The sequence below is a fragment of the Streptomyces sp. NC-S4 genome, assembly GCF_054353315.1.
Genome location: NZ_CM135937.1, coordinates 3,729,729 through 3,952,417 on the forward strand (window position 1 = coordinate 3,729,729; position 222,689 = coordinate 3,952,417).

At 72.9% G+C, this 222,689-nt stretch carries 203 protein-coding genes and 1 tRNA gene (2 of these 204 cut by a window edge); 95 read left to right on the top strand and 109 right to left on the bottom strand.

The window, feature by feature from the left end:
* A protein-coding gene (locus tag ACXNSR_RS16330; RefSeq protein WP_458642735.1) for a glycoside hydrolase family 26 protein crosses the window boundary here: on the top strand, positions 1 to 1,390 show its 3' portion. It extends 326 nt beyond the left edge of the window; 1,390 of the gene's 1,716 nt are visible here — the last part of the coding sequence; its start codon lies off the left edge, out of view; it ends in the stop codon at positions 1,388 to 1,390.
* A gap of 5 nt (positions 1,391 to 1,395) precedes the next feature.
* On the opposite strand, the gene ACXNSR_RS16335 is transcribed toward ACXNSR_RS16330, so the two are convergent.
* From ACXNSR_RS16335 to ACXNSR_RS16375, 9 genes are all read right to left on the bottom strand, one after another.
* Entirely contained in the window at positions 1,396 to 2,538 is a 1,143-nt protein-coding gene (locus ACXNSR_RS16335) for a GNAT family N-acetyltransferase (protein WP_458642736.1), read from the bottom strand.
* Positions 2,535 to 3,341 carry a YveK family protein gene (locus ACXNSR_RS16340; protein WP_458642737.1) on the bottom strand — a complete coding sequence of 269 codons (807 nt, stop codon included), beginning with the start codon at positions 3,339 to 3,341 and terminating at the stop codon, positions 2,535 to 2,537. The genes ACXNSR_RS16335 and ACXNSR_RS16340 overlap by 4 nt, the downstream gene beginning before the upstream one ends.
* A 72-nt stretch (positions 3,342 to 3,413) precedes the next feature.
* Positions 3,414 to 4,682, bottom strand: coding sequence for a glycosyltransferase (locus ACXNSR_RS16345; RefSeq protein ID WP_458642738.1), 1,269 nt, complete (start codon positions 4,680 to 4,682; stop codon positions 3,414 to 3,416).
* On the bottom strand, positions 4,679 to 5,455 hold the full coding sequence (locus ACXNSR_RS16350) for a polysaccharide deacetylase family protein (protein ID WP_458642739.1): 777 nt from the start codon (positions 5,453 to 5,455) through the stop codon (positions 4,679 to 4,681). Before ACXNSR_RS16350 ends, ACXNSR_RS16345 begins: the two co-directional genes overlap by 4 nt.
* Complete coding sequence (gene murJ, locus ACXNSR_RS16355; protein ID WP_458642740.1) at positions 5,445 to 7,079, bottom strand: murein biosynthesis integral membrane protein MurJ; 1,635 nt, start codon at positions 7,077 to 7,079, stop codon at positions 5,445 to 5,447. Before murJ ends, ACXNSR_RS16350 begins: the two co-directional genes overlap by 11 nt.
* A 728-nt stretch (positions 7,080 to 7,807) precedes the next feature.
* The gene (locus tag ACXNSR_RS16360; protein ID WP_458642741.1) at positions 7,808 to 9,178 is read right to left on the bottom strand and encodes an O-antigen ligase family protein; all 1,371 of its coding nucleotides are present in this window, start codon (positions 9,176 to 9,178) and stop codon (positions 7,808 to 7,810) included.
* On the bottom strand, positions 9,178 to 10,713 hold the full coding sequence (locus tag ACXNSR_RS16365; protein ID WP_458642742.1) for an exopolysaccharide biosynthesis polyprenyl glycosylphosphotransferase: 1,536 nt from the start codon (positions 10,711 to 10,713) through the stop codon (positions 9,178 to 9,180). Before ACXNSR_RS16365 ends, ACXNSR_RS16360 begins: the two co-directional genes overlap by 1 nt.
* Entirely contained in the window at positions 10,710 to 11,897 is a 1,188-nt protein-coding gene (locus tag ACXNSR_RS16370) for a glycosyltransferase (RefSeq protein WP_458642743.1), read from the bottom strand. The genes ACXNSR_RS16365 and ACXNSR_RS16370 overlap by 4 nt, the downstream gene beginning before the upstream one ends.
* 19 nt (positions 11,898 to 11,916) lie before the next feature.
* The gene (locus ACXNSR_RS16375) at positions 11,917 to 13,008 is read right to left on the bottom strand and encodes a DUF3344 domain-containing protein (protein WP_458642744.1); all 1,092 of its coding nucleotides are present in this window, start codon (positions 13,006 to 13,008) and stop codon (positions 11,917 to 11,919) included.
* A gap of 436 nt (positions 13,009 to 13,444) precedes the next feature.
* Here ACXNSR_RS16375 and ACXNSR_RS16380 point away from each other — a divergent pair, with 436 nt between their 5' ends.
* The 4 genes from ACXNSR_RS16380 (at position 13,445) to ACXNSR_RS16395 (ending at position 16,179) form a co-directional block, all read left to right on the top strand.
* Positions 13,445 to 13,855, top strand: a complete 411-nt coding sequence (locus ACXNSR_RS16380) for a rodlin (protein ID WP_030011310.1) — start codon at positions 13,445 to 13,447, stop codon at positions 13,853 to 13,855.
* 251 nt (positions 13,856 to 14,106) lie between these two features.
* Positions 14,107 to 14,340 (top strand): chaplin, encoded by a 234-nt coding sequence (locus ACXNSR_RS16385; protein ID WP_458642745.1) that lies wholly within the window; start codon positions 14,107 to 14,109, stop codon positions 14,338 to 14,340.
* A 121-nt stretch (positions 14,341 to 14,461) separates the two neighbouring features.
* The gene (locus tag ACXNSR_RS16390; RefSeq protein WP_458642746.1) at positions 14,462 to 15,631 is read left to right on the top strand and encodes a chaplin; all 1,170 of its coding nucleotides are present in this window, start codon (positions 14,462 to 14,464) and stop codon (positions 15,629 to 15,631) included.
* A 203-nt stretch (positions 15,632 to 15,834) separates the two neighbouring features.
* Complete coding sequence (locus ACXNSR_RS16395; RefSeq protein WP_458642747.1) at positions 15,835 to 16,179, top strand: hypothetical protein; 345 nt, start codon at positions 15,835 to 15,837, stop codon at positions 16,177 to 16,179.
* Between the two features lie 84 nt (positions 16,180 to 16,263).
* Here ACXNSR_RS16395 and ACXNSR_RS16400 read toward each other — a convergent pair whose 3' ends face one another.
* A complete protein-coding gene (locus ACXNSR_RS16400; protein ID WP_458642748.1) occupies positions 16,264 to 16,503 on the bottom strand; it encodes a chaplin in 240 nt (79 codons plus the stop codon).
* 153 nt (positions 16,504 to 16,656) lie between these two features.
* Positions 16,657 to 17,130: a hypothetical protein gene (locus ACXNSR_RS16405; protein WP_458642749.1), complete on the bottom strand. Its 474-nt coding sequence runs from the start codon at positions 17,128 to 17,130 to the stop codon at positions 16,657 to 16,659.
* 272 nt (positions 17,131 to 17,402) lie between these two features.
* Between ACXNSR_RS16405 and ACXNSR_RS16410 the strand changes: the two genes are divergently transcribed.
* The gene (locus ACXNSR_RS16410; RefSeq protein ID WP_327384842.1) at positions 17,403 to 17,813 is read left to right on the top strand and encodes a rodlin; all 411 of its coding nucleotides are present in this window, start codon (positions 17,403 to 17,405) and stop codon (positions 17,811 to 17,813) included.
* Between the two features lie 121 nt (positions 17,814 to 17,934).
* Here ACXNSR_RS16410 and ACXNSR_RS16415 read toward each other — a convergent pair whose 3' ends face one another.
* The gene (locus ACXNSR_RS16415) at positions 17,935 to 18,576 is read right to left on the bottom strand and encodes a vitamin K epoxide reductase family protein (protein WP_458642750.1); all 642 of its coding nucleotides are present in this window, start codon (positions 18,574 to 18,576) and stop codon (positions 17,935 to 17,937) included.
* 192 nt (positions 18,577 to 18,768) lie between these two features.
* Here ACXNSR_RS16415 and ACXNSR_RS16420 point away from each other — a divergent pair, with 192 nt between their 5' ends.
* Positions 18,769 to 19,539: a DUF6227 family protein gene (locus tag ACXNSR_RS16420; RefSeq protein ID WP_458642751.1), complete on the top strand. Its 771-nt coding sequence runs from the start codon at positions 18,769 to 18,771 to the stop codon at positions 19,537 to 19,539.
* 112 nt (positions 19,540 to 19,651) lie between these two features.
* Here ACXNSR_RS16420 and ACXNSR_RS16425 read toward each other — a convergent pair whose 3' ends face one another.
* On the bottom strand, positions 19,652 to 21,217 hold the full coding sequence (locus ACXNSR_RS16425) for an MFS transporter (RefSeq protein WP_458642752.1): 1,566 nt from the start codon (positions 21,215 to 21,217) through the stop codon (positions 19,652 to 19,654).
* A gap of 62 nt (positions 21,218 to 21,279) precedes the next feature.
* Between ACXNSR_RS16425 and ACXNSR_RS16430 the strand changes: the two genes are divergently transcribed.
* Positions 21,280 to 22,233, top strand: a complete 954-nt coding sequence (locus ACXNSR_RS16430) for a helix-turn-helix transcriptional regulator (RefSeq protein ID WP_458642753.1) — start codon at positions 21,280 to 21,282, stop codon at positions 22,231 to 22,233.
* A 61-nt stretch (positions 22,234 to 22,294) separates the two neighbouring features.
* Here ACXNSR_RS16430 and ACXNSR_RS16435 read toward each other — a convergent pair whose 3' ends face one another.
* Complete coding sequence (locus ACXNSR_RS16435; protein ID WP_458642754.1) at positions 22,295 to 23,272, bottom strand: sigma-70 family RNA polymerase sigma factor; 978 nt, start codon at positions 23,270 to 23,272, stop codon at positions 22,295 to 22,297.
* A 204-nt stretch (positions 23,273 to 23,476) separates the two neighbouring features.
* Between ACXNSR_RS16435 and ACXNSR_RS16440 the strand changes: the two genes are divergently transcribed.
* The gene (locus tag ACXNSR_RS16440; RefSeq protein ID WP_458642755.1) at positions 23,477 to 24,001 is read left to right on the top strand and encodes an N-acetyltransferase family protein; all 525 of its coding nucleotides are present in this window, start codon (positions 23,477 to 23,479) and stop codon (positions 23,999 to 24,001) included.
* Here the strand turns inward: ACXNSR_RS16440 and ACXNSR_RS16445 are convergent.
* The 3 genes from ACXNSR_RS16445 to ACXNSR_RS16455 all read right to left on the bottom strand — a co-directional run bounded on the left by ACXNSR_RS16445 (position 23,998) and on the right by ACXNSR_RS16455 (position 27,155).
* A complete protein-coding gene (locus tag ACXNSR_RS16445) occupies positions 23,998 to 24,759 on the bottom strand; it encodes a dioxygenase family protein (protein ID WP_458643319.1) in 762 nt (253 codons plus the stop codon). The genes ACXNSR_RS16440 and ACXNSR_RS16445 overlap by 4 nt on opposite strands.
* Before the next feature lie 120 nt (positions 24,760 to 24,879).
* On the bottom strand, positions 24,880 to 26,412 hold the full coding sequence (locus ACXNSR_RS16450; RefSeq protein WP_458642756.1) for an MFS transporter: 1,533 nt from the start codon (positions 26,410 to 26,412) through the stop codon (positions 24,880 to 24,882).
* A 62-nt stretch (positions 26,413 to 26,474) separates the two neighbouring features.
* The gene (locus tag ACXNSR_RS16455; protein ID WP_458642757.1) at positions 26,475 to 27,155 is read right to left on the bottom strand and encodes a TetR/AcrR family transcriptional regulator; all 681 of its coding nucleotides are present in this window, start codon (positions 27,153 to 27,155) and stop codon (positions 26,475 to 26,477) included.
* 299 nt (positions 27,156 to 27,454) lie between these two features.
* Here ACXNSR_RS16455 and ACXNSR_RS16460 point away from each other — a divergent pair, with 299 nt between their 5' ends.
* Positions 27,455 to 28,732 carry a M6 family metalloprotease domain-containing protein gene (locus ACXNSR_RS16460; protein ID WP_458642758.1) on the top strand — a complete coding sequence of 426 codons (1,278 nt, stop codon included), beginning with the start codon at positions 27,455 to 27,457 and terminating at the stop codon, positions 28,730 to 28,732.
* 83 nt (positions 28,733 to 28,815) lie between these two features.
* On the opposite strand, the gene ACXNSR_RS16465 is transcribed toward ACXNSR_RS16460, so the two are convergent.
* Both ACXNSR_RS16465 and ACXNSR_RS16470 read right to left on the bottom strand, forming a co-directional pair.
* Positions 28,816 to 29,565, bottom strand: a complete 750-nt coding sequence (locus ACXNSR_RS16465) for a thioesterase II family protein (RefSeq protein WP_458642759.1) — start codon at positions 29,563 to 29,565, stop codon at positions 28,816 to 28,818.
* Positions 29,566 to 29,588: 23 nt separating this feature from the next.
* On the bottom strand, positions 29,589 to 30,527 hold the full coding sequence (locus ACXNSR_RS16470) for a beta-ketoacyl-ACP synthase III (protein ID WP_458642760.1): 939 nt from the start codon (positions 30,525 to 30,527) through the stop codon (positions 29,589 to 29,591).
* Positions 30,528 to 30,867: 340 nt separating this feature from the next.
* On the opposite strand from ACXNSR_RS16470, the gene cseB reads away from it, so the two are divergent.
* The 4 genes from cseB to ACXNSR_RS16490 all read left to right on the top strand — a co-directional run bounded on the left by cseB (position 30,868) and on the right by ACXNSR_RS16490 (position 36,494).
* Entirely contained in the window at positions 30,868 to 31,593 is a 726-nt protein-coding gene (cseB, locus tag ACXNSR_RS16475) for a two-component system response regulator CseB (protein ID WP_458642761.1), read from the top strand.
* Positions 31,594 to 31,634: 41 nt separating this feature from the next.
* Positions 31,635 to 32,912, top strand: a complete 1,278-nt coding sequence (locus tag ACXNSR_RS16480) for a sensor histidine kinase (protein ID WP_458642762.1) — start codon at positions 31,635 to 31,637, stop codon at positions 32,910 to 32,912.
* A gap of 167 nt (positions 32,913 to 33,079) precedes the next feature.
* Positions 33,080 to 33,814, top strand: a complete 735-nt coding sequence (locus ACXNSR_RS16485) for an ABC transporter ATP-binding protein (RefSeq protein ID WP_458643320.1) — start codon at positions 33,080 to 33,082, stop codon at positions 33,812 to 33,814.
* 67 nt (positions 33,815 to 33,881) lie between these two features.
* Positions 33,882 to 36,494, top strand: coding sequence for an ABC transporter permease (locus tag ACXNSR_RS16490; protein WP_458642763.1), 2,613 nt, complete (start codon positions 33,882 to 33,884; stop codon positions 36,492 to 36,494).
* A 42-nt stretch (positions 36,495 to 36,536) separates the two neighbouring features.
* Here ACXNSR_RS16490 and ACXNSR_RS16495 read toward each other — a convergent pair whose 3' ends face one another.
* The 4 genes from ACXNSR_RS16495 to ACXNSR_RS16510 form a co-directional block, all read right to left on the bottom strand.
* Positions 36,537 to 40,040: a HelD family protein gene (locus ACXNSR_RS16495; RefSeq protein WP_458642764.1), complete on the bottom strand. Its 3,504-nt coding sequence runs from the start codon at positions 40,038 to 40,040 to the stop codon at positions 36,537 to 36,539.
* 121 nt (positions 40,041 to 40,161) lie between these two features.
* The gene (locus ACXNSR_RS16500) at positions 40,162 to 40,890 is read right to left on the bottom strand and encodes a 4'-phosphopantetheinyl transferase family protein (RefSeq protein ID WP_458642765.1); all 729 of its coding nucleotides are present in this window, start codon (positions 40,888 to 40,890) and stop codon (positions 40,162 to 40,164) included.
* 151 nt (positions 40,891 to 41,041) lie between these two features.
* Entirely contained in the window at positions 41,042 to 42,061 is a 1,020-nt protein-coding gene (locus ACXNSR_RS16505) for a glycosyltransferase family 2 protein (RefSeq protein ID WP_458638661.1), read from the bottom strand.
* 100 nt (positions 42,062 to 42,161) lie between these two features.
* Positions 42,162 to 43,433 (bottom strand): glycosyltransferase 87 family protein, encoded by a 1,272-nt coding sequence (locus tag ACXNSR_RS16510; protein ID WP_458642766.1) that lies wholly within the window; start codon positions 43,431 to 43,433, stop codon positions 42,162 to 42,164.
* A 473-nt stretch (positions 43,434 to 43,906) separates the two neighbouring features.
* Between ACXNSR_RS16510 and ACXNSR_RS16515 the strand changes: the two genes are divergently transcribed.
* Both ACXNSR_RS16515 and ACXNSR_RS16520 read left to right on the top strand, forming a co-directional pair.
* Positions 43,907 to 43,979, top strand: a tRNA-Arg gene (locus ACXNSR_RS16515).
* Between the two features lie 230 nt (positions 43,980 to 44,209).
* Positions 44,210 to 45,052, top strand: coding sequence for a nitroreductase/quinone reductase family protein (locus tag ACXNSR_RS16520; RefSeq protein WP_458642767.1), 843 nt, complete (start codon positions 44,210 to 44,212; stop codon positions 45,050 to 45,052).
* On the opposite strand, the gene ACXNSR_RS16525 is transcribed toward ACXNSR_RS16520, so the two are convergent.
* From ACXNSR_RS16525 to ACXNSR_RS16540, 4 genes are all read right to left on the bottom strand, one after another.
* Positions 44,955 to 46,310: an ATP-binding protein gene (locus ACXNSR_RS16525; protein ID WP_458642768.1), complete on the bottom strand. Its 1,356-nt coding sequence runs from the start codon at positions 46,308 to 46,310 to the stop codon at positions 44,955 to 44,957. The genes ACXNSR_RS16520 and ACXNSR_RS16525 overlap by 98 nt on opposite strands.
* A 159-nt stretch (positions 46,311 to 46,469) precedes the next feature.
* Positions 46,470 to 46,673 (bottom strand): hypothetical protein, encoded by a 204-nt coding sequence (locus ACXNSR_RS16530; protein WP_266595461.1) that lies wholly within the window; start codon positions 46,671 to 46,673, stop codon positions 46,470 to 46,472.
* A gap of 112 nt (positions 46,674 to 46,785) precedes the next feature.
* A complete protein-coding gene (locus ACXNSR_RS16535; RefSeq protein ID WP_458642769.1) occupies positions 46,786 to 48,759 on the bottom strand; it encodes an MFS transporter in 1,974 nt (657 codons plus the stop codon).
* Positions 48,760 to 48,863: 104 nt separating this feature from the next.
* Positions 48,864 to 51,695, bottom strand: coding sequence for a D-alanyl-D-alanine carboxypeptidase family protein (locus ACXNSR_RS16540; protein ID WP_458642770.1), 2,832 nt, complete (start codon positions 51,693 to 51,695; stop codon positions 48,864 to 48,866).
* A 186-nt stretch (positions 51,696 to 51,881) separates the two neighbouring features.
* Between ACXNSR_RS16540 and ACXNSR_RS16545 the strand changes: the two genes are divergently transcribed.
* From ACXNSR_RS16545 to ACXNSR_RS16555, 3 genes are all read left to right on the top strand, one after another.
* Entirely contained in the window at positions 51,882 to 52,616 is a 735-nt protein-coding gene (locus tag ACXNSR_RS16545) for a GOLPH3/VPS74 family protein (RefSeq protein WP_030390041.1), read from the top strand.
* Positions 52,617 to 52,930: 314 nt separating this feature from the next.
* The gene (locus ACXNSR_RS16550) at positions 52,931 to 53,815 is read left to right on the top strand and encodes a helix-turn-helix domain-containing protein (protein WP_458642771.1); all 885 of its coding nucleotides are present in this window, start codon (positions 52,931 to 52,933) and stop codon (positions 53,813 to 53,815) included.
* Positions 53,816 to 54,035: 220 nt separating this feature from the next.
* Positions 54,036 to 54,245 carry a DUF397 domain-containing protein gene (locus ACXNSR_RS16555; RefSeq protein WP_458642772.1) on the top strand — a complete coding sequence of 70 codons (210 nt, stop codon included), beginning with the start codon at positions 54,036 to 54,038 and terminating at the stop codon, positions 54,243 to 54,245.
* Positions 54,246 to 54,488: 243 nt separating this feature from the next.
* On the opposite strand, the gene ACXNSR_RS16560 is transcribed toward ACXNSR_RS16555, so the two are convergent.
* A complete protein-coding gene (locus tag ACXNSR_RS16560; protein WP_458642773.1) occupies positions 54,489 to 55,346 on the bottom strand; it encodes a hypothetical protein in 858 nt (285 codons plus the stop codon).
* Positions 55,347 to 55,548: 202 nt separating this feature from the next.
* On the opposite strand from ACXNSR_RS16560, the gene ACXNSR_RS16565 reads away from it, so the two are divergent.
* The gene (locus ACXNSR_RS16565) at positions 55,549 to 56,781 is read left to right on the top strand and encodes an aminotransferase-like domain-containing protein (RefSeq protein WP_458643321.1); all 1,233 of its coding nucleotides are present in this window, start codon (positions 55,549 to 55,551) and stop codon (positions 56,779 to 56,781) included.
* Positions 56,782 to 56,833: 52 nt separating this feature from the next.
* Here the strand turns inward: ACXNSR_RS16565 and ACXNSR_RS16570 are convergent, their stop codons facing one another.
* The 3 genes from ACXNSR_RS16570 to ACXNSR_RS16580 all read right to left on the bottom strand — a co-directional run bounded on the left by ACXNSR_RS16570 (position 56,834) and on the right by ACXNSR_RS16580 (position 59,059).
* Positions 56,834 to 57,262: a hypothetical protein gene (locus ACXNSR_RS16570; protein WP_458643322.1), complete on the bottom strand. Its 429-nt coding sequence runs from the start codon at positions 57,260 to 57,262 to the stop codon at positions 56,834 to 56,836.
* Between the two features lie 125 nt (positions 57,263 to 57,387).
* A complete protein-coding gene (locus ACXNSR_RS16575) occupies positions 57,388 to 57,630 on the bottom strand; it encodes an amphi-Trp domain-containing protein (RefSeq protein WP_189735297.1) in 243 nt (80 codons plus the stop codon).
* 94 nt (positions 57,631 to 57,724) lie between these two features.
* A complete protein-coding gene (locus ACXNSR_RS16580) occupies positions 57,725 to 59,059 on the bottom strand; it encodes a diacylglycerol/lipid kinase family protein (protein WP_458642774.1) in 1,335 nt (444 codons plus the stop codon).
* A 253-nt stretch (positions 59,060 to 59,312) separates the two neighbouring features.
* Between ACXNSR_RS16580 and ACXNSR_RS16585 the strand changes: the two genes are divergently transcribed.
* From ACXNSR_RS16585 to ACXNSR_RS16600, 4 genes are all read left to right on the top strand, one after another.
* On the top strand, positions 59,313 to 59,759 hold the full coding sequence (locus ACXNSR_RS16585; RefSeq protein ID WP_458642775.1) for a hypothetical protein: 447 nt from the start codon (positions 59,313 to 59,315) through the stop codon (positions 59,757 to 59,759).
* A gap of 222 nt (positions 59,760 to 59,981) precedes the next feature.
* Positions 59,982 to 60,746: a hypothetical protein gene (locus ACXNSR_RS16590; RefSeq protein WP_458642776.1), complete on the top strand. Its 765-nt coding sequence runs from the start codon at positions 59,982 to 59,984 to the stop codon at positions 60,744 to 60,746.
* Positions 60,747 to 61,015: 269 nt separating this feature from the next.
* Entirely contained in the window at positions 61,016 to 61,798 is a 783-nt protein-coding gene (locus ACXNSR_RS16595) for an SDR family oxidoreductase (protein ID WP_458642777.1), read from the top strand.
* A 51-nt stretch (positions 61,799 to 61,849) separates the two neighbouring features.
* Complete coding sequence (locus tag ACXNSR_RS16600) at positions 61,850 to 64,426, top strand: bifunctional FO biosynthesis protein CofGH (protein ID WP_458642778.1); 2,577 nt, start codon at positions 61,850 to 61,852, stop codon at positions 64,424 to 64,426.
* Positions 64,427 to 64,491: 65 nt separating this feature from the next.
* Here the strand turns inward: ACXNSR_RS16600 and ACXNSR_RS16605 are convergent, their stop codons facing one another.
* The gene (locus ACXNSR_RS16605) at positions 64,492 to 65,562 is read right to left on the bottom strand and encodes a tyrosine-protein phosphatase (RefSeq protein ID WP_458642779.1); all 1,071 of its coding nucleotides are present in this window, start codon (positions 65,560 to 65,562) and stop codon (positions 64,492 to 64,494) included.
* A 676-nt stretch (positions 65,563 to 66,238) separates the two neighbouring features.
* Between ACXNSR_RS16605 and ACXNSR_RS16610 the strand changes: the two genes are divergently transcribed.
* The 3 genes from ACXNSR_RS16610 to ACXNSR_RS16620 all read left to right on the top strand — a co-directional run bounded on the left by ACXNSR_RS16610 (position 66,239) and on the right by ACXNSR_RS16620 (position 68,958).
* The gene (locus tag ACXNSR_RS16610) at positions 66,239 to 67,357 is read left to right on the top strand and encodes an ADP-ribosylglycohydrolase family protein (RefSeq protein ID WP_458643323.1); all 1,119 of its coding nucleotides are present in this window, start codon (positions 66,239 to 66,241) and stop codon (positions 67,355 to 67,357) included.
* An 89-nt stretch (positions 67,358 to 67,446) separates the two neighbouring features.
* Positions 67,447 to 68,307 carry a TIGR03619 family F420-dependent LLM class oxidoreductase gene (locus ACXNSR_RS16615; protein WP_458642780.1) on the top strand — a complete coding sequence of 287 codons (861 nt, stop codon included), beginning with the start codon at positions 67,447 to 67,449 and terminating at the stop codon, positions 68,305 to 68,307.
* Between the two features lie 84 nt (positions 68,308 to 68,391).
* The gene (locus tag ACXNSR_RS16620; RefSeq protein ID WP_458642781.1) at positions 68,392 to 68,958 is read left to right on the top strand and encodes a hypothetical protein; all 567 of its coding nucleotides are present in this window, start codon (positions 68,392 to 68,394) and stop codon (positions 68,956 to 68,958) included.
* Positions 68,959 to 68,971: 13 nt separating this feature from the next.
* Here ACXNSR_RS16620 and ACXNSR_RS16625 read toward each other — a convergent pair whose 3' ends face one another.
* Both ACXNSR_RS16625 and ACXNSR_RS16630 read right to left on the bottom strand, forming a co-directional pair.
* Entirely contained in the window at positions 68,972 to 70,243 is a 1,272-nt protein-coding gene (locus tag ACXNSR_RS16625) for a DUF4241 domain-containing protein (protein ID WP_458642782.1), read from the bottom strand.
* A gap of 65 nt (positions 70,244 to 70,308) precedes the next feature.
* Positions 70,309 to 70,749 carry an ATP-binding protein gene (locus tag ACXNSR_RS16630; protein ID WP_458642783.1) on the bottom strand — a complete coding sequence of 147 codons (441 nt, stop codon included), beginning with the start codon at positions 70,747 to 70,749 and terminating at the stop codon, positions 70,309 to 70,311.
* Between the two features lie 127 nt (positions 70,750 to 70,876).
* On the opposite strand from ACXNSR_RS16630, the gene ACXNSR_RS16635 reads away from it, so the two are divergent.
* The 5 genes from ACXNSR_RS16635 (at position 70,877) to ACXNSR_RS16655 (ending at position 73,398) form a co-directional block, all read left to right on the top strand.
* The gene (locus ACXNSR_RS16635) at positions 70,877 to 71,713 is read left to right on the top strand and encodes a helix-turn-helix domain-containing protein (RefSeq protein WP_458642784.1); all 837 of its coding nucleotides are present in this window, start codon (positions 70,877 to 70,879) and stop codon (positions 71,711 to 71,713) included.
* Positions 71,710 to 71,898 carry a DUF397 domain-containing protein gene (locus tag ACXNSR_RS16640; protein ID WP_458642785.1) on the top strand — a complete coding sequence of 63 codons (189 nt, stop codon included), beginning with the start codon at positions 71,710 to 71,712 and terminating at the stop codon, positions 71,896 to 71,898. The genes ACXNSR_RS16635 and ACXNSR_RS16640 overlap by 4 nt, the downstream gene beginning before the upstream one ends.
* Before the next feature lie 130 nt (positions 71,899 to 72,028).
* Complete coding sequence (locus tag ACXNSR_RS16645) at positions 72,029 to 72,271, top strand: hypothetical protein (protein WP_329100990.1); 243 nt, start codon at positions 72,029 to 72,031, stop codon at positions 72,269 to 72,271.
* A gap of 115 nt (positions 72,272 to 72,386) precedes the next feature.
* The gene (locus ACXNSR_RS16650) at positions 72,387 to 72,803 is read left to right on the top strand and encodes a VOC family protein (RefSeq protein WP_458642786.1); all 417 of its coding nucleotides are present in this window, start codon (positions 72,387 to 72,389) and stop codon (positions 72,801 to 72,803) included.
* 34 nt (positions 72,804 to 72,837) lie between these two features.
* The gene (locus ACXNSR_RS16655; RefSeq protein WP_458642787.1) at positions 72,838 to 73,398 is read left to right on the top strand and encodes an SMI1/KNR4 family protein; all 561 of its coding nucleotides are present in this window, start codon (positions 72,838 to 72,840) and stop codon (positions 73,396 to 73,398) included.
* A gap of 6 nt (positions 73,399 to 73,404) precedes the next feature.
* Here ACXNSR_RS16655 and ACXNSR_RS16660 read toward each other — a convergent pair whose 3' ends face one another.
* Entirely contained in the window at positions 73,405 to 74,511 is a 1,107-nt protein-coding gene (locus ACXNSR_RS16660) for an alkene reductase (RefSeq protein WP_458642788.1), read from the bottom strand.
* 54 nt (positions 74,512 to 74,565) lie between these two features.
* On the opposite strand from ACXNSR_RS16660, the gene ACXNSR_RS16665 reads away from it, so the two are divergent.
* Complete coding sequence (locus tag ACXNSR_RS16665) at positions 74,566 to 74,931, top strand: MerR family transcriptional regulator (RefSeq protein ID WP_458642789.1); 366 nt, start codon at positions 74,566 to 74,568, stop codon at positions 74,929 to 74,931.
* 15 nt (positions 74,932 to 74,946) lie between these two features.
* Here ACXNSR_RS16665 and ACXNSR_RS16670 read toward each other — a convergent pair whose 3' ends face one another.
* Complete coding sequence (locus ACXNSR_RS16670; RefSeq protein ID WP_458642790.1) at positions 74,947 to 75,753, bottom strand: GbsR/MarR family transcriptional regulator; 807 nt, start codon at positions 75,751 to 75,753, stop codon at positions 74,947 to 74,949.
* A gap of 247 nt (positions 75,754 to 76,000) precedes the next feature.
* On the opposite strand from ACXNSR_RS16670, the gene ACXNSR_RS16675 reads away from it, so the two are divergent.
* The 3 genes from ACXNSR_RS16675 to ACXNSR_RS16685 are packed head-to-tail and all read left to right on the top strand — an operon-like array spanning position 76,001 to position 78,456.
* Positions 76,001 to 76,675 carry a DUF4097 family beta strand repeat-containing protein gene (locus tag ACXNSR_RS16675; protein WP_458642791.1) on the top strand — a complete coding sequence of 225 codons (675 nt, stop codon included), beginning with the start codon at positions 76,001 to 76,003 and terminating at the stop codon, positions 76,673 to 76,675.
* 33 nt (positions 76,676 to 76,708) lie between these two features.
* Complete coding sequence (locus ACXNSR_RS16680; protein ID WP_458642792.1) at positions 76,709 to 77,674, top strand: ATP-binding cassette domain-containing protein; 966 nt, start codon at positions 76,709 to 76,711, stop codon at positions 77,672 to 77,674.
* The gene (locus tag ACXNSR_RS16685) at positions 77,671 to 78,456 is read left to right on the top strand and encodes an ABC transporter permease (RefSeq protein ID WP_458642793.1); all 786 of its coding nucleotides are present in this window, start codon (positions 77,671 to 77,673) and stop codon (positions 78,454 to 78,456) included. Before ACXNSR_RS16680 ends, ACXNSR_RS16685 begins: the two co-directional genes overlap by 4 nt.
* A 147-nt stretch (positions 78,457 to 78,603) precedes the next feature.
* Here ACXNSR_RS16685 and ACXNSR_RS16690 read toward each other — a convergent pair whose 3' ends face one another.
* From ACXNSR_RS16690 to ACXNSR_RS16700, 3 genes are all read right to left on the bottom strand, one after another.
* Entirely contained in the window at positions 78,604 to 79,398 is a 795-nt protein-coding gene (locus ACXNSR_RS16690) for a bestrophin-like domain (RefSeq protein ID WP_458642794.1), read from the bottom strand.
* 52 nt (positions 79,399 to 79,450) lie between these two features.
* Positions 79,451 to 79,738, bottom strand: a complete 288-nt coding sequence (locus ACXNSR_RS16695; protein ID WP_458642795.1) for a hypothetical protein — start codon at positions 79,736 to 79,738, stop codon at positions 79,451 to 79,453.
* Positions 79,739 to 79,886: 148 nt separating this feature from the next.
* Positions 79,887 to 81,452 (bottom strand): APC family permease, encoded by a 1,566-nt coding sequence (locus ACXNSR_RS16700; RefSeq protein ID WP_458642796.1) that lies wholly within the window; start codon positions 81,450 to 81,452, stop codon positions 79,887 to 79,889.
* A gap of 335 nt (positions 81,453 to 81,787) precedes the next feature.
* Between ACXNSR_RS16700 and ACXNSR_RS16705 the strand changes: the two genes are divergently transcribed.
* From ACXNSR_RS16705 to ACXNSR_RS16715, 3 genes are all read left to right on the top strand, one after another.
* Positions 81,788 to 82,483 (top strand): hypothetical protein, encoded by a 696-nt coding sequence (locus ACXNSR_RS16705; protein WP_458642797.1) that lies wholly within the window; start codon positions 81,788 to 81,790, stop codon positions 82,481 to 82,483.
* A gap of 177 nt (positions 82,484 to 82,660) precedes the next feature.
* The gene (locus ACXNSR_RS16710; RefSeq protein ID WP_458642798.1) at positions 82,661 to 83,749 is read left to right on the top strand and encodes a DNA alkylation repair protein; all 1,089 of its coding nucleotides are present in this window, start codon (positions 82,661 to 82,663) and stop codon (positions 83,747 to 83,749) included.
* Between the two features lie 54 nt (positions 83,750 to 83,803).
* A complete protein-coding gene (locus ACXNSR_RS16715) occupies positions 83,804 to 85,639 on the top strand; it encodes a hypothetical protein (protein ID WP_458642799.1) in 1,836 nt (611 codons plus the stop codon).
* Positions 85,640 to 85,706: 67 nt separating this feature from the next.
* Here the strand turns inward: ACXNSR_RS16715 and ACXNSR_RS16720 are convergent, their stop codons facing one another.
* The 5 genes from ACXNSR_RS16720 to ACXNSR_RS16740 form a co-directional block, all read right to left on the bottom strand.
* Positions 85,707 to 87,170 carry an aldehyde dehydrogenase family protein gene (locus ACXNSR_RS16720; protein ID WP_458642800.1) on the bottom strand — a complete coding sequence of 488 codons (1,464 nt, stop codon included), beginning with the start codon at positions 87,168 to 87,170 and terminating at the stop codon, positions 85,707 to 85,709.
* Positions 87,167 to 88,906 (bottom strand): N-acyl-D-amino-acid deacylase family protein, encoded by a 1,740-nt coding sequence (locus ACXNSR_RS16725; protein WP_458642801.1) that lies wholly within the window; start codon positions 88,904 to 88,906, stop codon positions 87,167 to 87,169. Before ACXNSR_RS16725 ends, ACXNSR_RS16720 begins: the two co-directional genes overlap by 4 nt.
* Positions 88,907 to 89,096: 190 nt before the next feature.
* Complete coding sequence (locus ACXNSR_RS16730; protein WP_266595391.1) at positions 89,097 to 90,218, bottom strand: LLM class flavin-dependent oxidoreductase; 1,122 nt, start codon at positions 90,216 to 90,218, stop codon at positions 89,097 to 89,099.
* 95 nt (positions 90,219 to 90,313) lie between these two features.
* Positions 90,314 to 91,099, bottom strand: a complete 786-nt coding sequence (locus tag ACXNSR_RS16735) for an SDR family NAD(P)-dependent oxidoreductase (protein ID WP_458642802.1) — start codon at positions 91,097 to 91,099, stop codon at positions 90,314 to 90,316.
* 13 nt (positions 91,100 to 91,112) lie between these two features.
* Positions 91,113 to 92,060: an LLM class F420-dependent oxidoreductase gene (locus tag ACXNSR_RS16740; RefSeq protein ID WP_458642803.1), complete on the bottom strand. Its 948-nt coding sequence runs from the start codon at positions 92,058 to 92,060 to the stop codon at positions 91,113 to 91,115.
* A 160-nt stretch (positions 92,061 to 92,220) separates the two neighbouring features.
* Between ACXNSR_RS16740 and ACXNSR_RS16745 the strand changes: the two genes are divergently transcribed.
* Complete coding sequence (locus ACXNSR_RS16745) at positions 92,221 to 92,859, top strand: transmembrane-type terpene cyclase (RefSeq protein WP_458642804.1); 639 nt, start codon at positions 92,221 to 92,223, stop codon at positions 92,857 to 92,859.
* Here the strand turns inward: ACXNSR_RS16745 and ACXNSR_RS16750 are convergent.
* Positions 92,831 to 93,685: a L,D-transpeptidase family protein gene (locus tag ACXNSR_RS16750; protein ID WP_458642805.1), complete on the bottom strand. Its 855-nt coding sequence runs from the start codon at positions 93,683 to 93,685 to the stop codon at positions 92,831 to 92,833. The genes ACXNSR_RS16745 and ACXNSR_RS16750 overlap by 29 nt on opposite strands.
* 235 nt (positions 93,686 to 93,920) lie before the next feature.
* Here ACXNSR_RS16750 and ACXNSR_RS16755 point away from each other — a divergent pair, with 235 nt between their 5' ends.
* The gene (locus ACXNSR_RS16755) at positions 93,921 to 94,364 is read left to right on the top strand and encodes an NUDIX hydrolase (RefSeq protein ID WP_458642806.1); all 444 of its coding nucleotides are present in this window, start codon (positions 93,921 to 93,923) and stop codon (positions 94,362 to 94,364) included.
* A 6-nt stretch (positions 94,365 to 94,370) separates the two neighbouring features.
* Here ACXNSR_RS16755 and ACXNSR_RS16760 read toward each other — a convergent pair whose 3' ends face one another.
* The 3 genes from ACXNSR_RS16760 to ACXNSR_RS16770 form a co-directional block, all read right to left on the bottom strand.
* Positions 94,371 to 95,234, bottom strand: coding sequence for a trypsin-like serine peptidase (locus tag ACXNSR_RS16760; RefSeq protein WP_458642807.1), 864 nt, complete (start codon positions 95,232 to 95,234; stop codon positions 94,371 to 94,373).
* Between the two features lie 85 nt (positions 95,235 to 95,319).
* Positions 95,320 to 95,814, bottom strand: coding sequence for a GNAT family N-acetyltransferase (locus tag ACXNSR_RS16765; RefSeq protein WP_458642808.1), 495 nt, complete (start codon positions 95,812 to 95,814; stop codon positions 95,320 to 95,322).
* 40 nt (positions 95,815 to 95,854) lie between these two features.
* Complete coding sequence (locus ACXNSR_RS16770) at positions 95,855 to 96,388, bottom strand: DUF3995 domain-containing protein (protein ID WP_458642809.1); 534 nt, start codon at positions 96,386 to 96,388, stop codon at positions 95,855 to 95,857.
* Positions 96,389 to 96,598: 210 nt separating this feature from the next.
* On the opposite strand from ACXNSR_RS16770, the gene ACXNSR_RS16775 reads away from it, so the two are divergent.
* Positions 96,599 to 97,840: an MFS transporter gene (locus ACXNSR_RS16775; protein WP_458643324.1), complete on the top strand. Its 1,242-nt coding sequence runs from the start codon at positions 96,599 to 96,601 to the stop codon at positions 97,838 to 97,840.
* Positions 97,841 to 97,938: 98 nt separating this feature from the next.
* On the opposite strand, the gene ACXNSR_RS16780 is transcribed toward ACXNSR_RS16775, so the two are convergent.
* Positions 97,939 to 99,165, bottom strand: coding sequence for an amidohydrolase family protein (locus ACXNSR_RS16780; RefSeq protein ID WP_458642810.1), 1,227 nt, complete (start codon positions 99,163 to 99,165; stop codon positions 97,939 to 97,941).
* 131 nt (positions 99,166 to 99,296) lie between these two features.
* Here ACXNSR_RS16780 and ACXNSR_RS16785 point away from each other — a divergent pair, with 131 nt between their 5' ends.
* From ACXNSR_RS16785 to ACXNSR_RS16800, 4 genes are all read left to right on the top strand, one after another.
* On the top strand, positions 99,297 to 102,605 hold the full coding sequence (locus tag ACXNSR_RS16785) for an AfsR/SARP family transcriptional regulator (protein ID WP_458642811.1): 3,309 nt from the start codon (positions 99,297 to 99,299) through the stop codon (positions 102,603 to 102,605).
* Positions 102,606 to 102,783: 178 nt separating this feature from the next.
* The gene (locus ACXNSR_RS16790) at positions 102,784 to 102,996 is read left to right on the top strand and encodes a hypothetical protein (RefSeq protein WP_458642812.1); all 213 of its coding nucleotides are present in this window, start codon (positions 102,784 to 102,786) and stop codon (positions 102,994 to 102,996) included.
* 146 nt (positions 102,997 to 103,142) lie between these two features.
* Positions 103,143 to 103,877, top strand: a complete 735-nt coding sequence (locus ACXNSR_RS16795) for a class I SAM-dependent methyltransferase (protein ID WP_458642813.1) — start codon at positions 103,143 to 103,145, stop codon at positions 103,875 to 103,877.
* 115 nt (positions 103,878 to 103,992) lie between these two features.
* Entirely contained in the window at positions 103,993 to 104,811 is an 819-nt protein-coding gene (locus ACXNSR_RS16800; RefSeq protein WP_458642814.1) for an LppU/SCO3897 family protein, read from the top strand.
* A 51-nt stretch (positions 104,812 to 104,862) separates the two neighbouring features.
* Here the strand turns inward: ACXNSR_RS16800 and ACXNSR_RS16805 are convergent, their stop codons facing one another.
* Entirely contained in the window at positions 104,863 to 106,461 is a 1,599-nt protein-coding gene (locus ACXNSR_RS16805) for a FadD3 family acyl-CoA ligase (protein ID WP_458643325.1), read from the bottom strand.
* Positions 106,462 to 106,627: 166 nt separating this feature from the next.
* Here ACXNSR_RS16805 and ACXNSR_RS16810 point away from each other — a divergent pair, with 166 nt between their 5' ends.
* From ACXNSR_RS16810 to ACXNSR_RS16820, 3 genes are read left to right on the top strand one after another with little or no spacing between them, the layout of a single operon-like run.
* The gene (locus ACXNSR_RS16810) at positions 106,628 to 107,779 is read left to right on the top strand and encodes a lipid-transfer protein (protein ID WP_458642815.1); all 1,152 of its coding nucleotides are present in this window, start codon (positions 106,628 to 106,630) and stop codon (positions 107,777 to 107,779) included.
* A gap of 4 nt (positions 107,780 to 107,783) precedes the next feature.
* A complete protein-coding gene (locus tag ACXNSR_RS16815) occupies positions 107,784 to 108,233 on the top strand; it encodes a Zn-ribbon domain-containing OB-fold protein (protein ID WP_458642816.1) in 450 nt (149 codons plus the stop codon).
* Positions 108,230 to 109,006: an enoyl-CoA hydratase/isomerase family protein gene (locus ACXNSR_RS16820; protein ID WP_458642817.1), complete on the top strand. Its 777-nt coding sequence runs from the start codon at positions 108,230 to 108,232 to the stop codon at positions 109,004 to 109,006. Before ACXNSR_RS16815 ends, ACXNSR_RS16820 begins: the two co-directional genes overlap by 4 nt.
* A 19-nt stretch (positions 109,007 to 109,025) precedes the next feature.
* Here ACXNSR_RS16820 and ACXNSR_RS16825 read toward each other — a convergent pair whose 3' ends face one another.
* Positions 109,026 to 109,634, bottom strand: coding sequence for a hypothetical protein (locus tag ACXNSR_RS16825; protein WP_458642818.1), 609 nt, complete (start codon positions 109,632 to 109,634; stop codon positions 109,026 to 109,028).
* A 157-nt stretch (positions 109,635 to 109,791) separates the two neighbouring features.
* Between ACXNSR_RS16825 and ACXNSR_RS16830 the strand changes: the two genes are divergently transcribed.
* Positions 109,792 to 110,250 (top strand): hypothetical protein, encoded by a 459-nt coding sequence (locus ACXNSR_RS16830; RefSeq protein ID WP_458642819.1) that lies wholly within the window; start codon positions 109,792 to 109,794, stop codon positions 110,248 to 110,250.
* 87 nt (positions 110,251 to 110,337) lie between these two features.
* On the opposite strand, the gene ACXNSR_RS16835 is transcribed toward ACXNSR_RS16830, so the two are convergent.
* The 3 genes from ACXNSR_RS16835 to ACXNSR_RS16845 all read right to left on the bottom strand — a co-directional run bounded on the left by ACXNSR_RS16835 (position 110,338) and on the right by ACXNSR_RS16845 (position 114,391).
* Complete coding sequence (locus tag ACXNSR_RS16835; protein WP_458642820.1) at positions 110,338 to 110,832, bottom strand: peptidylprolyl isomerase; 495 nt, start codon at positions 110,830 to 110,832, stop codon at positions 110,338 to 110,340.
* A gap of 68 nt (positions 110,833 to 110,900) precedes the next feature.
* Positions 110,901 to 113,303: a serine/threonine-protein kinase gene (locus ACXNSR_RS16840; RefSeq protein ID WP_458642821.1), complete on the bottom strand. Its 2,403-nt coding sequence runs from the start codon at positions 113,301 to 113,303 to the stop codon at positions 110,901 to 110,903.
* A 293-nt stretch (positions 113,304 to 113,596) separates the two neighbouring features.
* Positions 113,597 to 114,391: a VOC family protein gene (locus ACXNSR_RS16845; RefSeq protein WP_458642822.1), complete on the bottom strand. Its 795-nt coding sequence runs from the start codon at positions 114,389 to 114,391 to the stop codon at positions 113,597 to 113,599.
* A gap of 352 nt (positions 114,392 to 114,743) precedes the next feature.
* Between ACXNSR_RS16845 and ACXNSR_RS16850 the strand changes: the two genes are divergently transcribed.
* Positions 114,744 to 115,391: a TetR family transcriptional regulator gene (locus tag ACXNSR_RS16850; protein ID WP_030013555.1), complete on the top strand. Its 648-nt coding sequence runs from the start codon at positions 114,744 to 114,746 to the stop codon at positions 115,389 to 115,391.
* Positions 115,392 to 115,447: 56 nt separating this feature from the next.
* Here ACXNSR_RS16850 and ACXNSR_RS16855 read toward each other — a convergent pair whose 3' ends face one another.
* On the bottom strand, positions 115,448 to 115,930 hold the full coding sequence (locus ACXNSR_RS16855; RefSeq protein ID WP_458642823.1) for a nitroreductase family deazaflavin-dependent oxidoreductase: 483 nt from the start codon (positions 115,928 to 115,930) through the stop codon (positions 115,448 to 115,450).
* Positions 115,930 to 117,276 (bottom strand): acyl-CoA dehydrogenase family protein, encoded by a 1,347-nt coding sequence (locus ACXNSR_RS16860; protein ID WP_458642824.1) that lies wholly within the window; start codon positions 117,274 to 117,276, stop codon positions 115,930 to 115,932. The genes ACXNSR_RS16855 and ACXNSR_RS16860 overlap by 1 nt, the downstream gene beginning before the upstream one ends.
* Positions 117,277 to 117,434: 158 nt before the next feature.
* Between ACXNSR_RS16860 and ACXNSR_RS16865 the strand changes: the two genes are divergently transcribed.
* Entirely contained in the window at positions 117,435 to 118,712 is a 1,278-nt protein-coding gene (locus tag ACXNSR_RS16865) for a thiolase C-terminal domain-containing protein (protein WP_458642825.1), read from the top strand.
* A 25-nt stretch (positions 118,713 to 118,737) separates the two neighbouring features.
* Here ACXNSR_RS16865 and ACXNSR_RS16870 read toward each other — a convergent pair whose 3' ends face one another.
* Positions 118,738 to 118,944 (bottom strand): DUF4287 domain-containing protein, encoded by a 207-nt coding sequence (locus ACXNSR_RS16870; RefSeq protein ID WP_030388288.1) that lies wholly within the window; start codon positions 118,942 to 118,944, stop codon positions 118,738 to 118,740.
* Between the two features lie 1,305 nt (positions 118,945 to 120,249).
* On the opposite strand from ACXNSR_RS16870, the gene ACXNSR_RS16875 reads away from it, so the two are divergent.
* Positions 120,250 to 120,951, top strand: a complete 702-nt coding sequence (locus tag ACXNSR_RS16875) for a pyridoxine/pyridoxamine 5'-phosphate oxidase (RefSeq protein WP_458642826.1) — start codon at positions 120,250 to 120,252, stop codon at positions 120,949 to 120,951.
* Between the two features lie 277 nt (positions 120,952 to 121,228).
* Here ACXNSR_RS16875 and ACXNSR_RS16880 read toward each other — a convergent pair whose 3' ends face one another.
* On the bottom strand, positions 121,229 to 121,684 hold the full coding sequence (locus ACXNSR_RS16880) for a Zn-ribbon domain-containing OB-fold protein (protein ID WP_458643326.1): 456 nt from the start codon (positions 121,682 to 121,684) through the stop codon (positions 121,229 to 121,231).
* Positions 121,648 to 122,100, bottom strand: coding sequence for a DoxX family protein (locus tag ACXNSR_RS16885; protein WP_453703376.1), 453 nt, complete (start codon positions 122,098 to 122,100; stop codon positions 121,648 to 121,650). The genes ACXNSR_RS16880 and ACXNSR_RS16885 overlap by 37 nt, the downstream gene beginning before the upstream one ends.
* 205 nt (positions 122,101 to 122,305) lie before the next feature.
* Here ACXNSR_RS16885 and ACXNSR_RS16890 point away from each other — a divergent pair, with 205 nt between their 5' ends.
* The 4 genes from ACXNSR_RS16890 to ACXNSR_RS16905 all read left to right on the top strand — a co-directional run bounded on the left by ACXNSR_RS16890 (position 122,306) and on the right by ACXNSR_RS16905 (position 127,538).
* A complete protein-coding gene (locus tag ACXNSR_RS16890; RefSeq protein WP_458642827.1) occupies positions 122,306 to 123,505 on the top strand; it encodes a flavin-containing monooxygenase in 1,200 nt (399 codons plus the stop codon).
* Entirely contained in the window at positions 123,502 to 124,074 is a 573-nt protein-coding gene (locus tag ACXNSR_RS16895) for a hypothetical protein (protein WP_458642828.1), read from the top strand. Before ACXNSR_RS16890 ends, ACXNSR_RS16895 begins: the two co-directional genes overlap by 4 nt.
* 237 nt (positions 124,075 to 124,311) lie before the next feature.
* Positions 124,312 to 126,546 (top strand): acetate--CoA ligase family protein, encoded by a 2,235-nt coding sequence (locus ACXNSR_RS16900; protein ID WP_458642829.1) that lies wholly within the window; start codon positions 124,312 to 124,314, stop codon positions 126,544 to 126,546.
* 188 nt (positions 126,547 to 126,734) lie between these two features.
* The gene (locus ACXNSR_RS16905; protein ID WP_458642830.1) at positions 126,735 to 127,538 is read left to right on the top strand and encodes an enoyl-CoA hydratase/isomerase family protein; all 804 of its coding nucleotides are present in this window, start codon (positions 126,735 to 126,737) and stop codon (positions 127,536 to 127,538) included.
* A gap of 32 nt (positions 127,539 to 127,570) precedes the next feature.
* Here the strand turns inward: ACXNSR_RS16905 and ACXNSR_RS16910 are convergent, their stop codons facing one another.
* The 3 genes from ACXNSR_RS16910 to ACXNSR_RS16920 all read right to left on the bottom strand — a co-directional run bounded on the left by ACXNSR_RS16910 (position 127,571) and on the right by ACXNSR_RS16920 (position 130,126).
* Positions 127,571 to 128,356, bottom strand: a complete 786-nt coding sequence (locus ACXNSR_RS16910; RefSeq protein ID WP_458642831.1) for a VOC family protein — start codon at positions 128,354 to 128,356, stop codon at positions 127,571 to 127,573.
* 164 nt (positions 128,357 to 128,520) lie between these two features.
* Positions 128,521 to 129,258, bottom strand: a complete 738-nt coding sequence (locus tag ACXNSR_RS16915; protein ID WP_458642832.1) for a hypothetical protein — start codon at positions 129,256 to 129,258, stop codon at positions 128,521 to 128,523.
* A gap of 49 nt (positions 129,259 to 129,307) precedes the next feature.
* Positions 129,308 to 130,126: a hypothetical protein gene (locus ACXNSR_RS16920; RefSeq protein ID WP_458642833.1), complete on the bottom strand. Its 819-nt coding sequence runs from the start codon at positions 130,124 to 130,126 to the stop codon at positions 129,308 to 129,310.
* Positions 130,127 to 130,357: 231 nt separating this feature from the next.
* Between ACXNSR_RS16920 and ACXNSR_RS16925 the strand changes: the two genes are divergently transcribed.
* Positions 130,358 to 130,990 carry a flavin reductase family protein gene (locus ACXNSR_RS16925; RefSeq protein ID WP_458642834.1) on the top strand — a complete coding sequence of 211 codons (633 nt, stop codon included), beginning with the start codon at positions 130,358 to 130,360 and terminating at the stop codon, positions 130,988 to 130,990.
* 156 nt (positions 130,991 to 131,146) lie between these two features.
* The gene (locus ACXNSR_RS16930) at positions 131,147 to 132,079 is read left to right on the top strand and encodes a D-alanyl-D-alanine carboxypeptidase family protein (RefSeq protein ID WP_458642835.1); all 933 of its coding nucleotides are present in this window, start codon (positions 131,147 to 131,149) and stop codon (positions 132,077 to 132,079) included.
* Between the two features lie 92 nt (positions 132,080 to 132,171).
* On the opposite strand, the gene ACXNSR_RS16935 is transcribed toward ACXNSR_RS16930, so the two are convergent.
* From ACXNSR_RS16935 to ACXNSR_RS16945, 3 genes are read right to left on the bottom strand one after another with little or no spacing between them, the layout of a single operon-like run.
* Entirely contained in the window at positions 132,172 to 133,239 is a 1,068-nt protein-coding gene (locus tag ACXNSR_RS16935; RefSeq protein WP_458642836.1) for a Zn-dependent alcohol dehydrogenase, read from the bottom strand.
* Entirely contained in the window at positions 133,236 to 134,438 is a 1,203-nt protein-coding gene (locus tag ACXNSR_RS16940; protein ID WP_458642837.1) for an acyl-CoA dehydrogenase family protein, read from the bottom strand. Before ACXNSR_RS16940 ends, ACXNSR_RS16935 begins: the two co-directional genes overlap by 4 nt.
* A gap of 47 nt (positions 134,439 to 134,485) precedes the next feature.
* A complete protein-coding gene (locus ACXNSR_RS16945) occupies positions 134,486 to 135,397 on the bottom strand; it encodes an SDR family oxidoreductase (RefSeq protein WP_458642838.1) in 912 nt (303 codons plus the stop codon).
* 120 nt (positions 135,398 to 135,517) lie between these two features.
* Between ACXNSR_RS16945 and ACXNSR_RS16950 the strand changes: the two genes are divergently transcribed.
* The 3 genes from ACXNSR_RS16950 (at position 135,518) to ACXNSR_RS16960 (ending at position 138,039) form a co-directional block, all read left to right on the top strand.
* A complete protein-coding gene (locus ACXNSR_RS16950) occupies positions 135,518 to 136,444 on the top strand; it encodes a cyclase family protein (protein WP_458642839.1) in 927 nt (308 codons plus the stop codon).
* A gap of 143 nt (positions 136,445 to 136,587) precedes the next feature.
* Positions 136,588 to 137,271 (top strand): hypothetical protein, encoded by a 684-nt coding sequence (locus ACXNSR_RS16955; RefSeq protein ID WP_458642840.1) that lies wholly within the window; start codon positions 136,588 to 136,590, stop codon positions 137,269 to 137,271.
* Between the two features lie 150 nt (positions 137,272 to 137,421).
* Positions 137,422 to 138,039, top strand: a complete 618-nt coding sequence (locus tag ACXNSR_RS16960; protein WP_458642841.1) for a TOPRIM nucleotidyl transferase/hydrolase domain-containing protein — start codon at positions 137,422 to 137,424, stop codon at positions 138,037 to 138,039.
* 197 nt (positions 138,040 to 138,236) lie between these two features.
* Here ACXNSR_RS16960 and ACXNSR_RS16965 read toward each other — a convergent pair whose 3' ends face one another.
* From ACXNSR_RS16965 to ACXNSR_RS16980, 4 genes are all read right to left on the bottom strand, one after another.
* Positions 138,237 to 138,713, bottom strand: a complete 477-nt coding sequence (locus ACXNSR_RS16965) for an ATP-binding protein (RefSeq protein ID WP_458642842.1) — start codon at positions 138,711 to 138,713, stop codon at positions 138,237 to 138,239.
* A 393-nt stretch (positions 138,714 to 139,106) separates the two neighbouring features.
* Complete coding sequence (locus tag ACXNSR_RS16970) at positions 139,107 to 140,003, bottom strand: acyl-CoA dehydrogenase family protein (RefSeq protein WP_458642843.1); 897 nt, start codon at positions 140,001 to 140,003, stop codon at positions 139,107 to 139,109.
* Positions 140,004 to 140,008: 5 nt separating this feature from the next.
* Positions 140,009 to 141,166: an acyl-CoA dehydrogenase gene (locus tag ACXNSR_RS16975; protein WP_458642844.1), complete on the bottom strand. Its 1,158-nt coding sequence runs from the start codon at positions 141,164 to 141,166 to the stop codon at positions 140,009 to 140,011.
* Complete coding sequence (locus ACXNSR_RS16980; protein ID WP_458642845.1) at positions 141,166 to 142,371, bottom strand: amidohydrolase family protein; 1,206 nt, start codon at positions 142,369 to 142,371, stop codon at positions 141,166 to 141,168. Before ACXNSR_RS16980 ends, ACXNSR_RS16975 begins: the two co-directional genes overlap by 1 nt.
* 133 nt (positions 142,372 to 142,504) lie before the next feature.
* Here ACXNSR_RS16980 and ACXNSR_RS16985 point away from each other — a divergent pair, with 133 nt between their 5' ends.
* Entirely contained in the window at positions 142,505 to 144,058 is a 1,554-nt protein-coding gene (locus ACXNSR_RS16985; RefSeq protein WP_458642846.1) for an AMP-binding protein, read from the top strand.
* Between the two features lie 825 nt (positions 144,059 to 144,883).
* Here the strand turns inward: ACXNSR_RS16985 and ACXNSR_RS16990 are convergent.
* From ACXNSR_RS16990 to ACXNSR_RS17000, 3 genes are all read right to left on the bottom strand, one after another.
* Positions 144,884 to 145,363 (bottom strand): hypothetical protein, encoded by a 480-nt coding sequence (locus ACXNSR_RS16990; RefSeq protein ID WP_458642847.1) that lies wholly within the window; start codon positions 145,361 to 145,363, stop codon positions 144,884 to 144,886.
* A 677-nt stretch (positions 145,364 to 146,040) separates the two neighbouring features.
* Positions 146,041 to 147,294 carry a zf-HC2 domain-containing protein gene (locus tag ACXNSR_RS16995; RefSeq protein WP_458642848.1) on the bottom strand — a complete coding sequence of 418 codons (1,254 nt, stop codon included), beginning with the start codon at positions 147,292 to 147,294 and terminating at the stop codon, positions 146,041 to 146,043.
* Entirely contained in the window at positions 147,291 to 147,854 is a 564-nt protein-coding gene (locus ACXNSR_RS17000) for a sigma-70 family RNA polymerase sigma factor (RefSeq protein WP_189735171.1), read from the bottom strand. The genes ACXNSR_RS16995 and ACXNSR_RS17000 overlap by 4 nt, the downstream gene beginning before the upstream one ends.
* 301 nt (positions 147,855 to 148,155) lie before the next feature.
* On the opposite strand from ACXNSR_RS17000, the gene ACXNSR_RS17005 reads away from it, so the two are divergent.
* A complete protein-coding gene (locus tag ACXNSR_RS17005) occupies positions 148,156 to 148,674 on the top strand; it encodes an EF-hand domain-containing protein (protein ID WP_458642849.1) in 519 nt (172 codons plus the stop codon).
* 90 nt (positions 148,675 to 148,764) lie between these two features.
* Here ACXNSR_RS17005 and purU read toward each other — a convergent pair whose 3' ends face one another.
* Both purU and ACXNSR_RS17015 read right to left on the bottom strand, forming a co-directional pair.
* Positions 148,765 to 149,643 (bottom strand): formyltetrahydrofolate deformylase, encoded by an 879-nt coding sequence (gene purU, locus ACXNSR_RS17010; protein ID WP_458642850.1) that lies wholly within the window; start codon positions 149,641 to 149,643, stop codon positions 148,765 to 148,767.
* 14 nt (positions 149,644 to 149,657) lie between these two features.
* Positions 149,658 to 150,104, bottom strand: coding sequence for an SCO4402 family protein (locus ACXNSR_RS17015; RefSeq protein WP_030012051.1), 447 nt, complete (start codon positions 150,102 to 150,104; stop codon positions 149,658 to 149,660).
* A 195-nt stretch (positions 150,105 to 150,299) separates the two neighbouring features.
* On the opposite strand from ACXNSR_RS17015, the gene ACXNSR_RS17020 reads away from it, so the two are divergent.
* Entirely contained in the window at positions 150,300 to 151,589 is a 1,290-nt protein-coding gene (locus tag ACXNSR_RS17020; protein WP_458642851.1) for an ABC transporter substrate-binding protein, read from the top strand.
* Between the two features lie 10 nt (positions 151,590 to 151,599).
* Here the strand turns inward: ACXNSR_RS17020 and ACXNSR_RS17025 are convergent, their stop codons facing one another.
* Both ACXNSR_RS17025 and ACXNSR_RS17030 read right to left on the bottom strand, forming a co-directional pair.
* Positions 151,600 to 152,952 carry a hypothetical protein gene (locus ACXNSR_RS17025; protein WP_458642852.1) on the bottom strand — a complete coding sequence of 451 codons (1,353 nt, stop codon included), beginning with the start codon at positions 152,950 to 152,952 and terminating at the stop codon, positions 151,600 to 151,602.
* A gap of 119 nt (positions 152,953 to 153,071) precedes the next feature.
* Positions 153,072 to 154,451 (bottom strand): transcriptional regulator, encoded by a 1,380-nt coding sequence (locus ACXNSR_RS17030; protein ID WP_458642853.1) that lies wholly within the window; start codon positions 154,449 to 154,451, stop codon positions 153,072 to 153,074.
* Between the two features lie 222 nt (positions 154,452 to 154,673).
* Here ACXNSR_RS17030 and ACXNSR_RS17035 point away from each other — a divergent pair, with 222 nt between their 5' ends.
* The 3 genes from ACXNSR_RS17035 to ACXNSR_RS17045 all read left to right on the top strand — a co-directional run bounded on the left by ACXNSR_RS17035 (position 154,674) and on the right by ACXNSR_RS17045 (position 158,046).
* Positions 154,674 to 155,354, top strand: a complete 681-nt coding sequence (locus ACXNSR_RS17035; RefSeq protein WP_458643327.1) for a bifunctional DNA primase/polymerase — start codon at positions 154,674 to 154,676, stop codon at positions 155,352 to 155,354.
* A gap of 137 nt (positions 155,355 to 155,491) precedes the next feature.
* A complete protein-coding gene (locus tag ACXNSR_RS17040; protein WP_458642854.1) occupies positions 155,492 to 156,334 on the top strand; it encodes an ABC transporter ATP-binding protein in 843 nt (280 codons plus the stop codon).
* A complete protein-coding gene (locus ACXNSR_RS17045) occupies positions 156,331 to 158,046 on the top strand; it encodes a transporter (protein ID WP_458642855.1) in 1,716 nt (571 codons plus the stop codon). The genes ACXNSR_RS17040 and ACXNSR_RS17045 overlap by 4 nt, the downstream gene beginning before the upstream one ends.
* Before the next feature lie 108 nt (positions 158,047 to 158,154).
* Here ACXNSR_RS17045 and ACXNSR_RS17050 read toward each other — a convergent pair whose 3' ends face one another.
* The 3 genes from ACXNSR_RS17050 to ACXNSR_RS17060 all read right to left on the bottom strand — a co-directional run bounded on the left by ACXNSR_RS17050 (position 158,155) and on the right by ACXNSR_RS17060 (position 160,807).
* A complete protein-coding gene (locus tag ACXNSR_RS17050; protein ID WP_458642856.1) occupies positions 158,155 to 158,673 on the bottom strand; it encodes a hypothetical protein in 519 nt (172 codons plus the stop codon).
* Between the two features lie 174 nt (positions 158,674 to 158,847).
* Positions 158,848 to 159,726: an alpha/beta fold hydrolase gene (locus ACXNSR_RS17055; RefSeq protein ID WP_458642857.1), complete on the bottom strand. Its 879-nt coding sequence runs from the start codon at positions 159,724 to 159,726 to the stop codon at positions 158,848 to 158,850.
* 388 nt (positions 159,727 to 160,114) lie between these two features.
* On the bottom strand, positions 160,115 to 160,807 hold the full coding sequence (locus tag ACXNSR_RS17060) for a metal-dependent transcriptional regulator (protein WP_458642858.1): 693 nt from the start codon (positions 160,805 to 160,807) through the stop codon (positions 160,115 to 160,117).
* Positions 160,808 to 161,063: 256 nt separating this feature from the next.
* On the opposite strand from ACXNSR_RS17060, the gene ACXNSR_RS17065 reads away from it, so the two are divergent.
* A complete protein-coding gene (locus tag ACXNSR_RS17065) occupies positions 161,064 to 161,819 on the top strand; it encodes an SIS domain-containing protein (RefSeq protein ID WP_458642859.1) in 756 nt (251 codons plus the stop codon).
* 36 nt (positions 161,820 to 161,855) lie between these two features.
* Here ACXNSR_RS17065 and ACXNSR_RS17070 read toward each other — a convergent pair whose 3' ends face one another.
* A complete protein-coding gene (locus ACXNSR_RS17070) occupies positions 161,856 to 163,178 on the bottom strand; it encodes a PAS domain-containing protein (RefSeq protein WP_458642860.1) in 1,323 nt (440 codons plus the stop codon).
* Positions 163,179 to 163,432: 254 nt separating this feature from the next.
* Here ACXNSR_RS17070 and ACXNSR_RS17075 point away from each other — a divergent pair, with 254 nt between their 5' ends.
* Complete coding sequence (locus ACXNSR_RS17075; RefSeq protein ID WP_458642861.1) at positions 163,433 to 163,963, top strand: hypothetical protein; 531 nt, start codon at positions 163,433 to 163,435, stop codon at positions 163,961 to 163,963.
* A 250-nt stretch (positions 163,964 to 164,213) separates the two neighbouring features.
* On the opposite strand, the gene pdxH is transcribed toward ACXNSR_RS17075, so the two are convergent.
* Entirely contained in the window at positions 164,214 to 164,876 is a 663-nt protein-coding gene (gene pdxH / locus ACXNSR_RS17080; RefSeq protein ID WP_458642862.1) for a pyridoxamine 5'-phosphate oxidase, read from the bottom strand.
* 200 nt (positions 164,877 to 165,076) lie between these two features.
* On the opposite strand from pdxH, the gene ACXNSR_RS17085 reads away from it, so the two are divergent.
* Positions 165,077 to 166,183, top strand: coding sequence for a citrate synthase 2 (locus ACXNSR_RS17085; RefSeq protein ID WP_030390669.1), 1,107 nt, complete (start codon positions 165,077 to 165,079; stop codon positions 166,181 to 166,183).
* A gap of 69 nt (positions 166,184 to 166,252) precedes the next feature.
* Here ACXNSR_RS17085 and ACXNSR_RS17090 read toward each other — a convergent pair whose 3' ends face one another.
* From ACXNSR_RS17090 to ACXNSR_RS17120, 7 genes are all read right to left on the bottom strand, one after another.
* Entirely contained in the window at positions 166,253 to 166,840 is a 588-nt protein-coding gene (locus ACXNSR_RS17090; protein WP_202201035.1) for a TetR/AcrR family transcriptional regulator, read from the bottom strand.
* Entirely contained in the window at positions 166,828 to 167,565 is a 738-nt protein-coding gene (locus ACXNSR_RS17095) for an enoyl-CoA hydratase family protein (protein WP_458642863.1), read from the bottom strand. Before ACXNSR_RS17095 ends, ACXNSR_RS17090 begins: the two co-directional genes overlap by 13 nt.
* A gap of 589 nt (positions 167,566 to 168,154) precedes the next feature.
* Positions 168,155 to 169,315, bottom strand: coding sequence for an acyl-CoA dehydrogenase family protein (locus ACXNSR_RS17100; protein WP_458642864.1), 1,161 nt, complete (start codon positions 169,313 to 169,315; stop codon positions 168,155 to 168,157).
* Entirely contained in the window at positions 169,312 to 171,216 is a 1,905-nt protein-coding gene (locus tag ACXNSR_RS17105; RefSeq protein ID WP_458642865.1) for an acetyl/propionyl/methylcrotonyl-CoA carboxylase subunit alpha, read from the bottom strand. The genes ACXNSR_RS17100 and ACXNSR_RS17105 overlap by 4 nt, the downstream gene beginning before the upstream one ends.
* A gap of 8 nt (positions 171,217 to 171,224) precedes the next feature.
* On the bottom strand, positions 171,225 to 172,823 hold the full coding sequence (locus ACXNSR_RS17110) for an acyl-CoA carboxylase subunit beta (RefSeq protein WP_458642866.1): 1,599 nt from the start codon (positions 172,821 to 172,823) through the stop codon (positions 171,225 to 171,227).
* The gene (locus ACXNSR_RS17115) at positions 172,820 to 174,535 is read right to left on the bottom strand and encodes an acyclic terpene utilization AtuA family protein (RefSeq protein ID WP_458643328.1); all 1,716 of its coding nucleotides are present in this window, start codon (positions 174,533 to 174,535) and stop codon (positions 172,820 to 172,822) included. Before ACXNSR_RS17115 ends, ACXNSR_RS17110 begins: the two co-directional genes overlap by 4 nt.
* Positions 174,536 to 174,603: 68 nt before the next feature.
* The gene (locus tag ACXNSR_RS17120; protein ID WP_458642867.1) at positions 174,604 to 175,416 is read right to left on the bottom strand and encodes a TIGR03084 family metal-binding protein; all 813 of its coding nucleotides are present in this window, start codon (positions 175,414 to 175,416) and stop codon (positions 174,604 to 174,606) included.
* A 357-nt stretch (positions 175,417 to 175,773) separates the two neighbouring features.
* Between ACXNSR_RS17120 and ACXNSR_RS17125 the strand changes: the two genes are divergently transcribed.
* Positions 175,774 to 177,396, top strand: a complete 1,623-nt coding sequence (locus ACXNSR_RS17125; protein ID WP_458642868.1) for a CocE/NonD family hydrolase — start codon at positions 175,774 to 175,776, stop codon at positions 177,394 to 177,396.
* A 117-nt stretch (positions 177,397 to 177,513) separates the two neighbouring features.
* Here the strand turns inward: ACXNSR_RS17125 and ACXNSR_RS17130 are convergent, their stop codons facing one another.
* The 3 genes from ACXNSR_RS17130 to ACXNSR_RS17140 all read right to left on the bottom strand — a co-directional run bounded on the left by ACXNSR_RS17130 (position 177,514) and on the right by ACXNSR_RS17140 (position 181,714).
* Positions 177,514 to 177,876 (bottom strand): iron chaperone, encoded by a 363-nt coding sequence (locus ACXNSR_RS17130; RefSeq protein WP_458642869.1) that lies wholly within the window; start codon positions 177,874 to 177,876, stop codon positions 177,514 to 177,516.
* Positions 177,876 to 178,853: an EamA family transporter gene (locus ACXNSR_RS17135; RefSeq protein ID WP_458642870.1), complete on the bottom strand. Its 978-nt coding sequence runs from the start codon at positions 178,851 to 178,853 to the stop codon at positions 177,876 to 177,878. Before ACXNSR_RS17135 ends, ACXNSR_RS17130 begins: the two co-directional genes overlap by 1 nt.
* 68 nt (positions 178,854 to 178,921) lie before the next feature.
* Positions 178,922 to 181,714, bottom strand: a complete 2,793-nt coding sequence (locus tag ACXNSR_RS17140; protein ID WP_458642871.1) for an FAD-binding and (Fe-S)-binding domain-containing protein — start codon at positions 181,712 to 181,714, stop codon at positions 178,922 to 178,924.
* An 84-nt stretch (positions 181,715 to 181,798) separates the two neighbouring features.
* On the opposite strand from ACXNSR_RS17140, the gene serC reads away from it, so the two are divergent.
* Both serC and ACXNSR_RS17150 read left to right on the top strand, forming a co-directional pair.
* Complete coding sequence (gene serC, locus ACXNSR_RS17145) at positions 181,799 to 182,920, top strand: phosphoserine transaminase (protein ID WP_458642872.1); 1,122 nt, start codon at positions 181,799 to 181,801, stop codon at positions 182,918 to 182,920.
* A gap of 151 nt (positions 182,921 to 183,071) precedes the next feature.
* Positions 183,072 to 186,203 (top strand): sacsin N-terminal ATP-binding-like domain-containing protein, encoded by a 3,132-nt coding sequence (locus ACXNSR_RS17150; protein WP_458642873.1) that lies wholly within the window; start codon positions 183,072 to 183,074, stop codon positions 186,201 to 186,203.
* A 114-nt stretch (positions 186,204 to 186,317) separates the two neighbouring features.
* Here ACXNSR_RS17150 and ACXNSR_RS17155 read toward each other — a convergent pair whose 3' ends face one another.
* On the bottom strand, positions 186,318 to 188,783 hold the full coding sequence (locus ACXNSR_RS17155) for a cation-translocating P-type ATPase (protein ID WP_458642874.1): 2,466 nt from the start codon (positions 188,781 to 188,783) through the stop codon (positions 186,318 to 186,320).
* 195 nt (positions 188,784 to 188,978) lie between these two features.
* Positions 188,979 to 189,293, bottom strand: a complete 315-nt coding sequence (locus ACXNSR_RS17160) for a DUF2530 domain-containing protein (protein ID WP_458642875.1) — start codon at positions 189,291 to 189,293, stop codon at positions 188,979 to 188,981.
* Between the two features lie 128 nt (positions 189,294 to 189,421).
* Here ACXNSR_RS17160 and ACXNSR_RS17165 point away from each other — a divergent pair, with 128 nt between their 5' ends.
* Entirely contained in the window at positions 189,422 to 190,906 is a 1,485-nt protein-coding gene (locus tag ACXNSR_RS17165; protein WP_458642876.1) for an NCS2 family permease, read from the top strand.
* Position 190,907: 1 nt separating this feature from the next.
* Here the strand turns inward: ACXNSR_RS17165 and ACXNSR_RS17170 are convergent, their stop codons facing one another.
* Complete coding sequence (locus ACXNSR_RS17170) at positions 190,908 to 191,090, bottom strand: ribbon-helix-helix protein, CopG family (protein ID WP_183067875.1); 183 nt, start codon at positions 191,088 to 191,090, stop codon at positions 190,908 to 190,910.
* Positions 191,091 to 191,219: 129 nt separating this feature from the next.
* Between ACXNSR_RS17170 and ACXNSR_RS17175 the strand changes: the two genes are divergently transcribed.
* From ACXNSR_RS17175 to thpR, 3 genes are all read left to right on the top strand, one after another.
* Positions 191,220 to 191,657 (top strand): MarR family winged helix-turn-helix transcriptional regulator, encoded by a 438-nt coding sequence (locus ACXNSR_RS17175; RefSeq protein WP_030010566.1) that lies wholly within the window; start codon positions 191,220 to 191,222, stop codon positions 191,655 to 191,657.
* Between the two features lie 26 nt (positions 191,658 to 191,683).
* The gene (locus tag ACXNSR_RS17180) at positions 191,684 to 193,045 is read left to right on the top strand and encodes an MFS transporter (protein WP_458642877.1); all 1,362 of its coding nucleotides are present in this window, start codon (positions 191,684 to 191,686) and stop codon (positions 193,043 to 193,045) included.
* A gap of 127 nt (positions 193,046 to 193,172) precedes the next feature.
* Entirely contained in the window at positions 193,173 to 193,727 is a 555-nt protein-coding gene (thpR, locus tag ACXNSR_RS17185) for an RNA 2',3'-cyclic phosphodiesterase (RefSeq protein WP_458642878.1), read from the top strand.
* Positions 193,728 to 193,910: 183 nt separating this feature from the next.
* On the opposite strand, the gene ACXNSR_RS17190 is transcribed toward thpR, so the two are convergent.
* Entirely contained in the window at positions 193,911 to 194,900 is a 990-nt protein-coding gene (locus tag ACXNSR_RS17190; protein WP_458642879.1) for an aldo/keto reductase, read from the bottom strand.
* 59 nt (positions 194,901 to 194,959) lie between these two features.
* Positions 194,960 to 195,652 (bottom strand): GDSL-type esterase/lipase family protein, encoded by a 693-nt coding sequence (locus ACXNSR_RS17195; RefSeq protein WP_458642880.1) that lies wholly within the window; start codon positions 195,650 to 195,652, stop codon positions 194,960 to 194,962.
* A 76-nt stretch (positions 195,653 to 195,728) separates the two neighbouring features.
* Between ACXNSR_RS17195 and ACXNSR_RS17200 the strand changes: the two genes are divergently transcribed.
* Positions 195,729 to 196,742: a WD40 repeat domain-containing protein gene (locus ACXNSR_RS17200; protein WP_458642881.1), complete on the top strand. Its 1,014-nt coding sequence runs from the start codon at positions 195,729 to 195,731 to the stop codon at positions 196,740 to 196,742.
* 342 nt (positions 196,743 to 197,084) lie between these two features.
* On the opposite strand, the gene ACXNSR_RS17205 is transcribed toward ACXNSR_RS17200, so the two are convergent.
* The 3 genes from ACXNSR_RS17205 to ACXNSR_RS17215 all read right to left on the bottom strand — a co-directional run bounded on the left by ACXNSR_RS17205 (position 197,085) and on the right by ACXNSR_RS17215 (position 199,865).
* Positions 197,085 to 198,548, bottom strand: coding sequence for a flotillin family protein (locus ACXNSR_RS17205; RefSeq protein WP_458642882.1), 1,464 nt, complete (start codon positions 198,546 to 198,548; stop codon positions 197,085 to 197,087).
* Positions 198,549 to 198,675: 127 nt separating this feature from the next.
* Positions 198,676 to 198,912 carry a hypothetical protein gene (locus ACXNSR_RS17210; protein ID WP_458642883.1) on the bottom strand — a complete coding sequence of 79 codons (237 nt, stop codon included), beginning with the start codon at positions 198,910 to 198,912 and terminating at the stop codon, positions 198,676 to 198,678.
* Positions 198,913 to 198,941: 29 nt separating this feature from the next.
* Complete coding sequence (locus tag ACXNSR_RS17215; protein ID WP_458642884.1) at positions 198,942 to 199,865, bottom strand: DUF3027 domain-containing protein; 924 nt, start codon at positions 199,863 to 199,865, stop codon at positions 198,942 to 198,944.
* A 327-nt stretch (positions 199,866 to 200,192) separates the two neighbouring features.
* Here ACXNSR_RS17215 and ACXNSR_RS17220 point away from each other — a divergent pair, with 327 nt between their 5' ends.
* The 4 genes from ACXNSR_RS17220 to ACXNSR_RS17235 all read left to right on the top strand — a co-directional run bounded on the left by ACXNSR_RS17220 (position 200,193) and on the right by ACXNSR_RS17235 (position 203,851).
* The gene (locus ACXNSR_RS17220; protein ID WP_458642885.1) at positions 200,193 to 201,554 is read left to right on the top strand and encodes an MFS transporter; all 1,362 of its coding nucleotides are present in this window, start codon (positions 200,193 to 200,195) and stop codon (positions 201,552 to 201,554) included.
* Positions 201,555 to 201,770: 216 nt separating this feature from the next.
* Positions 201,771 to 202,262: a DUF2771 domain-containing protein gene (locus tag ACXNSR_RS17225; RefSeq protein WP_150257960.1), complete on the top strand. Its 492-nt coding sequence runs from the start codon at positions 201,771 to 201,773 to the stop codon at positions 202,260 to 202,262.
* Positions 202,263 to 202,275: 13 nt separating this feature from the next.
* Positions 202,276 to 203,007, top strand: coding sequence for a futalosine hydrolase (locus ACXNSR_RS17230; protein WP_458642886.1), 732 nt, complete (start codon positions 202,276 to 202,278; stop codon positions 203,005 to 203,007).
* Positions 202,988 to 203,851 carry a 1,4-dihydroxy-6-naphthoate synthase gene (locus ACXNSR_RS17235; RefSeq protein ID WP_458642887.1) on the top strand — a complete coding sequence of 288 codons (864 nt, stop codon included), beginning with the start codon at positions 202,988 to 202,990 and terminating at the stop codon, positions 203,849 to 203,851. The genes ACXNSR_RS17230 and ACXNSR_RS17235 overlap by 20 nt, the downstream gene beginning before the upstream one ends.
* Positions 203,852 to 203,927: 76 nt before the next feature.
* Here ACXNSR_RS17235 and ACXNSR_RS17240 read toward each other — a convergent pair whose 3' ends face one another.
* The gene (locus tag ACXNSR_RS17240) at positions 203,928 to 204,311 is read right to left on the bottom strand and encodes a cold-shock protein (RefSeq protein WP_030012939.1); all 384 of its coding nucleotides are present in this window, start codon (positions 204,309 to 204,311) and stop codon (positions 203,928 to 203,930) included.
* A gap of 178 nt (positions 204,312 to 204,489) precedes the next feature.
* On the opposite strand from ACXNSR_RS17240, the gene ACXNSR_RS17245 reads away from it, so the two are divergent.
* The gene (locus ACXNSR_RS17245) at positions 204,490 to 204,741 is read left to right on the top strand and encodes a hypothetical protein (protein WP_458642888.1); all 252 of its coding nucleotides are present in this window, start codon (positions 204,490 to 204,492) and stop codon (positions 204,739 to 204,741) included.
* Positions 204,742 to 204,762: 21 nt separating this feature from the next.
* Here ACXNSR_RS17245 and ACXNSR_RS17250 read toward each other — a convergent pair whose 3' ends face one another.
* Complete coding sequence (locus ACXNSR_RS17250) at positions 204,763 to 205,380, bottom strand: HAD family hydrolase (RefSeq protein ID WP_458642889.1); 618 nt, start codon at positions 205,378 to 205,380, stop codon at positions 204,763 to 204,765.
* A gap of 168 nt (positions 205,381 to 205,548) precedes the next feature.
* Here ACXNSR_RS17250 and ACXNSR_RS17255 point away from each other — a divergent pair, with 168 nt between their 5' ends.
* Together ACXNSR_RS17255 and ACXNSR_RS17260 are read left to right on the top strand one after the other, a co-directional pair.
* A complete protein-coding gene (locus tag ACXNSR_RS17255) occupies positions 205,549 to 206,049 on the top strand; it encodes a SigE family RNA polymerase sigma factor (RefSeq protein ID WP_458642890.1) in 501 nt (166 codons plus the stop codon).
* A gap of 9 nt (positions 206,050 to 206,058) precedes the next feature.
* Complete coding sequence (locus ACXNSR_RS17260) at positions 206,059 to 206,901, top strand: hypothetical protein (RefSeq protein ID WP_458642891.1); 843 nt, start codon at positions 206,059 to 206,061, stop codon at positions 206,899 to 206,901.
* Positions 206,902 to 207,074: 173 nt separating this feature from the next.
* Here the strand turns inward: ACXNSR_RS17260 and ACXNSR_RS17265 are convergent, their stop codons facing one another.
* A complete protein-coding gene (locus ACXNSR_RS17265; RefSeq protein WP_458642892.1) occupies positions 207,075 to 208,097 on the bottom strand; it encodes a hypothetical protein in 1,023 nt (340 codons plus the stop codon).
* 86 nt (positions 208,098 to 208,183) lie between these two features.
* Between ACXNSR_RS17265 and ACXNSR_RS17270 the strand changes: the two genes are divergently transcribed.
* The 3 genes from ACXNSR_RS17270 to ACXNSR_RS17280 are packed head-to-tail and all read left to right on the top strand — an operon-like array spanning position 208,184 to position 211,577.
* On the top strand, positions 208,184 to 210,676 hold the full coding sequence (locus ACXNSR_RS17270) for a helicase-associated domain-containing protein (protein ID WP_458642893.1): 2,493 nt from the start codon (positions 208,184 to 208,186) through the stop codon (positions 210,674 to 210,676).
* A gap of 15 nt (positions 210,677 to 210,691) precedes the next feature.
* Positions 210,692 to 210,979 carry a hypothetical protein gene (locus ACXNSR_RS17275; RefSeq protein WP_458642894.1) on the top strand — a complete coding sequence of 96 codons (288 nt, stop codon included), beginning with the start codon at positions 210,692 to 210,694 and terminating at the stop codon, positions 210,977 to 210,979.
* 4 nt (positions 210,980 to 210,983) lie between these two features.
* Positions 210,984 to 211,577 (top strand): DUF4291 domain-containing protein, encoded by a 594-nt coding sequence (locus ACXNSR_RS17280; RefSeq protein ID WP_458642895.1) that lies wholly within the window; start codon positions 210,984 to 210,986, stop codon positions 211,575 to 211,577.
* A gap of 21 nt (positions 211,578 to 211,598) precedes the next feature.
* On the opposite strand, the gene ACXNSR_RS17285 is transcribed toward ACXNSR_RS17280, so the two are convergent.
* A complete protein-coding gene (locus ACXNSR_RS17285) occupies positions 211,599 to 212,141 on the bottom strand; it encodes a DoxX family protein (RefSeq protein ID WP_458642896.1) in 543 nt (180 codons plus the stop codon).
* Between ACXNSR_RS17285 and ACXNSR_RS17290 the strand changes: the two genes are divergently transcribed.
* A complete protein-coding gene (locus ACXNSR_RS17290; protein ID WP_458642897.1) occupies positions 212,140 to 212,361 on the top strand; it encodes a hypothetical protein in 222 nt (73 codons plus the stop codon). The genes ACXNSR_RS17285 and ACXNSR_RS17290 overlap by 2 nt on opposite strands.
* Positions 212,362 to 212,398: 37 nt before the next feature.
* Here the strand turns inward: ACXNSR_RS17290 and ACXNSR_RS17295 are convergent, their stop codons facing one another.
* A complete protein-coding gene (locus ACXNSR_RS17295) occupies positions 212,399 to 212,893 on the bottom strand; it encodes an N-acetyltransferase (protein WP_458642898.1) in 495 nt (164 codons plus the stop codon).
* Positions 212,890 to 213,315 (bottom strand): thioredoxin domain-containing protein, encoded by a 426-nt coding sequence (locus ACXNSR_RS17300; RefSeq protein WP_458642899.1) that lies wholly within the window; start codon positions 213,313 to 213,315, stop codon positions 212,890 to 212,892. Before ACXNSR_RS17300 ends, ACXNSR_RS17295 begins: the two co-directional genes overlap by 4 nt.
* A 35-nt stretch (positions 213,316 to 213,350) precedes the next feature.
* Between ACXNSR_RS17300 and ACXNSR_RS17305 the strand changes: the two genes are divergently transcribed.
* Positions 213,351 to 214,994 carry a DNA repair helicase XPB gene (locus ACXNSR_RS17305; protein ID WP_458642900.1) on the top strand — a complete coding sequence of 548 codons (1,644 nt, stop codon included), beginning with the start codon at positions 213,351 to 213,353 and terminating at the stop codon, positions 214,992 to 214,994.
* Here the strand turns inward: ACXNSR_RS17305 and ACXNSR_RS17310 are convergent.
* Together ACXNSR_RS17310 and ACXNSR_RS17315 are read right to left on the bottom strand one after the other, a co-directional pair.
* The gene (locus tag ACXNSR_RS17310) at positions 214,952 to 215,719 is read right to left on the bottom strand and encodes a glycosyltransferase 87 family protein (protein WP_458642901.1); all 768 of its coding nucleotides are present in this window, start codon (positions 215,717 to 215,719) and stop codon (positions 214,952 to 214,954) included. The genes ACXNSR_RS17305 and ACXNSR_RS17310 overlap by 43 nt on opposite strands.
* 47 nt (positions 215,720 to 215,766) lie before the next feature.
* Positions 215,767 to 215,946, bottom strand: a complete 180-nt coding sequence (locus tag ACXNSR_RS17315; protein ID WP_458642902.1) for a hypothetical protein — start codon at positions 215,944 to 215,946, stop codon at positions 215,767 to 215,769.
* Between the two features lie 217 nt (positions 215,947 to 216,163).
* On the opposite strand from ACXNSR_RS17315, the gene ACXNSR_RS17320 reads away from it, so the two are divergent.
* Both ACXNSR_RS17320 and ACXNSR_RS17325 read left to right on the top strand, forming a co-directional pair.
* Positions 216,164 to 216,808 (top strand): hypothetical protein, encoded by a 645-nt coding sequence (locus tag ACXNSR_RS17320; RefSeq protein ID WP_458642903.1) that lies wholly within the window; start codon positions 216,164 to 216,166, stop codon positions 216,806 to 216,808.
* Between the two features lie 301 nt (positions 216,809 to 217,109).
* On the top strand, positions 217,110 to 219,095 hold the full coding sequence (locus tag ACXNSR_RS17325) for a HelD family protein (RefSeq protein WP_458643329.1): 1,986 nt from the start codon (positions 217,110 to 217,112) through the stop codon (positions 219,093 to 219,095).
* Between the two features lie 116 nt (positions 219,096 to 219,211).
* Here the strand turns inward: ACXNSR_RS17325 and ACXNSR_RS17330 are convergent, their stop codons facing one another.
* Positions 219,212 to 219,898 carry a copper homeostasis protein CutC gene (locus tag ACXNSR_RS17330; protein WP_458642904.1) on the bottom strand — a complete coding sequence of 229 codons (687 nt, stop codon included), beginning with the start codon at positions 219,896 to 219,898 and terminating at the stop codon, positions 219,212 to 219,214.
* 128 nt (positions 219,899 to 220,026) lie between these two features.
* Between ACXNSR_RS17330 and ACXNSR_RS17335 the strand changes: the two genes are divergently transcribed.
* Together ACXNSR_RS17335 and ACXNSR_RS17340 are read left to right on the top strand one after the other, a co-directional pair.
* The gene (locus tag ACXNSR_RS17335) at positions 220,027 to 220,698 is read left to right on the top strand and encodes an HD domain-containing protein (protein WP_458642905.1); all 672 of its coding nucleotides are present in this window, start codon (positions 220,027 to 220,029) and stop codon (positions 220,696 to 220,698) included.
* A 63-nt stretch (positions 220,699 to 220,761) separates the two neighbouring features.
* Positions 220,762 to 221,976, top strand: a complete 1,215-nt coding sequence (locus ACXNSR_RS17340) for a Cmx/CmrA family chloramphenicol efflux MFS transporter (protein ID WP_458643330.1) — start codon at positions 220,762 to 220,764, stop codon at positions 221,974 to 221,976.
* On the opposite strand, the gene ACXNSR_RS17345 is transcribed toward ACXNSR_RS17340, so the two are convergent.
* Positions 221,966 to 222,689, bottom strand: partial view of a helix-turn-helix domain-containing protein gene (locus ACXNSR_RS17345; protein WP_458642906.1) — the 3' portion only. It continues 179 nt past the right edge of the window; only the last 724 of its 903 coding nucleotides appear in the window; its start codon lies off the right edge, out of view; the stop codon is at positions 221,966 to 221,968. The two genes, ACXNSR_RS17340 and ACXNSR_RS17345, sit on opposite strands and share 11 nt — an antisense overlap.

The window sequence follows — 222,689 nt, forward strand, 5'->3', positions numbered from 1 at the left end:
GCCCATGCAGGAACGGAACGAGAGCCGGGTGCCCGACCACCAGGTGGTCCAGCTGATCCGGGCGGGCGCGCAGGGCCAGTACGACCGGCACTTCCAGCGGCTCGCCGAGCGGCTGGTGGAGCTCGGCGTCCCGGACACGGTGATCGTGCTCGGCTGGGAGATGAACGGCGTCACCTACACCCACCGGTGCGCACCGGACCCGGAGAACTGGAAGGCGTACTGGAAGCGCATCGTCACCACCATGCGCGCCGTACCCGGGCAGGAGTTCACGTTCGACTTCGCCCCGAACAGGGGTACGGACGCGATCGGCTGGACGAAGTGCTACCCGGGCGACGACGTGGTCGACGTCATCGGAATGGATTCGTACGACCAGGGTCCCGGCCAGACCTTCGACGACCAGATCAAGCAGCCGTACGGGCTCCAGCAGCAGGTCGACTTCGCGAAAGCACACGGAAAGCCGATCTCCTACCCGGAGTGGGGGCTGTTCCGGCGCGGGGACAACCCCGAGTACGTGCGCCGCATGCTGAAGTGGATCGAGCAGCACAAGCCGCTCTACCACACCATCACCGACTACTGCCCGCACGGCGTGTGGCAGTGCAAGCAGAACCCGGAGTCCTCGAAGGCCTTCCGCGACGCGCTGACGCCCGTGCGGCCCGGCCCGGTGGTCCCGACCCCGGTGGTGCCCACGCCCGTGGTGCCGACCCCGGTGGTCCCGACCCCCGCGGTACCCACGCCGGTCGTGCCGACCCCGCAGGTGCCGACCCCGCAGGTGCCCACGCCGCAGGTGCCCACGCCGCCGGTCCCGAAGCCGGAGGTCCCCACGCCCACGCCGGTGGCCCCGACACCCGTGGTCCCGACGCCGGTTGCTCCGACCCCTCTGGTCCCCACACCTCAGGTCCCGACGCCCGCGGTCCCGGCGCCCACACCGGTGGTCCCGAGCCCGGTCGGCCCGGCGCCGGTCAGCCCGAGCCCCGCCGTCCCGAGCCCCGCCGTCCCGAGCCCGGTCGCACCGAGCCCGCTCGTCCCGACACCCGAGGTCCCCGACCCCGACCCGGATCCCGACCCGGATCCCGAGCCCACCCCCCGGCCCTCGCCCGCGGTCCCGACGCCCCAGGTCCCGGCACCCTCGCCGGTCGCCCCGAGCCCCGTCGCCCCGAGCCCGGTCGCCCCGAGCCCCGTCGCTCCGAGCCCCGTCGCCCCGAGCCCGCTCACGCCGAAGCCCGAGCCCACGCAGCCGAAGCCCCTGCCGCAGCCCACGCCGCCGCCGGTCAACAGCCGGCACTGGTGCGTCCCGCTCAACTTCGGCGAGTGGCTCTCCAAGCTGGTCGGCACGCAGTCGGTCTGCATCAAGCTGGACTTCGGCAAGGAGTCCGGTCTCTGGCCCTTCTAGTCGGGTCATCGCACCCGCAGTTCGCCCAGTCGCGCCCGCCAGTCCCTGGCGGCCGGCAGTGCCTCCCGCAGGACGTCCACCGCCCGCTCGCGCCCCATGATCTGCGACTCGTGTACGCGCATCAGGGGCGCGAGCGCCGCCGTGGCCAGCAGGAGACGCCGGTTGACGACCGTCGCGGGCCGCCAGTGGTTCTTGTACGGCTCGTTGCCGCGCAGGAAGCTCACCACCGGCCGGCCCTCGGCGAGCGCCCGGCCGGCCTCGTAGCGCAGCAGCAGCGTCGCGACGTCCACCTTCCGCGACCGCAGGTCGGGGTCGGCCCCGTACAGGTAGCCGCCGCTGAGCCCGGCCGACAGCAGCGTGACGTTGGCCGCCACCACCTTGCCGTCCAGCCGGAACTCCGTCAGCCGGCTCTCCCCGGCCCGCACCATCCGCCGCGTGGCCCGGGTCAGGTGCTCGGCGAAGCGGGGCCGCAGGTGCTCGGGCGTCACCCCGCGGCCGCGCCACTGCTTCTCGTGCAGCCGCAGCAGGGTCCGTACGGCGCGCGGCACCTCCTGCTCGGTGACCTCGTGCTCCTCGATCCCGGCGGCGTCGGTCTTGCGCAGTTTGGCCCGCACCCGCTGGGCACCGGAGGCCGGCATCCGCTTGACCAGTTCGTCGAACGGCAGGGTCGGCAGCTCCATGCACGTGGAGTCGGCGAGCATGCGGGAGACTCCGGGCCACTGCCGGTACAGCTCCTCGGCGGCGGCCCCGGGACGTACCTCCCGCAGGTCCACGACGGCGCCGCGGGCGGCCCGGTGCAGCCCGTGGGCCAGCGCCGGGACGACCTGGTCGGCGCACTCCGCGGCCACGAGCACGTCGAAGTAGTCGGTGATGTGTCCGCCGAGCGGCACCAGCAGGGGCATCGGCCGGTGCACGAGCATCAGCGGAGCCACGCCGACCAGCTCCTCGCCGCGCCTGACGAGGACGATCCGGAGCCGGCCGTCCTTGCCGTACGACAGCCACCAGGAGTGGAGCCAGGCGTGGCTCTGGAAGGGGGTGGCGGTGGGGCAGCTACGGAAGAGCCTGTTCCAGGACTCCTCCAGCGCGGCGAACTGCCGGGGGTCGCGGCACAGCGTCACCGACAGGGCCCCGGCGGAGCCCGAACTCATCGAACGGACTCCTTCTCCTTGGCCGGGGCGGGCTCGCCCTGGGCGGGCAACGAGGCGTACTCCTCGGCCGGGGACGGGGCGGCGGCCTCCACCGGGGACCCGGCCGCGGACCCGGTCCGGCCGTCCGCGGAACGCCGCGCGCGACCCGGCCCGGCGAGCAGCCACAGCCCGCCCAGCAGTCCGCCGGCACACATTCCGACGGCACCGCTGATGGCGGCGGACGGGGAGGCGGGCGCGGTCGGGGCGACCGCCTGGCTGAAGAGCAGCAGCTGGACGCCGGTGTTCTTGGCGGCCTGATTGCTGCTCAGGGACAGCGCGTCGGCGACCGCGTTCGCGATGTCGGCGGCCCCGGCGGGGCTCTCGGAGGTACCCGTGACGGCGATCATCGGGGACTCGGGGGAGGTCTCGGCCCGTACCTGGCTGCGCAGCTTCGCGGCGCTGACGCCGGCCCGCGGCTGGGCGTAGGCGAGGGTGGAACTGCTGGTCGCGATCCGGGCGTAGGCCTGCGCGAAGCCGAGGGCCGTGGCCGGCTCGGTCTTGTCGCCGGGTACGACGACGACGTAGCTGGTGGCGGCGTACTCGGGGGCCTTGAGCACCCCGTACGCCCCGCCCGCGGCCAGCCCCAGCAGGGCGCAGGCGGGCAGCGGCCACCACAGCGGCGCCGACGGCTTCCGGCGGCGGGGCCTGCGCTCGGAGCGGCGGTCCGGCTTCCGCTCGGACCTGCTCTCGGCCTTCCTGTCAGCCTTCTTCTCGGGGGTCTTCCCGGGGTTCTTCTCGGGGTTCTTCTCGGACGTGTCGGCCATCGACGTGCTCGCTTCCTGGGTGGAGGGGAGTTCCTTCGGGTCCCGTCGGGACCCCTTCGGGCGGGGGAGGGATCAGCCGGTGCCGGTCGGCTCCGCCGGTCCGGGCCCGGCCGGCTCGCGCGGCGCGCCGACGACGGCCGCGCCGCCGGCACCGGGCGCCGGGCCGGCGGCGGCGCGGCCCCGGGCCGTCCCCGCGGCGCCCGGTGCGGCCGAGAGGGCGAGTTCGTACACGTCCAGCAGCTGCCGCGCGCTGCGGGCGATGTCGTAGCGGCGGACCACCGGCGGCGGGGGCAGCCGGCGCGCACCCGCCTCCATGTGTCCGCGCAGCGCCGCGACCAGTTCCTCCGTGCCGGTCCCGATGCGCCGGGCCCCGGGGGCCTGCGCGGCGGGCAGGTCGTCGATGGCCGGGCAGGTCACGTGCAGGACGGGGAGCCCGGCGGCCAGCGCCTCCACGACGGCGAGCCCGAAGGCCTCCTCCCGCGACGGGGAGACGAAGACGTCCATCGCGGCCAGCAGCGCCGGAATGCCCGGGGTGCGGCCGTCCGCGCTGTCACCCAGCGGATCCCGCTCCCCCAGCAGGTGGATCCGGCTCTGCGCGCCGAGCTCGGCGGCCAGCCGGCGCAGTCCCGCCCGCTCCGGCCCGTCCCCGGCCAGCAGCAGATGCGCCCCCGGCAGCGCGGCCACGGCTCGCACCAGGACGTCGAACCGCTTGCCGGGGACCAGCCGGCCGACCCCGCCGACCACGAAGGCCCGCTCGGACAGCCCGGTGCGGGCCCGGGTGGCCCGCCGGACGCCCTCGTCGAAGCGGAAGCGGACGGCCTCGATCCCGTTCGGTACGACGTGCACCCGCGCGGCCGGTACCCCCCACCCCTCCAGCCGGGCGGCCACGGTGTCGGAGACGGCGACGGTGGCCGCGCCCAGGCGTTCACTGGCCAGGTACAGCGTGCGGACGCCGCCCGAGAGCGGCCGCCCCTCGATCTCGCCCTCGCCGAGGGAGTGTTCGGTGGCCACGGTCGCCGAGGTGCCCGCGAGCCGGGCCGCGAGGCGCCCGTAGACGCAGGCCCGGTACAGATGCGTGTGCACGAGGTCGTACCGGCCGCGCCGGATGAACCGCACCAGCCGGGGCAGCGCCCCCAGGTCCCGGTTGCCGCGCATGCCCAGGTGGACGACCCGGACCCCGTCGGCGCGCAGCCCCTCGGCCACCGGCCCGGGGTTGGTCAGGGTCAGCACGTCGCACTGCATCGGCATGTGGCGCAGCAACAGGCGCAGTTGCTGTTCGGCGCCGCCGACACCGAGCCCGGTGATGATGTGCAGTGCCTTGACCGACTGCATCGTCGTCATCGCTGCACCCCGCGCCGCAGCTCGCGCATCTGGTGGCGGAACTGCTTGATCCGCAGCCGGGCGCCGCCGTCGGCCTGGCTGACGTGCGTACGCGGCAGCGCGTGCGGGCCGGCGAGCCGTCCGGGGTCGATGGCGCAGGCGTAGCCGTAGCCGGCGGCCCGGGTGGCGGCGACGACCCGGGCGTCGAGGTGCCCGTACGGGTAGCAGAACCCTTCGGGCAGGGTCCCGGTCAGCTCGCGCAGCAGGTCGCGGCTGCCCCGCAGTTCCTGCTGGAGCACGGCGTCGGCGGTCGCGGGGAGGTCCTGGTGGAGCAGTCCGTGCGAGCCGATCTCCTGTCCGGCGTCGGCGGCTTCGCGGATGCCCTCGGCGGTCAGCAGGGACTTGCGCGGGCCGAGCGGGTCCCACACGTTGTCCACGCCGAGCCGCCCGGGCAGCACGAAGAGGGTGGAGGTGAAGTCGTAGCGGCTGAGCAGCGGGAGCGCGTGGGTGAGGAAGTCGGTGTATCCGTCGTCGAAGGTCAGCCCGACCAGGCCGGCACCGCGGCCGGCCGCGCGGGCCCGCAGCAGTTCGCCCACGGACACCCCGCGCAGGCCGCGGGAGCGCAGCCACAGCAGCTGGGCCTCCAGGGCGAGCGGGGTGACGGTGATCCCGTACGGGTCCTCCGCGGGGTCGGTGAATTCGGCGACCGAGTGGTACATCAGGACCCACGGCGAAGCGGTCCGGCGGGTGGGGACCACCACGCCGGCGGGGGCCGTGTCGGTGTCAGCGGACATTGCGGAACCTCTGCGTGAGCTGGGAGATCTGACCGGGCAGGGCGGTGACTTCGAGGGCGTGCATGGCCATGCCGGTGGCTCCGAACATGGCCGGGACCAGCAGGCAGCCGAGGGCTGCGCTGAGCATCGGGTCGGGGATCTTCGGGCCGGCGATCCAGCCGGTGGCGGCCGCGGCGACGGCGGCGACGCCGAGCTTGGCGATGCTGGCGGCGACCCGGCGGACCTGGATGGCGATGATCCGGGAGCCGAGGCCGGTGAGCAGCAGGACGGCGGTGGTGGAGATGCCGGCGGCGTTGGCGGCGGCGATGCCGTAGGTGCCCCACCAGCCGACGGCGAAGGCTCCGGCCACGATGTTGACGAGCAGTCCGGCACCCATCGCGAACGCCGGGAACCAGGTGGGCCGGGCGGTCGAGAAGAAGGGCCGGGACAGTGCGCCGACGAGGCAGTGGCCGAGGAGTCCGAGTCCGTAGACCCGCATGACGGAGGCGGTGGCGAGGGTGTCCTCGTGGGTGAAGGCGCCGCGTTCGAAGAGGACCTGGATGATCTGGGGCGCGTAGCCGATGACGAGTGCGGTGCCCATCAGGACGGCGAGCGAGGCCAGCGCGAGGTCCTGCTCCACCCGCCGCCGGGCCTTCTCCCGCTCTCCCGCGGCCATGGCCTGGGCGACGACGGGGAAGGTGACGGTGCAGATCATCAGCGAGAGCACCATCGGCATCTGCGCGACCTTCTGCGCGTAGTTGAGGTGGGAGATCGCCCCCGGCGGCAGTGAGGCGGCCAGGAACCTCTCGACGAGCACCTGCGACTGCCGGAAGACCGCGAAGAAGATCACGGGGGCGATGACCCCGAAGGCGATGAGGGTGGGGCGGTCCCGGCCCCGGTCGGGCCGGCTGCGCGGGGCGGCCTTCTTCGCGCGCGGCCGGCCGAAGCCCACGTTCCGGACGAAGGCGGGCAGTTGGACGAGTGCCATCAGGAACCCGCCGACCGCCACGCCCGCGGCGGCGGCCCGGACGCCCCACAGGGTGTGCAGGGCCACCATCGTGCCGATGATGCCGATGTTGTACGAGACGTAGATCGCGGCGGGCGGCAGGAAGGACCGGTGCGCGCGCAGTGCGGCGCTGAAGTATCCGGCGATGCCGAAGGAGAGCACGGTCAGTGCGGTGAGCCGGGTGCACTCGACGGCCAGGGCGGGGTCGGGCAGGCCGGGGGCGAGTACGGCGACCACGGCGGGCGCGGCCACGATGAGCAGGGCGGCGACGGTGGCCAGGAGCACGACGAGCCGCGGCAGCGTCGCCCCCACCAGGAGCCGTACGGGGTCCTGCGCGCGGGCCTCCCTGCGGGTGAGCCCGGCCCGTCCGGCGGCCCGCCGGGCCAGGGCGTGGCTGAAGGCGGGCACCATCAGCAGCGCCATGGCGTCCTCGATCAGCAGCGTCGAGGCCATCTCGGGCACGGTCCAGGCGATCAGGAAGGCGTCGCTGTCGTGCCCGGCCCCGAAGAGGTGCGCGATGGTCTGGTCGCGCACCAGCCCGAACACCGCCCCGGCGGCGGTGAGTCCGGCGGTGACGGCGGCGGCCTTGGCCAGGAACCGCCCGAGCGGCTGTCCCCCACCGCCGGCAGCCTCGGGCACCCGGCCCCCGCGTCGGACCCTCCCGCCGGGCCCGCTGCCGCTGGGTGCGGCAGGAGCGAAGGACTCGCCGGTGGCTTGGCTCCCGCCGACAGCGGCGGACCCGGGCACTTGGCTCCCGCCGGGAGTACCGAAGCGCCCGCCCCCACGTCGGGCCCGGCGCGGCCGCCCCTTCCCGCCAGGGACGGGCGGAACGAAGGACTCGCCCTCCGCCCGGCTCCCACCGGAAGCGGCAGCCTCGGGCATCTGACTCCCGCCCGGGGGCGCGCCGCTGCTCGCCGTCTGGCTCCCGCCGGGGGTGGCGGAGCGGGCGCCGGTCCGGCGGGCCCGGCGCAGGCGGCCGCTCCCGGCCGGACCGCTCGCGCCGGGGGTGGTGGAGAGCACGACCGCGCGGCGGGGCTGGCTCGCCGTGGGCTCGGAGGCTTCGCCGAAGCCGCCCGGGTGTCCGGCCGAGCCGAACCCGGGCCTGCGCGCGGCCGGGTTGCCGACCGGGAGCCCTCCGGCGACGGACCCGGGGGCCGCCGGGACCGGCACGGCCGGGGCCTTCCCCGCGGTGGGCCGCCCGGGCGCCGGCCTGCTCCTCGGGTACCCGGGATCCGCCGGGCCGACCGGATCGGTCGCCGCGGCGGACCGCCCGGGCAGGGGCGCGTTCCGCGCGGGGACACGCGACGGGCCCGCCTCCGGCTCCCCGGCCGGGGAGTCGGAGGCGGGCCGCCAGGGCGTGGTGTCCGTCACGGGCGAGCCGCAACCCCGGGGGCCCTACCCCGTGAATCCGCCGGTCCCGGAGAGGGCAGCGCCCACCAGGCCGCCAGGCCGACGACCACTCCGGTCAGCACCGTGGACGGCCCGCCGATGTCCGCGTAGAGGAAGTCGGTCAGCTGCCACACGAACAGCCCGATCGCGATCAGCCCGCAGTCCCGGACCCCCGCACCCGCACCCCCGCCGGAGGCGAGCCGGCGCAGCCCCGCGACCAGCAGGGCCGCCCAGCCGCCCACGAGCGCGACGAGCCCGATCAGGCCCTGCTCGCTCAGGATCAGCAGGTACATGTTGTGCGGGGAGAGCAGCGGCTGGCGCACGTACGCCTGGCCGGCGCCCGCGGTGTCGCTGCCGGAGGACAGGCCCAGCGAGGCGTGCCCGTCCCGGTTGGCCGGGAATCCCTTGAGCCCCACCCCCACCGCCGGCCGGTCGCGCCACATCGACTCGGCGGCGGCCCACATCGTGTAACGGTCGGTCACCGACTGGTCGGGGGCGCTGGAGACCTGGGTGATGGAGGTCAGCCGTTCGGCGACCATCTCCGAGCCGACCCCGAAGCCGCCGACCAGGACCACCCCGGCGGCGGCGAGTGCGGCGACCACCTTCAGGGCCCGCCGGATCCCGGCCAGTGCCATCACCAGCACCGCCGCGCCGACGGTGGCGATCCACGCGCCCCGGCTGAAGGACAGCACCAGCGGGAGCACCAGCGCCAGCGCGCAGCCGCCCGCGATCCGCCGCAGCCGTCGCGGCAGCCCCGGCGCGAGGGCGGCGGCGGTCGCCACGATCAGCCCGTACGCCACGACGGTGGCCATGCCCATGACGTCACCGGGGCCGAAGGTGCCGACGGCCCGGACGTCCTCGCCCTGGTACGAGGCACCGGTGTGGGTGGCGTACTGCACGACCCCCACCGCGCCCTGCACCAGTGCCAGGACCACGAAGCACCCGGCGGCCAGCCGGAACTCCGCCGCGTCGCGCACCAGCAGCACCACGGCCGCCGGGACCAGCACGAAGACCTGCAGGTAGCGCACGAAGCCGGGCAGGGCGGCGTACGGATCGCCCGCGGTCATCGTGGCGATCGCGAGGCCGACGGCGGGCGCCCCGAGGACGAGCACGCCCAGCGGGCTCAGCGTCCGCACCCGGCCGCGCAGCGCCTGCACCGCGCAGACGAGGACCAGCAGCAGCGAGGCGGCGTCGGCCGGGCCGACCTTCCCGGAGGCGGTGGCGTCCCCCGCCGGGAGCGGGGCGAGCAGGAACAGCACGGTCGCGCCGAGCGGCAGCAGCGGCCAGTGCCGGCGCAGCAGACCCGGCACGTCCGGCAGGACCGGCCGGCCCGGCAGGGCGAGACTCATCAGCTGCCCCCCAGCCGGAAGCGGAAGAAGGAGGCCGCGGTGCGGGCGAGGATCCACAGGTCCTGCCACAGCGACCAGGTGTCGATGTAGTGGTTGTCGAAGCGGGCCCGGTCCTCGATCGAGGTGTCGCCGCGCAGGCCGTTGATCTGGGCGAGGCCGGTGATGCCGACGGGCATCCGGTGCCGGGCCTCGTAGCCGGGGTGGACGGTGGAGAACTTGGCGACGAAGTAGGGCCGTTCGGGGCGGGGACCGACCAGGGCCATGTCACCGCGTACGACGTTCCACAGCTGAGGCAGCTCGTCCAGCGAGGACTTGCGCAGGAAGGACCCGACCGGGCTCATCCCGCGGTCGCCCGCCACCGTCCAGCGGGTGGCGGCCTCGTGCGCGTCGGCGCGCAGGGTACGGAACTTCAGGAGGGTGAAGGGGCGCCCGTACAGGCCGACCCGCTCCTGCCGGAAGATCACCCCCGGCCCGTCCCAGACCCGTACGGCCAGCGCGCACGCCCCCATCACGGGCGCGGCGGCGACCAGCGCGACCAGCGCGAGCACGGTGTCGATGGCCCGCTTGGCCCAGCGCTCCAACGGCCTTGCCGGACGCGGCAGCAGTGGCTGCACGGCGTACCCCCACAACTGGTCGGTGGGGTGCGCCACCCGCATCCCGGTGATCTTGGCGGTGCCGGCCGGGTCGGCGAGCCACAGCCGGCAGCCGTGGTCGTGGAAGAGGCGGACCAGGGAGGCGGTGCGCTCGTCGGCCTCCGGGGGGCGGGTGAACACCGCGTGCCCGACGGAGTTCTGGATGACCGCGCGCCGGATGTCCTCGTGGGTGGCGAGCAGCGGCAGGGCGCCGCCGTCGCCGTCGGCGGACGCGTAGCCCCCGACGGGATCCGCGAGCCCGACCGGGCGCAGCCCGAATTCGGGGCGGCCGTGCAGGGCGGCGGCCACCGCGCTCGCCCCGGCGCCGGGTCCGACGACGAGGGCGGAGACGGGTCGGCGTACGGCCGAGCGGCGCCGGAGCCCGTTGACGAGACCGCGGCCCGCGCACGCCAGTACGACTTGCAGGCAGACGGCGGTGAGCAGCGCGCTCCAGCCCATGGCGCGGGCCGGGTCGGCGGCGGCCGTGACGGCGGCGACCGAGCACCACAGGACGGCGGAGCGTCCGGCCAGCACGGGCAGTTCGAGGAGTGCGGACGGGGCGAGCCGCGGCCGGTAGAGCCCGGCCTGCGCGTGCAGCGCGGCGAGCAGGAGGGGGGCCGCGGACAGGACGGGCGGCGCCGCCGCGGGCAGGGTCGCCGCGGTGAGTACGGCGGCCAGCGCGTCGGCGGTGAGCAGCGGGAGGACGCGGCCGACGCGGCGGGCGCGGCGGGGGCGCAGGGCGGAGCGGGCCGGGTCGGCCCGGGGCCCGCGCCCGCGCGGGGGGTGGATGGCGGTCGCCGAACGGCGGGCCGCAGCGGGGTGCGCGGGCGCGAAGGCGCCTCCGCCGGCGGGCCCCGTGCCGCCCTGCCCGGTGTGCCGGGCGGGTGCGCTGTCCATCGTCATCGGCTGATGCGCTCCTGGTTCAAGGGCCGGGGCCTGCCCAGCAGTTCGTGGTACAGACCGGTGACCGCGTCCGTGGTCCGCCGCACGTCGAAGTCGGTCCGGGCGTGCTGCCGGGCCTGCTCCCCGAGTTCGGCGAGCAGCCGCGGCTGGGTGAGCAGCCGTCCCAGGGCCTCGGCCAGGGCCGTCGGATCCTCCGGCGGGACCAGGCACAGGCGTCCCTGGCCCGGCGGCAGGCTCTCCCTGGCACCGCTGACGTCGGAGACCAGGACCGGGCGACCGCAGGCCATGGCTTCGAGCGGGGCGAGCGCCATGCCTTCCCACCGCGACGGCAGTACAACGAGATCGGCGGCCCGAAGCCACGGTCGGATGTCGGCGGCGGCACCCGCGAAGTGGACCGCTGGTGGGGCGGTGCGGCGCAGCCGTTCGGTGTCGGGGCCGTCCCCGACGAGGGCGAGGCGGGCCCCGGGGACGGTGGCGAGCAGCTCCGGCCAGGCCCGCAGCAGGATGTCCTGCCCCTTCTGGGGGCAGATGCGGCCCACGCACACGGCGAGCGGCCCCTCGGCCGGAAAGCCCCCGGGCAGCGGCAGTTCGGCGCGGGCCCGGGCCCTGTCCCGGTCGGGGTCCGGTCCGCCGGGGCGGAAGTGGTCCAGGTCCACGCCGTTTCGGATCACCGACCAGCGGGCGGTGATCCCCTCGGTCTCGCCCGCGCGGCGTTCGGCGTCGCTGACGCAGAGCACCCGGTCGGCCCAGCGGGCCCCGTACCGCTCCCAGCGCAGCGCGAGCGCGCCGGTGGCCCCGCCGACCGCGTCGAAGGACCAGGCGTGGGGCTGGAAGACGGTGGGCAGGCTCCCGCGCGCGGCGAGCCGGCCGGCCAGGCCGGCCTTGGCGCTGTGGGCGTGCAGGAGGTCGGGCCGTACCCGGTGGAGCACCTGGCGGGCTCCGACGATCTCGGCGGGCAGTCGGGGTCCGGGGGCTCGCCCGGCGCGCCAGGTGAGCACCTCGGCCCCGGCTTCCCGGGCGGCGTCGCCGAGCGTGCCGCCGGGCGGGCACCCGACGACGGTGCGCAGCCCTTCGGCGGTCTGTGCGCGGACGAGGTCGGTGACGACCCTGGCCACACCGCCGTCGACGGGTTGTACGAGGTGGAGGACGGTCGTGGGCTGTACCGCCCGAGGTTGACTGGGCACGTGGAGCGGTCTCCTACGTTCAGCGGCGCGCGTCTGTCTGAACGAAGAGCACACCGAGGAAATGACCCTGACTTTCGCCCGTGAACCTGAAGCTCAGACTGCGGGCACCACCGGACAGGGCGGGACTCAGGTCAAACACGTCCGCGTCATATCCGAGATTATTCATATGTTCGGGCTGTCGCACGAACGACTGATTGCCGAATTCCGTGATCGTAGAATTCATAACATCATTAAAAGGATTTTCCCCATCGCCGAGGCTCACCCGGCGACCGCCGTCGGCCATCACGCCGAGTGAATCTCCGAGGGTCCCCCGGTCCCCGTCGTACCCGACCACCCCGACCCGGCCCGCGGAGCCGGCCGGGGCGTCCACGCCCTCGATGTCGACGGCCGCGTCACCGGCGCGGGCGGCGATCGACTCGAAGCCGTCCCACAGCGAGATCCGGCGCAACGGCTCCTGCGGGTGCTCGTAGGCGACGACCAGGGTCCAGCCGCCCCAGGCGCCCACCTCGGAGTGCCCCATCGCGATGTTGAGCTGGGCCACCGTCCACAGGCCGGCGCCGCCCCTGCGGACCAGCGGGGTCACGTCGGCGGAGGCCTGGTAGGCATCGCTGCCCGCGTCCGTGCGGTGGCCCATCACCGTGTCGGCGAGGACCTCCTTGTACGCACCGCCCGGCTCGGCGACCAGCACCCGGCCGTTGTCCCGCGGCGGCTTCTGCTCGCCCACCCGCAGGTTCCCGCCCCAGTAGAGACGGGCGTACGAGACCTTCGCGCCCTGCGGGACCTTGAGCTCGGCCCGGGTGGAGTTGTAGGTGTCCGGGTCCTTGTCGACCTCGCTGTAGAACATCTCGAAGTCGCTGTTGACCCCCGCCGCGCCCTTCTTGACCTCGGCGCACGGCTCGGCCTGCGGGGACTGCTCCCTTCGGCAGCTGATGCCGGAGTTGGAGGCGCGCACCAGCCCGCCGTGCTGCACCGCCTGGTAACGCTGGGTGAAGGGGACCCGGGGCAGCTCCTTGGGTTCGGGAGCGGCCGCCCCCGCGATCTGGGCGTGACCGGAAAGGGTGAGGCAGGACAGCAGGCCGAGCGTGCCGAGGATTCTGCGGGAGGAACCCATGACCCTGTCTCCATTTTCGATCAGGGGGCCAAAACAGGAGTGAACTTTGACAGAAATCAGGCGGGAAATCACGCCGGACTCGCTCGTACGGCCTTTTGGGCGATAGCACGCACCCTCGCAACGGGCGGGTCGTTATGACGTGCACCATTGTTCGAACCGAAAGGAAATGGGGAGATGACGAGCGGCGGGAGCTCCGGCGCCCCGAGCGGCACCCCGCTGCGGACGCCCGTCGGCGTCCCGGCGCACGCCCGCGGCCGCACGGCGAACGCGGCCGCACTGCCGCGCCCCTCGCCCGACACCCCCCTCACCAGCGTTCGACCGTCAACCGTGTTGCCCGAAACGCCCGCATCCGAGTGAAGCCACGCAACCCGAGCCGGGGCCGCGCCGTTGATCCGGGTGCTCCACTACCGGGCAATCCTGCAAAAAAGGGACGACAATGATCAAGAAGATGATGGCCTCGGCCGCGGTTGCCGCCTCGGTCGTGGGCATCGGTGCCGCCATGGCCCCGCAGGCGATGGCGATCGGCAACGACAACGGCGTCAACACCGTCCAGGGCAACGGCGCCGCGCAGATCTACGGCAACCAGGCCACCTACGGCAACATGAGCCCGCAGATGGCGCTGATCCAGGGCTCCTTCAACAAGCCCTGCATCGCCCTCCCGGCGAAGGCCAACGTGCAGTCCGTGCTGGCCCTCATCAACGTCGGCGTCCAGGACATCCCCGTCCTGTCCAGCCCGCAGAACCAGCAGTGCACCGAGAACTCCACCCAGGCCAAGGGCGACGAGGCCCTGTCGCACATCCTGGACAACATCCCGGTCCTCTCCGGCAACGTCTCGAACGGCAGCTGACCGAGGCCCGCGCCAGCGAGGCCGTCGCACCCACCGGGTCGCGGCGGCCTCGCCGCATATGGGGCCGGGAAGATCCCGGCCCCGGAATTGTCGATATGAATCCAACGGCACCGGGAATTCGATCAGGACATCGGACCGGACGCCGGCGTGAATTATCGACCGACCGCCGAAAATACGCGGTTTCTTTTCCCCGGACCGCTCGTTGTTAATTCTGCAGTGGACACGCCCCTGCGGGAAGGAAAGAAATCAAAATGACGTACAAGAAGGCAGTGGTGCTGGCCGCCGGCGCTCTCATGCTCGCCGGTGCCGCCTCCCCCGCCATGGCCGACGCGGCCGCCGAGGGTGCGGCCATCGGTTCCCCCGGCGTCCTGTCCGGCAACCTGCTCCAGGTGCCGGTGCACGTCCCGGTCAACGTCTGCGGCAACACCGTGAACATCATCGCGCTGCTGAACCCGGCGTTCGGCAACACCTGCGTCAACGCCTGACGAAGCGCTTGTGCCCGTGAGGGCAAGCCTCCTCGGTGTGGCCCCGGAGTGCACGGCGGTGCACTCCGGGGCCGCCTCCGATTCCACACCGGCCGTGGCGCCGGTAGACAGGGAAGGACCCATGCGACAGGTACTGAGCCGACAGGTACTGGGCAAGGGGATGCTCACGGCGGCAGCCGCGTCGAGTCTGCTGTCGATCGCGACCGGCGCGGCCTACGCGCACCACGGAGCGAGCGCCGAGGCCTCGCACTCGCCGGGTGTGCTGGCCGGCAACAGCGTCTCGGTACCGATCACCTTCGCACCGAACGTGTGCGGCAACAGCGTGGACGGCGGTGCTGCGCTCAACCCCGCGATGGGGAACACGTGCGTCACCGACACCGGCTCGCACACGGACGGCGGCCACGACTACGGGCGCTACCTCAGCCCCGAGAACGCCCGGGCCTTCGAGCGCTACCTCGACGAGCGCGAGGGCGGGCACGCGGTGCCGGAGCAGCGCCACGCGCCGCGCCACGCGGGCGGGTACGAGCAGCCCCGGCAGGAGCGGACCCAGCAGGAGCAGACCCGGCAGCAGCCCCGGCAGGACGGGCCGCGGCACGCCAAGCCGCGCCAGGAGGAGCCGCGCCACCAGGGCGGCTACGGCGGCCCCGGCGAGCAGCGCGGCAAGGAGGAGTGCGACGACCACCCGGAGTCGTCCGCGCCCCCGCCCCCGCCGGCGCACCACGCTCCCCCCGCGCCCGAGCGGCCGCACCCCAAGCCGGAACCGGTGGAGGAGCACCCGGCCCCGCTGCCCACCCCGGAACCGGTCCGGGAGGCGCCCGCGCCCCCGCCCGAGGCTCCGGCACCCCCCGCGCCGCAGCCCCCGGCCGAGGAGGCCCCGCACACGCTCCCCGCCCCGGCGCCCTTCCCGGCACCGGTCGAGGAGGCTCCGCACACGCTGCCGGCCCCCGCCCCCGCACCGGCTCCCGTGATGGAGGAGGGGCCCGCGCCCGCACCGCCGCACGGCCGCCTGCCCGTGGAATACCCGGCTCCGGCTCCGGCGGCCCCCGCGGACCAGCCGCCGGCCGCCCCCGGTGGTGACACCCCGGTCGCCCTCCCCCCGGTGACGGCCCCGCCGGCTCCTGCCCCTGCCCCGGCGCCCGCGCCCGTACAGCCGTCGGCCCCCGCTCCGGCGCACGTGAGCGGGCCCGTCCTGGCCGCGACCGGCGCGGGTCAGCCCGCGGCCGCGGCGGCTCTCGCCAGCGCGCTGATCCTGGGCGGCGCCATTCTGTACCGGCGGTCGCGCCTCTCCTGACCGGCAATACCGGTAATACCGGTAATCGGAATAAACAGTGGCCGGAAAATCCCCCGTCGGATTCTCCGGCCGCTGTCGTGCCCACGCCCCTTAACCGCGTGTACGTTCGCGTTTCCGCAGCGGCGGGGAATCGTTACCCAGGGCGAAAGTGGCGCGACGGTCGCCGCTGACGTCCCTGTCCACGAAAGAAGAGGATTTCGATAATGAAGCTCACGAAGGTCGCCGCTGTCGTCGTCGGCTCCGTCGCCGCGCTCGGCGCCTCCTCCACCGCCTTCGCCGCCGACGCCACGGCCGCGATGCCCCCCATGAGCCTGACCGGCGGGGTGACCGAGACGCTGAACTCGGTCGCACCCGTCTCGGAGTCGCTCCCGCAGACGGTGGGCAACGGGCTGGCCGAGCAGGGCGACACCGTCAACAAGGTCGTGGGTACCGCCCAGAAGGTCAACAAGGTCCGCAACGACGTGCCCGGGACCGTGCTCGGCCTCGCGAACGGCGCCACCCAGGCGTCCCCGATGCTCGGCGGCGTGAAGCTCAACGGCGGCCAGTGAGCCGTCCCGGCTGAACACCCGCCGACACGACTGTGGGCGCCACCGGCGAGGCCGGGGCGCCCACAGTCGGATGTTCGGCCGACGTCAGTTGTTGACGCAGACGTTGCCGAACGCCGGGTTCAGCAGGCCGACGACGTTCACGGTGTTGCCGCAGACGTTGACCGGAACGTGCACCGGCACCTGGGCCAGGTTGCCGGACAGGACGCCGGGGGAACCCACGGCCGCGCCCTCGGCCGACGAGTCGGCGGCGGCGGAGCCGGCGGCACCGGCCGCAGCGAGACCAGCGGTGGCCAGGACCAGGGCGGCCTTCTTGGCAGAGTTCATGGGAAGTGCACCTTCTGTTCGATGTTCTGCCCCGAACCGGGGCTCACACCGAGCGAAACGGTCCGCCTCCCCGGACGACACGGTCACGCGCACAATGAGACCTGTTCGGCTCAATTGTCGTAACCATCAGCCGGGTTCGCTCCGCGACCGCCCCTACGGGACGGCGGGCAGGGCCGGGACTTCGGGCACCGTCGGCGTCACGGGAAGCTCCGGCAGGGCTGGGACCTCGGGCACCGTCGGGGTCACGGGAAGCTCCGGCAGCGCCGGAACCTCGGGCACCGCGGGCAGCTCGGGAATGAGGCCCGACAGGTCGGGGAGCTTGATCTCCGGCAGCTTCGGCAGCTCGATCGGCGGCAGCTTCACCCCGTCGGGCAACAGGCCCCCGACGGAGGCGAGAAGGTCCTGCAGCGTCTTGGTGAGGCCCGCCAGGAGATCGTCGACCGGACCGGCCTTGGCGCGCTGTTCGATCTTCTCGACCTGGCGCTGGACGGAGGCGACCCGACCGCTCAGGGCCGCTGAACCGCCACCCTCCGCGGCGCCCGCGGGGGCGGCCGCGCCGGACAGTATGACGACGGCGAGGGCCGACGGGACGAGGAGTCGGGCGCGGGACGGCTTCGTGCGGTGCATGGAGGTTCCTTACGCGGTGGGGGCACGAAAGCGGACCCGAACGGTCCGCTTCCTCACCCACCGTGCGAACAGCTCGCACGGAGCGCAACCGGAGCCCCGGACGATGCTGGCTGCGTACGGGCTTCGCGCAGGCGTCCGGAGCCCACTCACCCGGGCCGGGGAAAACGTCGCCGCGCGCAGGCCGTTTGAGTGAAGCAGCGGAACCAACCCCCTGGTCGGGCAGTTGATCAGGGCGCTCCATCAGCGGGCACTCGTGCGACAGAAGGAACAAGATGTTCAAGAAGTTCATGACCGCCGCCGCGGTCTCCGCCGTTGCGATCGGCGCGGGCGCTGCCGCCGCGGCCCCGGCCATGGCCATCGGCAACGACAACGGGGTCAACACCGTCAACGGCAACGGTGCCCAGCAGATCTACGGCAACCAGAAGACCCACGGCGACATGAGCCCGCAGCTCAGCCTGGTCCAGGGCACGCTCAACAAGCCCTGCATCGGCCTGCCGGCGAAGGTCAACGCCCAGTCGCTGATCGCCGCGCTCAACATCGGCGTCCAGGACATCAACGTCCTGTCCAACCCGCAGAACCAGCAGTGCACCGAGAACTCCACCCAGGCCAAGGGCGACGAGCCGCTCTCGCACATCCTGGACAACATCCCGGTCCTCTCGGGCAACGTCTCGAGCGGCAGCTGATCCCCAGCTCCTCCGCCCTTCGGGCGATCGCGGGCCGCTGAGCCTGTGGAGTGAACGAGGAGGGCCCCGGCGGCGTCCAGCCGCCGGGGCCCTCCTCGTGTTCCGCTTCCGCGCGCGGCGGTCAGCCGGTCCAGAAGTCCCACCAGCGGGTGAGGACCAGCATGCCGATCACTCCGATGTGCAGGGCGGGCGGGGCCCAGCCGAATTCGGTGAAGAAGCCCCGCAGCGGACCGGGGGCGGGCAGGGTGCCCGTACGGACGTTGTGCGCGGTGACCGCCCAGAACATCAGCAGCGTCGCGACCCAGGCCAGGCAGCACCACAGGCAGAGCGCGTTGATCTCGTAGAGCGACTGGACCATCAGCCAGCTGCAGAAGCCGACGCCGAAGACCGTGCCGGCGTTCAGTCCGAGCCAGAACCAGCCGCGGTAGCGGGCGCCCGCCAGCACGCCCGCGCCGACGCAGACCACGACGGCGTACGCGACGAGCCCCAGCATCGGATTGGGGAAGCCGAAGGCGGACGCCTGCTCGCTCGTCATCACGCTGCCGCAGGAGACGACCGGGTTGAGACTGCACGCGGGCTTGAAGTCCGGGTCCTCCAGCAGGAGGAACTTGTCGAGGGTGATCACCCACGAGGCCAGCAGCCCGGCTGCCCCGGTGGCGACCAGCAGCCAGGCCAACCCCCTCGGCGCGGCGTTCTGTTCGCCCTCGTGTCCACTGCGGGGCCGTACCTGCTGACGCGGGAGGCCCACCGTATTCGTTGCCATGTGCCCCATAGTCCCGCGCTTCCGCGCAGACCGGGCCCAACCGTACGCATCCATACGCAAGTTGACCTGAAGGTGTGGCGGGAACCTCCGATGCTTCCCGGACGTTTTACCGAACCCCGGACGTGATGTCAGAGCCAGGGGTTACGTTGAGCTTCCATGAAGTGACAAGCTGCGACGGCCTGGAGACCCACCTTGAGCGATCCGTACGAGACAACCGAGGCGCACCTCGAACGACTCCTCGGCCGCGCCCTCAACTCCTTCGACCTGCCGGACAGGCTGGTCGAGCGCCTCGGCTCGGCGCTCGCCCACAGCTCGTCGCTCCACACCACCCACCACAGCCCGGAGGCGGGCGTCTGGCGGGAGACCCACCGGCACACCTATCTGCTGTCCGACGGCGGTTCGGTCTCGCTGTGGGAGCTGGCCTACCGGCTGGAGGGCGACCGCACCGTCCGGCACGAGGTCTTCGCGAGCAAGGCGGAGACCTGCCTGGCCGTGACCCGGCTGTTCGGCGAGGCTTCGGCCGGGGCGTCCCCGGATCCGGTGCTGGTGCCGGGCGAGGACGAGCCGGAGAACGGCGCGGCGCTGCTGAGCGCGCTGTACGCGGCTCCGGCCCCGGTCCGGCGGCACCGGGAGTACGCGGTGGAGGACTCCGCCGACCACGCCCGGCGGGTGCTGCGCCGCGCGGAGAACGCCGACCGGCCGGGCGAGCGGGTGACGGCCCTGCTGCGCTCGGCGTACGCGCACCAGATCACGCAGGCGTTCGGCACGCGGCAGTGCCTCGCGGACGGGCGGGGCGCGGGTTTCAGCCTGTACGAGCACGCCTTCGTCCTGCTGGACGGGACCGAGGTCAGCCTGTGGGAGGTCGAGCACACGGCGACGCCCGACGGGCGGCACATGTGCGAGGTGTACGAGAGCGAGGCGGCCGCGCGCGGAGCGATGGAACTGCGCGCCCGCGTACGGTGATCCGGCCCGGGCCGGGGTGGGCACGGCGCTGCCCGGCGGAGGGGAAAGAAGAGAACGGACGTGCCCGCCCGGGAAGGCGGACATGTCCGTTCGGTGACGCGTGCGGCCCGGCTCAGCCAGCGGCCGGGACCTTCTCCGCGGTGCGGCCGGCGTGCTCGGCGGCCCCCTCGCGCTCCTCCATCGGGAGCGCCCTGCGCGGCAGGACGAACATCAGCGCGAAGATCACGACGAGTACGGCCACGACCCACCAGAGCGCGCCGCGGAAGGCCTCCACGTAGGGCGGGCCGAAGATCATGTCGTCGTCGATCAGCCCGAAGAAGACGACGGAGGTCAGGGCGAGACCCAGCGCGTTGCCCATCTGGCCGGTGGTGTTGATCAGGCCCGAGGCGGAGCCGGCGTGCTCGCGGGGGACCTGGGAGAGCACGGTGTCGTTCAGCGGGGCCACGATCAGGCCCATGCCGGCGCCCATGACGATCAGCGGGGCGGCCATCTGCCAGGAGGCGATCTCCATGCCGTAGTGCTGCGACTCCCAGATGTAGAGGAGCAGACCGGCGGCCATCACCAGTGCACCGGCCTGGAGCACCTTGCGGCCGAAGCGGGGGACGAGCTTCTCGACCGAGAGGCCGGCGGCGACCGAGACCGCGATGGAGAACGGGATGCCGGTGAGACCCGCGCGCAGCACGCTCCAGCCGAGACCCATCTGCATGTACATCGTCCAGACCAGGAAGAAGATGCCGGTGGCGATGCCGAAGATCAGCTGGACGGCGATACCGCCCGCGAAGCTCTTGACCTTGAAGAGGGAGAGCTCGACGAGCGGGGACCCATCCTTCTTGATCTTGTGCTTCTCGTACGCGATGAAGGCGGCGAAGACGAAGGGCGCCGCGCCCATGCAGACGAAGCCCCACAGCGGCCAGTCGTTCTCGTGGCCGTGGGTGAGCGGGAAGATCAGCAGGATCATGGCGAGGGTGGCGAGGACGACGCCGACCAGGTCCAGGCGCAGCGCCTTGGGGGCCTTGGACTCGGCGATGAACTTGCGGCCCAGGATCACGCCCATGATGCCGACGGGCAGGTTGATCAGGAAGATCGGACGCCAGCCGAGACCGAAGAGGTCCCACTCGATGAGCAGCGCGCCGAGCAGCGGGCCCGAGACGGCGGCGAGGCCGACGATCGCGCCGAACATGCCGAAGACCTTGCCGCGCTCCTGCGGCGGGAAGGTCACGTGGATGATCGCCAGGACCTGCGGCACCATCAGGGCGGCCATACCGCCCTGCAGGAGGCGGGCCACGACGAGGATGTCCGGGTTGGCGGCGATGCCGCAGAGCAACGAGGCCGCGGTGAACCCGGCGATGCCGATGAGGAAGACGCGCTTGCGGCCGTAGATGTCACCGAGACGGCCGCCGGTGATCAGGCCCGCGGCGAAGGCGAGGGCATAGCCCGCGGTGATCCACTGGATCGCGCTGGTGGAGGCGCCGAAGTCCTCGCGCATGGTGCGGATGGCTATGTTGACGATCGTGACGTCGACCAGGTCCATGAAGGCCGCGGTCATCACGATGGCGAGCGCCAGCCAGCGGCGGCGGTCAGCGGGCGAGCTGGGTACGTCGTGCGCTACGTCGTTCCGCTCTTCTCGTACGGGCCCGCTCTCTCTTGCGGGCGCTGTCTTGGACGTCTCGGTGCTCATGAGGAGAAACTTAGACGGCGTCTAGGTCAGTCTGTGTCCTATTTCGCTGGCAGCCTGGATTCATGACCGACACACCCGCACGGCTGCTCTCCCTGTTGTCCCTCCTCCAGACCCCGCGGGAATGGCCCGGCAGCGAGCTGGCCCAGCGGCTGCGGGTGAGCGCGCGGACCATCCGGCGCGACATCGGACGGCTGCGGGACCTCGGCTATCCGGTGGAGGCGACCCTGGGCGCCGAGGGCGGATACCGGCTGGTGGCGGGGGCGGCGATGCCCCCGCTGCTGCTGGACGACGAGGAGGCCGTGGCGATCGCGGTGGGGCTGCGGGCCGGGGCAGGGCATGCGATCGAGGGGGTCGAGGAGGCTTCCGTACGGGCCCTCGCGAAGCTGGAGCAGGTCCTGCCCTCACGGCTGCGGCACCGGGTGGGCGCACTCCAGTCGGCCACGATCGCGCTGTCCCGGGGCGACGGGGCGAGCGTGGACCCGCGGACGCTGACCACGATGGCGTCGGCGGTGGCGGGGCCGGAGCGGCTCCGCTTCGCCTACCGGGCGGGGAACGGGGCCGAGACGCGGCGGCTGGTGGAGCCGTACCGGCTGGTGAGCACCGGGAGCCGGTGGTACCTGGTCGCCTACGACCTGGACCGGGAGGACTGGCGGACCTTCCGGGTGGACCGGGTCGACGAGGCCTTTGCGACGGGGGCCCGGTTCGCGCGGCGGGACCTGCCGATGGAGGCCGAGGAGCTCGTCCGGCGGGGGCTGCGGGGCGGGGAGAAGCAGCCGTACCGGGTGGAGGCCGACTTCGCGGCCGAACCGGCGGAGCTGCCGGCCTGGCTGCGGGCCGTGGCCCTGCCGGGGGCGGACGGCGGGACCCGGGTGTGCTTCGAGAGCGCGGACGCGCCGGAGTGGACGGCGGTGCGGCTCGCCCTGACGGGGCTGGCGTTCACCGTTCGGGAGCCGGCGCAGCTGCGGGAGGCCGCGGGGGCGCTGGCCGCGCGGCTGTCCGGCGCCGCCGCGCCGTAGCGGGAGCCCCGGCGCCTGGGGGGGATAGGCACCGGGGCTCGTATGGGGGGCGGCGGCCGCTCTAGGCCACGGCGTCGAAGCCGGTGTCGCGCGCCATGCGCTTCAGCTCCAGCAGCGCGTGCTTCTCGATCTGGCGGATCCGCTCACGGGTCAGGCCGTGCTGCTTGCCGACCTCCGTCAGCGTCCGCTCGCGGCCGTCGTCGATGCCGTACCGCATCTTGATGATCGACGCCGTGCGCTGGTCGAGCTTGCCCAGCAGGTCCTCCAGCTCCTCGCTGCGCAGCAGGGAGAGCACCGACTGCTCGGGCGAGATCGCCGAGGTGTCCTCCAGGAGGTCACCGAACTGGGTGTCGCCGTCGTCGTCGACCGCCATGTTGAGACTGACCGGGTCGCGCGCCCAGTCCAGTACGTCGCCCACGCGCTTCTCCGTCGAGTCCAGCTCGGCGGCGATCTCGGCGTGCTCCGGGTCGCGGCCGTTCTCGCGGTTGAACTCCCGCTGGACCCGGCGGATCCGGCCGAGCTCCTCGACCAGGTGGACGGGGAGGCGGATGGTGCGGGACTGGTCCGCGATGGACCGGGTGATCGCCTGCCGGATCCACCACGTGGCGTACGTGGAGAACTTGAAGCCCTTGGTGTAGTCGAACTTCTCGACGGCGCGGACCAGGCCCGCGTTGCCCTCCTGGATCAGGTCGAGGAGGGGCAGGCCGCTGCGCGGATAGCGCCGGGCCACGGCGACGACGAGACGGAGGTTCGAGCGGATGAAGACTTCCTTGGCCCGCTCGCCCTCGGCGGCCAGCGCCTCCAGCTCCTCGCGGGTCGGGGTGTCCCCGTCGTGCTCCGTCTCACCGTCGAGGATCTGCTGGGCGTACACGCCCGCCTCGATGATCTGGGAGAGCTCCACTTCCTTGGCGGCGTCGAGCAGCGGGGTGCGCGCGATCTCGTCCAGGTACATGCCGACCAGGTCGCGGTCTGCGATCTCCCCGCCCACGGCGCGGGCGCTGCTCGTGGACTGACGACGGGCGACGGCGCGGGTTGCCATGCGTGCTCCCTTGCGAAGTGTTCGGTCGCGGTGCGGCTGATGGACGCCGCCGGGACGGCTGCAAACCGGTCCGGTGCGTCACGGACACTCTTCCGAGTGCCCGCTTCCGAAGGAAACAACGACTGGAATCGGGACAGAATTCCCACGCTGCTCCCTATTTTTTGAGATCTTGCAGTATCCTGCCCCGCCACGGGAGGGGAGCGAATGACGCAAGATCTGGAAGAGGCACAGGTCAGGCCCGGCACGGAGGCCGACCTGGCTCACCTCACGGACCTTTACAACCACTACGTCCGTGAGACTGCCGTCACGTTCGACACGGCCGTCTTCACTCCGGAACAGCGCCGCCCGTGGCTGCACTCCCACCCTGAAGACGGGCCGCACCGGCTTCTGGTTGCCTGGACAGGCGATCGAATGGCCGGATACGCCACGACCAGCGCATTCCGTCCCAAACCGGCCTACGCCTCATCGGTGGAGGCGAGCGTCTACCTCGCCCCGCACGCGGTGGGCCGGGGTATCGGCACCCTCCTCTACGAGGCGCTCTTCGCAGCCCTGGCCGAGGAGCCCGTGCACCGCGTGTTCGCCGGGATAGCCCTGCCGAACGAGGCCTCGGTGCGGCTCCACGAGCGCTTCGGCTTCCGCCGGATCGGAGAGTTCACCGAGGCGGGCTGGAAGTTCGGCCGGTACTGGGACGTCCGCTGGTACGAGAAGCGGCTGGACCGCCCGTCCTAGCCGAACTGGAGGGAGCGCTTCGAGAGGCCCATCCAGAAGCCGTCCACCGGGGTGCGGGCGGAGGTCAGGTCGGATTCGGCCGCGCCGAGGGTGACGAAGAGCGGGGCGAAGTGCTCCGTGCGGGGGTGGGCCAGGCGGCCCGCCGGGGACTTGTGCTCGAAGTCCAGCAGGGCGTCCACGTCGGACGCGGCCAGGGCCTCGCGGCCCCAGGCGTCGAACTCCGCCGACCAGGCGGGCACGCCCGGGCCCGTGTGGCGCAGCGCCGCCAGGTTGTGGGTGAAGAAGCCGCTGCCCACGATCAGCACGCCCTCGTCGCGCAGCGGGGCCAGCTTGCGGCCGATGTCCATCAGGGCTGCCGGGTCCAGCGTGGGCAGGGAGATCTGGAGGACCGGGACGTCGGCCTCCGGGTACATCTCCACCAGGGGGACGTACGCCCCGTGGTCCAGGCCGCGGTCGGGGATGTCCTGGACCGGGGTGCCGGGGGCCCGCAGCAGTTTGCGGACCGAGGCGGCCAGCTCCGGGGCGCCGGGGGCGTCGTAGCGGACCCGGTAGTAGTGCTCCGGGAAGCCCCAGAAGTCGTACACGAGCGGGACGCGCTCGGTGGCGCCGAGGGCGAGCGGGGCCTCCTCCCAGTGGGCGGAGACCATCAGGATCGCCCGGGGGCGCGGCAGGCCGGCGGACCAGGCGGCGAGCTCGCCGGGCCAGATCGGGTCGTCGGCCAGCGGGGGTGCGCCGTGGCTCAGGTACAGGGCCGGTATGCGGGTCACGACGACGCTCCTCCGTGTAGTTGAAATGCGTACGGAAACAGACTAACCCCGTCTCGTTCAAATTTGAACGAGACGGGGTCGTCAGTCATTCCGGGAGGCCCTCGACCCCGGTCAGTGGGCGATCACCGGCATCTTGAGCTCGGCCTCCTCGCCGGAACCGGAGGCCACCGGGCCGCCGGCACCGGGACGGCCGGTGTTGATCAGCGTCAGCGCGATGACCGAGCTGGCGACCAGGATGCCGACCGCCCACCAGATGGCGGACGAGTAGCCCTCGACCATGGCCTGCGCCTGGACCAGCTGTGCCGCCGGGCCGCCCGCCGCGGCCTCGGCCGCGTGGTCGGTCAGGTAGGCGGTGGTCGCGGAGGCGGCGATGGTGTTCAGCAGCGCGGTGCCGATGGCGCCGCCGACCTGCTGCGAGGTGTTCACCATGGCGGAGGCGACACCGGCGTCGGCCGGGTTCACCCCGTGCGTGGCCAGGGACATCGCCGGCATGAACGCCGTACCCATGCCGAGGCCGAGCAGCAGCTGCGCCGGCAGGATGAGCGCCGGGTACGAGGACCCGACCTCCAGCTGGGTCAGCAGCAGCATGCCGAGACCGGCGACCAGGAAGCCGGGGCCCATCAGCAGGCGCGGCGGGACGCGGGTCATCAGGCGGGCGCCGATCTGGGTGGAGCCCGTGATCATGCCCGCGATCATCGGCAGGAAGGCGAAGCCGGTCTTGACGGGCGAGAAGCCCTTCACGACCTGCAGGTAGTAGGTGAGGAAGAGGAACAGGCCGAACATCGAGATGACCGCGAGGCCGAGCGAGAGGTAGACGCCGCCGCGGTTGCGCTCCAGCAGGACGCGCAGCGGCAGCAGCGGGGACTTCACCTTCGACTCGACGAGGACGAAGGCGGCCAGCAGCAGCACCGAGGCGACGAACATGGAGACCGTCAGGGCGTCCGACCAGCCGGCGGACTCGGCACGGGTGAAGCCGTACACGAGCGCGACGAGACCGAGGGTGGACAGGACCACGCCCGGGATGTCGAGCGGCGCGCGGTTGCGGGAGCCGGCGGGCTCACGGATGACCATCCAGGCGCCCACGGCCGCGACGATCGCGAACGGGATGTTGACGAAGAAGGTCCAGCGCCAGTTGAGGTACTCGGTCAGGAAGCCGCCGAGGATCAGGCCGACGGCGCCGCCGCCGCCCGCGATGGCCCCGTAGATGCCGAAGGCCTTGGCGCGCTCCTTGGCGTCGGTGAACATGACGGCGAGCAGCGACAGGGCCGCCGGTGCGAGCAGTGCGCCGAAGGCACCCTGGAGGGCGCGGGCGCCGAGCATCATGGCCTCGCCGTTCGCGGCGCCGCCGAGCGCGGAGGCCAGGGCGAAGCCGATGAGGCCGACGACGAAGGCGTTCTTACGGCCCCACTTGTCGGCGATGCGGCCGCCGAAGAGGAGCAGTCCGCCGAAGGCCAGGGCGTACGCGGTGATGACCCACTGGCGGTTGCCGTCCGAGATGCCGAGGTCCGTCTGGGCGGACGGGAGGGCGATGTTCACGATGGTCGCGTCGAGGACGACCATCAGCTGGGCCAGGGCTATGAAGACGAGCGCCTTCCAGCGGCTGGGATCGGCAGCCGGCGCGAGGCTCGCGGCTGTTTTCGACATGGGGGTACCCACTTCACTGTGCGGAATGACTGAAAAAGACTATTTCTTTGGCTTTGTGCGTGTCACATGGTTTTCTGCCGCAGGTCGTCCAGGGTCGCCGCCGAACCCGGGAGTTCGGAGCGGGCCGGGGCCCGCAACCCGTCGAGGAAGAGCTGGAGATGGCGATGGGCGAAGCGGTCGGTGTCGAGGCACGCGACACCGGGGAGGGGGCGGCTGAGCTGGGACAGGGCGACCATCAGGTCGCCGATGCCGATGTCCGTGCGGACCAGCCCGGCGTCCTGGCCCGCGGTCAGCAGGGTGACCACGGCATCGGCCAACGCGGTCTGGGCCGCCATGAGTTCGGGGTGTTCGCCGTCGAAGCCGTCGCCGAGCATCGGGCACAGGGCGCCGATCCGCTCGTCGGCGGCCGCGTGCGTGAACCGGCACAGGGCGGCGAACGCGTCGGGCTCCTCGGCGAGGGAGGCCTCGGCCGAGGCCGTCACCCGGCCCATCGTGAAGAGGACGACGTGGTGGACGAGGGTGGAGCGGTCGGGGAAGTGCCGGTAGAGCGTGGCGTTGCCGACGCCGGCCCGGCGGGCGACCTCGTCGAAGGGGGCCGTGGAGCCGGATTCGACGAAGAGCTCGCGGGCCGCCGTGAGGATCCGCTCGCGGTTGCGCACGGCGTCGGCGCGCGGCCGCGGGGCGCCGGTCGCGGACGCCGGGGCGGGCACGGCCGCCGGGGCGGTGCTGGTGGAGCTCTTCATTCCGGGGCCTCCCTGGCGCGGATCTCGTGGACTCGTCGACTCGTGGCGACTCGTGGCGACTCGTGGTGCGGGCTGTACGACCGCCCCACCCTAAGCGGGGAGCCGCTCCCCGCTTAGCGGGACTCCCATGCAAACGGGGATCGGGTCCCCGGTTATTTCACCCCACCGTGTGACGTGGATCACCGGCGTGTCCACGTTCGGCCTCTCCCGACGCGCGGGCGCGCCGCGCCCGGCGGAGGGTGATCGAACAGAGCGCAGACCGGGCAGGGCCGGCTGCCGCGGACCCGAAGGCGATCTACATGCCGCAGACCCGCCACCGGATACGCAGACCACGCCGCACCAGCGCGTACATCGGCCTGACCGCGCTGGCCCTCGGCGTCACGGCGACGGCCAGCACGGGCATATCCAGCCGCGGCAACTCGGCGGCCGGAGCGGTGGCCACGACCGCCGAATCGGCTCTCGCGCCCTGCCGGATCGCGGGGACCATGGGGGTGCAGATGTCCGAGGGCCTGCCGACCCCGCCCGGGTACTCGCGCTCGACCGGCGAGATCCGGGCCCTGAACCTGATGATCGACTTCCCTGACGCCAAGGGCGAGGGCACGGCGGCGGACCGGATGGCGGAGTTCTTCCCCCAGACGGCCGAATGGTTCCGCACCAGTTCCTACGGCCGGCTGGTCTACCGGGCCGAGGCGCCGATAAAGGGCTGGCTGCGGATGCCGATGCCCTTCGCGGCGTACGGGATCGAGCGCGGTTCCGCGTACGAGCCGGGCTACCGGCAGCTCGTCGAGCACATAGCGAAGGCCGCCGACCCCGAGGTGGACTTCGCCCGGTACGACCTGATCAACATCCTGGTCACGCCGAACGCCGGGCCGTCCGCCCTGGACACCGTCCTGTCGGTGACCTTCTCGGGCAACGGCGAGGCCCCGGTCGCCGACGGGGTGCCGCTGGCCAACACGTCCTTCGTCTACAGCCGGCAGGACGACGGCTCCGGCACCTACCAGGAGACCGGCTACCGGGTGCTCCCGCACGAGAACGGGCACGTCTTCGGGCTGCCCGACCTCTACACCTCGGACGGCGGGAACACGGTCGGGCACTGGGACATCATGAGCGAGGACTGGGGTGCCAACAACGACCTGATGGGCTGGCACAAGTGGAAGCTCGGCTGGCTGGACAGCAAGCAGATCAGCTGCGCGGCCAAGTCGGGCACCAGCGACCACACCCTGTCCCCGCTGGGCATCCGGGGCGGCACCAAGCTGGCCTTCGTCCCGCTGTCGGAGAGCTCCGGGTACGCGGTGGAGGTGCGGACCCTGGCCGGGAACGACGAGGCCGTCTGCAAACCGGGCGTCCTCATCTACAAGGTGGACTCCGACGTGGACACCGGGCACGGCCCGATCACCGTGTCGGACAGCGCGACCACGAGCGGCGGCTGCACCCGGCGGCCCAACGTGCACGCGGAGCTCTCGGACGCGCCCTTCCGGCCGGGCGAGACCTTCACCGACGAGAAGGCGGGCATCAGCGTCTCCGTGGTGGGTGAACTGCGCAACGGCAGCTACCAGGTCCGCATCATCCGGCCGTGACCGCCCGCAGGCCGGGGACGGGTCCCGGGGACCGTCCCGGGGTCGCACTCACGCGGCGCGTGACGGCGGCCCCGGGACCCCTGTCAGCCTTGCGTGAGCGCCCGGCGCAGCACGTCCACGACCGTGGGGCGGTGCGCGTCGGCCAGCAGGAAGAAGTGGTCGCCGTCGAACCGGAGCACCTCGCACGCCCCGGTCGTGTGGGCGGCCCAGCCGTCCAGCGGCTCGTGCGGGACCAGGGGGTCCGCCGTGCCTCCCAGCACGTGCAGGGGCACGTCGAGCCGTACGTCGTCGAACCCCGCCGCGGCCTCCCGGCTGAGCTCGATGTCCGCCCGCAGTACGCGCGTCACGTGCGCCAGCATGTCCGGATCGTGCAGCACCCACTCCGGGGTGCCCCCGCCGTCCCGCAGCAGCCGGACCGCGTCCTCCTCGGTGGCGGTGGCGTGGGCCCGGCGCGGGGTCCGGCCGGGAACCTGCCCGCTGACGACGGCCGCCCGGCAGTGCGGGCCGAGCAGGTGCGCGGCGCGGGCGGCCAGGAGCGCGCCCAGGCTGTGCCCGAAGACCACCGTGGGCAGCGGGTCACGGCCGAGCACCTCGTCGGAGACGGAGTCCAGGACCTGGTCGAGCCGGCAGCCGGGCGGCTCGCCGAACCGGCGTTCCCGCCCGGGCAGCGAGAGCCCGAGCACTTCCACGTGGTCGGGCAGCGGCTCGACCAGGGGGAACAGGGTGTTGGGGCCGGCACCGGAGTGCGGGAACACCAGCAGCCGCACCCGGGGCGTGGTCACCGGCTCCCGCAGCCGCATCAGCGGCCACCACGGCACGCGCGAGGACGTCATCGCCGTCGATCCCCCCGAGCCCGTCACGGGCAGTTGATGATCTGGCCGGCGTAGGACAGGCCCCCGCCGAACGCGAAGAGCAGTACGGGCGAGCCCTTGCGGATCTCGCCCCGCTCGATGAGCTTGGACAGCGCCAGCGGAATGCTCGCGGCGGAGGTGTTGCCCGACTCGACGACGTCCTTGGCGATGACGGCGTTGACGGCGCCGATCTTGCGCGCCAGGGGCTCGATGATCCGCAGGTTGGCCTGGTGCAGGACGACCCCGCCCAGTTCCTCGGGCTTCACGCCCGCCCGCTCGCAGACCTGGAGGGCGACCTCCGGGAGCGTCGTGGTGGCCCAGCGGTAGACCGACTGCCCTTCCTGGGCGAAGGTGTTGGAGGGCGCCTCGATGCGTACGGCCCGGCCCATCTCGGGTGCGGAACCCCACACGACCGGGCTGATCTCCGGCTCCTCGGAGGCCACGACGACCGCCGCGCCCGCACCGTCGCCGACGAGCACGCAGGTGGTGCGGTCGGTCCAGTCGACGAAGTCGGTGAGCTTCTCCACGCCTATGACCAGGGCCTTCGTGGCGGAACCCGTCCGTATGCTCTGGTCGGCCAGCGCCATGGCGTGCGGGAACCCGGAACAGGCCGTGTTCACGTCGATGGCCGCGGGAGCCTGCGCCCCGACCGCGGCGGCCACCCGGGCCGCCGTGTTGGGCGAGCGGTCGAGCGCCGTGCAGGTGGCCACGATGACGAAGTCGATGTCGCCGCCGGTGAGTCCGGCGTTGGCCAGTGCGTGCTCGGCGGCCTTGGTGGCCAGGTCCGCGACGGACTCGTCCTCGGCCGCCACCCGGCGCGTCCGGATCCCGACCCTGCTCTGGATCCACTCGTCGTCGGTGTCGACCATCTGCTCGAGATCGGCATTGGTCAAGACTTTCGACGGCTGATAGTGCCCGAAGGACAGGACGCGCGACCCGACCATCAGTGTTCCTCCTCGCTCCGCTGGACCCCGATTTCGGATCCCGATTGACCGATGGTCAGACTATGCAGCGGCCCGGCCGGCCCGCTCCTGCGTACAGGCCGTTTTTCGCCGATGCCACGCATGGTTCAAGCCGATTCCGGCCCTTTGTATCCGTCGCGCATCCGTCGCACGTCCGCCGCGCATCGATTTGCGCTCGACCGCCGATCGGATCGCCCACCCGGCCCCGACGGCCGTGGCCGCGCCCGGGGCCTCCCGTATCGTTCCTTCCGGGTCGCCGACGGCGTGCGGATGCGCGCCGGAGCGGCGCTTCGCCCGGCCCGTACGAACAGGAGTCCCGCCCGTGCCCTCACCCGCCCCGGCACCGGAATCTCTGCCTCCGGTCCGCGTGCTGCTGGTCGAGGACGACGAGCTGATGCGCCGGTCCTTCACCGTCGCCCTCGAACGCTACGGCTACCGGGTCACGGCCGCGGCCGACGGACTGACCGGGCTGGAGTCCTTCCGCGACGGCGACGGCTTCGACCTGCTGATCCTGGACGTGATGCTGCCCGGTCTCGACGGGATCGGGCTCTGCCGCCGGGTCCGCGAAACCAGCCTGGTCCCCGTGCTGATGATGTCCGCCCGCGGCGACGGCCTCGATGTCGTCGCCGGTCTGGAGGCCGGGGCCGACGACTACGTGGTCAAGCCCGTGGACACCTACGTCCTCGTGGCCCGCATCCGCTCACTGCTGCGGAGGGCCTCCTACGCTCCCGCCCCCGGCGGCGAAGCGGCCGCCGGCCCCCAGGACGTACTGGCCTTCGGCGACCTGACCATCGACACCGCCGGGATGGAGGTGTTCGTCTCCGGAACCCCCGTGGCACTCACCCCCACCGAGCTGAAGCTGCTGCTGGAGTTCGCCGCCCACCCGGGCGTCGTGCTGGAACGACACACCCTGCTGCGCAACGTCTGGGAGTACGGCTGGGACGGCGACAGCCGTGTCGTGGACCTGGCCGTGCAACGGCTGCGCAAGAAGCTGGGCCGGGAGCGCATCGAGACGGTCCGCGGCTTCGGCTACAAGCTCAGGCGCTGAGGCCGGTGCACCCCCGGCACCGGCCGTGGCGGCCGGCCCGTATGCCCCTGCGCTGGAAGATCGCCGCTCTGGCGGCGGCCACGGCGTGCCTGGTCGCCCTGGCGGTGGGCGTCCTCGTCCACGTGTGGACCGCGATGGACGTCCGCGACCGGGCCGGGATGGAAGCCACCAACACCGTGTACTCCGCCATGGACGTCTACCGGCGCACCGGAACCCTGGCGGACGGCGCCGAGCTCGATCCGGCCGAACTGCCCACCGCCCTGCGCCACCCGGCGGGCGGCGAACGGCGGGTGGCCTACGACGGGCGCGTCGAGGGGAACCTCGGGCCGAGCGTCTGGGGCGCCCAGCGGGTCGGCGGACCGGGCAGCCCGGTGCTGGCCGTGCGGATCAACATGAGCCCGCAACTCCACGACCTGCGCCGCCTCGACGCGAGCGTGGCGGTGGCCTCCCTCGTCTCGCTCGCCGCTGCGCTGCCCCTGGCGGTCTACGGGGCCGGGCTGGTCGCCCGGCGGCTGCGCCGGGTCGCCGAGACCGCCGCCCGGATCTCCGCCGGGGACCTCGACGCCCGCACCGGCACCGCCCCGGGTCACGCCCGGGGCGGCGACGAGGTGACCGACATCGCCGCCACCGTCGACCTCATGGCCGACAGCCTCGGCCGACGGCTGCGCGTCGAGCGGCAGTTCACGGCGGACGTGGCCCACGAACTGCGCACCCCGGTCGGCGGTCTGCTGGCCGCCGCCGACCTGCTGCCGCCCGGCGAGACGGAGGACCTGCTCCGGGCCCGCGTACGGGACCTGCGCGGCCTGGTCGAGGACCTGCTGGAGATCTCCCGGCTGGACGCGGGCGCGGAGGCGCCGGTCCGCGCCCGGGTCCCGCTCGCCTCGGTGGTCGCCGAGGCGGTGGCCCGAACCGGTCTCGACGTGGAGGTCTGCGTCACCGAGCCGCCGGACGCACCGGACGGATCGGCCGCATCGGACGCATCGGCCGGGGAGACCGGCGACATCGTGGAGACCGATCCGCGCCGCCTGGAGCGGATCGTCGGCAACCTCGTCATCAACGCCCACCGGCACGGACGCAGCCCGGTACGGGTCACCGTCGAGGACCGGACCGTCGTCGTCCGCGACCACGGCCCCGGCTTCCCCGCCGACCTGCTGCTCGACGGCCCGCGCCGGTTCCGTACGGGCGCCGCGGAGCGGGGCGCGGGGCACGGCCTCGGCCTGACCATCGCCCTGGGCCAGGCCCGGGTGCTCGGCGCCGAACTGCGGCTGGACAACGCACCCGACGGCGGCGCGGTCGCCACTTTGCGGCTCCCGCGCTGACCGCCCCCGTACGACTCTGCCGCACAACGGCGCGGAAGCCGATACACGGCGGCCCCGGGCCCTGATACGTCCCCCCGACACCCTTCGGCGTGCACCCCTTTCCCGCCGCACCCGAAGTGGAGTCCCCCGTGACCGCCGACCCGTTCTCCTCCAGCCCGACGCCCGGTATCGCGGCCTCCACCACCGACCTGTCGAAGGTCTACGGCAGCGGCGACACCCGTGTGGTGGCCCTGGACCGCGTCAGCGTCTCCTTCCGGGAGGCCGAGTTCACCGCGATCATGGGCCCCTCCGGCTGCGGCAAATCCACCCTCATGCACTGCGCCGCGGGCCTCGACTCCGTCAGCTCCGGCTCCGTGCGCATCGGCACCACCGAGCTGGGCGGCCTGGACGACCGGCACCTCACCGAGCTGCGCCGGGACCGGATCGGCTTCATCTTCCAGGCGTTCAACCTGCTGCCCACCCTGACCGCGCTGGAGAACATCACCCTGCCGCTGTCCATCGCCGGCCGCCGCCCCGACCGGCAGTGGCTGGACCGCGTGGTGTCCATGGTCGGCCTCGCCCAGCGGCTGGACCACCGGCCCGGACAGCTCTCCGGCGGGCAGCAGCAGCGCGTCGCGGTGGCCCGGGCCCTGGCCACCCGGCCCGCGATCGTCTTCGGTGACGAGCCCACCGGCAACCTCGACTCCCGCGCCGGGGCCGAGGTCCTCGGATTCCTGCGCGACTCCGTGCGCGAGCTGGGCCGGACCGTGGTCATGGTGACCCACGACCCGGTCGCCGCCTCCTACGCGGACCGCGTCCTCTTCCTCGCCGACGGCCGGCTGGTCGACGAGATGGTGCGTCCCACCCCGGACCGGGTGCTGGACCGGATGAAGCAGTTCGACACCCGCGCCCGCACGAGCTGATCCTCCCTCCCCTTTCCCCTCCCCGTACCTGCCCCGCCCCCGCCCCCGCCCCGGAAGCCACTCATCCATGCTGAAAACAGCCCTGCGCAACGTCTTGGCGCACAAGGCCCGGCTGCTGATGACGGTGCTCGCCGTCACCCTCGGCGTCGCCTTCGTCTCCGGCACCCTCGTCTTCGCCGACTCCTCCACGGCGGCCCACCGGGCCGCCGTGTCGAAGGACTACGCCGACATCGCGGTCACCGTGACCCCGAAGAACCCCCCGCCCGGCGCGGCCGGATCCGCCGGATCCGCCGGGTCCGCCGGGTCCGCCGGGTCCGCCGGGGACGAGCCCGCCTCCGTGCTCGACGACGGACTCGCCCGCAAGCTGGCCGGGCTGCCGGGCGTCGCCGCCGTACGGCCGTCCGCGGACGGACTGGCCACCCTGAACGCCTCGGACGGCACCCCGCTGCGCACCGGCAGGGTCTGGGCGCACCGGGCGGCCGCCTACGTCCCCGGCGCAGACGGCACGGACAGCCGCCACCCGCTGACCGGTGGCCGCGCCCCCCGCGACGGCGAGGAGATCGCCGTGGACAGCGGCACCGCCGCCGCCGGCCGGTTGCGCATCGGCGAGCAGATCACCCTGGCCACGGACGGACCGGCCATGACCAAGCGGCTCGTCGGCATCGTCACCACCCGGGACACCCGGGTGACGGCGGGCGGCACCCTGGTCCTGTTCGACCGGGCCACCGCACAGCGGCTGTTCGCCTCCCCGGGCCGCTACACCTCCATCGACCTGTCCGCCGTACCCGGCACCGACACCGCCGAACTCGCCCGCCGGGTCACCGCCCTGCTCCCCGCCGACCGTGCCGAGGCCACCACCGGCACCGCCCAGGCCGCCCAGCAGGCCGTCCTCGTCGACACGCTCACCCGGGGCAACGAGAAGCTGTCGCTGGTCTTCGCCGGAGTCGCCCTCTTCATCGGATCGTTCCTGATCGTCAACACCTTCACCATGCTCGTCGCCCGGCGCACCCGCGAGATCGCCCTGCTGCGCGCGATCGGTGCCACGCGCCGCCAGGTCGTGCGCTCCCTCCTGTGGGAGGCCGTCCTCCTCGGCCTCGCCGCCTCGGTGCTCGGCTTCCTGCTGGGCCTCGCCATCGCCTCCGTACTGCCGGAGATCCTGAGCACCACCGGGGAGCCGCTGCCCCGCGGCCCCCTGGTGATCGGCCCGCTCCCCGTGGCGGCCGCGCTCTGCGTCGGGGTGGGTGTCACCGTGCTCGCCGCGTGGCTGCCGTCCCGCAAGGCGGCGCGGATCGCCCCGGTCGAGGCCCTGCGCACGGCCGAACAACCGCCCACCGCCACCGCGTCCCGGGTCCGCGGCGCGGCCGGCGCCCTGCTGCTCGCCCTCGGCGCCGGACTGCTGCTGTCGCTCGCCGGGGCGAAGGACGCCTCCGAGGAGAACCTGCGGAGCGCGATGTCCGGCTGCGCCCTGCTCGTGATCGCCATGATCGTGCTGGCGCCGCTGCTCGCCGTCCCCGTGATCCGGCTGAGCGGGCGGCTGACCGGCCGCCTCGGCACCGCCGGTCACCTCGCCCACCGCAACGCGCTGCGCGACCCGCGGCGGACCGCCGCCACCGCCTCTGCCCTGATGGTCAGCACGGCCCTGGTCGCCGGGCTCGCCGTCATCGGCCATTCCACCGGGCAGGCCCTCGACCGCCAGGCCGCGGCGGGCCTCAGCGCCGACTACGTGATCAGCACCCACACCTCGTCGGCCGGCATCGACCCGGCCGCCGTGCAGCGGGTGACCGCCACCCCGGGTGTACGGACGGCGACCGCGGTCACCGATTCCACCCTCTTCATCGGCGGTGGCGTCCGGCAGATCTCCGGGGTCGACCCGGCCGCCGCCCCGTCCGTCATGGAGCTGGACTTCGTCAGCGGCTCCCTGAAGGACCTCGGACCGGGCCGCATCGCCCTCTCCAGCACCCTCGCCCGCGCGAACGGCGTGCGCACCGGCGACCGGATCGACGCGCGGATCGGCGGCCCCGGCCAGGACCGCACCCCGTACACGGTCGTCGGCGTCTACGAGGACAACCCCACCGCCCGCGACGCGCTGGGCGCCCGCGCCGAGGTCCAGCGCCAGAGCCTCGACCCCGGCTCCGTCCAGCGCGTCCTCGTCCGCGCGGACGGCGGCGCCGACGCCGCCGCCACGAAGGACCGCCTGCGCACCGCCACGGGCAACAACCCGCTGCTGCAGGTCCAGGACCGGCGGGAACTCGTACAGGAGGCCGCCGGTTCCCTGAGCACCCTGCTGACCCTGACGTACGGTCTGCTCGCCATCGGTGGTGTGATCGCCGCCCTCGGCATCATGAACACCCTGGCCATGTCGGTGTCGGACCGCACCCGCGAGATCGGCGTCCTGCGCGCCATCGGCATGGACCGCGCGGGCGTCCGCCGGATGATCCGCCTCGAATCCCTGACCGTGGCCGCCTTCGGCACCCTGCTGGGCCTGGCGGCCGGCCTGTTCGGGGCCTGGACGGTCGGCGCCCTGACCAACGGCGCGCTGAAGGGCTACTCCCTGGCCCTGCCCTGGGACACGCTGCTCCTCGTCTGCGTGGTCTCCCTCGCCACGGGCGCGGTGGCGGCCGCCCTCCCGGCCCGCCACGCGTCGGGCCTGAGCCCCCTGGAGGCCGTCGCCGAACTGTAGGGGCCGGGCCGGTGCCCGGGGCACGGTCCGGTCGGCTCGTCCTCAGCTCTGCGGGTGCTGTCCCAGCGCGATGTCCGTGCCCTTGCCGCCCCATCCCTCGGGGGTTCGCCAGATGACGTGGACACCGAAGACGTCGCGGACGGTCTCCGCGGACCAGTCCTCGACCGGGGGTTCGGAGAGGACCAGGTAGAGGCCGTCGGCCCGCCTGGGCAGGGTGTGGTTGATCTCCAGCAGCCGGGTGGCTCCCGAGCGGAGGTCCGCGTACGCCGAGCGGCCGGCGCCCAACGCCTCGTAGAGGAAGAGCCCTTGGCCGGTGACGCAGCTGACGTCGACGACGGGCGAGTCGGTCGGCTGGAGATCGGCCCACAGCAGGTCCGACTTGAGGGCGTGGCGGACGGCCTCGTGCTTCTTGCACGTCCGGTCGGCTTCGGCCGACGCCTCCAGCGCGCGCAGGAAGCCTTCCTCGGTGGTCGAAGCCGGCGCGATCGTGTCCTGCGCGAGGGTCATCTGCTCTACGTCCTTCTGCTCGGGCTGCGGCGGGGCGGGGGCGGCGGCTTCGGTGGTGTTGGTGGTGTTGGTGGTGTCGTGATCGTCGTCGGGGCACGGCTTCGGGGCCTGTTCCGGTTCCGCGGCCGCGGCGAACCGGTCCTGGAGCGCCCGCCGCGCCTCGGCCAGGGTGTCCGTCCAGCCCGAGGCCGCCAGCTGCTCCCGGAGCCGGCCGGCGTCCAAGGTGCCTTCCTTGAGCGCGCGGTTGGCGCTCGCGGCGAGGTCGCGCAGGACGCCCAGCCCGTCCCTGTCCGGAGCGCCGAACAGGTGGAGCACATCGACCCAGTCGGCCTGGTCCCGGCGCAGGACGCGGTTGGCCATCCCCTGCAGCTCGGAGAGCCTGCCGCGGGCGTCGGGCACGTCCCCGTCGTTCCCGGTCAGCTCGCGGAGCACGTCCAGTGCGGCGATGTAGCGGACCGCCATCCTCGGCGAGACGGGCGACCGGCCCCGCTGGTCGGAGGTGAGGACGGTCTGGTTCGACTCGTTGGCGAACACCCAGCAGTCCAGCTTCTCACCGCGACGCGGGGGCGCGGATCCGTGGCGGACGGTGAGGACCAGGGGACGGTCGAGGCCGGGGGTGAGGGCCTTGACCTTGTAGCGGCCGCCGGGAGCCCGGTCCACGACCTCGACCCGCACGTCGGCCCCGATCCGGGGAAGCCGGGGCACGGCCGCCCCGGTCTCCGGCTCACCCCCGGTTTCCGGCCCACCCGCCGCGGTCTGGGGGGCCGGTGCTCCGGAAGCGTCCCCGGGGCGCGTGAGCACGTCCGGCAGCGGGGCGGTGTGCAGGACGGTCAGGCTCTGGGTGCTGCGGGTGAGGGCCACGTACAGCTGTCGCAGGCCCGCGGGACCGCGGTCGGCGATGGTGGCGGGCTCGATGACCAGGACGTGGTCGTACTCCATGCCCTTGGCCTGGGCGGCGGCCAGCACGGACACGGCGGCGCGGTGCCGGTCGCCGATGTCCCCGTCCTCGTCGACCCTGCGGCTGATCGCGTCGAGCCAGTCCGAGTCGTCGGGGACGATGACCGCCACCGAGCGCAGGGTGTTCCCGTCGCTGGTGCCCACGAGCCGTGCCACGTGGGCGACGGTGTCGTCGAGGAGCTTCCACGGCTCGGTCGCCACCGTCCGTACGGCGTTCTCGCCCGCCTCGCGCACGGCCTGCGGATAGGGCAGGGCCGGGGCGATCTCCCGGGCGAGCGGGGCGACGAACTCCATGATCTCGGCGGGTACGCGATAGCTGGTGTTGAGCTCGGCCACCCGCCAGTCCCCGTGGTCGGAGAGGACCGTGCCGAGGAGGTCCCAGCTCGCCGGGACGTGCGGACCCGTCGCCTGCGCGAGGTCGCCCAGGACGGTCATGGAGCCGCCCACGGCGCAGCGCCGCCGCAGGGCACGGGCCTGCATGGGCGTGAGGTCCTGTGCCTCGTCGGCGACGATGTGCCCGTAGCGGCTCGGGGTCTCCCCGCTGATGAGGAGCCGTAGCTCCTCGAGGCAGACGTGGTCGTCGAGGGTCCAGGGATCGGCGTCGGCGCTGGCGGCCCGGGGCCTCAGCAGGGCCGCCCGCTCCCCCGCGTCCAGGATCCCGTCGGAGCAGGCGTGCAGGAGGTCGGGCGAGTCGTAGAGGGTGCGCAGGGCCTCCCTGGCGCCCGGGGACGGCCAGACGCGTTCGATGAGGCGCTCGACCCGGCGGTTGCGCTCCAGGTCGCGGCGGATCGTACCGGTCTGCCCGCGCCGCGGGGCGATGTCGGAGAGCTCCTGCAGGAGACGGTCGACGAGCAGGCCGCGGAAGCGGTCGCGGCGCTCCCGGTAGGGGCTGTCGCCCTCGTGCGCCCGGTCGAGGAGGGCGAGGACCTCGGAGCGCGGTACGCGCAGGGTCGTGCTGCCGGCGGGGACGACGATGGCGGGCTCGTCGCCTTCGAAGGAGGGCGCGACGACGAGGTCGTCGAGTGCTCCGGGGCGGAAGTCGTGCTCCACGCGGCGGCGCAGGACGGCCGCCATGCGCTCGTCGGACTTCACCAGTCGCGCCTGCGGGGAGTCGGTGCCGAGCACCTCGCCGTCCCAGAGGCGGTTCAGCTGGACGGCGTTGACGTCCCGGGTGCCGAGCGTGGGCAGGACCTGGCCCACGTAGTCGAGGAACCGCTGGTGGGGGCCGATCACCAGGATGTCCTGGGCCTTGAAGTGGTCGTTGTTGACTAGCCAGGTCACGCGGTGGAGACCGACCGCGGACTTGCCGGTACCGGGACCGCCCTGCACGACGAGTATGTCGGAGGGAGAACCGGTGACCAGCTCCATCTGGTCACGGCGGATCGTCTCGACGATGTCGCGCATGCGGCCGCTGCGCGAGCGCTGGAGCTCGCGCAGCAGGAAGTCGTCCGGCTGGAGCTCCTTCGGGCGCCGGCGGCGTACGACGTCGCCCGGGGTCGGGGCCTGCCGCGCCCGCGGAACGGTCTCGGGACCGGTCGTGGGCGCGGTACCGGGAGCGGTCGCGGGTACGGGATCGGTCGCAGGTACGGGGGCAGGTACGGGGGCGGTCGCGGGAGCGGGTGCCGGTGCCCCGGCGGCGGCCGGCGCGGCGATGTCGTCGAAATAGCCCTTCACGATCCGCTGGACGCAGCGCAGCTGGCGCCGCAGCGTCACCTCACCGGGGCTCTCGGGCCGGGCGTCCAGCCACTTCCTCGCCAGGGGGCTGGTCCACTGCAGGACCACCGGCTCGTTCGAGGCGTCCCACACGACCCGCCGTCCGACGTACCAGGGGCGGGGTTCCTCGCCGGGCTCCTCCGGGGCGTCGACCCGGGCGAACACCAGGGCCTCGTCGCCGAGTCCGCCGTACGAGGCGGCGCGCGCCTCCGCGTCGATCCGGTTGGCGATCCCGTCCTTGCCGCTCGCCGAGGCCGTGGCCGCCGACGTGCCGCTCATCTCGGCGAGTCGCGCGGTGTAGCAGTCGTACGCGTGGTCGACGGCGCGCTGCTCGACGGCGAGGTCCTCGCTCCGCGTGGTGGTGCTCATGTACGTCCTCCCTGCGGTGCCGGAGGGACACCGCTACGGGCCTGCGCCCGTACCCCGCCGAAACAACTATCAGAGAGCGGGTGATGACGGACAGTCAGTACATGTGTTCTGGGTCCGGCCCTCAGTACCAGCGCACCGAGGGGGCGCGCAGCGCGAGCGCGGCGGCGTAGCCCTCGGGGGCCGGCAGGTCGGTGAGGGACCAGTGTGGGCGGACGGATTCGGCGGCCGGGCCCGTCCCCAGGTAGGTCAGGTGGCCGCCGTGCCCCAGACCCGCTCCGGTGCCCTTGAGATGGGCCTCCTTGCGCGTCCACAGGCGGGCGAACGCCGCGGGGCGGCCGGCCTCGGGGAGCGCGGCGAGTTCGGCGCTCTCGTCAGGATGGAAGAAGTCCCCGCTCTGCGCGACCACCCGCGGCTCCGGCAGGGCCTCCACGTCCACCCCGACCGGCGTGGACGCACAGGCCACGAAGACCGCGTCGCGGCTGTGCGACAGGGAGAAATGGGCGCGGCCGCCCACGAGGACCGGCCGGCCGTCCGGGCCGCCGCACTCGGGGCAGGCGTCGCGGGTCATCACCAGATCGCGCGGCGCGGTGTCGAGGAGGGCACCCAGCAGCAGCCTCAGCGCCACGTGCGCGACCAGGTAGGAGCCGCGGTCCTGGGGGCGCGCGAACCGGTCGGCGCGCCGGCGCTCGGCCGTGTCGAGCACCTCGGAGGCGAGGCGCTCCGCGAACGGGGCCTGCGCCGCGGCGTCCACGAACCGCACCAGCGCCTCACCGCGAGCGGGCGGCCGCTGCGCCCCGACCGGCAGGTCGAGCCGCAGCACGGCGGAGTCGAGGCCGGCGGGTGTGGTCATCAGGAAATCCTATCCAACGGCCTTTTCGGCGCGGGGCGGTGAGGAGCGGTTCGGGGCGCGGGCGCCAGGACACCCCGGCACCCCGGCACCCCGGCACCCCGGCACCCCGGCACCCCGGCACCCCGGCACCCGCGCTGCCCCTGCCGCGTGGTCAGGCCGCGTATTCGGGGACCCGCTGGTCGTGGTCGGCGGCCGCGGTGTCCTCGGCGGAGTCGTAGCCGACGAAGTAGGCGGGCCGGGCCTGGACGGCCGAGTAGATCCGGCCTATGTACTCGCCGAGCAGGCCGACGCAGACGAGCTGCACACCGCCGAGGAAGACCATCCCGATGAACAGCGACGCCCAGCCGGGCACGGTCGCACCCAGCGCGTACTGGACGGTGGTGTAGATCCCCAGCCCGAAGCAGATCAGGAAGCTCAGCAGACCGAGCCAGGTGGCCAGCCGCAGCGGGCTCGCGGAGAAGTTCGTGATGCTGTCCAGCGCCAGACGGACCATCTTGGACAGCGGGTAGTGCGTGCTGCCCGCGACCCGCTCCTCACGGACATAGACCACCTCGCCGCTGCTGAAACCGAGCCACGGCACCAGCAGCCGGTAGACCGGCTGGTGCTCGGGCAGCGACTTCAGCGCGTCGACCGCCGCCCGGCTGAGCAGACGGAAGTCACCCGCCTGGTTCGGCATGTTCTTGCCGACCAGCTTGCGCATCAGCCAGTAGTACGCACCCGCCGTGCGCCGCTTGAAGAAGGTGTCGGTACCCCGGTCCCCGCGCACCCCGTAGACGATGTCCAGACCCTTGTCACGGGCCAGCTCGTACATCTCGACGATCTTCTCCGGCGGGTCCTGGAGATCCGCGTCGATACTGACCACGTAATCGCCCAGCGCCCGGTGGATACCCGCGGTCAGCGCGGCCTGGTGCCCGGAGTTGCGGGCGAAACGCACGATGCGCAGCTCGGGCCAGTCCTGCCGGATCTTCTGCATGATCACCGGAGTCGCGTCCGTGGAACCGTCGTCGATCCCCACGACCTCGTACCCGATCCCCATGCCGTCCAGGATCGGACGCAGGCGCGCCACCGTCAGCGGCAGCGCCTCCTGCTCGTTGTAGATCGGGATCACCACGGACAGCACGGGTACCTGCCGATCGGCCGCGTCACGTGCCGGGGCTGCTGCGTTCTGCATTGTTGGTCGCCTGTCTTCAATCTTCGGGAGTGAAAGTCGAGAGGTGTCTGTGGAGCGCACCGCCGGGGCGGGGGTCCGCCCGGTGGAGGCCTCGGTGTCCCTACGCCACCGGGACGGCGGGCCGAGCGTCAGCGGTGGTGGGTTCGGGCGTGTCCGCTGCGGAGGACTCGTCCCTGCGGCGGAACTCCGTGACGGTGACGGCCACCAGGTGGCCGACGGCCACTGCCATCACACCGGTGTAGATGGCCATGTTGGGCATGGCGTTCAGCTTTTGGTCGGTGATGTATTGCATGTAGGAGCCGAACGAGGCGATCTGAACCAGCACCGGCAGCGGCCAGAGCCGCTTGGGCAGGTAGAACGCCGCGATCACGCTGAGCACGTCTCCGACGTAGAAGTAGCGCTCGTGCATCGACGGCAGCAGGAACGGCACGAGCATGGCCGAGACGGTGGCCATCAGCACGATGTGCGTCGAGGTGATCTCGCTGTCGCGCCCGCCGAACCGCAGGGACGTGCGGCCGACGCGCGAGAAGACGACCAGCGCGGTCAGCACGAGCAGGACCAGCCCGGTCCCGAGGATGCCCGCCGAGCGGATGGCGTCGTCGTGTCCGCCCACGGTGAGGAACTGGTACACGGACGGCGCGTTCATGGTGAGGTGCTGGTAAGTGCCGGTCTGCCGCGCGTAGATGGTCAGCAGCTTCACCGGGTCGGCGCCGATCAGGAGCGCGGGCACGTCGAGGGCCAGGAAGACGGCCGGGAAGGCCAGGAGCGCCTTGAGGGGCAACCGCCGGACGAGGAGCAGGACGAACAGGAACGGGAAGACGAAGACGGCCTGCAGTTTGAAAGCGAGCGCCAGCCCGAAGAAGGTGCAGGCCCACCAGGGACGGTGGCGCAGCACGAAGTAGATCCCGCCGACGATGAACGCGGTGAAGATCGAGTCGGCCTGGCCCCACCAGCCGCTGTTCGCCGTCACCGTCGGCAGGAACAGGACGACGCCGCCCGCGGCGAGCGGCAGAGCCGGCCGGCCGGGGTGCCGCAGGGCGGTGATCCTGAACGCGAAGAACGCCAGGAGCAGGTCGAATCCGGTCGAGATCGCCTTGATCCCTGCGAGCGGCGAGATCGGCAGGTACGTCAGCAGCGCCAGGAAGTAGAGGTACGGGGCGTTGTAGTCGGAGAACCCGGTGTCCTTGAGGGCGCGGAAGCCGCCGTTGTCGGCGATGTGCTGGTACCAGGGCTTCAGGAACAGCACGTAGTCGATGGACTGCTCGCGCAGCAGCGAGAGCCGCAGGGCTATCGCTGCGACGACGATGACGGCTGCGATGGCGAAAGTGCTGCCGGGCCGCCCGAGGCGGCCGGTCGACTCCGCTCCGGACACGCTTGAACGAAGACCGGCAGCTATTCGTGGCATTTCAGACCTTTACGGCGCTAAGCGAATGGACCTTTGAGGTGACGAACAAATGTAGCCCGGCCCGCCACCAGTATGCCGTCCCCCTGCTGCGCCACACGGCCCTGAGCGGCCCCGCATCCACCACCCACGGGCGGCCGCACACCCACCGACTTCCAGCCAATCACCGGGCGGGATCCGCACCGGAAATACCCGGCGCTTTTACCCGGACTGGAAATCCCGCGCCGCGACCGAACACCACCGAGCGCATCGCCGTAATAGGAAACACAGGAAGCCGGAGGTTCGGCGCCGGAGCCGAACGAAAGGGCCGTGCCGTCGGGGCTCGCCGCCGCCGCCCCGGGCCTCACCGCGCCGCCGCAAGATCACATCCTCTCAATCGGACAGCACCCTGCGGCCCCCACCCGCTACACTGACGCCGGTGCGCAGCCCTGGCCGTGCACCGCGCCTTCGTAGCTCAGGGGATAGAGCACGGCTCTCCTAAAGCCGGTGTCGCAGGTTCGAATCCTGCCGAGGGCACGGACGAGGCCCCGCGGTCGATATCGATCGCGGGGCCTCTCGCGTTGTGGTTACATGGCGCACGTGTCGCGTGACGCCGCCTACTGAGATGTGGGCCGGGCGGTGGTTGGGCAGGCACCTGTTGGTGAAGGACCGGGCCCATGGGCATGTACGCCACCGGCTACGGGTGATGTCTCTCGGTTGTTCCGCTGCTCTCGCACGCACACACACCGTGAGGAAATCCACACTCCGTGTCATCGTTCAATCGCACCGTCATCGAAGAGTTCAGGGCGAACGCCGGCCGCGTCGGCGGGCCCTTCGAAGGTTCCGAGCTGATCCTGCTCACCACCACCGGCGCCAGGTCCGGGAAGCCGCACACCGTTCCGCTCGGGTTCGCCCGCGCGGACGGCGGCGAGGAGCTGTTCGTCGTGGCGTCCGCCGCCGGGGCCGACCGGCATCCCGCCTGGTACCACAATCTGCTCGCGCGGCCCCTCGTGGAGGTCGAGACCGGGACGCAGACCTACGAGGCCGTCGCCGTCCCCGCCCAAGGGGCGCGGCGGGACGAGCTGTTCGCGCGGATCGTCCGCGCGAAGCCCGGGTACGGGGAGTACCAGGCCCGCACCCGGCGGGTGATCCCCGTCGTCGCGCTCCAGCGCACGCACGAGGCCCCGGCCGGGGAGGGCGGGATCGCCGGGAAGCTGCTGGACGTGCACGGCTGGCTGCGGCGGCAGCTGGCGCTCGTACGGGAACTCGCGCGCGAGGAGCCGCAGGGCGCCGGGGCGGCCTCGCTCGGGCTGCAACTGCGCCAGCACTGCCTCGCGTTCTGCCACTCGCTGGAGTTCCACCACCGCAGCGAGGACGCCGGCCTCTTCCCGTACCTGGAGCAACAGCATCCGCACATGCGGGAGTTCTTCCGCCGGATTGCCGACGAGCACCGTGCCGTCGCGCGGCTCCAGGAGGAGCTGGTGCGCGCCCTGGACGCGCCCGGCCCCGGGTTCAGCGAGCGGGTGGAACGGATGAGCCGGGAGCTGGAAGCTCATCTCGACGGCGAGGAAGCGCAGTTGCTGCCGGTCCTGCGGGCCCTGGAAGCGTGACGCGGGCCTCGGCGCCGCCCGCCTCCCGGTTGCGGAAGGTGAGGGCGGCGCCGAGGACCCGGGCCTGGCCGGCCGCGATGGTCAGGCCCAGCCCGTGGCCCTTGCTCGTGCCATCCGTACGGAACCGCTGCGGTCCGGTGGCCAGCACGTACTCCGGATAGCCGGGGCCCGAGTCCGTCACGGTCAGGGTCCGGCCGTCGACGGTGAGCGTGACCGGGGCCGCGCCGTGGCTGTGCGCGTTGGCCACGAGGTTGCCCAGGATCCGCTCCAGGCGCCGCCGGTCCGTTTCCACCCGCAGGGCTCCGCGCGGGCCGCGTTCCCCGCGGACCTCCAGGGCCGTGTCGGTGCCCGAGGCGCGGATCGCGCGCGCCGCCAGGTCGGCGAGGTCGTACGAGTCCAGCTCCAGGCGTTCACCGCGGGTCTCCAGCCGGGAGATCTCCAGCAGGTCCTCGGTCAGCGAGCGCATCGCCCGCACCCGGTCCCGTACGAGCTCGGCCGGGCGGCCCGGCGGCAGGAGCTCGGCGGCCGCGTTCAGCCCGGTCAGCGGGGTGCGGAGCTCGTGGGCGACGTCCGCCGTGAACCGCTGTTCCGCCTCCAGCTTGCCCTGCAGCGACGCGGCCATGGTGTCCAGGGCCCGGGAGACCGCCGCCACCTCGTCCTTGCTGCCCGTCCTGTCGTCGACGCGCGCGTCGAGGTCACCGGTGCTGATCCGGCGGGCCACCTGAGCGGTCAGGTGCAGCCGCCGGGTGATCCGGGTGACGACGAGCGCGCCGATGAGGAGGGTGCCCCCGATGGCGAGCGCCGAGGAGCCGAGGATCGCCCGGTCCAGTTCCGCGATGGTCCGCTCGCTGGCGCGGAAGTCCACGGAGACGGCGATCACGCTGCCGTGGGCGGCGGGCCCGGCCGCCCACATCACGGGCCGCTTCCGGTACCGGCCCACGGCCGTGCCGCGCCTGCCGCCGGCCGCCAGGGCGCGCAGCTCCGGGGGCAGGCCCGCCGGGTCGACGCCCTCGCCGCGCGGCATGCGCCCGCCGGTCTCGTAGGTCTCGATGGAGCGGTCCAGCCGGGTGAGCGCCTTCTCGCGGGCCGCACCCACGGTCTGGCGGGTCATGGCGCCGTGCACGAGGCAGCCCAGCAGTGCCGCGAGTCCGCAGCACATGAGGGTGATGAAGACCGTGGCCTTCCAGGTCAGGGTCGAGGTCCAGGCGGGCAGCCGCGGGCGCGGCCGCAGCCGCTCGCCGCGCTGCGTGTCGTTCATGGTCACGTCACGGTAATGCGCGAGCCCCGGAGGGTGAGCGGCGGTATCCGGCCGGATCGCACCGGCCGAGGCCGAATAGCGACGGATCGCGGCGCGGGGCCGGGTGCGCGGGCGCACGAAGCCCTTCCGGCCCGGGCCGGAAGGGCTGTGCCATCACGGTCAGCTCAGTCCGCTGCTGCGTTCGCCGATACGGTCGCCCTGCGGAGTGCCGGCCCGCTTGAGCGCGGCCTTCGTGTGCAGTCCGCCCTTGACCTTGCTCCGTACCGGACCACTGAAGCCGTGTCCCGGGGCGCGCGGCGGTTGCGCCTGCTCCTGCGCCCTCGCGATGGCCGCCCTGACATCCCGCTTCTGCTCTTTGTTCATCCCGTCGTCAACTCCTTCGGGAAGCACCCAATCGGACTACTGGGATCGTATGCACATATACGGACCAACGCACCCGGACCGATGGGCAAAGAATTCCGATCAAGGGCCTCGATCAGGGACGCGGCGGAGCAGGACGCTTCGGCTGGCCCAGCGTCTGGTGCACCAGGTCCTCCGGGCAGGGCGTCCCCCGCGGCAGCTGGTACTTCGCCGCCACCCGGTACTCCCCCGGCGCCGGTGCCAGCAGCTCCGTCCACACGTCCCCGGTCTCGTCCGGAGCGGCCTTGAAGAGGCAGCCGGCCGTGTTCGCGTACTGCTTGCGCAGCGCGCCGCCGTCCCCGCTCCCGCCCCGCGCCTTGGAGGCGAAGGTCTCCTGCGGCGGCGGTACGGGCTTGCCCGCCGCGTCCACCAGTCCCAGCCACGGCGAGTGCGGGATCCGCACCAGGACCCGTCCGGGCTGCTTCACGTCGACGACCAGCTGGTCGGCGCTCGCCCGCACCACGGTCGCCGGCCCGGCCACCAGGTCGGTGGGGCCGTCGACCTTGAAGAGCTGCCAGTTCGCGTCGCCCCACACCTGCTGGAGGTACGGGAGCCCGCCGCGCACCAGCTTCGCCTCGTCCTCCCCGCCCGAGTCGGGTTTGTCGGCGGGCAGCACCACATAGTGCACGGCCCAGCGCTCCAGCCAGGCCCGGTAGCTGTCGGCGGTGAGGGTGTCGTCGTAGAAGAGCGGGTTGCGCTCCAGGTCCGCCTGCCGGTTCCAGCCGCGCGCGAGGTTCACGTACGAGGGGAAGGCGGAGGACTCGCGGTGGCTGCTGGCCGGGACCACCTCGACCCGGCCCCGGTCGGCGCCCGCCTTCTGGAGCTGGTCGACGAGCGGGGCCAGCTCCCGGCTCCAGGCGGCCAGCGGGGTGGTGCGGACGATGTCGGTGACGCTGTTGGTGGTGATCCAGGCGTTCAGCCCGACGAAGGCCAGCAGGACCGCGTACCAGCGCCGCGAGCGCGGCAGCTCGTACGGGAGGGCGGCGAGCAGCGCGACCCCGCCGAACAGCATCACCATGCGGGTGACGTTCGAGCCGACCTGGGAGTCGATCACCCAGGTCAGGAAGACCCCGAGGGCGTAGACGGCCGAGGCGATCCGGACGGTCTTCCACCGCCTCGGTACGAGGAACACGATCAGCAGCCCGAACACGAACGGCAGCCCCGCCGAGCCGATCTTCATCGGCTGGGTCCCCGAGAACGGGAACAGCCACGCCGACAGCCCCACCACGGCCACCGGGGCCAGGCCCAGCGCGTACGCGCCCGGGCGCCGCCCGCTCAGGAACAGCGCGGCCGCGATCACCCCGAGGAAGAGTCCGGCGACGGGGCTGGCGGCGGTCGCGAGGCCGGCCAGCGGGGCCGCCGCCGCGGCCTTGGCCCAGCGCCGCTCCGCCCATTTGCGGGGCCAGCAGAAGACGGCGGCCACGGCGCCGAGCGCGAACATCACGCCGAGGCCGAAGGTGACGCGGCCCGAGAGGGCGTTGCAGAGCAGCCCGTAGACCCCGGCCAGCGCGGGCCACAGGGGCTCGCGCACGGCCCCGCGGCAGCGGGTCAGGATCAGCGCGAGCAGCCCCGCCGAGACGGTGCCGGCGATCATCATCGTGGTCCGGACACCGAGCATGTGCATGAGGTACGGCGAGACCACGCTGTACGAGACGGGGTGCATGCCGCCGTACCAGGCGAGGTTGTACGCCGAGTCGGGGTGGCGGCCGACGAACTCGGCCCAGGCGTCCTGCGCGGCCAGGTCGCCGCCGCTGTTGGCGAAGCTGAAGAACCAGACGACGTGCAGCAGCCCGGCGAGGACGGTGGCGACGACCACCGGGTGGCGCCGGGCCCCGTCGAGCACGGCACCGAGCGGGCCGCGGGGCGGCCGTATGCCTGCGGGCGCGGAAGGCCCGGCAGGCGTGGCGATCGTGGCGGAGGCGGCGGGCGTGACGGTCGCGGCGGGTGGGGCGGACGCGGCGGGCGAGGCGGACGCGGACACCCCGGAAGCAGCGCCGTCGGCCGACGGGGCGGCCTCCTGGCGCCGGCCCTGCTGCTCAGCGGTGGTCACTGCCGCACTCCCCAACCCATGAGTCCACGAACTTCCCGGGGGCCAAGACGTGGCCCGGCGCCCCGGGGTTGCCCGGGGCGCCGGATCCACGCTCTCACCGTCTGTCAGCCGACGCGCGTCAGCTTGCTGCCGATCCCCGGCGATGCGAGGTCGGACTTCAGCGCCACCGGCACCTTGACCTGGCTGGCGCCCTCGCCGACGGTCAGCACGCCGACCTCGGTACCGGCCGTCGCGGTCTGCGGCAGCTTGCCACCGCCGTCCGCGAGCTTGATGTCCACGGTCAGCGAGGCCCAGCCGACCGCCTGCACGTCGGCGGTGGCCACGACCGGGGTCCGGCCGCCGAGCCCGTCGTCGACGTAGCCGACGACCTGGCCCTTCTTCACGACGGGCGCGGCTTCGAGGGCCTTCTGGGTGGCGAGCATCAGGTCCTTGCTCGCGGCGAGCACGGTGTCGATGATCGACGGCTTGTGCTGGCCGAGGACGGCTCCGACGATCAGCTGGTTGGTGTTGCCGACCTTCTTCTGGGCGGCGAAGAGGAGGTTTCCGCCGGCCTTGGTCGTCGTACCGGTCTTGATGCCGAGTGCGCCGGTGGGTCCGGTGAGGCCGTTCCAGTTCCGCCAGCTCTTGCCGGACGGGTCGACCCAGTTCGGCTTCTTGGTGATGTCGAGCAGCGTCTCGATCTCCACCAGCTTCAGGCCCAGCTTGACCTGGTCCTCGGCGGTGCTGACCGTGGTCGCGTCCAGACCCGAGGGGTCCGTGTACGTGGTGTTGGTCATGCCGAGTTCCTTGGCGGTGTCGTTCATCTTCTTGACGAACGCCTCCTGCGACCCGGAGTCCCAGCGCGCGAGGAGCCGCGCGATGTTGTTGGCCGACGGGATCATCAGGGCGGCGATCGCGTCGTACTCCGAGATCTTGTCGCCCTCCTTGACCGTGTCGAGGGTGGACTCGTTGTCGGTCGAGTTGTTCTTCTTGCCCTCGGTCTCGGCCGTCTTGTCGACGTCGATCATCTGACCCTGCTCACCCTTCTTGATGGGGTGGTCGCGCAGGATGATGTACGCCGTCATCGACTTGGTGACGCTCGCGATCGGCACCGGCTTCTGCTCGCCGGACTGGCCGAGCGTGCCGAGACCGGCGGCCGCCATGTACGCCTGCCCCTCGGTGGGCCACGGCAGCTGGGGCTTGGCGCCGTCGAAGGTGTACGAGGACTTCCCGGTCATGACGAGCTTCGGCTCGGGCAGCGGGCGCACCAGCTGTACGACGGCCAGGATGACCACCAGGAGTGCGACGAGCGGCGCGTAGATCTTGACCCGCCGGATGGCGGTGCGCAGCGGGCTCGGCGGCGGGGGCGGGTTGTTCGTGAGGTCCGCGAGCATGTCGAGCGGCGGCTTGGGCGGCAGCGGCTGCTGCGTGGTCCGCTCGGAGTGGTCGAGCCGCGCGGCGGCGGGCGGAGCCGGGAGCTTCGGCCGCTGCCTGGCCGGGGGCGCGGACGCGGGCGCGATGCCTTCCGGGCGCAGCGGCACGAAGGTGCTGCCCTTGGGCGGCTCGGCGGCGGTCTCGGAGGGCTTGGCCTCGGCGGGCTTGGCCTCGGTCGGCTTGGAGGCAGGCTTGGCCTCGGCGGGCTTGGCCTCGGTCGGCTTGGAGGCAGGCTTGGCCTCGGCCGGCTTGGCCAGGTTCAGCCCGGCGGCGGGCTTGGCGGGGGCCGGCTTCGAGGCCTCCGGCTCGGCCGCGTCCACCTTCGGGACCCGGAAGACGGCGGTGCGCTCGCTGTCCGCGGGCTGCTCGGGCTCCTTGGGCTTCGCCGTCTCGGCCGCGGGCTTCGGCTCGGCGGCCGGAGCGGAAGCGGGCTTGACGGCCCGGAAGACGGTGGTGCGCTCGTTGTCCGCGGGCTCCTCTGCCTTCGACGCCTCGGCCGCGGGCTTCGGCTCAGCGGGAGCAGCGGAAGCGGAAGCGGGCTTCACGGCCCGGAACACCGCGGTGCGCTCGTTGTCCGCGGGCTTCGACGGCTCCGCGGCCGGGGCCGAAGCGGAATCGGCCTTGAAGGCGCGGAAGACGGCGGTCCGCGCGCTGTCCGCAGGCTCCTCGGCCTTCGGCGGCGCGGCCGCGGGCTTCGGCTTGGCGGGCTCGAAGGCGCGGAAGACGGCGGTGCGCTCGCCGTCCGCGGGCTTCTCGGCCTTCGACGGCCCGGCCTCGGGCTCCGGCTCGGCAGGCGCAGCCGAGACGCCGGAAGCGGAATCGGATTCCGGCGCTTCGGTACGGGCATCCGGCGTGCCGGACCCGTCAGCGTCGGACTCGTCCGCGCTCTCCTCGTCGTCCACCGAAACGGAATCCTCGGCTTCGCCCGCTGCGGCGTCGTCATCGGCGTCGTCGGCGGAGGCGACCCATGCCGCCACCGCATCCCGCAGCGGATCCCGCCCACCGGCCCCGGCGGGGGACTCGGCGCCGGATTCGGCATCGGCACCGGCCCGCAGGGGCTCACGCCCAGCGGAATCCCCGGCCGGGGAATCCACTCCGGACTCGGCATCGACATCGACGTCGGCAGCGGCCCGCAGCAGGTCCCGCCCGCCGTCGGCCGGGGACTCGGCGTCGGCATCGGCGTGGCCACCGGCAGCAGCAGCGGCCCGCGACGACTCACGTCCTCGGCCCCCGGCCGGGGACTCGGCATCGGCATCGGCCGGGGACTCGCCATCGGCATCGGCGTCGGCACCGGCGTCGGCCCGCAGCGACTCGCGCCCTCCGTCCCCGGCCGGGGACTCGGCATCGGCCTGGACGTCGATGTCGACAGCGGCACCGCCGCCGGTCTCGCCGGCACCCGCGGTCGCGCCGCCCTCAGGATCGCGCGGCCGGAACACGGACAGCCTCGGATCACGCTCCGCGGACGACTCCGCCGCCCCCGGCGCTCCTTCATCTACCGACTTGTCGGGGGACTCGCCCGCCACCGTTCCTCCTCCATCGCCGCCACGTCCGGCTGTCCGAATGTCTAACAGTGTCCCGTCTCGGGAGCATCGCCCCCGTGGTAGACGAGAACGACATAGCTGCGGGTTCCCCCACAAAGCGACCACGCGCTCTCGACAGATGAATGTGAGAGGCGTCACCCTGTCACTCATCCACGCGGGGAGGCATGGATGGGCAGGAGCCGCAGAACAATTCCGGAGGAGCTTCTGCTGCTCGCCTTGGACCCGGCCACGGGTACCACGGCGCAGCCGCAGTCGCTCGACCTCGGCCTGGCCGGGGCACAGCTAGTGGAGCTGGCTCTGGCAGGACGGATAGCCCCTGATGGGGATCGTATCGCCGTGGTGATGCCGCGGCCGACAGGAGATCCGACTCTGGACTCCGCACTGGAACTGCTGCGCAGGCGCGGCAGCCCGGTACGGGCCGTCCACTGGATCGGCGGACCCCGACTGGGGCTCCGCCAGATTTACCTCGCTCATCTGGAGCGCTGCGGCATGGTCCATGCCGTCGCGGGACAGATGTGCGGAGTGCTTCCGACGACTCGCTACCAGGCGACGGACACGGAGATCAGCCGGGAGATCCGAGCCCGGCTCGACAGTGCGATCCGCACCGGCGTACCGCCGGACCCGCGGACCGCGGCGCTCGCCGCACTGGCCCACGCGGTCGGACTCGGCAAGCACCTGTACCCCGGCAACGAGGGGCGGTCGTCCAGGTCCCGGCTGCGGGACCTGATCCGGCACGACCCGATGGGCGGACTCGTGGCGCATGCCGTGATGGACGTCCAGAACGGTGTGGCCGCACAGCCGCGCCGTGACCGCGCACCCGCACCGCCGGCCCGGGCCACGGCGAGCAGCGTCCCGCTGCAGCCGCGCCGGACGGGCGCGATGGCCCGCGCGGCCGCACACTGATCCACCCCGTTCCACCCCCGATCCACCCTTGTTCCACCCCCGATCCACCCCCGATCGACCGATCACCCGTTCCACCCGCTTCATCGCACGACCATCGCAACGCCACCGCCCCGGCCGACGTCCGCGAGGACCCGGCCGGCCCGGAAACACAGACGCGCGGGGTGGCGGGGCCGGTTCGCCGGCCCCGCCACCCCGCGCGTCTGTGTTTCCGGGCCGTTCCCCAGCGGCGCCGCCCGCTTCGGTGGCAGTCTGCTCAAGACCAGATACGCAGAGAGACAGCTGCAACGACAGAAGAAGGCGGAGGTGCCGTTCACGTGGCGTCCAATGTCAATCCCACCGTCCGACGCCGCCGACTGGGCATGGAGTTGCGCAAGCTCCGCGAAGACAAGGGCATGACGGCCGAACAGGTCGCCGAGCGTCTGCTCGTCTCCCAGTCGAAGATCAGCCGACTGGAGAACGGCCGCCGCTCCATCAGCCAGCGCGACGTCCGCGACCTGTGCGACGTCTACGAGGTGGAGGACCGCCGCCTCATCGACTCGCTCATGCAGATGGCCAAGGACTCCCGCCAGCAGGGCTGGTGGCACGCCTTCGGCGACATCCCGTACAGCGTCTACATCGGCCTGGAGACGGACGCCGCCAGCCTGCGCACGTACGAGCCCCTGGTGATCCCGGGGCTGCTCCAGACGACGGAGTACGCCCAGTCCCTCGTCCGCGGCGCATGGCCGGAGACCGCCCCGGCCGACGTCGACAAGCGCGTCCAGGTCCGGATGCACCGCCAGAAGCGGCTCTCCGAGACGGAGAACAACAACCCGGACCTCGGTCCGCTGCGCCTGTGGGCGGTGATCGACGAGGCGGCGCTGCGCCGGCGCGTGGGCGACGCCCAGTTGATGGTCCGGCAGCTCGAGTACTTGATAGAGCAGTCGGAGCAGCCGCACGTCACGGTGCAGGTGATGCCCTTCGAGCTGGGCGCGCACCCCGGCGTGAACGGCCAGTACGCGATCCTGGAGTTCCCGGACGCGTCCGACTCGACCGTCGTCTACATCGAGGGCGTCACGAGCGACCTGTACCTGGAGAAGGCCAACGACGTCCAGAAGTACAGCGTGATGTACGAGCACCTGCGCGCGCAGGCGCTCAATGTCGACCAGACCCGTGAGTTCATCTCGGGGATCATCAACGAATACGCCGACAAGGGCGCATAAGGGCGGGATGCGCCCGATATCCAACGGGCGTGTGGCAAGCGGGTCGGCACCGTACACCGTCACTCCCCAGCCACAGAAGGCTTGAATGGAATATGCCACCCGGTCGGGTGAATGGTCACTTCACCCGTCAGGAGCTGCCGGTAGCGTCGATCAGGTCAGCCGGAAGTTTGGCCGACAGGACACCGGAACCACCGGAACTACTCGCTCACCGGAGAAAAACATGGCTATTCGCCAGGGCGCCACGACCAACTGGATCAAGTCCTCCTACTCCGCCAACGGCGCCTGCGTCGAGGTCAAGTCCCCTGTCACGGAGGCCATCGCCGTCCGCGACTCGAAGGTGCAGGACGGACCGTCCCTCACCTTCGCGCCCGACTCCTGGACCTCGTTCGTCGCCGACGTCACCGAGGGCCGGCTGGGACGCCTCGCCTGAACATCACGGCGCGTCCCGACCGCTCTCGTCTCCACTGCCGTTCGGCCCCCGCGCACAACACACCGACGGGCCCGGCTTCCGCACCACCAGCACCAGCACCAGCACCATCCGCGTTACCCGCATCACCTGCATCACCTGCACCACTGACTGGAGCCCTCTCGACCGACCCGCCGTCTTGGCCGAGGGGGCTCGGCCATGCCCGGGGACCGACGGCCCGCGGCCGCCCCCGCTCCCGCTCCCCGCTCAGCGCAGCTGATCGACGTATCGATCGGTCCCCGGCACCGTCGGGATGAACGGCGCCACCAGCTCCACCCGCCCCAGCCCCGCCTCCGCGACCTCCGCGTCCCACCCCCGGAAGCGGTCCCAGCAGGTCCGGGGGTCCTCCTGGAGGAACCACAGCAGTGTGAGCCGGGTGTCGACGCCCTCCACCTGCTTGACGTACGTCATCCGGTCGCCCGGCAGCGGGGTCGGACGGAAGACCGTCACCATCGCGGCCGGACCGCCGTGCAGCTTCTTCGGCAGGGCGCGCGAGCGCAGCCACTCCAGCAACTCGGCCCGCTGCTCGGGCCCGTCGGCGTCGATGACCTGGACGACGAGGCCCTCGTACGGGTGGTCCAGGGCGTGGAAGTCCCGCGGACCGGCGGCGCCGTCGCGGTAGACGGTGGCCGCGTGGCCCTGGAAGGACGTGAACACGTGGGTGCGGTCCTGGTAGACCCGACCGTCGCGGTTCAGGCGCTTGTTGATGCCGACGGTCCACTTCATGTGCTCGTCGTAGCGACCCCGGGTGACCCAGTACGTCGATATGTAGCAGCCCGCGGTGACGGGCTGGGCGACGGCCGACTTCTCGGGGTAGCGCAGCTCCTGCAGTTCGCGGGTGGCCACCCAGCGGCGGCCTGCGTACATCCAGGGCATGGCCATGGCGCCGGCGTAGTAGTGGTCGTCCTCGTACCAGCGGTTGTACGCGTACTCGTGGCCCGGGTGCGGTTCCACCATGGTGATCAGCGCATGGCCGGGTCGGACGCCGTAGGGGCCGACGGCCGCGAGCTCGGCGTAGTCCTCGACGCGGGTGTCCTGCTGCGGATCCTGCTCTCCTGTCGTCATGGGACCGGTCTATCTGATGCGGCATCAGATGGGGAGGGGTCGGGAGCCGGCACCGGGGTTCCGCGCGTCCGGTCCACCCCCTGATACATACATGCCGTCTACAACTTTCTCTCGCTACGATGCGCGCACCCGCCCCCTGAAGGAGCTGCCCGTGCCTGCCGCCGAGCCTGCGACCTCCTCCGCCGCCGTGTCCGCCGCCGCCATGTCCGCCGTCGCCGTGTCCGCCACCGCGCCGCCGCCCCCGTTCGCCGCCCGCGCCGCCTCCGTGGAGGGGTCCCCCGTACGCGAGATCCTCGCGCTCACCGAACGCCCCGGGATCATCTCCCTCGCCGGCGGCCTGCCCGCGCCCGAACTCTTCGACACCGAGGGCCTGCGGGCCGCGTACGACGCCGCCTTCGCGGTGTCCGCGCGGCGCGCGCTGCAGTACTCGACCACCGAGGGCGCCCCCGAACTCCGCGAGGCCGTCGCCGCCCGGGCCACCGCACGCGGGCTGCCGACCGCCCCGGAGGACGTGCTCATCACCTCGGGCTCCCAGCAGGCCCTGACCCTCATCACCGCCACCCTGATCGAACCCGGCGACGTGGTGCTGGTCGAGAACCCCACCTACCTCGCGGCCCTCCAGTGCTTCGGCCTGGCGGGTGCGCGGGTGGTGGCCGTGCCCTGCGACGCGGAGGGCATCCTCCCGGACGCACTGGCGGACATCGTGGCGCGCGAGCGGCCGAAGCTGCTGTACACCGTCCCCACCTTCCAGAACCCGACGGGACGCACCCTCCCGGCCGCCCGCCGGGCGGCGGTCGCGCGGACCGCGGCCCGGCTCGGGCTGTGGCTGGTGGAGGACGACCCGTACGGGGAACTCCGCTACGAGGGCTCCGAGGTCCCCTGGCTCGCCGCGCACCCGGGGGCGGAGGACCGTACGGCGCTGCTCGGCAGCTTCTCGAAGGTCATGGCTCCCGGGCTGCGCCTCGGCTGGCTCCGGGCCCCGGCGGCGCTGCGGCGGGCCGCGGTCGTCGCGAAACAGGCGGCGGACCTCCACACCTCCACGGTGGACCAGCTGGCCGCGGCGCACTACCTCGCGGCGGTGGACCTCGACGCGCACATAGCCGCAGTCCGCACGGCCTACCGCGCGCGCCGCGACGCGCTGCAGGGCGCGCTGAGCCGGAGCCTGCCGGCCGACTGCGCGTGGAACCTGCCCGAGGGCGGCATGTTCCTGTGGGCCCGCCTGCCGGAGGGCCACGACGCGACGGACCTCCTCGGGACGGCCGTCGCCCACGGCGTCGCCTTCGTCCCGGGCGCCCCCTTCTACGCCACCGCCCCCGACCCCCGCACCCTGCGCCTGAACTTCACGACGCACACGCCGGCCGAGATCACCGAAGGGGTCGGCCGGCTGCGCACGGCGCTGGCGGAGTACGGAAAGGAGAAGCGGCCGGGGAAGTAACCGGGGGCGTGCGGGCGCGGCTTCGGCTTCGGTTTCTGCCTCGGCTTCGGCCTCAGTGCGCGAGGGCGACCTTGAGCAGCACGATGAGCAGCCCGAGGAACAGGTTGATCACGCCGGCCAGGACCATCAGCCGGCGTGAGGCGCCGGCGCGGCTGGCGGCCACGGTGGCCCAGCCGACCTGGCCGATCAGCGCGACCGCGAGCGCCAGCCAGGCGATGCCCGTGGCACCCAGGCCGAACAGCGGGGCGATGGCCGCGGCCACGGCCGGGGGGACGGCCGCCTTGATGATCGGGCGTTCCTCCTTGGACGTACTGCGGACCACGTCCCAGCTCAGCCGGCGCACCATGCGGGCCCCGAAGAGGCGGGAGAAGACGTGCGCGGCCCAGAACACCACCCCGGTGCCGAGGAGCAGCGCGACGAGTTCCAGCCGCGGGTACTTGCCGAGGGTCCCGGCGCCGACCACCACGGACGCGGCGAGCAGCGAGCCGTAGACGGCGCCGGTGTAGTCCTCGGTGCCGGCCTCCCGCTCCGGGGCGGCGCCGCCCCCCTGCGGGCCCTCCGGACCGCCTTCCGGGCCGCGCTCCCGGCCGCCCTCCGGAGGCCCTGTCACGCGGCCCCGGCCTGTGCGGTGGGCCACTTGAGCTCGATCTCCATCTCGATCTCCCCGTCGCCGATCTCGACCTCGATCTCGGTGCGGAGCTCGTCCGGGACGCGCAGGCTCATCTTCCCGGGGCCGAGTTCCAGTTCGGCGTTGCCGCCGTGGCGCAGCGCCTCCGCGAGCGCGGCCAGCTGGTCGGCGGCCTCGAGGCGGGAAAGGGAGCTCTTCTGCTCAAACTTGAGGTCCTTCACGGACGTCTCCAATCCGCTGCGAACACCGGTACGGCTCATTGTGCGGCCGCCCCGGAGGTCGGGCATCTCGGGTCGGGGACGGGGGTCCCGGGTCTCAGCCGGCCCGGCCCGTGCCCGGCCGGTTGAAGGCCAGGGCGAGGACCTCGCTCCACTGCATGGGCGGAGCAACCGCCGGGGCCCCCGGGCGGAGTCTGGGCACCAGGACGCGCAGTGCGCCCGGGCGGATGGAGCAGGTCACGGGTGTGGGCATGGTCAGCGCCTCGCCGTCCACGGCGACCGCGATGCGGTCCGCGGCCGATCGGACGACGACCTGGCGGGAGGTGAGGACGTGGAGGCCCGCCGCCCTCGCTCCGCGCAGCGCGACCTCGGCCGCCTGGGCCGCGTTGTTCACCCGGATGCCGAGGACGCCCAGCTCGCCGCGGTCGAGGCGGGACCTGCGGGCGCCCATCGGTTCGGAGGACGTGTACGGGTTGTTGCTGACCAGCAGTGCCTGCTGGGCTTCCAGCCGTTTCTCGTCGGTCACCGCGTCGAGGGTGGTCCCGGCGTAGCCCATGAGCAGGTCGGGCATCGCGGCCAGCGCCGAGTCCGCCTTCGCGTCCCGGTACTCCGGTCGCTGCACGATCTCCGCGTAGACGCCGAACGAAGCCGTGTTGACGAAGGCCTGGCCGCCCACGACCCCCAGGTCGACCCTGAGCTCCTCCCCGTCGGCCAGCGCGTCCAGGCACCGGGCCGGGTCCTCGCGGTCCAGCCCGAGGTCCATCGCGAAGTGGTTCCGGGTGCCCGCGGAGATCACGAGGAACGGCAGGTCGTGCTCGGCCGCCACCTCGGCCACCCGGGCCTGCGTACCGTCTCCGCCCGCCACCCCGAGCAGGTCCGCTCCGTCGGCCACCGCCTGCCGGGCCAGGGCGGCGACGTCCGTCACGACCTCCGGGTCCAGCAGCACCACCCGGGCTCCGAGCGCCTCCCCCTTCTCGACCAGGCCGAAGCGGCCGACCTTTCCGCCGCCGGACTTCGGGTTCATGATCAGCACCGGGTTGCGGGGGGCGGCCCGGGCGACGGCCCGCATCCCGTCGGGCCGTCGCGCGGCGCGCAGCGCGGTCCGCGCGCAGGCCACGGCGGCCGCCCACAGCGCGATGGCGAGCAGCGCCGTGGGCCACAGGTCCGCGCGGGCGTAGATGAGCAGGATGGCCACGGGCGCGGCCACCACCAGCAGGGTCCCCACGAGCCGTACCGCACCGCGATGGGACACCACCCACCAGGTCCCCATGGCTGTGAGCGCCGCCCCGGCCACCCCGACGACGAGGACGAGCAGCCCCCCGACGATGCCCTCGGCCACCAGCGTCACCGCCGCGAGCACCGCGCAGACCAAAGCCAGCAGGGCCCACAGCCGAGCCCGCCGGGGCGCGCCGGAAGTATGCGGGATTGCCATGCCCTCACGTCCTCGCCTCGTGCCGCGGGGTCATCTCCGATCATCTCCCGAAGCAGATCGGCCGTCGACGCGACGGGGGCGGTGCGAACTTCCTCGGCCCGCCCCCAGGCCATGCGAAAGTGTCTCGGGCACGCACGCCACTGGACACGGGGATCTCATGCCACCCTCAACGACGGGAGCGCAAATCGAAGCCGCTGCCGAGACGATGGCCGAAAAGGGAAACCGGACATCAGACCCTGCCAAACCAATGCAGGTGAAGTTCACCGTACGCCCCGGCCAGGGAGACCCAAGCGGATTCGACCTTGGGGACATGTTCTGGGCAGGGGAACTGGGCGAGGCCAGCTCGGTCGGGCACGCACCCGATCAGGGGATGATGCTCTACCTCTCCGTGCCCGACCTCCTCGACTCCCTCACGATGCTCTTGAGCCGACGTTCCACCAATGCATCCTTCACCGGAATCGATTCTTCGTTCAGGCTCGATTTCCGCACGACCAAGAAGACGGTCACAGTGAAGGGCAGATCCGGGCCAGTGGCACAGATCAGCCATGCAGAGCTCGCCGAGACGGTTCTTTCGGCAGCGGAGGAGCTGGCGAGCCGACACCTCACACCGCCACCCCCCGAAGACCACGCTTCGGACGACTATCTAACCGCCCTGAAGCGATTTCAACAGGTCGCGGCTCAGGTCAGAAAGTCCGAGTGACGTGAATCCTCCGCAATTCCGGCCCGGACAGCCCTCGCATCCCCGTGCGGCACACTCGACCGACGCACTGCGGGTGGCGGCGGCGCGCATGCACGCTCCAAACGCGGCACGGCAGCGGTCAGCCCCGCCGTGCTGGCAGCCACCGCGCTCCGCGCAGCGGAGGAACTGGCCGATGGCGCCTTGTCTGAGCGAACCCAGGGCATCAGCAGGAAGGCAGGGGGCATGACTCGGTTCGAGGAGTTGCTCGGGATCGACTTCGCGGGGCATCGGACCGATGACGTCGATGACGTCATCTACGGCGGCTACGACCACGCGGAGCATCGGGAGCGCGTGCCCGGGCTCGTCTCCCTGCTCGGTGATGCGTCGGCGGCGGACCGCGAGAGGTACCTGGCCTGCCTGGCGCTGGTCGCCTGGGGCGAGCCCGTGGGGTACGAGACCGTGCGGGAGCTGAGCCTCGCGCCGCGGAAGGCGCCCTGGTACGACCTGCTCGTCGACCGCAAGTTCTCCGTGGACAGCAGCTACGGGCACCTCTCCGCGGCCGCGGCGGACAGTCGGGAGCCGGCCGAGGAGAAGGGGTCCTCGGCACTCCGGCTGGAGACCTTCCGGTCGCTGATACGGATGGCCGACCGCGAGTACTTCGAGGAGAAGCTCGGGGACTACCTGGACGAGGACGTGGTGCGGGCCTGCCTTCCCGACATCCGTGACGTCATCGGCCGGGGCCTCGGGTCCCTCACGGCGGGGGTTCCGTACCGGTTCGACGTGGCGACCCAGCTCGTCGATCTCGCCAACTCCGTTGTGGTCGTGGACGAGGATCTGGCGGTGGAGCTCGTCCTGCGGATCCTGCGGGCCGCCCCGTCCGGTCGCGCCATGGCCCATGCCGTCGCCGCGGTGCACCGGGCCGAGGGGCCCGCCGGGCAGGTGCTTGCCGGTCATATGCGCCTCAGCGGCAACGCGCACGTGCAGGTGCTGCTCGCCGGGCGCGGCTGACCGGCGAGGCGCCCCGGGGGAGGACGGCCATGGAAATGAACCGCTCGCCCTGGACGAGTACCCGATCGATCCGGCCCACCGGGAGGACGGAGACACCACCGACGCGGAGCTCCTCGGCATCGTGAACCGGATCCTCGAGTGGATCGACGCGGCCGGGGACCTTCGGCGGCCGCCGCCTCCGCCGCTCAGCGGGTCCGCACCCCTTCACACCGTCGCGCCCGCGCCGTAGCCTGACGCGCCGTCAGATCAACCGCGTGCGGAGGTCCGTCATGCTGCTGCAAGGGAAGACCGTCATCGTCTCGGGTGTCGGGGCCGGGCTCGGGCATCAGGTGGCCGCCGCCGTCGTGCGCGACGGCGGGAACGCCGTGCTCGGGGCGCGGACCGAGGCGAATCTCGCCAAATCCGCCGCCGAGATCGACCCCGACGGCACGCACACCGCGTACCTGCCCACCGACATCACCGACGAGGCGCAGTGCGAGGCCCTCGCCGCGCTCGCGCGGGATCGGTTCGGGAGGCTCGACGGCGTCGTGCACGTCGCCGCCTGGGACTCGTACTTCGGGGGGCTGCAGGACGCCGACTTCGGGACGTGGCAGCAGATCATCGACGTGAACCTGCTGGGGACCCTGCGGATGACCCGGGCCGCTCTGCCCGGCCTCAAGGAGCGCGGCGGGGCCGTCGTCGTCATCGGGACGCAGTCCGCCGTCGCCGCGCCCAACGAGGTGCAGCAGGCCGCGTACGCCGCCTCCAAGGGGGCGCTGACCTCCGCCATGTACTCGATGGCCCGCGAGCTCGGCCCGCACCGGATCCGCGTCAACACCGTGCTGCCCGGCTGGATGTGGGGGCCGCCCGTGCAGGCCTTCGTCACCTTCACCGCGCACACCGAGGGCGTTCCGGAGGCCGAGGTGCACGCCCGCCTCACCCAGCGGATGGCACTGCCCGATCTGGCCACCGACGGGGACGTGGCGGACGCCGCCGTGTTCTTCGCCTCCGACCGGGCGCGGGCGATAACCGGCCAGTCGCTGCTGGTCAACGCGGGTGAGCTGATGAGATGAGCCACTCCGCCGCCGCTCCAACGCCGCAACGTCGGATCGTATGCTCGGCCCATGACCACTCCGAGTGACGCTCCGACCGACAACGCGATGCGCCGCGCGCTCCGGCGGGCCCGCGACGGCGTCGCGCTCGACGCGACCGAGGCGGCCGTACTCCTCCAGGCGCGCGGCGAGGACCTGGGGGACCTCGCCGCCTCCGCCGCCCGGGTGAGGGACGCCGGGCTCACCGCCGCCGGCCGGCCCGGTGTCATCACCTACTCCCGCAAGGTCTTCATCCCCCTCACCCGCCTCTGCCGCGACAGGTGCCACTACTGCACCTTCGTCACCGTCCCCGGAAAGCTCCGCAAGAGCGGCCACGGGATGTACCTCTCCCCCGACGAGGTCCTCGACATCGCCCGCCAGGGCGCGGCGATGGGCTGCAAGGAAGCACTCTTCACCCTCGGCGACCGCCCCGAGGACCGCTGGCCCGAGGCCCGCGAGTGGCTCGACGCGCACGGCTACGACGACACTCTCGCCTACGTGCGCGCCATGGCGATCCGGGTCCTGGAGGAGACCGGCCTGCTGCCGCACCTCAACCCCGGCGTCCTGTCGTGGTCCGACCTGCAGCGGCTCAAGCCGGTCGCGCCCAGCATGGGCATGATGCTGGAGACCACCGCCACCCGCCTGTGGTCCGAGCCGGGCGGCCCCCACCACGGCTCCCCCGACAAGGACCCGGCCGTGCGGCTGCGCGTCCTGGAGGACGCGGGCCGCTCCAACGTCCCCTTCACCACCGGCGTGCTGATCGGCATCGGCGAGTCCTACGAGGAGCGGGCGGACGCCTTCTTCGAGCTGCGCCGCATCCAGCGCAGCTACCACGGCATCCAGGAGGTCATCGTCCAGAACTTCCGCGCCAAGCCGGACACCGCCATGCGCGGCATGCCGGACGCGGAGCTGGAGGAGCTGGCCGCCGCCATCGCCGTCGCCAGGCACATCCTGGGCCCGAGCGCCCGGATCCAGGCCCCGCCGAACCTGGTGGACGCCGAGTACGCGCTGCTCATCGGCGCGGGCATCGACGACTGGGGCGGGGTCTCCCCGCTGACCCCCGACCACGTCAACCCCGAGCGCCCCTGGCCGCACATCGAGGAGCTGGCCGCCCGCACCGCCGCCTCCGGCTTCGAGCTGCGCGAGCGCCTCACCATCTACCCGGAGTTCCTGCAGCGCGGCGAGCCCTGGCTGGACCCCCGCCTGCTGCCGCACGTACGGGCGCTGGCCGATCCGGGGACCGGGCTGGCCGACGAGGGCGCCGTGGTCGAGGGCCGTCCGTGGCAGGAGCCGGACGAGGGCTTCACCGCGTACGGGCGCACCGACCTGCACGCCACCATCGACACCGAGGGCCGCACCGGCGACCGCCGCGACGACTTCGACGACGTGTACGGGGACTGGGAGGCGCTGCGGGAGGCGGCCGCGCCCGGAATGGTCGCCGAGCGCATCGACACCGACGTACGGGGCGCCCTCGCGCAGGCCGCCGACGATCCGACGAAGCTGACGGACGCGCAGGCACTGGCGCTGCTCCACGCGGACGGCCCGGCCCTGGACGCGCTGTGCCGCATCGCCGACGACCTGCGCAGGTCGGTCGTGGGCGACGAGGTCACCTACATCGTCACGCGGAACATCAACTTCACCAATGTCTGCTACACCGGCTGCCGCTTCTGCGCCTTCGCGCAGCGCCGCACGGACGCCGACGCCTACACCCTCTCCCTCGACCAGGTCGCCGACCGGGCCGCCCAGGCCTGGGACTTGGGCGCGGTCGAGGTGTGCATGCAGGGCGGCATCCACCCGGACCTGCCCGGGACGGCCTACTTCGACATCGCGCGCGCGGTGAAGCAGCGGGTCCCCGGCATGCACGTGCACGCCTTCTCGCCGATGGAGGTGGTCAACGGGGCCACCCGGACGGGGATGTCCGTACGGGACTGGCTGACGGCGGCCAAGGAGGCGGGCCTGGATTCGATCCCGGGTACGGCGGCGGAGATCCTCGACGACGAGGTCCGCTGGGTCCTGACCAAGGGCAAGCTGCCGACGGCCGACTGGATCGACGTCATCACCACCGCGCACGAACTGGGGATCCGCTCCTCGTCCACGATGATGTACGGGCACGTGGACCAGCCGCGGCACTGGCTCGGCCACTTCCGCACGCTGTCGCGGATCCAGCAGCAGACGGGCGGCTTCACGGAGTTCGTCACGCTCCCCTTCATCCACACCAACGCGCCCGTGTACCTGGCGGGCATCGCACGGCCGGGTCCGACGGTCCGTGACAACCGAGCGGTGACGGCGATGGCCCGGATCCTGCTGCACCCGCACATCCCCAACATCCAGACGAGCTGGGTGAAGCTGGGTGCGGACGGCGCGGCCGAGATGCTCCGGTCCGGGGCCAACGACCTGGGCGGCACGCTGATGGAGGAGACCATCTCGCGGATGGCCGGGTCGAGTTACGGCTCGTACAAGTCGGTGCAGGACCTGATCGCGGTCGCCGGGGCGGCCGGGCGGCCCGCGAAGGCCCGGACGACGCTGTACGGGGAGGTGCCGCAGGAGCGGCAGGAGGCGGCCCGCGCCTCGGACGGGCACCTGCCCGAGCTGCTCCCGGTACTGGACTGAGCGCGAGGGGATCCCGGCCGGTCGGCCGGGATCCCGCTCGTGGCCGGTCGGCCGGCCGGTCCGGATCAGCCGACCAGGAGGTCCCTCTTCAGCGCCTTCAGCTCGCGGGCGTCGATGCCGAGCCCGTCCTGGAGGTAGCGGTCGAAGGAGCCGTACTTCGCCTTGACCTCGTCGTAGCCCGCGTTCAGGTACTCGGGGCGCACGTCGAGCAGCGGCTTGTAGACGGCGGCCTGCTGGGCGGGCAGGTGGGAGAGGATCGCGTCGTTGGCGGCCTTGCGGTAGTCGTTGCTGGCCAGGTAGTCGGCCTCGACGGTTTCGCGGGGCACGCCGAGGGCGGTCAGCAGGGTGGCGCCCGCCCAGCCGGTGCGGTCCTTGCCGGCCGTGCAGTGGAAGAGGACGGAGCGGCCTCGGTCGCGCTCGATGCCTTCGAGGACCTGGGTGTACGCCTTCTTGCCGCCGGCGCCGGAGACCATCGCCCGCTCCGCGTCCACCATGGCCTTAACGGCCTCGTCAGGGGTGCGGGGCATCGTCTGGAAGGAACCGGAGCCCGCGAAGACGTCGGCGACGACGTAGGCGGCGCCCGCGGGCACCTTGTCGGCGTCCTTGGTGCGCTCGTCCTCCATGCGGAGGTCGAAGACCGTCCTGACGCGCAGGCGCTGCAGCTTGGCCAGGTCGTTCTCCGTCAGCTTGTTGAGTGCGTCGGAGCGGTAGACCTCGCCCATCCTGACCCACTGGCCGGTGCTGGTGCGGTAGCCGCCGGCGTCGCGGAAGTTGGCGGTGCCGTCCAGCTTGATCAGGCGGTCGGCGAGGCGCAGGCCCTGGCCGCGGCCGGGCTTGAAGTCGAACCACTGGCGGTCGGCGGCGGGCAGGCCCGTGACCACGGCGCGGCCCTGGGAGCCGCCCTTCGCGACGACCTTGCCGTTCGCCCTGATCTCGACCCGGTCGGTGCCGCGGGCCTTCCACTGGAGGGTGAAGGAGCCGTCGGCTCCGGCGGTGACGGTGGCTTCGGTGAACGGGATGGCGGACCGGTCGTGCCGGTCCCAGCCGGGGGCGGAGGCGGAGGCGAGCGGGGCCGCGACCAGGGAGGCGGCGACTGCGGAGGCGACGGCGGTCGCGGCGAGGAGAGCCTTCTTCATGGCTCCGAGGCTGGGCGTCGGCGGAGAACGTCCGATGAACGAGGCGTGACCGAAAACGACCGACTCGAAGGCAACTGGCAAAACGTGCCACCCCTTGGATCTCGGCTGGAAGTGTTCGGATTCTGGCCGATCTACGCTCACTTACGGGATCCCTGGCCGACCGCTTCCGTTTTCGACCGATCCTGTCCACTACAGTGCGGGTTCGCGTGCGCGGCGGGTACGGACATGGGCGCCGGGCATCGAGTGGACTCGTCAGCGGGGGGACGCAGTGAACGGTACGAACGACACGGGCTCCACCCCGATCCCGGACGGCCCCGCAACCCCCACGGCCGATACCGGCGCCCCCGCCATCTCCCTGCACGCCCCCGCCCCCACCGACCGGCCGGACCACCCCGGCCCCGCAGCCGGTCAGGGCCCGGCCGCCGTTCACGGCCCGAGCGGCACCGCGGACACCACCGGCACCGCGGGCACCACCGGCACCGCGGGAGCCGCCGACCCGGTTGGAACCGCCGACCCGGTGGGCGGCCCCGGCCCCGCAGCTGGTCACGGCCCCGCAGCCGGTCACGGCACCGCCACTGGCGGCGGCCGGCGGACGGCAGTCGCGAACGGACCGGCGGGCGGCGGCCCCGGCGCGGGACCCGCCCCCGCCGGGGCGAACCGCACGCTCGGCCGTGGCATCGCCACCGGCCTCTGGGGCCGCGCCGAGCAGCAGGACTTCCGCAGCCGCGTCCGCGGCACCCTCCTCGGCTCCGCCCTCGGCGACGCCCTCGGCGCACCCGCCGCCGGCCTCTCCCTCGCCGCCCTCCGCGAAGCGCACGGCCCGGACGGCCTGACCGGTCCGGCCCCCGCCCTCGGGCGCCGCGGCAGGGTCACCGCCGCCACCCAGCTCACCCTCTTCACGGTGGACGGACTGATCCGGGCCCACGTACGCCGCGACACCGGCGCCTGGCACCCGCCCACCGACATCCACCGCGCGTACCTGCGCTGGGCCGCCACCCAGCACGACTGGGGCCCCGACGAACGCCGCAGGGACAACGGCTGGCTGGCGCGCGAGGAATGGCTCTACGCCCGCCGCGCCCCGCACCGCGCCTGCCTGACCGGCTTCGCCGACGACGCCCTCGGCACCCTCGACCAGCCGAAGAACCCCACCGCCCGCGACGCGGCCGCCGCCTCCCGCTCGGCCCCCTTCGGGCTGCTCGTCGGCTGGGAGCCCTCCCTCGTCCTCCAGCTGTCCGTCGAATGCGCCGCGCAGAGCCACGGCCACCCCACCGCCACCCTCTCCGCCGGAGCCGTCGCCGTCATCGTCCACGGCCTGATCCGCGGCGAATCCCTCGACTCCGCCGTCCAGCGGTCCCTCGGCCTGCTCGGCGCCCGTCCCGGCCACCAGCCCGTCACGGACGCCCTGCAACGCGCCATGGCCGCCGTCACCCAGGGCTCCCCGGGGCCCGAGGCCGTCGAAGCCCTCTCCCCCGGCGGCGACGGGCCCGAGGACGCGGCCGACGCCCTCGCCGTCGCCGCCTACTGCGCCCTGGTCGCCGAGGACGTCCCCCAGGGCCTGCGCCTCGCCGTCAACCACGGCGGCGACTCCATCGCCGCCGGCGCCCTGTGCGGAGCCCTGCTCGGGGCCCTGCACGGCGAGACGGCCCTCCCGGCGGCCTGGCTCGCCGAGCTCGAGGGCCGAGCCGCGCTGCTGGAACTCGCCGACGACTTCGCCCTGGAGCTGACGCAGGGCCCGAGCCTGCACAGCCCCACCGCTTCCTCCCCCGGCTGGCTGGCCCGCTACCCGCGCGGCTGAACCGCGCCCCCGGCACCTGACGCCCCCTCAACAATCGGGGGCCCAGCCCGTACCGTGGCGGGTCCCACGTCTCGGAGGTGCCAGAACACATGCGGATCGCCACGACCATCTTCCTCACCGACCGCACCGTCTCCCCCGTCCGGCTGGCCCACAGCCTCGAGGAGCGCGGCTTCTCCGGCCTCTACCTCCCGGAGCACACCCACATCCCGGTCAGCCGCGAGACCGCCGCCCCCATGGGCGGCGAGCTCCCCGAGATGTACGGGCGCACCCTCGACCCCTTCGTCGCCCTCGGCCAGGCCGCCGCCGTCACCGAGCGGCTCCACCTCGGCACCGGCATCACCCTGGTCGCCCAGCACGACCCGATCGGCCTCGCCAAGCAGGTCGCCACCCTGGACCACCTCTCCCGCGGCCGGTTCACCCTCGGCATCGGCTACGGCTGGAACGTCGAGGAGGCCGCCGACCACGGCGTCGAGTGGCGCACCCGCCGCGACCTGGTCCGCGACCGGATGGCACTGATGCGCGCCCTGTGGTCCCCCGAGCCCACCGCGCACGTCGGCCAGTACTGCTCCGTCCAGGCCAGCTCCGCCCACCCGAAGCCGGTCCAGGCGCCGCGCGAACTCGGCCCCGGCGTCCCCCTGTACGGTCCGCGCACCCTGATCGGCGGCGCGGCCGGCCCCAAGCTGTTCGCCGCCATCGCCGACCACGCCGACGGCTGGCTCCCCATCGGCGGCGGGGGCCTCGGCGAATCCCTCCCGGTGCTGCGCCAGATCTGGGAGACGGCCGGACGCGACCCGAAGGCCCTGCGCGTGGTCCCGTACGCGGTCCGCCCCACCCCGGGCAAGATGAGCCACTACGCCGACCTCGGCATCGAGGAGGTCGTCCTGCAGCTCCCCTCCGCCGCGAAGCCGGAAGTCCTGCGCACGCTGGACGAATTCGCCCAGTACCTCTGACAGGTACGAGGCCGGCCGGAGCCGGAGCCGTCCGGCCCCGAAATCCCCTCGACGGGGCGCCGCCGCCCCGCCGATCATGACGCCATGACGAACCGAGCGGCGCACGGCGCGGACCAGGACATCGAGAACCACTGGGCGGCGCTCCCGGCGGGCATCCGCACGCAGGTCGACGGATACGTCCTCCAGGACGGCTTGATGCGGGCGATCAAGCTGGTGCGGGAGGCGGGCCGCGGCCAGGGCATCGGCCTGCGGGAGGCCCAGGAGATCGTCCACCTGCGTTACGTGCACTTCGGCGACCGGGTGGCCCGCACCCCCGACTCCCCGCTCGACCTGGACTCGCTCGCCGTCCTCGCCCACGGCATCCCGGGCCGGGTCGTGGCGATCGAGGCGGTCTGGGACGGGGACACCGTGCACGGCTGGTTCGTGGACCTGCTGGCCATCACGGACGAACCGGCCGGACAGAAGTGCCTCGCAGCGATCCACTGGGGTGCGGCGGAACGCGCCCTGGACGGCGCCGACACCGGCGGCCGCCACCCTTCGGCGGTGGCCGCCACCCGCGCGGGCACCGCTCTGGCCGACCACCTGGGCGTGCCGTTCCACTTCGCGAGCCCCGACACCCCGGACGACGAGGCACCCCGCTGGCGCCCCTGACGACGGCCGGAGGTCAGGGCGCCGCGAGCGCCGGCATCCCGTCCACCAGCACCACGACGGCGACCACCTCCCCGTCGGCGGACCTCCCCACCCAGACGGGATGTCCCCCGTCCGACGTCACCGCGAAGGCGGCCAACTCGGCACCGGAGAGGGGATCACGGGTCCGCTCGAAGAACATGGAGAGAGGATCGGGGTCCGCCTCGCCCGTGTCCTGACCGCCCCTCCCCACCGCCCCGTCGAAGAGCTCCTGGAGCGGCCCCCACTCCTTGGCGTCGGCGAAGGCGCCCGTCGCGCCGTCCGTGGAGAAGCAGTACACCTCGCCTTCGCCGAGCAGCCGCGGGTCGTCCTCCGGCGCCATGGCCATCTCCCAGGAAACCGCGGGCGTCTCGCTCACGCACAGCCGGACCGCCGAGGTCTCCGTGCAGTCCACCCAGCGCTCTTCGTACTCGCAGTCGTACCCGTAGCTGATCCGCGCCTCTTCGAGCGGGTACTCCCCGGGCGGAACGGCCACGGTCAGGCGCGGCCCCCTGCCGTCCAGCGGGCAGTCGATGCCCAGCAGTCCGCTCGGCACGTTCAGGGTCCCGCTCCGCACCGGCTCCACGACGGTCATCTCGGGGTAGTACGACGTGGTCATCCGCGTCCCGGGCCGGAACAGCGCGTCCAGCGGCCCGGCCTCGCCCGGCCGGGGAGCCCGCCAGCGGTCGGCGGGCTCCCCGGCCGGATCCGCGCCTTGCCGCGCCACGGCCATCTCCCGGACGGCGACCGGCTCCGCCACCCCGTGCACCTGCGCCGAGAGCAAGGGCCAGCCCCCGAACTCCGGGCGGTCCATCCACCGCTGCTCCTCGGTGACCCGAGCCGTGGAGTGCCTCGATCCCCCCTTGGAGCCCTTCGGTTCCTGCACCAGACGGCCCCGGCCGTCGGGGTAAAGGGTCACGGTGGTCCGGGAGGCCTCCTCGTCGAACTCCTGCACCTCGGGCCCGGCGTATCCCCAGCGGCGTGTCAGCCGGGTCAGCAGTCGGTCCCCGTCCAGGAGCCGGTAGTCGACCTCATGGGTGCGGCGGCCCTGCTCGTCGTAGACCCAAAGGCCCACATGGTTCTCCTGCCAGGAGACGAGCCTGACTTCGAGCGGAGCCTCCCGGCCGGGCATCCGGTACTCCACGACATACGGCAGGCCGGCCGCGTCCCGCTCCCGCGCGGCCTCTGCGGACAGCGGCCGCCACGGCGTACGGGTCGCCAGGTCCCAGCCCTCCGCGTACCCCAACTCGACGACCAACCCCGCCACCATCCGCTCCCACCCGCTCCTGCACCTGGTCGCAAGGTAGCGGCCGCCACCGACAGTCCCGCCGGCGGCTACGTCCGCACCCCCGCGCGGTGCGTCAGCTCGGCCCACACCGTCTTGCCGATCAGCCGGTCCATGACCCCCCAGTCGGCGGCGACGGCGTCGACGATGCGGAGCCCGTAGCCGGACTCGGCCTGGTAGGCGTGCGGCCGCACGGCGGGCCGACGGTCGCGGCGGGCGTCGGAGACCTCGATGCGCAGCACCCCTTCCAGCAGGGTCATCCGGAGTTCGAAGTCCCGCCCGGGCACCCGCCCGTGGACGACGGCGTTGGCGGCGAGTTCAGCCACGAGGAGCCCGGCGTCGGCGGAGAGCGCGGTGGATTCCGGGAGGCCCCAGTCGTGGAGTTCGACGAGGGCCAGCTGGCGGGCGAGGCGGGCCCCGCGCCGGGTGCAGCTGAAACGCTGAGTGAACACGCGTACGAGGGTCCGGGCCGGGCCGGAAGGTGCGGTCATGGCGCCAACATCCCGTGTGGCCAGGGTCGTTCGACACCAAGCGAACTCGTACAAACCATCTGTACGAGTTCACTCCCTGGACAGTGCGAGTCACGGTGCGTGAACATTTTTCGCGGAGGTGACCGCCATGGTGAGTGCCGACGACAGCGGCGAGGACGAGGTCGAACCGGATGACAGCCTGCGCAGCTTCGGCGAGACGGTCAAGGCCTCCCGCAAGCGCGCCGGCCTGACCCAGGAACAACTGGCCCCGCTGGTGGGGTACTCGGTCCAGTACGTCGGTTCGGTGGAACAGGGCCGCCGCCACCCGTCGCAGAAGTTCGTCAACAAGACCGACGCGGCGCTGAACGCACACGGCGTGATCATCATCGCGGCCCGGCAGCTGTCACGGCGGCGGGGACTGGCGTCCTGGTTCCGGCGGTGGGCGGAGCACGAGGCGGCCGCCGTCATCCTCAACACCTACGAGTCGCGATCCGTGCCGGGTTTGCTGCAGACCGAGGCCTACGCGCGGGCCCTGGTGGACGACGTCCTGCCACCACCCACTTCCGACGAGGTCGAGTCCCGCATCGCGGCCCGGCTGAAGCGCCAGCAGCTCCTGTTCCGCACCCCGTACACGGTCTTCAGCTTCATCATCGACGAGGCCGTGATCCTGCGGCAGACCGGCGGACCGGAGGTGACCCGCGAACTGATCGACCACCTCCTGGAGTGTGGGCAACTTCCCAACGTGGACCTGCAGATCATGCCGCTGGTCAGCCCCGAACACGCGGGCCTCGGAGGCCCCTTTCGGCTCCTCGAAACCCAGGAGCACGAGTGGATGGGATACAGCGAAGGGCAGCAGTCGGGCCGCGTGCTGTCCGAGCCGAAAGACCTCAGTCTCCTCCACCTGCGGTATGCCAAACTTCGCATCCAGGCCCTCAATCCTGCGGACAGCAGGGCCCTGTTGATGCGATTGCGAGGATCCCTGTGAACAGCTCCCGACTACGGTGGTTCAAGAGCAGTTACAGCAGCGGCGACGGCGACGACTGCGTCGAGGTCGCCGCGTGCGCGGACTCCGTGCACGTCCGGGACTCCAAGGTGACGGCCGGTCCCGAGCTGGCCATCACGGCCGCGAGCTGGGGGGTCTTCCTGGCCGGGGTCACCGCGCGCCCCTGACGCGCCCCTCTCGCACTACAGAGGGTGACCGCCATTGGGGTGAAGCACCGTTTCCAGTGAACTCTCCGTGATGTTGATCCGGTCGCGTGCCGTCTGTCCGGCGCGTCGAACGAGATCCTAGGAGAGTGTCATGCGTATTCGCTCTGCCCTGACGGCGTCCGTCCTGGCTGCCGGCATCCTGATGGGCGGCGCCGGCGCGGCCCTGGCCAACGACGGCGTCGACATCGACTACTTCTCCGGCGGCCACAAGGCCTTCGCGTCCAACTGCTCCTCCTTCGCCGGCATCCCGGCCAAGATCGGCCCCCTGTACGCCGACAACTGCGAGAAGGCGGGCGAGAAGGAGTGGGCCGAGTTCCACCACCTGGGCGCCTGACGTCCGGTGCCCGTCGGCCGGGGGCCCGTCCCACAGGACTCCCGGCCGGCGGGTCGGCCGTACGGCCGGCAGCCCAACCACCCTCGCCCCGGCGGGGTTTCGTACGCTGGCGCACATGATCGATCCACGTACTCATGTCCGCGTCGCCCGGCCCTCCCTGGACCTCGCGGCCGCCGAGCGGTTCTACGTCGACGGGCTCGGGCTGCAGGTGCAGTGGCGCAGCGCCGAGAGCGTGCCCGGGGAGCACGACCTGCTGATGGTCGGACCCGCCGGGGGCGGCTGGCACTTCGAGCTCACCCGTGATGCCTCGAACCCGATCGTGCCCGTGCCGACCGTCGACGACCTGTTCGTTCTCTATCTCGGCGAGGCCCCCGACGAGGCCCTCGTCCAGCGCCTGGTCGAGCACGGCGGAACCCGCGTCGCCTCCCACAACCCGTACTGGGACGAGTGGGGCGTCACCATCGCCGACCCCGACGGCTACCGGCTCGTGCTCTGCTCCCGCACCTGGGGCCAGGCCGCGCCACCCGCGTAGGCTGACCTGCGGATACGCCGAACGAGGGGGGCGCATGCACGGGGTAGACGGGCTGGACGCGGTGGCGGCACTCGCCGAGCTGATACCGGTGGCTCACGGGGTGGACGAGCGGATCGACTGGGCCGAGGTCGAGGCGGCCTGGGGGACCCGGTTCCCTTCGGACTACGTGCGCTTCATGGAGGTGTACGGGTCGGGGGTGGTCAGCGACGGGATCAGCATCCTGCACCCGGCGCTGCGGGCCGAGGGGTGGCCGCACCGGTACGGTCCGGGCTTGGGGGACGAGACGGAGTGCGCCCGCGAGACCTGGGAGATGTGCGGCGACGACGCCGACTTCGACGTGGACCCCGAGTCCATCGTGGCCTGGGCCGTGACCTCGGGTGCGGACATCTACTGCTGGGTGACCGCGGACGCCGACCCGGATCGCTGGCCGGTCCTGGTCATCGGCCGGCACACCCACCCCGAGATGCAGTTGCTCCCCCTCGGTATGGCGGCGTTCCTGAAGGGGCTCGTCTCGGACCCGGCCTTCCGGGAGAACAAGATCAGCATCGTGCTCGAGGGCGAGGCGGCGTCCTTCGTCAACTGGCGCAACAAGTAGGTCCTTTCAGCCCAGGCTCGGGTAGTCGGTGTAGCCCTCCGGGCCCTGTACGTGCATCAGGAACTCGGGGCGGAGCTCGTTGAGCGGCGCGTCCGTGCGCAGGCGTTCCACGAAGTCGGGGTTGGCGAGGAAGCCCCGGCCCAGCGCGACGAGGTCGGCGCCCTCGGACAGCAGGCGTTCGCCCTGCCGCTTGCCGCCGTCGGCCGCGACCTCCTCGCGGGAGAGCGCCGGGTTGGCGATCAGGGTGCCGGGCCAGTCGCGGCGGATCTGCGCGAAGGCGGGCCGGTCGGGGTCGGCGTGGACCTGGTGGAGGTAGAGCGGCGCCAGGTCGGCCAGGGCCTTGACCAGGGCCGGGTAGATCTCCTCGGTGTCGCCCTCCTCGATCCCGTTGACGTTCACTCCGGGCGAGATGCGCACGCCCACCCGCTCCGGGCCGATGGCCTCGGCGACCGCCCGGACCACCTCGACGGTGAACCGGACGCGGTTCTCCACGGAGCCGCCCCACTCGTCGGTGCGGCGGTTGGTGTTGCGCGCGAGGAACTGGTGCAGCAGGTGGCCGTTGGCGGAGTGCACCTCCACTCCGGCGAAGCCCGCCTCGACGGCGTTGCGGGCCGCGCGCGCGAAGTCGGCGATCGTGGTGCGGATGTCCTCGGCGGTCATGGCGCGCGGTACGACGCCGTCCCGCAGGCCCCCGGGGGTGTGCAGCTGCTCGGGGAACGGCACGGCGGAGGGGGCGAGCGGCAGGTGTCCGCTGGTCTCGGGGTGGCCGACCCGGCCGCCGTGCTGGAGCTGGAGGAACATCTGCCCGCCGCCGGCGGCCCGTACGGCCTCGGTGACCTCCCGCCAGCCGGCGATCTGCGCCGGGGTGTGGATGCCGGGGATGTGCGGGTAGGTCTGCCCGGTGGCGTTCGGGGTGCTGGCCTCGGCGATGATCAGGCCGGCCGAGGCGCGCTGTGCGTAGTACGTGGCCATGAGTTCGCCGGGGACGCCGTCGGCCCCGGCGCGGTTCCGGGTCAGCGGGGCCATCACCAGGCGGTTGGGCAGTTCCAGGCCGCCGAGGCGGGCGGGGTCGAAGAGGCGGGAGGCGGCGGGAGCGTGCTGTGTCTGCGTCATGCCGGTACCGTAAAAGCTGACACTGGTGTCAGGTTCAAGAGCTGGGGTGGGGCAGTGCGGATCGGTGAACTGGCGGCGCGCACCGGGGTCGGTGAGCGTTCGCTGCGCTACTACGAGCAGCAGGGCCTGCTCGTTTCGGACCGGACGCCCGGCGGCCACCGGGACTTCTCCGAGCGGGCGGTCGACCGGGTCATCCGGATCCAGGAGCTGTACGCGGCCGGCCTGCACAGCGCGAAGATCGCGCAGATCCTGCCCTGCATGCGGGACGAGGACGGCGGCCCGTCGGTGCGCGCCACTCCGGCACTGGTGGCCGAACTGGCCACGGAGCGGGAGCGGATCGACCGGATGATCGGCGATCTGATCCGCTCCCGCGAGGTGCTGGACGAGGTGATCGAGGCCGCGGCGGGCCGCACGGCCTGATCGGCGGAGCACCCTCTAAGGAGTGTCGCCCGGGGGCGTCGCGGAAGGCGTTCCCGGCGTTCCCGCCGTTCCCGCCGTTCCCGCCGTTCCCGGGAGCGTCGCCGAAGGCGTTCCCGGCTTCGCGTGGAGTACCTCGCGGGCCTGTTCCGCGGCGCGGGTGATGCCTTCGGAGACGAAGTCCATGAAGCGGGCGATGTTCTCCAGGCGGTTGGCCGCCGGGGTGTCCGGGCCGAGGATGCCGACGCCCTGACGTGCGGTTTCTATGATCTGGGTGTTGGCGCGGGCGCTGGCGATCGTCGCCTGGTACCAGACGTCGTCGTCGACGAAGTAGCGCTCGCGGCGGCGTTCGTCGCGTTCCCTGCGGACGAGGCCCTGGCCCTCCAGGAACGTGATCGCCTTGGAGATGGACGCCGGGCTGACCTGGAGCCGCTGGACGAGTTCGGACGCGGTGAGGCTGCCCGTGTCCGTGATGTAGAGGCAGGCCATCACCCGGGCCATCATCTTGGGCGTGCCCGCCTGGATGAGGACGTCGGTGAACAGGTCCTCGAACGCGCGCACCGCTTCGGGGTCGCGTCCGTGGGCCTGCGGGATCGCCTCCGATCCCCGGGGGGCGGCCTGACTGCGCCGGTGGGCGCGGCGTTCGGTGGCGCGGTGGGCCAGGTCGGCCCGATAGGCGTTGGGGCCCCCGTTGCGCATCACCTCGCGCGAGATCGTCGAGGTCGGCCGGTCGAGGCGCCTGGCGATCTCCGCGTAGGGGAGGTCGTCGGCCAGTCCCAGCGCGATCTGCTGGCGTTCCTGCTGATTGAGCCTGCCTCCCGGCATCGCGGTCTCCTTCGTGGTCCGTTCCGTCCCCCCACTATAGCGTTCACTTCCATTCCATTGCAACGAACGACGTGGCGCACGTTGCATTAAGCTCGAAACCATTGCAATGAAATCTCACTCTTGACCTGCAGTGATGCAGATTTAGCGCAACGAGTCTGTTGCCAGTTCAGCGAACGCAACGTAGCTTTTCGTTCATCAGAAACCGCGGGGCGCACGGAGCGCAGCCGCTGATGAGGGAGAAGCCACCATGCAGAAGTTCGCCACCGCCGCCCCGATCGCCGCCGTCCTGGACGTGCCCGCCGGGCTGATCCGGTTCATCGCGGCCGACCGGGCCGACACCACCGTCGAGATCCTTCCGGCGGACGCCTCCAAGGGCCGTGACGTGAAGGCCGCCGAGCAGACCACGGCCGAGTACCGCGACGGTGTGCTGCGGATCGCGGCCGCACCGGTGAAGAACCGGGTCCTGGGCAACCACCCGGGTTCGGTCGAGATCACCGTCCAGCTGCCCGCCGGCTCCCGCGTCGAGGCGAGGACCGCGGCCGCCGAGTTCCGCGGGGTCGGCCGCCTGGGTGACGTCACCTTCGAGAGCGCCCAGGGCACGGTCAAGCTCGACGAGACCGCGAGCGCCCACCTCACCCTGATGGCCGGGGACATCACCGTCGGACGCCTGGGCGGCGCCGCGCAGATCGCCACCCAGAAGGGCGACCTGAGGATCGCGGAGGCCGTCGACGGCACCGTGGAACTGACCACCCAGGCCGGTGACATCACCGTCGGCGCCGCCCGCGGCGTCTCCGCCACCCTCGACGCCGGCACCGCCTACGGCCGCATCCACAACGCCCTGAACAACACCGACGGCGCCGCCGCCGCTCTCACCATCCGCGCCACCACCTCCTACGGCGACATCACCGCCCGCAGCATCTGACCCGCAGTCAACGCCCCCGAAGGAGCACTCCTCATGACCAACCTGGCCATCGCGGCGAACGGGCTGCGCAAGTCCTACGGCGACAAGCTCGTTCTCGACGGCATCGACCTGGCGGTCCCCGCCGGCACGGTCTTCTCCCTGCTCGGTCCGAACGGCGCCGGGAAGACCACCGCCGTCAAGATCCTCTCCACCCTGCTCGGCGCGGACCCGGGCACCGGGGCCATCCACATCAACGGCCACGACCTGGCCGCCGACCCGCAGGCCGTGCGCGCCTCGATCGGTGTGACCGGCCAGTTCTCCGCCGTCGACGGCCTGATCACCGGCGAGGAGAACATGCTCCTCATGGCCGACCTGCACCACCTCACCCGCAGCGAGGGACGGCGGGTCGCCGGCGAACTGCTGGAACGCTTCGACCTGGTCGATGCCGCCAAGAAGCCCGCCGCCAGCTACTCCGGCGGCATGAAGCGCCGCCTCGACATCGCCATGACGCTGGTCGGCGACCCGCGGATCATCTTCCTCGACGAACCCACCACCGGCCTCGACCCGCGCAGCCGCCACAACATGTGGCAGATCATCCGGGAACTCGTCACGGGCGGCGTCACCGTCTTCCTCACCACCCAGTACCTGGAGGAGGCCGACCAGCTCGCCGACCGCATCGCGGTCCTCAACGACGGCAGGATCGCCGCCCAGGGCACCGCCGAGGAACTGAAGCGGCTGATCCCCGGCGGACACGTCCGGCTCCGCTTCACCGACCCGGCCGCCTACCGGTCCGCGGCCCTCGCCCTGCACGAGGTGTCCCGGGACGACGAGGCGCTGGCGCTGCAGATCCCCAGCGACGGCAGCCAGCGCGCGCTGCGCTCGGTCCTCGACCGGCTGGAGACCGCCGGTATCGAGGCGGACGAGCTGACCGTGCACACCCCCGACCTCGACGACGTGTTCTTCGCCCTCACCGGCCCGGCCGCCGCCCTTCCCAACCAGTCCAAGGAGAACGTCCGATGAGCTCCCTCTCCCTCGCCGTGCGCGACTGCTCCACGATGCTGCGCCGCAACCTCCTGCACGCCCGGCGCTACCCGTCGCTGACGCTGAACCTGCTGCTCACCCCGGTCATGCTGCTGCTCCTCTTCGTCTACATCTTCGGCGACGTGATGAGCGCGGGCATGGGCGGCGCCGACCGCGCCGACTACATCGCCTACGTCGTCCCCGGCATCCTGCTGATGACCATCGGCAGCACCGTCATCGGGGCCGCGGTGTCCGTCTCCACCGACATGTCCGAGGGCATCATCGCCCGCTTCCGCACCATGGCGATCCACCGCAGCTCCGTCTTCGTCGGGCACGTCGTCGGCAGCGTCCTGCAAGTGCTCGCCAGCGTGGTCCTCGTCGGCGCCGTCGCCGTCGCGATCGGTTTCCGGTCCACCGGTGCCACGGCCCTGGAGTGGCTGGCAGCGTTCGGCCTGATCGCGCTCTTCGCCCTGGCGCTCACCTGGATCGCCGTCGGGATGGGCATGGCCAGCCCGAACGCCGAGGCCGCCAGCAACAGCGCGATGCCGCTGATCCTGCTGCCGCTCATCTCCAGCGCGTTCACCCCGGTCGAGGCGATGCCGGGCTGGTTCCAGCCGATCGCCCAGTACCAGCCCTTCACGCCGGCCATCGAGACCCTGCGCGGCCTGCTCCTCGGCACCGAGATCGGCTACAACGGGTGGCTCGCGGTCGCCTGGGCCATCGGCCTGGCGGTGCTCGGCTACCGCTGGTCGGCGGCCTCCTTCAACCGCGACCCGAAGTAACCGGCATGAGCGCGCGGGCCTCCTCCCGCAGCATCGTCCCGCCCCTGGGCGGCGTACCCCGACACGACGGTCGGGGTACGCCGCCCGTCGGCGTCGTGGGACCCCGGGGCGGTGGAGGAGTGCGGGGCTCGACAGCCCGCGCCCCGCTCAGCCGGCGGCCCAGAACTGCGCCAGGGCCGCCTCCTTGTAGGGCTCCGGGGTCACGCTCAGGTCCCCCGCGAAGGGCCGGTCCAGCGCCACCACCAGGAGCAGGCTGAAGCCGATCAGTCCGGCCACCGCCGAGACGAAGAGCAGCTGCATCCTCAGGCTGCGCAGCCCGAACAGGAAGGTGAGCGGGACGATCACGAACGCGCCCCCGTACACCAGCACCTGGAGCAGGACCGGCAGCGAGCTCTCGGCCATCGTGATGCGGGCGCGGCGCTGGGCGGCAACGTCGTTGAGGCGGGTGACGGCTTCGGCGTAGAAGGTCTCGGCGCGGGTGCCCCGGGGCTCGTAGGCCTGGAGCGCCTTGTAGAGGGCCTGCGTCTGCGGGGCGGTCGCCTCGTAGCTCGGCTGCCCGTCGCGCATCAGCGGCCACTGCACCTCGACGACGGCGTGCGTGTACGCGCCGACGGCCTGCCGCACCCGGTCGCGGTCGGCCGGCGGGAAGGCGTCGGCGCTGCGGACGACGAGGGCCAGGTCGGTGGCCTCGCTCGCGACGATGTTCTGGGTGGTCTCCACCTGCGTCCACAGGGTGACGACGACGAAGGCGAGGATGATGCCGTAGATCGCGCCGAACATGCCGAGCGCGACCCCCACCATCTCGTTGTGGTCGCCCTGGGCCAGGTGCGGGTAGCGGCGGCGCGCGGCCACGCTCCCGGCGACGGCGAGGCCGGTGAGGCCGCCGACCAGGAGGATGGCGATGACGAAGGTGCTGAAGTGGTTGAGGAGCCAGAGGATCATGCCCTGCTCAACGAGCGCCGCCGCCGGGGAGCCCGGCCTCGGCCGGGGTTCGTCACCCGACCTTCGGGGTCGTGGGGAGACCGGCGGTCAGGGACGTGCCGGCGCTCTTGAGGGAGGAGTCCGTGGCCTGGCCGGCGGATCCGGCCGCCTGGGCGGTCACGCCCACCGCGGTCTTGGTGTCCTGTACGGCCTGGGACGGGTGGTCGACGATGTCCACGACCCGCTCGACGACCGGGGGCGCCTGTTCGGGTGCCTCGTCGGCGTGCGCGGCGGCGGGTACGAGGGCGAGGGCGCCACCGGAGACGACCAGGGCGGTGAGGGTGCGCTTCAAGGCGTTCATGCCCCGTCCAACGACCCCGCCGCACACCTGGTCACCGCCCGCGCCCGGGTTCGCGCAGCGGAACGGCCCGGAAGCGGCCGCGGCCCCGGATCGGGGGAATCGATCCGGGGCCGCGGGGCATGACTCGGCGGGTGGGGTGCGGGGAGGGTCAGTCCTCGACCACCAGGGACGGGGTGGACTTCGTCAGGACCTCGCCGCGGAAGAAGGCCGGGCTGCGGCGCTCGGTGACGAACATGATCACCAGGCCGAGGGCCAGCAGGCCGACGCCGATGACGAAGACGTTGCCGACGTCGAGGCCGGGGAGCGTGGAGCCGGAGCCGTAGGCCGGGTCCCAGGCGTCGTAGAGGGTCTTGAAGAAGACCGCGGCCAGCAGCAGGCCGCCCAGGACCGGGAAGACGCCCTTGAAGAACAGGTCGCGGGCGGAGCGGCGCAGCTCGCCGCGGAAGTACCAGACGCAGGCGAAGGCCGTCAGCGAGTAGTAGAAGCAGATCATCAGGCCGAGCGCGAAGATCGTGTCGGTGAGGACGTTCTCGCTGACCAGGGTCATCACGGTGTAGAAGACGCCGGTCGCGACGCCCGCCATGACGGTGGCGCGGCCCGGGGTCTTGAAGCGCGGGTGGACCTTGGCGTAGGACGGCGGCAGGGCCTCGTACGTCGACATGGCGAGGACCGTGCGGGCCACCGGGATGAAGGTGGTCTGCAGGGAGGCCGCGGCGGAGGCCAGGACGGCCACGAAGAGCAGGATGCCGAGGACCGGGCCCATGACGGGGCCGGCGAGGGCGGCGAAGACGTTGCCCGAGGTCTCCTCGTTGGCGAGGCCGAGGCCCTCGCCGCCGGAGCCGACGGCCATCTGGGCGGCGATGCCGGTGGCCAGGTAGGAGCCGACCAGGACGATCATCGCGATGAGCGAGGCGCGGCCGGGGGTCTTCGTCGAGCCGGTGGTCTCCTCGTTGGTGGCCAGGCACGCGTCCCAGCCCCAGTACATGAAGATCGAGAGCGAGAGTCCGGCGGTGAAGGCCGCCATGGACTCGACCGCGAAGGGGTTCATCCAGGACCAGGAGAAGTCCAGGCCGGTGTCGAAGGTGCCGGCGGAGGCCTTCTGGAAGGCCATGGCGACGAAGATCGCGAGCACGGCGAGCTGGAGGCCGACCAGGGCGTACTGGACGCCCTTGGTGGCGGTCATGCCGCGGTAGCTGATGGCGGTCGCGACGGCGATCAGGGTGAGGCAGGTGACGATGTGGACGGGCTTGTTGTCGTCCAGGGCGGCGATCGACGCGTTGTTCGTGATCTCGCCGGCCAGCAGCCAGAAGTACGAGGTGGCGACGCCCGCGAGGTTGGAGAGCACGATGATCGTGGCGATCACCAGGCCCCAGCCGCACATCCAGCCGATCCGCGGGCCGAAGGCCTTGACGGTCCAGGTGAAGGAGGTGCCGCAGTCCGGCATGGCCTTGTTGAGCTCGCGGTAGGCGAAGGCGACCAGGAGCATCGGGAGGAAGCCGGCGAGGAAGATCGCGGGCATCTGCAGGCCGACCTCACCGGCGGTGGAGCCGAGGGTCGAGGTCAGGCAGTAGACCGGGGCGACGGTCGAGATGCCGATGACGGCGCTTCCGACCAGTCCGACGGACCCCTTGCCGAGGCCCTTGCCGCGAACGTCGCCCTCGGCGACGCCGCTTACCGTGTCTCCGGCCCGAGGCCGAACGTCCAGCTGAGTCATGGGTCAGGACGTTAGATGGTGCGTTTTCCACATATGGACGATCGAAGTCCGGAAGCCAATACCCCCGAATGCCTTCGAATCCAGAGACTGAGGCAGTTCACAAGCACTTAATACAAGGTTCACTTTGGCACATGCCCATGCTTCGACAGGCCCGACCAAGGCTCTTTCGGCATGCGGAAACCGCAGCCATGTCCGTTTTGCGAAATTTCAAAGTTTCCGTCGTGACTTTGCGGTGACCAGCGGTAACGGGGGGCCGGACGGGTTTGCCGCGGCCATGATCATCGGCCTAGAGTCGCCGCCGTTCAAGGTCATTTGCACGGGGGACGAAGACACTCATGCGCACCACCGCATCACTCATGGCATCGGCGACGGCCGTCGCCGCCCTGCTCACGCTCACCGCCTGCGCCGGGGGCGAGAGCGGCGCGGCACCGGTCATCGGGGTCGGCACCGGCACGGACGGCGGCACCGGCACCGGCGCCCCCGGCGACGGCGGCGCACACGAGGGCACCCTGGAGAACCCCACCAAGAACGGCGGGGTCAACGGGAACGCGCCCAAGGACGGGACCGCCTTCCAGAAGCTGCCCAAGGCGGGCACCATGGCCGCGGCCGCCCGCTTCATCAACGGCTACACCCCGTGCGACCCGATCAGCCCCACCCCGCCCGAAAGCAAGGAGAACTCGGGCGGGGACTCCGAGTTCGGCCCGGCCTTCTCGGTGACCGAGACCGGCTACTGCGGCAGGCGGGGCATCACCACCGTCGTCCTGATCAAGGACCCCAAGGCCTTCCAGACGGCCTTCAAGGCGGAAATGGACGCGCGGAAGGGCCGCGGGAACCCCAACCAGGGCATCGTCGTGGGCCAGGACTTCGCCATGGGGTCCGAGAGCTCGGACGCGATGAGCGCCCTGCTGCAGCCGCAGGCCGGGCTGCTCATGCTCAACTGCCACCCCGACTTCAAGCCGCCGAGCGGCTACCGCAAGGAGCCGGCCCTGGTGAAGGGCTGCGTCCTCACGGACTACTACAAGGACGAGTAGAGGAGCAGCCGAGCGGACGAGCGGACGAGCAGCGGCCAAGCGGACGAGCGGCGGCCGAGCGGACGAGCGGACGAGCGGCGGCCGAGCGGACGAGCGGACGAGCGGCGGCCGAGGCACCCGCCGACGGCGTCCCGCGACCGGCCACCGGACCGGGGCGTCATCGGCGAGACTGGCCCCATGCCCACGGCCGATGAGCTCCTCAGCGCGGACACCGTCACCACCCTCGCCCGACTGCTCGCCCGTGCGGGCGGCCGCCGGTCCTCGCCGGCCCTGCGCGCCCGCGCCGACGCCCTCGACGGGCTGACCTTCAGCGGCCGGGTCGCCGCCGTCCGGGACGCCGTGCTCGACGACCTCCCCGACGAGTGGCCCGCCTTCGAGGCCGTCGTACGCACCGCCCTCGCCCGGCCCGGCTTCGAGGGCTGGATGACCTTCCCCGTCAACGAGGCCGTCGCCGTCCGGGGGCTGGCGGCCTTCGAGCCCGGCCTGGACCTGCTGCACGACCTCACCTCCCGGCTCACCGCCGAGTCCGCCGTGCGGCCCTTCCTGCGCGCCGACCCGGAGCGCGCCCTGGCCGTCGTACAGAAGTGGACGGCCGACCCCGACCCGCACGTACGCCGCCTCGCCAGCGAGGGCACCCGGCCCCGGCTGCCGTGGGCCCCGCAGCTGCCCGCCTTCATCGCCGACCCGCGGCCGGCCCTGCCGGTGCTGGACGCGCTCTACCGGGACGGGTCCGAGTACGTCCGCCGCTCCGTCTCCAACCACCTCAACGACATCAGCCGCGACCACCCCGCCCTCGCGATCGAGACCGCGGCCCGCTGGCTGGCCGATCCCGAGGCCACCACCGACCGCGTCGTACGCCACGGACTGCGCACCCTGATCAAGGCCGGGCGGCCCGAGGCGCTGACCCTGCTCGGCCACTCCCCCGAGGTGCCCGTCACCGTGAGCGGCCCGGTCGTCGCCGACCCGCGGGTCGCCGTCGGCGAGTACCTCGTCTTCGACTGGACGGTCACCAACACCGGCCCGCTCCCGGCACAGCTGGTCATCGACTACGTCGTCCACCACACGAAGGCCAACGGCACCCGCACGCCCAAGGTGTTCAAGCTCGTCACCCGCGCCCTGGCCCCCGGCGAAACCCTCGGCGGCACCAAGCGCCACTCCTTCAAGCCCATCACCACCCGTCGCTACCACTCCGGCGAGCACCTGGTGCAGCTCCAGATCAACGGCCGGGTCCGCGGCGAGGCCGTATTTTCGTTGGACGCGTCCTGACCCCGCCTGGCAGGCTCGGCCCATGACCTACGGAATCGAGTCCCACCCCGCCCGATGAGCGTCCGCGACGAGCGCGAGCCGCTCGACCCCCGGACGACGTCCCTGTACGACTACGCCCTCTTCCGGCACGGCATCGAACCGGACGGGCAAGTCCCGCGCAAGGGCTACCCCCTGCCCGACGGATTCCCGCCCGAGCCCTCCCGCAAGCACCTGACCTGGAAAGAGGCGCGGGCCGAGATCACCGCCGCGCTGGCTCCCGCACTGGCCGACCCCGACCCCGTACGGGCCGCCGAGGCCGTCCACCGAAGGGCCCGCGAGCTGGGGACGACCCACCGCACCCTCTACGCGCACACCGCACGGCTCGACCTGCCCGACGCGGACGCCGCCCGGCGCACCGCCCGGCAGCTGACCCGCACCGGTACCACCGCGGCGGCCGTCGGCATCGGCATCGTCCTGCTGATCCGCCTCGGCGAACCCGAGGACGTGCCCTGTCTCAAAGCCCTCGGCACGCTCGACGGCCTCGGATCCGTGGCGAGCAGCGCACTCGACCCGCTCGACCGACAGGCGGCCGCCCTCCTGGTGATCCGCGGCCGGGACCGGTCCGGGCTGCTGACCCCGCTCACCGCCGCGATCGCCACCGGCGACGCGGAAGCCGTCCGGGACGCGCTGGTCGCGCTGCCCGACGGGCCGGAGGCCCTGCTCTTCTCCCGGCGCATCGCCGAGGCCGCCGACCTCGACGGGCTGCTGCGCGACCGTCCGGTGGACGCCGAACTGGCGGCGGTGGCGGGCCGCCTGCTGCACCGGATGTCCCGCGACATGGGCCAACGGCGCGAGATCGTCGACTATCTGTCGGCGAGGTCCGTGTACGGGCACTTCCTCGGGCAGGCCGACCGACTGCCCCCGACCCCGCAGCTCCACGAGCTGCTCCTGTCCACCGCCCTCGACCTGCACAGCGGTCCCGCCCGAATGCTGCCCTGGCCGCCCCACCGGCGGGAGGCACTGCTCAGCGGCCTGGAGCAGCTGCTGGACGGGCCCGCGTGGACGGCCGGCACCGGGCCGGAGCCCCTTTCCGCGGCGGAACGCCGCCGCGCGGACTGGATCCGGCGCACCGGGCGCAAGCCCTTCGTCACCGCGCCGGCACCGGGCCCGCACCCGCGCTGGGAGGTGGTCGTCGTCCACGACGCCCCGGACTCGAACTCCGTCGAGACCCGGATCCTCGTCGACGGGCTCCCGCTGCTGCCCTCCCTGTTCGGCAACGGCCCGGGCAACCCTCCCGAGTACCTGATCGACAAGGGCGGCCTGCGCGCCGGACCCGAGCCGCGCGAGGTGCAGCTCGCCGAGGCGGCCTGCACCGAGGGCTGCTGCGGCGCGCTGTACGTGACGATCCGCCGGGACGGCGCGGAGGTGGTGTGGGACGGCTGGCGCGGGGCGCCGGGCCGGCCACCCGTGTTCCGCTTCGACGCGGCCGCCTACGACGCCGAGCTCGAACGCGCCGAACGGGACCACTCCTGGTGCTGGCCGGCCCGCAGCACGGCCCGGCTGATCACGGCCGGACTGCGGGAGCGGCCGGAGCTGCTGGAACGGTGGCACCTCGCCGCCACCTGGGTCGGAACCGACTGGCGCGATGCGCACACGACGGTGGTGCGGCTCGCGTTCACGCCCCCGGACGGCCCCGAAGCGCCGGACGGGACCCCGCAGCGGCTGTACTTCGACTGGCGGCTGCCCGACGACGACGGCCTCCTGCCGGAGGACCGGGCGGCAGCCGCGCTGGAACGGATCGCGAGGTCCGACCCGAAGGGCTTCGCCCAGCTCCACCGGGGCAGCAGCGAACTCGCCGCGTCCCTCGGCTACAGCTGGGGCCGGGCGGGCGAGGCCGGTCGGGTCGGCTAGCCGCAGGAACGGGGTCCGGCCGGGGTGTCCACCCCGGCCGGACCCCGGACTTCCGGACCGCCGGGCCTCAGCCCGTCCAGACGATCGACTGCATCTCGCTGTACGCGTGCAGTGCGTACGAGCCCACGTCCCGGCCGACCCCGCTGCGCTTGAAGCCGCCGAACGGGGCCTCCATGTTCCGGCCGATGGTGTTCACCCCGACCCCGCCCGCCCGCAGCCGCCGCGCCACGCGGAACGCGCGCGCCGAGTCCCCGGACCACACGTAGCTCAGCAGCCCGAAGTCGCTGTCGTCGGCCAGCCGGACCGCCTCGTCCTCGTCCCCGTCGAAGGGGACGACCACGACCACCGGGCCGAAGATCTCCTCGCGGACCACCCGCATGTCGTTCGTGCAGTCGACCAGCAGGGTCGGAGCCACGTAGAAACCGCGGCCGTCCCCCACCACCGGGCGCTCGCCGCCGTACGCGATCCGGGCACCCTCCTTCTTGCCCAGCTCGACGTACGACTCCACCCGGTCGCGGTGCGCCGCCGAGATGACCGGGCCCACCACCGTGCCCGGCGCCGCCGGATCGCCGACCTTCATGAAGGCCAGATAGCCGGTCAGCTTCTCGATCAGCCGGTCGTGGACGGACCGGTGGACGATCACCCGGGTCGGGGCGGTGCAGATCTGCCCGGAGTAGAAGGAGAAGGTCGTCCCGATCCCCATCACCGCCGCGTCCAGGTCCGCGTCCTCGAAGACGATCGCCGCGCCCTTGCCGCCGAGTTCCATCAACTGCCGCTTCATGGAACGGCCGCAGACCTCGGCGATGCGCTGCCCGACGGCAGTGGAGCCGGTGAAGGACACCATGTCCACGTACGGCGAGTCCACCGCGGCCTCGCCGACCTCCACCGACTGCCCGCCGACCACGTTGACCACGCCCGCCGGTACCCCGGCCTCGTGCAGGGCGTCCGCCATCCTGAACACCGACAGCGGGTCCTGCGGCGCCGGCTTGACCACCACCGTGTTGCCCATGGCCAGGGCCGGGGCCACCTTGCCCGCCGGGTTCGCCCAGGGGTTGTTGTAGGAGGTGATGCAGGTGACCACGCCGACCGGCCGGCGCACCTCCAGCGCCCCCAGGATGCTCGCCCGCCCCATCGGGCCGGCCTCGGTGACCTGCGGGGGCAGGCCCCGCTCGACCGGTTCCAGGGCCCCCTTCGCGTACCGCCGGAAGCGGCTGACGCCCACCCCGACCTGCATGCCGCGCGCGATGCCGGTCGGTGCGCCCGTCTCCTGCCGGGCCAGCACCGCCCACGGCTCGTACTCCCGCTGCATGATGTCCGCGGCCCGGTCCAGGATCGCCGCGCGCGCCTCGGGCGTCGTACGCGACCAGCTCTCGAAGGCCTCGGCCGCGGCGCGGGCCGCGTCCTCGACCTGTTCGCGGGAGGCCTCGGGGGCGAGCCCGACCACCGTCTCGTCGGCCGGGTTGACCACGTCGTAGTGGCCGCCCGCGGGCTCCACCCACTCGCCGCCGATGTAGAGGGGTTGTGCGTTCAACGGGTGCTCACCGTCCTCGTGTCCCGGCCCGACCGGAGCACGATCCCGGGGACCGCCCCCGTCACCTCGTCGTCGCGGATGGTCTCCACGCCGTTGACCCGTACCGAGACGATCCCGATGGCCCGTGCGTCCAGCCGGGGGCTGTCCCCGGGCAGGTCGTGGACCAGGGTCGCGGGACCGGCCTCGATCCGCTCCGGGTCGAAGAGGACCAGGTCCGCGTGGAAGCCCTCGGCGAGGCGGCCGCGCTCGCGGAGCCCGAACAGCCGGGCCGGGTCGTCGGTGAGCATCCGTACCGCCTGCTCCAGCGGCACCAGCTTGCGGCCGCGCAGACAGTCCCCGAGGAAACGGGTCGTGTACGGGGCCCCGCACATCCGGTCCAGGTGCGCGCCCGCGTCGGAGCCGCCGAGCATGACGTCCTCGTGCTGCCAGGTCTCCTGGCGCAGGGCCCAGCTCGCCGGGTCGTTGTCGGTGGGCATCGGCCAGAGCACCGTGCGCAGGTCGTCGTTGGCGCAGATCTCCACCAGGCACTGGAAGGGGTCCTGACCGCGCTCGGCGGCGATGTCGTTCACGACCCGGCCGGAGAGGCCCTCGTTCTCCTTGCTGTACGTGTCCCCTATGACGTACCGCCCGAAGTGGGCGAGGCGCCGGAAGACGCCGGCCTCCTTGCTGTCGGCGCGCCGCAGCATCTCGGCGCGTACGCCGGGGTCACGGAGCCTGGCGATCCGCTCGGGGACGGGCAGGCCCAGGATCTCGCCCCAGCCGGGGATGAGGTTGAGCGCGCAGAACGTCCCCAGCGACATGTTCATGGGGGTGAGGATCGGCATCGTCAGTGCGACGATCCGGCCGCCGGCCTTGCGGGCGCGCTCGCTGGGGATCAGCTGGCGCGGGACCCGCTCGGGGACGGAGGCGTCGATGGTGAGGACGTTCCAGTTGAGGGGCCGGCCCGCGGCGGCGCTCATCTCCACGAAGAGGTCGATCTCGTCGTCCGAGAACTGGTCGAGGCAGCCGGCGACGATCGCCTCCAGCTGGGTGCCCTCGTGTTCGGCGACCGCCTTCGACAGCGCGATCAGCTCGGCGGGGCGGGCGTGGCGGGAGGCGACGGGGGCGCCGGACCCGTCGGAGTGGGTGGAGGACTGGGTGGTGGACAGGCCCCAGGCACCGGCGTTCATGGCGTCGTGGAAGAGGTCGAGCATCTGTTGCATCTGCTCGGGGGTGGGCTGGCCGCCGACGGCGTCCTCGCCCATCACGTGCCGGCGCAGGGCGCAGTGGCCGACCATGAACCCGGCGTTGACGGCGATCCGGCCCTCCAGGGCGTCGAGGTACTCGCCGAAGGTGGACCAGGTCCAGTCGACGCCCTCCTCGAGGGCCTTGAGGGCCATGCCCTCGACCTTGCTCATCATGCGGCGGGTGTAGTCGGCGTCCTCGGGACGGGCCGGGTTGAGCGGGGCGAGGGTGAAGCCGCAGTTGCCGCCGGCGACGGTGGTCACGCCGTGGTTCATGGAGGGCGTGGCGTACGGGTCCCAGAAGAGCTGGGCGTCGTAGTGCGTGTGCGGGTCGATGAACCCGGGGGTGAGGACCAGGCCGGTGGCGTCCTCGCTGGTGCGGGCCTCTTCGGTGACGGTGCCGGGTGCGGCCATCACCGCGATCCGGCCGTCGCGTATCCCCACGTCCGCGACGCGGGCGGGGGCGCCGGTGCCGTCCACGACGGTCGCGCCCTTGATCAGGTGGTCGAGCATGACGTCCCTTCTGCCTGTGTTCGCGTTGCGGCCCGTCTCGTGGGGCTCCGCCCCCACACCCCGCGCCTCAAACGCCGGCGAGGCTGGATGTGGCCGGCGTGGCTGGATGTGGCCCCGGCCGGTGGCCGCCCGGCCGGGGCCGGTGTGGGACGGCGGTCCGGGAAGACGCCGTCCCCGTCTCCCCGCCGGGTCAGACGGCCTGGCGGAAGCGGGTCGTGCGGTGGACCGGGTCCGTGTCGATGTGCGGGATCACGTGTTCGCCGATCAGCTTGATCGTCGTCATCGTGTCCTCGGGCGAGACCCCGGTCGGCAGACCGAAGGACAGCTGGTCGGCGCCCGCCTGCTCCCAGCGCTTGCACTGGGCCCGGACCTCCGACGGATCGCCGCAGATCAGCAGTTCCTCCGCGATCAGCAGTTCGATGATCTCCGCGTTGTACTCCGGCAGGGTCTCGGGCCACTGCGGGATCGCCTCGGGCCGCGGGAAGGTGTCGTGGTAGCGGAAGACCAGCGACTGGAAGCGGTTCATGTTGGCGCCCACGGCGATCTCGACGGCCTTGTCGTGGGTCTCGGCGCAGATCGCGGTCGAGGTGACCATCACGTTGTCGTTGACGAAGGCGCCGATGGCCTTCGCCTCCCGGATGGCCGTCTTGTACTGGTCGAGGACCCACTCCATGTCGGAGACCTTCTGCACGCTGAAGCCCAGCACGCCGAGGCCCTTCTTCGCCGCCATCGCGTACGAGGACGGGGATCCGGCGGCGTACCACATGGCCGGGTGGGCCTTGCCGTACGGCTTGGGGAAGACCTTCCGCGGGGGGAGCGACCAGTGCTTGCCCTGGAACCCCTCGTACTCCTCCTGGAGGAACATCTTGGGGAATTCCGCGATGGTCTCCTCCCAGATCTCCTTGGTGCCGTTCATGTCCTCGATGCCCGGCAGGAAGCCGAGGATCTCGTGGCTGCCCGCGCCGCGGCCGGTGCCGAACTCGAAGCGGCCCTTGGAGAGGTGGTCGAGCATGGCGACCTTCTCGGCCACCTTCACCGGGTGGTTCACCGGGGCGAGCGGGTTGAAGATGCCGGAGCCGAGGTGGATGCGCTCGGTGGCGTGGGCGAGGTACCCGAGGAACACCTCGTTCGCCGACAGGTGCGAGTACTCCTCCAGGAAGTGGTGCTCGGAGGCCCAGGCGTACTTGAAGCCGGACTTGTCCGCCTGTATGACGTACTCGGTCTCCTCGATCAGCGCCTTGTGCTCTGCCTCGGGGTCGACCTTGGACCGCGCCTCAGGCACGTATCCCTGCACAAAGAGCCCGAATTCCAAGGGGGTTCACCGTCCTTTGATTTCTGACGTTCCGTCAGATTCGATGCTCCGACTGTTCCACTGCCGGGGCGGGACCGTCAATACCTGACGCTCCATCAGAGAATGCTGACGCCCGCCAGCCAGCCGCCGTCGATCACGAACGGCTGGCCGGTGATGTACGAGGAGTCCTCGCCGGTCAGGAAGAGCGCCAGCTTCGCGATCTCCTCGGGCCGCCCCACCCGCCCCAGCGGCACCACCCGCTTGTAGAGCTCCGCCATGGCGTCCCTGGCCTCGTCGGTCATGTTCGCCGGGTCCAGCAGGCCCGGGTTGGCCATCGGGGTGTCCACGGCGCCCGGGCACATCGCGTTGACCCGGATGCCCTTGCCCGCCAGCTCCAGCGCGGCCACGCGGGTCAGGCCGAGGATCGCCGCCTTGGTGGCGGCGTACGTGCCGACGTACGCCATGCCCGTCAGGCCCGTGTACGAAGAGGTGTTGACGATGGTGCCGCCGCCGGCCGCCTCGATCTCGGGGGCGACCGTCCTGATGCCGAGGAAGGCACCCACCTGGTTGACCTGGACCACCTGCTGGAACTCCTCCAGCGGGGTCGCGGTCAGCTCGTTGAAGCGCAGGATGCCCGCGTTGTTGACCAGCCCGTCGACCGGGCCGAAGGCCTCCTTCGCCGCGGCGACCGCGGCCGCCCAGTCCTCCTCGCGGCTCACGTCCAGCCGCACGTACCGGGCCCTGTCCTCGCCGATGTCCTTGGCCACGGCCGCACCCTGCTCGTCCAGCACGTCACCGAGGAGCACCCGCGCCCCCTCGGCGGCGAAGAGCCGGGCCTCCTGCTCGCCCTGCCCGCGTGCCGCGCCGGTGATGATGACGACGCGCCCGTCCAGCTTGCCCATGGTCCGTCAGCCCCTAGTCGTTGAGGAGGGGGGCCACCTCGGCCCCGAAAGCGGTGATCTGGTCGACGAGTTCGGCGCGGTCGCGACTGCGGAAGCGCACCTGGATCTGGTCCACGCCGAGCGCCCGGTACTCCCGCAGGGACTCGGCGAGCGCCTCCGCCTTGCCAGTGAGGGTGCGGCGGCCGGTGTCCCAGCCCGGCTCGCCGACGTACAGCGCCTCGGTGATCGCGCCGAACTCGAAGGGGCCGGCGACGCCCGCCGCCTCGCGCAGCTCCCCGATCCGGGCGATCTGCGCCGGGAGCTTCTCGCGCGGGTCCCCCTGCGGGAGCCAGCCGTCCCCGCGGACTGCGGCACGGCGCACGGCGGCGGGCGAGGAGCCGCCGACCCAGACGGGGATCCGCTCCTGCGCGGGCCGGGGCAGCTGGCCGAGGTCCTTGAACGAGAACAGCTCGCCCTCGAACTCCGGGTACTCCTCGGGTCCCAGCGCCGCCCGCAGCGCGTCCAGGGTCTCGTCGAGGACGGCCCCGCGGCGCGCGAAGTCCACGCCGAGGACCTCGAACTCCTCCTGCACGTGTCCGGCGCCGACCCCGAGGATCAGCCGGCCGCCGGAGAGGTGGTCGAGGGTGGCGTACTGCTTGGCGCTGAGCAGCGGGTGCCGCAGGCCCAGGATCGCGACGTGGCTCAGCAGCCGCACCCGCTCGGTGATGCCCGCCAGGAAGGACAGGGTGGCCACCGGGTCGTACCAGACGGTGCTCATGGGGCCGGCGAGCCGCCGCGGGATGGCCACGTGGTCGCAGGTGGCCACGTACCCGAAGCCGGCCCGGTCGGCGGCCCGTGCGATCCCGGCGAGATCGGCGGCGGTGGCCGACGCCTCCCAGGGCTCGGCGTAGATGGTGCTCTGCGACTGGACCGGGAGCTGCATCCCGTAGACCAGCCGGCCTTGTGGAAATACGCGCGCCATGACGGGCCCGCCTCGCCTTCGTCTGCCGATTCGTCATATCGGTGCGGGGCCATCGTCGTAGCTGACGAACCGTCAGACAAGGGGTGCGACATGCCGGGCGGCACGCCCCTGGCCGAACCGGGGCGTTCCCCTGGCGCGCTCGTCTCGCTAGGGTGCGCGCGTGGATCTGTTACTCACGCTGGTCAGCGGGATCGCCTGGACGGTCGTGTACGTGGAGGCGATCCGCGTCGGGCTGCGGGACCGGACGTACGCGATGCCCGTCGCGGCGCTCGCGCTCAACTTCGCCTGGGAGACGACCTACGCGGTCCGCGACGTCTCGGTCGGGATCTCCGCGCAGGGCGTGGTCAACGTGGTGTGGGCGGTGGCCGACCTGGTGATCGTCTACACCTATCTGCGCTTCGGGCGCGCCGAGCTGCCGGAGTTCGTGACCCGGCCGCTCTTCGCCACGTGGTCGGTCCTGGTGTTCGGTACGGGATTCGCCGTGCAGTGGATATTCCTGGCGCACTTCGGGGCGCACGACGCGAGCCGGTACTCGGCGTTCCTGCAGAACCTGCTGATGTCCGGCCTGTTCATCGCCCTGTACGCCTCCCGGCAGGGGCCGCTCGGACAGTCCCTGACCATCGCCGTCGCCAAATGGCTGGGGACGCTCGCCCCGACCGTGCTGTTCGGGGTGCTGGAGGACGCGCCGTTCGTCCTCGGCCTCGGGATCCTGTGCAGCCTCTTCGACCTCGCCTACATCGGACTGCTGCTGCGGCCCCGGCTCGCCCGGCTCAGAAGCCTTCCGGCCCCATCACGATGACCGGCTTCGCCGCCGGGTCGAGGGTCTGGAGGACCTTCTCCATGGCCGCCCTCGGGATCCCCACGCACCCCTGCGAGGGCCCGTCGTGGTCCACGTGCAACCAGATGTTGCCGCCCTTGTCCTCGCCGTCCGGCATGACCGGGTCCAGCGGGGACCGGCCCGGCCTGCGGTTGAAGTCGATGGCGACGACATAGTCGAAGGATCCCGCCAGGGACTCCCCGTTCACCCCGAGGCCCGAGGGGACGAAGCCGCTGTCCTCGTCGTACGGGAACCGGGTCCCGGGCGGCTTCGGCAGCAGGCCGCCCGCGTCGGTGAGCGCGAAGACGCCCATCGGCGAGGTCAGGTCTCCGTACGTGCGTTCGGTGGACCAGCCGTGGGCCCCGTTGCGGGCCGGCCAGCTCTCGGTCCGGACCCAGTCGGCGCCGACCGCGGGGCGCGTGTAGAAGGCGGCCGTGGACTCCGAGGAGTCCACCGCCTTGCCCGTCACCAGGATGAGCTGCCGGGACTCGGCCGGGATCCGGGCCCGGGTCCCCTCGCTGACACCGGTCAGCCCCTGCGCGGCAGCGGCCTGCTGCGCGGCCCGCCGGGCATCCTCCTGGGCGGCCCGCCGGGCGTCACGCGCGGCACGGTCCTCCGCCTGCGGGCGGGCGTCCGCGCGGGCCTGCGGCCGGGAGGCGGCCGCCTCGTCCGGGTCCTGGACCGCGTACACCCAGCCGGCCGTGAACGTCGTCAGGCCCAGCACGGCGGCGAGGGCCACCCGGCGGGTCCTGCGGGTCGCACGGGGCTTGCGGGTCGGGCGGGAGCGGGCTCGGGCGTGCTGGCTCATTCCTCCGACCGTACATCAGCAGTCCCTCCCAGCCCGGGTGGCTGCGACCTGCGCGCCGTGGTGCCGGAGCGGCGCCCCGGTGACCGCGGCGCCGACGCAGCGGGGCGGGCCGAGGGCGGGGACGGGGACGGGGCCGGGGACGGGGTGGGGCAGGCCGGGGCGGGCACGCAAAAGGCGGTAAAAGGCCAGGTGCAAGCCCATCCCCCGGAACCGATCACCGGCGTACATTGAATCGATGATGCGAACTCCACGTCACGCAGCGCGCGTTGTCATCCTGTCCCCCACCGGATCCGTGTTCCTCTTCCGGGAGGACAACGTGGAGGTGGGCATCCACTGGCTGCCGCCCGGCGGCGGCATCGATCCCGGCGAGAGCCCCGAGGAGTGCGTGCGGCGCGAGCTGCGCGAGGAGACCGGCTGGACCGACCTGGAACCCGAACGGCTGCTCTGCACCTGGGAGCACGACTTCACGCACCAGGGCATCCCGGTCCGCCAGCACGAACACATCTTCGTCACCACGGGCCCGCACCGCGAGCCGGTCCTGGAGGCCCCGGACATCCACTGGCAGTGGCTCTCCCCGCAGCGCCTGGCCACCCTGGGCGAAGCCCTGTGGCCGCCGCGCCTGCCGGAACTGCTGGCCAACGCCCCGGCGGAACCGGTCCACCTGGGGCTGCTGGCCTAGCGGGCACTAGGGCTTCGCGGTGGCGGTCTTCCCGGTGGCCTTGGCGTAGAGCGAGGCCGCGTACTCACCGAGGACCGTGCTGGTCGACACGTCGTCCGTGTCCCCGCCCGTGAGGATGCCGATGATCTTCCCGTCGCCGGCGATCCACGCGCTGCCGCTGGTGCCGCCCGGGAAGTCGGCGCAGTCGAAGCGCTGCTGGGTCGCGCTCTCGCGCACTGCGGTCGACGTGCAGGTGCGGGGAACCTTGCGGTCGGCGGGGTAACCGGTCACGGTCACCTGCTCGCCCGCGCGGCCGCTGGTGTCGAGGACGGCCGCGCCGGTCACGTCCTCGATGGTGCGGCCCTTGGCGTCCGGGGCTAGACGGGCGAAGGCGAGGTCGTAGTCGTCGTCCGTACCCTCGGCCCAGCGGTCGTCCTCGAAGACCTGCTCGATCTTCCATGTGCCGTACGGGGCGACCCCGTTGGCGTACGCCGGGGCGAAGACGGCGCTTCCGCCCCTCTGGTCCCCTTCGAGCAGGCAGTGCCCGGCGGTGATGATCAGGTTCCGCCCGGGGCTGCTCACCACGGTGGCGGTGCAGAAGTGATCACTGTCCAGGCCGTTGGTGAACAGGGCTCCGGTGAAGGCGGCGGGCCCACCGGGCGGCGGGGTGACGGCCGGCGGCAGGGTGGCGCCGGGAGCCGTGGACAGCTGGGGCTTCGCCACGTGCGAGCGCGACGACGGTCCCGTCGGTGACGCGCTCGGCGCGGCCTTCGCCCGTACCGCAGGGACCCCCTCCGGCGGCGGCGAGAGCTTGGCCACCGCGGCGGACGCCCCCAGGGCCGCCACCGCGCACAGCACCGCCGTCACGACGGTCCGCTTGTCCACCGGCATGATCATCCTCCCGCTTTGCCCTGGCGAAGCATGCCTCGGCGGCAGGGCCGGGTGCAAGGCCGAGGACGGCTACCGGCCCCCGCCCTCAACGGCTTTCGGCCCGCAGGTCGCACTCGAAGCGCAGACCCGGACGGCCGTCGAGGTCGACGTCGCCGGTGGCCACGAATCCCGTACGGGCCAGCACGGCGCGCGAGCCGGCGTTGTCGAGCGTCGTGACCGCCCGCAGCACGGCCAGTCCGTACTCCGTGACCGCCAGCCCGCGGGCCTCCCGGACCGCGGCCGTGGCCACGCCCCGGCCCGTGGCGCGCTCGGCGATCCGGTACCCGAGCTCGGCCGAACCGTCGGCCACGTCGACGAGGTTGACCCGGCCCACCACCTCACCGCCGTCGCCCACCAGGACGTGGAAGAAGCACAGCCCGGCGGCCTGCTCGGCCATCAGCGCGGCGTGCCGCTCGTCGAAGTCCGCGAAGTAGCGGTCACCCCGGTCCGGTACCGACGCGGCGAAGTAGGCCCGGTTCTCCCGCTCGAACGCGAGCAGGGCCGGAGCGTGGTCGAAACGGAGCAACTGGAGTCGGGGCACGGCCCGATGGTAGGCCGTGCGCCGCTGCGGTCGCGGGTTCTCACCGGCGACGGGCCGGGCGCTCGCGCAGGCGCTGGCGGGCGGCCATGCCGAGCGTGATCCCCCAGAGGAGGAAGAGGCCGTACCAGAAGAGCCCCCAGGCGGCCTGCGGGTGGTCGTCCTTGGCCGCGAAGGCTGGCGAGGAGACGACCCGGTCGGCGGCCAGCAGGTACTGCATCGCGAAGTAGGTGAAGCCCCACAGCGTCATGCCGCACGCGGCGATGCCGGCCGGTACGGCGATCAGGAGGGCGGGGATGCGGCGGCCCCACGGGCTGACCAGCGCGAGGGAGAGCACCGCGCCGAACACCGCCACCGCGCCCATGCCCCAATAGCCGATGGCGGCCTCCATGTTGTCCTTCGGGGCCCCGGCGAAGTCGCCGGGGAACATGGCCGCGACCCCGGCGCCCCACCAGAAGTGCGGGGCCGCGTACCCCAGTGCCGCGGCGGCGGCCGTGCGCCCCGGCCAGGTGCGGCGGCCGGCGGGCTGCCGGCCGGGCTCCCGGGTGGGCGGCAGGGTCTCGTTCACGGTCGACATGGGGTCCTCCGGCGTGCTCGGTTCGGTGGTGCGGTCCGTTCCCCCGGCCGCCTGGATCCAGCCTCACCGAACCGGCGCCCGCGCGGATCCGGCCCCGGCACGAACCCGTCCTCCCCCGTACGGGGGAACCCGGGGCGCGGCGCATAGGTCGTCTGCCCGATCCCCGGCCCCCGCCTTAGGACACAGGCTGGGCCGGTGACCGATGGAGGAATGGGAAGGGTCCTGCGGGACCGCAATGCGGGGCTCTACCTGTCCGGGGTGGTGGTCTCGGGATTCGGCACGACCGCCATGTGGCTGGTCGCCGGGATCTGGGTGAAGTCGCTGACCGGGTCGGACTCGCTCGCCGCGCTGACCGTGTTCACCATGTGGGCGCCGGTCCTGGCCGGACCGGCGCTGGGGGCGCTCGCCGACCGGCTGCCCCGGCGGCCGCTGCTGGTCGCCCTCGGCCTCGTGATGGCGGCGCTGCTGCCCGTACTGACCCTGCTGGACTCGGCGGACCGGGTGTGGCTGCTCTACGCGGTGCTGCTCGTGTACGGGATCTGCGGCACGGTGCACGGGGCGGCGGAGGCGGCCCTGGTCCCGCAGGCCGTCGGCCACCGGCTCCTCGGGGACTTCAACGGGCTGCGACTGACCGCCGACGAGGGCATGAAGCTGCTCGCACCGCTGGTGGGCGCGGCCCTGTTCGCCCGCTTCGGCGGGGCGTCGGTGGCCCTGCTCGACGCGGTGACCTTCGCACTGGCCGCGGGGATCTTCGCCCTGCTACGGGTGCCGGGGGAGCCGCCGGAGCGGGAGCGGATCCGCGGCGGGAAGAGGAGGTCCGCGGGGATACCGGAGGGCTGGCGGCAGCTGCGGGCGGCGCCGGCGGCGCGCGCGCTGGTGGCGACCGGCGCCGCCGTGATGTTCCTGGCCGGGCTGAACGGTGCGGTGATCTACGCGGTCGCCGGGGACGTGCTGGGGCACGCGCCCACTTACGTGGGGGTGCTGTACGCGGTGCAGGGCGCGGGCTCGGTCCTGAGCGGGCTCGTGGCGGGCCCGCTGCTGCGGCGGATGCCGGAGAAGGTGTTCACGGCGGCCGGCGTGGCCCTGTTCGCCCTCGGCGCCGGGGTCCGGGCGCTGCCGTACGACGCGGTGGCCCTGGCGGGCAGCGCCGCCATCGGCGCCGGGCTGCCGTGCGTGCTGATCGCCGCGCTGACGGCGGTGCAGCGCGAGGTCCCGGACGCGGCGCTGGGCCGTGCCGCGGCCACGGCCAACACCCTGATCTTCGTACCGAACGCACTGGCCCTGGCGCTGGGCTCCGCCCTGGTGGCCTTCGTGGACGTCCGGGTGCTGCTGCCGGTGCTGACGGTGGCGGGGGCGGCGGTGGCGGGACTGCTCGTGGCCGTGGCCGGCCCGCGGACCCTGCCCGAGACCGGGACGCAGGCCGGGGCGCAGGCCGGGACGGGGCGGCCGTAGGGCGTGGCCGGCGGAGGGGGCGACCGTAGGGCGTGGCCGGTGGAGGGGGCGGGCCACGCCCTACGGGGTGTCTGCCGGTCGGGCCGGACGCCGCGGGCTCAGGCCCCCGGCCCGGCCCACAGGCCGTCGGGCGTGAGCCCGAGCAGGTCGATCGCGTTGCCGCGCACGATGCGGTCCACCACGTCCGGCGCCAGGTGTCCCATCTGGGCCTCGCCGACCTCGCGGGACTTCGGCCAGGTGGAGTCGGAGTGGGGGTAGTCCGTCTCGTAGAGGACGTTCGCGACGCCGATCGCGTCGAGGTTCTTCAGGCCGAAGGCGTCGTCGAAGAAGCAGCCGAAGACGTGCTCGGCGAAGAGTTCCGACGGCGGGCGCAGCACCTTGTCGGCGACCCCGCCCCAGCCGCGGTTCTCCTCCCAGACCACGTCGGCGCGCTCCAGGATGTACGGGATCCAGCCGATCTGGCCCTCCGCGTACATGATCTTCAGGTTGGGGAAGCGCTCGAACTTGCCGCTCATCAGCCAGTCGACCATCGAGAAGCAGCAGTTGGCGAAGGTGATGGTGGAGCCGACGGCGGGCGGGGCGTCGGCGGAGGTGGAGGGCATGCGGGAGGAGGAGCCGATGTGCATGGCGATGACCGTGCCGGTCTCGTTGCACGCCTCCAGGAAGGGGTCCCACTCGTCCGTGTGGATGGAGGGGAGGCCCAGGTGCGGGGGTATCTCGGAGAACGCGACCGCACGCACGCCGCGGGCGGCGTTGCGGCGGACCTCGGCGGCGGCCAGGTGGGCGTCCCAGAGCGGGATCAGGGTGAGGGGGATGAGGCGGCCCCGGGCGTCCGGGCCGCACCACTCCTCCACCATCCAGTCGTTGTAGGCCCGTACCCCGAGGAGTCCCAGCTCGCGGTCCTTGGCCTCGGTGAAGGTCTGGCCGCAGAAGCGGGGGAAGGTCGGGAAGCAGAGGGCCGACTGGACGTGGTTGACGTCCATGTCCGCGAGCCGGTCGGGAACCGAGAAGGACCCGGGGCGCATCTGCTCGTAGGTGATGACTTCCAGTTTGATCTCGTCGCGGTCGTACCCGACCGCGGTGTCGAGACGGGTGAGGGGCCGGTGCAGGTCCTCGTACACCCACCAGTCGCCGATGGGGCCGTCGTCGCCCCTGGCCCCCATCACGGGGGCGAACTTGCCGCCGAGGAAGGTCATTTCCTTGAGCGGGGCGCGGACGATGCGTGGGCCGGTGTCGCGGTACCTGGACGGGAGCCGGTCCCGCCAGACATGGGGGGGCTCCACCGTGTGGTCGTCCACCGAGATGATCTTCGGGAAGGTCTCCATGACCCCAACGGTAGCGCCGATCTGACGTACCGTCAGCTAGTTGGCCGGTGATCGGTCGGACACGGGCTGACGTGTACGCGCGAGACAGGGCAGACTGACCCTTACACCGACGGAAGGCAGGGGGACGAAAGATGGACGGCGTACCGGCCATCCCGAGCCCGCGGAAACATCCCGAGGCCCGTACGGCTGCCGTCGTACCCGAAGCCGGTCCGGGGGCGACGCCCGCACCCGCGGCGGCCCCCGTCCACCCGGCACGGTCCGGAACCGCCGCGAACCAGGCGGACCCGCAAGCCCCGGACCCGACCCGCACCACCACCGCCCGCCCGGCCCCGGCACGGCCCGGACCCAGCGCCCGGGCCGGGTCCGCCCCGGACCCGACCCGCGCCACCGGCGCCCAGCCGACGCCGGCACGGCCCGAGCCCGCCGCAGGCGACCCCGCACCGGCCGAAACCACCGCCGCCCGTCCGGCCCCGGCACGGCCCGGACCCGCCGAGCCCGCCGCAGGCGACACGGCAGGCGACACGGCCAGTACCGGCGAGTCCCGCTTCGCCGTCCTCGGTCCCGTCCGCGCCTGGCGCGGCTCCGAGATCCTGCCCTCCGGAACCCCCCAGCAGCGCGCCCTGCTCGCCGTGCTCCTGCTGCGCGACGGCCGCACCGCCACCGCGCCCGAACTCATCGACGCCATCTGGGGCGAGGACCCGCCGCAGCAGGCCCTCGCCACCATCCGCACGTACGCCTCCCGCCTGCGCAAGGTCGTCACCCCCGGCCTCCTCGTCACCGAGTCCGGCGGCTACGCCATCCGGCTGCGCTCCACCGCCACCCTCGACCTCGGCGTCGCCCGCAGCCTCGCCGCCGACGCCGAAGCGGCCCGGGCCGCCGGTGACCGCTCCCTCGCCCGTACGCTCCTGGCCCGCGCCCTCGACCTCTGGGAGGGCGAGCCCCTCGCCGGGGTCCCCGGCCCGCACGCCGAGACCGAGCGGATCCGGCTCGCGGAATGGCGCCTGCAGCTGCTGGAGACCCGCCTCGACCTCGATCTGGAGGTCGGCCACCACGCCGAGGCCGTCTCGGAGCTCACCGCGCTCACCGCCGCCCACCCGCTGCGCGAACGCCTCCGCGAGCTGCTGATGCTCGCCCTCTACCGCAGCGGCCGGCAGGCCGAGGCCCTCGCCGTCTACGCGGACACCCGGCGCCTCCTCGCCGACGAGCTCGGCGTCGACCCGCGCCCCGAACTGGCCGCGCTCCAGCAGCGTATCCTCAACGCCGACGCCGATCTCGCCCGCGCGGAGGACCCCGCCCCGGCCGCCGCGACCGTTCACGTGAGGCCCGCCCAATTGCCTGCCACCGTCCCCGATTTCACGGGCCGCTCCAGCTTCGTCGCCGAGCTCGGCGCCATCCTGGGTGGCGGCGCCCTGGACCAGGTCATGGCCGTCTCCGCGCTCGCGGGCATCGGCGGCGTCGGCAAGACCACCCTCGCCGTCCACGTGGCCCATGCCGCCCGCCCGCACTTCCCCGACGGCCAGCTCTACGTCGACCTCCAGGGCACCGAGGCCCGCCCCGCCGAACCGGAGGCCGTCCTCGGCTCCTTCCTGCGCGCCCTCGGCACGCCCGACACGGCCATCCCCGACTCCCCCGCCGACCGGGCCGCGCTCTACCGCTCCATCCTCGACGGCCGCCGCGTGCTGGTCCTCCTCGACAACGCCCGCGACGCCGCCCAGGTCCGTCCGCTGCTGCCGGGCACCGCCGGCTGCGCCGCCCTCGTCACCAGCCGGGTCCGCATGGCGGGCCTCGCCGGGGCCCATCTCGTCGACCTCGACGTCATGAGCCCCGAGGAGGCCCTCCAGCTCTTCACCCGCATCGTCGGCGAGGAGCGCGTACGCGCCGAACGCCAGGCCGCCCTGAACGTCGTCGGCGCCTGCGGCTTCCTGCCGCTCGCCATCCGCATCGCCGCCTCCCGGCTCGCCGCCCGCCGCACCTGGACCGTCTCCGTCCTGGCCGCCAAGCTCGCCGACGAGCGCCGCCGCCTCGACGAGCTCCAGACCGGCGACCTCGCCGTCAAGGCCACCTTCGAGCTCGGCTACGGCCAGCTGGAGCCCGCCCAGCAGCGCGCCTTCCGCCTCCTCGGCCTCGCCGACGGCCCCGACATCTCCCTCTCGGCGGCGGCCGCCGTACTCGACCTGCCCGAGTACGACACCGAGGACCTGCTGGAGGCTTTAGTCGACTGCTCCCTCCTGGAATCCGCCGCTCCCGGCCGCTACCGCTTCCACGACCTCGTACGGCTCTACGCGCGTGCCTGCGCCGAGCGCGACGAGCAGCCGCCGAGCGGGCGCGAGGCGGCCCTGGACCGGCTGCTGGACTTCTACCTGGCCACCGCCTCCGGGGTCTACGCCCTGGAACGCCCCGGCGACCGGCTGCCCGCGCACCTGTCGGACACCCACTACCCCGGGCTGGTCTTCGCCGAGCCGCGCGCCGCCCTGGACTGGCTGTACGCCGAGGCCGACCCGCTTCTGGCGTGCGTCCGGCAGGCCTCCGTACGGGGCGGCGAGTCGCTGGTCCTGCGCCGGGCCGTGGACCTGCTGTGGGCGGCGAAGGACCTCGCCGAGTCCGGGGCCAACTCGCGGCAGTACGAGTCGGCCGCGGTCGCCCTGCGCGACGCCGCCCAGGCCGCGAAGGACCCGTACGCCGAGGGCCGCGCCCGCACCACCCTCACCAACGTCCACCTGGTCGCGGGCCGCTTCGCCGAGGCCGACGAAGAGGCCGCCCGGGCCACCGTGCTCGCGCGCGAGGCCGGCGACCCGCTGCCCATGTGCTGGGCCCCCAACGACCGCGGGATCATCGCCCTCTACGAGGGCCGGCACGCGGACGGCGAGCGCTACCTGCTGCAGGCCATCGAGTGCTTCCGCGCCGACGGCAACAACGTCGGCGAGGCCAGCGCCCTGTGCAACCTCTCCCGCATCCACGTGGAACTGGGCCGCCTGCCCAGCGCCATAAACCTGGCCCAGCAGGGCATCGCCATCTACGACCGGATGGGCCTGAGCCTGCGCCTGGCCAACGGCCGCTACGCGCTGGGCATCGCCCTCACCCAGGCGGGACGGCTCGGCGAGGCCCTGGCACAGCTCGCCGAGGCGCTGTCGCTGTTCCACGAGAACCGTCAGCCCCTGTGGGAGGGCGTGACCCACTTCCGGCTCGCCGAGGCCCATCTGGCGGCGCGCCGGCCCACCCTGGCCGCCTCGCACGCCGAGCAGGCCATCGCGCTGCGCGGGATCGGCGGGGAGTGGCGCCGGGCGACGGTCCTGACGGTGCTCGGCAAGGCGCTGCGGCGGCTGGGGCAGCGGGACCGCGCGCGGGCCTGCTGGCGGGACGCGGAGGCCGTGTTCACGCAGCTGAAGTCGGCCGAACTGGGCGAGGTACAGGCCCTGTTGGCGTCGGAGATCGCTGCCTGAGCTGCGGGGACGCCGGTTGAACGAGGCGTTCATCGTTCGTTTATCGCTGTCCGACACGATTAGTGCATCGACCCGGCGCCTCGGGGGAGCATCCGGGCCGGTTGGTGGACTACCCGTTCGGCGGTCATCGGGGGAATCGCCGAACGGGCCCAGCCCTACCCATTCATCAGGAGAATCGATGACGACGAACGAGAACCTCAAGCCGCTCGACAACCACGCCTCGGGCGTCGAGATCGAGACCCTGGACAACCACGCTTCGGGCATCGAGATCAAGCCGCTGGAGAAGACCGAGGACCCGGCCGCGGTTCCGGCCACGCCGCCGGTCGCGCCGCCGCTCGCGGGCGAGGAGATCCTGACGCTGGACAACCACGCGTCCGGTCCGCGCCCGTAGCACTCGCAAGACCTACGGGGGAGCACGGGGGAACCACGGGGGAGTACGGGGGAACAACGGGGGAACGGCGGTCGCGGTGGCCCGGAGGGGGAGCCACCGCGGCCGCCGTACACGTATGCGCGGGGGCCGCGGCATAGGCTGGGGGTGTGTTCTCCTCCCACGGGCCGAGCGTCCGCGAACTGGCAGTGCAGGGCCTCTCCTCGGTCGAGCGGGGCTACGACCTCCTCGCGCCGAAGTTCGACCACACGCCCTTCCGCACCCCGGACCGGATGCTCGACGCGGTCGAGGAGACCCTGGCCCAGCAGGAGGGCACCTTCGGCGCCGGCCTGGACGTGTGCTGCGGCACGGGCGCCGGCATCGGCATGCTGAGCCGGCTGTGCCGCGGCCGGATCACCGGGGTGGACCTCAGCGCGGGCATGCTCGCGCAGGCCGAGCGCCGGTGCGCCGGCGCGGACGCCGACCGCGTGGACTTCGTACGGGCCGACGCGCGGGCCCTGCCGCCCGCTCTGGCGGACACCTACGACCTGGCGGTCAGCTTCGGCGCGTTCGGCCACTTCCTCCCGTCGGAGCGCCCCGCGCTCTTCTCCGGGGTCCACGCCGCCCTGCGTGCGGGCGGGGTCTTCGCCTTCCCTATCGGCGCCCCGCTGCCGCTCGGCTCCCGGGTGTGGTGGGCGACGACGGGCTTCGACGCGGCGATGCGGGTGCGCAACGCGGTGTGGCGTCCCCCGTTCGTCATGTACTACCGCACCTTCCCCCTGGGCCCGGTCCGCGAGGACCTCCGGGCGGCCGGCTTCACGGTGGAGACGATCCCCCTGACCCACTTCGGCCGCCGCCCGGACGGCACCCCCCACTGGCGCCTGCTCCTGGCCCGCCGGACCTGAGGCTCCGCGTCCGCGGGGGCTCGGCGGAACGGCTGCGTCACCATCGGGGCACCGGGCACAATTCGTGAGGAACCGTCAGGCAGCCTGCGCACCACCTCACTCCATGGAGCAGCCGGTGTCGTCAGAGGAAATGCTCATCACGCTCACCCCTCAGCAGGCGACCTACGGTGTGATCCTCCCCGTGGAGCTGCCGACCGGCACGGTCCGTCTGCGCATACCGTCCTGCCGGCACGGCGATCTCGTCCGGGTCCGCGTCGGCACCGAGGAGGTCCTGCTGCGCGTCCACGTGACCGGGGCGGGTGCGGCCTGGATCGCGGGGGCCGGCGGGATCTCGCCGCCCGCCGCGAGCACGGCCACCTTTCCGGCCGGGGCGGGTGCGACGCCGCCCACGCCGCCCGGGCGGGCGGGCGGCGGGCGCGGCGGCCTGGTGGCCCTCGCCGTGGTCGCGGCACTGGCCCTCGGCTTCTTCCTGCTGAGCGACGGCGACGACGACCGGGGTGACGGCAAGACCTCCGCCCAGGCCACACCCACCTGGTCGCCCACCTGGTCGCCCTCTTGGACCCCCTCCTGGACGCCCTCGCCCTCCCCCTCCGACTCCCCCGCGGCCGGGTCCTCGACCCCCGACGCCGCCACCGCCCCGTACAGCCCCGAGGCGAGCCCCGAGCCCAGCCCGTTCGACCGGGGCACCTGCCTGAACGGACAGCTGCCGGACTCGACGACGCCGCGCAGTGTGAGCGGCGTCTCGGAGGTGCCCTGCTCGGCGTCCGACGCGCACTACCGGGTGATCGAGAGCATTCCCGGCACGTCCGACATGGACAGCTGCAACGACAACCCCAAGACCCAGTACGCCTTCTCCTACCGCTACATGCGCGGCTCCATGGTCCTCAACCAGTACGTGTACTGCCTGGTCGGCATCGGCTCGTACGCCCGCTGAGCCGGCCGCCGAGCCGGTGCCGGGGGTGCCGGTCCGGCGGGCGCCCGTATCTCAGCGGACGCGCAGTTCGCGTTTGAGGATCTTGCCGCTCGCGTTGCGCGGGAGTTCCGTCACGAACTCCACCGCCCGCGGCACCTTGTAGTTGGCCATCTCGCGCCGGGACCAGGCGATCAGGTCGTCCGCGGTGAGGGTGGAGCCGGGGCGGCGGACCGCGTAGGCCTTGCCGACCTCGCCCAGGCGCGGGTCCGGGATGCCGATCACCGCGACGTCGGCGATGTCCGGGTGGAGGCCGAGGAGTTGCTCGATCTCGGCGGGGTAGGCGTTGAACCCGCCGACGATGAACATGTCCTTGATCCGGTCGGTGATGCGCAGGTTGCCGGCCTCGTCCAGGTAGCCCACGTCGCCGGTGTGCAGCCAGCCCCCGGGGGTGATCGTCCGGGCGGTCTCCTCGGGGTCCTCGTAGTAGCCCCGCATGACGTGGTAGCCGCGGACCGCGATCTCGCCCACCTGTCCGGCCGGCTGCGGCCGCCCGTCCGCGTCCAGGATCACCACCTCCGTGTCCGGGATGGCCCGGCCCGAGGTGGCGGAGACGGTCCCGGCGGGGTCGCCGCGGCGGCACATGGTGACGATGCCGCTGGCCTCGGAGAGCCCGTACGCCGTCAGGACGGTGGCGATGCCCAGTTCGCCGCGCAGCCGTTCGACGAGCCGCAGCGGGACCACGGCCGCGCCGGTGACGACCAGGCGCAGGGCGGAGAGGTCGTGGTGGTCGCGCTGGGGGTGGTCGAGGAGCGACTGGTGGAGGGTGGGCGGCCCGGGGAGTACGGAGATCCGTTCGGCGGCGACGTTCGCGAGGACGGTGTCCACGTTGAAGACGGGCTGCGGGACCATCGTGGCCCCGCGCATCAGGCAGGCGATGATCCCGGCCTTGTAGCCGAAGGTGTGGAAGAAGGGGTTCACGATGAGGTAGCGGTCGCCCTCGCGCAGTCCGGCGAGCTCGCTCCACACGTCGTAGCAGCGCAGGGACTGGGCGTGGGTGATGACCGCGCCCTTGGGGCTGCCGGTGGTGCCGGAGGTGAAGATGATGTCGGAGGGGGAATCGGGGCGGATCGATTCGGCGCGCTCGCGGACCGCCCCGGCCGGTACGCCGTCCCCGCCCGCCAGGAACTCCTTCCAGGTGCGGAAGGAGTCGGGGGCGTCGTCGGCGAGGACGACGACCTGTTCCAGGTGCGGGAGTCCGGGCAGCGGTCCAGTGCCGGGCCCTTCGGCCGCGGCGCGGCGCAGAGAGGCCACGTAGGAGGTACCGAGGAAGGTGCCGGTGACGAAGAGCAGCCGGGCCCGGCTGCGCTCCAGGACGTACGCGGCTTCCGCGCCCTTGAAGCGGGTGTTGAGGGGGACGAGCACCGCGCCGGCCGAGACGGCGCCGAGGGCGGAGACGATCCACTCCAGGGTGTTCGGGGCCCAGACGGCGACCCGGTCGCCGGGCTCGATCCCGGCGGCGAGGCAGGCCGCGGCGGCGCGCTCGACGCGTTCGCCGAGCTGCGCGTAGTCGATGCGGGTGCGCCCGTCGACGACGGCCTCGCGGTCGGCGTACCGGGCCGCCGCGGTCCGGACGAGCCGCGCGATGCTGCCCCAGCGCAGGTCCCCGCGCACGTTCTCGCGTACGTCCTCACGCACGTCCGCACGCACGTTCTCACGCCCGTCGTCACGCCCGCCGTCACCCATGCGTGCCACCCTCCCGCAGACCCAGTAGCTGACTATCCGTCAGATTAGCTGTAGCCTTCGCGGCTGTCAGTACTGGCGCACCCCGGAGGTGGCGATGGCGGCAACGCTCAAGGACGCGACGGCGATAGTCGGCATCGGGCAGACCGCCTTCGCCAAACATCTCCCGCAGTCCGAGAAGGAGTTGGCCTGCCGGGCCATTCTCGCGGCCCTCGCCGACGCCGGCATCGAACCCTCCGAGGTCGACGCCTTCGCCTCCTACACCATGGAGGAGACCGACGAGGTCGAGGTCGCCAAGGCCATCGGCGCCGGCGACGTCACCTTCTTCTCCAAGATCGGCTACGGCGGGGGCGGTTCCTGCGCCACCGTCGGCCACCTCGCCTCCGCCGTCACCACCGGCCAGGCCACCGTCGGCGTCGCCTGGCGCTCCCGCAAGCGCGGCTCCGGCCCCCGCCCCTGGAAGAACACCGCCGTCCAGCTGCCCACCCCCGGCCAGTGGACCCGCCCCTTCGGCCTGCTGCGCCCGGCCGACGAGATCGGCATGCTCGCCCGCCGCTACATGCACGAATACGGCGCCACCCGCGATCACCTCTTCAACGTCGCCATGGCCTGCCGCAACCGGGCCAACGCCAACCCGGCCGCGATGATGTACGAACGCCCGCTGACCCGTGAGATGTACATGACCTCCCGCATGATCAGCGACCCGCTCTGCCTCTTCGACAACTGCCTGGAGACCGACGGCGCGCTGGCCTGCGTGATCGTCTCCGCCGAGCGCGCCCGCGACTGCCGGCACAAACCCGTCTACGTGCACTCCGTCGCCCAGGGCCTGCCCGCCCAGCACCACGGCATGGTCAACTACTGGAACGACGACCCGCTGTCCGGCCCCGCCTGGACCGCCGCCCGCCACCTGTGGAAGCAGGCCGACTTCGGGCCCCAGGACGTGGACGTCGCCCAGATCTACGACGCCTTCACCCCGCTGATCCCGCTCTCCCTCGAGGGCTACGGCTTCTGCGGCCGCGGCGAGGGCGCCGCCTTCACCGAGGGCGGCGCCCTCGAGATGGGCGGCCGGCTCCCCATCAACACCGGGGGCGGCGGCCTCTCCGAGGCGTACGTGCACGGCTTCAACCTGATCAACGAGGGCGTCAAGCAGCTGCGGGGCGTCTCCACCTCCCAGGTGCCCGACGCCGCGACCTGCCTGGTGACGGCGGGCGAGGGAGTCCCGACGTCCGCGATCCTGCTGAGGAGCTGACCCGATGACCACCACTCCCGCCGAAGCGCTGCTCCTGCCGGTCCCCGACGAGGACGGTGCCCCCTTCTGGGAGTACGCCGCCCGGGGCGAGCTGCGCGTCCAGGCCTGCGCCGCCTGCGGCCGGCTGCGCTTCCCGCCCCGCCCCTGCTGCCCGCACTGCCGGTCCTTCGACAGCGAGTGGCGCCGGATGAGCGGCCGCGGCCGCATCTGGTCCTACGTACGGCCGCACCCGCCGCTGCTGCCCGCCTACGCCGCACAGGCCCCGTACAACGTGATCCTCGTGGAGCTCGCGGACGCCCCGCACATCCGGCTCGCCGGGAACCTGGTGACCTCGCCCGACGCCCCGCTCGACTCGGTGGACCCGGCCCGGCTGCGGATCGGCGCCCGGGTCCACGTGGCCTTCACCGAGACGGGCGGCATGGCGGTGCCCCGCTGGATCCTGGAGAAGTCATGACCGTGCGGGTGGAACGGGACAAGGCGACCGGTGTCGCCGTCGTCACCCTGGACCGGGAGCACCGGCACAACGCCATCGACCTGGCCACGGCGGCCGAACTGGGCGCGGCCTGGCGGGAGTTCCGCTTCGCCGAAGAGGTGCGGGCGATCGTACTCACCGGCGCCGGCGCGGCCGCCTTCTGCACCGGCATCGACCGCGGCGTCGACGTTCCGCAGCCCGCCTCCCCGTACTCGGCCGACGACCCGCTGATCGCCATCGGCCCCAAGTCCTGCGACCTGTGGAAGCCGGTCGTCGCCGCCGTCAACGGCATGGCCTGCGGCGGGGCCTTCTACCTGCTGGGCGAGGCGGAGTTCCTGATCGCCTCCGAGACCGCCACCTTCTTCGACCCGCACACCACCTACGGCATGGTCAGCGCCTACGAGGCCGTCTACATGGCGCAGCGGATGCCCTTCGGCGAGGCGGCCCGGATGTCCCTGATGGGCACCGCCGAGCGGCTCTCCGCGCGCCGGGCCCACGAGATCGGACTGGTCTCGGAACTTACCGCTCCCGACGGGCTGCTCCCCGCGGCCCTCCGGGCGGCCGAGACCCTGGCCGGCTTCCCCACGGAGGCCGTGCAGGGCACCGTACGGGCCCTGTGGTCGGCGAAGCAGGCCGCGCTGCAGCAGGCGCAGGCGCAGGCTCCGGCGCTGATCGCGCTGGGGAACCTGGCGCCTGAGCGGCAGGCGGAGCTGTTCGCCTCGCGGCGGCCCGGCACGGAGTTCCGGCTGCGCTGACGGGCCGGGCCTGCGGGCCTCAGGGCTTTCGCGTGGACTTCGGGGTGGGCTTCGGAGTGGACTTGCCCGGGGTGGACCCGGGCATGAGCCCGGAGCCGCCCGAGGTGCTCCCGGCCGGGCCCGACGTCGAGCCGTCGGACGATTCCCTGGGCCGGTCGAGCCGGCACACGGTGACCTCGGCCGCACGCGAGGGCTCCTTGAGCGCGACCTCGACCGTACGGGTCTCGCGGGCCTCCAGGGTTACCTTGACCTCGGTCGACTCGATGGTGACGGCGTTCGCCCCCTCCCGGTGCAGGTTCACCGCGTAGGTCGCCTTGCGGTCCGCGTTCGAGGTGAACCTGACCGTGGTGACCGGCGGGGTGCCGCCGACGCACGTGACCACGACCGCCGTGGCCGGGGCGCCAGTCCCGCTCGCGGAGGGCGACGTGGTGGCCGTCCCGTCGCCGTCGCTGCCGTGGCTCTTCTTCTTGCTCTTGGAGCTGGAGCACCCGCCACCGCTGCTGCTCTTGCTCTTGCCGCTGCTCCCACCGCTGCCACTACTGCTGCCGCCGTGCGACGAGAACCCCGTCAGCGCGAACACGACCGCCACCAGCACCGCTGCGAACCTGATCCGACGTCCAGCCCCCATGGCCAGAACCCCTCCCCCTGGACAACGGCGGGCACGCTACCAGCCACGGCGCGGCCACCGGATCCCCGTGGCCCACCCCTGTGGCGGCGCCGAGGTGCGGGTCGCAGGGGCCCGGCGTAGCGTCGGCAGCGAGACCCCCCACCTCGAAGGGCCGGGCATGCTCCGCAACGCGCTCGGCTCCCTGATGGGTCTCGTCGGAGCGGCGGCCGCCGTCTGGAGCCCCTTCCGTGCCTGGTACGACGGCCGTCTCGGACGTGACTACCGCGTCCAGGAGCTCTTCACCTCCACCGGGATCACCGACCACGGGTCCACCCTGGCGGCCTCGATCCTGCTCCCGTACCTCTTCGCCGCCGTCCTCACCCTGTGCGCCGTCCTGCTCCGCTCGCGCCTGCTCATGGCACTGGCCGGGATCGTCGTCCTGGGCTTCACCGTCCTGTGGACGATCCGCCAGGGCCAGGCCGTCGGCAGCCTCACCGTCGGCGGCACCACCCAGGCCCTCGGCGACGGCCTCGCCAACGCCTACGGCGCGGGCGCGCTGATCCTCCTGGGCGCGCTGGTCATGCGCGGCCGCCCCACCCGGCCCGCCCGCCCGCTCCCCCCGACGACGCCCGTCTGACACCGCGGCCGGGCCCGGCCCGGAAACGGCGGCGGCCCCGGCCCCCGGGTGGGGGCGGGGCCGACCGGCCGTGCAGGCGGGTGGGGATCAGGCTTCGACGACGCCGGAGGCCGAGATCTCGATCTTGCCCTTCGGGGCGCCGGACTGGGAGCCCAGGGCCTCGATCTGGTCCACGAGCTCCTGGCCCGAGACGACCTCGCCGAAGACGACGTGCTTGCCGTCGAGCCACGGGGTGAGGACGGTGGTGATGAAGAACTGCGAGCCGTTGGTGTTGCGGCCGGCGTTCGCCATCGACAGGAGGTACTTGCGGTCGTGCTTCAGCTGGAAGTTCTCGTCCTCGAACTTCTCGCCGTAGATGGACTTGCCGCCGGTGCCGTTGTGGTTGGTGAAGTCACCGCCCTGCAGCATGAACTGGGGGATGACGCGGTGGAAGCCCGAGCCGGCGTAGCCGTAGCCGTTCTGGCCGGTGGCCAGCTCACGGAAGTTGCGCGCCGTCTTCGGGACGACCTCGTCGAAGAGGTTGAAGACGATGCGGCCGGCGGGGGCGCCGTTGATGGTGATGTCGAAGTAGACGTTGCTCATGGGGTCCATCCTGTCACTCCCGGTGCGGTGCGCTACCCGGCGGGGCCGCAGCCCCGCCTCCGGGCAGGTCAGCCGCTCGTACGGGTGCCCGTGCCCTTCGCCGCGTCCAGGGCGTACACGCAGCGGTCCTTGCTGCATGCGTAGACCACGCCCGCCTCCGCCACCGGGGCGCCCGTGATCTCGCCGCCCGTGGCCAGCTTCCAGCGCAGCTGGCCGCCCGCCGCGTCCAGGGTGTACAGGCAGTGGTCGGCCGAACCGAAGTGCACCCGGCCGTCCGCGACCGCCGGCAGGCCGGTGATCTCGCCGCCCGCCGCGAACCGCCACTTCGGGGTGCCGGTGACCGCGTCGAGCGTGTACAGGGCGCTGCCCGCGCCCAGGTGGACGTTGCCGTTCGCGACCACCACCGGGTCCGGGGACTGCCGTCCCTCCGTCGCGATCCTCCAGCGGTCCTGGCCGGTGGCCGCGTCCAGGGCGTAGACCGTGCCCAGGTAGTCGACGAGGTAGACCCCGCCGCCCGTGATGGCCGCGCCGGGCGCGAAGGCCGGGGGCGCCAGGAAGACCGCGGGCGCCTCGAAGTGCCAGCGGACCCGGCCCGAGGCCCGGTCCACCGAGATGACCCGGGTACCGGCCGCGACGTACACGTTGCCGTCCGGGGCCGGGGTGACCCGCACGGGCACGTTCCCGCAGGAGGCCGCGTCACCGATCGGGTAGGACCAGGTCTCACGGCCGGTGCGGGCGTCCAGGGCGCGCAGCCGGGCGTCCTGCCACACGTACACCGTGCCGTCGTGGAGGACGGGGGCCGCCTCCGGGGTCTCGAAGTCGCTCTGCGCGCCGGTCAGCTCCCACAGCTTGTGGCCGGTGGAGGCCTCCCGGCCCTGTACGCCGCCGCCGCGGGTGGCGGTGACGACCGTGCCGCGCTCGGCGCGCAGCGCGTACACCCAGGCGTCCGTGGACAGCCGCCACCGCTCGGATCCGTCACCGGCGTCGAGCGCGTAGAGGGAGGGGCCGTCGGAAGCGTGGATCCGGCCGTCGGCGACCGCCATGGACCAGGCGACGTCCCGGGTCTTGAACTGGCGGCGCCCGCTCGCCACGTCCAGGGCGTGGACCTCGAAGGAGGTCACGTACAGCAGGTTCCCGGCGACGGTCGGAGTGCCCCACACCTCGTTGGACATGCGGAAGCGCCACGGCCGCCAGCGGCCGCTGTCCGGTGACGGGCCTGGGCTCGGTACGGGCTGCACCGCCGAGGGGGTGGCCACCGACCCGCCGGGCGGGCGGATCCAGCCGGTCGCCGAGTCCGCGGCGGCCGGGGAGGCGTGCGCGGCCGGGGCCGCGGCGGTCGCGCGCGGCCCGGGACCGATCGGCACCGGCGAGCCGCCCAGGCGCACCGGCTCGCCCGAGGGCACGGGGGACCTCGGCGGGTGGTGCGGGCGCTGCGGGACGGCCTGGCCGGTCCGCGGGTCCACCCAGGAGTCGGCCCCGCGCGGGCGCCGGTGCGTGACGGCCTCCGAGGCCGCCCCGCGGCCCCCGGAGCCCGCTCCGGGCGCCGGCAACGCCGGGAGCGGCGCGGGCGGCGTACGGTGCCCCGCGCGCCGCGCCTCGATCATCGCGACGGCCCGGGCGGGCAGCCACGCCGAGGCGGTGCCGCTGTCGTCACCGCCGTCGAACAGGTGCGGGGCGAGCTGCGCCTGCAGGTCGGCCGGGGTGGGCCGGAGCGTGGCGTCCATCTGCATGCAGGAGTCGATCAGCGGCCGCAGCTCGGCCGGGAGACCCTCCAGGTTGGGGCCCTCGCGCAGCAGCATGAAGACCGTCTCCACCGGGTTCGCCCCGTGGTACGGCGGGTGACCGGTGGCGGCGAAGACGAGGGTGGAGCCGAGCGAGAAGACGTCGCTCGCGCCCTTGACGCTGCGCGAGTCCTTGGCCTGCTCGGGCGACATGTAGGCGGGGGTGCCGACGGCGACGTTCGTCATGGTCAGGCGGGTGTTGGAGACCCCGCTCGCGATGCCGAAGTCGATCACGCGCGGGCCGTCCTCGACGACGAGCACGTTGGACGGCTTCAGGTCGCGGTGGACCAGGCCGGCGCCGTGGATGGACTGCAGGGCCTCGGCGATGCCGGCCGCGAGCCACCGTACGGCCTGGGCGGGCATGGGCCCGCACTCGTTGACGATCTCCTCCAGGGAGGGCGCCGGGACGTAGGCGGTCGCCAGCCACGGCACGGCGGCGCGCGGGTCGGCGTCGACCACGGCCGCGGTGTAGAAGCCGGACACCGCGCGGGCCGCCTCCACCTCGCGGGTGAAGCGGACCCGGAAGAGCTGGTCCTCGGCGAGCTCGGTGCGCACCGTCTTGATCGCGACCCGCCGTCCGGACGCGGACCGCGCGAGATAGACCAGCCCCATGCCGCCGGCGCCGAGCCGTCCCAGCACCTCGAAGGGGCCGATCCGTCTCGGGTCGTGCTGCGTCAGCTGCTCCACCACTCGCCTCCACACCTCCCCGTACGGGCCACTCAGCGGGCCCGCATCCACCGGCACGGGGCCCTGCCCCGTGCAGCGTCTCACTCCGGGCGCGGCCCGGGTCGAGCAACCCCGATTCTGTCAGGCCCGGACCCGCTCCGGCCCCGGCACGTCGAGCCGGGTGGTGTGATCTGCTCCGCGATCCTGCCGGGACCGGGGGGATACGGGCGGGATATGGGCGGGATGCGGGCCGGATACGGGCCGGACGCCGGCCGGGCACGGGCGGGATCCGGGCCCCGCGGCCCGGTGGGCGGGAGCTACGCGTCCGGCTCCGTGCGGGGTTCCGAGAGCAGCCCGAAGACCGCGCCCTGGTTGTCGGCGACGACCGCGATCCGCCCGTAGGGGGTGTCGAAGGGGTCGGCGGTGACCCGGCCGCCGAGCCGCTGCACCGTGGCGACGGCCCGGTCGCAGTCCGGTACGGCGAAGTAGGCGAGGAAGTGCGCGGGCATGACGTCGGGGAAGGCGTCGGTGATCAGGCTGCGGCCGAGGACGGCGGTTTCCGTGCCGGGCGCGGTCCCTGGCGGGGACCAGATGCGGTATTCGACGCCGGCGTCGTCCTGGTCCTGGGGGACGTAGCCGAAGACCTTGGCGTAGAAGGCGTCGACGGCGTCGCGGGCGCGGGTGTAGACCTCGCTCCAGCAGTACGTGTACGGCTCCCCCTGGGCGTCGAAGCCGTGGTGGGTGCCGGGCTGCCACAGGCCGAAGACGGCGCCGCCGGGGTCGGCGGCCATCGCCGCGGTGCCGTACGGGCCGACCGGCATCGGGTCCATCACCATCTGGCCGCCGGCGGCGCGGATGCGCTGGGCGCAGGCATAGGCGTCGGTGGTGTAGAGGTAGATCCCCCAGACGGTGGGCATGCGGCCGTCGGGCTTGGGGGCGAGGGCGGCGACGTTGCGGCCACGGCTGTAGGCCTGCGTGTAGTGGCCGTACTCGGCGCCGGCACCCTCGGCGAAGGTCCAGCCGAAGAGCTCACCGTAGAAGCGCTTGCCCGCCTCGACGTCCGGAAGCGAGGCGTCCACCCAGCAGGGTGCGCCTTCCACGAATGCGGCCATGGGCCCGTTTCCTTCCGTTGTGCGGGGGTGTGTACCCTCCCAACCCTCTCAGCCATGATCCGCCCGAAAACTTGTCCACAGCCTGTTGATAAGACTATTCGGGGGAAACCTCGCGGAACGGGGCGACACGCCCGGGCCGGGGGCGGGGCGCGGGCAGGACGCGCACGGAGTGCGGGCAGGACGCGGACGGAGTGCGGGCAGGACGCGGGTGGAGGACGCGCGAGACCCGATAACCGTCCGGAATGCGCCGCCGCGGCCACCCGGGATCACCTTCGACCCAGGCCAGGGACCCAGTAACCCCATTTGCAGGCGGCCGAATAGCGCGCCGATCACCCCTCGGTAAGCTGACGGCATGACAGGACAAGTACGCACCGTCGACGGGCGTGTCGCCGGCCGGCGCGGCCAGGCGACGCGGCAGAAGCTGCTCGACTGCCTCAGCGAGATGCTCAGCTCCTCGCCGTACCGCGACGTCAAAGTGATCGACGTCGCCCGCAAGGCCGGTACCTCCCCCGCGACCTTCTACCAGTACTTCCCGGACGTCGAGGGCGCCGTCCTGGAGATCGCCGAACAAATGGCCACCGAGGGCGCGCAGTTGACGTCGCTCGTCGAGGGCCGGACCTGGGTCGGCAAGTCGGGCTGGGCCGCCGCCGAGGAACTCGTCGAGGGCTTCCTGGAGTTCTGGCGCCGCAACGACGCGATCCTGCGGGTCGTCGACCTCGGCGCGGCCGAGGGCGACAAGCGCTTCTACAAGATCCGCATGAAGATCCTGAACTCGGTCACCAACTCCCTCACCGAATCGATGAAGGAGCTCCAGGCCAAGGGCAAGGTCGACAAGGACATCAGCCCCGCGGCGATGGCCGGCTCACTGGTCGCGATGCTGGCCGCGGTCGCCTCGCACCAGAAGGGCTTCCAGACCTGGGGCGTCAAGCAGGCCGAGCTCAAGCCGAACCTGGCGCTGCTCGTCCACCTCGGCATCACGGGCAAGAAGCCCACGAAGTAGCGGCGGTCCCCCGGACGCCCTCCAGGGGCCCGCCGACCACGCCCGATCGCCTGCGATCAGCGACGCTCCAGGCGGAACAACCGGATCTCGCGCTCGATGCGCGCCTGGTACGTCGCATACGGCGGCCAGAACCTCAGCACCGCCTGCCACGCCTCCGCGCGTTCCTCACCCGCCAGCAGCCGGGCCCGGACGGGGATGTCCCGGCCTTGCCAACTCACGTACGCGTCCGGGTTCTTGAGCAGGTTTCCGGTCCATGCCGGGTGCCCGGGCCGGCCGAAGTTGGACCCGATCAGGATCCACGTCGTCCCCCCGTGCTCCGGCATGCAGGCCAGCGGGGTCGTGCGCGGCTCCCCGGTCCTGGCGCCCCTGGCGGTGAGGATCACGCCCGGCAGCATCTGGGCGCTGAGGATGACCTTGCCGCGGGTCAGCCTGTGCACCGCCTTGTCCAGGGCGGGGATGAAGTGCGGTGCGATCTTGGCGAAGAGCATGGTCGAGGAGACCTTCTGCATCAGCTTGACGCCGGGAGCCACGGGAGCCATCAGACGGCCACCTTCTCTTGTGCGGGCGGGGGCGGGGACGTGCGCGGGGACGCGGGCGTCGGCGCGGCCGGGCGCGCGGCGGGAGGTGCAGCGGCCCCGGCCGGGGCCGCCGGGTCCGCCGGGTCTGCCGCCGGATCTGCGAACAGGCCCGCGCGGTCGGCGGCGTGCGCCCGCAGCCGGTGGACCGGGCCGAACAGCAGCTCGTCGGCCGCCGCCCGCTTGAAGTAGAGGTGCGCCTCGTGCTCCCAGGTGAAGCCGATGCCGCCGTGCAGCTGGATCGCCTCGCCCGCGGTCACCCGTAACGCCTCCAGGGCCTGGGCGAGCGCGAGGCCGCCCTGCTCCGGGTCCCAGGCGGCGTAGTAGGCCGCCGAGCGGGCCGCCTGCACCTGCACGTACAGGTCGGCGAGGCGGTGCTTGACCGCCTGGAAGGAGCCGATCGCCCGGCCGAACTGCTCGCGCTGACGCACGTACTCCACCGTGCGGGCCAGCGCCCGACCGGCCGCGCCGACCGCCTCGGCGGCCAGCACGGCAGCGGCGGTACGCCCCGTGGCGGCGAGCGCGCCGAGCACATCGGCCCCTTCGGCGCCGAGCAACTCCGCCGGCACGTCCCGCATCTCGATCCTGGCCTGCGGGCGGGTCTCGTCCAGGACGGCCTGCCGGGACCGTACGAGCCCCGGCGCGTCCTCCCGCACGAGGAACAGCAGCGTGCGGCTGCGCGCGAAGCCGCCGGTGTGCGCGGCGACCAGCAGCAGACCGGCACTGTGCCCGTCGACCACCTGGGCGGCCTCCCCGTACAGCCGCCAGCGACCCCCGTCGGCGTCGGCGCCCGAGGCGGCGTCCGAGACGGCTCCCGAGGCGGCGCCCGAGACGGTCCGGGCCTGGACGCCGCCCGCGCGGCCGCCGCCGGACCACAGCCCGGAGGTGTCCTCGCCGGTCAGCGCGAGGGCGGTGGCCAGCGCGGGGCCGCTGACGGCGAGGGCGGCGGTGAGCCCGCCCGTCGCCAGCTGCGGGAGCAGCGCGGAGCGCTGGGCGTCGGTGCCGAGGGCGGCGATCAGGGGCACGCACAGCGCGGCGGTGGCCAGCAGCGGCGAGGGCAGCAGCGCCCGGCCCGTCTCCTCGCAGGCCAGGGCCAGGTCGGCGGGGGCGCAGCCGACGCCGCCGTACTCCTCGGCGACGGCGATGCCGGGCAACCCGAGCTGCCGGGCCAGCTGCTGCCAGAGCTCGCGGTCGTATCCGGCGGCGGTGCGGACGGCGGCCTTGACCTCGTCGGGGCCGCAGCGTTTACCCAGGATCTCGCGCAGGGTGCGGCGCATCTCGTCCTGCTCCGCGGTGAAGGCGGCATCCATCGTCGGGCTCCTCCCGGGGGCACCTCCCAGCGGCAGCTGGGGGGATTCTGACGGGGCGTCATATTAGGCCCGGCGGGGACAGAAGCACAGGGGGCGGCCGGGGCGGTTTGCGCGGCGGGGTCTAGCGTCTGACACTTCGTCAGATATACCGTCCCTTCATGCCTGGACCCTCATCCGGACCCACGTCCGGACCTGTCTCCGGACCCGCGTCCGGACTCGCATCCGGACCCACCTCCGGACCCGTCTCCACGCCCCCGACCGGACCCGCACCCCGCGCCCGCCGGAAGGTCGCGGTGGTCGGCGTCGCCCTCTCGGACTGCGGTCGCGTCGACGGCCCCACCCCCTACGCCCTGCACGCACAGGCCGCCCGGCGCGCCCTGGCCGACTCCGGCCTGGACCGCTCCGTCATCGACGGCTTCGCCTCCGCCGGGCTCGGCACGCTCGCGCCGGTCGAGGTGGCCGAGTACCTGGGCCTGCGCCCCACCTGGGTCGACTCCACGTCGGTCGGCGGCTCGACCTGGGAGGTCATGGCCGCCCACGCGGCGGACGCGATCGCCGCCGGGCACGCCAACGCCGTGCTCCTGGTCTACGGCTCCACGGCCCGCGCCGACATCAAGGCGCGGCGCCGCACGTCCAACCTCTCCTTCGGAGCGCGGGGACCGTTGCAGTTCGAGGTCCCGTACGGCCACACGCTGATCTCCAAGTACGCCATGGCCGCCCGCCGCCACATGCACGAGTACGGGACGACGCTGGAGCAGCTCGCCGCCGTGGCCGTACAGGCCCGGGCGAACGCGGCCACGAACCCGGACGCCATGTTCCGGGAGCCGATCACGGTCGAGGACGTGCTCGGCGGCGACATGATCGCCGACCCCTTCACCAAGCTGCACTGCTGCATCCGCTCGGACGGCGGCTGCGCGGTGCTCCTGGCGGCGGAGGACTACGTACCGGACACCGCGAAGGCCCCCGTCTGGATCCTGGGGGCCGGTACGTCCGTCTCCCACACCACCATGTCGGAGTGGGAGGACTTCACGGTTTCCCCGGCGGCGGTATCGGGCCGCATCGCCTTCGAGCGGGCCGGTCTCACGCCGGCGGACGTGGACCTCGCGGAGATCTACGACGCCTTCACCTACATGACCCTGGTGACACTGGAGGACCTCGGCTTCTGTGCGAAGGGCGAAGGCGGGGCGTTCGTGGAGAAGGGCCGCCTGCTGCGCGACGGGGAACTCCCGGTCAACACCGACGGCGGCGGCCTCTCGGCCTGCCACCCCGGCATGCGCGGCCTGTTCCTCCTGGTCGAGGCGGTCCGCCAACTCCGCGGCGAGGCGGGGGCCGGCCAGGTCACCAAACCCGGCGGCCGCCTCCCGGAGGTCGCCCTGGCCTCGGGCACGGGCGGCTGGTTCTGCTCGTCGGGAACGGTCCTGCTGGGACGGGGGTGAGGGGCCCCCGCCGGGGGGCGGGGGGCTACTTGCCCTCGGCAAGGGTGTGCGCCACGAGGGCGTTGGCGTGACCGTGCCCCAGGCCGTGCTCGGTCTTGAGCCAGGAGACGAGCTCCATGTGCTTGGTCAGCGGAGAGGACCGAATGAGGTCCTGCCACTCCCCGATCGGGCGTCCGTACTTCTTCTCGATCGAGGGGAAGTAGCTGGCGGGGCCCTTCACTGTCTCGGCCATGATGTGTGTCCCTCCGGGGGCGGTGCGGGTGCGGTGCGGTGCTGTCTCGTAGGTATGACCGCGTCGGGGACGAGAACTCATCGGTGGGGCGAAAGATTTCTTCGGGGGCTTCGGGGGGCGGGATCCTCTCGGGCGGTATCAGAGGAGCGGATGGGGGTTTCCCGTCAGTCCCATCGTCCCTCCGGGTCGGGCCGGTCCCTCAAGGGCGCTCGTTCCTCGCGTCGCTTCGCGATGTCGCTGCGCTCCACCCTTGACCGACCGTCCCGCCCCGGAGAAACGAAAGACTGCCGGGAAGCCCCCAAAGGAACGGGCCGGAGGATCCTTTCCAGGGACGGGTGGTCGGATATGCCCAGCCCGATCGGGCATAGGGGACGGCCGGCAGACGGGGCCGATCCAGACCAAGGGCCCGGGTCGGCGGGGCGCGCCAAATCGCTACGCGCTCCTCATCCCTTAGCGTCGAACGGCCGTCTGGGGCTGGACATAGGCCGCCCACGGCCTGGAGCCCTTCTCACCGACAGCGACCGGCGGCCGTCTGTGGCCGTTCATAAGCCGCCCACGGCCTCGGTGCGGCGCTCGACCCGCGTCCGGCGACCGTCTGTGGCCGGCCACAAGCCGCCCACAGCCCGCAGGTGCTTCTCCCGGGAGGCGTCTGATGGCCGTCGCGGGGCGAAAAGACGTGGGACAGCGGCTATTTCGCAGTGGATGCGGGTCAGCGCGCATGGGCGCCCAAAAGGGCCGACAGATTGCCCCAATTACCCCTCTTTGGGGATGGGTTTGTGGTGTGGTGTTCGCGCTGACCCGGCTCCACTACGGAATACCCGGACTAGCGGCCGTCCGCCCCTCCCATCAGCCGCAGACGGCCGTGGGTCGCGGTCCTGGAGAAGCGCGTAGCGATCCGAGGCGGCCTATGTCCAGCCCCAGACGGCCGTCGGACGCTGAGAGATGAGGAGCGCGTAGCGATTTGGCGCGCCCCCCGCCCCGGGCCCCTGGTCTGGATCGGCCCCGTCTGCCGGCCGTCCCCTATGCCCGATCGGGCTGGGCATATCCGACCACCCGTCCCTGGAAAGCATCCCCCGGCCCGTTCCTCTGGGGGCTTCCCGGCAGTCTTTCGTTTCTCCGGGGCGGGACGGTCGGTCAAGGGTGGCCGCAGGCCATCGCGAAGCGACGCGACGAAGGAGCGCCCTTGAGGGACCGGCCCGACCCGGAGGGACGATGGGACTGACGGGAAACCCCCATCCGCTCCTCTGATACCGGCCCAGAGGACCCCGCCCACCCTCGCCCGCCCGCCCTGGTTCCATAGGCCTCATGACGAGCGAGACCAGTGAGACCGGCCAGGCCGGCGAAGCCGCCACCGACGAGTTCCGCGCCACCCTGCATTCCCTGCGCGTGTGGGACTCCCCGCTCCCGGGGTTCGACCCTGCGACCACCCCGCCGGAGCCTTTGGCGTTGTTCCGGGAGTGGTTCGTGCATGCCGCTCGGGCGGGGCAGTTGGAGCCGCACACCATGAGTCTGGCGACCGTGGACGGGGAGGGACGGCCCGATGTGCGGACGTTGATGCTGCACGACGCCGACGCGCGCGGCTGGCACTTCGCCTCGCACGCCACCAGCGCCAAGGGCGTGCAACTGGCCGGGCGGCCGGAGGCTGCGCTCGGGTTCTACTGGCCGACCGTCGGCCGCCAGGTCCGCGTCCGTGGCCGGGTCACCGCCTGCGGGCCCGAGGAGAGCCGGGCGGACCTGGCGGTCCGCTCGCGGGGTGCGCTCGCCGCCGCGCTCACGGGCCGGCAGAGCGAGGTGCTCGGCTCCGTGGAGGAACTGGCGCGGGTCTCGGCGGCCGCCTGGGAGCGGGCCGGGGCCGAGCCGGACGCGCCGGCCCCGACCTGGACGCGGTACGTGCTGGACCCCACCGAGGTGGAGTTCTTCCAGGGGGACGCCGCGCGCCGGCACGTCCGCCTGCGGTACTCCCGTACCGCAGGCGGGTCCTGGGAGCGCGAGCTGCTCTGGCCCTGATCCCCGGACCGGAAGGCCCAAGACCGGAAGGCGCCGGACCGAAGGCCCCGAGCCGGAAAGCCCCTGACCGGAAGGCCCCGGGCCGGAAGATCCCAGGACCCGCCGGAGGCCCGTCGGTCCGGTGCCGGCCGACGGACCGGAGCACCGGACCGGCGGACCAGACCGGACCGGCAGACCAGACCCGAGGGCCCTACCAGACCCGAAGGCCGCACAAGACCCGAAGGCCGCACCAGACCCGAAGGCCGTACCGGACCCGATGCCCGCTGCCCGCTGCCCGTCAGTCCGTCACCGGCCGGAAGACCGCCACCCACACCCCGTCCGCGGCTTCGCGGAAGGTGACCGTCAGCGGCATGCCGATGCGCAGGGCCGCCGCCTCGCAGTCCACCACCTCGGTCATCATCCGCGGGCCCTCGGCGAGGTCGACGACCGCCGCCGTGTAGGGGACGCGCGTACCGAACGGCGGGAGGTCGTTGCGGTGGATCACCGACCACGTGTAGAGGGTGGCCCGGCCGCTCGCCGTCTCCCACTTCACGCGGTCCTCGCCCGCCCAGCAGAACGGGCAGAACTCGCGCGGGTAGTGGTGCGCCCGCCCGCAGTCGGCGCAGCGCCGCAGCAGCAGCCGGCCCGCCGCGGCCGCGTCCCAGTAGGCGCGGGTGAAGTCGTCCGCCTCGGGGAGGTCGTACCGCACGGTGCCGCTCACGGGAACAGTCCGATCGCCGCGTCGAGGGACCAGGTCTGCCAGGACATGGCGAGGAGCGCAACGAGGGAGATGAGCGCCATCATCGCGTTCTGCCCCTGCTCGGCCCAGTCGTGGATCATCAGCACCAGGTAGAGGAGGTTCAGCAGGAGTCCGCCGATCAGGGCGACCGGGGTCAGGAAGCCGAGTACGAGGCCCAGCCCGAGGGCGAGTTCCGCGTAGACGACGATGTACGCCATCGCCTTCGGCCGCGGTGCGACGACCAGCTCGAAGCCGCCCTTGACGAAGGTCCACCGGTGTTTGCCGGCGACGTCGGCGGCCCAGGCGATGCCGGTGCCGCGCTCGAACCAGCCCTTCTTGTCCTTGTGCCGCCAGCTCTCCAGCCACCACAGGCCGAGGCCTATCCGGAGCACGGCGAGCCATTCGGCTCCACTGAGCCAGATGGTCTGCATCGGCAGCCCCCACCCCTCTCTCGATCGACGCGCACGCCCTATCTGACGGTACGTCAGTTGAGCGGATCGGGAGCCATCGCGCAAGGCCCCGGCCGGCCGGGAATCCGCGCCCCCGCGGCCACCGTGCGCGCCCGTGACCGATCCGCAATCGATTCCCCGCCCGACCGAGACCCATCAACCGAGCGTGGCGATACGATCACACCTCATGCCCGGAGACCCCACAGCACCCGACATGACCACCCAGCCCCGCCCCGTGTACGTCATCGGGGCCGGCCCCGGCGGCCTCGCCGCCGCCGCCGCGCTGCGCGCCCGCGGGGTCCGCGCGGTGGTCGTCGAGAAGTCCGACGCGGTCGGTGCGTCCTGGCGGCAGCACTACGACCGGCTGCGCCTGCACACCACGCGCCGGCTCTCCGCCCTCCCCGGCCTGGCCATGCCGCGCCGATTCGGGCGCTGGGTCGCCCGCGACAACGTCGTGCGCTACCTGGAGAAGTACGCAGAGTTCCACGAGCTGGAGCTGGTCACCGGCGTGGAGGTGACCCGGATCGAGCCCGCCGCGCCCGGCCCCGGGGGTGAGGGCGCGGACGGCTGGACCCTGCACGCCAGCGGCGGCCGGGAGCTGGCGGCCGCGGCCGTCGTCATCGCCACCGGGTTCAACCACACGCCCGCGCTCCCCGACTGGCCGGGCCGGGACACGTACGAGGGCCGGCTGCTGCACGCCCGCGAGTACCGAAACCCCCAGCCGTACGCGGGCCAGGACGTCCTCGTCGTCGGCGTCGGCAACACCGGCGCCGAGATAGCCGTCGACCTCGTCGAGGGCGGCGCGGCGCGGGTGCGGCTCGCGGTGCGCACCGCGCCGCACATCATGCGCCGCTCCACCGCGGGCTGGCCGGCCCAGCGCAGCGGGATCCTGGTGCGCCGGCTGCCGGTGCCGCTCGTGGACCGGGTGGGTCGGCTCGTCGCCCGGGCCTCCGTGCCGGACCTGTCGGCGTACGGGCTGCCGCGCCCGGCCACCGGCTTGTACAGCAGGGTGAAGCAGGGGTCGATACCGGTTCAGGACGTCGGTCTGATCGACGCGGTCCGCAGTGGCAGGGTCGAGCCGGTGGCCGCCGTCGAGGCCTTCGACGGCGCCGAGGTGGTGCTCGCGGACGGCTCGCGGATCACCCCGGACGCGGTGATCGCGGCGACCGGCTACCGCCGGGCGCTGGAGGAGCTGGTCGGCCACCTCGGGGTGCTGGACGAGCGCGGCCGCCCGCGCACGCACGGGGCCCGCACCCCCGAGCAGGCCCGCGGCCTGTACTTCACGGGCTTCTCCAACCCCATCAGCGGCATGTTCCGGGAGCTGGCCCTGGACGCGGAGAAGATCGCCAAGGCGGTCGCCCGGCGGTCCGCCGAGAAGGCGCGATGAGCAACTCCGACGCCGCCGCCGTCCTGACGACGCCGGACCTGGCGCGGGCGCTGCGCGCCGTGCGCACCCTGCTGGACATCGCGGACACCACCGGCGGGGAGGTCGACTTCGAGGCGGAGATCCGGTCGCCGGAGGTCCTGGCCCGCGTGCGCGAGGTACTGCCCGCCCTCAAGTGGTCGGCCGCGGCAGGAAAGGAGCACGGCTCGTCGGACGCCGGCGACGACCCCGCCCGATGCCTGCCGGTCTCGGTCTTCGACTGGTGCCACCCGCTGGATCTGGCCGAGCCGTTCGTCGCCGCACTGGGTCCCGATCCCGCGGCCGTCCGGTTCGATCTGGACGCCTGGCCCGAGGTGCCCGAGGCCGGACTGGAACGCGTCTCGCAGAAGTACGCGTACCTCACGCTCTCGGTGAACTCCCGTGACCTCTACCAGGGCGAGCCGTCCGGGGACCACACCGTCCACGTGCACGTGCGGAATGCCGCACTCGCCGAGGACACCGCGCGCATCGGCTGGCTCGCGGAACGGATCGGCGGCCGGTTCGCGGGCCGGGTGGAGTCGGCGCCCCTGTGAGCGACCGGGCGGCCGGACCCGTCCGGTCGCCGCGTCGGCCGAATCGCGCTCTGGACCGGTCCCGGCGGGATCTGCCACCGTTCACTTCAATTCACTTCACTTCCGTGCACTTCACCACACCACCTCCACACCTTTCCTGCGCAGCCCTGTTCCTGACGGCACGTCAGTTCAGTAATCTGACTACACGTCAGTTATTGAGTTCCATCGAGGTTCATCGAGCAGGAGCGGGCGGCAACGATGCTTGGATCTACTCACGGCACCCTCACCACCGACTTCCGCGCACGTGTCGAGGCCTGCGGGGAGTCTCCCAGGACGGCCGTCCACTCGTCGGCGGCCCCCTCCCCCGACGACGCGGTCCCCCTGGACGTCAGCGGGCGACCGCTGTACGCCGACGTCCCCGACCTGGACCGGTTCTTCCGGCCCGAATCCGTGGCCGTCATCGGCGCCTCCGACACCGAAGGCCGGCCGAACACCGGCATCACCCGCCAGCTCATCGCCTGGGCGGAACGCGTCGGCGCACGGATCCACCCCGTGCACCCCACCCGCCCCACCGTCTTCGGGCTGACCTGCCACGCCTCCGTGGCCGCCCTGCCCGAACAGGTGGACCTCGCCGTCCTCCTCGTCGCCGACCCGCTCCCCGTCATCGAGGAACTCGCCGCGACCAAGGTCAAGTTCGCGGTCGCCTTCGCCTCCGGCTTCGCCGAGACCGGCGATGAGGGCGCTGCCGCCCAGGAGCGGCTCGGCGCCGCCGTCCGGGACTCCGGCCTGCGCCTGCTCGGCCCGAACACCAACCTCAACGCCTTCGAGGAGTTCCGCGACGACCTCGACGGCCCGGCCATCGCCCTGATCACCCAGTCCGGCCACCAGGGCCGACCCGTCTACACCCTCCAGGAACTGGGCATCCGGCTCTCCCACTGGGCGCCCACCGGCAACGAGGCGGACCTGGAGACCTCCGACTTCATCTCCTACTTCGCCGAGCAGCCCGAGGTCGGGGCCATCGCCTGCTACGTGGAGGGCCTCAAGGGCGGCCGGGCCTTCCTGCTCGCCGCCGACCACGCCGCGCGCAACGGCGTCCCCGTCGTCGCCGTCAAGGTCGGCCGCACCGAGACCGGCGCCCGCACGGCCGCCTCCCACACCGGGAAGCTGACCGGCGCCGACACCGTCGTGGACGCCGCCATGCGCCAGTTCGGCGTCATCCGCGTCGACGGTCTCGACGAGCTCCAGGACACCGCGGCCCTGCTCGCCCGGGCCCGCAGGCCCAAGGCGGACGGGGTCGTCGTCTACTCCATCTCCGGCGGCACCGGAGCCCACTTCTCCGACCTGGCCACGGAGGCGGGCCTGACCCTGCCCACCCTCTCGCAGGCCAAGCAGGACGAACTCCACCAGTGGATCCCCGGGTACCTGAACGTCGCCAACCCCGTCGACAACGGCGGCCACCCGGTCGGCGACTGGCGCGGCCGGAAGATCATCGACGCGATCCTCGCCGATCCCGAGGTGGGCGTCCTGATCTGCCCGATCACCGGCCCCTTCCCGCCCATGAGCGACAGGCTCGCCCAGGACCTCGTGGACGCCGCCGAGCAGAGCGACAAGCTGATCTGCGTGATCTGGGGCTCCCCCGTCGGCACCGAGGACGCCTACCGCACCACCCTCCTCGGCTCCTCCCGCGTGGCCACCTTCCGTACCTTCGGCAACTGCATCACCGCCGTACGCGCCTACCTCGGCCACCACCGCTTCACCGCCGGATACCGCTCCCCCTTCGAGGACGCACCGCGCACGCCCTCCCCCTCGTACCGCAAGGCGCAGGCCCTCATGCGGCCGTCCCAGCAGCTCAGCGAGCACGCGGCGAAGCAGCTCCTGCGCGCCTACGGGATACGGGTCCCCCGCGAACAGCTGGTGACCAGCGCCGCGGCCGCGGTCCGCGCGGCCGGGCTCGTCGGCTACCCGGTGGTGATGAAGGCCTCCGGCCCGCAGCTGGGCCACAAGACGGAGCTGGGCCTGGTGAAGATCGGCCTCACCTCGGCGAGCCAGATCCGTGACGCGTACCGGGAGCTGACCGACATCGCGCGCTACGAGAACGTGCCGCTCGACGGGATCCTGGTCTGCCAGATGGTGGAGCGGGGCGTGGAGATGGTCGTCGGCGTGACCCAGGACGACCTCTTCGGCCCCACCGTCACCGTCGGGCTGGGCGGGGTCCTGGTGGAGGTCCTGCACGACGCGGCGGTCCGCGTGCCGCCCTTCGGCGAGGACCAGGCGCGGGCGATGCTGCGGGAGCTGCGCGGGCACGCGCTCCTGGAGGGCGTACGGGGGGCACCCCCGGCCGATGTGGACGCCCTGGTGGAGGTCGTCCTGCGCATCCAGCGGATGGCCCTCGAGCTGGGCGACGAGCTGTTCGAGCTGGACATCAACCCCCTGATGGTGCTCCCCCGGGGGCAGGGGGCGGTGGCCCTGGACGCGCTCGCCATCTGCCGCTGACGCTGCGCCGGCCCCGCGAGCCGTTTCCCGGGCTCCGCCCGGACCGCGCCTCAATCGCCGGCGAGGCCGAAAGATCCAGCCCGCGCGGCGATCGAGCGCACGGGCGCGCAGCGGCACCCGGCACCCGGCACCCGGCACCCGGCACCCGGCCACGGCCGCAACCACTGACCACGAAGGGAGCCCCATCCGTGACCGCCGACCCCGAGGACGAAGTCCTCCACCGCATCGAGAACAACGTCTCGTGGATCACCCTCAACCGCCCCGAGGCGATGAACGCCGTCACCCGGGACCAGCGCGAGCGCGTCATCGCGCTGCTCGCCGAGGCCTCCGCCGATCCGGCCGTGCGGGCGGTGGTCGTCACCGCCACCGGCAAGGGCTTCTGCGCGGGCGCCGACCTGCGCGGCGCCCCCGCCACCGGCGGAGACCGCGTCGCCGGGGACGTGGCCCGCATGATCCGGCTCGGCGCGCAGCGCCTCATCACCGCCGTGCTCGACTGCGAGAAGCCCGTACTCGCCGCCGTCAACGGCACGGCGGCCGGTATCGGCGCCCACCTCGCCCTCGCCTGCGACCTCGTGATCGCCGCCGAACCGGCCCGGTTCATCGAGGTGTTCGTCCGCCGCGGCCTGGTCCCCGACGGCGGGGGCGCGTATCTGCTGCCCCGGCTCGTCGGTCCGCAGAAGGCCAAGGAGCTGATGTTCTTCGGCGACGCCGTCCCCGCCGCCGAGGCCGAGCGCCTGGGCCTGGTCAACCGGGTGGTTCCGGCCGGGGAGCTGGAGGCGACCGCCCGTGAATGGGCCGAGCGGCTCGCCCAGGGCCCCACCCGGGCCCTGGCGATGACCAAGCAGCTGGTCAACGCCTCCCTGGACGGCGACCGGGCGGCCTCGCTCGCCGCCGAGGCCACCGCTCAGGAGATCAACATGACCACCGCCGACGCGAACGAGGGCGTGGCGAGCTTCGTGGAGCGCCGCTCGCCCAAGTACCTCGGCCGCTGACCCCGGCGCCGCGGCTCGTCCGCGGTGGCGCGCTACATCCGCGGGTCGGGCTTGAGGAGTGCGAACACCGCTCCGGCCGGGTCGGCCAGCCAGGCGATCCGGCCGACGTCGGGGAGGTCGGTGGCCGGCATGAGCACCGTTCCGCCGCCCGCCTTGGCGGCCGCGACGGTGGCGTCGACGTCCGCCGAGGCGAAGTACGGCACCCAGCGCGCCCGCTCGTCCCCGCCCTCGCCCAGGAAGGGGGCGACCCCGCCGAAGGAGGCGTCCTGCTGGTCGCCCTCGGCGGTGCTCAGCACCCGGTACGTCATTCCGGGTGCGGGCATCTCGGCGCTGCGCCAGCCGAACACCCCGGCGTAGAAGGCGATGTCGGCGACCGGGTCCGCCACGTGGAGCTCCGTCCACACCAGCGTGTTGTCGGCGGAGGTCAGCTGGAGCCCGGCGGTCTTCCCGGGCTGCCAGCAGGCGAACTCGGCGCCCTGCGGGTCGGTGAACTGGGCCAGCCAGCCCTCTCCCATGACGTCCATGGGCTCCATCCGGACCCTGCCGCCGCCTGCGGTGACGGCCCTCGCGGTGGCCTGGATGTCGGGGGTCATGAAGTGCTGCATCCAGGCGGACGTGGCCCCCTCCTCGGTGAGCGGCCCGAGCGCGGCGACGGTCTTGCCGTCCACCTGGAAGAACCCGTACCCGCCCGCCTCCGGCCCGGCCGAGACGAACTCCCAGCCGAGGACGGCGCCGTAGAACGCGGCGGCCGCCCCGGTGTCGGGGCTGCCGAGATCGAGCCAGTTGGGTGATCCGGTGGAGAAGTCGGTGCCGAGCATGGGGTCCTCCCGGGACTGCGGCGGCGGTACGAGGTCGCTGCCACGATGCCGAGCGTCCGCCCGAGCCCGGGGCGTACGGACCCACAGAAGCGGGGAGTTTCACCCGTGTGGGTGTAGTGGGGGAAGGCGCCCCGCCGCGCGTGCGCCTTCCGCAGGCGGCCGTTTCAGTCCTGAACCCGCACCAGGGCCGGCCGGAACTGGTCGTAGAAGTCCGTCTTGAGCCGCAGCGAGCGCTGTTCCGCGTCCTTGAACAGGTCGACCGCCCCGTCGTCGTCGCCGAGCAGCTCCTTCAGCCGGGTGCCGAGCCGGTCGGAATGGCTGGTGGCCAGCAGGTTCACGGTCTCCAGCGAGTGCTTCTTGGCGTCGTGCCAGTGGTGCGGGTAGTAGAAGCGCGAGCGGTTCTCGCCGTCGTGCACCAGCAGGGGCTCCATCCGCTCCCACAGCCGCCCGTACTCGACGGAGACCAGGATCTCGCCCCAGAAGCGCAGGACCGTCAGGAGCAGGAGGTCGGAGCGGTCGTGGTCGCCCGCGTCGGCGATGAGGCCGAAGGTGTCCTCGATGGCACGCTTCGTCGCGGCCGTGGGCCGCGAACGGACGAGTGCGGTGCGGGAGATCCCGAGCTGGAACATGTCGTCCGTCATGTCCTCGCGGTGCGACTTCGTGTTCCCGCGGGCGTCCGGGTACTCCTCACGCAGGATCTTCCGGGCGGTTCTCAGCCCCACCTCGTCCTGCAGGAGGTCGATCGCCAGGTCGTAGGCCGGGGTGAAGGCGAGCGACAGGAAGCGCCGCTGGAGCAGGACCTCGGCGAACGTCTCCGCCGGGAGCCGCGTGATGTTCGCGAGCACCGGATGCTGCCTGTACTGCTCGATCAGGTCGTCCTCGAACCTGTCCAGTTCCCACACGGTCCCGCTCCTCACTTCCGGATCACTGGCTTCACTGGCTTCGCTGGCTTCACTGGCTGATGTCGATCGATCTCGCCGGATCGCGCAGATCCACTTCGTGACCGATGTCCCACAAGGTGTCCAGCTCCTTCTGGACCTGCCGGCCCATCACGGAGTCGCACCCGTCTATCTCCAGCTGCGTGGACTCGATCGCGAGCTGCCCGTGGAGGAAGGAGCTGACCAGATAGTGCTCGTCGGCCTTGTACACGGCGATCGACGGCAGGGAGTTGTACACCTGCACCTTGAGCTTGCCCTGCAGTTCCCGCGGCAGACGGCCGTGGAGCCTGTGGAGGATGTCGAGGCTCGCGTCCACCGACACCGAGCTGCTCGTGTTGCGCAGCGCCTGGTCGCGCAGGTCCACCACGGCGGACTTCGGGTGCACCAGCAGGATGCGCACCTCGACCTCGCGCTCGGTGATCGCCTTCTCCAGCTCCGCCTCGAGACCGTCGAGGTTGGGTATCCAGGTCTGCAACACGGCCACCTCGCGCCGGGCGCCTCCCACGAGCCGCTTGAACTCCGCGGTGGGGAATTCCGGGTGGACCCTCGTCACGCCGAGGTAGTGCTGGCGGCGGAGCTCGCCGGTGAGGCCGTCGATCGTGAGGCCGGAGATCTGGGTGCTGATGCTGTCGAGCACCTTCAGGCGGTCGAACTCCATCAGCAGGAAGAGCGTGACGGTGCTCAGGATGAGCAGCGTGATCTTCGGGAGCGTGCCTCCGGGGGCCATCCTGTCGAGCCAGCCGAGGACGTCGGCGAGCAGGACCCCGATGCCCGCCGTGGCCATCGCACCCAGTGAGATCCGCTCCGCCCGGTAGCGGAAACCGTTGCCCATGACCACCCCAGCCCCCGACGTCCTTGTCGTTGGCCATGACCATACACACGGGGTGGTACGGCCCGATCGAAACCCCATGTCACCTTCCTCGCAAGGCAGTTCAGGACAGTGGCCGGATTCCGGAGGGTTGCCGGCGCCCGGCGCGAAGGTCGGAGGTCAGCACGATCTGCCGACATGCCGCACACCGGGGGCTTCCTATCTGACGAACCGTCAGCTTCAATCGTCGGTGTGATGGGACACGCAGGGATGGCGGCCACCGTCGTCCGATACCTCAGGTCAGCGGGCTCCCCCACCTCCGCCTCGGCGCAGGGGGAACCCGAGTCCGTCGACGCCCTGCCGCGTCCCGACCTGCGCGCCGTCGGCGAGGACGAACGCGCGCCCGTGTCCCCCGCCGAGTTCCGGGCCGTGCTCGGGAACTTCGCCAGCGGGGTCACCGTCATCACCGCACCCCCCGGCGCGGACGCGCAGGGTCCGGCGGGCTTCGCCTGCCAGTCCTTCGCCTCGCTGTCCCTCGACCCGCCCCTGGTCACCTTCATGGTGGCCCGCACGTCGACCACCTGGCCGCGGATCGCCCGCGCCGGGGTGTTCTGCGTCAACATCCTGGGTGCCGAACAGGGTGAGCTGTGCCGGTCCTTCGCCGTCAGCGGCGCGGACAAGTTCGCCGGGGTGACCCACACGCCCGCCCCCGTCACGGGATCACCGCAGCTCGATGCCGTGCCCGCCTGGATCGACTGCCGGATCCAGGCCGTCCACACCGGCGGGGACCATCTGATCGTCGTGGGCCGGGTGGTGGCCATGGGCGCGGCCGGCGAGGGCGCACCGCTCCTCTTCCACAAGGGCCGTTTCGGGCGCCTCGCCGACTGACGGGCGGGGCCGGTTCGGTCCGGCGGTTCTCCTCCCGCCGTGCGGTGTCCCCGCGTCCGTCCGCTGCGTAAGCTCCACCAGGGGCTGGACACCTCGGTGTTCCGGCCCCTACGGAATTCTTCGGATACGCGGGGATTTGATTTGATACTGAACCTGATGCGCCGCACGCGCGGCGCGGTCGCCGTCACGGTCGCCACCGGGGCCCTCCTGGTGGCCGCCACGCCGGCCTCGTCGGCGGCTCCGATCGCCGCACCTCCCGTCACGGCCGCCGGCTCGATCCTGATCGACGGCACCAGCGGGGCGACGCTCGCCAGCAAGGACGCCGACACCCAGCGGCAGGGGGCGAGCACCACGAAGATCATGACCGCCCAGGTCGTGATGCGTACGCCCAATCTGAACTACGACCAGAAGATCACCATCAAGCAGGAGTACCTGGACTACGTCGTCCGCGAGGGCGCGAGCTCGGCCCACCTGAAGGTGGGTTCCACCCCGACGGTCCGCCAGCTGCTGTACGGGCTGATGCTCCCGTCGGGCTGCGACGCGGCCTACGCGCTCGCCGACACCTTCGGCAAGGGTGCGACCACGCAGGCCCGCACGGCGGACTTCATCGCGCAGATGAACGCCAAGGCGAAGTCGCTGGGCATGACCAAGACCGTCTACGACTCCTTCGACGGCATCTCGCCGACCGGCAAGAACCTCACCACCGCGCGCGACCTGGCGAAGCTCACCAAGTACGCGATGTCGGGGGTCACCTTCCCGAAGATCGTGGGCGCGAAGACCTACAGCACGGGCGGCACCTCGACCGACGCCACGTGGGGCAACAGCAACCTGCTGATCCGGGAGCGTCCCACCGGCTACGCGTACCCGGGTGCGATCGGTGTCAAGACCGGCACCGGCAGCGCCGCGGGCAAGTGCCTCGTCTACTCCGCGACCCGTAACGGCAAGACCGTCATCGGCGTCCTGCTGAACGACGAGGAGCGCTACGCGGACTCGATGAAGCTCATGGACTGGGCGCTCGGTTCGAGCACCGGCTCCGGGGCGGCGCTGCAGCGCGGCAACACCGACCCGATCCCGGACGTCCTCGACTGACGGTGACACGGTTCACGGCTCCTCCGCCGGCGGGTGCGAACCCGCCGGCGGAGGAGCCGAGCCGTTTCCGGGGGGGGCGGTGGCGGCGGAGGTCAGAAGGTGAGCACTCCCCTGGCCACCCGCCCGTGGTGGGCGTCGTCCACGGCCTTGGCGAAGTCCTCGACCGGGTAGACCTCCGTCACCAGTTCGTCCAGCAGCAGCCGGCCCTGCCGGTAGAGCTCGGCGTAGAGCGCGATGTCGCGCTGCGGGCGCGAGGACCCGTACCGGCAACCCATGATCGTCTTGTCCAGGTACATGGACGACACGAGGAACGACGCCTCCTCCCGGAAGCCGGGCACGCCGAGCAGGACCGCCTGCCCGTGCCGGTCGAGGAGATCGATCGCCTGGCGGATCAGCTTGACGTTGCCCACGCACTCGAAGGCGTGGTCGGCGCCGGTCGGCAGGATCTCGCGGACCGCCGCCGAGGAGTCGGCGACGGCGGACGCGTCGATGAAGTGCGTGGCGCCGAACTGCCGGGCCACCGCCTCCTTCGCCGGGTTCGCGTCCACCGCCACGATCGTCGTGGCGCCCGCGATCCGGGCCCCCTGCAGCACGTTCAGCCCGATACCGCCCGTGCCGATGACCACCACGCTCTCACCGCGGTCCACGCGCGCCCGGTTCAGTACCGCCCCCACCCCCGTGAGGACCCCGCAGCCGATGAGCGCCGCCGAGGTCAGCGGGATGTCGGCCGGGATCTTCACGGCCTGCACGGCCTTGACCAGCGTGCGCTCGGCGAAGGCCGAGTTGGAGGCGAACTGGAACAGCGGTGTCCCGCCCCGCGAGAACGGCTGCCCCGGCATCCCGATCGCCTTGCGGCACATCGTCGGCCGGCCCCGGTCGCAGTCCGCGCACGCCCCGCAGTTGGCGAGGGTGGACAGCGCCACGTGATCGCCCGGCTCCACGTGGGTGACACCCGCGCCCACCGCCTCCACGACCCCCGCGCCCTCGTGCCCGAGCACCACCGGCGGCGGGAAGGGGATCGTCCCGTCGATCACCGACAGATCGCTGTGGCAGAGCCCGGCCGCGCCGATCGCGACCAGCACCTCCCCCGGCCCCGGGTCCCGGATCTCCAGGTCGTCGACCACCTGAGCCTGCTTGCCGTCGAACACGACGCCTCTCAACTGGACTCCTTAGGCAGGCCGAGCACACGCTCGGCGATGATGTTCCGCTGGATCTCGTCCGAGCCGCCGTAGATGGTGTCGGCGCGGGTGAACAGGAACAGGCGCTGCTCCTCGTCGAGTCCGAGTTCGTAGGGGAGCCCGGGCGCCCAGTCCACCGGCCCGGCCGTGGCCGCCGCGCCGCGGACCTCCACCGCCAGCTCCCCGAGCCGCCGGTGCCAGCCTCCCCACAGCAGCTTGGCCACACTGGGCGCGCCCGGATCGCCCTGCGCGCCCAGGGTCCGCAGCGCGTTCCACCGCATCGTGCGCAGCTCGGCCCACTGCCGGACCAGCCGCTCCCGCAGGACGGGGTCCCCGGCGCCCGCGGCGGCCCGCGCCGCGTACGACGCCAGTACGCGCTCCAGTTCCGCCGCGAAGCCGATCTGCTGGACCAGGGTCGAGACCCCGCGTTCCAGGGCGAGCAGCCCCATGGCCACGGTCCAGCCGGCCCCCTCGTCGCCGACGACCTCCGCCGCGACCGCCCCGTCGAAGAACACCTCGTTGAACTCGCTCGTACCCGACATCTGCCGGATCGGCCGGACCTCGACGCGGCCGGGCTGGTCCATGCGTACGAGCAGGAACGACAGCCCCCGGTGCCGGCGCGAGCCGGGCTCGGTGCGGGCGAGTACGAAACACCAGTCGGCGTCCAGGGCGAGCGAGGTCCAGATCTTCTGGCCCGTCACCCGGTAGCGCCCGTCGGCCGTGTCCCGTACCGCGGCCGTACGGATCCCCGCGAGGTCGGATCCGGCGCCGGGCTCGCTGTAGCCCTGGCACCACAGCTCCTCGCCCCGCGCGATGCCGGGCAGGAAGCGGCCTTGCTGCTCGGGCGACCCGTGGGCGATGAGGGTCGGGGCGAGGAGGTTCTCGCCGATGTGGCCGACCCGGCCGGGCGCGCGCAGGGCCGCGTACTCCTCGGCCCACACCACCTGGCCGGTCAGCGACAGCCGCCGGTTGCCCCACCCGTCGGCCTCCCAGCCCTGTCCGATCCAGCCGCCCCGGCCGAGCTCGCGCTCCCACGCCCGCCGGATCCCGGCCCCCTCGTGCTCGCTGCCCGGCCCGCCGAGGCCGAGGACCTGCGCGTACGGGCCCACGAGGTGCTCCGAAAGCCACGCCCGGGCGTGCCCGCGCAGCTCCTCGTCCTCGGCCCCGAAGCTGAAGTCCACGCCGCTTCCCCCTGGTCCTGTCCGGTCCTGTCCGGTCCTCTCCGGGCCTACGCGTTGGGGCGGTCCTTGGCGGCCGCCGCCTTGGCCATGGCCTCCAGCTGCGCGAGCAGCGGCATCGGGTCCTTGCCCACCGTGCCGGGCAGGAAGTCGGCGATCTTCTCCGGCGTCCAGGAGCCCTCGGCGTATCCGGCGCGCAGCTCGCGCGGCTGCGCCCAGACGGCGATCTTCGGGCCGGCGATCGTGTAGACCTGCCCGGTGATGTCCTCGGCCTTGGCGCGGTCGCTGAGCAGGTAGGTGACCAGCGCCGCCACGTCCTCGGGCTCACCGATCTCCTTGAGCTCCATGGGGACGCCCGCGGACATGCGGGTGCGGGCGACGGGTGCGACGGCGTTGGCCGTTACCCCGTACTTGGCCAGGCCCAGCGCGGCGGAGCGGACGAGCGAGATGATCCCGCCCTTGGCGGCGCTGTAGTTGGCCTGGGCGACGGAGCCCTGGTGGTTGCCGCTGGTGAAGCCGATCAGGGTGCCCGAGCCCTGCCTGCGCATGACGGCGGAGGCGGCTCGGAAGACGGTGAAGGTGCCCTTGAGGTGGGTGGCGACGACCGGGTCCCACTCCTCCTCGGACATGTTGAACAGCATCCGTTCGCGCAGGATGCCGGCCACGCACACGACGCCGTCGATGCGTCCGTACTGCGCGAGCGCGGTGTCGACGAGGCGCTGGCCGCCCGCCATGGTGGCGATGTCGTCGGCGACGGCGACGGCCTCCCCGCCGAGGGCGGTGATCTCCTTCACCACGGCCTCGGCGATCTCGCTGGTGGGCTCCGCGCCCTCGATCCCGACCCCGTAGTCGTTGACGACGACCTTGGCGCCCTCGGCGGCCGCGGCGAGTGCCACGGCCCGTCCGATGCCCCGGCCGGCGCCGGTGACGGCGACGACCTTGCCTGCCAAGAAGTTCCCCACGTCCGGCCCCTTCCCGTGATTTCTGACGGACCGTTAGATTCTATGGGTAGGCGGCTGCGCCTGCACAAGCCCTCGTTGCCGCCGTAACCGCCGCACCCACGCAAGGAGCTGTCGACGCCCATGACCCTGCCCGCCGAGTTCCACGACATCGCCAAGCGCGTCAACAACTGGGGGCGCTGGGGCGCCGACGACGAGATCGGCACCCTGAACCTGATCACCGACGAGGTGGTCCGGGGCGCCGCGGCACAGATCCGCACCGGCCGCCGGATCCCGCTCGCCCTCCCGCTCAAGGAGGACGGGGTCCAGGTCGGCATGATCCCCGGCCGGATCAACCCGCTGCACACGATGGTGCAGATCAACCAGGAGCTCTTCGGCCCCGGCACGGTGGCGTGCAGCGACGACGCCGTGAGCATGGGCCTCCAGGCGGGCACACACTGGGACGCCCTCACCCACGTCTCGCACTCGGGGAAGATCTACAACGGGCGCCCGGCCGGCACCATCACGGCGCACGGCCGTGCCGAGTTCAGCGGCATAGACAAGGCCGGCCACATCGTCTCGCGCGGAGTGCTCCTCGACGTCGCGCGGGCGAAGGGGCTGGACCGGCTGCCGGGCGATCACGCGGTGAGCCCCGCGGACCTCGACGAGGCCGAGGAGTTCGGCGGGGTCACCGTCCGCCCCGGCGACATCGTCCTGGTGCGCACCGGCCAGATCCAGGTCTACCTGGCGGGCGACAAGCACGGCTACGGCTTCCCCTCGCCCGGGCTGTCCGTCCGCACGCCCGAGTGGTTCCACGCGCGGGACGTGGCGGCCGTCGCGAACGACACCCTGACCTTCGAGATCTTCCCGCCGGAGATCGAGAACCTGTGGCTCCCGGTCCACGCCCTCGACCTGGTCGAGATGGGCATGCACCAGGGTCAGAACTGGAACCTGGAGAAGTTGTCCACAGCCTGTGCAGAAGAGGGCCGGTACGCCTTCCTCCTCTCCGCCATGCCGGAACCCTTCGTCGGCGGCACCGGCACACCCGTGGCCCCGGTGGCCGTCCTCTGAGCCCGGCGGGGCAGGCGGCGGACCCGAAGAATCCGGCCACCCGCAGGCCGCCGGAGTGGAACCATGAGGTGTACATGACGCGTCACCGTTCGCGTGCGTCACACCCCGTCCCCGCCACGTTCCCCGCAGGAGAAGCCCGCATCATGGCCAACCCGTACCAGGTAACGCCGCCCCCCGCCCCCAGACGCCGCTCGGGCGGCAACGTCGTCGCCGTCATCGTGCTCGCCGTGCTCGTCGTCGGCGGCTACTTCTTCATGCAGTCCCGCAAGGACGACGGCAAGCCGACGGCGTCCCCCTCGGCCTCCCCCTCCGCCAAGCCCACCGCCAAGGACCCCGGATCCCCCGAGTCCTCCTCCGACACCTCCAGCGCCTGGAAGGTCGGCGACTGCGGCGGCCCCGACCCGGCCAAGGCCCCCGACGGGTACAAGCGGCAGGGCTGCTCCGACTCCGGGGCCACCTTCAAGGCCATCGACATCAAGGAAGCCAGCATGTTCCCGGGCGGGGTCCAGTGCCCGCCCGGCACGGACCTGATGATCGACGTGAGCATCTCCTACGGCGGCAAGGGCAGCGGCATCCCCACCAACACGGTCTGCGGCCGCAACCTCTCGGGCGACCACCCCGGCGACGCCGGCGCCGGCGGAGGCCAGCTGGTGAAGGGCGACTGCGTGACCTCCCAGGCCAAGGAGGTCGCCTGCGGCGGCTCGGGCGCCCAGAAGGTCCTCGGCCTCGTCAAGACGCAGGCCGAGTGCCCCTCCGGCACCACCGACCCGATCAAGCTGACCCTCGCGGTCGGCCGCCCGTACGACGTGATCTGCACCGACGGCTGAGACGCCCCGCAGGACGCGACCGCCCGCCGCCCCGGCACGACGCCCGGGACGGCGGGCGGTCGGCTGTCGGCGGTCGCCTGTCGGCCGTCAGCTGTCGGCCGCCGCCGAAAATTCCGTGCCGCGGCGGCGGTGAAGGCGCAGACTCACCCCATGGCGGACATGCGGGCGTTCCGGGAAGCGGTCGGCGACTGGGCGGGCGGCGGATCCGGCGAGGCCGCGGGCGAGCTGGCCGCCCGCCTGGACGTGCGGACGGCGGTGCTGCTGGAAGGACCCAGCGACCACGCGGCCGTCGAAGCACTGGCCGCGCGGCGCGGCCGCGACCTCGCCGCCGAAGGCGTGTGCGTCGTACCGATGGGCGGGGCGATGAGCGTGGCCCGGTACACCGGCCTCCTCGGGCCGCCCGGCCTCGGCCTGCGCCTGACCGGACTGTGCGACGAGCGCGAGCAGCCCTTCTACGACCGCGCGCTGGACCGGGCCGGAGCGCCGCGGCAGGGCTTCTTCGTGTGCGTGGCGGACCTGGAGGACGAGCTCATCCGCGCGCTGGGCACCGAGAGGATCGAGGAGATCCTCCGGGCCGAGGGCGATCTCCGCTCCTGGGAGACCTTCGTGCGCCAGCCCGCCCAGCACGGCCGGACCCGGCAGCGGCAGCTGCGGCGCTTCCTCGGCACGAAGAAGGGCCGCAAGATCCGCTACGGCCGCCTCCTCGTCGAGGCCCTCGAACCCGGCCGGGCACCGGCCCCGCTCGACGCCCTCCTCGCGAGCCTGTGACCGATCGGGCCGGGCCGCTCGACACGGCCCGGCCCGGCGGGTACTGCGGGTGGCGGCGGCGCGCATGCACGCCCCGAGCGCGGCACGGCAGCCGCCACCCCACGACCCGCACTCGTCAAGGCCTGCCCTTGGCGTCCCCTCGCGTCGAATCGCTCCACACCAGGGTGATCAAGATGTGACGAACCGTCAACACCTCGTTAGAGGTACACGCGCGGTTCCCGCGGCGGGGTGTGGCGTTCCGACGGGCCGTCCGAGGGCCGCTCGGACGCGCAGTCCGAGGTCGATTTCTGCGCGCGGTCGATCTCGCACCAGATCCGTTTGCCCGCGCCCTCGCGCTGCCAGCCCCAGCGGTCCGCAAGCCCGTCGACCAGCTCCAGGCCGCGCCCGCCCGTGTCCTCCCCGCACGCCTGGCGCCGGCTCGGCGCCCGGTCGCTCGCATCGGCCACCTCGACCCGCACCCCCGGACCCCCGAACAGCATCCGCAGCACGGCCGGACAGCCCGTGTGCACGACCGCGTTCGTGACCAGCTCGGAGATGAGCAGGATCAACGTCTCGGCGAGCGGCTCGTCGTCCCCTATGCCCGAACCCGCCAACCGGGAACGCGCCCACCGGCGGGCCCGGCCGACCTCGGCGGGATCCGCACCGACCTCCAGCTGAACCTGAAGCACCTGCACCGCTCACACCATCCGAACCGGCGGACACTTCGCCTCGCGACAGGACGGAATCACCGACCGTGATCCCCTTCCGTAGCAGCATGGTTGACCTACAGTCACCACAACAAGCGCTTCGGGCATATTCACGCGCGAAGGAGGGGGCGTGGTGCATACTGTGCGACGCTCACGCCGCTCAACCGCTCGCATTCGTGGGAGCGTACCGGAGCAGGCCCCCGCTTCCGGGCCGCAATGAGTCCGGCGAAGGACACAAACCGATATCAACTCTCTGTAATCGGACATGCGTCCCGCGTCGTCCTTCCCGTGCCTCCGCGTCACGGTGAGCGACGCCCGCCGAGGACCTCCGGCCGGCGCGGCCCTCCACCCCGCACGCCCCGCGCGCCCCACCCACCTCTCCTACCCCGCCGAGCCCAGCAGCTCCCGCGCCAGCAGTTCCTCCGCCTGCGCCGCCGTCCGCCACTGCTCGGACCTCACCCAGGCCCGCTTCAGGTGCAGGTGCACGTCCGCCTCCCAGGTGAAACCCATCCCGCCGTGCACCTGCAGGCAGTCCCGGGCGCCCCGCACCGCCGCCTCGTCCGCGAGGAGCTTGGCCGCGGCCACCTCGCCCGCGTCCCCCGTCACCGCCGCCGCGTAGACCGCCGTACGGGCCACCTCCGCCCGCACCAGCATCCGCGCGCACAGGTGCTTGACCGCCTGGAACGCCCCGATCGGCTGCCCGAACTGCTCGCGCTCGCCCGCGTACCGCACCGCCAGCTCCACCGTCCGCAGCGCGCTCCCGACCTGCAGCGCCGCCGTCAGCAGCGCCCCCGCCTCCCGGTACGCCGAGGCGTCGCCCGCCACCGCCACCCGGTGCAGCGGAGTCAGCGGGTCCACCGAGCGCACCGGCTCGCCCGCCGGCACCCGGGACGCCCCCAGCACCGCGTCCGCCTCCCCGAGATGGGCCACCAGCGGACCGCCCAGGTCGAAGGCGCTCACCACCGCCGTCCCCGCCGCCGCCCCCGGAACCACCCCGGCGGCCAGGTGCGTGGCCACCAGCGGCCCCGGCACCAGCGCCCGCCCGGCCTCCTCGAAGACCAGGACCGCCTCGGGCAGCCCCAGGCCCACCCCGCCCTCGGATTCCGGCAGGCGCAGCGCGAAGAAGCCCGCCGCGCCCAGCTCCCGCCACAGCGCGCGGTCCACGGCCGTGCCCGTGTCCACCGACGCCCGCAGCGCCTCGCGTCCGTACCGGCCCGCCAGCAGGTCCCGTACGCCCGCCCGCAGGTCGTCCTGCTCCTCGGTCGGCTGGAAGTCCATGCCCCTCACCGGCCCTTCGGGAGGCCGAGGATCCGCTCGGCGACGATGTTCCGCTGGATCTGCGAGGTGCCCGCCGCGATCGTGTACGAGAGGGACGAGAGCCGGTCCAGGGTCCACTCCTCCTCCAGGGACAGGGACTGGGCTCCCAGGACCTCCGCCGCCGTGTCGTACAGCTCCTGGCGGGCGTGCGAGTAGGCGAGCTTGAAGACGGAACCCCCGATGCCGGGGACCCCGCCCGCCGACCGCCCGGCCTCGCTGACGTTCCACTGGGTGAGCCGCCACAGCGCGCCGAACTCCCCGTACAGCCGTCCCAGCCGGCGCCGCAGCACCGGGTCGTCCCACCGGCCGTTGGCCTTCGCCGTCCGGGCCAGTTCCCCCAGGGTCCGGCGGCAGGCCACGACCTCGCCGACGAAGGCGGTACCCCGCTCGAAGGACAGCGTGACCATGGTGACCCGCCAGCCGTCGTTCTCCGCGCCGACCCGGTTGGCCACCGGGACCCGCACCTCGTCGAGGAACACCTGCGCGAACTCCGCCGACCCGGCGAGGGTGCGCAGCGGCCGTACGCTCACCCCCGGCGCGTCCATCGGCATGGCCAGCCAGGAGATCCCCCGGTGCCTGGGCGCCCCGGGATCGGTGCGCACCAGCAGCTCGCACCAGTCGGCGACCTCCGCGTGCGAGGTCCAGATCTTCGACCCGCTGATCACGTAGTCGTCGCCGTCGCGCACGGCCCGCGTGCGCAGGGAGGCCAGGTCGGAGCCCGCGTCCGGCTCGCTGAAGCCCTGGCACCACACCTCGTCGCCGCGCAGTACGGGCGGCAGCCAGCGCGCCCGCTGCTGCGCCGTGCCCTCGGCGGCGACGGTCGGGCCGGCGTGCAGCAGCCCGACGAAGTTCGCGCCGACGTACGGGGCGCCGGCGCGCTCGGTCTCCTCCAGGAAGATCAGGTGCTGGGTCGGGGTGGCTCCGCGGCCGCCCGCGTCCACCGGCCAGTGCAGGCCCGCGTACCCGGCCTCGTACAGCCGGCGCTGCCAGCCCAGGTCGTAGGCGCGCCGGCCCGGCCAGTCGTCGGGGGACGGCCTGGCGGGCAGCTCGGGGAGCGCCTTGGCGAGCCATGCGCGCAGCCGGGCCCGGAAGTCCTGCTCCTCCTCGGTGTAGGTCAGGTCCATCAGCGGCGGCTCCTGTCCAGGTCGAGGCCGAGCATGCGGATGGCGTTGCCGCGCATCAGCTTGTAGACCGTCTCGTCGTCCAGGCCCTTCACGTGGTCGAGGGCGACCTCCTTGGTGTGCGGGAAGGTCGAGTCGACGTGCGGGTAGTCGGTCTCGAAGGTCGCGTTGTCGCGTCCGACGACGTCGAGGGCGGCGATCCCGTGCTTGTCGCGGAAGAAGCAGCAGAACATCTGCCGGTAGTAGTACGTGGACGGCGGCTCGGGGATCAGGTCGCGGACGCCGCCCCAGGCGCGGTGCTCCTGCCAGACGTCGTCGGCGCGTTCCAGGGCGTAGGGGATCCAGCCCATCTGGCCCTCGCTGTAGGCGAGCTTGAGCGTCGGGAACTTCACCAGGACTCCGCTGAAGAGGAAGTCCATCATCGAGGCCATCGCGTTGTTGAAGCTGAGCGAGGCCTGGACGGCGGGGGGTGCGTCGGGGGAGGCGGCGGGCATCTGGGAGCTGGACCCGATGTGCATGTTGACCACCGTGCCGGTCTCCTGGCAGACGGCGAAGAAGGGGTCCCAGTAGCCGGAGTGGATGGAGGGGAGCCCGAGGTAGGTGGGAATCTCGGAGAAGGTCACGGCCCGCACCCCGCGGGCCGCGTTGCGCCGGATCTCGGCGACGGCGAGGTCGATGTCCCAGAGGGGGATGATGCACAGCGGGATCAGCCGGCCGCCGCTGTCGCCGCACCACTCCTCGACCATCCAGTCGTTGTAGGCGCGCACGCAGGCGAGGGCCACTTCCTTGTCGTGGGCCTCGGCGAAGGTCTGCCCGCAGAAGCGCGGGAAGGTCGGGAAGCACAGCGAGGCCTCGACGTGGTTGAGGTCCATGTCGGCGAGGCGCGCCTTGGGGTCCCAGCAGCCGCGGCGCATCTCCTCGCGGGTGATGCCCTCCAGGGTCATGTCGTCGCGGTCGAAGCCGACGGCGGCGATGTTGCGCTTGTACGGGAACTTCAGGTCCTCGTAGATCCACCAGTCGGTCGGCGGGCCGTCGGGGTCCATGGTGATGACGTACTTGCCGCCGGTGTAGGCGAGTTCGCCGATGCCGGCGGTGAGCGCCTTGGGGCCGCGGTCGCGGTACTTGGCGGGCAGCCAGACGTCGAACAGGTGCGCGGGCTCGATCACGTGGTCGTCGACGCTGATGATCCGAGGCAGTCCCAGTTCCATGACAGTCTCCCCAATTAGCCGATCTGATGGATCGTCAGAAACAAGCTAGCCCCGCCACCCCTGGACCGACAAGCATCGGCGCTCTACGCTCTGCGCTTGATCTGACTATCCGTCAGCTATGGGGAGGTCTGGGATGACGGACACCGCGACCGCGACAGAACTGAGCCGCTCCCGCACCCTGTGGGAACTGATCTCCCGCCGGGCCGCCCTGACCCCGGACACCACCGCCCTCATCGAAGCCGCCGAAGACCCCGCACACGACCGCCGGCTCACCTTCGGCGAACTGCGCGACCGCTCCGAACGCGTCGCCGCCGGCCTCCACGCCATGGGCGTACGCCCCGGCACCGTCGTCGCCTGGCAGCTCCCCACCCGCATCACCACCGTGCTGCTCTCCGTCGCCCTCGCCCGGATCGGCGCCGTCCAGACCCCCGTCATCCCCTTCTACCGGGACCGCGAGGTCGGCTTCGCCCTGCGCGAGTCCAAGGCCGAGCACTTCGCCGTCCCCGGCACCTGGCGCGGCTTCGACCACACCGCCATGGCCGCCCGCCTCGGCGCGCGCGGCGTCTTCGAGGCCTACGACTCCCTCCCCGACGGCGACCCGGCCGTACTCCCCGCACCGCCCGCCTCCGGCACCGACGTCCGCTGGATCTACTGGACCTCGGGCACCACCTCCGACCCCAAGGGCGTCCTGCACACCGACCGCTCCCTGATCGCGGGCGGCTCCTGCCTCGCCCACGCCCTGCGCCTGACCCCGTCCGACGTCGGCTCCATGGCCTTCCCGTACGCGCACATAGGCGGCCCGGACTACCTGGTGATGCTGCTCCTGTACGGCTTCCCCGCGGTGCTCTTCGAGAGGTTCGCGATGCCGGACGCCCTGGACGGCTACCGCCGCCACGGGGTCACCGTGGCCGGCGGCTCCACCGCCTTCTACTCCCTGTTCCTGACCGAGCAGCGCAAGGCCCCGCACGTCCCCCTCATCCCCACCCTGCGCCTCCTGGCGGGCGGCGGCGCCCCCAAACCGCCGGAGATCTACCACGCGGTCGTACGCGAGCTGCGCTGCCAGCTGACCCACGGATACGGCATGACCGAGGTCCCGATGATCACCATGGGCGCCCCGGACGACACCCCCGAGCACCTCGCCACCACCGAGGGCCGCCCCCCGGCGGGCATGTCCATCCGCATCACCGCCCCGGACGGCACCGAGCTGCCGCCGGACACCGACGGCGAGGTCCGGCTCCGCGGAGAGGCCGTCTGCCAGGGCTACCTCAACGGCGACGAGTCGACGGACGTCTTCGACCCCGACGGCTACCTGATCACGGGCGACCTCGGCCACCTGACGCGCGACGGCTACCTGGTCCTCACCGGCCGCAGCAAGGACGTCATCATCCGCAAGGGCGAGAACATCTCGGCCAAGGAGATCGAGGACCTCCTCCACCAGCTCCCGGCCGTGGCCGACGTGGCGGTCATCGGCCTCCCCGACCCGACCCGCGGCGAACGCGTCTGCGCGGTGGTGGAACAACCCCCGGGAGCGACCCCCCTGACCCTCCCCCAGCTGACGTCCTACCTCCGCGCCCAGGGCCTGGCCACCCACAAACTCCCGGAACAACTGGAACTCCTGGAGTCCCTCCCCCGCAACGAGGCCCTGCGCAAGGTCCTGAAGTACAAGCTGCGGGAGCGGTACGCGTAGGGGTCGGGGCGGGCGGGATCCTCTGGGGCGGCATCAAGGATGTGCTGGGGGTTTCCCGTCAGTCCCATCGTCCCTCCGTGTCGGGCCGGTCCCTCAAGGGCGCTCCTCCTTCGTCGTCGCGTCGCTACGCGATGGCCTGCGGCCACCCTTGACCGACCGTCCCGCCCCGGAGAAACGAAAGACTGCCGGGAAGCCCCCAAAGGAACGGGCCGGCACTTCAAGACACCGACGGGGACGGTCGGCCATGCCCAGCCCGATCGGGCGTAGGGGACGGCCGGCAGACGGGGCCGATCGAGACCAGGGGCCGGGTCGGGGGCAGCGCATCCAATCGCTACGTGCTCCTCACGTCTCAGCGTCTCCAGTCCGTCTTGGGCTGGACATAGGCCGCCATCGATCGCTACGCGCTTCTCGATCACGCGTCTGCGGCGTTAGTACGGGGCGGACTTCGCACATGACGGCCGCCGCCGACTCATCTGTTGTCAGTGGCTCGCGGGTGCCCGGTGCCTGCGAAGGTGATCCAGCAGGTCTCACGAGCAGTGTCGACGAGGTACCAGATTCGACCGGCCCCCGTTACCTCGATCTGCCACTGCGCACAGGTCTGTCCCCGATGGGTTCCGTGAGCCAGGGTGCCCTTGAGCCGGTGATGACGGGGAGTTTCGGTTACCGGCCTCGGGTCGGTGCGCATGGTGAGCCAGGCGCGATAGGTGTTCTCGCGAGCCTGTTGGGTGAGGCACTCCCAGCCCTTGGCCGATGCTGCGTCGGCGAAGCGGACTTCCCACGCACCTTCTGGTGCTGGGGGCGCGGCTCGGTCACCGCGGCCGGCTGTCAACGGATCTCGCGAGGGTCGGGAGCCGGCCCGTAGTCCGTGCCGTGGTCCGTGGTGAGAGCGGCCAGGAGGGCGGGGTCGGAATGAACCTCGGCCGTGTGCTGCCAAGCCACGAGCATCTGGGCGACGGACGCGTTGTTGCCGATCGAGTCTGCGGCGCGCATGGTGTCGACCAGTTCGACAGCGAAGGCATGGACGTCAGGCTCGGGAAGGAAGCGAACCCAGGGAAACGCCTCCGGGAGGAGGTCGAGGAGCAACTCCATGCTGCCGGGCTCCCGCCGTGCCATTGCCGCCAGCATCCGCGTAGCGGCCGACACCACCGTCTGGTCCTGCTCGGCCTTGGCAGCGGTGGTGAGGACCAAGTCCTCACCGTCTCTACGGTGCAGCAGCAGCCGCGGCGACTCCTTGAGTCGAGCCAGCGTCTGCTTGTTCTTGTTGACCAGCTCGGAGAAGTTCACCGCGGCGTTTTCAGCGCTCATGACTTTGAAATTACTTCGAATGTCGCTCCCCTGCCATCGCCCGCAGGAGGGATAGGTCACCGGACGGCCCGCAGACGCGTGATCGCGAAGCGCGTAGCGATCTGTGGCGGCCTATGTCCGGCCCAGGACGGTCTGGAGACGCTGAGGGATGAGGAGCGCGTAGCGATTGGATGCGACCGCCGACCCGGGCCCCCGGTCTGGATCGGCCCCGTCTGCCGACCCTGGCTCACGCGGGACGGGGCCGGGTGGATCCGACGCCCCGTCCCTGGAAAGGATCCTCCGGCCCGTTCCTTTGGGGGCTTCCCGGCAGTCTTTCGTTTCTCCGGGGCGGGACGGTCGGTCAAGGGTGGCCGCAGGCCATCACGCAGTGACGCGACGAAGGAGCGCCCTTGAGGGACCGGCCCGACCCGGAGGGACGATGGGACTGACGGGAAACCCCCATACCCTTCCCCGACGCCGCCCGAGTGGACCCCGCCCACCCGAAGCCGGCTGCCGGCCCTCCGGACTCCGGGAAAACGGGTCCCGCTCCCCCACCCACCCCGCGCCGGGGGTGGGGGTGGGGGTGGGGGTGGGGGTGGGTGGGCAGCCGCCGATCGGGGGCGGGGGTGCCGCGGGGGTGGAGGCCCCGCCCGCGTGCGATCCGTACCCCCGCCCGCGCAGCCCCCTACCGCCCGCCCCTACAGCCGGCTCAGTGACGCCGCCGCGAACAGGACGTCGCGGATCGCCTCGCGGTCGCCGTGCTGGCCCACCGCCGCCTCCTCCGGCGAGATGTGCCCGGCGGCCAGCTGGCAGAACTCGATGCCGTCCAGGGCGATCTCCGCCACCGTGCGTTCCGGCGACGGCTTCGCTCCCGGCGAGTCCAGCGCGATGTCCCAGCCTCCGCCGCCCGAGCCCTCGATCTCCAGGTGCAGGGTCCGCCCGGGTGCGCCCGCCGCGACCAGGCCCCGCGCCGGGGCCGCCAGGCCGGCCCGTCTGCGCTGCGCCAGCGCGCCCGGCAGGAGCCTTGCCGCCAGGTCGATCATCCGGTGCAGGTGCGGGCCGGACGGCGGCTCGTACGGGTAGTCCACCGCCTCCGCGATGTCCCACGCGTGCACCCAGCACTCGAAGGCCCGTTCCAGGAACGCGTCCCCGAGCGGCAGCGCGAATCCGCCGTAGTCCACCGCCAGCTCGGCGACTCCCCGGCCGGCGAAGGAGACCGTACGCACCAGCGTGTGGCCCTGTTCCCGCCACGGATCCCGGACCTGCCGGGTGACCGGGTAGGGAGTCGCACCCCAGAAGTGCTCCGTCCGCACGGTCGGCCCGCCCTTCGGCGCGTCCGGCCCGAGCGGGTCGTCGAGCCCCAGCGCCGAGGCGATCAGCCCGTCCACGGTCAGCAGGTGGCCGATCACCCCGGCCACCGTGGTCCGCTGCGACCTGCGCCGTTCCTCCTCGAACCACTTGAGCCGCACCGGGGTGTGCCACTCCGAGTCCCCGAAGTCCTGCAGCAGCGCGTCGAGCCGCGCGGTCTCGGTGTCGTACGGGCTCGCCCACACCGGCACCGGAATGCGGGCCGGCCGCTTGCCCAGGCAGTCCTCCAGGACGCGCGAGCGCAGCAGCGGTTTCAGGTCGAGGGTCTCCTCCGGGTGCAGCAGCCCGACCGCGTCGCGCAGTCGCAGCGCCTCCTCCGCGCAGGGCGCGCACTCGGTGAGGTGGTCCTCCACCGCCTGGGTCTCCTCGGCCGAGCAGGCCGCCAGGGCCCACGCCCCGAGCAGGGACTTCAGCACGGCGTGCGAGGGCGGGGGCGCCACCTCGGCCGGCGGCGGCAGGGGCGGCATCGACCGCGGCGCGTGCCCCGGGTCGAGGTCGTCCGCGGCCCCGCGCGGGCCCGGTATCCGCGCCCGGCCGCCGGGACGCTGGTATCCGTCATCGGGCGACTGGGGAGGGCCGTTCATCGAGGCGTTCCATATCCGGACTGGGTGGTTTCCTCCTGCGGGAGGGCGTTGGCGGTCGACAGCAGCTGCAGCCCGAGCCGCAGCCTGCGCCGCGCCTCGTCCTCACTGATCTGCAGGTCGGCGGCGGCCTGCCGGTAGTCGCGCCGCTTGAAGTAGGCGAGTTCCAGCGCGGCGCGCAGGGGCGCGGGCATCGAGGTGACGATGTAGTCGGCGCGGGCGGCCGCGTTGGCGGTGCGCACCTTCTGCTCCAGCTCCTCGCGTGAGCCGCGGCCCAGTTCGGCCTGGCGCAGCCGGGCCACCGCCTGGCCCTGGGTGATCCGGGCGACCCAGGAGCGCATGGAGCCCTGCTTGGGGTCGTAGGCGTCCGGGTTCTCCCAGATGTAGCCGAAGACCTCTCGGGTGATCCGGTCGGCCGCCTTCTCGTCGCCCAGGACCCGGTGCGCCAGGCTGTGCACGAGCGAGGCGAAGCGGTCGTAGAGCTCCCCGAGCGCGGCGGCTTCGCCGCGGGCGAGTCGCTGCTGCATGCGGCGGTCCCAGCGCGGTGGTGCGTCCTTCGGCATGAATGCCCCCAGCCGTGTGTCGACTCAACGAATGTAGTGGGCACATGGCGGATCGCGCCTGTTTTGGAAGAACCGACCCCTGGAAGTGCGCCCTGCGTGATAGGGGCGTGGCAGGGCGTGAACGGTGGTACGTCCGACAGCACATGGGGACAGGTGTACGCGCCCCACCGCGCTCCCCGTGCGCGGGTTCGATGCGGCCGCCTCCTTGACGACTTCGCTTAACGCGCAGGCCACAAAGGGCTTACGCTCCTGCCTTGTCTTGATCTGAACCCCACTGCACATGTGAAGGCGGAACGTCGAAATGGACAGCGCAGAATACGAGCGCAAGATCGCCGCCCGATTCGCCACCTTCGACCAGGACGGGTCCGGCTATATCGACCGGGAGGACTTCAGCGCTGCCGCGAAGTCCGTCCTGGCCGAATTCGGCACCACCGCCCGGTCGGAGAAGGGCCAGGCCGTCTTCGCGGGCGCCGAGGCCTTCTGGCAGGGAATGGCCGGCATCGCGGACGTCGACGGGGACCAGCGGGTGTCCCGCGAGGAGTTCATCACCGGGGCCGCGAAGCGGCTGCGCGACAACCCGGAGCGGTTCGCGGAGATCGCGCGGCCGTTCCTGCGGGCCGTGATCGCGGTGGCGGACGAGGACGGCGGCGGCACGACCCCACCGAACGCGGCCCGGGTCCTGCGCGTCCTGGGCACCCTCCCGGAGCTGGCCCTCCAGGTGGCCGAGGCCCTGGACGCGGACCGCGACGGCCGGATCTCGGAGGACGAGATCCTGGCGGCCTTCGCGGGCTACTGCGGCGTGGAAGCCCCCGACGCGTAGCACCTGCGGCGCGGCCCGGCGCATTCAGCCTTGCCAGGGGGCACCTCCCAGCGGTAGCCGGGAGGTGCCCCCTGGCGGGGCTGCACTTCCCTACCCGAAGACGACCGTCCGGGCGCCGTTGAGCAGCACGCGGTGTTCGCTGTGCCACTTCACCGCCCGCGCGAGCGCCTGGCACTCCACGTCCCGCCCGATCGCGACCAGCTGGTCCGGTGTCACCTCGTGGCCCACCCGCTCGACCTCCTGCTCGATGATCGGCCCCTCGTCGAGGTTCGCCGTCACGTAGTGCGCGGTCGCGCCGATCAGCTTCACACCTCGCGCGTGCGCCTGGTGGTACGGCTTCGCGCCCTTGAAGCTCGGCAGGAAGGAGTGGTGGATGTTGATGATCCGCCCGCTCAGTTCCGTGCACAGCTTGTCGGACAGCACCTGCATGTAGCGGGCCAGGACCACCAGGTCGACGTTCTCGGCGCGCACCAGCTCCAGCAGCTGCGCCTCCGCCTCCGCCTTCGTGTCCTTGGTGACGGGGATGTGCACGAACGGGATGTCGTAGGAGCCGACCAGTTCGGCGAAGTCGGTGTGGTTGGAGACCACGGCCGCGATCTCGACCGGCAGGGCGCCGATGCTCGTGCGGAACAGCAGGTCGTTCAGGCAGTGCCCGAACTTGGACACCATGAGGATGATCCGCATGCGCTCCTCGGAGCGGTGGATCTGCCAGTCCATCTTGAAAGAGTCGCCGATCGCGGCGAAGCTGGCGCGCAGCTTCTCGACCGTCACCGGGGGCTCGGCCTCGAAGTGCACCCGCATGAAGAAGAGTCCGGTCTCCCGGTCTCCGAACTGCTGGCTGTCCACGATGTTGCATCCGGTCATGAAGAGATAGCTCGACACGGCATGCACGATGCCCTGCTTGTCGGGGCAGGACATGGTCAGGACGTACTGGGGCTGGGCCGGGGCCTCGGTGTGCGGGTCGCTCATGACCGCACAGCCTTTCACACCGCGCGAGTGAGGATCTTCAACACATCGAGCGATGTCGGTCGCACGTCCGGGTCGTCCCCGTCGGCTTCCGCCAGCCGTACGTGCGCCTCGCGCGCGGCACGTACCGCCTCGGGCCACGCGTGGTGCTCCAGGTAGGCGGAGACGGGGGCGTCGGGGCCGACCTGGTGGAGGATGCGGAGCACCCGCAGCACGGCGAGGTCGACGACGGCCGCCTCCTGCGAGTCGCGGAAGATCGTGCCGACGTACTTCTCTGCGGACCAGCTGTCGAGCCAGGTGTCCTCGACGAGCCGGTACACGGCGTCGGTGATGTCGCCGTACGCCTCGTCGCCGGTCAGCCAGGTGTCCTCGTGGAAGACCGGGTCGGAGAGCATGTGCAGCGCCGAGCGCACGTTGCTGCGCCAGCGCCACCACGGCATGTCATTGAGGGGCATGCCGCCCATGGTGGAGGAGCGGCCGCCGCGTCGGGAAGGGTTCTTCGAACCTTGGGCGAATGTCACGCTTTCGATCGTACGTTCCGGTTCGATGCGATCTTGAAGCGCCCACCGGGACTGAGCCCCCGTAATTCACCTGGACGTCACCCGATGTTGCGTCCATCTCACTCGACAGTTACCGGTGGGGCGGAATGGTGCATGGACATGACCCTTTCGCGACGCGTCGCATCCCGCTCCCGCACCTTCGTGGCCACGGCAATGGGTGCGTGTCTCATCGCCGGGTGCGGGACGCTTCCCGGGGGCTCGGAGGGCTCCGGGGAAACCGTCACCGTCATGACGTTCGCCCCCGAGGACACCAAAGCGACCAACATGCCCGGAATGACCGGCATGGCCAAGGCCTACGAGCGCTACGTGAACTCCAAGGGCGGAATCAACGGGCACAAACTGCGCGTACTGACCTGCAACGAGAAGAACACGCCCTCCGGCGCCGCCGACTGCGCCCGCAAGGCCGTCGCCGAGAAGGCCGTCGCCGTCGTCGGCTCCTACAGTCAGCACGGACGCGCCTTCATGGCCCCGCTGGAGGCGGAGGGCATCCCCTTCATCGGCGGCTACGGAGTCTCCTCCGAGGAGTTCCAGTCCCCCCTGTCGTACCCGGTCAACGGCGGCCAGCCCGTCCTCATCGCCGGCGCCGGCCACCAGCTGAGCCGTGCCTGCAACCAGGTCGCCCTGGTCCGCCCGGACACCCTCGCGGCCGACGCCCTGCCGGTCCTGCTCAACGCCGGGCTGCGGGCCAACAAGATGGCGGACGCCTCCGACATCCGCGCCGCCGAGGACTCCGCCGACTTCGGGCCCCAGGCCCGCGAGGCCCTCGCGCACACCAGCGGCACCGGAAAGGAGAAGGAAAAGGAGAAGGGCTGCGTGACCGCCGTCCTCGGCGAGCGCACCGAGACCTTCTTCGACGCCTTCCGCCGGACCGACGCCCAGCGCAAGAAGCCGCAGATCTCCTCCGTGCTCGGCAGCGTCAGCCAGTCCCTCGTGGACCGCACCGGCGGCAAGGAGAGCCCCTTCGAGGGGGCGTACCTGACCAGCTGGTACCCGGTCGCCGCCGACCCCCTGTGGGAGCCCATGCGCAAGGTGGTCACCGAGTTCGCGTTCGGCGACGACAACGTCGACCCCGACGACAGCGGGGCGCAGACCACCTGGATCGCGTACACCGTGCTCAGCGAGATGCTGGGGCGCTTGAAGGAGGACGAGCCCGTCACCGGCCGCAAGGTCAAGCGCGCCCTGAACGAGTCGCCGCCGGTCAGCACCGGAGGCCTCACCCCGAAGCTGAGCTGGCGCTACCAGGACATGCGGGCCGTCGCCGGCTTCCCGCGCATCGTCAACGGCCAGGTCACCTTCCAGATCGTGCAGGCCGGGCGGCTTGTGGCGCAGCCCGGCGAGCAGTCCCTCGACATGACCCCGACCCTGGTGACCGCCCCGCCCATGGCCTGACCGCAACGCCTCAGAGCTGGGACTTGTCCCGCTTGGTGAGGCCGTACTTGCCGGCGATCGTGTTCCACATGGTCGCGGCGGACTCCTTGGCCCTGGTCGCCTCGCCGCTCGAACGGTTGCCTTCGGAGGCGTTCTTGGTGACCTTGGCCTTGCCGTCCTTGCACTTGTCGTCGTCCACGTCGTCCGCCCAGGCCGCGTAGCTGTCGTCGGCGTCCGCGGAGGACTGCCAGGCCTTGGTCAGGGCCGCGGACAGCTTCGCGTGGTCCGGGAGCTGGTCCGTCTTCAGCTCCTGGAGGCGGGTGACGAGCTCCTCGCGCTGGCGGGCCGCGTCGCGCAGGTCGGCGGCCGCCTGGTCGAGGTTGCTGCAGCCCTTGATGTCCTCCACGGCCTTGATCACCGCGGCCCGGCTGTCGTTGCTGTCGGCGAGGAGCTTGTCCAGCTGGACGGCCTGCGAGCGGGCCGGGTCCACGGGAGCCTCGCCGACGGGGGCCGCGGAGCCGCCGCTCGCGGTCGGGGCGGCGGCGACCGCGCCGGGGTCGGTGTTCTGCGGCTTGTCGTCGGCGAGCAGCGAACCGACGCCGAGCCCGACGACGGCCAGGCCGATGACCACCGCGCCGATGATCGCGGGCGAGACCTTGCGCGCGGGCTCCGGGGGCGGCGGAGGCGCGGCGTACTGCTGCTGCGGGTGCGGCTGCTGGTACTGCGGCTGCTGCGGCGGCTGCTGCTGGTGTCGCTGCGGGCGGCCCGGGCGGGGGCGCGGCGGCGGCTGGCGCAGCACGGGCTCCTGGACGGGCGGCAGGTGCTGGGTGTGCCCGGCGGAGTCGTCGCCCCGGAAGAGGCCGTCGAACCCGTCCGTGGCGCGGTCGGCGGGGACCGGCGGTATGTACTGGGTCGCCGCCTCGTCGTGCCCGGGAGCGGCCGGGACCGGCGGGATGTACTGCGTCGCCGCCTCGCCGGGCCCGGGGGCGGCCGGGACCGGCGGGATGTACTGCGTGGCGGCCTCGTCATGGCCGGGAGCGGTCGGGAGCGGCGGAACCGGCGGAATGTACTGCGTCGCCGCCTCGCCGGGCCCGGGAGCGGCCGGGACCGGCGGAATGTACTGCGTCGCCGCCTCGGGCAGCGGGGGGTAGCCGTAGCCGTGCGGATCCCCCGGCCCCTCGTAGCCGGGCCCCACCACGTGCCCGGGCGCACCCTCCGGGCCGGGATAGGCCTGCGGATACCCGTACGCGGCCCCGGGCTGCACCTGCTGCTGCACCTGGTCCTGCGGCTGCGGCTGCTCCGGGTACGCCGGGTAGCCGGACGCCGGGTCCGGACCCCACGGGGCACCCGGCTGGGGGGCGCCCCCTTGTCCGCTCTGCGTCACCGGGACTCCTTCTCCGACTCGCCCGACCCTACGGAACCGTCAGGTCACGCTACCCCGTCACGCACCGCCACCGTGAGAGCACCCCGAACCCCGTCCGGCCCCGGCCGACGCGGCACCCCCTACGCCGTCACCTCCAGCCGCGCCGCGAACTCCCGCACCGCCGCCTCCTCCCGGTACGGCTCCAGCCGCGCCCGGAAGTCCTCCAGATACTCCACGCCCCGGTTCGAGCGGAGCCCCTCCAGCAGCTCCGCCGCGCGCGTCGCCGTCAGGCAGGCCTGCTCCACCTCCCGCTGCTGCACCTGCGCCGCCGCCAGCAGCAGCAGCCCGATGGCCCGGCGGCGCGCCTTGCCCGCCGGCAGCCCCCGCAGGGCCTCCTCCGCCCGCCTGGCCGCCGCGTCCGCCTGCCCCAGGTCGCGGTGGCAGTGCGCCAGCTCGTCCGCGAGGTACGCCGCGTCGAAGTGGCGGATCCACACCGGGTCGTCCCCCGACTCGGGCTCCGCCCGCTCCAGCGCGCTCACCGCCCGCCCGGACAGCACCGCCGTCGCCCGGCCGTCCCCGAGCAGCGCGTGGCCGCGCGCCTCGGCCGCGTAGAACATGGCCTCGACCCGCGGGGTGACCTGCCCGCGCGTCCCCTCCTGGGCAGCCCGCGCCAGCTGTGCGATCTCCCGCGGGTTGCCCAGTTCGGCGGCGAGGTGGCTCATGGACGCCGCGAGCACGTAGCCCCCGTACGCCCGGTCCCCCGCCGCCTGGGCGAGGCGCAGCGCCTGGATGTAGTACCGCTGGGCCAGGCCCGGCTGGCCGGTGTCCACGGCCATGTAGCCGGCGAGCTCCGTCAGCCGGGCCACCGAGGCGAACAGGGCCCGGCCCACGGATTCCCGGTAGGAGCCGCCGATCAGCCCGGACACCACCGAGTTGAGGTAGTGCACGACCACCGGCCGGACGTGCCCGCTGCCGAAGCGGTGGTCGAGGTCCTTGAGGGCCTCGGTGGTGGCCCGGACCGCCTCCACGTCCGGCATGCCGACCCGCGAGCCGCCGCTGCGGGCGACCTGGGTGTCGGCCCCGGTGATCAGCCAGTCGCGGCTCGGCTCCACGAGCGCGGAGGCGGCCACGCTGGAGCCCGCGAGGAAGTCGCGGCGGCCGACGTCGCTGCGCCACAGCTCGCAGACCTGCTCGATGGCGCCGACGACGGTCGGGGAGAACTGCAGGCCGACACCGGAGGCGAGGTTCTTCCCGTTGGCCATGCCGATCTCGTCGATGGTGACGGTCCGGCCGAGTTTGCGCCCGAGCGCCTCGGCGATGATTCCGGGCGCCCGGCCGCGCGGCTGCTGGCCGCGCAGCCAGCGGGCCACGGAGGTCTTGTCGTAGCGCAGATCGAGGCCGTGTTCGGCCCCGCACATGTTCACGCGCCGGGCGAGCCCGGCGTTGGAGCACCCGGCTTCCTGGATGAGCGCCTGCAGCCGTTCGTTCGGCTGGCGGGCGACGAGAGGCCTGGCTGCCATGAAAACCCCCTGCTGACCGCGGGTGATCCGTTGGAATGATCACTTCCCGCCTGATGTGCGGAGAATCTTCCGCTCTGCGTCGTGTCGCTACCCAGCAACAGCGCCCCGGCCTCCTACGCGCCCCCACGCGTGCATCAGTGCGCCCCGTATGCAGGATCGATGCTCCGCCCGCGGGCGGGTTTACGCCCGTAACCCCGGGTGACCCGAAGAGTTGTGATGGGCGTGGAAGAGACCATCGGAGTCACGGAGACCGCACCCATCCCCAAGCAGCGCGGCGAGCAGCTGCTGGACCATGCCGTGCGGTACGCGGAAGAACGGCACTGGGATGTCTTCGCCGGCACCTGGTTGGAGCCCGCAGACGGCCGCGAGCTGTGCTCCTGCGGGGCGGCGGACTGCCCGGCGCCCGGCGCGCACCCGACGGTCAAGGACTGGGCGGCCCAGGCCACCGGCAGCGCCGTGCAGGTCCGGCGGATCTGGGCGAAGCACCCGCAGGCCTCGATCCTGCTGCCGACGGGCCGGACGTTCGACGCGCTGGACGTACCCGAATCGGCCGGGTTCCTCGCGCTGGCACGGCTGGAGCGGATGGAGCGCACCCTGGGGCCCGTCACCCTCACACCCGACCACCGGATGCTGTTCTTCGTCCTGCCGGGCGCCGGCGTCAAGGTGCCCGACCTGGTGCGCAAGCTGGGCTGGCCGTACGCCACGATCGATCTGGTGGCGCGGGGCGAGGGCGAGTACGTGGCGGCGCCGCCCACCCGCTTCGGCGGCCGGGGCTCGGTCCAGTGGGCGCGGCGGCCCACACCGGCGAACCGGTGGCTGCCGGACACGGAGGAGCTGATCGACGCGCTGGCGTACGCGTGCGGCAGCGAGGCCGCGGCGGAGCGCAAGCGCCGCCAGGGCTGACACCGTCCCCCGAACTCGCCCTCCGCACCTGCGAAATCAGGGCGAAAACTGATGACATAAGTAACTGCTCAGGCCTCTCCCCCTCCTCCTATGGTGAAGAAGGAACGACCAACGGGGACGTAATGAGAGGCAGGCGCATGCCGGACCAGGGCGATGCGACGGGTGGGACGTACGGGACGGGTGGCGCGCAGTCGACGCCTCCCGCCGTGCGGGTGGAAGGTCTGTGGAAGCGGTTCGGCGAGCAGGTGGCCGTCGCCGGGATCGACCTGGAGCTGCCCGCCGGGCAGTTCATCGGTCTGGTCGGCCCCAATGGCGCGGGCAAGACCACCACGCTGTCGATGGTGACCGGACTGCTGCGCCCGGACATGGGGCGGGTCCACGTCGCGGGGCACGACGTGTGGGCGGACCCGACCGAGGTGAAGGCGCGCATCGGCGTCCTGCCCGAGGGCCTGCGGCTCTTCGAGCGGCTGTCGGGGCGCGAACTGCTCGGCTACATGGGCCGGCTGCGCGGGCTGCCGGGCGAGGAGACCGACAAGCGTGCGACGCAGCTGCTGGAGGTCCTCGACCTCGCGGGCTCGCAGCACAAGCTGGTCGTGGACTACTCGACCGGCATGCGCAAGAAGATCGGCCTCGCGGCGGCGCTGCTGCACAACCCCGAGGTGCTCTTCCTGGACGAGCCGTTCGAGGGCGTCGACCCGGTGTCGGCGCAGACCATCCGCGGGGTGCTGGAGCGCTACACGGCCTCCGGCGCCACGGTCATCTTCTCCTCCCACGTGATGGAGCTCGTCGAGTCGCTGTGCGACTGGGTCGCCGTGATGGCCGCCGGCCGGATCCGCGCCGCGGGCCCGCTGGCCGACGTACGGGGCTCCGCGCCCTCGCTGCAGGCCGCCTTCCTCGAACTGGTCGGCGCGCACGGGCGCGACGCGGCCGGGGACTCGCTGGAGTGGCTCGGCGGCGGCTCCGGGGCGGGATCGCGATGACCTCGCCCGCCAACCCTGCCACCGGCCCGGCCGCCGGTCCGGCCAACGGCCCGGCCGCCACCGTGACCGCTCCCGCCACCGGTTCCACCGGGACCGCCGGAGCCACCGGGACCTCGCCCGTCGCGTCGGTCCCGCTGACCCCGGTCTTCGTCCGCCTCAAGCTGTCGCTGCTGCGCAACGGGCTGAAGGGCTCCTCCAAGCGCAAGGCCGCCTACTTCTCGACGCTCGCCTTCGCCCTGGTCGTCGGCTTCTTCGCGACCCTCGGCCTGGCCCTGCTGCACGGGAACACCCACGCCGGCACGGTCGTCGTCCTGCTGGCCGGGATCCTCGCCCTCGGCTGGGCCTTCATGCCGCTGTTCTTCCCCACCGGGGACGAGACCCTCGACCCGAGCCGGCTGGTCATGCTGCCGCTGCGCCCGCGTCCGCTCGTACGGGCCCTCCTCGCCTCGTCACTGGTCGGCATCGGACCGCTGTTCACCCTGTGCCTGGCCATCGGCTCCGTACTGGCCGTCGCACGCGGCGCCGCCGGCGCGGTGGCCGCCGTGGTGGCCGCACCCCTGCTGGTCCTCGGCTGCGTGACCCTCGCGCGGGCGATGGCCACGGCCAACGTGCGGCTGCTGACCAGCCGCAAGGGGCGCGACCTGGCGATCCTCAGCGGCCTGCTGATCGCCGTGGGCGGCCAGCTCGTCAACTTCGGCAGCCAGCGCCTCTTCCAGGCGGGCGGCCTCGCCACGCTGGAGCCCGTCGAGGCCGTGGTGCGCTGGCTGCCGCCGGCGACCGCCGTCGGCATGGTGGACTCGGCGAGCGAGGGCGCGTACGGGGTGGCGGCCGCCCAACTGGCCCTGACCCTGGCCGCCGTGGCCGGCCTCCTGTGGTTCTGGGAGCGGACCCTGACCCGGCTGATGGTCACCCCGGACGGCTCGACCATCACGGCGGCCCGGCCCACGAAGGACCGCGGCGCGGGCGGCCTGTGGTCCCTGCTGCCCGCCGGCCGGACGGGCGCGACCATGCAGCGCACCCTGCGCTACGCCGTCCGCGACCCGAAGACCAAGGCGTCGCTGGTGACCGGGCTGGCGATCGGCCTGATCATCCCCGTCTTCAACGCCCTCCAGGGCACGGGATCGGTCTACCTCGGCTGCTTCGGCGCGGCCATGCTCGGCATGCAGATGTACAACCAGTTCGGCCAGGACACCTCCGCGTTCTGGATGGTCGCGCAGACCATCACCTCCACGCGCGACGCGTACGAGGAACTGCGCGCGCGGGCCGCCGCGCTGGCCCTGGTCACCGTCCCGTACACGCTCCTGGTCATGGTGATCACGGCCGCGGTGCTCGGCGACTGGTCCGCCTTCCCGGCGGCCACGGGCCTGGCCCTGGCCCTGCTGGGCTCGATGCTCTGCACGGGGGCGCTGGCCTCGGCCCGCTTCCCCTACTCGATCCCGTCGGACGGCGCCTTCAAGAACGTCGTCCCGGGCCAGGCGGGGCTAGCCTGGGCCGGCATCTTCGGCGGGCTGCTGGTCTCGGCGGTGGTCTCCGCCCCGGTGATCGCCCTGACGATCTGGCTCAGGGCGGACGGCCACCAGGACATCTCCTGGATCGTGCTCCCGCTGGGTGTGGCCTGGGGCGCACTTGCCGCCTGGGCGGGCCTGCGGCTCGCCGCCCCGACGGTGGCGCGCAAGCTGCCGGAGATCCTGACGGCGGTCAGCAAGGGCTGAGCGCCGCCCACCGCCTGCCGCCTGCCGACCGCCGACCCAGCCGGAACGGGCCGGTCTCCGCTCCCACGGGGGAGAGCGGAGACGGGCCCGTTTCCCTTGGGCCCGGCATCAGTTGGCGGCGAGCAGGGCGAGTACGGCGATCGAGCCCGCGAAGACGACGACGTGCCGGAGGTTCTGGAGGTACGGCATCACCCAGTCGGGGAAACCGTCCTCGGCGGCGCGGAGCATGGACCTGACGTCGATGCGCTGCAGTTCGGCGTCCCCGGACTTGGCGAAGGCGGCGGTCACGGACGGCACGGCCGTCAGGTTCGAGTAGAGGATCACGCAGTTCACGAGGAGGACGAGCGGCTGGACGACCCACGACACCGTCCCGCTCCACGCACTCCCCGCGACCTGGAGCACGGCGGGCACGGCCAGCGCCACCGCGATCCCGACGGGCGCCCAGGTCTCGTGCCCACCCGCGTCGAGCCGCATGCCGTTCTCGGCCATGACGGTGGTGCGCACCCCCTGCCGCCCCAACTCGGCCTCGACGGCGGCCTGGGCGCGGGCGCCGTAGCGGCTGCGGACGACGGGGATGCTCAGGAAGGCGACGGCGATCAGCAGCTGCAGGGCGGCGACGGCGTTCATCGGGGGGACCTCGTTTCTCGGTGCTTGCCTGGCGACGCCGTCACCATGAAGCCGCCCCCTGACAGCCCCCGAACACCCCGCTGACAGACCGCTGACACGCTCGGCCCTACGACGAGCGACGGCCGCCTGTTCCGCCCCGCCCGGCGCACGGGAGGGGCGGAACAGGCGGGGTGGTCAGGGGGCTTCGGCCTTGACGGCGTCGAGGAAGGGTTCCAGGACCTCGCGCCAGGCCGTCGGCTGGTCGTAGTGGAGGTAGTGGCCCGCGTCGGGGATCTCCGCGTACTGGCCGGCCGGCAGGACGCGGACCATTTCCTGGGCCTCGGCCCGGCCCAGTTCGCCGTCGAGGCCGCGGACCACCAGGGTCGGGCAGCGGACCTGGGCGAGTTCCTCCCAGTGGGCGTCGTGGACCCAGGTCTCCCGGGCCGTCAGCATCTGGCGGCGGGAGAAGACCGGGCGCCAGCCGTCCGACGCCTCGTGCATGACCTCGGCGAAGAAGGCGCCGCGGCCGGGGTCGGGGCGCTCCACCCGGGGATCGTCCTCGCCGAACCAGCGGCGGGCCGCGTCCTGGGTGGGGAAGGGCAGCGGCCAGTGGTGGAACCAGTCCTCCCATTCCTGCTGGGAGGCCGCGCCCAGGGCGGAGGCCCGCATGTCGCAGATGACGACGGCTTCGACCAGGTCCGGGCGGCGGGCCGCGAGCTGCCAGGCGGTGAGGGCGCCCATGGAGTGGCCGATCAGTGTGACGGGGGCGAGGCCGAGCTGCTCGACGGCCGCTTCGGCGTCGGCCACGAAGGCCTCGCGGCCCAGGGAGGTCGGGGTGCCGTCGGGGGCGGCGGGCGGGCGGGCGCTCTGGCCGTGCCCGCGCTGGTCCAGGGCCACGACGCGGTGGCGCTCACGGAGCCAGCGGGCGGTGCCCGCCCAGTGGAAGGCGCGGCCCATCAGGCCGTGAAGTAACAGCACTCCGGGGCGGGTGTCGGGCTCGGCCTCTGCTTCGCGGAACTCCCAGGCGGCCAGGCGGAAGCCTTCGGCCCCTGTCACATCGACGCGCTGTACCACCGCAGATGCACCCCCTTCGCTCCCCGCCAGACTATCGAACCCGCATTCGAAAACGGGTTTCTCGCCCACAACACCGCTCTTTCGAGTGACCTTGCTCAAGGATTGATCCCCGCTGCCGATGGAGATCCTTTCACCAGGGAGGCGGGCCGCTCGGGGAAGACGGTCCGAGGGGACGACCTTGAGAGCTCGGGGCTCCAGGTCACCAGGGGAGGATCGGTCCCGGCGCCGAAAGGCGCCGGGACCGCCCACACCAAGACCGGTCATCCGTACGGGTCACGACGGTCACGACCCGTGGTTCACGGACCTGCCCACCGGACGCATCCACGCCGACACGAACACGACGCGAACGCCGAAGCGAACGTCGTCGCGAGCGCCGACGCGCCGGAGGTCAGCGCTTCGCCACGAACACGTGCGAGGCGACCTCCGCGTCCAGCTCTGCTGCCTCACCCCCACTGCCGACCAGCACGCCGCCCGGCGACTCGGTCACGCTCACCACCGAACCGGGCTGCACGCCCGCCCGCCGGAGCGTGTACATCAGCTGGGCGTCCGTCTGGATCGGCTCACCGATCCGCCGGACGACCACGGTCTTGCCCTCGGTGCCCGCGTCGAGCTCGGACAGGCTGACCATCCCGTCCTCCAGGAACGGGTCCGCCTCGGCCTTCTCACCCAGCTCCTCCAGCCCCGGGATCGGGTTCCCGTACGGCGACTCGGTCGGGTGGCGCAGCAGCTCCAGCACCCGCCGCTCCACCGCCTCGCTCATCACGTGCTCCCACCGGCAGGCCTCCGCGTGCACCTGCTCCCACTCCAGGCCGATGACGTCGACGAGCAGGCACTCCGCGAGCCGGTGCTTGCGCATGACGCGCGTGGCCAGCCGGCGGCCCTCCTCCGTCAGCTCGAGGTGCCGGTCGCTGGCGACGGCCACCAGGCCGTCCCGCTCCATGCGCGCCACCGTCTGGCTCACCGTCGGACCGCTCTGGTCGAGCCGCTCGGCGATGCGGGCGCGCATGGGGACCACGCCTTCCTCTTCCAGCTCGAGGATGGTGCGGAGATACATCTCCGTGGTATCGATCAGTCCGGACATTCGTGCCCCTCGGATTGCGTGCGCTGGCCCTGTCCCCAATTCTGACGCATCGGGCCGACAACCGTCCCGTGCCGTGGGTCAAGACCGCTCCCGGACATCTCCCGGGCGTCCCGGCGAAGATCGTCCGATGATGTCCGGGGTGCGTGACCGGAACATCTGCCCGGGACTGACGTTCGTATTGACACGCCCTTGGTCCAGACCGCACGGTGAGCGGCGGACACGGACGCTCCCCCACCTCTGGAAGGGCCATCGGCGTATGAGCGAGAGCAAGCTGGCCGGTCAGTTCTTCGATGCCGCCATCGGTCTGCTGGAGCGGGTGCGGGACGAGGAGGCCCCGCACATCGCCGAGGCCGGCTCCCTCATCGCCGACGCGGTCGCCGCCGGCAACCGGCTCTTCGCCTTCGGCGCCGGCCACTCCTCACTGCCCGCCCAGGACGTCGTCTACCGGGCCGGCGGCCTGGCCCTGATGAACTTCCTCGCCGTCCCCGGCACGGCCGGCGTCGACGTCATGCCCGCGACCCTGGGCAGCGCCCTGGAGCGGGTCGACGGCCTGGCCGGCGCCGTCCTCGACAGCAGCCCCGCCTCCGACGGCGACATCCTCGTGATCATCTCCCTCTCCGGGCGCAACGCCCTGCCCGTCGAGATGGCGATGAACGCCCGCGCCATCGGCCTCAAGGTCATCGGCGTGACCTCGGTGGCGTACGCGACCGGGACCAAGTCGCGGCACGTCTCCGGCACCTTCCTCAAGGACCACTGCGACGTCGTCCTCGACAGCAAGATCGCCGTCGGTGACGCCGAGCTGAGCATCGACGGCATCGACGCGCCCTTCGCCCCCGCCTCCACCGTCGTCACCAGCGCGATCATGCAGGCGGTCATGGCCACGGCGGCCGGCGAGCTCGCCGCCCGCGGGCTGGAGCCCCCGCTGCTGCGCTCCGGCAACGTCGACGGCGGCCACGAGTGGAACGGCCGCGTCATGCAGGAGTACGGCGACCGGATCTTCTTCCGGCACTGAGCAGCCGGTCCGGGGCCCCGGCACCCCGGACCGCGATCAGGCCCCGTCCCGGCCGGCGGAACCCGCCGCCAGGTCCAGGTCGGCCGCGACCCGGGCCGCGACCTCCTCCGCGTACGCCGCATCCGCGCGCTCGAAGGCCGCCCGCGAGGGCCCGCGCACGAACGTCAGCGCCCCCAGGGTCCGCCCCCGGCTCCGCAGCACCGTGCACAGCACGTGCACGGCGCCCTCGGGCCACTGGCGGGCCCGCGCCCACCCCGCGTCGACCTCCCCGCGCGGGGCGCTGGTGCGCACCGAGCCGATCCGGTCCAGTGCCTGCAGCGCCGGGTGCCCGGCCGCGTACCGGACGGGGATCGCCCCGGGGCCCGGCAGCACCGGCGGCGACGCGGCGGACCGTACGAGCCTGCGCCGCTCGGGATCGGCCGCGGGATCCAGCACGTCCAGCAGCGCGTGCTCGGCGAAGCCGGCGAGGGCGAAGTCCAGTCGCACGGCGGCCGCTTCGGCCGGGTCCTCGCACTCGGCGGCGGCCCGCCCCGCACGGTGGAGCTGGTGCGAGCGGAACCGCAGCTGCGCGGTGTCCAGTTGCTCCTGGCGGGCCTCGGTGACGTCCTGGAACAGCCAGCCCACGCCCAGCGGCACCGGCTCCTCCGCGAGCGGCGAGGCCAGCCGCAGGAACCCGCACCGCCAGCACCTGCGCCGCACCCCCTCGGCCGTGCTCACCGACACCCACATCTCCACCGGCGCGGGCGGGGCCCCCTCGGCGAGCACGTGCTGGAGCGCGCCCTCCAGCTCCTCGACGCCCTGGGCCAGCAGCTCCCCCAGGGGCCGCCCGAGCAGGGCGGTGCGGCCGGTCCCGAAGGCCCGTGCGGCGTGCGCGTTGACCACGGCGGGCCGCAGGTCGACGTCGACCAGGACGACGCCCCAGGAGGCGTCGTCCATCAGGGCCTCGCTCAGCGCGATGGAGCGTTCCAGGTCGATCTGGGCGTGCACCTCGCTGAAGGCGCAGTACACCCCGGCGGGTTTCCCGTCCGCGCCGGGCACCCCGGCGGACTGGGTCCGCACCAGGACGCGCCCGCCGTCCTTGGTCAGCAGCGCGAACTCGTGCACCTGCCGGCCGGGCACGTGCTGGGCGGCCATCAGCCGGTCCTGGACGTCGTGCGCGTCGGCGGCCCGCACCGCCCAGCCCTCGAAGCCTCTGCGCCCCACGGCCTCGGCGGCGCTCCAGCCCAGGATCCGCTCGGCCTCCCGGTTCCAGTGGGTGATCACGCCGTCGGCGTCGAACGCGCACAGGGCGGCGTCCATGCCGTCCAGCAGCGCCGCGAGCAGATCGTCGGCGGTCTCGTCACGTCCGTAGGCACTCACCTGGAACCCCCAGCAGGTGTTCGCGTATGCGGCACGTCAGATCATTGAACTCGAACGTGACCCACACCACACCGCTTTCGGCGAAATCGGCGCGCATCCCCACACACCTGGGAAAGCACCACCGGAACGGCCGCACGTTCGAGTGACCATTCCGCATCCGCGCACACCGCACGGTCCACGATGCGTAGCGTCGCGGGCACCACGAGAAGGGACTGGAACGCGTGGTCAGCCAGCTGAGGAGACCTCTGCAGGACGTGGCCGCCACGAACGCCACCAGGCTCCAGCTCGTGAAAGCGCTCGCAACGCAGGGCGTGCCGGTACATGCGTGGTCGGGCGGGCGCACCTACTGGAACCGGTCCGCGATGGGCTTGCCGAAGAGCCACACGCTCGACGCCCTGGCCATCGGAATCATCGACCACGAGCGAGGGGACGCGCTCGTCCGGGTACCCGCGCAGATCCTGGTGGTGTCGTCGACCGGGCGTGGTTCGTACGCCAGGACCACCCCTGACCGCTTCGGGTTCCCCCGCTTGCAGCGGCCGCGCGGCAAGGTCCACCACGGGTACGCGACCGGGGACCTGGTGGCGGCCGTCGTGCCCAGAGGAAAGTGGGCCGGCAGGTGGGTGGGACGCATCGCGGTCCGGACCAGCGGCCAGCATCGCATCACGACGTCGACCAGCCGCTTTGACGTCTCCCACCGGAACTTGCGGCTGCTCCAGAGAGCCGATGGATACGCCTACGGATTCGCCGACGAAATTCGATTGAGCGGACCGCACAGGCCTGCCTAGAGTGGAGGCACACTGAAAGGAGGTGATCCCGGAAATGTACGAACTCCGGACGCGTGAGGTGGCTGCGGGCTAGGGCCCGTCGTCAGTAGCGCACCCAGTGCGGTGCCCGGCGGAATCGCCCGGCGCCAATCCCAAGCAGTCACCCGACCCGCGGGCTCGCCGGTACGTCCGGCCGGCTTCTCTCACTGCAGGAGAGAAACCCGAGCCCGCGGGTCGTCTGCGTTCCCCGCTCCCGCTCGGCGCCGCACGGCTACGGGCAGAGCCGCTCCACGTGCCACTTGCCCCCGTCCAGGACGTAGCGCAGACGGTCGTGCATGCGGTTCTCGTGGCCCTGCCAGAACTCCACCGCCTCCGGGACCACGCGCAGGCCGCCCCACTCCGGCGGGACCGGCACCTGCTCGTGCTCCGGATAGCGGGCCTCCAGCTCGGCGTAGCGCCGGTCCAGCTCCGCGCGGGAGCCGATCACGCTCGACTGCTCGCTCGCCCAGGCGCCCAGCTGGGAGCCGTGCGGGCGGGAGCGGAAGTACGCCGCCGTCTCGTCGCGGCCGATACGCGCCGCCGTACCCGTGACGATCACCTGGCGGGCGATCGGGTGCCACGGGAAGAGCAGGGCCACGTGCGGGTTCCCGGCCAGCTCGCGGCCCTTCCGGGAGGCGTAATTGGTGTAGAAGACGAAGCCCCGCCCGTCGAACTGCTTCATCAGCACCGTCCGCGAGCTGGGCCGTCCGTCCGGGGTGGCCGTCGATACGACCATGGCGTTCGGCTCGAAGAGGTGCGAGTCGGCGGCCTGCTGGAACCAGAGCGCGAACTGGTCCATCGGATGCTCGGCGAGACTCCCCTCGTCGACGATCTCCGAGCGGTACTGCTTGCGCATCATGGCGGGGTCAATGTCCTGATCGGTCACGTCCGCCATCCTGCCGCAGCCGGACCGGTGGCGGTGTGCCGTATGTCACGCTTCCGCAGTCGGGGCGGAGCGGCCAAAATCTTGGGGCCGGTCCGAAGGTCCCCGAGTGGGTGACCGACGGCCGTGCCGGGCATCAACGGGGATGACCGCGCCGGACCGCGAGTCACGCCGGGAGCCGCGCGTGTTCGCACTATCTGAGGAGCCGCCTGATGTCCGACTTCGTACCCGGGCTCGAAGGGGTCGTCGCGTTCGAGACGGAGATCGCCGAACCCGACAAGGAAGGCGGGTCGCTCCGCTACCGGGGCGTCGACATCGAAGACCTCGTGGGCCACGTCTCCTTCGGGAACGTCTGGGGCCTGCTGGTCGACGGTGCCTTCAACCCGGGCCTGCCGGCCGCCGAGCCCTTCCCCATTCCGGTCCACTCCGGTGACATCCGCGTCGACGTCCAGTCCGCGCTCGCCATGCTCGCCCCCGTGTGGGGCCTGAAACCGCTCCTGGACATCGACGAGCAGACCGCCCGTGACGATCTCGCGCGCGCGGCCGTGATGGCCCTGTCGTACGTCGCCCAGTCCGCCCGCGGCCAGGGCCTGCCCATGGTGCCGCAGCGGGAGATCGACAAGGCCGAGTCCGTCGTCGAACGGTTCATGATCCGCTGGCGGGGCGAGCCCGACCCGCGGCACGTCAAGGCCGTCGACGCGTACTGGACCTCGGCCGCCGAGCACGGCATGAACGCCTCCACCTTCACCGCGCGGGTGATCGCGTCGACCGGCGCGGACGTCGCCGCGGCGCTGTCCGGCGCGGTGGGCGCGATGTCGGGGCCGCTGCACGGCGGGGCGCCGTCCCGCGTACTCGGCATGATCGAGGAGATCGAGCGCACCGGCGACGCCGTGGCGTACGTGAAGAAGGCCCTCGACAAGGGCGAGCGGCTGATGGGCTTCGGGCACCGCGTCTACCGTGCCGAGGACCCGCGTGCCCGCGTGCTGCGGCGCACGGCCAAGGAGCTCGACGCGCCGCGCTACGAGGTGGCCGCCGCGCTGGAGAAGGCCGCGCTGGAGGAGCTGCACGCACGCCGCCCCGACCGGGTGCTCGCCACGAACGTGGAGTTCTGGGCCGCGATCATGCTGGACTTCGCCGAGGTTCCCGCGCACATGTTCACGTCGATGTTCAGCTGCGCCCGCACCGCCGGCTGGTCGGCGCACATCCTGGAGCAGAAGCGCACGGGCCGCCTGGTGCGGCCCTCGGCCCGCTACACCGGGCCGGGGCGGCGCAACCCGCAGGAGATCGAGGGCTACGCGGACATCGCCGAGACGGCGTAAGCCCCGCTCGTGCCCTGGGCGCCGTATCCCGCTCCCGCGGGGTGCGGCGCCCTTCCCGTGCCCGCCGCCTCAGCCCAGGGCGGCGTCCAGGATCCGGGACCACTGGGCCACCACCCGGGCCCGGCGGGCCGTGTCGTCGGTGAGCACGTTGGCCAGGCCCAGGCCCCGCGCCATGTCCAGCAGGCCCTGCACGGTCTCCCGTACACCCGGCACCGACTCGTCGGCGCCCAGCAGCTCGACGGCGATGCGGTGGGTCTCGCGGCCGACCCGGGCCTCCAGTTCGGTGACCCGGGGGCGCAGCTGCTCCTCGTTGGAGGCGGCCACCCACAGCTGGAGGGCTGCCCGGAACAGGGCGCCGGTGTAGAGGTCGACGAGCGCCTCCACCACGGCGGGGCGGGCGGCCGGGCCGGCGTGGAAGAGGTCGCGCAGGGCGGTGGAGCGCTCCTCCGCGACGTACTCGACGGCCGCGGTGAACAGGTCCTCGCGGGTCGGGAAGTGGTGCTGGGCGGCGCCGCGCGATACTCCGGCCCGTTCGGCGACGACCGAGACGGTCGAACCGGCCCAGCCGTGCTCCGCGAGGCAGGACACGGCCGCCTCCAGGAGGTGGCGGCGGGTGACGCGGCTGCGCGCCTGCTTGGGGCCGGTCACAGCGACCATGACGGTTCCCGGCGCTCGAAGCGGGCGGTGATGCCTTCGCGGGCCTCGGCGGAGGCGAACAGTGCGGCGGACAGCTCGGTGAGGCGGGAGCCGTCGCGGGCGAGGGCCTCGCGCACGGCGGCGGAGGTCAGCGCCTTCGTCGCGGCCAGCCCCTGCGGGGAGGCCTTGCGCAGGCCGGCGAGTACGGGCGCCAGGGCCGCGTCCACGTCCTCGCCGTGCAGGGTGAGCAGTCCGATCCGGGCGGCCTCGGCGGCGTCGAAGGCCTCGGCGGTGAGGAAGTAGCGGGCGGCGGCGCGGGGGTCGAGGCGCGGCAGCAGCGGCATGGAGATCACCGCGGGGGCGAGGCCCAGATGGGTCTCGGTGAAGGCGTACGAGGACCCCGGTCCGGCGGCGGCGATGTCGCAGACGCCGAGCAGCCCGAGGCCGCCGGCCCGGACGTGGCCGGTGACCCGGGCGACGACGGGCTTGGGGAGCTCGGCGGTCTCGCGCAGCAGGGCCAGGAAGTCGGCCGGATCGCAGGGGGACTTGAGGTCGGCCCCGGCGCAGAACGTGTTGCCGGTGTGGGTGAGGACGACGGCCCGGACGGCGGTGTCCGCGGCCGCGGCGGCGAGCGCGGAGCGGAGCTCGGCGACGAGGTCGGCGGAAAGGGCGTTGCGGTTGCCCGGGGAGTCCAGGGTGAGGGTGGCGATGCCGGTCGCCTGGGCGGCGTGCACTCGTGGGGCCATGTCTCCTCCGGAGTGGTTGGCGGATGTGGGTACTTCGGGAGAGTACGGGGTGCCCTGCGGGGTGCCCTGCGGGCGGCTCGGCGGTTGGTGGTGCGGGCTGCCCCCGCCGGGGCTGCGCCTCAAACGCCGGCGGGGCTTGGAGGGGTGGGGCGGGGCCCCGCACGAGGATCTCCTCGGCTCGGCGCGCGCGGCCCTGTCTCGGCCAGACGGCCATGGTCGCGCCTCGTCCTGCGGGGACCCTCCTGCGTGTCCCCGCCCCACCGGTACGGCTACGACAGCGACGGCCCACCCCCTTCCCGGAGAGCCCGCGCCACCGGGCGGGGGAAACCAGGCCCTCTCCCCCGTGGGCATGCGGCTGAGGGGCGGGGGGACGGGGCGGGGTGTCCCCGCAGGACGAGCGCGCACCACCGAGCACAACCGAGACAAACCGAACCGCGCGAGCCGAGGAGACACCCCGCCCCGGCACCCCGCCCCGACCCCCGCCGACAAGCCCGCCACAACCAGCCCCGCCGGCGATTGAGGCGCGGGGTCCGGGGCAGAGCCCCGGCACACGGCCGCAACACGAACCAGCCGCCCGCAGGGCAATCGGTTAGTAGGACTTGGGGAGGCCCAGGGTTTGGTGGGAGATGAAGTTCAGGATCATCTCGCGGCTGACCGGGGCGATGCGGGCCACGCGGGCGGCGGTGATGAGGGAGGCCAGGCCGTATTCGCGGGTGAGGCCGTTGCCGCCGAGGGTGTGGACCGCCTGGTCCACCGCTCGGACGCAGGCCTCCCCGGCGGCGTACTTCGCCATGTTCGCCGCCTCGCCCGCGCCCATGTCGTCGCCCGCGTCGTACAGCGCGGCCGCCTTCTGGGTCATCAGGCGGGCCAGTTCCAGTTCGATGTGCGCCTGGGCCAGCGGGTGGGCGATGGCCTGGTGCGCGCCGATGGGCGCCTTCCAGACCTGGCGGGTCTTCGCGTAGTCGACGGCCTTGGCGAGGGCGTGGCGGCCCATCCCGATGGCGAAGGCGGCGGTCATGATCCGCTCCGGGTTGAGTCCGGCGAAGAGCTGGAGGAGGCCCGCGTCCTCGTCGCCTACCAAGGCCGAGGAGGGCAGGCGGACCTCGTCCAGGGTGAGTTCGAACTGCTTCTCCGCGGCGGCGAGTTCCATGTCGATGACCGAGCGGCCGAAGCCGGGCGCGTCGCGCGGGACGATGAACAGGCAGGGCTTGAGGCTGCCGGTGCGGGCGTCTTGGGTGCGGCCGACGATGAGGGTGGCGTCGGCGATGTCGACGCCGGAGATGAAGACCTTGCGGCCGGTCAGGATCCAGTCGTCGCCGTCGCGGCGGGCCGTGGTGGTGATCCGGTGGGAGTTGGATCCGGCGTCGGGTTCGGTGATGCCGAAGGCCATGGTGAGGCTGCCGTCGGCGAGGCCGGGCAGCCAGGCCTGCTTCTGGGCGTCCGTGCCGAAGCGGGCGATGACCGTGCCGCAGATGGCGGGCGAGACGACCATCATGAGGAGGGGGCAGCCCGCGGCCCCGAGTTCTTCCAGGACGATGGAGAGTTCGGCGATGCCGCCGCCCCCGCCGCCGTACTCCTCGGGGAGGTTGACGCCGAGGTAGCCGAGCTTGGCGGCGTCGGCCCACAGCTCGTCGGGGTGGCCGCCTTCGCGGGCGACGCGGGCGAGGTAGTCGCGGCCGTAGCGCTGTCCGAGGGCGGAGACGGCGGCGCGCAGGGCGTTGTGTTCGGCGGACTCGGTGGTGGGGCTCATGACTGCGGTTCCTCCTGGACTACGGCGAGCAGGGCGCCGAACTCGACCTGTCGGCCGGTGTCGACGTGGAGCGCGGTGAGCGTGCCGGAGGCGGGAGCGAGGATGCGGTGCTCCATCTTCATGGCCTCGAGCCAGAGCAGGGGCTGGCCGGCGGTGACGGGGCTGCCGGGGGCCAGGCCCTCGGCGATGCGGACGACGGTGCCGGGCATGGGGGCGAGCAGTGAGCCCGGTTCGGTCCGGTCCTGGGGGTCCGGGAAGCGGGGGACGCGGGTGAAGGTGTGGGCGCCGAGTGCGGAGTCCACGTAGATCTCGTTCGAATTTTGTTTCACGTGGAACGCCCGGCGGATTCCCCCGACTTCGAGGGTGACGAGGTCCGGGGAGGTGGAGACGACGCGGATCCCGGGGTGGTTCACCGGGTGGTACTGGACCTCGTACTCGGTGCCGCCCGTGGTGTAGCGGCGGGTCTGCGGCTGTGAGCGGAGGTTGCGCCAGCCGCCGAGACGGGCGGCGAGGGGGGCGTCCGGGCCGGGGGACGCTTCGGCGAGGGCGGCGGCGAGGGCGGCCGGGGTGGCGTCCGGGGTGTCGGCGGTGAGGGTGTCGAGGTGACGGTCGTAGAAGCCGGTGTCGAGTTGTCCGGCGGCGAACTCCGGGTGGCGCAGGGAGCGTACGAGGAGTTCGCGGTTGGTGGTGAGGCCGTGGATGCGGGCTCCGGCGAGGGCGGCGGCGAGGGCCCGGACGGCCTCGGCGCGGGTGGGGGCGTGGGCGACGACCTTGGCGAGCATGGGGTCGTAGTGGATTCCGACGGTGTCCCCGTCGGTGAAGCCGGTGTCGACGCGGATCCCGCCGGGGATGGCGAGGGTGTGCAGGACGCCGGTCTGGGGGCGCCAGTCCTGGGCGGGGTCCTCTGCGTAGAGGCGGGCTTCGACGGCGTGGCCGGTGGGCTGCGGGGGTGCCGGGGGCAGGGCCTCGCCTTCGGCGACGCGCAGCTGGAGGGCGACGAGGTCGAGGCCGAAGACGGCTTCGGTGACGGGGTGTTCGACCTGGAGGCGGGTGTTCATCTCCAGGAAGTAGGGGCGTCCGTCGGCGGTGACGAGGAACTCGACGGTGCCCGCGCCCCGGTACGAGACCGCGCGGGCGGCGGCTACGGCTGCGGTGTGCAGGCTCTCGCGCAGGGCGTCCGGCAGGCCCGGTGCCGGCGCCTCCTCGATGACCTTCTGGTGGCGGCGCTGGAGGGAGCAGTCACGGGTGCCGAGCGCCCAGACGGTGCCGTGCGCGTCGGCGAGGATCTGCACCTCGACGTGGCGGCCGCGTTCCACGTAGGGCTCGGCGAAGACCTCGCCGTCCCCGAAGGCGGAGCGGGCTTCCGCCGAGGCGGCGTCGAGGGCTTCCTTCAGCTGGTCGAGGTCGCGGACGACGCGCATGCCGCGGCCTCCGCCGCCGGCCGCGGCCTTGAGGAGGAGGGGCAGGTCTGCGGGGGTGGCGGCGGCCGGGTCGACGGGGTCGAGGAGCGGTACCCCGGCGGTGCGCATGAGTTCCTTGGCCCGGGTCTTGGAGGCCATGGCCTCGATGGCTTCGGGGGGCGGGCCGATCCAGGTCAGTCCGGCGGCCAGGACTTCGCGGGCGAAGTCGGCGTTCTCGGAGAGGAAGCCGTAGCCGGGGTGCACGGCGTCGGCGCCCGCGGCGAGGGCGGCCTTGATGATGAGGTCGCCGCGCAGGTAGGTGTCGGCGGGGGCGGCGCCGGGCAGCCGTACGGCCGCGTCGGCGTCGCGGACGTGCAGGGCGTCGGCGTCCGGGTCGGAGTGGACGGCGACGGTGGCCAGGCCCAGTGCGCGGGCGGTGCGGAAGATCCGGACGGCGATCTCGCCGCGGTTGGCGACGAGGAGGGAGGTCAGGTTCGTCATGTGCGGGCTCACATCCGGAAGACGCCGAAGCCGCCACGGGCGCCCTCGACGGGGGCGTTGTGGACGGCCGACAGGCACAGGCCGAGGACGGTACGGGTGTCGCGCGGGTCGATGACCCCGTCGTCGTAGATCCGCCCGGACAGGAACATGGGGAGGGACTCGGACTCGATCTGCGCCTCGACGAAGGCGCGCATTCCGGCGTCCTGTTCCTCGTCGTACGGGAGTCCCCTGGCGGCGGCGGACTGGCGGGACACGATGGAGAGGACTCCGGCCAGCTGCTGGGGGCCCATGACGGCGGATTTGGCGCTGGGCCAGGCGAAGAGGAAGCGGGGCTCGTAGGCGCGGCCGCACATGCCGTAGTGGCCGGCGCCGTAGCTGGCGCCGATGAGCACGGACAGGTGCGGGACTTTCGAGTTGGAGACCGCGTTGATCATCATCGAGCCGTGTTTGATGATGCCGCCCTGCTCGTACTCCTTGCCGACCATGTAGCCGGTGGTGTTGTGGAGGAAGAGCAGCGGGATGTCGCGCTGGTTGGCGAGCTGGATGAACTGGGCGGCCTTCTGGGACTCGGCGCTGAACAGCACGCCCTGCGCGTTGGCGAGGATGCCGACCGGGTAGCCGTGCAGGGTGGCCCAGCCGGTGACGATGCTGGGGCCGTAGAGGGGCTTGAACTCGTCGAAGTCGGAGGCGTCGACGATCCGGGCGATGACCTCGCGCGGGTCGAAGGGGGTCTTCAGGTCGGGCGGGACGATGCCGAGGAGTTCCTCGGGGTCGTGGAGGGGTTCCCGGGCCTTCGGCGGGTCCTGGTGCGGCTTGCGGTGGTTGAGGCGGGCCACGACGCGGCGGGCCTGGCGGATCGCGTCGTACTCGTCGAGGGCGTAGTGGTCGGCGAGTCCGGAGACGCGGGCGTGCATGTCGGCGCCGCCGAGGGACTCGTCGTCGCTCTCCTCGCCGGTGGCCATCTTGACCAGGGGCGGACCGCCGAGGAACACCTTGGAACGGTCCTTGATCATGATCGTGTGGTCGGACATGCCGGGGATGTACGCGCCTCCGGCGGTGGAGTTGCCGAAGACGACGGCGATGGTCGGGACGCCCTCGGCCGAGAGCCGGGTGAGATCGCGGAAGACCGCGCCGCCCGGGATGAAGATCTCCTTCTGTGAGGGCAGGTCGGCGCCGCCGGACTCCACGAGGCTGATGCAGGGGAGGCGGTTCTGCCGGGCGATCTCGTTGGCGCGCAGCGCCTTCTTCAGCGTCCACGGGTTGGAGGCTCCGCCGCGGACGGTGGGGTCGTTGGCGGTGATCAGGCACTCGACGCCCTCGACGGTGCCGATGCCGGTGACCATGGACGCGCCGACGGGGTAGTCGCTTCCCCAGGCGGCGAGCGGGGACAGTTCCAGGAACGGGGTGTCGGGGTCGAGGAGCAGCTCGACGCGCTCGCGCGCCAGGAGTTTGCCGCGGCCGCGGTGGCGTGCCGTGTACTTCTCGCCGCCGCCCTGCAGGGCCTTGGCGTGCTCGGCGTCGAGGGCGGCGAGGCGCTCCAGCGCGGCGGTACGGGCCTGTGCGTGGTCGGGGGCGTGCGGGTCGACGGTGGTGCCGAGGCGGGTCATGAGGTGGCCTCCGGGGCCGGGAGGAGAGCGACGGGGATGTCGAGGTGGCGGGCGCGGAGCCATTCGCCGAGGGCCTTGGCCTGGGGGTCGAAGCGGTGGCCGGAGGCGACGCCGTCGCCGAGGATGCCTGTGACGGTGAAGTTGAGGGCCCTCAGCCGGGGCAGCTCGTGGCGGGTGACGGTGTGGTGCGCGGTCTCGGGGAGCAGTGTCTGGAGCGCCTCGGCGGTGAGGGTGTGGTGCAGCCACTCCCAGGCGGCGTCGGTCTCGACCCACACGCCGATGTTGGCGTCGCCGCCCTTGTCTCCGCTGCGGGCCCCGGCCAGCGCCCCGAGGGGGGCGCGGACGGTCTCCCGGGGCTCCGCACCGGACCCGGCGTGGGCTGCGCCCCCGACCCCTTCGAGGGCTCCGCCCCCGGACCCCCGCGCCTCAAACGGCGGCGGGGCTGATTGTGCGGGAGGCTGGGCCGGTGGGGCTGGATGCGGCTCCGCCACGGGTGTCGGGGTTGGAGCCGGGACTCGTACGCGCGTGCCGTCCGGGAGGACTGCCGTGTGCGGGACCCCGTCCGAGGAAATGAGGGTCGAGGTGAAGACGCCGTAGGGCTGGGCCGGGCCCGGTGGGGACGTCACGTGGAAGCCCGGGTAGCTGGCCAGGGCCAGTTCGATCGCGGTGGAGGTCAGGGCGCGGCCCACCCGGTCGGGGGACGGGTCGCGGACGACCAGTCGCAGCAGGGCGGAGGCCGTCTCCTGCGTGTCGGCGTCCTCGTGGTCGGTACGGGCCAGGGTCCAGGTGGCGTCGGCCACGCCCTCCAACACCTCGGCCAGTTGGGTGCGGACGAGGTCCGCCTTGGCCTCGATGTCCAGGCCGGTCAGGACGAAGACGACCTCGTTGCGCCAGCCGCCGATGCGGGTGACGCCCACCTTCAGGGTGGGCGGCGGGGCCTCGCCGCGCACTCCCGTGACGCGTACCCGGTCGGTGCCCTCGTCGGTCAGCCGGACGGTGTCCAGGCGGGTGGTCACGTCCGGGCCGAGGTAGCGCACGCCCTGGGTCTCGTAGAGGAGTTGGGCGGTGACGGTGCCGGCGGTGACGGCTCCGCCCGTGCCGGGGTGCTTGGTGATGACCGCCGAGCCGTCCTCGGCGATCTCCGCGAGCGGGAAGCCGGGGCGGCGGACGTCGTGCCGGGTGAAGAAGGAGTAGTTGCCGCCGGTGGCCTGCGTGCCGCACTCCAGGACGTGGCCCGCGGCCACCGCCCCCGCCAGCCGGTCGTAGTCGCCGGGATCCCAGTCGAACCACCAGGCCGCCGGGCCGCTGACCAGCGCCGCGTCCGTGACCCGGCCGGTCACCACCACGTCGGCGCCCGCCCGCAGGCAGGAGGTGATTCCCGCGCCCCCGAGGTAGGCGTTGGCCGTCAGGGCCCCGTCCGTCCGCGCGGTGAGGTCGTCGCCCTCGACGTGGGCGACCCGCACCGGGATGCCCGCTTTCGCCGCCAGGGCCCGTACGGCGTCGGCGAGCCCGGCCGGGTTGAGGCCGCCGGCGTTCGTGACGATCCGTACGCCGCGCTCGTGGGCGAGCCCGAGCGCCTCCTCCAGCTGGCGCAGGAAGGTCTTGGCGTATCCGAGGTCCGGGTTCTTCAGGCGGTCGCGCCCCAGGATCAGCATGGTCAGCTCGGCCAGGTAGTCCCCGGTGAGCACGTCCAGCGGGCCGCCGGTCAGCATCTCGCGCAGGGCGTCCGAGCGGTCCCCGTAGAAGCCCGAGGCGTTGCCGATGACGAGCGGGCGCCTGGTCACAGCGCGGCTCCCGGTTCCCGGCCGGCTCCCGCCGGGCCGGCGAAGGCCTGGGCGATGTCCAGCCAGCGGTCCGCGTCGGGACCGGTCGCGGTGAGGCCGAGGTCGGCGCGGTGGGCGCGCTGGGTGACCAGCAGGCAGAAGTCGAGCGCGGGGCCGGTGATCCGCTGCGGGGCGTCGGGCGGGCCGTACGTCCACACCTCGGGGCCGCCCGGGGCCGTCAGCTCCACCCGGAACTGCTCGGCGGGCGCGGGCAGTCCGCGTACGGCGTAGGCGTAGTCGCGGGCCCGTACGCCGATCCGCGCCACGTGCCGCAGCCGCGCGGTCGGGGGGCGGCGCACGCCGAGCGCGTCGGCGACGTCCTGGCAGTGGGCCCAGGTCTCCATCAGCCGGGCACTGGCCATGGAGGCGGCCTTCATCGGCGGCCCGTACCAGGGGAAGCGGGTGTCGGGCGAGGCCGCGGCCAGCGCCTCGTCGAGGGCGGCGCGCGTGGTGCGCCAGCGGGCGAGCAGCTCGGCGGGCGGCAGTTGCGCGCACTCGCGCGCGCCCTCGTCGACGAAGGTGCCGGGGGCCTTCAGGGCCTCTTCGACCAGGTGGCCGAAGCCGGTGGCGTCGGTGAGGGCGAGCAGCGAGGCCCGGTCGGTCCAGTGCAGGTGGGCGATCTGGTGGGCGATGGTCCAGCCCGGCGCGGGGGTGTCCCGGGCCCAGTCCGGGGCGGGCAACTCCGCTACCAGGGAGTCCAGTTCGCGGCCTTCCTCGCGCAGATCTGCGAAGACGGCGACGGCTGCGTCGACGGCGGACGGATCGGGCACGGTGCGCTCCCCTTCTCGGCGTGAGGGGAAGACTGGCAGCACCCAGCAAAACAATCAAGCATGCTTGCATGATTTTTTCGGGTGGCGACGCCTTCCCGCCACCCGGGCCAAACCCCCGCACGGAAAAGGAAGTTGCCACCCCTGCCCACCGGCCGCAGGTCCCGCCGCGCGGCGGCCCGCGGGCACGGCGTGGGCACGGCGGGGGCGATTTCGGCCGTACGCCGGAAACCCGCGATACGTCACCGGATGTCCCGTCGATACTGAACGTTCCGCTCCGGGCCCGGGCGGGCGCACCCAGTTCGTGTCACTCGACGAAGACGACTCACTCGACGAAGACGACGCAGAGGATGGACTGACGTGACTCCAGCCGCCCGCACCCCCTTCTCCCTCTATCCCGAACTCGACGCGACCGCCCTCACCGCCTTCGTCACCGCGCTGGAGAGCGGCGACGTCACCGGCCTCGCCCCCGCCCGCGCCGCGGAGATCGCCGAGGTCCGCTCGGTCGCCGTGTTCACCCGCGGCAAGGTGACCGGCGCCGACGGGGACCTCCTCGACGCCGCGCTCTGGCGGCACACCGGAACCCAGCCGCGGCCCGCGATCATCATGCCCTCGCCCTGGTCCGGGCTGGGCTGGCTCCCGTACGTCGTCCAGGCTTCCCTGTTCGCAGCCCGCGGCTACAACGTCCTCGCCTACTCCGTCCGCGGCTTCGCCGGATCCGAGGGCCAGGTCGACGTGGCGGGCCCGCTCGACGTCGCCGACGGCAGCCGGGCCCTGGACCACCTCGTCGAGCGCAGCACCGGCCCGGTGACGAAGATCGGCTTCCTCGGGGACTCCTACGGCTCCGGCATCAGCCAGCTCGTCGCCGCGCACGACACCCGCGTCGACGCCGTGGTCGCGCTCAGCACCTGGGGCGACCTCGGCGAGGCGTTCTACGAGAACTCCACCCGGCACATCGCGGCCGTACGGGCCCTGCTCGACGCGGCCGCGAAGGCCCGGCTGAGCCCGCAGACGGCGAGCGTCTTCGAGAACGTCCTCGCCAACCGCGACGTCCAGGGCACCCTGCGCTGGGCGGAGACCCGCTCGCCCTTCACCCACATCAAGGAGCTCAACCGCCGCCAGGTGCCGGTCTTCTTCTCGCACGCCTGGCACGAGACGCTCTTCCCGCCGAACCAGACGCTGAAGATGTTCAACGAACTGACCGGCCCCAAACGCCTCGCCGTCTCCATCGGCGACCACTCCGGCCCCGAGATGACCGGCATGCTCGGCCTGCCCAACCGCATCTGGACGGACGCCCACCGCTGGTTCGACCACCACCTCAAGGAGATCGACAACGGCATCGACGCCGAGGGGCAGGTGCTCGGCGAGATCATGTGGAGCAAGACCCTCGAGGCCCGCCCCACCTGGCCCTCCCTCACCGAACGCCTGGAACGCCTGCACCTGGCGGACGACGGCGAACTCGGCGACGAACCGCAGGCCGGCTGGACGTCGACCGTGCTGTGCGGGATGGACACCCCGGCGACCGTCGCCGACAAGGTGGTGCAGTCCGGCTACGCGGAGATCGCCGGCCGCCCGAAGATCTACCGGACCCAGGACATCGACCGCACCGTCGCCGCCGTATGGACCACGGACCCGGCCGGGGAGACCACCCGGCTGCGCGGCATACCGCGGCTGCGCGTGACGTACCGGGCGGCGAACCCCGGATCCACCTTCGTCGCGTACCTCCTCGACACCGCCCCCGACGGCACGGCGCACATCATCACGCACGCCCCGTACACCGACGTCGACTCCCCGCCCGACAGCCTGATCAGCGCGGACATCGAGCTCCAGGCCACGGCCTACGACGTGCCGCGCGGCCACCGCCTGATGCTGGTGATCGACGCCCGCGACCCCTTCTACGCCGACGCCAACCTGCCCCGCGCGACCCTGGACTTCACCTCCCCCGAGGCCACCCCGTCCTACCTGGACCTCCCCCTCGGCTGACCGCCCCGCCCGCCGCCGCGCCCGGCCGCCCGGGCGCGGCGACCAGCCGGGCGGGGGTGGGTGGGCGGGGTCCGCTGGGGCGGCGTCGGGGGAGGTGAAGCCACCGCCGCGCCTTCCTCAGCGCGCCCCGCCCGCTCCCGCGCCCGCCCCCGCCGTCGCTCGGAGGAGGTCGCGGAGGAGGGCGAAGTCGACCTTGGCGGGGTTGCGGAAGCGGAGGCAGGCCTTGCCCATGTCGTGGGGGGCCAGGCGGTCCGCGAAGGCTTCGCGGACGTCCGCGCGCATCAGGTAGAAGGAGATGTACTGCTTCTGGTTCGCCCAGGCGATCTCGCCGACGGTCTCCCCGGCCCGCACGTACACCGGCATCCCGTACGCGATCCCCTCCTCGAACCCGGTCAGCTCCTCCAGGCACAGCTCCCGCAGCCGCGCCAGGGCTTCCCGCCGGCCCTCGGGGACCGCGGCGAGGTAGGCGGCGACGTCCATCAGGCGGCCTTCCTGCGGATCTGCGAGCGGACCGCGCCCATGCTGGCCGCGATCACGAGGGCGATGGCCAGGGCGTCCAGTGCGGACATCGCCTGGTTCAGGACGAGGAAGCCCGCGGCGGCGGCGATGGCCGGCTCCAGGCTCATCAGGATCGCGAAGGTCGGGGCCGGCATCCGCCGCAGCGCGAGCAGTTCCAGCGTGTACGGCAGGACGGAGGACAGGACGGCCACGCCCACACCCAGCGCGAGCGTGCTCGGGACCAGCAGGGCCGAGCCGGCTTCGGCGATCCCGAGCGGCAGCGAGATGACCGCCGCGACCGCCATCGCCAGCGCGAGCCCGTCCGCCTGCGGGAAGCGGCGGCCCGTACGCGCGCTGAACACGATGTACGCCGCCCACATCGCGCCCGCCCCGAGCGCGTAGGCCGCGCCCAGCGGATCGAGCGCGCCGAAGCCGAGGCCGCCCCCGCCGTGCCCGGACAGCAGGACCACGCCACCGAGCGCGAGGCCGGCCCACAGGACGTTGACCAGGCGCCGGGACACGATGACGGAGAGGGCGAGCGGTCCGAGGACCTCCAGGGTGACGGCCGGACCGAGCGGGATCCGGTCGATGGACTGGTAGAAGAGGCCGTTCATACCGGCCATGGCGACGCCGAAGGCGAGCACCGTGCCCCAGTCGGAACGGGAGTAGCCGCGCACCTTCGGGCGGCACAGGACCAGCAGCACGAGCGCGGCGGCCGCGAGGCGCAGGGTGACCACGCCCGCCGCGCCCGCCCTCGGCATGATCATGACAGCGAGGGCGGCGCCGAACTGCACCGAGATCCCCGCCGAGATCACCAGTGCCACGGGACCGAGGCCGGAACGGAGGCCAGAACCGGAATCGGAACCGGAATCCGGGCCGGAGCCCTTGGCGGGCGACGCGGCCGGTGCGGCGACGGTCGGCGAGGCCGCCGGGGAAGACGAAGAGGAAGGTGCGGGCATCTCTCCAGACTAAGGGCCGGTAAGGAGTGTTGCCGCATGTCCTGCCTTACAGTCGCGAGAACAACGCGCTACACCTCTTCCCCCAGCCCGTCCCCCAGCCCCTTCCCCAGCCCCTCCGCCAGGAGTTCCGCCAGGTGCCGGGCCCTGACCCCGCCCAGCTGTGCGATCTGCGTACGGCACGAGAATCCGTCCGCCTGGACCACGGCGTCCCGCGGGGCCGCGCGCAGCGACGGGAGCAGCTGTTCCTCCGCACAGGCCATGGACACCTCGTGGTGCCCGGGCTCGAAGCCGAAGTTGCCCGCCAGCCCGCAGCAGCCCCCGCTGAGCTCGCCCGCCAGCCCGGCCCGCTCGCGCAGCCGCCGGTCGGGGCCGTCCCCGAGCACCGCGTGCTGGTGGCAGTGCGTCTGGCCGACCACCTCCCGGTCCAGGCGCGGCGGCCGCCAGGCCGGGGCGTGCTCCTCCAGGGTCTCGGCGAAGGTCCGCACCGCCGCCGCGAGGCGGGCCGCGCGCGGGTCGTCGGGGAGCAGCGCGGGCAGGTCGGTGCGCAGGGCCGCGGCGCAGCTCGGTTCGAGGACGGTGACGGGGCCGGTGACCTCGCCGATGGTGTCCAGCGTCCGGCGCAGGACCGTGCGGGCCCGGTCGAGGCGACCGGTGGACACGTAGGTCAGGCCGCAGCAGATACGGCCGCCGCGGGGGACGGACACGTCCAGCCCGGCCGCCCGGAGGACGCGGAGCGCGGCGTGGCCGGCCTCGGGGGCGAGGTGCTCCGTGAACGTGTCCGGCCACAGGGTCACGGTGGGGCCGGGGCCGGAGCCGGAACCACCCCCGGAACCACCGCCGGAGCCGGAGCGGGGGTCCGTGCTCCGCGTGAACGGCCGCTTCGCCAGTTCCGGCAGGCGGCCGCCGCGCTCCCGGTCCAGTCCGGGTACGGGCACGCGCCGGGCCAGGGCGTTGACCGCCCCCGCCGCCCGCAGGCCGGCGATCAGCCGGAGCCAGCCCGGCAGGCCGCCCAGCACGTAGTGGGACAGCGGGCGGATCCGGCCCGCCCAGTGGTGGTGCAGGAACTCCGCCTTGTACGCGGCCATGTCCACGCCCACCGGGCAGTCGCTGCGGCAGCCCTTGCACCCCAGGCACAGGTCCAGCGCCTCGGCGACCTCCGCCGAGCGCCAGCCGTCCGTGACGATCTCCCCGGCCAGCATCTCGTGCAGCAGCCGCGCCCGGCCCCGCGTGGAGTGCCGTTCCTCCCCCGTGGCCCGGTACGACGGGCACATCACCGAGGCGCCGCCCGTGGCCGTGGTCCGGCACTTCGCGACGCCCACGCACCGCGCGACCTCCCCAGCGAACGGCGTGGCCGGCAGCACCGCGAAGCGCAGGTTCTCGTCCAGCCGCCCGGGCCGGACCAGCATCCCCGGGTTCATCCCGCCCGCCGGGTCCCACACGTCCTTGTAGGCGCCGAAGAGCCGGACCACCTCCGCCCCGTACATCTTCGGCAGCAGCTCCGCCCGCGCCTGCCCGTCCCCGTGCTCCCCCGACAGGGAGCCGCCGTGGGCGACGACCAGGTCGGCCAGTTCCCCGGAGAAGTCCCGGAAGCGGGCGATGCCCGCCGCCGACACCAGGTCGAAGTCGATCCGTACGTGGACGCAGCCCTCTCCGAAGTGCCCGTACGGGGATCCGCGCAGCCCGTGCGCCGCCAGCAGGGCCCGGAACTCCCTCAGGTACGCCCCCAGCCGGGCCGGCGGCACCGCGCAGTCCTCCCAGCCCGGCCATGCCATCGACCCGTCCGGCATCCGGGTCGCCGTGCCCGCCGCGTCCTCGCGGATCCGCCACAGCGCCCGCTGCGCCGCCGGGTCGGTGACGAGCGTCGCGTCCACCGCGTCGGCGGCCCGCAGCAGGGCCCGCGCCCCGTCCTCGTCCGGCATCTCCACGAACAGCCACGCCCCGCCCCGGGGCAGTGCCGAGGCCGTGCCGCCCACCAGGTCCCGGGCCATCCCCTCCACCGTCAGCGGCCCGTACGGCAGCAGCGCGGCCGCCGCGTCCGCCGCCGCGCTCTCGTCCGCGTACCCGAGTACGGCGAGCACCGGCGCGGGCGGCGCCTCCACCAGGCGCACCACGGCCTCGGTCACCACCCCGAGGGTGCCCTCGCTCCCGCAGAAGGCCCGCGCGAGCTGCACCCCGTGCTCGGGCAGGAGTGCGTCGAGGCCTCCGTAGCCGGAGATCCGCCGCGAGAAGCCGGGCGTCATCCCGGCGGGCGTCATCCCGGTGCGCAGCAGTCCCAGGTGTCCGGTGACCAGCTCCCGCAGGCCCGCCGGGGCGCCCGGCCAGCCCGTCGAGATCCGGTGCGCGGTGCCCCCGTACGCCGTGACGGCCAGCTCGGTGACGTTGTCCGCGGTGGTGCCCCAGGCCACCGAGTGGGCCCCGCACGCGTTGTTGCCGATCATGCCGCCGAGGGTGCAGCGGGAGTGCGTGGACGGGTCGGGCCCGAAGGTCAGCCCGTAGGGGCGCACGGCGTCCCGCAGCCGGTCGAGGACCAGCCCGGGCTGGACGACGGCGGTCCGTGCCGCCGGGTCCACCGATACGAGGCCGTTCATGTGCCGGGTGAGGTCGAGGACCACGCCCACGCCGGTGGCCTGGCCGGCGATGGAGGTCCCGCCGCCGCGCGGCACGACGGGGACCCCGGCGCCGGCGCACACGGCGAGGGCGGCCGCCACGTCGTCGGCGTCGCGCGGGGCGACCACACCCACCGGCACACGGCGGTAGTTGGAGGCGTCCATGGTGGTCAGGGCGCGTGCGGCGGCGCCGAAGTCGACCTCCCCGCGCAGGTTCTCCCGCAATGTCCGTTCGAGTTCACCGGGTGACGTCACGTCCCCACCCTCCCACCGGACGGAACCGTCTCATCGGGTGGACGCGCGTCCGGGGCGCGGACCGGGACCCGATACGCTCCGCTCGTGGCTGAGATCCAGATTCCCGCTGACATCAAGCCCGCCGACGGACGCTTCGGCGCGGGCCCCTCCAAGGTGCGGACCGAGGCGCTGGACGCCCTCGCCGCCACCGGTACCTCCCTGCTCGGAACTTCACACCGCCAGGCCCCGGTCAAGAACCTGGTCGGCTCGGTGCGCCAGGGCCTCCGGGACCTCTTCTCCCTCCCCGAGGGGTACGAGGTGATCCTGGGCAACGGCGGCTCCACCGCCTTCTGGGACGTCGCGACCGCCGGTCTGATCGAGCGGAAGTCCCAGCACCTCACCTTCGGCGAGTTCTCCTCGAAGTTCGCCACGGCCGCGAAGCTCGCGCCGTGGCTGGACGCGCCGTCCGTGATCTCCTCCGACCCGGGCACGCACCCGGAGCCGGTGGCCGAGGCGGGCGTGGACGTGTACGCGTACACCCACAACGAGACCTCGACGGGTGTGGCGGCGCCGATCAAGCGCGTCGCGGGCGCCGACGCCGGGTCGCTCGTTCTGGTGGACGCGACCTCGGGCGCCGGCGGTCTGCCGGTGGACATCACCGAGACGGACGTCTACTACTTCGCCCCGCAGAAGTCCTTCGCCTCGGACGGCGGCCTGTGGCTGGCCGCGTTCTCCCCGGCCGCCCTGGAGCGCGCCGCCCGCGTGCACGCCTCCGGCAGCCGGCACATCCCCGAGTTCTTCTCGCTGCCGACGGCGATCGACAACTCGCTGAAGAACCAGACGTACAACACCCCGGCGCTGTCCACCCTCTTCCTGCTGGACCAGCAGCTGAAGTGGATGAACAGCCAGGGCGGCCTGGAGTTCACCACCGGCCGTACGGCGGCCAGCGCGCGCAACCTGTACGGCTGGGCGGAGGCGTCCAAGTACGCGACCCCGTTCGTCGTGGACGCCGACAAGCGCTCGTCCGTCATCGGCACGATCGACTTCTCGGACGACATCGACGCGGCGGCCGTCGCCAAGGTGCTGCGCGCCAACGGGATCGTGGACACCGAGCCGTACCGCAAGCTCGGCCGCAACCAGCTCCGTATCGCGATGTTCCCGGCGATCGACCCGGCGGACGTGCAGGCCCTGACGGCCTGCATCGACTACGTGATCGACAAGCTCTGACCATCACCCGCCCGGTACGACGCGAAGCCCCCGGTGACCAGCTGTCACCGGGGGCTTCTCCGTACCCCGGACACCCCGAGGCCACCGGCGTGGACGTTCTCCCGCACGCGGTACCTTCAGGGCTCCGGCGGCGATTCTTGGAGGCAGCGGCGTGAGCGTGCGAGTGACGGCGGCCCAGAGCGGTGTGGACCCCTTCGGCACGGCCCGGCTGCGGCGCGGGGTGCTCGACGCGTGGGGTGCGGGCCCGGCCCGGTTCCGTGAGGACGCCAACGCCGAGGAGGACCTCGCGCTCGGCGGCTACCGGGACCGGCTCGTCATCGAGCTGGCGCAGAACGCCGCCGACGCCGCGGCCCGGGCCAAGGTGCCCGGCCGGCTGCGGCTCACCCTGCACGAGGGCGAGGGCGGGCACGCGCTGCTGGCCGTCGCCAACACCGGTGCCCCGCTGGACGCGACGGGCGTGGAGTCGCTGAGCACCCTGCGCGCCTCCGCCAAGCGCGAGCCCGCCGGCGACAGCGTCGGCCGGTTCGGCGTCGGCTTCGCGGCCGTGCTGGCCGTCTCCGACGAACCGGCGGTGCTCGGCCGCCACGGCGGCGTGCGCTGGTCCCTGGCCGAGGCCCGGGAGCTGGCCCGGGGCGCCGCCGTCGGCAGCCCCGGCCTCGGCGACGAACTGCGCCGCCGCGACGGGCACGTTCCGCTGCTGCGCCTGCCGCTGCCCGCCGAGGGCACCGCCCCCGAGGGCTACGACACCGTCGTGGTCCTCCCGCTGCGCGACGCCGCCGCCGAGGGGCTGGTGGAGCGGCTGCTGGCGGGCGTCGACGACGCCCTGCTGCTCACTCTGCCCGGGCTGCGCGAGGTCGTCGTCGAGACCCCGACCGGCGGCACCCGCACCCTGTACCGGCGCGACGAGGGCCCGTACACGGTCATCGAGGACACCACCGCCTCCGGTACGGTCACCCACCGCTGGCGCACCGTCCGCCACGGCGGCCCCATCGAGCGCGCGCTGCTCGCCGACCGGCCCGTCGAGGAGCGGCTGCGGCCCGCCTGGGCGGTGTCCTGGGCCGTGCCCGTCGACTCCGACGGCGCCCCGGTCCGCCCCGCCACCGCCCCCGTGGTGCACGCGCCGACCCCCACCGACGAGCCGCTGGGCATCCCGGCGCTGCTCATCGCGACGCTGCCGCTCGACACCAGCCGCCGGCATCCCGCGCCGGGCCCGCTGCTCGACTTCCTCGTGGAGCGCGCGGCCGACGCGTACGCCGAACTCCTCGGCGCCTGGGACCCGGTGACCACCGCCCTCGTGGACCTGGTGCCCGGCCCGCTCGGCAAGGGCGAGCTGGACGGGGCGCTGCGCGCGGCCGTGCTCCAGCGGCTGCCCCGTACCGCTTTCCTCGCGCCGGCCGCGCCGCCCGAGCACGCGGAGGAGCGCGCCGCCCTGCGCCCCTTCGAGGCCGAGGTGGTGGAGGGCGCGGGCGCCGACACCGTACGCGTCCTCGCCGAGGTCCTGCCGACGCTGCTGCCGGCGGGCCTGGAGCGCCGGGCCGAGCTGCGCACCCTGGGGGTGGGCCGGCTCCCGCTGGGCGACGCGATCGAGCGGATCGCGGGCATCGAGCGGACCCCGGAGTGGTGGCACCGGCTCTACGACAGCCTCGCCGGGGTGGACCCCGACCGGCTGTCGGGGCTGCCCGTGCCGCTCGCCGACGGCCGCACCTCGATCGGCCCCCGGCACATCCTGCTGCCCGGCGCGGACACCCCGGCGGACCTGGCCCGGCTGGGCCTGAAGGTGGCCCACCCGGACGCGGCGCACCCGCTGCTGGAGAAGCTCGGTGCCCTCCCGGCCACCGCGCGGGCGGTCCTGACGACCCCGCAGGTGCGGGCGGCCGTCGCCGCCTCCCTCGACGCGGGGGAGATCTGGGACGAGGACGCCGACGCCCTGGACGCCGACGAGCTGGCCGAGGTCGTCCTCGGGCTGGTCCGGGACGCCGATCTGGCGCCGGGCGACGAGCCCTGGCTCGGCGCGCTGGCCCTGCCGGACGAGGACGGGGAGCTGGTCCCGGCGGGCGAGCTCCTGCTGCCGGGCAGCCCGCTGGCCTCGGTGATCCGCGAGGACGAGGTCCCGTACGTGGACGCGGACCTCGCCGAGCGGTGGGGCGCGGGCCCGCTCACCGCGTGCGGGGTCCTGGCCACCTTCCAGCTGGTCCGCGCCACCGACGTGGTCCTCGACCCGGACGAACTGGAGCCGCGCGAGGGCGACTTCGCCGAGCCCGACGACGCGGGTCTGCTGGACGCGGTGGACGTGTGGTGCGAGGACGTCCTGGACCAGCTGCCGGACCTCCCGGTCCCGCCGGTGGCGACCGAGCTGATCGCCGTCCGGGACCTCGACCTCGTCGACGACGACTGCTGGCCGCAGGCTCTTGCGATGCTCGCGCAGCCGCCGCTGCGCGACGCGCTGACCCAACCCGTGCGGATCCTGCTGCCGGACGGCACCACGCAGTCGGTGCGCCCGTACACGGCCTGGTGGCTGCGCGACCACCCGGTGCTCGACGGCCGCCGCCCGGCGGGCCTGCGCGCGGCTGGCGGCGACCCGCTGCTGGCGGGCCTCTACACCTCGGCGGACGCCACGGGCTTCGAGGACGAGCAGGTCCTGCGGGCGCTGGGCGTACGCACGTCCGTGCCGGCCCTGCTGGACGAGCCCGGCGGCGCCGCCGAACTGCTGGCCCGGCTCGCCGACCCGGACCGGGAGGTCACCGGCCACCAGCTGCACGGCCTGTACGGGGCGCTGGCCGATCTGGACCCCGAGCAGGTCACCCTCCCGGACGAGCTGCGCGCGGTGGTGGACGGCGAGGTGGTCGTGGTGGACGCGGCCGAGGCGGTGATCGCGGACGCCCCGGACCTGCTCCCGCTGACGGCGGGGCTGCCGCTGCTGCCGGTGCCCCCGGCGCGCGCGGCGGATCTCGCGGAGCTGCTGCAGGTCCGCCGGCTCTCGGAGACGGTTCCGGCGGAGGTGACCACGCCCGGCGAGGAGCACGAGGTCCCGGAGTCGGTGCTGGTGCTGCTGGGTCCGGCGACTCCCGCGACGTACGTCGAGCACGAGGAGCTGGTCGCGGGCGGCACGGAGCTCGACTGGCGCCGCACCCCCGACGGCACGCTCCACGCGTCCACGCTGGAGGGCGTGGCCGCCGGTCTCGCCTGGTCGGCGGGCCAGTGGCCGCGCCGCTTCGAGGTGGCGGCGCTGCTGGAGGACCCGTCGCGCACGGCGGAACTGGCCCGGGACCGCTGGTTCGACTGACCGTTGGCGGGCCGGGCCCGGTCGGGCCCGGGTCGGGTCGGCCCGGGTCGGGTCGGGCCCGGGTCGGCCCGGGTCGGCCCGGGTCGGGTCGGGTCGGCCCGGGTCGGGCCCGGGTCACGCCGGGAACTTGCGGTCGACCCATCTGAAGGTGAACTCGATCAGGACGGCCGCGGCCACGGCGACGCCCACCGCGATCCACGGCACCGTGACGCCCACCAGCTTGAGCTGGAAGAAGTCCTGCAGCCACGGCACGACGAGGACGATCAGGAACGCCCCTCCCATCGCGCCGACCAGGGCCACCCGCCACCACGTGTACGGGCGGGCGATGATCGCCAGGACCCACATGGACGTCAGGAACAGCGTCAGCGTGGCCGCGCTGGACTCGGCTTCGAGGGCGCCCTGGCCCGTGTAGTGGTGGCGGGCGATCAGGTACGAGACGAAGGTGGCCACGGCCGCGATGGCGCCGCCGGGGATCGCGTACCGCATGACCCGCTTCACGAAGTGCGGTTTCGCGCGCTCCTTGTTCGGGGCGAGGGCCAGGAAGAAGGCCGGGATGCCGATGGTGAGCGTGGACAGCAGGGTCAGGTGGCGGGGCAGGAAGGGGTACTCGACCTGCGAGCACACCACCAGGATGGCCAGCAGCACCGAGTAGACCGTCTTCGTGAGGAAGAGGGTGGCCACGCGGGTGATGTTGCCGATGACCCGGCGGCCCTCGGCGACCACCGAGGGCAGCGTCGAGAAGCTGTTGTTGAGGAGGACGATCTGGGCCACCGCCTTCGTCGCCTCCGAGCCGGAGCCCATGCTGACGCCGATGTCGGCGTCCTTGAGGGCGAGGACGTCGTTGACGCCGTCGCCCGTCATGGCGACGGTGTGGCCCTTGGACTGGAGGGCCCCCACCATGTCCCGCTTCTGCTGCGGGCTCACCCGTCCGAAGACGGAGTTGTCGTCGAGGACCTTCGCCATGTCGGCCCGGTCGGCGGGGAGCCCGCGGGCGTCCACGGTGTTCTCCGCGCCCGGCAGCCCCAGCTTGCCGGCGACCGCGCCGACGGAGACCGCGTTGTCGCCGGAGATGACCTTCGCGCTGACGTTCTGGTCCTCGAAGTAACGCAGCGTGTCGGCGGCGTCGGGGCGCAGCCGCTGTTCCAGCACGACGAGGGCGGTCGGCCGGACGCCGGTGGCGACGGCCGGGTCGTCGAGTTCGCGGGCGGAGCGGGCGAGCAGCAGGACGCGCAGCCCCTGCTCGTTGAGGTCGTTGATCTCGTCGAGGGCCGGGTCCCCGGCGGGGAGCAGCACGTCGGGGGCGCCGAGCAGCCAGGTGTTGTTCTCGCCGTCGCCCTCGCTGAAGCTGGCGCCGCTGTACTTGCGGGCGGAGGAGAAGGGCAGGGACTCGGTGCAGCGCCACTCCGCGCTGTCCGGGTAGGCGTCGATGATGGCCTGGAGGCTGGCGTTGGGGCGCGGGTCGGACTCGCCGAGCGCGCCGAGCACCTTCTTGACGTACGCGGGCTCCGCGCCGCCGAGGGGGCGCAGCTCGGTGACGTCCATGCCGCCCTCGGTGAGGGTGCCGGTCTTGTCCAGGCAGACCACGTCGACGCGGGCGAGGCCTTCGATGGCGGGCAGTTCCTGGACCAGGCACTGCTTGCGGCCGAGCCGGATGACGCCGATCGCGAAGGCGACGGAGGTGAGCAGGACGAGCCCCTCGGGGATCATCGGGACGATGCCGCCGACGGTCCGGGCGATGGCGTCGTTGAGGTTGTTCTCCTTGACTACGAGCTGGCTGATGATCAGGCCGATCGAGGTCGGGATCATCATCCAGGTGACGTACTTGAGGATGGTGGAGATGCCGGAGCGCAGCTCGGAGTGGACGAGCGTGAAGCGGGAGGCCTCTTCGGCCAACTGGGCGGCGTAGGCCTCGCGGCCGACCTTGGTGGCGGTGAAGGCGCCGCCGCCGGCGACGACGAAGGAGCCGGACATGACCGGGTCGCCGGGCTTCTTCAGGACGGGGTCGGCCTCGCCTGTGAGCAGGGATTCGTCGATCTCCAGGCCGTCGGCCTCGCCGACGGATCCGTCGACGACGACCTTGTCGCCGGGGCCGAGTTCGATGACGTCGCCGAGGACGATCTCGGAGGTGGAGATCTCGGCGGTCCGGCCGTCGCGGCGCACGCTGGGTTTGGTCTCGCCGATGACGGCGAGGCTGTCGAGGGTCTTCTTGGCGCGCAGTTCCTGGATGATGCCGATGCCGGTGTTCGCGACGATCACGAAGCCGAAGAGGCTGTCCTGGATCGGTGCGACGACGAGCATGATCGCCCACAGCACGCCGATGATCGCGTTGAACCGGGTGAAGACGTTGGCGCGGACGATGTCGGTGGTCGAACGCGACGAGCGCACCGGAACGTCGTTGACCTCGCCCCGCGCGACCCGCTCGGCGACCTCGGCGGTGCTCAGCCCGCCCGGCTTGAACCGGGGCGCGGGCGGTCGCACCGGGTGTACGGGGTCCAGCTCCGCTCCCGCGTCGATGGCGGGGGCGGCCGTCCGGCCACCCGGCTCCGGCCCGTCGGATTCGGTTCCAGCCCGCTGCGTCATGCCTTCGACGTTAAGCGGGGTTCGAACCGTTCACCCGCCGAGCAGCGGGAAGATCCGACCTCAGGATGACCCGAATCGTCCCCTGGTAGTGCTGCGTGTCGCGCCGTGGGGCGGGGACGCTCCGGGACGCCCCCGCAGGTCGAGCGAACGCACCGCCGGGCCCCGCGCCCGACCGCGGCAGCGGGCCCGGCCGGGCTAGGCCTGCGGCTCCGAGCCCGACCCCGGCTCCGAGTCCGGCGAAGCCTGGGCCGCCTGGGCCGCCTGCTCCGCCGCGTGGCGGGCCAGCGCCGCGTCACGGCCGCGGACGTACCAGATGCCGATCAGCCCGAGGAAGCCGCCGGCCGCGCAGGTCCAGACCCACCACAGCTGGTCCCGGTCGGCGAACCACCCGTAGAAGGGCAGCTGGATCAGGAAGAGGGCGAACCACAGGATCGTGCCACCCGTGACGGTGGCGACGACGGGGCCCTCCAAGGGCTCGGGCGCCTCGTGCTTCGCAATCCATTTCGCCATGCGGCAAGTCTAGGCGGCGGGAAATGGCATCTACGCGCGGAGATGGACGCCCTTTCGTTCATGTGTTCATACTGAAACGGTTTGGGCGCGGCCCATTTTCTTCGTATGAACCACCCAATGAGGACCGTATGAGTACCCCGGCCCCCGCCCCCGCAGCCACCGCCGCCGGCACAGCCGGCACCACACCGGAGCCGTCCCCCCAGGACACCTCCGGCCCGCTGGACCGCTACTTCAAGATCTCCGAGCGCGGTTCGACCGTCGCCCGCGAGGTCCGCGGCGGCTTCGCGACCTTCTTCGCCATGGCCTACATCATCGTGCTGAACCCGATCATCCTGGGCAGCGCGAAGGACATGTACGGGCACCAGCTCGACAACGGCCAGCTCGTGACGGCCACCGCCCTGACGGCGGCCTTCACCACCCTGCTCATGGGCGTGATCGGCAACGTCCCGATCGCGCTCGCCGCCGGCCTCGGCGTGAACACGGTCGTCGCGCTCCAGCTCGCCCCGCGCATGAGCTGGCCCGACGCCATGGGCATGGTGGTCCTGGCCGGCTTCGTGGTGATGCTGCTCGTCGCCACCGGCCTGCGCGAGCGGGTCATGAGCGCCGTGCCGCTCGGCCTGCGCAAGGGCATCGCCATCGGCATCGGCCTGTTCATCATGCTGATCGGCCTGGTCGACGCGGGCTTCGTCTCCCGCATCCCGGACGCCGCGCACACCACGGTCCCGCTGCAGCTCGGCGCCGCCGGTCACCTGGACGGCTGGCCGGTCCTGATCTTCGTCATCGGCGTGCTGCTCACCCTCGCCCTGCTGATCCGCAAGGTCCCGGGCGCGATCCTGATCTCCATCGTGGCGATGACCGTCGCCGCCGTCGTGGTCCAGCTGGTCGCGAAGCTGCCCGACTCGGGCTGGGGCCTCACGGTTCCCGCATGGCCCGGCAACCCGGTGTCCATGCCCGACTTCGGGCTCGTCGGCGAGGTCAGCCTGTTCGGCGGCTTCGACAAGGTCGGGATGCTGACCGGCCTCCTCTTCGTCTTCACCGTGCTGCTGTCCTGCTTCTTCGACGCCATGGGCACGATCCTCGGCGTCGGCGACGAGGCGAAGCTGATCGACAAGAAGACCGGCGAGTTCCCCGGGATCAACCGGGTCCTGCTCGTCGACGGCCTGGCGGTCGCCTCGGGCGGCGCCACCTCCTCCTCCGCGACGACCTGCTTCGTGGAGTCCACGGCCGGGGTCGGCGAGGGCGCCCGTACGGGCCTGGCGAACGTCGTCACGGGCGGCCTCTTCGCCGTGGCGCTGTTCCTCACCCCGCTCGCCACGATGGTCCCGTCCCAGGCGGCCACGCCGGCGCTCGTGGCGGTCGGCTTCCTGATCCTGGCGGGCTCGGTCAAGGACATCGACTGGAGCGACTTCACCATCGCCGTCCCGGCCTTCCTGGCCATGGTGATGATGCCCTTCACCTACTCGATCACCAACGGCATCGGCATCGGCTTCGTGAGCTTCTGCGCGCTGCGCCTGGCGACGGGCCGGGGCCGCGGGGTCCCGGTGGCCATGTACGCGGTGTCGGCGGTGTTCGTCTTCTACTACGCGATGCCCGCCCTCGGCCTCGCCCAGTAGCTCACGTCAGCCCGTAGAACTTCTCTGTCTCGTCGACGGCCGCCTTGAAGCGCTCGTCGAAGTCATCGCGAATGAGCGTCCGGACCACATAGTCCTGGACGCTCATTCCGCGTTTGGCGGCGTGGATCCGGAGCCTCTCGAGGAGCTCCCCGTCTATGCGCATGCTCAGCACATGTGTCCCCATGCCGAAAGAGTCGGGGCACAGGACGCGCACGCGGGTCACTTTCAGCCGCCGACTCACCCGTACGAGTGACCTCGGGTGTGAGCTTTAAAGCGGTTTTCCTTAGGAAGAGTAATGAGTTATTCTAAGTACATGCATGACCTCTCCCATGGCGACGACGCAGCCGCCGTGAACGACCTCCGCTCCGCCGTCATGCGGCTGGGGCGACGCCTGAAGCACCAGCGCGTCGACGAGTCGCTGAGCCCGACCGAGATGTCGGTCCTCGGCACCCTCGCCCGCTGCGGCCAGGCCACACCCGGCGAGCTCGCGCGGCGGGAGCACGTCCAGCCGCCGTCGATGACGCGCATCGTCGCGTTGCTGGAAGCCAAGGGACTGGTCACGCTGGAACCGCACCCCGACGACCGCCGCCAGAAGGTGGTCCGCCAGACGGAGGAGGCCGAAGCGATGCTCGAAGAGAGCCGCCGCAAGCGCAACGCCTTCCTGGCCGGGCTCGCGGCCGAGCTGACCGAGGACGAATGGGCCAAGCTCCGCGCGGCCGCACCCGTCCTGGAGAAGCTCGCGCACCTGTAAGGAACGACGCCAGGAGGCGAACGCTTTTGAGTACGGGAACCGGAGCAGACTCCGCACCCGGCCACATATCCACCACACCTACCGCCGCGCCCCCCGCGGCACCCCCGAGCAGGAACCGGGGAATGTTCAGCTCGCTGAAGATCCGCAACTACCGGCTCTTCGCCACCGGCCAGGTCGTCTCCAACACGGGCACCTGGATGCAGCGCATCGCCCAGGACTGGCTGGTCCTCTCACTGACCGGCTCCGCCTCCGCCGTCGGCATCACCATCGCCCTGCAGTTCCTGCCGATGCTGATGTTCGGCCTCTACGGCGGCGTACTCGCCGACCGGCTGCCCAAGCGGCCGCTGCTCCTCGCCACCCAGGGCGCGATGGGCCTGACCGGCATCGCCCTCGCCGTCCTCACCCTGGCCGGACACGTCCAGGTGTGGCACGTCTACCTCGCCGCCTTCGCGATCGGCCTGGTCACCGTGGTCGACAACCCGGCCCGGCAGACCTTCGTCCCCGAGATGGTCGGCAAGGACCAGGTGGCCAACGCCGTCAGCCTGAACTCCGCCAACTTCCAGTCCGCACGGCTGGTCGGCCCGGCGATCGCCGGTGTGCTGATCACCGCCGTCGGCTCCGGCTGGGCCTTCCTGCTGAACGGACTGTCCTTCGCCGCACCGATCGCCGGCCTGCTGCTGATGCGCCCCCAGGAACTGCACCCGGTCGAGCCGCGGCCCCGCGCCAAGGGACAGCTGCGCGAAGGCCTTCGCTACGTCGCCGGCCGCCCGGAGCTGATCTGGCCGATCGTGCTCGTGGGCTTCATCGGCACCTTCGGGTTCAACTTCCCGATCTGGCTCTCGGCCTACGTCAGCGACGTCTTCCACGGGGACGCGGGCACGTACGGGCTCTTCAACACCCTGATCGCGGCCGGCTCCCTGGTGGGCGCCCTGCTCGCGGCCCGGCGCGGACAGTCCCGGCTGCGCGTGCTGGTGGCCGCGGCCGTGCTGTTCTCGGTCCTGCTCCTGGTGACCGCCTTCGCACCCGGCTTCTGGCTGTTCGCCGCGCTGCTCGTGCCCATCGGCATCTTCGGCCTGACGGTCAACGTCACGGCCAACTCCAGCGTGCAGATGGCGACCGACCCCGAGATGCGGGGCCGGGTCATGGCCCTGTTCATGATGGTGTTCACCGGCGGCACCCCGCTGGGCGCCCCGCTGCTGGGCTGGATCACGGACACCTACGGCGCCCGGATCGGCATGGCCTCGGGCGCGGTGATCTCCCTGGCCGCCTCGGTCGCGATCGCGGTCGTCCTGGCCCGCGTCGGCAACCTCCGCCTCCGGGTGAACCGGCGCGGCGTGACCTTCGTCCCGGCCGTCCCGCGCCACCGCGAACTGGTGACGGTGGCCTGACCCTGCGGACCGGACCCGCGCCTCAAACGCCGGCGAGGCTGCATTTCAGCCTCGCCGGCGTTTGAGGCGCGGGGGTCCGGGGGCGGAGCCCCCGACAACGGTGCCGCACGCGGATACGCTCGCCGGCATGAGACTGTTCGCAGCCGTCCTGCCACCCGACGCGGCCGTCGCCGAACTGGCCCGGGCCGTCGACCCGCTGCACGACGACCGGCTGACGTGGACCGCGAAAGCGGGCTGGCACTTCACGCTCGCCTTCCTGGGCGAGGTACGGGACGAGGTGCTCCCGGAGCTGCACACCCGCCTGGAGCGGGCCGCCCACCGCACGGCCCCCTTCACACTGCGGCTCCACGGCTGCGGCCACTTCGGGGAGCGCGCCCTGTGGACCGGTGCCGCCGGGGAGCTGCCCGCCCTGCGGATGCTCGCCGAGCGGGCCGACGCCGCCGCCCGGCGGGCCGGCGTACCGATGGGGCAGCACCACCGGTACACCCCGCACCTCACCCTGGCCCGCAGCCGCAGCGCCGCCACCCCGCTGCGGCCCTACCTGGACGCCCTCGCCGACTTCGAGGGCACCCCCTGGCCGGTCGACACCCTGAGCCTGGTCCGCAGCAACCTCCCCGTCAGCGGGGTACCGGGCGAGCAGCCCCGCTACGAGACCGTCGGGGCCTGGCGGCTCGGCGGCTGAACCCGCACGTCCCGCGGCCGGAGCCGGGGGGCGTGCGGGGGAGCCGGCGGGCCGCGTTAGGCTCGACGGGTGGATCCCAAGACCAGAAACCGTGTGATGGCCGGTGTGCTCGTGCTGATGTTCCTCGTCGTGGCCGTGGCGGCTGCCGTCGGCCAATAGCCCCTGCCCTGCCCCGGGCCGGGCCTACCAGGCGAAGGCCTCCGGCGTCGTCCCGGGCCCGGGGAAGATCTCGTCCAGGCCCGCCAGGACCTCCTGCGAGAGCTCCAGCTCCACCGCGCGCAGCGCCGAGTCGAGCTGCTCCTGCGTCCGCGGCCCGACGATCGGCCCGGTGACCCCGGGACGCGTCAGCAGCCAGGCCAGCCCGACCTCGCCCGGCTCCAGGCCGTGCTTGTCCAGCAGGTCCTCGTACGCCTGCACCTGCGCGCGTACGGCGGTGTTCGCGAGCGCGTCCGCCGACCGGCCGGAGGCGCGGCGGCCGCCCTCGACCTCCTTCTTGATGACCCCGCCCAGCAGGCCCCCGTGGAGCGGGGACCACGGGATGACCCCGAGCCCGTACTCCTGGGCGGCCGGGATGACCTCCATCTCGGCGCGCCGCTCGGCGAGGTTGTAGATGCACTGCTCGCTGACCAGGCCGAGCCGGCCGTGGCGGGCCGCGATCTCGTTGGCCTGGGCGATCTTGTAGCCGGGGAAGTTGGAGGAGCCCGCGTAGAGGATCTTGCCCTGCTGGACCAGGACCTCGACGGCCTGCCAGATCTCCTCGAAGGGGGTCCGGCGGTCCACGTGGTGGAACTGGTAGACGTCGATGTAGTCGGTCTGGAGCCGCTTGAGGCTGGCGTCGACGGCCCGCCGGATGTTCAGTGCCGAGAGCCGGTCGTAGTTGGGCCAGGTGTCGCCCTCGCGGGACATGGAGCCGTACACCTTGGTGGCGAGGACCGTCTTCTCGCGGCGGTCGCCGCCCTGGGCGAACCAGGTGCCGATGATCTCCTCGGTGCGGCCCTTGTTCTCGCCCCATCCGTACACATTGGCTGTGTCGAAGTAGTTGATGCCCGCGTCGAGCGCGGAGTCCATGATCGAGTGACTTTCGGGCTCCCCGGTCTGGGGGCCGAAGTTCATGGTGCCGAGAACGAGTCGGCTGACCTTGAGGCCGGTGCGTCCGAGCTGCGTGTACTTCATGGGCCACTAGCCAACTGCTTCGAGTGCGCTCGAAGCAAGACCCCGCCGTGAAGGGCGTGTTACAGCCCCGGGGCCGGGCGGTAGGGGCCGCCGATCCCCCACGCCTGGTGCAGGACGGCCGCGAACTCGCCCGCCAGCCGGTGCTCCCCCGAGGCATTCGGGTGAGTGCCGTCGTAGGTGTCGCGGTGGATGTCGTACGCGTCCGGGCGTGCGGCCAGCAGGACCGGCGAGGCGTCGGTCGTCAGGTCGGCGACCGCCTTCGCGAGGAGCTCGTTGAAACGGGCCACCTCGGCCGCGAAGGGGGCGTCCTCCTCGGCGCGGCTGTTCGGGATGACCGGCAGCAGGACCATGCGGACGGCGGGGCGGGCGGCGCGGGCCCCGTCGACGAACCGGCGGACGTTGGCGGCGGTCTGCTCGGCGTCGGTGTAGAAACCGAGGTCGATCAGCCCGAGGGACACCAGCAGCACGTCGGCGCCGGTGTCGGCGACCGCCGGGCCTATGAGGGGTGCCATGTGCTGCCAGCCCTCGCCCCAGCCGGCCAGGTGCCGGCGGGCGGGCTCCGGGAAGCCCGGGTCGGCGTACGCGTGGCTGGTGGGGGTGTCGGCGACGGTGTCGTACAGCTCGCAGCGCGGACCGACGATGCGGTAGGGGCCGCCGAAGGTCGAGCTGAGGTGCTGCCACATCCGGTAGCGCCAGGTGTAGTCGCCGGCGCGTCCGATGGTCATGGAGTCGCCGACGAACATGAAACGCATCCGGTCATCATCGCGGATCGCGCGACAGAAACCCCTGTGACGCCGGACACGCGGGACGTACTGGCAGGCTGGGGGAATGCGCCTGCCCATGCCGTCCGCCGCCGCGACCGCCGCCGTTGCCACCGTCACCGCCGCCGTCGCCGCCGCACTCGCCGTGCTGCCGGGCCCGGCCCTCGCGGCGGAGACCCCCACCGCGTCCTCCTTCACCATCTCCGACCCGCGGATCAAGGAGTCGAGCGGCCTGGCCGCCAGCCGGATCCACCCGGGCGTGTACTGGACGCACAACGACAGCGACGACGGCCCGTACATCTACGCGGTGGACTCGGCATCGGGCAGGACGGTGGCCCGCGTGACGCTGAAGGGGATCGGCAAGCCGCGCGACGTCGAGGCGATCTCGCTGGGTCCGGACGGGCAGCTCTACGTCGGGGACATCGGCGACAACCGGAACGGCACCTGGGACCACGTGTGGATCTACCGCTTCCCGGAACCGAAGCAACTGGGTGATGTCACGGTCGAGGCCGCGCAGTTCACGGTGAAGTACGCGGACGGGGCGCGCAACGCGGAGGCCCTGATGGTCCATCCGGTGACGGGGCGCGTCTACATCGCGAGCAAGGACGAGAACAAGGGCGGCCTGTACGAGGGCCCCGCGGAGCTGACGACGGGCGGCACGAACGTGTTCCGGCGGGTCGCCGCCGTGCCGTGGGTGACGGACGGGGCGTTCTCGCCCGACGGCACCCGGCTGACGCTGCGGGGCTACTTCACGGCCCGCACCTACCCGTGGAAGGACGGCCTGCCGGTGGGCGAGGGCGAGCGGGTGGACGCGCCGTGGCAGGGCCAGGCGGAGTCGGTGACGTACACGCCGGACGGCTCCACGCTGATGTTCGGCGCGGAGGGCGAGGGCAGCCGGGTCATCGCGGTCCCGGTGGCCGCCGCCGCCCCTTCGGCCTCGGCCTCGCCGCAGCCGGGCGCCCCGGCGGGGGCGGCGCCGGCGATCGAGCCGACGGGCAGCTTCGGCAAGGGCGCCCTCGTCCTGGCGGGCGGCCTGGCCCTGGTCTTCGCCGCGAAACGCCTCTTCCGCCGCCGCGGCTGACCATCCCCGTCCGGCTCCGCCGCCCCCTCCGGCTCCGCCGGGCCATTCCAGCCTCGCCAGGCCCATCCGGCTGCGCCGCACATACAGCCTCGCCGGCGATTGAGGCGCCGTTGCCGGGGGCAGCGCCCCCGGCAACGGCGCCGCGCCGGAAGCCACACGTTCGGCGCCCGCGCCGCTGCCGGGGCTCCGCCCCGGACCCCGCTCCTCAAACGCCGGAGAGGCTGAAATACCTGCCGGCGCCACTCGAGAGGCCGCCCCCGTACACCGGAGGGGCTGGATGTTCCGGCGGAGCCGGATGGGGCCGGGGTGATCCCAGAGGGGCTGAATTGGGCCGGTCGGCGGTTACTCCTCGTGGATCGGGATGCGGCCGTTCGTCGGCAGGGGGGCGGGGGACGGAGTCCCCGGGGTGGGGGGCTGGCCCATCGAGGACAGGAGCTGGCGGGCCAGGCCCAGGCCCGTGCCGCCCATCGTGAGGGCCTTCGCGAACATCTCCGACATGCCCTCGGCCCCGTTCAGCAGGACCATGTGCTCCACGTTCCCGAAGGCCCCCGCGCCCGCCTCCACGATCGCCGGCCAGTTCTCGGCCAGCTGCTGGGCGACGACCGCCTCCTGGTTCTCCGCCAGCGCGGCGGCCCGCGCCTTGATCGCTTCCGCCTCCGCCAGACCGCGGGCCTTCGCCGACTCCGCCTCCGCGAGGCCCCGCGCCTGCGTGGCCGCGGCCTCCGCCTCGCCCGTCGCCCGCGTGGCCTTCGCCGATGCGATGCCCCGCGCCTCCACGGCCTGCGCGTCGGCGGTCGCCGCCGTCGTCACCCGGGTCGCCTCGGCGGCCGCCGCGAGTTCCGTCTCCCGTGCCTTCGCCTGCGCCGCCGAGATCCGCGCGTCGCGCTCGGCCTCGGCCCGCGTGCGGGTCTCGTACGCCGCCGCGTCCGCGGGCTTGCGTACGTCCGCCTGCAGCTGCTGCTCGCGCCGGTGCGCCTCCAGCTCCGCGACCCGGGTCTCCTGGACGACGACCTCCTGGCGGGCGGCCGCCTCCGACAGCGGGCCCGCCTGACGGGCCGTCGCCGCCGCCTTGTCCCGCTCGGCCTGGTAGCCGGCCTGGAGGATCTCGCTGTCCCGCGTCGCCTCGGCCATCCGGGCGAAGGCGGCCTGCTCGGCCTCCGTGGCCAGCCGGTTCGCCTCGGCCTGAGCGATCCGCGCGTCCCGCTGCACGGCCGCCGCGTGCGGCATCGCCAGGTTCTTGATGTAGCCGGTCGGGTCCTCGATCTCGTGGATCTGCAGCGAGTCGACGATCAGGCCGAGCTTCTCCATCTCGGTACCGCACGCCATCCGGGTCTGGCCCGTCAGCTTCTCCCGGTCGCGGATCATGTCCTCGACCGTCAACCCGCCCACGATGGAGCGCAGATGTCCCGCGAAGACGATGTGCACGCGCTCGGGCATCATCTTCTGCTGGTCCAGGAAACGGCGGGCCGCGTTGGCGATCGACACGAGGTCGTCACCGACCTTGAAGATGACGACGCCCTTCACCCGCAGCGGGATGCCCTGGTGGGTGACGCAGTCCACGGACAGCTGTGTCTCGTTGAGGTCCAGGGACAGTTTCCGCACCGCCTGCACGCCCGGGAGTACGAGCGTCCCCCGCCCGGTGACGATCCGGAACCCCATGCCCTGCCCGAGGCCCTCGGTCTTGTGCGTGGAGCCGGAGATGACGAGTGCCTCGTTCGGTTCGGCCACCCGCCACATGAGCTTGAACAGGCCGATCAGAGCCACGATTGCGGCGAGGACGAGTCCCGCCACGACGCCGATAGCCATCGGCAACGCCCCCTTAGCGCGGTGCCGTTCGGCACCGACGAGGCCGAGTCTGCGCCTGCCGCGGCCCCGCCGGAAGATGCGGGCCGCGTCTTGTCGCCATCCTGATACGTACAGGTGGGACGGGGCGTCAGTTGTCGTAGGCGGCCATCACGTACACCGTGCGCGGCGGCAGGTACTCGACCACCGTCACCACGGTCCCGACGGCCAGCCGGCCGGTCCCCGCGACCGGATGGGCGAGGAAGTGCTCCGCCCCGCCCCGGATCCGTACGATGACCTCGCCCACCAGGCCGGGGCCGACCGTCCCGGTGACCCGGCCGGTCATCCCCACCATGTCCATGTCCGTGTCCGCGTCCCTGTCCCCCATGGGGCGAGGGTACGCCGGGCGGCCCGGGCCTACGAGTGGCCGAGGTCCGCGGCCGGCAGGTCCGACTCCGAGACCGGGACCGAGCCGGTGTCGGGAGCGGGCCTCAGGGTGAACTCGTCCGAAGCCATCGAGTCGAGCACCGGCGGGGCCGGGCGCAGCGGCGCCGGCATGACCGCGGCCTCCGAGTGGCCGCCGCAGCCGTAGGACAGCGACACCAGACGGCCGTCGGCGGGGCTGAACTCGTTCGCGCAGACGCCGAAGGCCTGGCCGAGCGAGCCGCCGATGGCGACGAGGAAGCCGCAGGAGAGGCAGGACGCGGGCGCGGCCTGCGCCATCGGGGTCTTGGCGCCGAAGGACTCGTCCCAGCGGTCGGCGGCGGTGTGCAGCCCGTACCGCGAGAGCACGCGCGCACGGCGCATGCCGAGTTCCTCGGCGACCGAGCTGATGGAGCCGCGTACGGGGACCACCACGCGGTCGGTGACGTCGGCGTCCTCGGCCTCGACGAGTTCGGCCATCTCGGTGGAGACGACCGAGTTCGGCGGCGGGGCGTCCTCGCCCGACCAGCCGGGCTCCAGGCGCAGGTCCTCGGCGTCGGTGGGCAGCAGGTCGCCGGGGCCCATGTCGCCGGGGCGCAGCCGCTCGCTCCACGGCACCCACTCGGGGGCGAGCAGCGCGTCGTCGCCGGGGAGCAGCACCGTTTCGTCGAGGGTGACGTTCTTCGCGCGGGAGGCGCGGGTCACGGTGACGGCCCAGCGCCAGCCGCGGTAGCCGGGCTCCTTGGACTCGAAGAAGTGGGTGACGACGCGGTCGCCCTCCGCCACGGCGGAGACGTGCGCGCCGACCACTCCGGGGAAGGCGGCCTCCTCGGCCGCCGCGCGGGCGAGTTCTACCGCCTCGACGCAGAGGCGGTCGGGGGTACGCGGGGTACGGCTTCGCGTCGTCGCAGCACTCACTGGTCTCGTTCTCTCCTACGCCGTCTCACGTGTGCGCCGTCCGTACTGTCGTCCACAACGACCCGTCGGTGCTGTCCTGCGGGGCACGGGCGGAGCGGACCAGAGGGCCGCGTCGACGTCCGCACCCGATCGGACTCCGGGCGCACCTCACTGCGACCCATTCTGCGGGATCACGAAGAGGCGCGCGGCCAGGAGCATCCGCCGGTGGCGCGCTACGCACGCTACCTCCTCTTAAGCCTCGGGCACACATGCAAGGTCCGATTCGCGGACAAGCCACCGGCTGCGCGACGCGCCGGGAGGCGCCCCGGCAGGGCCGGGTGGGGCACTATGTCGAGTGTGGCACCCGTACGGTCGTCCGACGACGGCTCGGGACCGGCCAGGCGGGCCGGCCGGGCTGTCGGGCGTGCGCTGCACCTTCCGGCGCGGGGGATCCGGCGGGCCACGCACGCGCACGGGGCGGGGGAATCGGGCCTCGGGAAGCTGATCGAGCTGCACGCCATCAACGGCGCCGGCGATGTGATGATCACGGTGGCGCTGGCCTCGACGGTGTTCTTCTCCGTTCCCACGGACGAGGCGCGCGGCCGGGTGGCCCTGTACCTGGCGATCACGATGGCCCCGTTCACGGTGCTGGCGCCGGTGATCGGTCCGCTGCTGGACCGGCTGCCGCACGGGCGGCGGGCGGCGATGGCGGCGTCGATGCTGGCGCGTGCGCTCCTGGCGCTGCTGATGTCGGGCGCGGTGGCGACGGGGGGCATCGAGCTGTATCCGGCGGCGCTGGGCGTGCTGGTGGCGTCCAAGGCGTACGGGGTGGTCCGCAGTGCGGTGGTGCCCCGGCTGCTGCCGCCGAAATTCTCACTCGTGAAGGCGAACTCGCGGGTCACGCTGGCCGGTCTGCTGGCGACGGGCGCGGCGGCGCCGGTGGGTGCAGCCCTGCATCTGATCGGGCCGCCGTGGCCGCTGTACGGGGCCTGCGTGATCTTCGTGTGGGGGGCCTTCGCGGCGTTCACGCTGCCGCACAAGGTGGACGAGGCCAAGGGCGAGCGGCGGGCGCGGCTGTCCACGCACGAGGCGCACTCGAAGCGGCCGGGCCTGCGGACGGTCAGCCGGTCGGTGCTGTGCGGGCTGCTGGCGAACGCCTCGATGCGTGCGCTGTCCGGGTTCCTGATCTTCTTCCTGGCGTTCCTGCTGCGCGAGCATCCGGTGGCGGGGCAGAGCGCGGCGGTGTCGCTGGGCATCGTGGGCGTCTCGGCGGGTGTGGGCAACGCCTGCGGTACGGCGGTGGGTGCGTGGCTGCGGGCGCGCGCGCCGGAGGCGATCGTCGCGGCGGTGCTGTGTCTGACGCTGGGCGTGGCGGTGCTCGCGGCGGTGTTCTTCAGCGCGCTGTTCATGGCCGTGCTGGCCGCGACGGCGGGCTTCTGCCAGGCGCTGGCGAAGCTGTCGCTGGACGCGATGATCCAGCGGGACGTGCCGGAGGCGGTGCGGACGTCGGCCTTCGCGCGTTCGGAGACGCTGCTCCAGGTGGCGTGGGTGCTGGGCGGCGCGATCGGCATCGTGCTGCCGCTGAACGGGGTACTGGGGATGTCGGTGGCCGCGGCGATCGTGGCGCTGGGGACGACGATGGCCCTGCGCGGCGTCCTCTCGGCCCCCCGCCCCCACCACCCGGACCCCTCTCGGCCCCGCGTGGCGTAACGATCACCCCCGCCGGCGCTTGAGGCGGTCTTTCAGCCCCGCCGGCGCTTGAGGCGCGGGGGTCCGGGGGCGGCGCCCCCGGCAACGGCGCCGCACCCGGCCGAACCGGCCGAACCGGCCGAACCGGCCGAACCGGCGGAGCCGATCCGCGCCGCGCCGCAGGCCACCGGTACCCCGTGCGGCGGCGCAGCCCACCGGCCCGATAGCCTTCGGCTCATGACCGCACCGCTTTTCTCGGGTAGGGCCCGCCGCAGCGTCGCGGCCCTCGGAGCCGTGTCCGCCGGCCTCCTCCTCCTCTCCGCCTGCGGCGAGAAGCCGACACCGCTGGCGACCGTGACGGTCGGCACCTCGTCGGTGTCCGCCGAAGCCTCCTGCCACAACGACGGCAAGGAGCTCTCCATGGACCAGGTCCAGGAGTGCCTCACCAACCTCAAGAACCCCAAGACCGTCGAGTACGCGCGGGGCGACACCCTGCGTCTCGGGGTCGAGCCGGAGATCGTCGAGGACGGCAAGCGCTGGTCGGCGGTCCTGGACGGCCAGCCGATCACCGAGCCCTCCTCGAACACCTACCGCAGCTTCCCGGGCGCCGACGTCTTCGCGACCGGCGGTCAGGGCGAGGCCCCCTCCTCGAAGAAGCTCGCGTTCCTGCAGATCGCCGAGGACGGCAAGCCGCTCGCCGTCTGGTCCTTCAACCTCAAGCTCAAGTAACCGGGCGGCAGCGGTGCGCGCGCTCGTCGTGACCGCGGTGGCGGCGGAGGCAGACTCCGTCACCACCGGGCTGACCCCTCATCCGGACACGTTCGGTCCTGAGCCACGCACCTTGCCCGGCGGGTACCTCATCAACCGCCGGGACCTTCCGGGCATCGCCTTCGACGTGCTCGTCGGGGGCGTCGGTCCGGCGGCGGCCGCCGCCGGGACCGCCACCGCCCTGGCCCTCGCCGACTACTCGCTCGTCGTCTCCGCCGGCATCGGCGGCGGGTTCGCGCCCGCCGCCCCGCTCGGTTCCCTCGTGGTCGCCGACGCGATCGTGGCCGCCGACCTCGGGGCCGAGACCCCCGACGGCTTCCTCGACGTGACGGAGCTCGGCTTCGGGCACAGCGTGCACCTGCCGCCCGCCGAGCTCGCCACCCGCGCCGCCGAGGCGACCGGGGCGCTGCTCGCGCCCGTGCTGACCGTCTCCACCGTGACCGGGACCGCCGCGCGGGCCGCCGCCCTCGCCGCCCGGCACCCGATGGCCGGGGCCGAGGCCATGGAGGGTTTCGGCGTCGCCGAGGCGGCCGCCGCGCACGGGCTGCCCGTACTGGAGATCCGCGCCGTGTCCAACGCCGTGGGCCCTCGTGACCGTGCCGCCTGGCGGATCGGGGACGCGCTCACCGCGCTCGCCGACGGCTTCCGCGTGCTGGGGCCCGTACTCGCGAACTGGGGAGAACGCCATGAGCACGACCACCGGTGAACCGCTGAGGATCGCCTACTCGCCCTGCCCGAACGACACCTTCGTCTTCGACGCGTGGGCGCACGGCCGGGTGCCGGGGGCGCCCGCCCTCGACGTCACCTTCGCGGACATCGACATCACCAACGGCATGGCCGAGCGCGGCGAGCTGGACGTGCTGAAGGTGTCGTACGCGGTGCTGCCGTGGGTGCTGGATGAGTACGCGCTGCTGCCCTGCGGCGGGGCGCTGGGGCGCGGCTGCGGCCCGCTCGTGCTGACCCGTGAACCGGGGCTCGACCTGACCGGGCGGACGGTGGCCGTGCCGAGCGAGCGCTCCACCGCCTACCTGCTGTTCCGGCTGTGGGCGGCGGACGTGCTGCCGGAGGGCGTCGGCGAGGTCGTCGTCCTGCCGTTCCACGAGATCATGCCGGCGGTCCGCGACGGCCGGGTGGACGCCGGACTGGTCATCCACGAGGCCCGGTTCACCTATCAGGACTACGGGCTGCACTGCCTGGCCGACATGGGTGAGCACTGGGAGTCCACGACCGGCCTGCCGATCCCGCTCGGCGCGATCATCGCCCGGCGTTCGCTGGGCGCGGAGCGGCTGCGCGCGCTGGCCGAGTCGGCCCGTACGTCGGTCCGGATGGCCTGGGACGACCCGGAGGCCTCCCGCCCGTACGTGCGCGCGCACGCCCAGGAGCTGGACCCGGCCGTCGCCGACCAGCACATCGGTCTCTACGTCAACGAGTTCACCGCCGGCCTCGGCGACTCCGGCTACGCGGCGGTGCGCGGGCTGCTCACCCGGGCGGCGGCCGAGGGGCTGGTACCGGCCATCGCGCCCGGTTCGCTGGACTTCCCGCAGGACTGATCGCCCCGCGCACACGGCCGCGCCCCGCCGCTCTTTCGAGTGGCGGGGCGCGGCCGTACGTGTGACGGCGAGGGGCTCAGACGTCGAGCTGGTCGGCGACCGCGCGCAGCAGTCCGGCGATCTTCGTGCCGTGCACCTTGTCGGGGTAGCGGCCGCGCTCCAGCATCGGGGTGATGTTCTCCAGCAGGGTCGTGAGGTCCTGCACGATCGAGGCGAGCTCGTCGGGCTTGCGCCGCTGCGCCGCCGCGACGGAGGGCGCCGGGTCGAGTACCGTCACCGAAAGTGCCTGGTCACCGCGCTGGCCGGCGACGACACCGAACTCGACGCGCTGGCCGGGCTTGAGAGCGTCCACCCCGGCAGGGAGCACCGACGAGTGGACGAAGACGTCGCCGCCGTCGTCGCGGGAGAGAAAGCCGAAGCCCTTCTCGCTGTTGAACCACTTGACCTTGCCGGTAGGCACGTCCGTCCTCTGTCCTTGTGCTCGTCGGGGGTCCGAAGGGCCGCGAACGGCTCCGGACAACAGCGCAGCGGGCCATGAGTGACCCGCCACCTCAAGGCTAATGGTCGGGGGCCGGGTGACAAGACGTTCCCCGGTCCTTCACGGTCGGCTGCTTCGGCCAGGGAACTACCCTGGTGAGGTGACTGTTACTCCTCATTCAGACGAAGCGCGGCCCGGCGACGGACTGGTCAAGGCCGGCGGCATCGTGTTCATCGCCGGGGCCGTGGCCACGCTGGCGACCATGGCTCCGCTCTTCCTCGACATGGAACCGTTCCCGTCGTACGCGTGGGCGGTCTGCATGCTCATGGGCGTCGGCTTCGCCATCTCCGCGGCGGGCGTGCTCCGCTCGGCCGCGGCACAGCGCAGGGCCGCCCGGGCCTCGCAGGCGTAGGCCGTCCCTTCCGGACCGCGATCAGACGGGCTGCGCGGCGACGTACTGCTCGAGCCACTGCGGCAGCGCGGTGAGGTCCGGCAGGACCACGTCCGCGCCCGCCTCGCGCAGTTCCTCCTCCGGGCACGGGCCGGTCGGCACCACCACGGACAGCGCGCCGGCCGTACGGGCCCCGCGTACGTCGCCGACGTGGTCGCCGACGTACACCTGCGCCCCGTACTCGCGCAGCGCACCGGCCTTGGCCTCCGCCCAGAGCCAGCCGATGACGGCGTCAGCCTCGATGCCGAGGTGCGACAGGTGCAGGCGGGCGTTGGGCTCGTGCTTGGCCGTGACGACGATCGCGCGGCCGCCCAGTGCCTGGACGGCCTCGATCGCCTCGCGGGCGCCCGGCATCGCCGGGGTCGGCCCGATGGCGTACGTCGGGTAGATCTCGCGGTAACGGTCGGCCATGGCCGGGATGCGGGCCTCCGGGAACCAGTGCGCGAGCTCCTCCTCCAGCGGCGGGCCCAGCCGGGTGACCGCCTCGTCGGCGTCGATGAAGGTCCCCGTCTCGGCCGAGAGGGCCTGGTAGGCGGCCCTGATCCCCGGGCGCGAGTCGATGAGGGTCATGTCGAGGTCGAAGCCGACGGTGAGGTTCATACCTCCCATTGTGCCGAGGCGGCCGTACGGGAGACCGACTGCGGGCCTACACCGGGGGAACGCCCGCCGAGGACTGCCCGACCGGAATTCCTCGCATCCGTGCTCAACCTTTTCCCGGCGGCAGTGCTCAGGGCAGGGGTGAGAGACACCATGTGAAGGGGAGGGCGGATGCCACCAGGCACCGAGCACGACTTCGAGGCCTTTGCCCGGGCCGGTCAGCGCAAGCTGTACCGGACCGCGTACCTGCTGTGCGGCAACGCCGACGGCGCACGCGATCTGACGCAGACGACGCTCGCGAAACTGTTCCAGCACTGGCGGCGGGCGTCCGCCGCCGAGTATCCCGACGCGTACGCCAGAACCGTGCTGACCCGCACCTTCCTCGCCGAGCGGCGCCGGCGGCTGCGCGACCTGCTGGCCCACCGGCGCGCCGATCCGCCGCCCCGGCCCGAGCACGCCGACCTGCGCGTCACCCTGCTCGCCGCGCTGGCCGAACTCCCGCCGCGGGCCCGCGCCATGGTCGTCCTGCGCTACTGGGAGGACCTGAGCGTCGAGACCGTCGCCGAACTGCTGCGCTGCAGCGAGGGCACGGTCAAGAGCCAGTGCTCGCGCGCCCTGGTGAAGCTGCGCGCGCGGCTCGGCGAGGCCCACATCTACGCGACCGAGAGCTGAGGAGACGCCATGGGTACCAACGAAGACCACAACGAGGACCGGGCCACGGCCGTGCTCGTCCGTGACGCGATGGACCGTGCGCTGGCGGAACTGCCCGCCACGGCGGACCTGGTGGGCCCGGCCCGCGCCCAGGGCCTGCGCCGCAGGGCGCGCGTCCGGGCGGCGATCGGCGGTGCGGTACTGGCCGTGGCCGGGCTCGGCCTGGCCGGAGCCTTCGTCCTGCCGGGCGACGGCGACGACCGGGGGGCGACGGGCTCCACCGGGGTCGTGGACGTGGCCGGGCCGCCGACGAGCTCCGGACCGCCGCCGCCGATCCACCTCGAACCCAGCCCGGGCGAGTCGTCGATGGCCGACCTGCCGCCCGCCGAACGGGCCCGCCTGGAGAACTTCCAGAACCGGGCCGTCGGTGTGCTCCAGCAGCTGCTGCCCCCGTCGGTCGGCACCGTGCAGCGCATCGACCTGGGCGTGCGGCAGTACCAGGGCACCAAGGACGGCAAGACCTTCCGCATCATCTTCTCGGTGCGGCCGTCCGAACCGGGCATGGCGCCCCAGAACTGCCGCGAGATCAAGGGCACGCTCTGCTCGAAGGCCACCCTGCCCGGCGGCATCCGGGCCGATGCGGCCGTCTCGCCGATCAACAACGGCAACGTCACCGAGTCCCGGGTCTGGTTCCGTTACGGAGCCAGCGACGTCTCGCTGAGGGTCGGCCCGCACGACGCGTCGAACACCTCGGCGCCCGTCACCGCCCAGCAGCTCCTCGACGTCGCCGGGTCCTCCGCCTTCCTCGACCTGGTCAAGGCGGCCGACCGCGACCCGGTGGAGGAGATGCAGCGCACGGTCATCGGCGGCTGACCGGACGAGCTGGGCCGTCTCTTGCGGATCTTGTCGGCCGGGCCCGCGGCGTCCGGTGCCGTACCCGGCAAGGCGGAGGGGCGCCCGCGTACTGGGCGTACCCGGGCGCCCCGACAACGCGGCCGGGTGCGGTGCCGGGCGTCGCGGGCCCGGCAAGATCCGCAAGGGACGGCCTAGCGCCGCCGCGCCCGCCACACCAGGTAGGCCGCGGAGGCCAGCGCGGCGACCCGCAGGACCCAGGGCCACATCCCGTGCAGCGCCCCGCTCAGCTGGTCGTCGGACAGGGCCTGACCCCACTTGCCGTTCATCCGGCCCCACACCCACAGCACCGCCGCCGCGAGCACCGCGCCGGGCGGGCCGAAGACCGCCCATTTGCGCTCGGCCGGCCCGAGCACGCGCGAGGCGTACGGAAGGAGCCAGCCGACCACGAGGAGCAGCCAGTAGCCGGTGACCACGCCGACGACGAGGACGGCCGCCGCCAGCAGCAGGAAGGCGTTCGGCCGGGGGCGGGCGGCCGGGGCCGCCGGGGCTTCCGGGGCGGCGGCCCCGGCCGCCGCGTCCTTCTTCGCGCGCCGCCGCTCGCGCAGGAACCGTACGAGGCTCCGCGCGCGCCCCTCGCCCTCCCCGGGCGCGGCCGGGGCCGGTGCCGCGGCCCCGTCCGCGTCCCCGTCCCGCGGGTCGTCATCCGGTCCGTCCTTGAACAGGTCCGGGATCTCGATGCCGCCCGCGAAACCCTCGACCTGCGGGCCCGCCCCGTACGTGCCCGGGCTCAGCCGCCACCAATCGGGCTCGGCGCCGCCGGAGGGGCCGAGCTCGTCCAGCCCGGCCAGGTGCGGCGGCACGTTCTCGGGCTCCGCCGCCGGGCGGGCCGGGGGCGCGTTCCGGCCGCGCAGCCGGCCCGGTCCCCGCTGGACGGGGACCGACAGGCCGGCGTCGGCGGGGGCCGCGGGGGCGGGGGCCGCGCCCTGCCGGGAGCCGAGGGTCTCCAGGACCTCCTCGGGCGTGCCGATCCGCTCCAGGATGCGCCGTACGGCGGCCGGGGTGTCCGGGTCGTACTTGGCGCGCCGACGGTCGATCTCGTCCCGCAGCCCCGACACCAGCCGCATCCGGTCACCGGAGGACAGGTGCCGCTGTTGCGCCAAGTCCCCGACGCGGCTCAGATATTCGTAGACCAGATGGTCGCTTTCGATCCCCACGCCCAGGCTCCTCCCTTACCCCCTGTCCCGAAGGTAGCGCGTGCGCCCGTGGAGCTGCTGCGGGCGCAGCGGATACCGTTGACCGGATGGGGACCGGCCGACTGACCGGCCGACGCGACCAGGAGGCGACTGTGCCCGAGGCAAGCACTGCGGCGGGATCCGCCGGCGGGAGCCCGGCGGGAAGCTCCCCGCGCTCACTCGCCGAGGCGCTGCGCGCCCGTGACGACGTGGCGCTCGCGGCCCTGTTGCGCGCCCGCCCGGACCTGCTGGGGCCGGTGCCCGGCGACGTGACGCAGCTGGCCACCCGGGCCGGGACCCGGGCGTCGGTGGTGCGCGCCCTGGACCGGCTGGACCGGTTCGCCCTGCAGACCGCCGAGGCCCTCGCGGTGGGCCCGGACCCGTGCCCGTACCCGGTCCTGGAGGGGCTGCTGACGGGCGGCGAGGACGAACGGGCCCGCGCCGCGCTCCCCGGCGCCCTGGCCACCCTGCGCGACCAGGCCCTGGTGTGGGGCGACGAGGAGCGGCTCCGGCTGGTCCGCACCGCGCGCGAGCTGCTCGCCCCCTCGGCCTCCCGGCCCTCCCCGACCGGGCTGGGGCCGACCGTCGCTGAGGCCACGGCCGGGATGTCGCCGACCCGGGTGCAGGAGATCGTGGCGGCCGTCGGGCTGCCCGCCACCCACGACCCGGTGTCCGCGGTGACCGCGCTGACCGGGCTGTTCACCGACCCGGTGCGGATGTCGGCACTGCTGGACGAGGCTCCGGCGGAGGCCCACCAGGTGCTGGGGCGGCTCGTGTGGGGGCCGCCGTACGGGGAGGTCACCCCGAACCCGACGCCGCCGGTGCGCTGGCTGCGCGACCGGGGGCTGCTGCTGCCCGCGACGGCGCGGACCGTCGTACTGCCCCGCGAGGTGGCGCTGCACCTGCGCGGCGGGCTCGCGCACCGGGACACCGCGCCGGTGGCCCCGCCGGTGCCCGCGCACCGCGAGCACCGTCCACAGCTTGTGGACGCGAACGCCGCCGGGCAGGCGCTGGCCGCGCTGGCCACCGTCGAGGAACTGGTGAAGTCCTGGGAGCACGCCGGTCCGCCGGTGCTGCGGGCGGGCGGGCTCTCCGTACGGGACCTCAAGCGGGCCGCGGCCGCGCTGGACACGACCGAGCAGCAGGCGGCCTTCTGGGCCGAACTGGCCTACGCGGCCGGTCTGCTGGCCAGCGACGGGGAGGCGGACGAGCGGTACGCGCCCACCCCGGCCTTCGACGACTGGCTCGAACTGCCGCCCGCCGAGCGCTGGTCGCGGCTCGCGACGGCCTGGCTGCCGGCCACCCGCACGGCCCCGCTGGTCGGCGAGCAGGACGCCAAGGGGCGCACGCTGTCCGCGCTCGGCCCCGAACTCGACCGCTCCGCCGCGCCCGAGGTGCGCCGGCGCGTGCTGGAGCTCCTCGGGGAGCTGCCCGAGGGTGCCTCGCCCGATCCGGAGTCCCTGCTGGCCCGGCTCGCGTGGGAGCGTCCCGTACGCGGGGCGAGCGATCTGCGGGCCCGGCTCGCGCACTGGGCGCTGGCGGAGGCGGAGGTCCTCGGCGTGACCGGCCGGGGCGCCCTGTCCGGGCCCGGCCGGGCCCTGCTGGAGCACCGCGACCCGGCGCCGCTGCTGGCTCCGCTGCTGCCGGAGCCGGTGGACCACGTGCTGCTCCAGGCCGACCTGACGGCGGTGGCCCCGGGACCGCTGCGCCGCCCGCTGGGCGACACCCTGGCCGTACTCGCGGACGTGGAGTCGAAGGGCGGGGCGACGGTGTACCGGTTCACGCCGGGCTCGGTGCGCCGGGCCCTGGACGCCGGCCATGCCGCGGCCGACCTGCACGCCTTCCTCAAGGAGCACAGCCGTACCCCGGTGCCGCAGCCGCTGGCCTATCTGATCGACGACGTGGCCCGCCGGCACGGACACCTGCGGGTCGGCGCGGCCTCCTCGTACGTGCGCTGCGACGACGACGCGATGCTGGGCGAGATCCTGGCCGACAAGCGCTCGGCCGGGCTGGGGCTGCGCCGCCTCGCGCCGACGGTGCTGGCGGCGCAGGCGGATCCGACCGTCCTGCTGGAGGGGTTGCGGGCGATGGGCTACGCGCCGGCCGCGGAGTCCCGTACCGGCGACGTGCTGGTGGCACGGGCCGACGCCCACCGCACCCCGGCCCGTTCGGCACCCGTACCGGTGCCGGAGGGTCCGCCGGTGCCGGACGCGACGCTGCTCGCGGCCGCGGTGCGGGCGATCCGCGCGGGCGACGTGGCGGCGACGGCGGTGCGCAAGGAGCCCGCGACGTCCTCCGCCGCCGGGACCGGGGTGCCGGGCGAACTGCCGCGCACGAGCGCGGCGGAGACCCTCGCGACGGTGCAGGCGGCCGCGCTGACCGGGTCGGCGGTGTGGATCGGGTACGTGAACGCGGAGGGCGCGGCGAGCCAGCGGGTCATCGCGCCGGTCCGGGTGGAGGGCGGCTTCGTCACGGGGTACGACCACACGGCGGACGAGGTACGGACGTACGCGCTGCACCGGATCACCGGTGTCGCGGAACTGGCGGACGACCAGGTGTAGGGCGGAGGGGTTCCGGTGGGGCGGACGGTCACGGTGCAGGGTGTGGTGTTCGAGCTCGACCAGGTGGTCGAGGTGCATCTGCAGCGGGGTTACACGGGCGGGGTGCTGGATCTGCGGACGGCGGACGGCGGGCAGTTCACCTTCGAGCTGTCGATCCGCGACTCGGCGGCCGACCACGAGGCGTACCTGGTGCTGAAGTACGAGTCCGGCTGCTACACGGAGACGCGGCCGTCCTGGGGCGGCTCGCGGTCCGCGCCGGCGCCGAAACCCGATGGCCGTCGGGATGACGAGCCGCCATCCTGAGCGCATGTCCGACGATGTACCGAACCGCCAGATCCGGGCGGCGCACACCGACACCACGATCACGGTGTACCAGGCCTACTCCCCCGCGCTCGGGGTGCCGGCCGCCCGTGACGGCCGCTTCCCGCCCGCCTGGAAGCGCGAGCGGATGACGTGGATCAAGCCGTCGTTCCTGTGGATGATGTACCGCTGCGGCTGGGCGACCAAGACCGACCAGGAGACGGTGCTGGCGGTCGAGATCACCCGCGAGGGCTTCGACCGGGCGCTGCGCGACTCCTGCCTGTCGCACTACGTGCCGGGTGTGCACGGGGACCAGGCTGCCTGGAAGAAGGCACTGCTCGGGGCCCCGGCCCGGGTCCAGTGGGACCCGGAGCGGGACCTGAGGCTGAATCCGCTGCCGTACCGCTCGCTGCAGCTGGGCCTGTCCGGTCCGGCGTCGCGGGCGTACGCCGACGAGTGGACGGTCGCCATCCGCGACGTGACCGGGCTGGCCCGTGAGATCCGCGGCCTGCTCGGGGCCGGGGACGAGGCGGCGGCGCGCGCCCTGCTGCCCGTGGAGACCCCGTACCCGGCGGCTCCGCTGCCCCACCTGGGGGCGTAGCCGGGGGCGTGGCGGGGCGGTTCAGTCGCGGACGAGCAGGACGACGAATCCCACGACGGCGCCCAGCAGCAGGGCGAGCAGGGAGTAACGCGGCCGGTTCTCGCGCAGCACCGGAAGGTGGTGGTCGACGGAGAAGCGGCCCGGCCCGGTGAGGGTGAGGGCGACGATCGCGGCGAACAGCACCACTTCGAGTTCCACGCCCTTGGGCGGGAAGTAGGCGCTCAGGCCCCGGACGTCGAGGATGTTGATGAAGGTGCCGGTCAGGGCCGCTCCGGCGAGCGGGGTGAGCAGGCCGAGGGCGAGGCCGAGGCCGCCCAGGGTCTCGGCGAGACCGGCGATGACGGCCATGGCGTCCCCGGCGGGGTAGCCGGCCATCGTGAAGCCCTTGCCGGTCGCGGTGAGGCCCGGGCCGCCGAACCAGCCGAAGAGCTTCATCGTGCCGTGGCCGGCCATGCTGAGGCCGACGACGAGCCGGAGCAGGAGCAGGCCGGTGTCGTGGGTGACGGTGGTGGCGGGAGCCGAGGGGGTGCCGAGCAGCGTGCGGTCCCAGCTTGCTTGCGTCATGAGGCACCCTAGAACGCCCGCCGGTGACGCCCCGGGAGCGACGTCGCCGCCCGGCCCGTGGGACCTCGGCGTCTACCCGTTCGGCCCTGGAACGTGCGAACGCACCCCCGGCAAGGGGCCCCTCGCCCTCGCCCCCGACCGGCGCGGCGATGCCCCCGCCACCGCCGTGGAGCCTCGGTCCGCCGCGCCGAAGCGTCGCTGGTGGCAGCGGCGCAGCTGATGCGGCCGGTCGGCGCGGCCACCGGCGAACACCGGTCTCATCTGGGGGCGTAGTCGATCCGCCCGGCATCGAAGGGCCACGCCTCGTGGAGCCAGCGGGTGATCCGCTCGTGGACCCGGGCGTCCAGCGCGGCCCGGTCGGCGCGCACCCAGTGGCTGACCGCGACCCGGCCGGGGGCTTCCCGGGAGCCGTGGACGTACAGGCAGCCGATCACCTCGCCGCCGCCGCCGTCGCCTTCGCCTTCGCCTTCGCCTTCCAGGAGGCTGTAGGCGAAGGCGACGCGCTCCTCGAACTCCCGCGCGTGCCGGACCAGGTCGGCCAGGTTCTCCTCGGCGGTCATCCCCGCCACCGGCGGCCAGCCCCGCCCCACGAATCCGGGGGTCGCCCTGATGTGCGCGATGCTCCCGGTCCAGGCGGCGAGGTCGCGCTCGTTGTGCTCGGCACCGAGCGGCTCCAGCCGGAAGCCGTCGGCGACGAGGGTCCGCGGTACCGCGAAGTCGGCGGGCACGAAGGGCTGCTGATCATGGCTCATGCCAGGACGGTACGTGCCTGCCCCGCCAGGGTCAGCAGCTTTTCCACCGGCCACCGGTCGTCCGCGTGCACCCCGTAACCGGCGGCCAGGACACGTCCGTCGGGCGCGATCAGGAAGTCCGCCGGCAGTCCGAGCCGCCCGCCGTCCTGGCCCGGCGTCGGCGGCTTCGCCCGGCCGCGCAGGATGTCGAGCGTGCCGGCGGCGATCGCCCGCCAGGCGCGCGCGGCCAGCAGGGCGCGGTAGGACGACTCGACGCCGAACTCCGCGTACAGCCGCTTGCGGGGGTCCGCGACGACGGCGAAGGGCAGGTCGGCCACGTGCTCGCGCAGTTCACCGGCGGTCTCGCCCTGCTGCTGGACGGCCTGACCGGCTGACCGGCCGCCGAAGCGCCTTGTTCCCAGCTTCCGCGCCGTACGGCACACTGGAGGTTTGACCTGAATGAAACGGGGCGCCGCGCGTGAATGGTCCACTCATCGTCCAGAGCGACAAAACCCTCCTTCTCGAAGTCGACCACGAGCTCGCCGGAGCCGCCCGGCGTGCCATCGCCCCCTTCGCCGAGCTGGAGCGGGCCCCCGAGCACATCCACACCTACCGGATCACCCCGCTCGGACTGTGGAACGCCCGGGCAGCCGGCCATGACGCCGAGCAGGTCGTCGACGCGCTCGTCGAGTACTCCCGCTACCCCGTCCCGCACGCGCTCCTCGTCGACGTCGCCGAGACCATGGCGCGCTACGGCCGCCTGACCCTCACCAAGCACCCCGTGCACGGACTGGTGCTGACCAGCACCGACCGGCCGGTGCTGGAGGAGATCCTGCGGTCCAAGAAGATCGCCCCGCTCGTCGGTGCGCGGCTCGACGCCGACACCGTGGCCGTGCACCCCTCCGAGCGCGGGCAGATCAAGCAGACGCTCCTCAAGCTGGGCTGGCCCGCCGAGGACCTCGCCGGTTACGTGGACGGCGAGGCGCACCCGATCGACCTGGCCGAGGACGGCTGGGCGCTGCGGCCGTACCAGCAGCAGGCCGTCGAGGGCTTCTGGCACGGCGGCTCCGGTGTGGTCGTCCTGCCCTGCGGCGCCGGCAAGACGCTGGTCGGCGCCGGGGCCATGGCGATGGCCAAGGCGACGACGCTGATCCTGGTGACGAACACCGTCTCGGCCCGCCAGTGGAAGCACGAGCTGGTCAAGCGGACGTCGCTGACGGAGGACGAGATCGGCGAGTACTCCGGCACCCGCAAGGAGATCCGGCCCGTCACCATCGCCACCTACCAGGTCCTGACGACGAAGCGGAAGGGCGTCTACCCGCACCTGGAGCTCTTCGACTCCCGGGACTGGGGCCTGATCGTCTACGACGAGGTGCACCTGCTGCCCGCGCCGGTCTTCAAGTTCACCGCCGACCTCCAGGCGCGGCGCCGGCTCGGCCTGACCGCGACACTGGTGCGCGAGGACGGGCGGGAGTCGGACGTCTTCTCCCTCATCGGGCCGAAGCGGTTCGACGCCCCGTGGAAGGAGATCGAGGCGCAGGGCTACATCGCGCCCGCCGACTGCGTGGAGGTCCGGGTCAATCTGACGGAGTCGGAGCGGCTCGCGTACGCGACGGCCGAGACGGAGGAGAAGTACCGCTTCTGCGCGACGACGGCGACGAAGCGCAAGGTCACCGAGGCGCTGGTGGCCAAGCACCGCGGTGAGCAGACCCTCGTCATCGGGCAGTACATCGACCAGCTCGACGAACTGGGCGAGCACCTGGACGCCCCCGTCATCAAGGGCGAGACCTCCAACGCGCAGCGCGAGAAGCTCTTCGACGCCTTCCGCGAGGGCGAGATCAGCGTGCTGGTCGTCTCGAAGGTCGCGAACTTCTCCATCGACCTGCCGGAGGCCACCGTCGCCATCCAGGTGTCGGGCACCTTCGGCTCCCGCCAGGAGGAGGCCCAGCGCCTGGGCCGCGTGCTGCGGCCGAAGGCGGACGGCCACGAGGCGCGGTTCTACTCGGTCGTCGCGCGCGACACGATCGACCAGGACTTCGCGGCGCACCGTCAGCGGTTCCTCGCCGAGCAGGGGTACGCCTACCGGATCATGGACGCCGACGAGCTGCTGGCGAGCGACTGACTCCGGCACGCGCGGGCGGTCAGGACGGCGAGTAAGGGAGCGCACCAGACCCACAGCGGCGGCCAGTCCAGCACGAGGACCCGGGCCGCGTCCGCCAGGTGCCGGGTCCAGAACTCGGCGGAGGCTTCCGGCAGGACCACCAGCCCGAGCAGGACGGTCCCGGCCGAGGCCGCCAGCGCGGTGAGCCCGGCGCGGACGCGGCGGGTCAGCAGGAGGTACGCGGTGATGGCCGCCGGGGCGAGGGTGATCCCGGCGGCCACGCCCAGCGCGAAGCCCTTGCCGAGCGCGGAGCGCGGCCTGCCGAGGTCCCACAGGACCAGGCAGGCGAGAGCCAGGTTGATCAGCCCGGCCAGCGGCGCCTGGAACAGCGGCTGCAGCCACAGCCCGGCGATGGTGGCGGCGAGCACCGGCCCGGGCCGGGACCGGAGTCCCGCGAGGCGGCAGGACAGGGTGATCAGCAGGGCGAGCAGGCCGGCGTTGCCGAGGACGAGGACGGCCTTCAGCGCGCCGCTCGGCAGCCACGCGGCGGGGGTGAACAGGATCGCCGCGAACGGCGGATACGTGGCGGTCGGCCCCCACTCGGCGGCGGAGAGACCCTGGACGAGGGCGTCGGCCACCGGAATGCGCAGGGCGATGCAGAGCACGCCGAGCAGCAGCAGCGAGCCGGTCAGCAGCACACCGGCGAGGGACGACGGTGAGCGGCTGGGAACGGGACTCCAAGTCACCCGCGTGACCCTAGTGGATCAGTACGGGTGCTGGGCGGGGCCCGAGGTCAGTGGCGTATGACGCCCGCGTCCTCGGTGTATTCACCGAGCACGACGACGCTCACGGCGGTCGCCGCGAAGATCTTGACGGCGCGCAGCATGCCGCCGAGGCCGGTGCGCGGAAGGGAGTCGGAGTCGGCGCCGCTAGGACGGCCGCCCTGGATCGAGGAGAAGGTTGCGGGGCTCATGTGTCCATGGTGCGTTTTCGCGCCGCGTCGCACATCGCTCCCGGGAGGGAACCTCACAGCCCCCGGGGTCCTCCTCCCGTCGCATGCGCACCCCTAGGGGTGGATACCAAGGTCTGACACTCCGGGGTACGACACCCGTCCGGATGCACGGGGACCCGTCGGGACGGACTCTGGGAAGGTCCGCGGTACCGGCGACCACGCCATGGGAGTGATCCGCATGACCCACTGTTCCCGGACGCGGCGCCTCGCGCTGCTCTCCGCATCGACAGCCCTGGTCACGGCCGGGCTGCTGCCGTCCGCCCCCGCATCCGCCGCCCCGGCGGCACCCGCCGCGGCACCCGCCGCGGCCGTCGCTGCCGCCCCCACGCCCACGCCCACCCCGCCGTCCACCCCACCCGCCCAGGGCCCGGTGAAGACCACCGATCCCCCCAGCGGCATCACGGCCGAGCTTCCCGGAAAGGCCGAGGTCCGCATGGGTGCCATCCCCATGGAGGGCGACTCCGTCGACACCCGCGTGTACGGGGTGGAGACCCCGGACGGAGCCACCGGCTTCGCCGTCTACGACATGCCGGGTGACCGGATCCCGCTCGAAGACGCCCTCAAGGGCTTCATCGACGCGTACGGCCTGACCGGCGGCGGGACCCTGACCAGCGAGAACGTCCGCAAGACGACGGTGGACGGGCACCCGGCCCTCGATGCGGACCTCTCCGGCGAAGGCGCCGACGGGACTGCGGTCGGCTCCATCCGCTTCATCTCCGACGACGACCATCTCGTCATGGCCCTGACCTACGGCCCCGAGAAGGACGAGAAGGACCTGCGAGCGATGCACCAGCAGCTCCTCGACTCCCTCCAGATCCCCTGACCCCCTGATCCCCCCAAACCCCTGATCCCCCCAATCCCCTGATCCCCCGCCGCCGATATTCGTTCGCGCCGCACCGCCCAGCTGGCTAGAATCTCCGCTCTTGCCGCCTCCCACCGCCTCATCGGGGAGAGCCGCCCTCCGGCCGGAAACCGGCGGGCCATCTGTTCCGCATCCACCAGCTGGAGGCAGTTCCGTGCCCGCGCACGCCCCCGAGACCACGCACGCCGACCCGTCCGCGCCCGGCGACCCGCTGGGCCGCGAGCGGGCCCACCTCGCCGCCGCGCGTTCCGCCCTGCGCGCCATGCGCGAGGACGTCGAGTCCCTCGACATCCGCGACGTCACCGCGAACTGGGTCAACGCGATCGTCCTCCAGGCCCAGATCGACGACCGCATCAAAGCCCTCGCCGACCTCGCCCACACCCCGCTGTTCTTCGGCCGCCTCAACTACCTGCACGCCCCCGGCGCGGAGCTCGCCGAGGGCGCGGACGGCGAGCAGTTCTACATCGGCCGCCGCCACGTCCACGACGCCGACGGCGACCCGATGGTCATCGACTGGCGCGCGCCCGTCTCCCAGCCGTTCTACCGGGCCTCCAAGACCGACCCGCAGGACATCGCGCTGCGCAGGCGCTTCGGGTACACCGGCGGCGAGCTGACGGCGTACGAGGACGAGCACCTGTCCGACCCCGGCGAGGCGGCCACGGTCAGCAAGCTGCTCCAGCAGGAGATCGAGCGCCCGCGCGTGGGCCCGATGCGGGACATCGTCGCCACGATCCAGCCCGAGCAGGACCAGCTCGTCCGCTCCGGCCTCTCCGGCTCCGTCTGCGTGCAGGGCGGCCCCGGCACCGGAAAGACCGCCGTCGGCCTGCACCGGGTCGCGTACCTCCTCTACGCGCACCGCGACCGCCTGGCCCGCACGGGCACGCTCGTCATCGGGCCGAACCGTTCCTTCCTGCACTACATCGAGCAGGTCCTGCCGGCCCTGGGCGAGCTGGAGGTCAAGCAGGCCACCGTCGACGACCTCGTCGCCCGCCCCGGCCTGGAGGTACGCGGCACGGACGCCGCCGAAACCGCCGTGGTCAAGGGCGACGCCCGCATGGCGGAGGTGCTGGGCCGCGCCGTCCGCTCGCACGTCACCCGCCCCACGGAGCCGCTGATGGTGGTCCGCGGCTCGCGCCGCTGGCGGGTGCCCGCGTACGAGCTGGAGGAGATGGTCGAGGAGCTGCAGAAGCGCGACATCCGCTACGGCGCGGCCCGCGAGGCCCTGCCGCAGCGCATCGCGCACGCGGTGCTCGTACGGATGGAGCAGGCGGGCGAGGCCCCGGACGACCGGGTGCAGGACGCGGTGGCCCGCAGCGCGGCGGTGAAGGCGGCGGTCAAGGAGATCTGGCCGGCCGTCGAACCGGCGAAGCTGGTCCTGCGCCTGCTGTCCGACCCCGAGTTCCTCGCCCTGCACGCGGCGGACCTGCTCACCGAGGACGAGCAGAAGCTCCTGCTGTGGCCGAAGCCGTTCCGCAGCGTGAAGTCGGCGAAGTGGTCGGCGGCCGACCTGGTCCTGATCGACGAGGCGGCCGACCTGGTGGAACGCACGCATTCGCTGGGCCACGTGGTGCTCGACGAGGCGCAGGACCTGTCGCCGATGCAGTACCGGGCGGTGGGACGGCGCTGCACCACCGGCTCGGCGACGGTCCTCGGCGACCTCGCGCAGGGCACCACGCCGTGGGCCACGCGCAGCTGGGACGAGGCCCTCGCGCACCTGGGCAAGCCGCAGGCGGCGCTGGAGGAACTGACGGCGGGCTTCCGCGTGCCGCGCGAGGTGATCGCGTACGCCTCCCGGCTGCTGCCGTCGATCTCCCCGGGCCTGACCCCGGTCTCGTCCGTCCGCGAGACGCCGGGATCGCTGCGGGTCGAGGAGGTCTCGGAGGCCTCGGACCTCACGGCGGCGGTCGTGGCGTCCTGCCGCGAGTCGCTCGCGCACGAGGGGTCGATCGGCCTGATCGCGGCGGACGCGCGGATCTCGGTGCTGGCGGAGGCCCTGCTGGCGGCGGGCCTGCCGTACCTGTCTCCCGGCGAGGAGACCACCGCGCAGTCGCGGCTGACCCTCGTCCCGGCGTCGCTGGCGAAGGGTCTGGAGTACGACTACGTGGTCCTCGACGAGCCCGCGGCGATCGTGGACGGCGAGCCGGACGAGCGGACGGGGCTCCGCCGCCTGTACGTCTGCCTCACCCGAGCCGTCTCGGGCCTCTCCGTGCTGCACGCCGCGGCCCTGCCGGAGGCACTGCTGTCCTGACCTGCGGGTCCGCGTCCCGGGGCTCCGCCCCGGACCCCGCGCCTCAAACGCCGGCGAGGCTGACTTTCCAGCCCCTCCGGCGTTTGAGGAGCGGGGGTCCGGGGGCGGAGCCCCCGTCAGTCCAGTACGGCCCGCCACTCGGCGACGGCCGCCGCCGAGACCGGGCCGCTCCACCCGGAGGGACGGGCCGCGCCGCCGATGTGGAAGGCGTCGATCCCGCCCGCGCGCAGCACCGGCAGGTGCGCGAGCGTCAGCCCGCCGCCCACCAGGATCCGCGCCCCGTACCCCGGCTCACCGCCCCGCGCCGCCTCCGCCAGCAGCACCGGTACCCCGGCCTCCACCCCCGTCGCCGAGCCCGCCGTCAGGTACGTGTCCAGCCCCGGCGCGTCGGCCAGCGCCTTGCGCAGCTGGTCCCGGTCCGCCGCGCGGTCGATCGCCCGGTGGAAGGTCCAGCGGCAGCCGTCCAGCTCCGCGACGACCGCCTCGACCGCGGCCAGGTCGGGGGCGCCGTCGGCGTCCAGGAAGCCGAGGACGAACTCCTGCGCGCCCTCCGCCCGCAGTTCCCGTGCCGCCCGGGCCAGGGCGGGGACGTCGCCGGCCGCGAAGCCGTCCGACGCGCGGAGCATCACGCGCAGCGGGATGTCGACCGCCGCCCTGATCGCCGCGAAGGTCTCGCGCGGCGGGGTGAGCCCGTCGGCGGCCATGTCGGTGACCAGTTCGAGTCGGTCCGCCCCACCGGCCTGGGCCGCGACCGCGTCCTCCACGTCGAGGGCGATCACCTCCAGGAGCGCACGGTTGCTCATTCGATCCCATCCTTCTTCGGAAAGCTCGGGAAACTCAGGAAAACCCACTAGAGGTCTAGTCCAATATTCAGAATACGGGCCCCCGCCCGCCCTTCACCAGCACAATCACGCCACCCCACAATGTGCCCATGGACACAGGCACCCAGCGCAGCGACACCCACCCGGACACCGCCGACCTGCGGGCCCGCTGGCACGCGGCCGTCACCGCCGCCGGCGCCCCCGCCGACCGCGATCCCGCGCCCTACGCCGACCGCCTCCTCGCCGCCTGGGCGGAACCGCAGCGCCGCTACCACACCACCGCGCACCTGGCCGACGTACTCGCGCGGATCGACGTGCTCGCCCCGCACGCCGCCGATCCGGCCGCCGTCCGGCTCGCCGCCTGGTTCCACGACGCCGTCTACCGCCCCGACCGGTCCGAGAACGAGGAGCGCAGCGCCGCCCTCGCCGAGCGCGCCCTCCCCGAGCTGGGCATCGACCCCGCGCGCACCGCCGAGGTCGCCCGCCTCGTCCGGCTCACCGTCACCCACGACCCCGCCCCCGGCGACACCGACGGCGAGGCCCTCTGCGACGCCGACCTGGCCGTCCTGGCCGGGGAGCCCGACGCCTACGCCGCGTACGCGGCCGCCGTCCGCGCCGAGTACGGCTTCGTGCCCGACGACGCCTTCCGCACCGGCCGCGCCGCCGTACTGCGCCAGCTGCTCGGCCTGCCGCGGCTCTTCCGCACGCCGTACGGGGCCGCGCACTGGGAGGCCCCGGCCCGCGCCAACCTCGCCGCCGAGCTCGCCGCTCTCGTCCCGTAGGGAATTCGATCGCGTTCGCACCGGTTGGTGACAGTCATGCCCGCAGCAACCGCACGCCCCCGCATGCCCGTCGCCGTCTACGTCCTCGGCCTGTCCGTCTTCGCGCTCGGCACCAGCGAATTCATGCTCTCCGGACTGCTGCCACCCATCGCCGAGGACATGGGCGTGACCATCCCGCAGGCGGGCCTGCTCATATCCGCCTTCGCGATCGGCATGGTCGTGGGCGCCCCGCTGCTGGCCGTGGCCACCCTGCGGCTCCCCCGCCGCACCACGCTCATCGCCCTCATCAGCCTCTTCGGCCTCGGGCAGGTCGCGGGTGCGCTGGCCCCCACGTACGAGCTCCTCTTCGCCTCCCGCGTGGTCTCCGCGTTCGCCTGCGCCGGCTTCTGGGCCGTGGGCGCGGCCGTCGCCATCGCCATGGTCGACCAGGACCAGCGGGCCCGCGCGATGGCCGTCATGATCGGCGGCCTGTCGATCGCCAACGTCCTCGGCGTCCCGGCCGGCGCCTTCCTCGGCGAGCACCTGGGCTGGCGCTCCGCCTTCTGGTCGGTCGCCGCCGCCTCCGCGGTCGCCCTCGCCGGCATCCTGGCGCTGATCCCCAGGATCCCGCTGCCCGCCGAGCGGCCCTCGCTCGGGCGCGAGCTGCGCATCTACCGCGACCGCCAGGTGTGGCTCTCCATCGGCATCACCGCACTGGCCGCGGGCGGCGTCTTCTGCGCCTTCAGCTACCTCTCGCCGCTGCTCACGGACGTGGCCGGGCTGGACTCGCGCTGGGTCCCCTGGATCCTCGGCCTCTTCGGCATCGGCGCGCTGGCCGGGACCACCGTCGGCGGCCGGGTCGCCGACGCGCACCTGTTCGGCGTGATGATCTGGGGCATCACCGCCTCCACCGTCTTCCTCGTCGCGCTCGCCCTGCTGGCCGGCGCCGCCGCCGCGGCGGTCGCCCTGGCCTTCCTGCTCGGCTTCTCGGCGTTCTTCACCGCCCCGGCGCTCAACGCCCGCATGTTCAACGTGGCCGGCGCCGCCCCGACCCTGGCCGGCGCCACCACCACGGCCGCCTTCAACCTCGGCAACACCGGTGGCCCCTGGCTCGGCGGCACCGTCATCGACGCCGGCCTGGGCTTCGCCGCCACCGCCTGGGCGGGCGCCGCCATGACCGTCACCGCGATCGCCCTCACCGTCCTCGCCCTGCGCCTGGACCGCCGTACGCCGCCGCGCGCGACCCGTGTGGTCACCGGTAGCACTCCCACCCCCGCCACGGCCCCCGTCAGCGCATAGCTCTGCGGCAGTCATTGCAGATCGCCCCCCGCTCCGGGCCGCGGAAGGCGTGGTCGCAGAGGACGCAGTTCTGGAGCGGGTGGTTCCTGACGACCGCCGGGTCCGCCGGGTCGGCCGGGTCCGCCGGGTCCGCCGTGACGCGGAACGGCGGCATGGGCGGGAGCTGGGCCGTGAGGCGGTGGGCCACGAGGGCGGCCGGGCGGTACAGGGGCTGCGCAGGCAGGTCGGCGGTCAGGGCGTGGTGCACGGCGCTCGGAGGCAGGTCGCGCTCCAGCCAGGCCGCGACCCCGGGGGCGAGGTGCTCGACCTCGGTGACGGAGAGCAGCAGGCGCGGATCCCCGCGGCGCAGGCCCGCGAGGACCTCGACGGCGGACCGGAGGAGGTCGGGGGCACGGTACGCGGGCTGCGGCACCGCGGGCAGGGCGCGGCGCGTCGGCTCGCCCTCCCGGCGGGCGGTGCGCCGGGGCTTCGTTCGCGGCTCGTCCGTGGCGCCGGACCGGCCCGGCTGGTTGCAGGAGACCGTGCGGGTGACGACGCGGCCGCCGCTGGTGCGTTCGCAGGTGCGGCGCAGATAGCCGTGGGCCTCCAGCTCGCGCAGGGCGGCGGCGATCCGGGTCTTCCCCTCGGGGAAGCGGGCGGCCAGGGTCCGGATGTCGATGAGCGCCCCGCCGGGCAGGGACTGGATGTGCACGGCCAGGCCGATGGCCAGCAGC

Excerpts from the sequence above, each read along its gene's own strand:
- ACXNSR_RS16335 (WP_458642736.1), bottom strand. The coding sequence starts at position 2,538 with ATGAGTTCGGGCTCCGCCGGGGCCCTGTCGGTGACGCTGTGCCGCGAC.
- ACXNSR_RS16340 (WP_458642737.1), bottom strand. The coding sequence starts at position 3,341 with ATGGCCGACACGTCCGAGAAGAACCCCGAGAAGAACCCCGGGAAGACC.
- ACXNSR_RS16345 (WP_458642738.1), bottom strand. The coding sequence starts at position 4,682 with ATGACGACGATGCAGTCGGTCAAGGCACTGCACATCATCACCGGGCTC.
- ACXNSR_RS16350 (WP_458642739.1), bottom strand. The coding sequence starts at position 5,455 with ATGTCCGCTGACACCGACACGGCCCCCGCCGGCGTGGTGGTCCCCACC.
- ACXNSR_RS16360 (WP_458642741.1), bottom strand. The coding sequence starts at position 9,178 with ATGAGTCTCGCCCTGCCGGGCCGGCCGGTCCTGCCGGACGTGCCGGGT.
- ACXNSR_RS16365 (WP_458642742.1), bottom strand. The coding sequence starts at position 10,713 with ATGACGATGGACAGCGCACCCGCCCGGCACACCGGGCAGGGCGGCACG.
- ACXNSR_RS16375 (WP_458642744.1), bottom strand. The coding sequence starts at position 13,008 with ATGGGTTCCTCCCGCAGAATCCTCGGCACGCTCGGCCTGCTGTCCTGC.
- ACXNSR_RS16380 (WP_030011310.1), top strand. The coding sequence starts at position 13,445 with ATGATCAAGAAGATGATGGCCTCGGCCGCGGTTGCCGCCTCGGTCGTG.
- ACXNSR_RS16385 (WP_458642745.1), top strand. The coding sequence starts at position 14,107 with ATGACGTACAAGAAGGCAGTGGTGCTGGCCGCCGGCGCTCTCATGCTC.
- ACXNSR_RS16390 (WP_458642746.1), top strand. The coding sequence starts at position 14,462 with ATGCGACAGGTACTGAGCCGACAGGTACTGGGCAAGGGGATGCTCACG.
- ACXNSR_RS16395 (WP_458642747.1), top strand. The coding sequence starts at position 15,835 with ATGAAGCTCACGAAGGTCGCCGCTGTCGTCGTCGGCTCCGTCGCCGCG.
- ACXNSR_RS16400 (WP_458642748.1), bottom strand. The coding sequence starts at position 16,503 with ATGAACTCTGCCAAGAAGGCCGCCCTGGTCCTGGCCACCGCTGGTCTC.
- ACXNSR_RS16405 (WP_458642749.1), bottom strand. The coding sequence starts at position 17,130 with ATGCACCGCACGAAGCCGTCCCGCGCCCGACTCCTCGTCCCGTCGGCC.
- ACXNSR_RS16410 (WP_327384842.1), top strand. The coding sequence starts at position 17,403 with ATGTTCAAGAAGTTCATGACCGCCGCCGCGGTCTCCGCCGTTGCGATC.
- ACXNSR_RS16415 (WP_458642750.1), bottom strand. The coding sequence starts at position 18,576 with ATGGCAACGAATACGGTGGGCCTCCCGCGTCAGCAGGTACGGCCCCGC.
- ACXNSR_RS16425 (WP_458642752.1), bottom strand. The coding sequence starts at position 21,217 with ATGAGCACCGAGACGTCCAAGACAGCGCCCGCAAGAGAGAGCGGGCCC.
- ACXNSR_RS16430 (WP_458642753.1), top strand. The coding sequence starts at position 21,280 with ATGACCGACACACCCGCACGGCTGCTCTCCCTGTTGTCCCTCCTCCAG.
- ACXNSR_RS16435 (WP_458642754.1), bottom strand. The coding sequence starts at position 23,272 with ATGGCAACCCGCGCCGTCGCCCGTCGTCAGTCCACGAGCAGCGCCCGC.
- ACXNSR_RS16440 (WP_458642755.1), top strand. The coding sequence starts at position 23,477 with ATGACGCAAGATCTGGAAGAGGCACAGGTCAGGCCCGGCACGGAGGCC.
- ACXNSR_RS16450 (WP_458642756.1), bottom strand. The coding sequence starts at position 26,412 with ATGTCGAAAACAGCCGCGAGCCTCGCGCCGGCTGCCGATCCCAGCCGC.
- ACXNSR_RS16455 (WP_458642757.1), bottom strand. The coding sequence starts at position 27,155 with ATGAAGAGCTCCACCAGCACCGCCCCGGCGGCCGTGCCCGCCCCGGCG.
- ACXNSR_RS16460 (WP_458642758.1), top strand. The coding sequence starts at position 27,455 with ATGCCGCAGACCCGCCACCGGATACGCAGACCACGCCGCACCAGCGCG.
- ACXNSR_RS16465 (WP_458642759.1), bottom strand. The coding sequence starts at position 29,565 with ATGACGTCCTCGCGCGTGCCGTGGTGGCCGCTGATGCGGCTGCGGGAG.
- ACXNSR_RS16470 (WP_458642760.1), bottom strand. The coding sequence starts at position 30,527 with ATGGTCGGGTCGCGCGTCCTGTCCTTCGGGCACTATCAGCCGTCGAAA.
- ACXNSR_RS16480 (WP_458642762.1), top strand. The coding sequence starts at position 31,635 with ATGCCCCTGCGCTGGAAGATCGCCGCTCTGGCGGCGGCCACGGCGTGC.
- ACXNSR_RS16490 (WP_458642763.1), top strand. The coding sequence starts at position 33,882 with ATGCTGAAAACAGCCCTGCGCAACGTCTTGGCGCACAAGGCCCGGCTG.
- ACXNSR_RS16495 (WP_458642764.1), bottom strand. The coding sequence starts at position 40,040 with ATGAGCACCACCACGCGGAGCGAGGACCTCGCCGTCGAGCAGCGCGCC.
- ACXNSR_RS16500 (WP_458642765.1), bottom strand. The coding sequence starts at position 40,890 with ATGACCACACCCGCCGGCCTCGACTCCGCCGTGCTGCGGCTCGACCTG.
- ACXNSR_RS16505 (WP_458638661.1), bottom strand. The coding sequence starts at position 42,061 with ATGCAGAACGCAGCAGCCCCGGCACGTGACGCGGCCGATCGGCAGGTA.
- ACXNSR_RS16525 (WP_458642768.1), bottom strand. The coding sequence starts at position 46,310 with ATGAACGACACGCAGCGCGGCGAGCGGCTGCGGCCGCGCCCGCGGCTG.
- ACXNSR_RS16530 (WP_266595461.1), bottom strand. The coding sequence starts at position 46,673 with ATGAACAAAGAGCAGAAGCGGGATGTCAGGGCGGCCATCGCGAGGGCG.
- ACXNSR_RS16545 (WP_030390041.1), top strand. The coding sequence starts at position 51,882 with ATGGGCAGGAGCCGCAGAACAATTCCGGAGGAGCTTCTGCTGCTCGCC.
- ACXNSR_RS16555 (WP_458642772.1), top strand. The coding sequence starts at position 54,036 with ATGGCTATTCGCCAGGGCGCCACGACCAACTGGATCAAGTCCTCCTAC.
- ACXNSR_RS16560 (WP_458642773.1), bottom strand. The coding sequence starts at position 55,346 with ATGACGACAGGAGAGCAGGATCCGCAGCAGGACACCCGCGTCGAGGAC.
- ACXNSR_RS16565 (WP_458643321.1), top strand. The coding sequence starts at position 55,549 with ATGTCCGCCGTCGCCGTGTCCGCCACCGCGCCGCCGCCCCCGTTCGCC.
- ACXNSR_RS16580 (WP_458642774.1), bottom strand. The coding sequence starts at position 59,059 with ATGGCAATCCCGCATACTTCCGGCGCGCCCCGGCGGGCTCGGCTGTGG.
- ACXNSR_RS16590 (WP_458642776.1), top strand. The coding sequence starts at position 59,982 with ATGACTCGGTTCGAGGAGTTGCTCGGGATCGACTTCGCGGGGCATCGG.
- ACXNSR_RS16595 (WP_458642777.1), top strand. The coding sequence starts at position 61,016 with ATGCTGCTGCAAGGGAAGACCGTCATCGTCTCGGGTGTCGGGGCCGGG.
- ACXNSR_RS16600 (WP_458642778.1), top strand. The coding sequence starts at position 61,850 with ATGACCACTCCGAGTGACGCTCCGACCGACAACGCGATGCGCCGCGCG.
- ACXNSR_RS16605 (WP_458642779.1), bottom strand. The coding sequence starts at position 65,562 with ATGAAGAAGGCTCTCCTCGCCGCGACCGCCGTCGCCTCCGCAGTCGCC.
- ACXNSR_RS16615 (WP_458642780.1), top strand. The coding sequence starts at position 67,447 with ATGCGGATCGCCACGACCATCTTCCTCACCGACCGCACCGTCTCCCCC.
- ACXNSR_RS16620 (WP_458642781.1), top strand. The coding sequence starts at position 68,392 with ATGACGAACCGAGCGGCGCACGGCGCGGACCAGGACATCGAGAACCAC.
- ACXNSR_RS16625 (WP_458642782.1), bottom strand. The coding sequence starts at position 70,243 with ATGGTGGCGGGGTTGGTCGTCGAGTTGGGGTACGCGGAGGGCTGGGAC.
- ACXNSR_RS16630 (WP_458642783.1), bottom strand. The coding sequence starts at position 70,749 with ATGACCGCACCTTCCGGCCCGGCCCGGACCCTCGTACGCGTGTTCACT.
- ACXNSR_RS16635 (WP_458642784.1), top strand. The coding sequence starts at position 70,877 with ATGGTGAGTGCCGACGACAGCGGCGAGGACGAGGTCGAACCGGATGAC.
- ACXNSR_RS16645 (WP_329100990.1), top strand. The coding sequence starts at position 72,029 with ATGCGTATTCGCTCTGCCCTGACGGCGTCCGTCCTGGCTGCCGGCATC.
- ACXNSR_RS16650 (WP_458642786.1), top strand. The coding sequence starts at position 72,387 with ATGATCGATCCACGTACTCATGTCCGCGTCGCCCGGCCCTCCCTGGAC.
- ACXNSR_RS16655 (WP_458642787.1), top strand. The coding sequence starts at position 72,838 with ATGCACGGGGTAGACGGGCTGGACGCGGTGGCGGCACTCGCCGAGCTG.
- ACXNSR_RS16660 (WP_458642788.1), bottom strand. The coding sequence starts at position 74,511 with ATGACGCAGACACAGCACGCTCCCGCCGCCTCCCGCCTCTTCGACCCC.
- ACXNSR_RS16670 (WP_458642790.1), bottom strand. The coding sequence starts at position 75,753 with ATGCCGGGAGGCAGGCTCAATCAGCAGGAACGCCAGCAGATCGCGCTG.
- ACXNSR_RS16675 (WP_458642791.1), top strand. The coding sequence starts at position 76,001 with ATGCAGAAGTTCGCCACCGCCGCCCCGATCGCCGCCGTCCTGGACGTG.
- ACXNSR_RS16680 (WP_458642792.1), top strand. The coding sequence starts at position 76,709 with ATGACCAACCTGGCCATCGCGGCGAACGGGCTGCGCAAGTCCTACGGC.
- ACXNSR_RS16685 (WP_458642793.1), top strand. The coding sequence starts at position 77,671 with ATGAGCTCCCTCTCCCTCGCCGTGCGCGACTGCTCCACGATGCTGCGC.
- ACXNSR_RS16690 (WP_458642794.1), bottom strand. The coding sequence starts at position 79,398 with ATGATCCTCTGGCTCCTCAACCACTTCAGCACCTTCGTCATCGCCATC.
- ACXNSR_RS16695 (WP_458642795.1), bottom strand. The coding sequence starts at position 79,738 with ATGAACGCCTTGAAGCGCACCCTCACCGCCCTGGTCGTCTCCGGTGGC.
- ACXNSR_RS16700 (WP_458642796.1), bottom strand. The coding sequence starts at position 81,452 with ATGACTCAGCTGGACGTTCGGCCTCGGGCCGGAGACACGGTAAGCGGC.
- ACXNSR_RS16705 (WP_458642797.1), top strand. The coding sequence starts at position 81,788 with ATGCGCACCACCGCATCACTCATGGCATCGGCGACGGCCGTCGCCGCC.
- ACXNSR_RS16710 (WP_458642798.1), top strand. The coding sequence starts at position 82,661 with ATGCCCACGGCCGATGAGCTCCTCAGCGCGGACACCGTCACCACCCTC.
- ACXNSR_RS16715 (WP_458642799.1), top strand. The coding sequence starts at position 83,804 with ATGAGCGTCCGCGACGAGCGCGAGCCGCTCGACCCCCGGACGACGTCC.
- ACXNSR_RS16725 (WP_458642801.1), bottom strand. The coding sequence starts at position 88,906 with ATGCTCGACCACCTGATCAAGGGCGCGACCGTCGTGGACGGCACCGGC.
- ACXNSR_RS16735 (WP_458642802.1), bottom strand. The coding sequence starts at position 91,099 with ATGGGCAAGCTGGACGGGCGCGTCGTCATCATCACCGGCGCGGCACGC.
- ACXNSR_RS16740 (WP_458642803.1), bottom strand. The coding sequence starts at position 92,060 with ATGGCGCGCGTATTTCCACAAGGCCGGCTGGTCTACGGGATGCAGCTC.
- ACXNSR_RS16750 (WP_458642805.1), bottom strand. The coding sequence starts at position 93,685 with ATGAGCCAGCACGCCCGAGCCCGCTCCCGCCCGACCCGCAAGCCCCGT.
- ACXNSR_RS16755 (WP_458642806.1), top strand. The coding sequence starts at position 93,921 with ATGATGCGAACTCCACGTCACGCAGCGCGCGTTGTCATCCTGTCCCCC.
- ACXNSR_RS16760 (WP_458642807.1), bottom strand. The coding sequence starts at position 95,234 with ATGCCGGTGGACAAGCGGACCGTCGTGACGGCGGTGCTGTGCGCGGTG.
- ACXNSR_RS16770 (WP_458642809.1), bottom strand. The coding sequence starts at position 96,388 with ATGTCGACCGTGAACGAGACCCTGCCGCCCACCCGGGAGCCCGGCCGG.
- ACXNSR_RS16775 (WP_458643324.1), top strand. The coding sequence starts at position 96,599 with ATGGGAAGGGTCCTGCGGGACCGCAATGCGGGGCTCTACCTGTCCGGG.
- ACXNSR_RS16780 (WP_458642810.1), bottom strand. The coding sequence starts at position 99,165 with ATGGAGACCTTCCCGAAGATCATCTCGGTGGACGACCACACGGTGGAG.
- ACXNSR_RS16785 (WP_458642811.1), top strand. The coding sequence starts at position 99,297 with ATGGACGGCGTACCGGCCATCCCGAGCCCGCGGAAACATCCCGAGGCC.
- ACXNSR_RS16790 (WP_458642812.1), top strand. The coding sequence starts at position 102,784 with ATGACGACGAACGAGAACCTCAAGCCGCTCGACAACCACGCCTCGGGC.
- ACXNSR_RS16810 (WP_458642815.1), top strand. The coding sequence starts at position 106,628 with ATGGCGGCAACGCTCAAGGACGCGACGGCGATAGTCGGCATCGGGCAG.
- ACXNSR_RS16815 (WP_458642816.1), top strand. The coding sequence starts at position 107,784 with ATGACCACCACTCCCGCCGAAGCGCTGCTCCTGCCGGTCCCCGACGAG.
- ACXNSR_RS16820 (WP_458642817.1), top strand. The coding sequence starts at position 108,230 with ATGACCGTGCGGGTGGAACGGGACAAGGCGACCGGTGTCGCCGTCGTC.
- ACXNSR_RS16825 (WP_458642818.1), bottom strand. The coding sequence starts at position 109,634 with ATGGGGGCTGGACGTCGGATCAGGTTCGCAGCGGTGCTGGTGGCGGTC.
- ACXNSR_RS16830 (WP_458642819.1), top strand. The coding sequence starts at position 109,792 with ATGCTCCGCAACGCGCTCGGCTCCCTGATGGGTCTCGTCGGAGCGGCG.
- ACXNSR_RS16835 (WP_458642820.1), bottom strand. The coding sequence starts at position 110,832 with ATGAGCAACGTCTACTTCGACATCACCATCAACGGCGCCCCCGCCGGC.
- ACXNSR_RS16845 (WP_458642822.1), bottom strand. The coding sequence starts at position 114,391 with ATGGCCGCATTCGTGGAAGGCGCACCCTGCTGGGTGGACGCCTCGCTT.
- ACXNSR_RS16850 (WP_030013555.1), top strand. The coding sequence starts at position 114,744 with ATGACAGGACAAGTACGCACCGTCGACGGGCGTGTCGCCGGCCGGCGC.
- ACXNSR_RS16855 (WP_458642823.1), bottom strand. The coding sequence starts at position 115,930 with ATGGCTCCCGTGGCTCCCGGCGTCAAGCTGATGCAGAAGGTCTCCTCG.
- ACXNSR_RS16860 (WP_458642824.1), bottom strand. The coding sequence starts at position 117,276 with ATGGATGCCGCCTTCACCGCGGAGCAGGACGAGATGCGCCGCACCCTG.
- ACXNSR_RS16865 (WP_458642825.1), top strand. The coding sequence starts at position 117,435 with ATGCCTGGACCCTCATCCGGACCCACGTCCGGACCTGTCTCCGGACCC.
- ACXNSR_RS16870 (WP_030388288.1), bottom strand. The coding sequence starts at position 118,944 with ATGGCCGAGACAGTGAAGGGCCCCGCCAGCTACTTCCCCTCGATCGAG.
- ACXNSR_RS16875 (WP_458642826.1), top strand. The coding sequence starts at position 120,250 with ATGACGAGCGAGACCAGTGAGACCGGCCAGGCCGGCGAAGCCGCCACC.
- ACXNSR_RS16885 (WP_453703376.1), bottom strand. The coding sequence starts at position 122,100 with ATGCAGACCATCTGGCTCAGTGGAGCCGAATGGCTCGCCGTGCTCCGG.
- ACXNSR_RS16890 (WP_458642827.1), top strand. The coding sequence starts at position 122,306 with ATGCCCGGAGACCCCACAGCACCCGACATGACCACCCAGCCCCGCCCC.
- ACXNSR_RS16895 (WP_458642828.1), top strand. The coding sequence starts at position 123,502 with ATGAGCAACTCCGACGCCGCCGCCGTCCTGACGACGCCGGACCTGGCG.
- ACXNSR_RS16900 (WP_458642829.1), top strand. The coding sequence starts at position 124,312 with ATGCTTGGATCTACTCACGGCACCCTCACCACCGACTTCCGCGCACGT.
- ACXNSR_RS16910 (WP_458642831.1), bottom strand. The coding sequence starts at position 128,356 with ATGCTCGGCACCGACTTCTCCACCGGATCACCCAACTGGCTCGATCTC.
- ACXNSR_RS16920 (WP_458642833.1), bottom strand. The coding sequence starts at position 130,126 with ATGGGCAACGGTTTCCGCTACCGGGCGGAGCGGATCTCACTGGGTGCG.
- ACXNSR_RS16925 (WP_458642834.1), top strand. The coding sequence starts at position 130,358 with ATGGGACACGCAGGGATGGCGGCCACCGTCGTCCGATACCTCAGGTCA.
- ACXNSR_RS16930 (WP_458642835.1), top strand. The coding sequence starts at position 131,147 with ATGCGCCGCACGCGCGGCGCGGTCGCCGTCACGGTCGCCACCGGGGCC.
- ACXNSR_RS16950 (WP_458642839.1), top strand. The coding sequence starts at position 135,518 with ATGACCCTGCCCGCCGAGTTCCACGACATCGCCAAGCGCGTCAACAAC.
- ACXNSR_RS16955 (WP_458642840.1), top strand. The coding sequence starts at position 136,588 with ATGGCCAACCCGTACCAGGTAACGCCGCCCCCCGCCCCCAGACGCCGC.
- ACXNSR_RS16960 (WP_458642841.1), top strand. The coding sequence starts at position 137,422 with ATGGCGGACATGCGGGCGTTCCGGGAAGCGGTCGGCGACTGGGCGGGC.
- ACXNSR_RS16970 (WP_458642843.1), bottom strand. The coding sequence starts at position 140,003 with ATGGACTTCCAGCCGACCGAGGAGCAGGACGACCTGCGGGCGGGCGTA.
- ACXNSR_RS16975 (WP_458642844.1), bottom strand. The coding sequence starts at position 141,166 with ATGGACCTGACCTACACCGAGGAGGAGCAGGACTTCCGGGCCCGGCTG.
- ACXNSR_RS16980 (WP_458642845.1), bottom strand. The coding sequence starts at position 142,371 with ATGGAACTGGGACTGCCTCGGATCATCAGCGTCGACGACCACGTGATC.
- ACXNSR_RS16985 (WP_458642846.1), top strand. The coding sequence starts at position 142,505 with ATGACGGACACCGCGACCGCGACAGAACTGAGCCGCTCCCGCACCCTG.
- ACXNSR_RS16990 (WP_458642847.1), bottom strand. The coding sequence starts at position 145,363 with ATGAGCGCTGAAAACGCCGCGGTGAACTTCTCCGAGCTGGTCAACAAG.
- ACXNSR_RS16995 (WP_458642848.1), bottom strand. The coding sequence starts at position 147,294 with ATGAACGGCCCTCCCCAGTCGCCCGATGACGGATACCAGCGTCCCGGC.
- ACXNSR_RS17000 (WP_189735171.1), bottom strand. The coding sequence starts at position 147,854 with ATGCCGAAGGACGCACCACCGCGCTGGGACCGCCGCATGCAGCAGCGA.
- ACXNSR_RS17005 (WP_458642849.1), top strand. The coding sequence starts at position 148,156 with ATGGACAGCGCAGAATACGAGCGCAAGATCGCCGCCCGATTCGCCACC.
- purU (WP_458642850.1), bottom strand. The coding sequence starts at position 149,643 with ATGAGCGACCCGCACACCGAGGCCCCGGCCCAGCCCCAGTACGTCCTG.
- ACXNSR_RS17015 (WP_030012051.1), bottom strand. The coding sequence starts at position 150,104 with ATGGGCGGCATGCCCCTCAATGACATGCCGTGGTGGCGCTGGCGCAGC.
- ACXNSR_RS17020 (WP_458642851.1), top strand. The coding sequence starts at position 150,300 with ATGACCCTTTCGCGACGCGTCGCATCCCGCTCCCGCACCTTCGTGGCC.
- ACXNSR_RS17030 (WP_458642853.1), bottom strand. The coding sequence starts at position 154,451 with ATGGCAGCCAGGCCTCTCGTCGCCCGCCAGCCGAACGAACGGCTGCAG.
- ACXNSR_RS17040 (WP_458642854.1), top strand. The coding sequence starts at position 155,492 with ATGCCGGACCAGGGCGATGCGACGGGTGGGACGTACGGGACGGGTGGC.
- ACXNSR_RS17045 (WP_458642855.1), top strand. The coding sequence starts at position 156,331 with ATGACCTCGCCCGCCAACCCTGCCACCGGCCCGGCCGCCGGTCCGGCC.
- ACXNSR_RS17050 (WP_458642856.1), bottom strand. The coding sequence starts at position 158,673 with ATGAACGCCGTCGCCGCCCTGCAGCTGCTGATCGCCGTCGCCTTCCTG.
- ACXNSR_RS17060 (WP_458642858.1), bottom strand. The coding sequence starts at position 160,807 with ATGTCCGGACTGATCGATACCACGGAGATGTATCTCCGCACCATCCTC.
- ACXNSR_RS17065 (WP_458642859.1), top strand. The coding sequence starts at position 161,064 with ATGAGCGAGAGCAAGCTGGCCGGTCAGTTCTTCGATGCCGCCATCGGT.
- pdxH (WP_458642862.1), bottom strand. The coding sequence starts at position 164,876 with ATGGCGGACGTGACCGATCAGGACATTGACCCCGCCATGATGCGCAAG.
- ACXNSR_RS17085 (WP_030390669.1), top strand. The coding sequence starts at position 165,077 with ATGTCCGACTTCGTACCCGGGCTCGAAGGGGTCGTCGCGTTCGAGACG.
- ACXNSR_RS17090 (WP_202201035.1), bottom strand. The coding sequence starts at position 166,840 with ATGGTCGCTGTGACCGGCCCCAAGCAGGCGCGCAGCCGCGTCACCCGC.
- ACXNSR_RS17095 (WP_458642863.1), bottom strand. The coding sequence starts at position 167,565 with ATGGCCCCACGAGTGCACGCCGCCCAGGCGACCGGCATCGCCACCCTC.
- ACXNSR_RS17100 (WP_458642864.1), bottom strand. The coding sequence starts at position 169,315 with ATGAGCCCCACCACCGAGTCCGCCGAACACAACGCCCTGCGCGCCGCC.
- ACXNSR_RS17105 (WP_458642865.1), bottom strand. The coding sequence starts at position 171,216 with ATGACGAACCTGACCTCCCTCCTCGTCGCCAACCGCGGCGAGATCGCC.
- ACXNSR_RS17110 (WP_458642866.1), bottom strand. The coding sequence starts at position 172,823 with ATGACCCGCCTCGGCACCACCGTCGACCCGCACGCCCCCGACCACGCA.
- ACXNSR_RS17115 (WP_458643328.1), bottom strand. The coding sequence starts at position 174,535 with ATGCTGACCGGCGGCCCGCTGGACGTGCTCACCGGGGACTACCTGGCC.
- ACXNSR_RS17130 (WP_458642869.1), bottom strand. The coding sequence starts at position 177,876 with ATGGACGTCGCCGCCTACCTCGCCGCGGTCCCCGAGGGCCGGCGGGAA.
- ACXNSR_RS17135 (WP_458642870.1), bottom strand. The coding sequence starts at position 178,853 with ATGCCCGCACCTTCCTCTTCGTCTTCCCCGGCGGCCTCGCCGACCGTC.
- ACXNSR_RS17155 (WP_458642874.1), bottom strand. The coding sequence starts at position 188,783 with ATGACGCAGCGGGCTGGAACCGAATCCGACGGGCCGGAGCCGGGTGGC.
- ACXNSR_RS17160 (WP_458642875.1), bottom strand. The coding sequence starts at position 189,293 with ATGGCGAAATGGATTGCGAAGCACGAGGCGCCCGAGCCCTTGGAGGGC.
- ACXNSR_RS17165 (WP_458642876.1), top strand. The coding sequence starts at position 189,422 with ATGAGTACCCCGGCCCCCGCCCCCGCAGCCACCGCCGCCGGCACAGCC.
- ACXNSR_RS17170 (WP_183067875.1), bottom strand. The coding sequence starts at position 191,090 with ATGGGGACACATGTGCTGAGCATGCGCATAGACGGGGAGCTCCTCGAG.
- ACXNSR_RS17175 (WP_030010566.1), top strand. The coding sequence starts at position 191,220 with ATGCATGACCTCTCCCATGGCGACGACGCAGCCGCCGTGAACGACCTC.
- thpR (WP_458642878.1), top strand. The coding sequence starts at position 193,173 with ATGAGACTGTTCGCAGCCGTCCTGCCACCCGACGCGGCCGTCGCCGAA.
- ACXNSR_RS17190 (WP_458642879.1), bottom strand. The coding sequence starts at position 194,900 with ATGAAGTACACGCAGCTCGGACGCACCGGCCTCAAGGTCAGCCGACTC.
- ACXNSR_RS17195 (WP_458642880.1), bottom strand. The coding sequence starts at position 195,652 with ATGCGTTTCATGTTCGTCGGCGACTCCATGACCATCGGACGCGCCGGC.
- ACXNSR_RS17200 (WP_458642881.1), top strand. The coding sequence starts at position 195,729 with ATGCGCCTGCCCATGCCGTCCGCCGCCGCGACCGCCGCCGTTGCCACC.
- ACXNSR_RS17205 (WP_458642882.1), bottom strand. The coding sequence starts at position 198,548 with ATGGCTATCGGCGTCGTGGCGGGACTCGTCCTCGCCGCAATCGTGGCT.
- ACXNSR_RS17210 (WP_458642883.1), bottom strand. The coding sequence starts at position 198,912 with ATGGGGGACAGGGACGCGGACACGGACATGGACATGGTGGGGATGACC.
- ACXNSR_RS17220 (WP_458642885.1), top strand. The coding sequence starts at position 200,193 with ATGTCGAGTGTGGCACCCGTACGGTCGTCCGACGACGGCTCGGGACCG.
- ACXNSR_RS17225 (WP_150257960.1), top strand. The coding sequence starts at position 201,771 with ATGACCGCACCGCTTTTCTCGGGTAGGGCCCGCCGCAGCGTCGCGGCC.
- ACXNSR_RS17235 (WP_458642887.1), top strand. The coding sequence starts at position 202,988 with ATGAGCACGACCACCGGTGAACCGCTGAGGATCGCCTACTCGCCCTGC.
- ACXNSR_RS17250 (WP_458642889.1), bottom strand. The coding sequence starts at position 205,380 with ATGAACCTCACCGTCGGCTTCGACCTCGACATGACCCTCATCGACTCG.
- ACXNSR_RS17255 (WP_458642890.1), top strand. The coding sequence starts at position 205,549 with ATGCCACCAGGCACCGAGCACGACTTCGAGGCCTTTGCCCGGGCCGGT.
- ACXNSR_RS17260 (WP_458642891.1), top strand. The coding sequence starts at position 206,059 with ATGGGTACCAACGAAGACCACAACGAGGACCGGGCCACGGCCGTGCTC.
- ACXNSR_RS17270 (WP_458642893.1), top strand. The coding sequence starts at position 208,184 with ATGGGGACCGGCCGACTGACCGGCCGACGCGACCAGGAGGCGACTGTG.
- ACXNSR_RS17280 (WP_458642895.1), top strand. The coding sequence starts at position 210,984 with ATGTCCGACGATGTACCGAACCGCCAGATCCGGGCGGCGCACACCGAC.
- ACXNSR_RS17290 (WP_458642897.1), top strand. The coding sequence starts at position 212,140 with ATGAGGCACCCTAGAACGCCCGCCGGTGACGCCCCGGGAGCGACGTCG.
- ACXNSR_RS17285 (WP_458642896.1), bottom strand. The coding sequence starts at position 212,141 with ATGACGCAAGCAAGCTGGGACCGCACGCTGCTCGGCACCCCCTCGGCT.
- ACXNSR_RS17295 (WP_458642898.1), bottom strand. The coding sequence starts at position 212,893 with ATGAGCCATGATCAGCAGCCCTTCGTGCCCGCCGACTTCGCGGTACCG.
- ACXNSR_RS17315 (WP_458642902.1), bottom strand. The coding sequence starts at position 215,946 with ATGAGCCCCGCAACCTTCTCCTCGATCCAGGGCGGCCGTCCTAGCGGC.
- ACXNSR_RS17320 (WP_458642903.1), top strand. The coding sequence starts at position 216,164 with ATGACCCACTGTTCCCGGACGCGGCGCCTCGCGCTGCTCTCCGCATCG.
- ACXNSR_RS17325 (WP_458643329.1), top strand. The coding sequence starts at position 217,110 with ATGCGCGAGGACGTCGAGTCCCTCGACATCCGCGACGTCACCGCGAAC.
- ACXNSR_RS17330 (WP_458642904.1), bottom strand. The coding sequence starts at position 219,898 with ATGAGCAACCGTGCGCTCCTGGAGGTGATCGCCCTCGACGTGGAGGAC.
- ACXNSR_RS17335 (WP_458642905.1), top strand. The coding sequence starts at position 220,027 with ATGGACACAGGCACCCAGCGCAGCGACACCCACCCGGACACCGCCGAC.
- ACXNSR_RS17340 (WP_458643330.1), top strand. The coding sequence starts at position 220,762 with ATGCCCGTCGCCGTCTACGTCCTCGGCCTGTCCGTCTTCGCGCTCGGC.